The sequence below is a fragment of the Bacillus sp. 05T22 genome (assembly GCF_056396765.1).
This window is the reverse complement of the sequence record NZ_JBFTMC010000002.1, coordinates 1-178,065: the sequence shown is the minus strand read 5'-3', so window position 1 is coordinate 178,065 and position 178,065 is coordinate 1. Positions and strand designations below refer to the sequence as shown.

The 178,065-nt window shown below is 37.1% G+C and carries 177 protein-coding genes, 1 tRNA gene, 1 other RNA gene, 5 pseudogenes, 1 riboswitch and 3 other annotated features; of the genes and pseudogenes, 48 read left to right on the top strand and 136 right to left on the bottom strand.

Annotated elements, in window-relative coordinates; all coding sequences use genetic code 11:
- From AC1DIT_RS01665 to AC1DIT_RS01590, 16 genes and pseudogenes are all read right to left on the bottom strand, one after another.
- Positions 1 to 169: pseudogene (locus AC1DIT_RS01665) on the bottom strand (alveolysin); the annotation flags it as partial.
- Between the two features lie 406 nt (positions 170 to 575).
- Positions 576 to 1,973, bottom strand: a complete 1,398-nt coding sequence (sufB, locus tag AC1DIT_RS01660; RefSeq protein ID WP_476998025.1) for a Fe-S cluster assembly protein SufB — start codon at positions 1,971 to 1,973, stop codon at positions 576 to 578.
- A 48-nt stretch (positions 1,974 to 2,021) separates the two neighbouring features.
- Positions 2,022 to 2,453 carry a Fe-S cluster assembly sulfur transfer protein SufU gene (gene sufU, locus AC1DIT_RS01655; RefSeq protein WP_016112393.1) on the bottom strand — a complete coding sequence of 144 codons (432 nt, stop codon included), beginning with the start codon at positions 2,451 to 2,453 and terminating at the stop codon, positions 2,022 to 2,024.
- Positions 2,443 to 3,663: a cysteine desulfurase SufS gene (sufS, locus tag AC1DIT_RS01650; protein ID WP_016112394.1), complete on the bottom strand. Its 1,221-nt coding sequence runs from the start codon at positions 3,661 to 3,663 to the stop codon at positions 2,443 to 2,445. The genes sufU and sufS overlap by 11 nt, the downstream gene beginning before the upstream one ends.
- Positions 3,663 to 4,955, bottom strand: a complete 1,293-nt coding sequence (gene sufD, locus AC1DIT_RS01645) for a Fe-S cluster assembly protein SufD (protein WP_016131073.1) — start codon at positions 4,953 to 4,955, stop codon at positions 3,663 to 3,665. Before sufD ends, sufS begins: the two co-directional genes overlap by 1 nt.
- Positions 4,956 to 4,970: 15 nt before the next feature.
- Positions 4,971 to 5,756: a Fe-S cluster assembly ATPase SufC gene (gene sufC / locus AC1DIT_RS01640; RefSeq protein ID WP_016112396.1), complete on the bottom strand. Its 786-nt coding sequence runs from the start codon at positions 5,754 to 5,756 to the stop codon at positions 4,971 to 4,973.
- Between the two features lie 237 nt (positions 5,757 to 5,993).
- Positions 5,994 to 6,221 (bottom strand): annotated as a pseudogene (gene metQ / locus AC1DIT_RS01635) (methionine ABC transporter substrate-binding lipoprotein MetQ); the annotation flags it as partial.
- Positions 6,222 to 6,445: 224 nt separating this feature from the next.
- Positions 6,446 to 7,252, bottom strand: a complete 807-nt coding sequence (gene metQ, locus AC1DIT_RS01630; protein ID WP_016112399.1) for a methionine ABC transporter substrate-binding lipoprotein MetQ — start codon at positions 7,250 to 7,252, stop codon at positions 6,446 to 6,448.
- A 26-nt stretch (positions 7,253 to 7,278) separates the two neighbouring features.
- Positions 7,279 to 7,944, bottom strand: a complete 666-nt coding sequence (locus AC1DIT_RS01625; RefSeq protein ID WP_016112400.1) for a methionine ABC transporter permease — start codon at positions 7,942 to 7,944, stop codon at positions 7,279 to 7,281.
- Positions 7,937 to 8,962: a methionine ABC transporter ATP-binding protein gene (locus AC1DIT_RS01620; RefSeq protein WP_016112401.1), complete on the bottom strand. Its 1,026-nt coding sequence runs from the start codon at positions 8,960 to 8,962 to the stop codon at positions 7,937 to 7,939. The genes AC1DIT_RS01625 and AC1DIT_RS01620 overlap by 8 nt, the downstream gene beginning before the upstream one ends.
- Before the next feature lie 154 nt (positions 8,963 to 9,116).
- Positions 9,117 to 9,226: riboswitch (SAM riboswitch) on the bottom strand.
- A gap of 125 nt (positions 9,227 to 9,351) precedes the next feature.
- Positions 9,352 to 9,696 carry a hypothetical protein gene (locus tag AC1DIT_RS01615; RefSeq protein WP_033670895.1) on the bottom strand — a complete coding sequence of 115 codons (345 nt, stop codon included), beginning with the start codon at positions 9,694 to 9,696 and terminating at the stop codon, positions 9,352 to 9,354.
- A 151-nt stretch (positions 9,697 to 9,847) separates the two neighbouring features.
- Positions 9,848 to 10,156 (bottom strand): thioredoxin family protein, encoded by a 309-nt coding sequence (locus AC1DIT_RS01610; RefSeq protein ID WP_077294545.1) that lies wholly within the window; start codon positions 10,154 to 10,156, stop codon positions 9,848 to 9,850.
- 3 nt (positions 10,157 to 10,159) lie between these two features.
- The gene (locus AC1DIT_RS01605; protein WP_476998024.1) at positions 10,160 to 10,504 is read right to left on the bottom strand and encodes a toprim domain-containing protein; all 345 of its coding nucleotides are present in this window, start codon (positions 10,502 to 10,504) and stop codon (positions 10,160 to 10,162) included.
- A gap of 416 nt (positions 10,505 to 10,920) precedes the next feature.
- The gene (gcvH, locus tag AC1DIT_RS01600) at positions 10,921 to 11,304 is read right to left on the bottom strand and encodes a glycine cleavage system protein GcvH (protein ID WP_006096504.1); all 384 of its coding nucleotides are present in this window, start codon (positions 11,302 to 11,304) and stop codon (positions 10,921 to 10,923) included.
- A gap of 41 nt (positions 11,305 to 11,345) precedes the next feature.
- Positions 11,346 to 11,711: an arsenate reductase family protein gene (locus AC1DIT_RS01595; protein ID WP_016112404.1), complete on the bottom strand. Its 366-nt coding sequence runs from the start codon at positions 11,709 to 11,711 to the stop codon at positions 11,346 to 11,348.
- Between the two features lie 280 nt (positions 11,712 to 11,991).
- Positions 11,992 to 12,525, bottom strand: a complete 534-nt coding sequence (locus tag AC1DIT_RS01590; RefSeq protein ID WP_016112405.1) for a hypothetical protein — start codon at positions 12,523 to 12,525, stop codon at positions 11,992 to 11,994.
- Between the two features lie 141 nt (positions 12,526 to 12,666).
- On the opposite strand from AC1DIT_RS01590, the gene AC1DIT_RS01585 reads away from it, so the two are divergent.
- A complete protein-coding gene (locus tag AC1DIT_RS01585; RefSeq protein ID WP_016112406.1) occupies positions 12,667 to 13,320 on the top strand; it encodes a phosphatase PAP2 family protein in 654 nt (217 codons plus the stop codon).
- A 66-nt stretch (positions 13,321 to 13,386) separates the two neighbouring features.
- On the opposite strand, the gene AC1DIT_RS01580 is transcribed toward AC1DIT_RS01585, so the two are convergent.
- The 7 genes from AC1DIT_RS01580 to AC1DIT_RS01550 form a co-directional block, all read right to left on the bottom strand.
- Entirely contained in the window at positions 13,387 to 14,400 is a 1,014-nt protein-coding gene (locus AC1DIT_RS01580; protein WP_016112407.1) for a PTS sugar transporter subunit IIC, read from the bottom strand.
- Positions 14,401 to 14,420: 20 nt separating this feature from the next.
- Complete coding sequence (locus AC1DIT_RS01575) at positions 14,421 to 15,371, bottom strand: L-lactate dehydrogenase (RefSeq protein WP_016112408.1); 951 nt, start codon at positions 15,369 to 15,371, stop codon at positions 14,421 to 14,423.
- 256 nt (positions 15,372 to 15,627) lie between these two features.
- Positions 15,628 to 15,876: a spore coat protein gene (locus AC1DIT_RS01570; RefSeq protein ID WP_016112409.1), complete on the bottom strand. Its 249-nt coding sequence runs from the start codon at positions 15,874 to 15,876 to the stop codon at positions 15,628 to 15,630.
- Between the two features lie 13 nt (positions 15,877 to 15,889).
- Complete coding sequence (locus AC1DIT_RS01565; protein WP_016112410.1) at positions 15,890 to 16,075, bottom strand: hypothetical protein; 186 nt, start codon at positions 16,073 to 16,075, stop codon at positions 15,890 to 15,892.
- A 196-nt stretch (positions 16,076 to 16,271) separates the two neighbouring features.
- Positions 16,272 to 16,988, bottom strand: a complete 717-nt coding sequence (locus tag AC1DIT_RS01560; RefSeq protein WP_033670858.1) for an MBL fold metallo-hydrolase — start codon at positions 16,986 to 16,988, stop codon at positions 16,272 to 16,274.
- Positions 16,989 to 17,063: 75 nt separating this feature from the next.
- A complete protein-coding gene (locus AC1DIT_RS01555) occupies positions 17,064 to 17,351 on the bottom strand; it encodes a DUF2178 domain-containing protein (RefSeq protein WP_016131075.1) in 288 nt (95 codons plus the stop codon).
- On the bottom strand, positions 17,348 to 17,575 hold the full coding sequence (locus AC1DIT_RS01550; protein WP_016112413.1) for a helix-turn-helix transcriptional regulator: 228 nt from the start codon (positions 17,573 to 17,575) through the stop codon (positions 17,348 to 17,350). Before AC1DIT_RS01550 ends, AC1DIT_RS01555 begins: the two co-directional genes overlap by 4 nt.
- Before the next feature lie 328 nt (positions 17,576 to 17,903).
- On the opposite strand from AC1DIT_RS01550, the gene AC1DIT_RS01545 reads away from it, so the two are divergent.
- On the top strand, positions 17,904 to 18,350 hold the full coding sequence (locus AC1DIT_RS01545) for a hypothetical protein (protein WP_476998023.1): 447 nt from the start codon (positions 17,904 to 17,906) through the stop codon (positions 18,348 to 18,350).
- Positions 18,351 to 18,453: 103 nt separating this feature from the next.
- Here the strand turns inward: AC1DIT_RS01545 and AC1DIT_RS01540 are convergent, their stop codons facing one another.
- The 3 genes from AC1DIT_RS01540 to AC1DIT_RS01530 all read right to left on the bottom strand — a co-directional run bounded on the left by AC1DIT_RS01540 (position 18,454) and on the right by AC1DIT_RS01530 (position 24,043).
- On the bottom strand, positions 18,454 to 20,238 hold the full coding sequence (locus tag AC1DIT_RS01540; RefSeq protein ID WP_016131077.1) for an acyl-CoA dehydrogenase family protein: 1,785 nt from the start codon (positions 20,236 to 20,238) through the stop codon (positions 18,454 to 18,456).
- 226 nt (positions 20,239 to 20,464) lie between these two features.
- The gene (locus AC1DIT_RS01535) at positions 20,465 to 21,640 is read right to left on the bottom strand and encodes an acetyl-CoA C-acetyltransferase (protein WP_016131078.1); all 1,176 of its coding nucleotides are present in this window, start codon (positions 21,638 to 21,640) and stop codon (positions 20,465 to 20,467) included.
- A gap of 21 nt (positions 21,641 to 21,661) precedes the next feature.
- Positions 21,662 to 24,043 carry a 3-hydroxyacyl-CoA dehydrogenase/enoyl-CoA hydratase family protein gene (locus AC1DIT_RS01530; protein ID WP_016132387.1) on the bottom strand — a complete coding sequence of 794 codons (2,382 nt, stop codon included), beginning with the start codon at positions 24,041 to 24,043 and terminating at the stop codon, positions 21,662 to 21,664.
- 237 nt (positions 24,044 to 24,280) lie between these two features.
- Between AC1DIT_RS01530 and AC1DIT_RS01525 the strand changes: the two genes are divergently transcribed.
- Positions 24,281 to 24,427: a YuzL family protein gene (locus AC1DIT_RS01525; RefSeq protein ID WP_016112417.1), complete on the top strand. Its 147-nt coding sequence runs from the start codon at positions 24,281 to 24,283 to the stop codon at positions 24,425 to 24,427.
- Between the two features lie 258 nt (positions 24,428 to 24,685).
- Positions 24,686 to 25,525: a D-alanyl-D-alanine carboxypeptidase family protein gene (locus tag AC1DIT_RS01520; protein ID WP_016131080.1), complete on the top strand. Its 840-nt coding sequence runs from the start codon at positions 24,686 to 24,688 to the stop codon at positions 25,523 to 25,525.
- A 23-nt stretch (positions 25,526 to 25,548) separates the two neighbouring features.
- On the opposite strand, the gene AC1DIT_RS01515 is transcribed toward AC1DIT_RS01520, so the two are convergent.
- Complete coding sequence (locus AC1DIT_RS01515) at positions 25,549 to 26,466, bottom strand: proline dehydrogenase family protein (protein ID WP_003201679.1); 918 nt, start codon at positions 26,464 to 26,466, stop codon at positions 25,549 to 25,551.
- 482 nt (positions 26,467 to 26,948) lie between these two features.
- Between AC1DIT_RS01515 and AC1DIT_RS01510 the strand changes: the two genes are divergently transcribed.
- Complete coding sequence (locus AC1DIT_RS01510) at positions 26,949 to 27,494, top strand: GNAT family N-acetyltransferase (protein WP_016112419.1); 546 nt, start codon at positions 26,949 to 26,951, stop codon at positions 27,492 to 27,494.
- A gap of 68 nt (positions 27,495 to 27,562) precedes the next feature.
- On the opposite strand, the gene AC1DIT_RS01505 is transcribed toward AC1DIT_RS01510, so the two are convergent.
- Positions 27,563 to 27,808, bottom strand: coding sequence for a YusU family protein (locus AC1DIT_RS01505; RefSeq protein WP_006096491.1), 246 nt, complete (start codon positions 27,806 to 27,808; stop codon positions 27,563 to 27,565).
- Positions 27,809 to 27,918: 110 nt separating this feature from the next.
- A complete protein-coding gene (locus tag AC1DIT_RS01500) occupies positions 27,919 to 28,221 on the bottom strand; it encodes an MTH1187 family thiamine-binding protein (protein ID WP_001018864.1) in 303 nt (100 codons plus the stop codon).
- Positions 28,222 to 28,389: 168 nt separating this feature from the next.
- Between AC1DIT_RS01500 and AC1DIT_RS01495 the strand changes: the two genes are divergently transcribed.
- Positions 28,390 to 29,037, top strand: a complete 648-nt coding sequence (locus AC1DIT_RS01495; protein WP_016112420.1) for a hypothetical protein — start codon at positions 28,390 to 28,392, stop codon at positions 29,035 to 29,037.
- 129 nt (positions 29,038 to 29,166) lie between these two features.
- Positions 29,167 to 29,925: a TrmB family transcriptional regulator gene (locus AC1DIT_RS01490; protein WP_016112421.1), complete on the top strand. Its 759-nt coding sequence runs from the start codon at positions 29,167 to 29,169 to the stop codon at positions 29,923 to 29,925.
- Between the two features lie 29 nt (positions 29,926 to 29,954).
- Here AC1DIT_RS01490 and AC1DIT_RS01485 read toward each other — a convergent pair whose 3' ends face one another.
- The 6 genes from AC1DIT_RS01485 to AC1DIT_RS01460 all read right to left on the bottom strand — a co-directional run bounded on the left by AC1DIT_RS01485 (position 29,955) and on the right by AC1DIT_RS01460 (position 35,747).
- Positions 29,955 to 30,119, bottom strand: a complete 165-nt coding sequence (locus AC1DIT_RS01485; RefSeq protein WP_016112422.1) for a hypothetical protein — start codon at positions 30,117 to 30,119, stop codon at positions 29,955 to 29,957.
- A gap of 79 nt (positions 30,120 to 30,198) precedes the next feature.
- The gene (locus AC1DIT_RS01480; protein ID WP_033670897.1) at positions 30,199 to 31,371 is read right to left on the bottom strand and encodes an MFS transporter; all 1,173 of its coding nucleotides are present in this window, start codon (positions 31,369 to 31,371) and stop codon (positions 30,199 to 30,201) included.
- A gap of 164 nt (positions 31,372 to 31,535) precedes the next feature.
- Positions 31,536 to 32,849 carry an APC family permease gene (locus AC1DIT_RS01475; protein ID WP_016112424.1) on the bottom strand — a complete coding sequence of 438 codons (1,314 nt, stop codon included), beginning with the start codon at positions 32,847 to 32,849 and terminating at the stop codon, positions 31,536 to 31,538.
- 65 nt (positions 32,850 to 32,914) lie between these two features.
- Positions 32,915 to 33,150, bottom strand: a binding site (T-box leader).
- A 385-nt stretch (positions 33,151 to 33,535) separates the two neighbouring features.
- Positions 33,536 to 34,342 (bottom strand): hypothetical protein, encoded by an 807-nt coding sequence (locus tag AC1DIT_RS01470; RefSeq protein WP_016112425.1) that lies wholly within the window; start codon positions 34,340 to 34,342, stop codon positions 33,536 to 33,538.
- Between the two features lie 309 nt (positions 34,343 to 34,651).
- Positions 34,652 to 35,434, bottom strand: coding sequence for a membrane protein insertase YidC (locus AC1DIT_RS01465; protein ID WP_016112426.1), 783 nt, complete (start codon positions 35,432 to 35,434; stop codon positions 34,652 to 34,654).
- Between the two features lie 28 nt (positions 35,435 to 35,462).
- Positions 35,463 to 35,747, bottom strand: coding sequence for a hypothetical protein (locus AC1DIT_RS01460; protein ID WP_016112427.1), 285 nt, complete (start codon positions 35,745 to 35,747; stop codon positions 35,463 to 35,465).
- A 275-nt stretch (positions 35,748 to 36,022) separates the two neighbouring features.
- Here AC1DIT_RS01460 and AC1DIT_RS01455 point away from each other — a divergent pair, with 275 nt between their 5' ends.
- Entirely contained in the window at positions 36,023 to 36,916 is an 894-nt protein-coding gene (locus AC1DIT_RS01455; protein ID WP_476998021.1) for a YitT family protein, read from the top strand.
- Between the two features lie 247 nt (positions 36,917 to 37,163).
- Here AC1DIT_RS01455 and AC1DIT_RS01450 read toward each other — a convergent pair whose 3' ends face one another.
- A complete protein-coding gene (locus tag AC1DIT_RS01450; protein ID WP_016112429.1) occupies positions 37,164 to 37,433 on the bottom strand; it encodes a hypothetical protein in 270 nt (89 codons plus the stop codon).
- A gap of 419 nt (positions 37,434 to 37,852) precedes the next feature.
- On the opposite strand from AC1DIT_RS01450, the gene AC1DIT_RS01445 reads away from it, so the two are divergent.
- A complete protein-coding gene (locus AC1DIT_RS01445; RefSeq protein WP_016112430.1) occupies positions 37,853 to 38,239 on the top strand; it encodes a DUF3938 domain-containing protein in 387 nt (128 codons plus the stop codon).
- Positions 38,240 to 38,305: 66 nt separating this feature from the next.
- On the opposite strand, the gene AC1DIT_RS01440 is transcribed toward AC1DIT_RS01445, so the two are convergent.
- From AC1DIT_RS01440 to AC1DIT_RS01415, 6 genes are all read right to left on the bottom strand, one after another.
- Positions 38,306 to 39,742 carry a sensor histidine kinase gene (locus AC1DIT_RS01440; RefSeq protein ID WP_016112431.1) on the bottom strand — a complete coding sequence of 479 codons (1,437 nt, stop codon included), beginning with the start codon at positions 39,740 to 39,742 and terminating at the stop codon, positions 38,306 to 38,308.
- On the bottom strand, positions 39,736 to 40,428 hold the full coding sequence (locus AC1DIT_RS01435; protein ID WP_016112432.1) for a response regulator transcription factor: 693 nt from the start codon (positions 40,426 to 40,428) through the stop codon (positions 39,736 to 39,738). The genes AC1DIT_RS01440 and AC1DIT_RS01435 overlap by 7 nt, the downstream gene beginning before the upstream one ends.
- Positions 40,429 to 40,442: 14 nt before the next feature.
- The gene (locus tag AC1DIT_RS01430; protein ID WP_016112433.1) at positions 40,443 to 41,213 is read right to left on the bottom strand and encodes an ABC transporter permease; all 771 of its coding nucleotides are present in this window, start codon (positions 41,211 to 41,213) and stop codon (positions 40,443 to 40,445) included.
- A gap of 10 nt (positions 41,214 to 41,223) precedes the next feature.
- Complete coding sequence (locus tag AC1DIT_RS01425) at positions 41,224 to 42,045, bottom strand: ABC transporter permease (RefSeq protein WP_016112434.1); 822 nt, start codon at positions 42,043 to 42,045, stop codon at positions 41,224 to 41,226.
- Positions 42,042 to 42,770 (bottom strand): ABC transporter ATP-binding protein, encoded by a 729-nt coding sequence (locus tag AC1DIT_RS01420; RefSeq protein ID WP_016112435.1) that lies wholly within the window; start codon positions 42,768 to 42,770, stop codon positions 42,042 to 42,044. The genes AC1DIT_RS01425 and AC1DIT_RS01420 overlap by 4 nt, the downstream gene beginning before the upstream one ends.
- Positions 42,771 to 43,174: 404 nt before the next feature.
- On the bottom strand, positions 43,175 to 43,789 hold the full coding sequence (locus AC1DIT_RS01415) for a DedA family protein (protein ID WP_016112437.1): 615 nt from the start codon (positions 43,787 to 43,789) through the stop codon (positions 43,175 to 43,177).
- Positions 43,790 to 44,328: 539 nt separating this feature from the next.
- Between AC1DIT_RS01415 and AC1DIT_RS01410 the strand changes: the two genes are divergently transcribed.
- The gene (locus tag AC1DIT_RS01410; protein ID WP_016131083.1) at positions 44,329 to 45,231 is read left to right on the top strand and encodes an EamA family transporter; all 903 of its coding nucleotides are present in this window, start codon (positions 44,329 to 44,331) and stop codon (positions 45,229 to 45,231) included.
- Positions 45,232 to 45,262: 31 nt separating this feature from the next.
- On the opposite strand, the gene metG is transcribed toward AC1DIT_RS01410, so the two are convergent.
- On the bottom strand, positions 45,263 to 46,891 hold the full coding sequence (metG, locus tag AC1DIT_RS01405; RefSeq protein WP_016132388.1) for a methionine--tRNA ligase: 1,629 nt from the start codon (positions 46,889 to 46,891) through the stop codon (positions 45,263 to 45,265).
- 51 nt (positions 46,892 to 46,942) lie between these two features.
- Positions 46,943 to 47,216: a binding site (T-box leader), on the bottom strand.
- A 116-nt stretch (positions 47,217 to 47,332) separates the two neighbouring features.
- Between metG and AC1DIT_RS01400 the strand changes: the two genes are divergently transcribed.
- Positions 47,333 to 48,154 (top strand): class I SAM-dependent methyltransferase, encoded by an 822-nt coding sequence (locus tag AC1DIT_RS01400; protein WP_016131085.1) that lies wholly within the window; start codon positions 47,333 to 47,335, stop codon positions 48,152 to 48,154.
- 231 nt (positions 48,155 to 48,385) lie between these two features.
- Here AC1DIT_RS01400 and AC1DIT_RS01395 read toward each other — a convergent pair whose 3' ends face one another.
- Positions 48,386 to 49,480: a TIGR04053 family radical SAM/SPASM domain-containing protein gene (locus AC1DIT_RS01395; protein ID WP_016132389.1), complete on the bottom strand. Its 1,095-nt coding sequence runs from the start codon at positions 49,478 to 49,480 to the stop codon at positions 48,386 to 48,388.
- Positions 49,481 to 49,619: 139 nt separating this feature from the next.
- Between AC1DIT_RS01395 and AC1DIT_RS01390 the strand changes: the two genes are divergently transcribed.
- Positions 49,620 to 49,934 (top strand): metal-sulfur cluster assembly factor, encoded by a 315-nt coding sequence (locus AC1DIT_RS01390; protein ID WP_476998020.1) that lies wholly within the window; start codon positions 49,620 to 49,622, stop codon positions 49,932 to 49,934.
- Between the two features lie 44 nt (positions 49,935 to 49,978).
- Here the strand turns inward: AC1DIT_RS01390 and AC1DIT_RS01385 are convergent, their stop codons facing one another.
- The 4 genes from AC1DIT_RS01385 to AC1DIT_RS01370 all read right to left on the bottom strand — a co-directional run bounded on the left by AC1DIT_RS01385 (position 49,979) and on the right by AC1DIT_RS01370 (position 53,489).
- Positions 49,979 to 51,628, bottom strand: coding sequence for a M4 family metallopeptidase (locus AC1DIT_RS01385; protein ID WP_016112442.1), 1,650 nt, complete (start codon positions 51,626 to 51,628; stop codon positions 49,979 to 49,981).
- A gap of 154 nt (positions 51,629 to 51,782) precedes the next feature.
- Positions 51,783 to 52,481 (bottom strand): pirin family protein, encoded by a 699-nt coding sequence (locus AC1DIT_RS01380; RefSeq protein WP_476998019.1) that lies wholly within the window; start codon positions 52,479 to 52,481, stop codon positions 51,783 to 51,785.
- Between the two features lie 49 nt (positions 52,482 to 52,530).
- Positions 52,531 to 52,941 carry a MarR family winged helix-turn-helix transcriptional regulator gene (locus AC1DIT_RS01375; protein WP_476998018.1) on the bottom strand — a complete coding sequence of 137 codons (411 nt, stop codon included), beginning with the start codon at positions 52,939 to 52,941 and terminating at the stop codon, positions 52,531 to 52,533.
- Between the two features lie 113 nt (positions 52,942 to 53,054).
- Positions 53,055 to 53,489, bottom strand: a complete 435-nt coding sequence (locus AC1DIT_RS01370; RefSeq protein WP_016131088.1) for a DUF3920 family protein — start codon at positions 53,487 to 53,489, stop codon at positions 53,055 to 53,057.
- Positions 53,490 to 53,701: 212 nt separating this feature from the next.
- Between AC1DIT_RS01370 and AC1DIT_RS01365 the strand changes: the two genes are divergently transcribed.
- The gene (locus AC1DIT_RS01365; RefSeq protein WP_016112446.1) at positions 53,702 to 54,142 is read left to right on the top strand and encodes a Dps family protein; all 441 of its coding nucleotides are present in this window, start codon (positions 53,702 to 53,704) and stop codon (positions 54,140 to 54,142) included.
- 206 nt (positions 54,143 to 54,348) lie between these two features.
- On the top strand, positions 54,349 to 54,546 hold the full coding sequence (locus AC1DIT_RS01360) for a hypothetical protein (RefSeq protein ID WP_033670863.1): 198 nt from the start codon (positions 54,349 to 54,351) through the stop codon (positions 54,544 to 54,546).
- Between the two features lie 27 nt (positions 54,547 to 54,573).
- Here AC1DIT_RS01360 and AC1DIT_RS01355 read toward each other — a convergent pair whose 3' ends face one another.
- Positions 54,574 to 55,152 (bottom strand): LOG family protein, encoded by a 579-nt coding sequence (locus AC1DIT_RS01355; protein ID WP_033670864.1) that lies wholly within the window; start codon positions 55,150 to 55,152, stop codon positions 54,574 to 54,576.
- A gap of 73 nt (positions 55,153 to 55,225) precedes the next feature.
- Here AC1DIT_RS01355 and AC1DIT_RS01350 point away from each other — a divergent pair, with 73 nt between their 5' ends.
- The 3 genes from AC1DIT_RS01350 to AC1DIT_RS01340 all read left to right on the top strand — a co-directional run bounded on the left by AC1DIT_RS01350 (position 55,226) and on the right by AC1DIT_RS01340 (position 57,453).
- A complete protein-coding gene (locus AC1DIT_RS01350) occupies positions 55,226 to 55,546 on the top strand; it encodes a MazG nucleotide pyrophosphohydrolase domain-containing protein (protein ID WP_016112448.1) in 321 nt (106 codons plus the stop codon).
- A gap of 55 nt (positions 55,547 to 55,601) precedes the next feature.
- Positions 55,602 to 56,108: a ferritin gene (locus tag AC1DIT_RS01345; protein ID WP_476998017.1), complete on the top strand. Its 507-nt coding sequence runs from the start codon at positions 55,602 to 55,604 to the stop codon at positions 56,106 to 56,108.
- 172 nt (positions 56,109 to 56,280) lie between these two features.
- Complete coding sequence (locus tag AC1DIT_RS01340) at positions 56,281 to 57,453, top strand: DUF418 domain-containing protein (RefSeq protein WP_476998016.1); 1,173 nt, start codon at positions 56,281 to 56,283, stop codon at positions 57,451 to 57,453.
- A 44-nt stretch (positions 57,454 to 57,497) separates the two neighbouring features.
- On the opposite strand, the gene AC1DIT_RS01335 is transcribed toward AC1DIT_RS01340, so the two are convergent.
- From AC1DIT_RS01335 to AC1DIT_RS01325, 3 genes are all read right to left on the bottom strand, one after another.
- The gene (locus AC1DIT_RS01335) at positions 57,498 to 58,679 is read right to left on the bottom strand and encodes a NupC/NupG family nucleoside CNT transporter (protein WP_016112451.1); all 1,182 of its coding nucleotides are present in this window, start codon (positions 58,677 to 58,679) and stop codon (positions 57,498 to 57,500) included.
- Positions 58,680 to 59,024: 345 nt separating this feature from the next.
- Positions 59,025 to 60,206: a NupC/NupG family nucleoside CNT transporter gene (locus tag AC1DIT_RS01330; RefSeq protein WP_016112452.1), complete on the bottom strand. Its 1,182-nt coding sequence runs from the start codon at positions 60,204 to 60,206 to the stop codon at positions 59,025 to 59,027.
- A 299-nt stretch (positions 60,207 to 60,505) separates the two neighbouring features.
- A complete protein-coding gene (locus AC1DIT_RS01325) occupies positions 60,506 to 61,942 on the bottom strand; it encodes an alanine/glycine:cation symporter family protein (protein ID WP_003201744.1) in 1,437 nt (478 codons plus the stop codon).
- Between the two features lie 324 nt (positions 61,943 to 62,266).
- Between AC1DIT_RS01325 and AC1DIT_RS01320 the strand changes: the two genes are divergently transcribed.
- Positions 62,267 to 62,905, top strand: coding sequence for an NAD(P)-dependent oxidoreductase (locus AC1DIT_RS01320; RefSeq protein ID WP_016131092.1), 639 nt, complete (start codon positions 62,267 to 62,269; stop codon positions 62,903 to 62,905).
- Positions 62,906 to 62,941: 36 nt separating this feature from the next.
- On the opposite strand, the gene AC1DIT_RS01315 is transcribed toward AC1DIT_RS01320, so the two are convergent.
- The 4 genes from AC1DIT_RS01315 to AC1DIT_RS01300 all read right to left on the bottom strand — a co-directional run bounded on the left by AC1DIT_RS01315 (position 62,942) and on the right by AC1DIT_RS01300 (position 66,804).
- Complete coding sequence (locus AC1DIT_RS01315; protein ID WP_016131093.1) at positions 62,942 to 63,844, bottom strand: thioester domain-containing protein; 903 nt, start codon at positions 63,842 to 63,844, stop codon at positions 62,942 to 62,944.
- A 141-nt stretch (positions 63,845 to 63,985) separates the two neighbouring features.
- The gene (locus tag AC1DIT_RS01310; RefSeq protein ID WP_476998014.1) at positions 63,986 to 64,546 is read right to left on the bottom strand and encodes a biotin transporter BioY; all 561 of its coding nucleotides are present in this window, start codon (positions 64,544 to 64,546) and stop codon (positions 63,986 to 63,988) included.
- Between the two features lie 142 nt (positions 64,547 to 64,688).
- Positions 64,689 to 65,531, bottom strand: coding sequence for an aldo/keto reductase (locus AC1DIT_RS01305; RefSeq protein WP_016131095.1), 843 nt, complete (start codon positions 65,529 to 65,531; stop codon positions 64,689 to 64,691).
- 55 nt (positions 65,532 to 65,586) lie between these two features.
- Positions 65,587 to 66,804 carry an MFS transporter gene (locus tag AC1DIT_RS01300; RefSeq protein WP_016112457.1) on the bottom strand — a complete coding sequence of 406 codons (1,218 nt, stop codon included), beginning with the start codon at positions 66,802 to 66,804 and terminating at the stop codon, positions 65,587 to 65,589.
- A gap of 334 nt (positions 66,805 to 67,138) precedes the next feature.
- Here AC1DIT_RS01300 and AC1DIT_RS01295 point away from each other — a divergent pair, with 334 nt between their 5' ends.
- The 3 genes from AC1DIT_RS01295 (at position 67,139) to AC1DIT_RS01285 (ending at position 69,613) form a co-directional block, all read left to right on the top strand.
- Positions 67,139 to 67,489 (top strand): winged helix-turn-helix transcriptional regulator, encoded by a 351-nt coding sequence (locus AC1DIT_RS01295; protein WP_016112458.1) that lies wholly within the window; start codon positions 67,139 to 67,141, stop codon positions 67,487 to 67,489.
- Between the two features lie 460 nt (positions 67,490 to 67,949).
- The gene (locus AC1DIT_RS01290; RefSeq protein ID WP_003201998.1) at positions 67,950 to 68,390 is read left to right on the top strand and encodes a DUF1641 domain-containing protein; all 441 of its coding nucleotides are present in this window, start codon (positions 67,950 to 67,952) and stop codon (positions 68,388 to 68,390) included.
- Between the two features lie 44 nt (positions 68,391 to 68,434).
- Positions 68,435 to 69,613: an NAD(P)/FAD-dependent oxidoreductase gene (locus AC1DIT_RS01285; protein ID WP_016112459.1), complete on the top strand. Its 1,179-nt coding sequence runs from the start codon at positions 68,435 to 68,437 to the stop codon at positions 69,611 to 69,613.
- Between the two features lie 307 nt (positions 69,614 to 69,920).
- On the opposite strand, the gene tyrS is transcribed toward AC1DIT_RS01285, so the two are convergent.
- The 5 genes from tyrS to AC1DIT_RS01260 form a co-directional block, all read right to left on the bottom strand.
- Positions 69,921 to 71,195, bottom strand: a complete 1,275-nt coding sequence (gene tyrS, locus AC1DIT_RS01280; RefSeq protein ID WP_016112460.1) for a tyrosine--tRNA ligase — start codon at positions 71,193 to 71,195, stop codon at positions 69,921 to 69,923.
- Between the two features lie 68 nt (positions 71,196 to 71,263).
- Positions 71,264 to 71,484, bottom strand: a binding site (T-box leader).
- A gap of 75 nt (positions 71,485 to 71,559) precedes the next feature.
- Complete coding sequence (gene murB / locus AC1DIT_RS01275; protein WP_476998013.1) at positions 71,560 to 72,477, bottom strand: UDP-N-acetylmuramate dehydrogenase; 918 nt, start codon at positions 72,475 to 72,477, stop codon at positions 71,560 to 71,562.
- Between the two features lie 667 nt (positions 72,478 to 73,144).
- The gene (locus AC1DIT_RS01270; protein WP_016112464.1) at positions 73,145 to 74,539 is read right to left on the bottom strand and encodes a DUF4179 domain-containing protein; all 1,395 of its coding nucleotides are present in this window, start codon (positions 74,537 to 74,539) and stop codon (positions 73,145 to 73,147) included.
- Positions 74,509 to 75,069: a sigma-70 family RNA polymerase sigma factor gene (locus AC1DIT_RS01265; protein WP_016112465.1), complete on the bottom strand. Its 561-nt coding sequence runs from the start codon at positions 75,067 to 75,069 to the stop codon at positions 74,509 to 74,511. The genes AC1DIT_RS01270 and AC1DIT_RS01265 overlap by 31 nt, the downstream gene beginning before the upstream one ends.
- Before the next feature lie 115 nt (positions 75,070 to 75,184).
- Positions 75,185 to 75,580, bottom strand: a complete 396-nt coding sequence (locus AC1DIT_RS01260; protein ID WP_003201985.1) for an SET domain-containing protein — start codon at positions 75,578 to 75,580, stop codon at positions 75,185 to 75,187.
- A 199-nt stretch (positions 75,581 to 75,779) separates the two neighbouring features.
- On the opposite strand from AC1DIT_RS01260, the gene AC1DIT_RS01255 reads away from it, so the two are divergent.
- On the top strand, positions 75,780 to 76,694 hold the full coding sequence (locus AC1DIT_RS01255) for a phosphotransferase family protein (protein ID WP_016112466.1): 915 nt from the start codon (positions 75,780 to 75,782) through the stop codon (positions 76,692 to 76,694).
- Positions 76,695 to 76,858: 164 nt separating this feature from the next.
- Here the strand turns inward: AC1DIT_RS01255 and AC1DIT_RS01250 are convergent, their stop codons facing one another.
- The 5 genes from AC1DIT_RS01250 to psiE form a co-directional block, all read right to left on the bottom strand.
- Complete coding sequence (locus AC1DIT_RS01250) at positions 76,859 to 78,061, bottom strand: Ger(x)C family spore germination protein (RefSeq protein WP_016132392.1); 1,203 nt, start codon at positions 78,059 to 78,061, stop codon at positions 76,859 to 76,861.
- Positions 78,042 to 79,148: a spore germination protein gene (locus AC1DIT_RS01245; protein ID WP_016112468.1), complete on the bottom strand. Its 1,107-nt coding sequence runs from the start codon at positions 79,146 to 79,148 to the stop codon at positions 78,042 to 78,044. Before AC1DIT_RS01245 ends, AC1DIT_RS01250 begins: the two co-directional genes overlap by 20 nt.
- Positions 79,145 to 80,689 carry a spore germination protein gene (locus tag AC1DIT_RS01240; RefSeq protein WP_016112469.1) on the bottom strand — a complete coding sequence of 515 codons (1,545 nt, stop codon included), beginning with the start codon at positions 80,687 to 80,689 and terminating at the stop codon, positions 79,145 to 79,147. The genes AC1DIT_RS01245 and AC1DIT_RS01240 overlap by 4 nt, the downstream gene beginning before the upstream one ends.
- Before the next feature lie 492 nt (positions 80,690 to 81,181).
- The gene (speG, locus tag AC1DIT_RS01235) at positions 81,182 to 81,700 is read right to left on the bottom strand and encodes a spermidine N1-acetyltransferase (protein WP_016112470.1); all 519 of its coding nucleotides are present in this window, start codon (positions 81,698 to 81,700) and stop codon (positions 81,182 to 81,184) included.
- 262 nt (positions 81,701 to 81,962) lie between these two features.
- The gene (gene psiE / locus AC1DIT_RS01230) at positions 81,963 to 82,367 is read right to left on the bottom strand and encodes a phosphate-starvation-inducible protein PsiE (protein WP_016112471.1); all 405 of its coding nucleotides are present in this window, start codon (positions 82,365 to 82,367) and stop codon (positions 81,963 to 81,965) included.
- Between the two features lie 519 nt (positions 82,368 to 82,886).
- On the opposite strand from psiE, the gene AC1DIT_RS01225 reads away from it, so the two are divergent.
- Positions 82,887 to 83,216, top strand: a complete 330-nt coding sequence (locus tag AC1DIT_RS01225; RefSeq protein ID WP_016132393.1) for a PadR family transcriptional regulator — start codon at positions 82,887 to 82,889, stop codon at positions 83,214 to 83,216.
- A gap of 1 nt (position 83,217) precedes the next feature.
- On the top strand, positions 83,218 to 83,985 hold the full coding sequence (locus AC1DIT_RS01220) for a hypothetical protein (protein ID WP_016132394.1): 768 nt from the start codon (positions 83,218 to 83,220) through the stop codon (positions 83,983 to 83,985).
- Positions 83,986 to 84,469: 484 nt separating this feature from the next.
- Here the strand turns inward: AC1DIT_RS01220 and ssrA are convergent.
- From ssrA to AC1DIT_RS01135, 17 genes are all read right to left on the bottom strand, one after another.
- Positions 84,470 to 84,828: a transfer-messenger RNA gene (gene ssrA / locus AC1DIT_RS01215) on the bottom strand.
- Between the two features lie 126 nt (positions 84,829 to 84,954).
- Positions 84,955 to 85,422, bottom strand: a complete 468-nt coding sequence (gene smpB, locus AC1DIT_RS01210; RefSeq protein WP_001123909.1) for an SsrA-binding protein SmpB — start codon at positions 85,420 to 85,422, stop codon at positions 84,955 to 84,957.
- A 215-nt stretch (positions 85,423 to 85,637) separates the two neighbouring features.
- Positions 85,638 to 88,061: a ribonuclease R gene (gene rnr, locus AC1DIT_RS01205; protein ID WP_016131097.1), complete on the bottom strand. Its 2,424-nt coding sequence runs from the start codon at positions 88,059 to 88,061 to the stop codon at positions 85,638 to 85,640.
- Positions 88,062 to 88,391: 330 nt separating this feature from the next.
- On the bottom strand, positions 88,392 to 89,132 hold the full coding sequence (locus AC1DIT_RS01200) for an alpha/beta hydrolase (RefSeq protein ID WP_140386031.1): 741 nt from the start codon (positions 89,130 to 89,132) through the stop codon (positions 88,392 to 88,394).
- Between the two features lie 199 nt (positions 89,133 to 89,331).
- A complete protein-coding gene (secG, locus tag AC1DIT_RS01195) occupies positions 89,332 to 89,565 on the bottom strand; it encodes a preprotein translocase subunit SecG (protein WP_016112477.1) in 234 nt (77 codons plus the stop codon).
- Positions 89,566 to 89,659: 94 nt separating this feature from the next.
- Positions 89,660 to 90,352: an LrgB family protein gene (locus tag AC1DIT_RS01190; RefSeq protein ID WP_016112478.1), complete on the bottom strand. Its 693-nt coding sequence runs from the start codon at positions 90,350 to 90,352 to the stop codon at positions 89,660 to 89,662.
- The gene (locus AC1DIT_RS01185) at positions 90,349 to 90,717 is read right to left on the bottom strand and encodes a CidA/LrgA family holin-like protein (RefSeq protein WP_016112479.1); all 369 of its coding nucleotides are present in this window, start codon (positions 90,715 to 90,717) and stop codon (positions 90,349 to 90,351) included. The genes AC1DIT_RS01190 and AC1DIT_RS01185 overlap by 4 nt, the downstream gene beginning before the upstream one ends.
- A 318-nt stretch (positions 90,718 to 91,035) precedes the next feature.
- Positions 91,036 to 91,584 (bottom strand): hypothetical protein, encoded by a 549-nt coding sequence (locus AC1DIT_RS01180; RefSeq protein WP_229161399.1) that lies wholly within the window; start codon positions 91,582 to 91,584, stop codon positions 91,036 to 91,038.
- A 176-nt stretch (positions 91,585 to 91,760) separates the two neighbouring features.
- The gene (eno, locus tag AC1DIT_RS01175) at positions 91,761 to 93,053 is read right to left on the bottom strand and encodes a phosphopyruvate hydratase (RefSeq protein WP_016112481.1); all 1,293 of its coding nucleotides are present in this window, start codon (positions 93,051 to 93,053) and stop codon (positions 91,761 to 91,763) included.
- Positions 93,054 to 93,086: 33 nt separating this feature from the next.
- Complete coding sequence (gene gpmI / locus AC1DIT_RS01170) at positions 93,087 to 94,616, bottom strand: 2,3-bisphosphoglycerate-independent phosphoglycerate mutase (protein ID WP_016112482.1); 1,530 nt, start codon at positions 94,614 to 94,616, stop codon at positions 93,087 to 93,089.
- Positions 94,613 to 95,368 carry a triose-phosphate isomerase gene (gene tpiA, locus AC1DIT_RS01165; RefSeq protein WP_016112483.1) on the bottom strand — a complete coding sequence of 252 codons (756 nt, stop codon included), beginning with the start codon at positions 95,366 to 95,368 and terminating at the stop codon, positions 94,613 to 94,615. The genes gpmI and tpiA overlap by 4 nt, the downstream gene beginning before the upstream one ends.
- A gap of 32 nt (positions 95,369 to 95,400) precedes the next feature.
- Positions 95,401 to 96,585 carry a phosphoglycerate kinase gene (locus AC1DIT_RS01160; RefSeq protein WP_016112484.1) on the bottom strand — a complete coding sequence of 395 codons (1,185 nt, stop codon included), beginning with the start codon at positions 96,583 to 96,585 and terminating at the stop codon, positions 95,401 to 95,403.
- Positions 96,586 to 96,719: 134 nt separating this feature from the next.
- A complete protein-coding gene (gene gap / locus AC1DIT_RS01155; protein ID WP_016112485.1) occupies positions 96,720 to 97,724 on the bottom strand; it encodes a type I glyceraldehyde-3-phosphate dehydrogenase in 1,005 nt (334 codons plus the stop codon).
- A gap of 26 nt (positions 97,725 to 97,750) precedes the next feature.
- Positions 97,751 to 98,779 (bottom strand): gapA transcriptional regulator CggR, encoded by a 1,029-nt coding sequence (gene cggR, locus AC1DIT_RS01150; RefSeq protein WP_016112486.1) that lies wholly within the window; start codon positions 98,777 to 98,779, stop codon positions 97,751 to 97,753.
- A gap of 135 nt (positions 98,780 to 98,914) precedes the next feature.
- Positions 98,915 to 99,160, bottom strand: a complete 246-nt coding sequence (locus tag AC1DIT_RS01145; protein WP_016132395.1) for a glutaredoxin family protein — start codon at positions 99,158 to 99,160, stop codon at positions 98,915 to 98,917.
- 9 nt (positions 99,161 to 99,169) lie between these two features.
- A complete protein-coding gene (gene rpoN / locus AC1DIT_RS01140; protein ID WP_016112488.1) occupies positions 99,170 to 100,477 on the bottom strand; it encodes an RNA polymerase factor sigma-54 in 1,308 nt (435 codons plus the stop codon).
- Between the two features lie 457 nt (positions 100,478 to 100,934).
- Positions 100,935 to 101,010: transfer RNA gene (locus tag AC1DIT_RS01135), tRNA-Arg, on the bottom strand.
- 182 nt (positions 101,011 to 101,192) lie between these two features.
- Here AC1DIT_RS01135 and AC1DIT_RS01130 point away from each other — a divergent pair.
- The 8 genes from AC1DIT_RS01130 (at position 101,193) to clpP (ending at position 105,824) form a co-directional block, all read left to right on the top strand.
- Positions 101,193 to 101,399 carry a DUF1657 domain-containing protein gene (locus AC1DIT_RS01130; RefSeq protein WP_003201925.1) on the top strand — a complete coding sequence of 69 codons (207 nt, stop codon included), beginning with the start codon at positions 101,193 to 101,195 and terminating at the stop codon, positions 101,397 to 101,399.
- Between the two features lie 115 nt (positions 101,400 to 101,514).
- Positions 101,515 to 102,003: a YhcN/YlaJ family sporulation lipoprotein gene (locus AC1DIT_RS01125; RefSeq protein WP_016112489.1), complete on the top strand. Its 489-nt coding sequence runs from the start codon at positions 101,515 to 101,517 to the stop codon at positions 102,001 to 102,003.
- A gap of 34 nt (positions 102,004 to 102,037) precedes the next feature.
- Complete coding sequence (gene spoVAC / locus AC1DIT_RS01120) at positions 102,038 to 102,514, top strand: stage V sporulation protein AC (RefSeq protein WP_016112490.1); 477 nt, start codon at positions 102,038 to 102,040, stop codon at positions 102,512 to 102,514.
- The gene (gene spoVAD / locus AC1DIT_RS01115; RefSeq protein WP_016112491.1) at positions 102,515 to 103,531 is read left to right on the top strand and encodes a stage V sporulation protein AD; all 1,017 of its coding nucleotides are present in this window, start codon (positions 102,515 to 102,517) and stop codon (positions 103,529 to 103,531) included.
- Positions 103,528 to 103,878 carry a stage V sporulation protein AE gene (gene spoVAE / locus AC1DIT_RS01110; RefSeq protein ID WP_016112492.1) on the top strand — a complete coding sequence of 117 codons (351 nt, stop codon included), beginning with the start codon at positions 103,528 to 103,530 and terminating at the stop codon, positions 103,876 to 103,878. Before spoVAD ends, spoVAE begins: the two co-directional genes overlap by 4 nt.
- Positions 103,879 to 103,889: 11 nt before the next feature.
- Positions 103,890 to 104,096, top strand: coding sequence for a DUF1657 domain-containing protein (locus AC1DIT_RS01105; RefSeq protein WP_016132396.1), 207 nt, complete (start codon positions 103,890 to 103,892; stop codon positions 104,094 to 104,096).
- 20 nt (positions 104,097 to 104,116) lie between these two features.
- Positions 104,117 to 104,992, top strand: coding sequence for a DUF421 domain-containing protein (locus AC1DIT_RS01100; RefSeq protein WP_016132397.1), 876 nt, complete (start codon positions 104,117 to 104,119; stop codon positions 104,990 to 104,992).
- A gap of 250 nt (positions 104,993 to 105,242) precedes the next feature.
- The gene (gene clpP / locus AC1DIT_RS01095; protein ID WP_001049163.1) at positions 105,243 to 105,824 is read left to right on the top strand and encodes an ATP-dependent Clp endopeptidase proteolytic subunit ClpP; all 582 of its coding nucleotides are present in this window, start codon (positions 105,243 to 105,245) and stop codon (positions 105,822 to 105,824) included.
- 311 nt (positions 105,825 to 106,135) lie between these two features.
- Here clpP and AC1DIT_RS01090 read toward each other — a convergent pair whose 3' ends face one another.
- From AC1DIT_RS01090 to AC1DIT_RS01065, 6 genes are all read right to left on the bottom strand, one after another.
- Complete coding sequence (locus tag AC1DIT_RS01090; RefSeq protein ID WP_016132398.1) at positions 106,136 to 106,846, bottom strand: Crp/Fnr family transcriptional regulator; 711 nt, start codon at positions 106,844 to 106,846, stop codon at positions 106,136 to 106,138.
- 220 nt (positions 106,847 to 107,066) lie between these two features.
- A complete protein-coding gene (rd, locus tag AC1DIT_RS01085; RefSeq protein ID WP_000759862.1) occupies positions 107,067 to 107,231 on the bottom strand; it encodes a rubredoxin in 165 nt (54 codons plus the stop codon).
- A gap of 25 nt (positions 107,232 to 107,256) precedes the next feature.
- Positions 107,257 to 108,477, bottom strand: a complete 1,221-nt coding sequence (locus AC1DIT_RS01080) for an NAD(P)/FAD-dependent oxidoreductase (protein ID WP_016132399.1) — start codon at positions 108,475 to 108,477, stop codon at positions 107,257 to 107,259.
- A gap of 21 nt (positions 108,478 to 108,498) precedes the next feature.
- On the bottom strand, positions 108,499 to 109,734 hold the full coding sequence (locus AC1DIT_RS01075) for an FprA family A-type flavoprotein (protein WP_476998011.1): 1,236 nt from the start codon (positions 109,732 to 109,734) through the stop codon (positions 108,499 to 108,501).
- Between the two features lie 160 nt (positions 109,735 to 109,894).
- Entirely contained in the window at positions 109,895 to 110,602 is a 708-nt protein-coding gene (locus AC1DIT_RS01070; protein WP_016112497.1) for a class I SAM-dependent methyltransferase, read from the bottom strand.
- 164 nt (positions 110,603 to 110,766) lie between these two features.
- Positions 110,767 to 111,489 (bottom strand): YwiC-like family protein, encoded by a 723-nt coding sequence (locus tag AC1DIT_RS01065; protein ID WP_016112498.1) that lies wholly within the window; start codon positions 111,487 to 111,489, stop codon positions 110,767 to 110,769.
- A 522-nt stretch (positions 111,490 to 112,011) separates the two neighbouring features.
- Here AC1DIT_RS01065 and ric point away from each other — a divergent pair.
- From ric to AC1DIT_RS01045, 4 genes are all read left to right on the top strand, one after another.
- Positions 112,012 to 112,719, top strand: coding sequence for an iron-sulfur cluster repair di-iron protein (gene ric / locus AC1DIT_RS01060; protein WP_016112499.1), 708 nt, complete (start codon positions 112,012 to 112,014; stop codon positions 112,717 to 112,719).
- Positions 112,720 to 112,997: 278 nt separating this feature from the next.
- A complete protein-coding gene (locus AC1DIT_RS01055) occupies positions 112,998 to 113,684 on the top strand; it encodes a Crp/Fnr family transcriptional regulator (protein ID WP_016112500.1) in 687 nt (228 codons plus the stop codon).
- Between the two features lie 322 nt (positions 113,685 to 114,006).
- On the top strand, positions 114,007 to 114,234 hold the full coding sequence (locus AC1DIT_RS01050; RefSeq protein ID WP_016112501.1) for a DUF1858 domain-containing protein: 228 nt from the start codon (positions 114,007 to 114,009) through the stop codon (positions 114,232 to 114,234).
- 12 nt (positions 114,235 to 114,246) lie between these two features.
- Positions 114,247 to 115,476 (top strand): DUF438 domain-containing protein, encoded by a 1,230-nt coding sequence (locus AC1DIT_RS01045; protein WP_476998010.1) that lies wholly within the window; start codon positions 114,247 to 114,249, stop codon positions 115,474 to 115,476.
- A 247-nt stretch (positions 115,477 to 115,723) separates the two neighbouring features.
- Here AC1DIT_RS01045 and AC1DIT_RS01040 read toward each other — a convergent pair whose 3' ends face one another.
- The 19 genes and pseudogenes from AC1DIT_RS01040 to AC1DIT_RS00950 all read right to left on the bottom strand — a co-directional run bounded on the left by AC1DIT_RS01040 (position 115,724) and on the right by AC1DIT_RS00950 (position 135,700).
- Positions 115,724 to 115,981 (bottom strand): HPr family phosphocarrier protein, encoded by a 258-nt coding sequence (locus AC1DIT_RS01040; RefSeq protein ID WP_016112503.1) that lies wholly within the window; start codon positions 115,979 to 115,981, stop codon positions 115,724 to 115,726.
- 23 nt (positions 115,982 to 116,004) lie between these two features.
- Positions 116,005 to 116,955 carry a DNA-binding protein WhiA gene (gene whiA, locus AC1DIT_RS01035; protein ID WP_016112504.1) on the bottom strand — a complete coding sequence of 317 codons (951 nt, stop codon included), beginning with the start codon at positions 116,953 to 116,955 and terminating at the stop codon, positions 116,005 to 116,007.
- An 87-nt stretch (positions 116,956 to 117,042) separates the two neighbouring features.
- Positions 117,043 to 117,996, bottom strand: coding sequence for a gluconeogenesis factor YvcK family protein (locus AC1DIT_RS01030; protein WP_016132400.1), 954 nt, complete (start codon positions 117,994 to 117,996; stop codon positions 117,043 to 117,045).
- A 3-nt stretch (positions 117,997 to 117,999) separates the two neighbouring features.
- The gene (gene rapZ / locus AC1DIT_RS01025) at positions 118,000 to 118,881 is read right to left on the bottom strand and encodes an RNase adapter RapZ (RefSeq protein ID WP_016112506.1); all 882 of its coding nucleotides are present in this window, start codon (positions 118,879 to 118,881) and stop codon (positions 118,000 to 118,002) included.
- A gap of 20 nt (positions 118,882 to 118,901) precedes the next feature.
- Positions 118,902 to 119,360, bottom strand: a complete 459-nt coding sequence (locus tag AC1DIT_RS01020) for an NUDIX hydrolase (protein WP_476998009.1) — start codon at positions 119,358 to 119,360, stop codon at positions 118,902 to 118,904.
- A gap of 244 nt (positions 119,361 to 119,604) precedes the next feature.
- Entirely contained in the window at positions 119,605 to 120,306 is a 702-nt protein-coding gene (locus AC1DIT_RS01015; RefSeq protein ID WP_016112507.1) for a LutC/YkgG family protein, read from the bottom strand.
- Positions 120,287 to 121,720 (bottom strand): LutB/LldF family L-lactate oxidation iron-sulfur protein, encoded by a 1,434-nt coding sequence (locus AC1DIT_RS01010; RefSeq protein WP_016132402.1) that lies wholly within the window; start codon positions 121,718 to 121,720, stop codon positions 120,287 to 120,289. Before AC1DIT_RS01010 ends, AC1DIT_RS01015 begins: the two co-directional genes overlap by 20 nt.
- Before the next feature lie 16 nt (positions 121,721 to 121,736).
- On the bottom strand, positions 121,737 to 122,462 hold the full coding sequence (locus AC1DIT_RS01005) for a (Fe-S)-binding protein (RefSeq protein WP_476998008.1): 726 nt from the start codon (positions 122,460 to 122,462) through the stop codon (positions 121,737 to 121,739).
- 214 nt (positions 122,463 to 122,676) lie between these two features.
- On the bottom strand, positions 122,677 to 123,486 hold the full coding sequence (locus AC1DIT_RS01000) for a DUF368 domain-containing protein (RefSeq protein ID WP_476998007.1): 810 nt from the start codon (positions 123,484 to 123,486) through the stop codon (positions 122,677 to 122,679).
- Positions 123,487 to 123,716: 230 nt separating this feature from the next.
- The gene (gene trxB / locus AC1DIT_RS00995) at positions 123,717 to 124,673 is read right to left on the bottom strand and encodes a thioredoxin-disulfide reductase (protein WP_016112511.1); all 957 of its coding nucleotides are present in this window, start codon (positions 124,671 to 124,673) and stop codon (positions 123,717 to 123,719) included.
- A gap of 77 nt (positions 124,674 to 124,750) precedes the next feature.
- Positions 124,751 to 126,262: a tetratricopeptide repeat protein gene (locus AC1DIT_RS00990; protein WP_016112512.1), complete on the bottom strand. Its 1,512-nt coding sequence runs from the start codon at positions 126,260 to 126,262 to the stop codon at positions 124,751 to 124,753.
- A 131-nt stretch (positions 126,263 to 126,393) separates the two neighbouring features.
- Entirely contained in the window at positions 126,394 to 126,915 is a 522-nt protein-coding gene (locus AC1DIT_RS00985) for an acyltransferase (RefSeq protein ID WP_003201873.1), read from the bottom strand.
- A 21-nt stretch (positions 126,916 to 126,936) separates the two neighbouring features.
- Positions 126,937 to 127,575, bottom strand: a complete 639-nt coding sequence (gene ppaX, locus AC1DIT_RS00980) for a pyrophosphatase PpaX (protein ID WP_016131103.1) — start codon at positions 127,573 to 127,575, stop codon at positions 126,937 to 126,939.
- A 66-nt stretch (positions 127,576 to 127,641) separates the two neighbouring features.
- The gene (gene lgt, locus AC1DIT_RS00975) at positions 127,642 to 128,454 is read right to left on the bottom strand and encodes a prolipoprotein diacylglyceryl transferase (protein ID WP_016131104.1); all 813 of its coding nucleotides are present in this window, start codon (positions 128,452 to 128,454) and stop codon (positions 127,642 to 127,644) included.
- 23 nt (positions 128,455 to 128,477) lie between these two features.
- Entirely contained in the window at positions 128,478 to 129,392 is a 915-nt protein-coding gene (gene hprK, locus AC1DIT_RS00970) for an HPr(Ser) kinase/phosphatase (protein WP_476998026.1), read from the bottom strand.
- Positions 129,385 to 129,639: pseudogene (locus tag AC1DIT_RS00965) on the bottom strand (phage holin family protein); the annotation flags it as partial. The gene hprK and the pseudogene AC1DIT_RS00965, both read right to left, overlap by 8 nt.
- Positions 129,640 to 130,109: 470 nt before the next feature.
- A complete protein-coding gene (uvrA, locus tag AC1DIT_RS00960) occupies positions 130,110 to 132,980 on the bottom strand; it encodes an excinuclease ABC subunit UvrA (RefSeq protein WP_033670868.1) in 2,871 nt (956 codons plus the stop codon).
- A 5-nt stretch (positions 132,981 to 132,985) separates the two neighbouring features.
- Positions 132,986 to 134,962, bottom strand: coding sequence for an excinuclease ABC subunit B (gene uvrB, locus AC1DIT_RS00955; protein WP_016131105.1), 1,977 nt, complete (start codon positions 134,960 to 134,962; stop codon positions 132,986 to 132,988).
- A gap of 309 nt (positions 134,963 to 135,271) precedes the next feature.
- On the bottom strand, positions 135,272 to 135,700 hold the full coding sequence (locus AC1DIT_RS00950; protein ID WP_016112519.1) for a DUF4362 domain-containing protein: 429 nt from the start codon (positions 135,698 to 135,700) through the stop codon (positions 135,272 to 135,274).
- Between the two features lie 212 nt (positions 135,701 to 135,912).
- Here AC1DIT_RS00950 and AC1DIT_RS00945 point away from each other — a divergent pair, with 212 nt between their 5' ends.
- Entirely contained in the window at positions 135,913 to 137,322 is a 1,410-nt protein-coding gene (locus AC1DIT_RS00945; RefSeq protein ID WP_016132403.1) for an amino acid permease, read from the top strand.
- A 19-nt stretch (positions 137,323 to 137,341) separates the two neighbouring features.
- On the opposite strand, the gene AC1DIT_RS00940 is transcribed toward AC1DIT_RS00945, so the two are convergent.
- The 5 genes from AC1DIT_RS00940 to AC1DIT_RS00920 form a co-directional block, all read right to left on the bottom strand.
- Positions 137,342 to 137,953, bottom strand: coding sequence for a hypothetical protein (locus tag AC1DIT_RS00940; protein WP_016112521.1), 612 nt, complete (start codon positions 137,951 to 137,953; stop codon positions 137,342 to 137,344).
- Positions 137,950 to 138,711 carry a MerR family transcriptional regulator gene (locus tag AC1DIT_RS00935; RefSeq protein WP_016112522.1) on the bottom strand — a complete coding sequence of 254 codons (762 nt, stop codon included), beginning with the start codon at positions 138,709 to 138,711 and terminating at the stop codon, positions 137,950 to 137,952. Before AC1DIT_RS00935 ends, AC1DIT_RS00940 begins: the two co-directional genes overlap by 4 nt.
- A gap of 170 nt (positions 138,712 to 138,881) precedes the next feature.
- On the bottom strand, positions 138,882 to 139,097 hold the full coding sequence (locus tag AC1DIT_RS00930; protein WP_016112523.1) for a hypothetical protein: 216 nt from the start codon (positions 139,095 to 139,097) through the stop codon (positions 138,882 to 138,884).
- A 24-nt stretch (positions 139,098 to 139,121) separates the two neighbouring features.
- Complete coding sequence (locus tag AC1DIT_RS00925; RefSeq protein ID WP_016112524.1) at positions 139,122 to 139,511, bottom strand: hypothetical protein; 390 nt, start codon at positions 139,509 to 139,511, stop codon at positions 139,122 to 139,124.
- Between the two features lie 13 nt (positions 139,512 to 139,524).
- Entirely contained in the window at positions 139,525 to 139,722 is a 198-nt protein-coding gene (locus AC1DIT_RS00920) for a helix-turn-helix transcriptional regulator (RefSeq protein ID WP_016112525.1), read from the bottom strand.
- Positions 139,723 to 139,817: 95 nt separating this feature from the next.
- Between AC1DIT_RS00920 and AC1DIT_RS00915 the strand changes: the two genes are divergently transcribed.
- Positions 139,818 to 140,171 carry a hypothetical protein gene (locus AC1DIT_RS00915; protein WP_016112526.1) on the top strand — a complete coding sequence of 118 codons (354 nt, stop codon included), beginning with the start codon at positions 139,818 to 139,820 and terminating at the stop codon, positions 140,169 to 140,171.
- Positions 140,172 to 140,209: 38 nt separating this feature from the next.
- On the opposite strand, the gene AC1DIT_RS00910 is transcribed toward AC1DIT_RS00915, so the two are convergent.
- Positions 140,210 to 141,232: a YeiH family protein gene (locus tag AC1DIT_RS00910; protein ID WP_016112527.1), complete on the bottom strand. Its 1,023-nt coding sequence runs from the start codon at positions 141,230 to 141,232 to the stop codon at positions 140,210 to 140,212.
- Positions 141,233 to 141,534: 302 nt separating this feature from the next.
- On the opposite strand from AC1DIT_RS00910, the gene AC1DIT_RS00905 reads away from it, so the two are divergent.
- The 4 genes from AC1DIT_RS00905 to AC1DIT_RS00890 all read left to right on the top strand — a co-directional run bounded on the left by AC1DIT_RS00905 (position 141,535) and on the right by AC1DIT_RS00890 (position 144,403).
- Positions 141,535 to 142,428 carry a LysR family transcriptional regulator gene (locus AC1DIT_RS00905; protein ID WP_003201848.1) on the top strand — a complete coding sequence of 298 codons (894 nt, stop codon included), beginning with the start codon at positions 141,535 to 141,537 and terminating at the stop codon, positions 142,426 to 142,428.
- A 51-nt stretch (positions 142,429 to 142,479) separates the two neighbouring features.
- Positions 142,480 to 142,848: a MerR family transcriptional regulator gene (locus AC1DIT_RS00900; RefSeq protein ID WP_016112528.1), complete on the top strand. Its 369-nt coding sequence runs from the start codon at positions 142,480 to 142,482 to the stop codon at positions 142,846 to 142,848.
- Positions 142,849 to 142,854: 6 nt separating this feature from the next.
- On the top strand, positions 142,855 to 143,388 hold the full coding sequence (locus AC1DIT_RS00895; RefSeq protein ID WP_016112529.1) for a flavodoxin family protein: 534 nt from the start codon (positions 142,855 to 142,857) through the stop codon (positions 143,386 to 143,388).
- A 289-nt stretch (positions 143,389 to 143,677) separates the two neighbouring features.
- Positions 143,678 to 144,403 (top strand): ATP-binding cassette domain-containing protein, encoded by a 726-nt coding sequence (locus AC1DIT_RS00890; RefSeq protein ID WP_016112530.1) that lies wholly within the window; start codon positions 143,678 to 143,680, stop codon positions 144,401 to 144,403.
- A 145-nt stretch (positions 144,404 to 144,548) separates the two neighbouring features.
- On the opposite strand, the gene AC1DIT_RS00885 is transcribed toward AC1DIT_RS00890, so the two are convergent.
- The 15 genes from AC1DIT_RS00885 to AC1DIT_RS00815 all read right to left on the bottom strand — a co-directional run bounded on the left by AC1DIT_RS00885 (position 144,549) and on the right by AC1DIT_RS00815 (position 162,379).
- Complete coding sequence (locus AC1DIT_RS00885; protein WP_016112531.1) at positions 144,549 to 144,860, bottom strand: heavy metal-binding domain-containing protein; 312 nt, start codon at positions 144,858 to 144,860, stop codon at positions 144,549 to 144,551.
- A 90-nt stretch (positions 144,861 to 144,950) separates the two neighbouring features.
- A complete protein-coding gene (locus tag AC1DIT_RS00880; RefSeq protein ID WP_051124575.1) occupies positions 144,951 to 146,153 on the bottom strand; it encodes a PDZ domain-containing protein in 1,203 nt (400 codons plus the stop codon).
- 321 nt (positions 146,154 to 146,474) lie between these two features.
- The gene (locus tag AC1DIT_RS00875; protein ID WP_077294632.1) at positions 146,475 to 147,911 is read right to left on the bottom strand and encodes a S41 family peptidase; all 1,437 of its coding nucleotides are present in this window, start codon (positions 147,909 to 147,911) and stop codon (positions 146,475 to 146,477) included.
- A gap of 118 nt (positions 147,912 to 148,029) precedes the next feature.
- Positions 148,030 to 148,923: a permease-like cell division protein FtsX gene (gene ftsX / locus AC1DIT_RS00870; protein WP_016112534.1), complete on the bottom strand. Its 894-nt coding sequence runs from the start codon at positions 148,921 to 148,923 to the stop codon at positions 148,030 to 148,032.
- A complete protein-coding gene (ftsE, locus tag AC1DIT_RS00865; RefSeq protein ID WP_077294635.1) occupies positions 148,913 to 149,599 on the bottom strand; it encodes a cell division ATP-binding protein FtsE in 687 nt (228 codons plus the stop codon). Before ftsE ends, ftsX begins: the two co-directional genes overlap by 11 nt.
- A gap of 858 nt (positions 149,600 to 150,457) precedes the next feature.
- Positions 150,458 to 150,781 carry a cytochrome c551 gene (gene cccB, locus AC1DIT_RS00860; RefSeq protein ID WP_016112536.1) on the bottom strand — a complete coding sequence of 108 codons (324 nt, stop codon included), beginning with the start codon at positions 150,779 to 150,781 and terminating at the stop codon, positions 150,458 to 150,460.
- Between the two features lie 453 nt (positions 150,782 to 151,234).
- Positions 151,235 to 152,336, bottom strand: a protein-coding gene (gene prfB / locus AC1DIT_RS00855) for a peptide chain release factor 2 (RefSeq protein ID WP_097786915.1) whose coding sequence is annotated in 2 segments (ribosomal slippage) — positions 151,235 to 152,263 and positions 152,265 to 152,336 — 1,101 coding nt in all. Because the reading frame shifts where the segments join, the coding sequence is not laid out codon by codon here.
- 304 nt (positions 152,337 to 152,640) lie between these two features.
- Positions 152,641 to 155,151, bottom strand: coding sequence for a preprotein translocase subunit SecA (gene secA / locus AC1DIT_RS00850; protein ID WP_016112538.1), 2,511 nt, complete (start codon positions 155,149 to 155,151; stop codon positions 152,641 to 152,643).
- Between the two features lie 413 nt (positions 155,152 to 155,564).
- Positions 155,565 to 156,107: a ribosome hibernation-promoting factor, HPF/YfiA family gene (gene hpf / locus AC1DIT_RS00845; RefSeq protein ID WP_016112539.1), complete on the bottom strand. Its 543-nt coding sequence runs from the start codon at positions 156,105 to 156,107 to the stop codon at positions 155,565 to 155,567.
- Between the two features lie 662 nt (positions 156,108 to 156,769).
- Positions 156,770 to 156,967: a cold shock protein CspC gene (gene cspC / locus AC1DIT_RS00840; RefSeq protein WP_001162040.1), complete on the bottom strand. Its 198-nt coding sequence runs from the start codon at positions 156,965 to 156,967 to the stop codon at positions 156,770 to 156,772.
- Between the two features lie 126 nt (positions 156,968 to 157,093).
- Positions 157,094 to 157,798: a ComF family protein gene (locus tag AC1DIT_RS00835; protein WP_016132404.1), complete on the bottom strand. Its 705-nt coding sequence runs from the start codon at positions 157,796 to 157,798 to the stop codon at positions 157,094 to 157,096.
- Positions 157,798 to 159,144 (bottom strand): ATP-dependent helicase ComFA, encoded by a 1,347-nt coding sequence (locus AC1DIT_RS00830; protein WP_016112541.1) that lies wholly within the window; start codon positions 159,142 to 159,144, stop codon positions 157,798 to 157,800. Before AC1DIT_RS00830 ends, AC1DIT_RS00835 begins: the two co-directional genes overlap by 1 nt.
- A gap of 127 nt (positions 159,145 to 159,271) precedes the next feature.
- Entirely contained in the window at positions 159,272 to 160,561 is a 1,290-nt protein-coding gene (locus AC1DIT_RS00825) for a C40 family peptidase (protein ID WP_033670900.1), read from the bottom strand.
- A 278-nt stretch (positions 160,562 to 160,839) separates the two neighbouring features.
- Positions 160,840 to 161,154 carry a winged helix-turn-helix transcriptional regulator gene (locus AC1DIT_RS00820; protein WP_016112543.1) on the bottom strand — a complete coding sequence of 105 codons (315 nt, stop codon included), beginning with the start codon at positions 161,152 to 161,154 and terminating at the stop codon, positions 160,840 to 160,842.
- Between the two features lie 382 nt (positions 161,155 to 161,536).
- The gene (locus AC1DIT_RS00815; RefSeq protein ID WP_476998006.1) at positions 161,537 to 162,379 is read right to left on the bottom strand and encodes a DegV family protein; all 843 of its coding nucleotides are present in this window, start codon (positions 162,377 to 162,379) and stop codon (positions 161,537 to 161,539) included.
- Between the two features lie 239 nt (positions 162,380 to 162,618).
- Between AC1DIT_RS00815 and AC1DIT_RS00810 the strand changes: the two genes are divergently transcribed.
- Positions 162,619 to 163,260 carry a YigZ family protein gene (locus tag AC1DIT_RS00810; RefSeq protein WP_016112545.1) on the top strand — a complete coding sequence of 214 codons (642 nt, stop codon included), beginning with the start codon at positions 162,619 to 162,621 and terminating at the stop codon, positions 163,258 to 163,260.
- Between the two features lie 27 nt (positions 163,261 to 163,287).
- Positions 163,288 to 164,388 (top strand): LCP family protein, encoded by a 1,101-nt coding sequence (locus AC1DIT_RS00805; protein WP_016112546.1) that lies wholly within the window; start codon positions 163,288 to 163,290, stop codon positions 164,386 to 164,388.
- Between the two features lie 69 nt (positions 164,389 to 164,457).
- Here the strand turns inward: AC1DIT_RS00805 and wecB are convergent, their stop codons facing one another.
- Complete coding sequence (wecB, locus tag AC1DIT_RS00800) at positions 164,458 to 165,576, bottom strand: non-hydrolyzing UDP-N-acetylglucosamine 2-epimerase (protein ID WP_016132406.1); 1,119 nt, start codon at positions 165,574 to 165,576, stop codon at positions 164,458 to 164,460.
- A gap of 459 nt (positions 165,577 to 166,035) precedes the next feature.
- A pseudogene (locus AC1DIT_RS00795) lies at positions 166,036 to 166,926 on the bottom strand (nucleotide sugar dehydrogenase).
- Between the two features lie 643 nt (positions 166,927 to 167,569).
- On the opposite strand from AC1DIT_RS00795, the gene AC1DIT_RS00790 reads away from it, so the two are divergent.
- The 3 genes and pseudogenes from AC1DIT_RS00790 to AC1DIT_RS00780 all read left to right on the top strand — a co-directional run bounded on the left by AC1DIT_RS00790 (position 167,570) and on the right by AC1DIT_RS00780 (position 172,438).
- Positions 167,570 to 168,640 carry a glycosyltransferase family 4 protein gene (locus AC1DIT_RS00790; protein WP_016112550.1) on the top strand — a complete coding sequence of 357 codons (1,071 nt, stop codon included), beginning with the start codon at positions 167,570 to 167,572 and terminating at the stop codon, positions 168,638 to 168,640.
- A 200-nt stretch (positions 168,641 to 168,840) separates the two neighbouring features.
- Positions 168,841 to 169,575, top strand: coding sequence for a polysaccharide deacetylase family protein (locus AC1DIT_RS00785; protein WP_375337731.1), 735 nt, complete (start codon positions 168,841 to 168,843; stop codon positions 169,573 to 169,575).
- Positions 169,576 to 169,677: 102 nt separating this feature from the next.
- Positions 169,678 to 172,438: pseudogene (locus tag AC1DIT_RS00780) on the top strand (sigma-54-dependent transcriptional regulator).
- A gap of 43 nt (positions 172,439 to 172,481) precedes the next feature.
- Here AC1DIT_RS00780 and AC1DIT_RS00775 read toward each other — a convergent pair.
- The gene (locus tag AC1DIT_RS00775; RefSeq protein ID WP_016132408.1) at positions 172,482 to 172,907 is read right to left on the bottom strand and encodes a CHRD domain-containing protein; all 426 of its coding nucleotides are present in this window, start codon (positions 172,905 to 172,907) and stop codon (positions 172,482 to 172,484) included.
- A 223-nt stretch (positions 172,908 to 173,130) separates the two neighbouring features.
- On the opposite strand from AC1DIT_RS00775, the gene AC1DIT_RS00770 reads away from it, so the two are divergent.
- On the top strand, positions 173,131 to 174,291 hold the full coding sequence (locus tag AC1DIT_RS00770; protein ID WP_016112555.1) for a chromate transporter: 1,161 nt from the start codon (positions 173,131 to 173,133) through the stop codon (positions 174,289 to 174,291).
- 317 nt (positions 174,292 to 174,608) lie between these two features.
- Here the strand turns inward: AC1DIT_RS00770 and celF are convergent, their stop codons facing one another.
- The 4 genes from celF to AC1DIT_RS00750 all read right to left on the bottom strand — a co-directional run bounded on the left by celF (position 174,609) and on the right by AC1DIT_RS00750 (position 178,063).
- Positions 174,609 to 175,934 carry a 6-phospho-beta-glucosidase gene (gene celF, locus AC1DIT_RS00765; protein ID WP_476998005.1) on the bottom strand — a complete coding sequence of 442 codons (1,326 nt, stop codon included), beginning with the start codon at positions 175,932 to 175,934 and terminating at the stop codon, positions 174,609 to 174,611.
- A 3-nt stretch (positions 175,935 to 175,937) separates the two neighbouring features.
- Positions 175,938 to 176,261 (bottom strand): PTS lactose/cellobiose transporter subunit IIA, encoded by a 324-nt coding sequence (locus tag AC1DIT_RS00760; protein WP_016112557.1) that lies wholly within the window; start codon positions 176,259 to 176,261, stop codon positions 175,938 to 175,940.
- A 181-nt stretch (positions 176,262 to 176,442) separates the two neighbouring features.
- The gene (gene celB, locus AC1DIT_RS00755) at positions 176,443 to 177,750 is read right to left on the bottom strand and encodes a PTS cellobiose transporter subunit IIC (RefSeq protein WP_016132409.1); all 1,308 of its coding nucleotides are present in this window, start codon (positions 177,748 to 177,750) and stop codon (positions 176,443 to 176,445) included.
- Between the two features lie 16 nt (positions 177,751 to 177,766).
- Positions 177,767 to 178,063, bottom strand: a complete 297-nt coding sequence (locus AC1DIT_RS00750) for a PTS sugar transporter subunit IIB (RefSeq protein WP_476998004.1) — start codon at positions 178,061 to 178,063, stop codon at positions 177,767 to 177,769.
- Positions 178,064 to 178,065: the final 2 nt, after the last annotated feature.

The following is a 178,065-nucleotide window of genomic DNA, read 5'->3' as shown; positions in this document are numbered from 1 at the left end:
ACTTAAGATTTGCTATACCAGTATCAATGTTAATAGCTTTTTTTGTTGCATCAGCTGAATTACTTTTAGGTGTTTCAGCGAAAGAAATAGAAGAATAATTAAAAGTGCATAAGCCAATTGATAAACATGCTAGTAATTTTATTCCTTTAATATTTTTTGTAATTTTCAAAAAACTCAACTCCTTTTTTAGAATAATTTTGTTGCATCAGCTAAATTACTTGTTTATGTTTCAGCGAAGGAAATAAACGAATAATTAATAGTACATAAACCAACTAATAAACATACTAGTAATTTTATTCCTTCAACATGGTTTAGAACTTTTAAAATACTCACCTCCTTTTTTTAAAAATTATATCATGTAATCTCAATTTTTGTATATTGATAAAATTTTTCCCCTTACTCAAACTAGATAGTTTTTCAGCGGCTTTTCACATGTCCAACATCGTCGCAAGGTCTTTATATCGTGTCGAAGCACCGGTATTTCAAAAATAACACCGATATATCGGGAGCAACGATTGATATATTTGCATCCAATTAAAAAAGCGCCCTGTAAACAGGGCGCTTCTACTTTTAAATTAACCGATACTACCTTCCATCTCAAACTTGATTAGACGGTTCATTTCAACTGCGTATTCCATTGGAAGTTCGCGAGTGAATGGCTCAATGAAGCCCATTACGATCATTTCTGTAGCTTCTTGCTCAGAGATACCGCGGCTCATTAGGTAGAATAATTGTTCTTCTGATACTTTTGATACTTTCGCTTCGTGCTCAAGTGAAACGTGATCGTTTTTGATCTCGTTGTAAGGAATTGTATCAGATGTAGATTGGTTATCCATGATTAACGTATCACATTCGATGTTAGAGCGAGAGTTTKTCGCTTTTGGTCCGAATTGTACGATACCACGGTAMGTTACTTTACCACCATGYTTCGCAATCGATTTAGAAACGATTGTTGAAGATGTGTTTGGTGCTAAGTGAATCATTTTCGCACCAGCATCTTGGTGTTGGCCTTTACCAGCAATCGCGATAGATAATGTTAAACCACGAGCGCCTTCGCCTTTTAAGATAACTGCTGGGTATTTCATCGTTAATTTAGATCCGATGTTACCGTCAATCCATTCCATCGTTGCGTTCGCTTCACAAACAGCACGTTTTGTAACTAGGTTGTATACGTTGTTCGCCCAGTTTTGGATTGTTGTATAACGGCAATATGCATCTTTCTTAATGATGATTTCTACTACTGCACTATGCAGTGAGTTTGTTGTGTAAACAGGAGCTGTACAACCTTCTACGTAGTGTACGTGTGCGCCTTCGTCTACAATAATAAGCGTACGCTCGAATTGTCCCATATTCTCAGAGTTAATACGGAAATACGCTTGAAGTGGTGTATCAACTTTGATACCTTTTGGAACGTAGATGAATGATCCACCAGACCAAACTGCAGAGTTTAATGCTGCGAATTTGTTGTCAGTTGGTGGGATTACTTTTCCGAAATGCTCACGGAAAATATCTTCGTTCTCTTTTAATGCGCTATCTGTATCTTTGAAGACGATTCCTAGATCTTCTAGGTCCTCTTTCATGTTGTGGTATACAACTTCAGATTCGTACTGTGCAGATACACCAGCTAAATATTTTTGCTCAGCTTCTGGAATACCTAATTTATCAAATGTCGCTTTAATTTCGTCAGGTACCTCATCCCAAGACTTCTCAGATTTCTCAGATGGTTTTACGTAGTACGTAATTTCATCGAAATCTAGGTCATTTAAATCGCCGCCCCATTGTGGCATTGGCATTTCATAGAACTTATCCAGTGATTTTAAACGGAAGTCTAACATCCACTGTGGTTCTTCTTTCATACGTGAAATCTCTTCAACGATTTCTTTTGTTAAACCGCGTCCAGCACGGAAAATCGAAACATCTTTATCCTTGAAACCATATTTATAATCGCCGATATCTGGCAGTTTCTTCGCCATGTTGGTATGTCCCTCCTTAGATAACCTCGTGTTTAGGAACCTGTAACATTACTTATCTTCGTTTAAGCCTTTTTCTAACGCTTTCCAAGCTAATGTTGCACATTTAATACGTGCTGGAAACTTGCATACGCCTTGTAATGCTTCAATATCTCCTAAATCTACGCTGTCATCATACTCTTTTCCTAGCATCATGTCAGAGAAAATTTTAGAAAGCTTAATTGCCTCTTCAATTTTCTTTCCTTTTACTGCTTGCGTCATCATCGAAGCTGAAGACATGGAGATGGAACAACCTTCTCCTTCAAACTTCGCCTCTTTCACAATTCCCTCTTCTACTTTCATCGTAAGTTGAATACGATCGCCGCAAGTTGGATTGTTTAAGTTAACTGTAACACTATCTTCTAACACGCCATGGTTACGAGGATTCTTATAATGATCCATAATAACTTGACGATATAACGTATCTAAATTATTAAAAGACATTTGTGAAATACTCCTTTGTTTTCGTTAGCGCTTCAACAAATGTATCAATTTCTTCTTTTGTATTATATAAATAGAAGCTTGCACGTGCTGTAGAAGAAGCTTTTAACCACTTCATAAGCGGCTGTGCACAGTGGTGTCCTGCGCGAACCGCAATGCCTTCTACATCTAATACTGTTGCCACATCATGCGGATGTACTTCATCAATATTAAATGTAACAAGACCAGCACGATGCTTTGGTCCATAAATTGTAACGCCATCTACTTCTGATAGTCTTTCTAAAGCGTACTGCGCTAATTCATGTTCATGCTTTTCAATATTATCAAGACCGATTTCTTCTAGGAAATCAATTGCCGCTCCCAGTCCAATCGCATTACCGATAATCGGTGTACCTGCTTCAAACTTCCACGGAAGCTCTTTCCACGTAGAATCTTGTAAGTCTACGAAATCAATCATTTCGCCGCCAAATTCAATTGGCTCCATATTGTCTAGCAATTCTTTCTTACCATATAATACGCCGACACCTGTAGGCCCGCACATTTTATGAGCGGATAATGCGTAGAAATCACAGTTTAAATTTTGTACATCCACTTTCATATGAGGTGTACTTTGTGCACCGTCAACGACCATGATTGCACCATTTTGATGAGCGATTTCTGCAATCTCTTTTACAGGATTAATCGTTCCAAGTACGTTAGACACATACATAATAGAAACGATTTTTGTATTCGGTGTAATTGTTTGACGAGCATCCTCTAATGAGATTGTTCCGTCTTGCTGAAGCGGAAGGTATTTTAAAGTTGCGCCCGTTTTCTTCGCAACTTGTTGCCACGGAATAATATTACTATGATGCTCCATGTATGAGATGACGATTTCATCGCCTTCTTTTACATTTTCCAGGCCATAGCTTGCAGCTACTGTATTTAATGCAGTTGTTGTTCCGCGCGTGAAAATAATTTCTTCCATTGATTTCGCGTTAATAAACTTGCGAACCTTCTCACGTGCACCTTCATACGCATCGGTAGCTTTCGTACCGAGCGTATGAACACCGCGATGCACGTTAGAATTGTATTCTTTATAGTAACGTTCTAACGTTTCAATGACTTGAATTGGTTTTTGAGAAGTTGCTGCACTATCGAAATATACAAGTTGTTTGCCGTTCACCTTTTGATCAAGAATTGGAAACTGTTTGCGTATTTCATGAATATTCATTAGCGAACTTTCCTTTCAATTACCTCAACAAGCTGCGCTTTTACTCCTTCAATTGGAAGCTCATTTACTACAGGTGCTAAGAATCCATGGATGACTAAACGTTCTGCTTCTTGCTTCGGAATACCACGGCTCATTAAGTAGTATAGTTGCAGTGGATCTACGCGGCCTACAGAAGCTGCGTGCCCTGCCATTACATCGTCTTCGTCAATTAAAAGAATTGGGTTTGCATCACCGCGTGCTTTTTCATTTAACATAAGAACGCGAGAAGATTGTTGTGCATTTGATTTAGATGCACCGTGTTCAATCTTACCAATTCCGTTAAAGATAGATGTTGCGCTATCTTTTTGTACACCGTGTTTTAAAATGAATCCTTCAGAGTGTTTACCGAAGTGAACAACTTTTGTTGTAAAGTTTTGTGTTTGGTTACCACGGCCAATTGTTACTGTTTTTGTATCAGCAAATGATCCGTCTCCCATTAAGTTCGTTACGTTCTCTGAAATTGTATTTCCGTCATTCATAAGGCCTAATGCCCACTCAAGACGTCCATCCCGTCCTACACCGCCGCGGCGGTTCACGTAAGATGTTACATCTTTTGCTAATAGATCAACCGCACCAAATTTCACTTGTGCACCTTGTTCTACGATTACTTCTGCCACGATGTTTGCAATACCTGTAACAGTTTCGTTTGCTACGTAATTTTCTACGTATGTTGCAGAACTGTTGGCATCAGCTACGAATAATACGTGGTTATATACGTTTGCTTCTTCGCCGTCTACCAAGAATACAGCTTGAAGTGGTGTTTCAAGAACAACGTTTTTCGGAACATATACAAATGCACCGCCGTTGATTAATGCAGCATGAAGTGCTGTTAAGCGATGCTCATCTACTTTCACGCCATCTTTCATTAAATACTTTTGTAAGAGTTCAGCATGCTCAGTTGCAGCTGTAACGATATCTGTGAAAATAACGCCTTTCTCTTTTGCTTCGTCTGCTAAAGAAACGAATGCTGTTGTACCACTTCGTCCTACAAGTACGCTATTATTTGTATCAATTAACTTTTGCACTGCTTCTGGAAGTTCCTCTAAAGAACTTACAGGCTCTTGCTTAGCAGTGTGGCCTTTTCCGATAAAGTCCCATTTATCGATTTTTGTTTTATCAGGCGTTGGCATTGAAAGTTCAGTTGCTTGTGCAAGAGCTTGTAAGCGGAACTCAGTCAACCAAGCAGCTTCGTTTACTTCGCTTGCGCGCTGACGGATTGTTTCTTGATCGAAAGGTAATGTACCGATTGTCATATTTATGCTCCTCTCTTACGCTTCTTGCTCTGCTGTTTCGTCTTCAATACCTAATTCTTTTTTGATCCAGTCGTAACCTTCAGCTTCTAGACGTTGTGCAAGCTCAGGGCCACCAGATTTAACGATGCGACCGTTCATCATAACGTGAACGAAGTCTGGAGTAATGTAGTTTAATAAACGTTGGTAATGCGTAATCATTAGGCAACCGAACTCTTCGCCACGCATTTGGTTAATACCTTTAGATACAACTTTTAATGCATCGATATCAAGACCAGAGTCGATTTCATCTAAGATTGCAATTTTTGGCTCAATCATCATTAATTGAAGAATTTCGTTACGTTTTTTCTCACCGCCAGAGAAACCTTCGTTTAAGTAACGTTGTGCCATTTCTGGATCCATTTCTAGGAATTCCATGTTTTTATCTAATGTACGGATAAATTTCATAAGAGAAATTTCTTCGCCTTCCTCACGACGTGCATTAATTGCAGAACGTAAGAAGTCAGCGTTTGTTACTCCGCTAATTTCACTTGGATATTGCATTGCTAGGAATAGACCTGCTTGTGCGCGCTCATCTACTTCCATTTCTAATACATCTTCACCGTCGATGATGATGCTACCTTCTGTTACTTCATATTTTGGGTGACCCATAATTGCAGAAGATAAAGTTGATTTACCTGTTCCGTTAGGTCCCATAATTGCGTGGATTTCTCCACCTTTTACTTCAAGGTTTACACCTTTTAAGATTTCTTTACCATCGATTGATACATGTAAGTCTTTAACCGTTAATGTAGAACCAGCCATCTCAATACCTCCATTAATCCTCTATATACATTTTAAAAATTCCTAAAACATTCACATTCTCATTTTATTCTCATTCTCATTTTATATCAAATAAAATGTTATCGCAAACACTGAGAAAATGTAACAATTTTTTCACAAATGTATATAAGTACTTCCCTCACATCCTATTATGATACACTTTTCTTCTTATATATATAAAGAAAAAAGGGCTAGAAATTCCCTAGCCCTTTCCTACGCCTATTCACTTACTGGAAGTACAGCGCCCTTATATTCTTTCTTAATAAAATCTTGAATTTCTTTTGAATGTAATACTTCTACAAGCTCTTTAATTTCTTTTCTATTTTCGTCACCTTTGCGAATCGCAATAATATTTGTGTACGGAGAATCTGATCCTTCAATTGCAATTGCATCTTTTGTTGGGTTTAATTTTGCATCAATTGCATAGTTTGAGTTAATGAATAATGCGGCACATTCGAGCACCAACAACAAGCGTATTTTTATCTTTTCCGCCGCAACCAGCTAATGCAAATACAAAGACTTCTATAAAAATTGATAGTGTGATTTTCTTCATATGATGACGCCTTTTTTGTAATTTCTAGAACTTTTTGCATACAGATTCTTCATTCATAGTTATTCTTACCCCAGTAAAAAATAAGAGCTGGCAAACGTCAGCTCTTATTTTTTTCAAATTATTCTTTAATAGGAATAACCGCACCTTTATATTCCTTATTAATAAAGTCTTCAATTTCTTTCGAATGTAACACTTCTACAAGTGCTGTAATTTCTTTTTTATCTTTATCACCTTTACGAACAACAACTACGTTTGCATATGGAGAATCATTGCCTTCAATCGCAATCGCATCTTTTTCCGGATTTAATTTTGCATCAATTGCATAGTTTGAATTGATTAAAACTGCATCGCCTTCTTTATTGTTATACACTTGTGGTAATAAACCAGGCTCAATATCTGTTTTGAACTTCAAGTTTTTCGGATTTTCCACAATATCTTTTACAGTTGCTTTTACAGGTTCTATACCATCTTTAATTTTCAAAATACCTTCTTTTTGTAAAATTGCCAAACCACGTCCATGGTCAGTAATAGAGTTACTCATAATAATTGTTGCTCCATCTGGAAGGTCTTTTAAATTTTTATACTTTTGAGAATACACACCGATTGGTTCTAGATGTATTTTTCCTGCTATTTCAAATTTATATCCTTTGTCTTTAATCTCTTTTTCTAAGTACGGAATATGTTGGAAGTAGTTTGCATCTAACTCTTTATCCGCTAATGATTTATTTGGCAGTACGTAATCTTGGAATGGTTTAATTTCTAATTTTATACCTTTTTTCTCAAGTAACGGTTTTGCCTTCTCTAAAATTTCAGCGTGCGGTACGTTAGAAGCACCAACAACAAGCTTATCTTCACTTTTCCCGCCACAAGCAGCTAACCCAAAAATTGAAGTTGTAATAAGTGCTGAAAGTAATAATTTTTTCATGCTGTAAACACCCTTCCTTTTTATATCTATCGTTTATCAATTCGAGTTGTAACAAAATCACCAATCCATTGAAGTAAGAAAACAACTAATAGTACACAAATTGTTGCAACGATCGTCACATCGTTATTTCCGCGCTGAAATCCTTCTAAATAAGCAAGGGTACCAAGACCACCAGCTCCGACAATACCAGCCATTGCTGTGTAACCAACAAGCGCAATTGTTGTTACTGTAATGCCAGAAACAAGTGCTGGCAGTGATTCTGGTATTAATACCTTCCAAATAATCGTGCTCGTTTTTGCCCCCATTGCTTTTGAAGCTTCAATTACTCCTTTATCAATCTCACGAAGTGCAATTTCAACCATCCTTGCATAAAATGGTGCTGCTCCAATAATTAAAGCTGGTAGTGCTGCGCTTGCCCCAAGAATTGTTCCAAGAAGAATCTTCGTAAATGGAATTAATAAAATAATTAAAATGATAAATGGAATGGAACGAAAGATATTTACAAATGCTCCAATCACTGTGTGGATCGCTTTGTTTTCCCACAAATTATCCTTTGCCGTCATAAAAAGTAATAATCCTAAAATGAGACCTAGAGCAAATGTCACAAGTGCTGCGATTGCCGTCATATATAATGTTTCACCTGTTGCTTCTAGCATTTGATTCCAATCAACGTTTGCGAGTAACTTATCCATGTGCAATCACCTCCAGCTCTACTTGCTCTTGATTGATTCCTTCTATCGCTTGCTGGATTGCTACTTCCTCACCATTTAGGTGAACCACTAAGCTTCCATACGATCCATTGTTTGTTTGAGCAATATTCCCTTGCAGTACACTTACTTCTATATCATCCCGCCGCATTAATCTCTGGAGTACTGGACGCTCTACGGAATCACCAATAAACTGCAAACGAATCACTTTTCCATCTGGATATTTTTCTAATAAGCTCTCAATTGTTTCATTTGTATCTTCAGAATCTGTTATCTGTTGTACAAATCGCTTTGTAATCTCTTGCTGTGGATTACGGAATACATCTAGTACAGGACCACTTTCTACAATTTTTCCTTTTTCCATTACCGCAACGCGATTACAAATTTTACGAATCACATGCATTTCATGTGTAATCAATACAATTGTTAAGCCAAGGCGCTTATTAATATCTAATAGTAAATCTAAAATTTGATCTGTCGTTTCCGGATCAAGTGCCGATGTTGCTTCGTCACACAAGAGTACTTTCGGATTATTCGCTAATGCTCTTGCAATCCCAACGCGCTGCTTTTGTCCTCCGCTTAATTGAGATGGATATGCATCGCCCCTTCCTTCTAATCCAACAAGGCGAATTAACTCATCCACGCGCTTTCTTCGCTGCACTTTATCCACCCCTGCAATCTCAAGTGGAAAAGCGATATTTTCACGTACAGTTCGTGACCAAAGTAAGTTAAAATGCTGAAAAATCATCCCAATTTCTTGTCTTGCCTTGCGCAGTTCATTTCCAGTAATTGCTGAAATAACACGATTAGCTATCGTAATCTGTCCGGAAGTTGGTTTCTCTAATTGATTAAACAATCGAATTAAAGAACTTTTTCCAGCACCACTATATCCGATAACACCAAATATCTCACCTTTCTCTATTTTTAAATTGGCGTTATCCACAGCAGTGACATCACCGCTTTTTGACTTATATATCTTCTTTACATTCTCTAATAGAATCATGGTGTATCACCCCTTTTTGATTTAAAAAGCGCAAGCGGCTTGCTCACTTAAAATTTTGTTATTCGAACGTCCTCCTCATTCAAACAACAAAAAAACCTTTCTGCCTCTAGAATGAGCAGAAAGGTTTTTATGCGTATATCAACATTATCCCTTCCTCTCATCTCTCAAAGCATTTGCTTTGCAGGAATTGGCACCATTTCAACATAAAAGTTGACGGTTGCCGGGTTTCATAGGGCTCAGTCCCTCCACCTCTCTTGATAAGAGAAATCAGATTCAATTTTCGTCTGATTTGAAATTTATGAAATTGTCTATATTTTATGAATTGAATTTTATCAATATACACCCACTATGTCAACAGAAATTTTCACAAAAAACGAAACTTCAGAATATTAAGCACCTACTGGCATTGGTTTACATATATGAAACACTGATTCAAATAATAGCATCGTGCGATACGTTCCAGAATAGTGTACACGCCCATTATTAATTAAAGTTTGTAACCTAATATTCCCAGTAACTAATCGCTGTAGGTCTTCCTCCCCAAAACAAACAATTTGTTCTGTTCCCTTGGTTCCTTTCAAAATTTGTATATACTCTCTTGAGATTTGAAGTGAATAACACTCAGCTCCCAAACGGATATTAATTATTTTTTCTCCTTGCCGTAGAAGTGGCTCTAAATGATATTGGCTATTGGCATACGTTACAAATGATTGAAGCAACGAATATAATCCCACTCTAATCACATCCTTCATATCACTTTCTACTAATACCATTCCATCTTCTTAAAGAGCAATCCTGTTACTTTCTCTCGACAAATAACGTATCACTTCTATCTTTCAGACATATTTCCCAAGAAATATGTCGAGGCGGCAAAAACATTGCCGCCTACTGTAATTCTGTATATAAATATTCAACTGAATGAAATGCATATATTTTCTTCATAAGTGTTCCCCGCTCAAATACGAGTAAACAAGGTACACTTTCTACCTCATATTCTCGCGCTAAATGCGGAGCGTAATTTAAATCTAGCATTCCTATTTCCAAATCAGATATAGTAGCTTCTACAACTGTTAACATCTTCTTTGCTAATTGGCATGTTCCACACATCGGTGTATATACATATAACACTGTTTTTTCTTGGTCTGCTATTAAAGCTGTAGCTTCAGCACCTGTCCAGTCAATCACTTCTATCATTCCTTACCGTAAATATTCTGTATAAACGTCAATGTCAGCTCCCCATAATACGTTCGCTAAATGATTAGAAGGAGCAGTTGCCACTTCACGATACGAACGATCAATGTAAATATGCTCAGCTTGCGGAAATTCTTTACGAAATTGTTTTCTGAGCTTTTCACCTGCCGCATCAGCATCCACTAGCACATATACTTCTTYATCAAAAAACTGATCAATGAGTTCATCCATTTTCGACAAACCAATTGTACCATTTGTACAAACAATTTCCACTGGTTCGCGAATAATAGATTCAATCTTTCTTCTATCTGATTTTCCTTCGACAATAATGACTTTCTCTACATAGACCATATGTCATCACCCGATCACTATATACTATAAAACAACCTTACTTTAGTATATAGTATATTCGTTCTTTTCATGTTGTTTCCTGTTTATTTTTGCAAAGAAAAGCGGAGCCGACTGTTTAGCCCCGTTGGCTAAGGTTCTTTCGCACAGAAGACGCTTTTTGTCTTCTTGTGCGGAAGGTTCTTAGACATGAAGGGCTAGGAGGCGGAGCTGGACAAAGAAAAGTGGAAGCGGCTCACTCAGAACAGAAGGACGTTGGAATTCCTGACGTAAAGGCGCTTTTTTGCCTCGCAGGAAGGAGTGAAACGACCGACTGTTCTAGCCGCTGGAGCTAGACAAAGAAAAGCGCAGGCGGCTCGTTCACACAATGCAAAATAAAAAGGACAGCACATAGGCTGTCCTTTTTATCTCGACTAAAATTAGTCTTGGTTTGTCATTTCTGCGTATTGTTCTGCAGATAATAACTTCTCTACTTCACTTGCATCAGAAAGTTCAATCTTAACCATCCATGCACCTTCGTACGGAGATTCGTTAACAAGTTCTGGTTGGTCGCTTAATTCTTCGTTTACTGCCACAACTTTACCACTTACAGGTGCGTATAATTCAGAAACTGTTTTAACAGATTCTACGCTTCCGAATGGCTCGTCAGCTTCAATTGTTGCACCTACTTCAGGAAGTTCAACGAATACGATATCGCCTAACTCACTTTGTGCAAAATGAGTTATACCGATAACAACTTCGTTGCCTTCAGTTTTTACCCATTCGTGTTCTTCAGAGTAACGTAAATGATTTGGAATGCTCATGACTGTACCTCCAGTGAATGTATTAATTATGTAAAAATACCTTATTGGTACTTTTTCCACACACTTTCAAACTGCTCTTCGTTAAAACCAAGTGTTACATTCGTGCCATCTGTTACGATTGGACGTTTAATCAACATGCCATCAGATGCTAATAGCTCAAACATTTCGTCCTCACTTGCATCTTTTAACTTATCTTTTAAGCCAAGTTCACGGTAACGCATTCCACTTGTATTAAAGAATTTTTTTAATGGCAATTCACTTTTCACATGTAAATTACGCAAATCTTCTTTTGACGGTGGATTTTCAACAATATGAATCATTTCATATGCTACATCGTTTGCCTCAAACCATTTTTTTGCTTTTTGACATGTGCCACACTTTGGATATGAATAAAATGTTACTGCCATAAATTCACCTACTTTTTACTAACCTTTACCTTTATCATATAGAAAACRTTTTATTATTTCAAACGATTMTTCTCYAAACTTTAACTTATTTCGCGACAATTTTCTTTTATCCTGCAAATTTTCCTTATTTTCCGCCATTTAAAGAAAAATAATATATAAAAAAATAAATATAAAAATTCCCCCCTCTTCATTCATTATGTATCATTTAGACCGAACATACATCTTAAACAAACGTTTATTTAAATAACTAAAAAATAAAAAGCCCCTAGTCCGGAGCTTCTCAATGCCTGCTCAAATAATCTGCAATCGTTTGAAATACGTATATATACATATTATGAATACTTTGCTCCGAAATCGTCTCATTGTATAAACCAGTGCCCCAATACTGCCCTTCACCACTTCCTAGATTTACAAATCCTTGTGTATACATCATTGCTTTATCTGTTGGTGCATTGTTATAATCCAAATCTTTTTCTATAAAAATCAAATATGGCTTATCCTTTAAACCGATAAAAAACACTGGCTTTTTTAACCCTAAAAATAGCTCTGTATATTTTTCTTCTGATGCTTCTTGAAAATATTCTTTCATAACGAGAAATCCGTCGACTTTCTCTGATTTCTCTTTTATCTGATCTAAATTCACCTTCACAAACTTTATGTTTCTAAACGTATCCTTTGGCGCCTCACCGATAACTCCAATTACAAGCGCTCTTCCGCTATACTCTAAAGCAGATGGCACATCCTTATTCTTTGCACATCCAGCTCCCACGAGACATAACAATATAAGAACCAACAAAATAAGCAAACGTTTCATATCTCATCCTCCCATTAAAAGTCAAGTGACAAAAATGTAAGGTTAATGCAAAAAAATGTAAGTAAAATTGATAGCCCATTTTGATTTTCTATATTATAATCAACTGGATTTACTTACATTACTAAACACTAGGAGATAGTCATGAAAAAATATAAACTTTCATCTTTTCTTCCATTAAGTTATATACTTCTACTCGTACTCGTAAGTCCCCTTTACGATGTACTGAATAAATCTGGCGTTCATGCTGTTGATGTTACAACAGTAGTTGATGATTGGATTCCATTTGTGAAGGCATTTATTATTCCGTATTTAATTTGGTTCCCATACTTATACGGCGCACTCATTTATTATTGCTTTAAAGATCGAAAACAATATTATGTAACATTAAGCAGCGTTATCCTAGGAAAGCTTACGTGCTTTTCGATTTACTACTTTTGGCAAACAACCGTACCACGTCCAACAGTAGTAGGGACAGATATATTTTCTGACTTAGTTCGCTATATTTATAGTATTGATCAACCTGTAAACTGTTTTCCTAGCATCCACGTTCTCACAACATTTGTGATTATGTTAGCGGCTTATAAGCGAAGAGAACAGCACAGATGGGAATATTACATTCTTACTTTCTTTGGCTCACTTATTATTTTATCGACGTTATTTACAAAGCAACATGCCTTCTTAGATGCCGTTTCCGGTATGGCAGTTGCAAGTACGCTATACTTCGGTGTGCAGCTTTTACTAGTAAACCGAAAAGACACGATTACAATTCCTGCGAGACAAACCTCTAAAATGTAAACAAAAAAGCAGACTGTGGCTTCTTCAGTCTGCTTTTACTATATAAAGAAGATTTTCAATTGTAACTTAAGATTGTGGCACAGTCATGTCGCCAGAATGAATGCGACCTGCTTTTCGTAACGCGATGTAAAGTATATAAGAAACAGCTACTGGGATTATGATATAAGTGATGACCATTGCTGGTACAACACCAAATCCTTGGCTAGAAATTAAATTAATTGGTGCAATAAGAGAACTTAATCCAAGACCTGCAATTTCTTTACCTGCTTCCAAGTGAAAAATCAGTGCAGATACAGGGCCCACAATGGCGCTGGCAACGACAGTTGGGACGAGAATCATTGGATTTTTAGTAATGTTCGGCAACTGTACTTTCGGAGTACAAAGTGCCTGTGCTAAAATACCGCCTAAGTTGTTTTCTTTTGCAGAGATAACAGAGAATCCGATAAATTGAGCGACACATCCTGCAAGTGCTGCGCCGCCTGCAACACCGTCTAGGCTAAGTGCAATTGCTAGAGCTGCTGATGAAGCTGGAGAGATAAGTAATAGCCCCCAAACAACCGCAAGCACGATTGAAGCAATAAATGGGCTACCAGCTGAGCTGTCTTTAATAAATGCGCCAACTGTATTTAATACAGGACTAATATTTTGAGATAACCAAATACCAACTATACCAGACCCTAATATTGCTGCAAATGGAACGAGCATCATATCTAAAGCAGTTTTTCCGCTTAATCTTTTACCGATATAAACCGCTAGAGTTGCTGTTAATAACGCACCAATTGGTTCCCCAGTTTTAATAATTAAGCCGGCTTCAGTCATCGAAATCGCCCCTGCTCCAATCGCTCCGGCAACCATCGCTGAGAAAATGACAAGTCCGTTTGCCCCAAGCATGAAAGCAATCCCTGCTCCAATTGCTGGTGCCATCAGTGATTTCGCAACAACCCCAATTGCAATTAACATCGGAATATCAACAATTCTCCCTATATTTTCGATAAGTAAACCAATTCCAAGGGATACGAAAATACCTTGTGCAATTCCGGCAGAACCTTTAAATACACGAGACATTATATATTCCTTCATCTGTTTCACCTTCTCCTAGTTTAGTAACCGATTGTTTTCATATAGTCACGTAAAACATCATTTGATTGTGCAAGTCGGCCTTCTTCAGCTTCTGTTAAGTTTAGTTCTACAACTTCTTTTACACCATCTCTTGTAATAATTGCTGGTACACCTGTGCAAATATTATATTCGCCATATTCACCATCTAAAATTGCTGAAACAGCGATCACGCGGTGATCATCATTAAAGATAGAACTTGTAATATAAGCGAGTGAGTTACCAATTCCATAATAAGTAGTACCCTTACGTTTATAAATTTCCCAACCAGCTTTAGCAGTTTTCTCCACAATTTCATCTAAATCGATTTCACCGAAACGTTCTTTTTGCTCTTCTAAAATTTGCAAGATTGGTTTTCCGCCAACTGTTACGTGAGACCAAGCAACCATTTGTGAATCACCATGCTCACCTAATGAGTAACCATGAATGCTACGAGGGTCTACTTCAAGCATTTCAGATAAAATTGTTCTTAAGCGTGAAGAGTCTAATGATGTACCTGTACCAAGCACACGATTTCTTGGTAAACCAGATAATTTCCAAACTTGATAAGTAATAATATCAACTGGATTCGATGCAATTAAGAAGATACCGTCAAATCCACTTTCCATTACACCTGCTACAACACTTTCCATAATCTTCGCGCTTTCTCCTAAAGTATCCAAACGACTTTGTCCTGGTTTTGGAGCTGGACCTGCTGTAATAATCACAATGTCCATATCTTTGCAGTCTTCATAAGTACCTGCATATACTTTTGTTCTTGTATTTGTAAAGTTAACGCAGTGTGATAAATCCATCGCTTCGCCAACTGCACGTTCATGATTTATATCAATTAATACTAATTCTTCACAGATGCCTTGATTCACRATTGAATATGCACAGCTTGATCCAACTAATCCAGTCCCAATAATTGCGATTTTTCTTGTGTTTCTATTCATAAGAACCTCTCCTAAGTAATTATGTAATGTTTTATTTGTTCTTTACACTTTTTATTATAGAGATTCTCACTGTAGAAACTATAGATACTTTGTGAAACATTGAACAAACATTTTGTACTTTTTGTGACATCCCCTGCAAACTTTTCGTCATATTTGTTACAACTGGAAAAATATTTCATACGTGTTTATTGACATATATAAATGCATAAAAAAAGCGAGTGAATCATCATCCAAGATTCACTCGCTTTTTTATGCATTACTGTGCGCTTAACTGACTTTTCATTTGCTGAACAACCATCGGATTTGCAGGAGCAGCTGGTTGATAATAATTTTTTTGCTTCGCATATTCATATACCTTACGTTGCCTTAATTCATCTTGATTTCGAATTTGAATCAACGTTTGATGTAACTGTGCGTTATCCGATTGCGCTATGTAATTCGCATAACCAGTCAAACTAGCATTTAATTCCGCTAAATAATCGTTAACCATATCTTTTTCATTCATAACCTATACACTCCTAACCTAAAAAGGACATTAGTTGTTGTCTTGTATTTCTTGCTGCTTGTGCATCTTGCTGTAACATTTGTTTCAATTGAGGATCTGTACACTGCTGCGCATACTGATCTAATTTATTCGCAACTGTCGCATGTCCTCCGATAATATGACGTAAATTTTCAAGCTCAAGCTCTGTTAAATTTGGCATAATAAAGACCTTCCTTTCTTTGTTCATTCATCATTTAGTATTTATTTGTTTTTGGATTGTATACATGTAAAGTGAGAGTATAAGATGATGATCCACTAAAAAATAAAAGGTCCATTCTTAGCAAAGAATCCTCTACATTATTGAGGGACCTTTTCAATTAAAACTCCCCCCCACATCACTTCATCTTCCCATTTCTTTACACCTTTCTCACTAAATTTCGCTCCGCTTCTTCAATCGCTCGTTGCATACGTAACATCGGATCCTCAATCATCTTTCCATGCCCTGTCGCCAATACAGACGGTTTATATCGTAACAGTTTCTGAGCACTCTTTAATGCTGTTTCTGCATCCCAAGTTCCAAACACAGGAAACGGAAAGAGCCACTTAATCTGTCCTGCCACCGCCACTCCTCCTCTTGTTTGAAATGCGTCTCCAGCAATCAATGTATTATTTCTTGTATCCAAAAACGCCATCGAACCTGGTGTATGACCTGGAGCTGCAATTGCGAAAAGAGATCCAACTTGATCTCCCTCCTGCAGAAGCACATCTGGGATCGTCTGTATTTTTTTAGATACTCCAACTTTTATTGGAACGTTCGCTTCCCCTTGCTGCAATGACATGTCTCCTTCAAGCAAGCGGGCATCTCTTTTCGAAATATAAACAGGAATATTAGGAAGTACCTGCTTCAACGCATCAATTGCACCTACATGATCATCATGTGCATGTGTTATAACAATGTTCGTAATTGGTTTTCCGATTGTTCGAGCTGATTCTAAAATCTTCTTTGCACTAAAGGGCAAAGCGGCATCAATTAAAGTTAACCCTTCCTCTTCTTCAACAAAATAGCAATTGATTGGAAATAGATTTGGAAAAAATGTTAATTGATAAATTGTACTTTTATGTACCATTCGCATCTCATTCACCCTTTCTAATCAAACATAACAAAAAGAGCTGTTTACAAATTAATATGTAAAACAGCTCTTTCTCATCTAATATCTTTTTCTCAAAACTAAAATAGATAGTGAATAAGAGCATAATACTCCTGCCAATAAACATGCATTTGCTAATTTATACTGTTCACTCGTCAATGAATATAGGTTCCCGATTAGAAAAATGACTAAATACAAAAATAAAAATACAAACAATGAAACTTTTGCGGCATTCCCCGTAATTTGCTCCCCTCTCTCATCTTCTCCTTCTTTTCTTTCAAAACGTGTAGAATAAAACACCCCGATTAACCCTGCAATTGATATGATCATGCCAATTACAACTATCATTCCACTTCCCCCTCTATCGTATATTGAAAGACTTCATGAAACTCCTTACCAAGAACATGAGCAATTTCAAAAGCTAAAATAAGAGATGGATTGTATCGATTTGCTTCAATAGAAGCTATTGTTTGTCTACTAACGCCCACTCGATTTGCTAATTCCGTTTGTGACCAACGTTTCTCCGCTCGAAGTACAATCAGATTATTTACTAAACTTCCTCTTTGATTCATAGCCACCTCCATTTTTTACATTATTTTCTATATTTTTATTGTAATTTATTTTTAACATGATGTAAATTATTTTTAACATTTTCATAATACAAAAATTCGTCAGTTAAAGTAATGGCAATTTAGTACAATAGAAATAAAGTGAAACTTTAATCAGTGGGGGTTTTCTTCATCCCCCACTGATTATTAGTTGAACGGATCGGGCTTTTACAGGCAGTTGATCCCCCACCTAACTTCTTTGCTTTTGCTGAATTTTGAGGTGAGGGTCTTACTGCCCGTTAAAGCGGGATAAAGTAAAACCGAACTAAAATATCTGTAAAGTAGGTGCTATATGAGTTGGAATAAAATCAAAACTAAAGAAGATCTTAATGATCTCCTTCATTTATTCGGAGGTTTTCACGATAGTTGTTTGAAAGAATTATATATGTGGACAGATAGCTTTGTAGGTGAGGATTTATCTATGAGGGTATTATCTGGTACAAACGTAAGAATACTTTTTCAAAGACAGTATGAGAACCCCTCCGCAATAGAGTTACTATTTGAAGGTGTTACACAATTTCATTTAACTCCGCCTCCTGAAAATCGTGATTCAACCATTTTCGGTGCATCTCTTCTATTACAAAACAATTTATTTTATTGGGCAGATGATATTGGCTGGAAGCCTAACGAGGTTACACCATATGAAGTAAGTTGGATTGCTGCGAAAAGTGTAAAGTGGAGAGATGTTAGTTCGTGGATGGGAGATAAAATGAGGTACGGAGTCATTARTGAAGATTAATATGTACATAAAGTGACGGTTTAAGATTCAAATATCAACATTTCATTTTAATAGCGTAAAAAAAGTAGCCACAAATTCACGTGGCTACTTTTTTCCTTACTCATTAAACTGTATAACGCTCATCTTCTAAAATTTTCGCAGCAATTTCACGTTTCTTCGGAATTACGTTAAGCGGTGTGTGGCGAGTTAGTTTGCGAAGTGATGATAACATCATGCGCAGCATGTCGCCATTTTCAACTGCGATAAGTGTTTCTTTCGCATCTGCTTCAATTTGATTGAACGCTTCTTGGCAGAATACTTCAGTGTATAACACTTTTTGTTTATTCTTTTCAAGACCAGTTGCTTTAATTGCTTTTTCTGTACGAAGAAGAGCTGATTCCATTGCGTATAAGTTATTTACGATATCCGCAATGTTCACAAGAACTTCTTGTTCTTTATCTAATGCTTTACCGTATTTTTGAGCAGCTAATCCAGCTACCATTAAGCCGATTTTCTTCGCGTTACCTACTAAATATTTTTGAAGTGCTAATGGCTCATCGCCTACTTCTTCTGGCATCATCATCATTAACTCTTCTTGTAATTTTTGTGCTTTTTGAAGAAGTGGTAATTCGCCTTTCATTGCTTTACGTAAGAACGTACCTGGTACGATTAAACGGTTAATTTCGTTCGTTCCTTCGAAAATACGGTTAATACGAGAATCACGGTACATTCTTTCAATCTCGTACTCTGCCATAAATCCGTAACCACCGTGGATTTGAACACCTTCATCTACTACGTAATCTAGTACTTCAGAACCGAATACTTTATTTAAAGAGCACTCAATTGCATATTCAGCAATAGAAGCTGCTACAGCTTTACCGTCTTTTACTTGCTCTTCTGTTAATGTGCTCATATGGCTTTCGAATAAACCAACTGTACGATATACAGAGCTTTCTGCTGCATAAATTTTCGCTGCCATATTTGCAAGTTTTTCTTGAATTAATGGGAAGCGAGCGATTGGTTGTTTGAACTGTTGACGCTGATTTGCATATTGTGCTGAAATTTCTAACGCACGTTTTGAAGAACCAACTGTACCAACACCTAATTTATAGCGGCCAATATTTAAAATGTTGAAAGCGATAATATGACCTTTACCAATTTCACCAAGTACATTTTCTTTTGGTACCAATGCATCTTCTAAAATTAATGTACGAGTAGAAGAACATTTGATACCCATTTTCTTTTCTTCAGGGCTTGTAGATACGCCTGGATATTCTTTCTCTACGATAAACGCTGTGAAGTGCTCACCATCAACTTTTGCGTATACAACGAATACATCAGCGAAAGCAGAGTTTGTAATCCATTGTTTTTCACCATTTAACACGTAATGCGTTCCTTCTGCATTTAAGCGTGCTGTTGTTTTCGCACCTAACGCATCAGATCCAGATCCTGGCTCAGTTAATGCGTATGCAGCTAATTTTTCACCTGTTGCAAGTAGCGGTAAATATTGTTTCTTTTGCTCTTCATTACCGAATAAAACGATCGGTAATGATCCGATACCAACGTGAGCACCGTGTGTAATTGCAAAGCCACCAGCGCGAGAAAATTTCTCTGCGATTAATGCAGAGCTAACTTTATCAAGGCCAATACCGCCGTACTCTTCTGGCACATCAGCACCTAATAATCCAAGCTCGCCAGCTTCTTTTAATAAACGAACAGAGCGATCAAACTCATGTTGCTCTAAATATTCAAGCTCTGGTAGAACTTCATTTACGATAAAGTCCTCTGTCGTTTTCGCTATCATTTTATGCTCATCGCTATAATCTTCCGGTGTAAATACTTGATCAATTGTAATATCATCAACTAAAAAGCTACCACCTTTTACTGCGCTTCCTACTGTTTTTTCCATGAAAATTTCCTCCTTCATATTTTCATAAGCCGCTTCTCTCATTTTGAGAGAAGCTGGCTCTTCCTTTATTTTTTTATATTCCTTTGTTGCTTCCACTTTTCGTTATATAATCCAGTTCCAGCGGCTAGAACAATCGGCCATTTCGCCCCTTCCTGTGAGGCAAAAAACGCCTCTTCGTCAGGGCCTCCAACGTCCTCTTGTTCTGAGCGAGCCGCCTGCACTTTTTTTATAGTAATTCAAACACCCCAGCAGCTCCCATACCGCCGCCGATACACATTGTTACAATACCGAATTGCTCGTTGCGGCGTTTCATTTCATGAATAAGAGATAATGTTAATTTTGCTCCTGTACAGCCAAGTGGATGACCAAGTGCAATTGCACCGCCGTTTACATTGACTTTTTCTTCGTCTAAACCAAGCTCACGAATAACTTGAATTGATTGAGAAGCAAATGCTTCATTTAGTTCAAATAAGCCGATATCAGATAGTTCTAATCCTGCTAATTTTAACGCTTTCGGAATCGCTGCAATTGGTCCAATTCCCATTACTTCTGGTGGTACACCAGCTACTGCAAAGGAACGGAATTTCGCAAGCGGCTTCATACCATCGCTCACTGCTTTTTCACGATCCATCAGAAGGACTGATGCCGCTCCATCACTCATTTGTGAAGAATTACCAGCCGTTACAGAACCGCGAACATTAAATGCTGGACGTAATTTCCCAAGGATATCTAATGTTGTTTCTGCTCTTACTCCTTCATCTTGTGAGAAGATAATTTTTTCTTCTTGAATTTTGTTATTCGCTCCAACAGTACGTAGCATTACATCTACAGCTACTGTTTCATCAGCAAAGTTCCCATCAGCTAATGCTTTTGCTGCACGCTGATGGCTTCTTACCGCAAATGCATCTTGCTCTTCGCGGGAAATTCCATATTTCACAGCAACTTGCTCCGCTGTGTGTCCCATGCCCATATAATATTCTGGAGCCGCTTCTACAAGGCGGCTATTCGGACGAACGACGTGCCCCATCATTGGAACTAAACTCATAGACTCTGCTCCGCCAGATAATACTGCTTCAGAGTGACCAAGCATAATACGCTCTGCACCGTAAGCGATACTTTGTAATCCTGAAGAACAGTAACGGTTAATTGTAATAGCTGGAACATCATAAGAAAGCCCTGCTAATCCGCCGATATTACGAGCCATATTTAAGCCTTGCTCTGCTTCTGGCATCGCACAACCGAAAATTAAATCATCAATTGGCCCTTCATAATTATTCGCACGTTTTAACGTTTCTTTTACTACTAATGCCCCTAAATCATCAGGTCGAACTGTTTTTAATGAACCTCTCTTTGCCTTACCAATTGGTGTTCTTGCTCCCGCAACAATGACAGCTTCTCTCATGAACGATATCTCCCCTCGTTATTAGTTACGTAATGGCTTTCCTTTTACAAGCATGTGCTGCATTCTTGCTTGTGATTTCATCTCACTTACTAAACTGATAAATGCTTCACGTTCCACATCTAATAAATACTGCTCATCAACTTCTGTTCCGTATGGTACTTTCCCGCCGGCAATGACATATGCGAGCTTTTTCGCAATGTGTAAATCATACTCGGAAATATAACCAGATAAGTGCATTGCTTCAGCTCCAAGTAAAAGCGTTGCATATCCTGTCTCACCAACAACCGGTATCTTTTTACGAATCGGTGCTTTGTAACCCGCTTCATATAAAGCCAGTGCCTTTTGCTTTGCATCATATAGTAAGTGATCACCATTCACACTAATACCATCTTTATCGCCTAAGAAGTTACGAGAAACAGCCTCTTGCGCTGATGTAGATACTTTTGCCATCGCAACTGATTCGAACACTTTATTCGCAACCTTTTGCAGGTCAAACTCTACACCGTTTGCCACTTTGTTTAAATGTTTAATATATAGTTCTTTGTTACCGCCACCGCCAGGGATTAAACCCACGCCGACTTCTACTAATCCCATGTACGTTTCGCTAGAAGCTTGAATGCTAGCTGCTGGTAAACAAACTTCTGTACCGCCGCCAAGCGTCATGCCATATGGCGCTGCAACGACTGGTTTCGAACAATACTTAATTTTCATCATTGCATCTTGGAAGCTCTTCACAACCCACTCAATTTCAAAGTAGTTGTCATCTTGTGCTTCCATTAAGATCATTGCTAAGTTCGCCCCAACGCAGAAGTTCTTCGATTGATTCCCAATAACAAGACCTTTATAGCTCTTCTCAACTTCATCAACAGCGTAATTAATCATTTGCGTAATATCCATACCGATTGCATTGCTCTTCGAATGGAATTCTAAACAAAGGATGCCATCACCTAAATCGATTAAGCTCGCTCCGCTATTTTTCTTTAACACGCCATTTTTCTCTTTTAATTGTTTAAGAGAAATTGCTTTTTTATTGCGTTCGATAAGCTTGTATTCACCGTTATCGTAGTAATAGCTTTCACCATTATCATGTTTATAGAAAGAGCTAAATCCTTTCCCTAACATGTCTTTGACCCACACTGGAACTACTTGGCCGTTCTCTTCCATTTTCTGAACGGATTTTTCTACGCCAATTGCATCCCAAATCTCAAATGGTCCTTGCTCCCAGCCAAATCCCCATTTCATCGCTTGGTCAATCGCAACAATATCATCTGCGATTTCTTTATGAAGCTTTGCAGAATATAGAAGGGTTGGCGTGATGATATTCCATAAAAGTTCTCCTGCACGATCCTTCGCGTATACAAGCGCTTTCAATTTATTCGCTAATCCCTTTTCTTGTTTGCTTAACTCTACGGAAGCAGCTTTTAATTTTTTACGAGCTCCATACTCCATCGTTTCAGGATCTAACTCTAAAATTTCTTTTCCTTGTTTTAAGAAGAAACCTTGACCGGTTTTACTTCCAAGCCATTTTTTATCTAGCATGTCATGCATGAAAGCTGGTACTTTAAATACGTCACGTTCTTCCTCTTGTACATTTTCATATACATTGTTCGCAACATGAACGAATGTATCTAGACCAACAACATCTAACGTGCGGAACGTTGCACTCTTTGGACGACCGATTAATGGGCCTGTTACAGAATCAACTTCCCCAACGCTATAGCCGCGCTTGATCATTTCTTGCAGCGTTACAAGTAAACCGTACGTACCGATGCGGTTCCCGATAAAGTTTGGTGTATCTTTCGCAATAACAACGCCTTTTCCAAGAACGTCTTCGCCAAATAATTTCATGAAGTTTAACACTTGTGGATCTGTTTCTTTTGTCGGTATAATCTCTAGAAGTTTTAAATATCGTGGTGGGTTAAAGAAATGTGTTCCTAGGAAATGTTTTTGAAAGTCATCTGAACGCCCTTCTGCCATTTTCTCAACGGAAATACCTGATGTATTTGAGCTCACAATAGAGCCAACTTTACGAACAGCATCTACTTTTTCAAATAGTTTCTTTTTAACATCTAAGTTTTCAACAACAACTTCGATAATCCAATCTACATCAGCAAGGCGCTCAATGTCATCCTCTAAGTTGCCTGCCTCAATCAATGCCAGATTACCTTTCACCGTAAGAGGAGCTGGCTTTTGCTTTACTAATTTTTGCAGTGCCCCGTTACTAAAACGATTTCTCACACTTTTATGTTCTAATGTAAGCCCCTTCGCTTCCTCTTCTTTCGTAAGCGCCTGTGGTACAATATCAAGCAATAATGTTGGTATACCGATATTGGCTAAATGTGCAGCAATCCCTGAGCCCATTACGCCAGAACCGAGAACAGCAGCCTTTTTAATTTGGAACATTCATTTCTCCCCCTATTCTTGAATGAATGCTCATTCAATTTTTCGACATACGTCGCAATCAATGAGTGAGCCTCTACTAATAAATATATGATACTGTTTAAATTTTCGCAATATATTTATTGATAAAATTTTCTGAAATAAATACTTTTCTTTTATTTGGGTACTCTATAATTGTGTATTTTCTTGATAAAATACGCTTTTCCCTTTTTAGAATTTGACAAAAATGGAGGAATATATATGGCTAGACTTAAGAAAGACCCTTCAAAAGCAGGCGTAAGTGCAGCAAGTGTAACAGGAAATGCAGGTCCAATAGATCGCGGGATTGAAAAAGGACGCCAAGGTAATAACCAACAATACAAAAAGCACAACATGGGTGAAAAATAACACTATATGTGCTTGTTCAAAAAGGAGGATAAAGAGAGCCGAGCAGTTCGAGGCGCGGAAGCCGGGAGGATACGGAGTGTAGGTGGAACTACATGAGTATCGGACTGGCGACGTAACGAAGAAATGCGACAGCTATCTTTACTGGACTTTTTGAACTTCCTCTATATTTTTGGGCAGAAAACGTGGCATAATGAGGATTGGGCTGCTTTTCTGCCCAATTTATTTGTACATAAGGAAAGACAAAAGAGGGACTGCATAATGAAACGAACAATAATCATGATTGTGATGATTGCTACACTATTTACAAGTATGATTTTCTTTTCTTACACAAAAAGGCAAAAAGACGTAAGAAGTAATCAGCCTGATATCACAGGAAAATATGGTGTTACAATCGATGCAAATACGGGGGAAGTTTTGTACGGAAAACGGGAAGAAGAACGTTCTTATCCAGCAAGTGTAGCCAAAATGATGACAACCATTCTGTTACTAGAGAATGTAAAAGAAGATGAGGAAATTACTATCACAGAAAATGCGATAAAAACGGAAAGTCAGAGTGCGAAAATTAAGCTTCGTGCTGGTGAAAAATTAAAAAGAGACGAGGCATTAAAACTGATGCTTATCATCAGTGCCGATCCAATTGCTGAGTCTATCGCAGAACATATTGCAGGATCAAAAGAGAAGTTTGTAAAAATGATGAATGCAAGAGCGAAAGAACTCGGAACAAAACATGCAACTTTCAAAAATGCGAGCGGGGCTGACGCACTCGGCAATAGGGTTTCCCCTTATGACATCGCAATCATTACAAAAGAAGCATTAAAATATCCGATTGTACTAGAATATATGAACACAATACGTACAACACTACATACTTCGCAGCGCGCTCCAAAAATCGCAAACTATGGCCGCGAAGAACTTTACGCTGATCCCTATGCAATTGGAAGCAAAAGCGGTTTATCTGCTTTAGGACAATACACAGTTGTAACTGTTGATGAAAAGGATGGTAAACGCGTTATTAACGTTGTGTTTTCTTCTAGTCGTACTCAGCTATATCCTGATGCGAAAAAGATGGCAAATTACGCGTTTCAGCAATTAAAATAACCAAGGAGTATTTTTCTCCTTGGTTATTTTTTTACCATTCCTTTTAAAACGAACGCAACGTTTGCTGGACGTTCAGCTAAGCGGCGCATGAAATAACCATACCAGTCATTTCCATATGGTACATAAACACGCATTTTGTAGCCTTCTTTAACAAGTTCAAGTTGACGTTCCGTACGAATACCATATAACATTTGGAATTCAAATTGATCACGTGAAATATTATATTCTTCGGCAAGTTTCTTCGTATATTCAATAATTGCCTCATCGTGTGAAGCAATAGCAGTATAATTTCCATTTAATAAGTGCATTTTAATAATTTTTTTATAATTTTCATCTACATCTTTTTTGTCCGGGAACGCCACTTCTTCTGGTTCTTTATAAGCCCCTTTTACAAGACGTAAATTAGGACTATATGCATTTAAATCTTCGATGTCTTTTTCTGTACGATATAGGTAAGCTTGAATAACAGTACCGATATTATCGTATTCAGATTTTAATTGCTTAAAGATCTCAATTGTTTTTCCACAGCGTGTATAGTCTTCCATATCAATCGTAACAAACACACCGTTTTCTTTTGCAGCCTCTAAAATGCGGCGCATATTATTCATTACGATTTCATCTGAGATGTCTAACCCCATAGAAGTCATTTTTAAAGAAAGCTGTGAATCAAGTTTTTCGCGTCCAATTGCACGGATTGCTTCAATCGATTGGCTTGCCATTTCATTTGCTTCTGCTTCATTATCAACGAACTCACCTAAATAATCGATTGTCACACAAAGTCCTTGTTGATTTAATTGTTTAATAGCTGCAGCAGCTAAATCAATTGTCTCCCCTGCGACAAAGCGCCCTGCACCAAAGCGTAAACCGTACTTCTTAGCCAGTTTTGTTAGCGCTTTATTTTTTGACAAGAAAAGAAACGAATTTCGCATTAATTGTTCCATGTAATTCACCCCTATGACTGTACTTTGTCTGTTTTTTTCCCCTCTTCAAAATTATATCATTCTTTAAAATTATTTGATACAAATAATTATTTAGATAATTTATAAAATACTATAAAAATATTCAAAAGCCCATATTCTCGCTTTTAAATATCCATAAAAATTTTTCGACATTTAAAATAAAACTAGAAAAACAKGTGAACAACTAGCCTAAAATAAAAATTCGACAATACTCGTCATACCTCTTACTTCTCTTTATAAATTATACAAAGATATTAATACGACTAAAAATGAATACAAATATAAAATCCTGAGGTACTTAGTTCTCTCCCATAGAAAATCAAGTGCAAAAGGTAGGGGGGATTTCTGTTGAAATAAGTATAGAAAGTGTAAAAACATAGAATCCCGGTTTCATTGAAAGGTACTATCCTTGCATAGTATATAAAATTTTACCCGGATGGAAAACACGTATTGGAGTGTGAAAAATGCCAGAAAGAATGAATGTACAACAAATTCGAATTGAGCCTTGGAACAATGCTAATCTTACTTTACTTCGTCTTATGAATGTACCTGAGATGCTAGAATACTTAGGAGGGCCTGAGACTGAAGAACAACTCCTTGCTCGTCACGAGCGGTACCTTAAGATTAGTGAGCTGGGAACTGGACATATGTTTAGCATCGTCCTTCTTCCGCAACTCGAAATTATTGGTAGTGTAGGATATTGGGACAGCTACTGGAAAGAAGAGAACGTATACGAAATTGGCTGGAGCGTCCTACCACCATTTCAAGGGAGAGGAATAGCAACAAAAGCCGTCGAAAAAGCTATCGCTCATGCTAAAATGGAACAAAAGTACAGATTCATTCATGCTTTTCCCGCCATCAATAATCCTGCTTCAAACGCTATTTGCCAAAAGCTCGACTTCTTATTTATTAGTGAGTGTGACTTCGAATATCCGCCAGGGAGTGTCATGCGATGCAATAATTGGTGTTTAGAGATAACTACGAAACCATCAAACAATTCCTCTATATGAATTAAAAGCTTGAGGTCTATTGATCCCCAAGCTTTTTTTGTAAAAAATCACAAAATGGTTTCTCATTCTTATTTCTGATTACGATGTTCCTCATTTAACCTTTTAATATCAGAGATTAACTTTACCATCTCTTCTTTTGCCTCTGGATATGTCTCATTCCAATGCTTGACTAAAGCTGGCATTGTTTTAGCAATGTAAGAGTACAGTGCCCACTTTTGCACTTGTTCTTTTCTCTCTTCACTGCCTTCCCCTAGTAACAATTCTGTATACTTTTCAAGTAAGCCATCAAACTGCTCATTAAATTTGTCACTCATTTCCCTTTCCTCCTTCCCTAGGTACCACAATAATAAAAAAGTGTACCATGGATACACTTATCTTACCTAATTTACCCATACAAAAAAGCAGCGAAAATCGCTGCTTTCTCCTATAATTTCGAACGAACAGAATTTAATTTTTTCTCCATTGTGCTTTCTTTATCTCGGCGATCATCAATACGAATTGTTGTCGCTACACGCTTTGCACCTTTTGTATATGGCACTTCATGCATTTGTTGAATTACTTCAAGTAATACAGGGAGATCTCCTTCAATTACTGTATTCATCGGTGTTAATTGGTACTTCACGCGATCCGCGTTTTTCTCTAACACTTTTTGTACTTCTGCTACATATTCACTTACGCTTGGATTACCTGTTCCAACTGGAATAATCGATACATCAACAATTGCCATGGTAGTTCCCTCCTATGTTTGTTTCATTTCTATTGTACAAAACTCTCCCCTACTTTACTAACCATAACTATACTTTTAATTTATTTTTCATAATATACTTATCCTCTGTAATCCTTTTCTACTGGTTGTGCATATATTGGTGTTATCCTTTTGAAAGGAAGTGGACAATTGAAAAAGTTACTTCTCACTTTATTAGCCATTCCCCTCTTATTTGGAACAACAGCTTGTGACTTATGGCAGAAGGATCCAAAACCAGTAGAAAAGCCTGATCCAAAGCCGAAACCCGATCCAGCACCGACTCCGACTCCAACTCCAACTCCGACTCCGACTCCGCCACCTAATCCAACTCCGCCTCCAACACCTAATCCAACTCCTCCACCAGCTTCAGTAGATACGGCTCAAGTCATGCAAAAACTGGTAAATTCAATTAACTCAGTTGGAAACTCAAATGGCATTAACGTAAGCAGCATTAAACTCTTTACTGAAACAGCACAAATCGCAACATATAACGGAATCTTTAATACTAAATTTGGATTAGGCGTTTCCATTTATAAAGCAACTGGCGGTATCGCTGCTGTTGCTATCGCTGGATCCGGTACATCTAAAGAACAAATTGACGCCTTTTATTCCACAATAAAGACTGTCATTCGTTCTATTGACTCAGCTCTAAGTGAGCAAGACATGAACACTATTCTAGAACAACTCGGTTCGAAAGATTATTTTCAAACAAAGCAATTCTCAACTCGAGCAATTAATGGTACATTAACTGTTACTGAAAACAATGGCGCACTTATGTTCAAGGCGGTTCATAATTAAACATACAAAAAAGAATAGGGTCGATGCTGGCTCTATTCTTTCTATTTACCTCTTTAAACATGAGGCACTTGTATAAATGTACATACTTCTTTATTCTTAGTATAGAATCTAACTTGTCCGGGAGGTACTATGTTACAAAAATTCGGTTTCTCACAATACGAAAGCCAGGCATATGAAGTCGTAGTCTCAAGCGATGAACCACTAGATGCAACAACGATTGTAAAACATTCGGGTGTTCCAAAAGCAAAAATATATGAAGTATTAGCACGCCTCATCGATAAAGGAATGGTTATGGATTCCGTCTCAGAAAAGAAAAAGCTATATACCGCCCTGCCACTGGATCTTGCCATTCAAAAATTAACGACAGAATTTCAATCGAATATTAAAGAACTTCAAACAAATATTTCAAAACGATCCTTTACAGATGACCGTGTTTGGAGCTTAAAAATACAGTCTTCTATTCAAGTACAAAGTAAGCAGTTAGTAGAAGAAGCGAAACAATCTATCCGTATTTCCGCTTGGAATGATACCTTTTTAGAATATCTTCCCTTACTTGAGAAAAAAGCAAAACAAGGCATTGATATTGAAGCACTTGTAGTTGGAGATGTGAAAACAGAACTGTCAAATGTTCATTTTCTCATTCCAACTGAAGAACCTAACGCATTAGAACGTTACTTACTTCTTATTATTGATGATCGTGAAATTTTATTTGCTGGGGTAGAGCAAGAATCGTGGCAAGCGATGAAAACAATGTCTCCGCCATTCGTAAAATTCTTTACGGAGTTCTTCTATCATGATGTTGCACTTGCTAAAATTACACAGAAACATCACGATCTCTTTATGAATGATGAGGAAATACGCAGCATTTTAATGAAGTTACGATATTAAAAATAGCAAAGGCGCTCTCTTTGCTATTTTTAATTTTGCTTTTTTATTTCAGTTAATAACTCAATAATCTTCTCATTTTGCTGAACCTGTTTCTCAGAATTATGGTAGAGGAAGCGAATCCATCGTAGTACAAAAGCAATCAGAAAAACTGGTAACACCATCGCAAAAAAGCCAATCGCCGATTCGAAATCCATATACCATCACTCCTCTCCCTGTACCCTTCTATATCAAAATGGTAAATCCTTCAATTCACTTCAAACAAAAAAGAATCTATCAAACGATAGATTCCTTCTTTGCCACATGAGTAGATTGTCCTCTCGTAATCGAGAAAGTCGCACAAAGCAGTGCTAAAATCACAAAGCCCCCGCCTATCCATGCATTATATATAACCGACGATTGTTCAATAACAACTCCGCCTACCGTTGAACCAAGTGCAATACCTAAATGAAGTGCTGAATTATTTAAGCTTTGCTGAATACCAGCTGATTCCGGTGCAATTTCAATTAAATAATTTTGCTGCGCTGGTGAAATTGCCCAGCTTAACATACTCCAAAGTCCCATCATGATAATAAATAACGGGAATGAGAATGTCATCATCGGTAAGATAAAGATGGCACATGCAAAGACGATAATAATGGAGATAATACTTTTCTTCGATCCCCACTTATCTGCAAGCCAACCACCAAATCCGCCGCCGATTACTGCTGCGATTCCGAAAATAAAGTAAAATACGCTAATCCAGTTTGCTTCAACATGCATCACATCTTTTAAAAACGGTGTTAAATATGCGTATAGTGTTAAATGTCCTGTTAAAAATAAGAATGATGTTAACTGCGCACTCACAATCTTTTTATTTTTCAAAGTAGCAATTTGTTCTCTGACAGACAATACAGCTACTGGTGGAACTTTTGTTAAAAATAAAGAAATACTAGCAATTGCTATAACTGTTAATACCGAAATTAAAACAAACGGTGCACGCCATCCGTATGCATTCCCAAGCACAAGCCCAAGTGGTACACCTAGTACAAGCGAGCCACTAATCCCCATAAAAATAATTCCGATTGCACGCGCACGAAAATGCGGCTCTACCACACTAGAAGCTAACGTTACCGACAATGCAATAATAAGCGAGCCACTTGCTGCACAAATGACCCTTGAGAACATGAGCATCCCGTAATTCAAACTAAATGCTGAAATGATATTACCAATTAAGAAAATAGATAATGCCTCAATATATAATGTTTTACGCTCAACTTTTCCTGTTACCGCTAATAAAATTGGCCCTGAAAGAGCAAATACAACTGAGAATATTGTAATAAGTTGACCCGCTGCACTGATAGATACACCTAAATCATTGGCCACTAAATCGAGCGTTCCTCCGATAATTAGTTCAACCGTCCCGACTACGAATGCCGCAATCGCTAAAATATATACACGAAAATTCAAGTTTTTCCCCACACTTTCCCTCGTCCGCTTTTGGTTACTACAACTATAGTAACCAAAATAACACTTGCAATCAAGTATAAATTCTCCCGCATACACCTGGAAATTTTCCACAAGCAAAAAAAGCAGACATATCATATGCCCACTCTTTTCACTATCCCTATTCTTTAAGACTGTGTTTCTTTTTTCTTATTTAAATACCAGTACACTGGTAGTCCTGTAAATACCATTCCGATTGATAAGAAACAGCTTTTCCAATCATTAATAATCGCACTTCCAATTACAAATAGTGATCCTAAAATTGCAATGATTGGTACGATTGGAAACAGTGGTACACTGTATGCACGCTCTTTCCCGCTATTACGTTTCCGTAAAATGAAGACACCAATAAATGTCATCACATAGAAAATGTAAATAATAAATACGGAAATCTCAGATAGCTTATTTGGATCGCTAATAATCATTAAAATAATCCCTAATATAATTTCAAATGTGATTGCATTTGCTGGCGTTTTAAATTTCTCATGCGCCTTGGCAATAAACTTAGAAAATGGAAGTTGCCCACGTTCTGCCATCGACATTGGAATACGCGGGAATGTTAAAATCTTTCCGTTTAAGCATCCAAAAATAGAAATGATAATACCGATACTAATGATTTTCCCACCATATTCTCCAAGCAACATACTTGCTGCTGTCGCTGTCGCGTTTTCACCAAGATCTACGATTTTCGCCGCTGGTAATACTTTCAGTAGAGCTAAGTTAATTAATACGTAAGCAGCTGTTACAATTAAAATCCCCACTGTCATCGCCTTTGGTAACAACTTTGTTGGATTCTTCATTTCACCGCCGATAGAAGCAAGTAAAATCCAGCCATCGTAAGCAAATAACGTTGCTAAAATTGCCATTCCAATACTTTGGTTTTCTGATAATGGTACAACTACATTAAAGATATCGCTATTCCCTTTCCAAAAACCTAACACAACAATTAATATAATTGGAATCATCTTTCCGAATGTCGTAATTGTTTGGACAATCCCCCCATACTTCGTTCCCATACTATTAACAACACCAAGGAACACAACTGTTCCAATTGCAATTGGTAAATTCCATAATTTATCTAAATAGAAAAAGTTAATCATTAAAGAGCTAAAATACAAACCTAATGTTCCAATAATAGCTGGGCCGTATACAATTGTTTGCATCCAGCCGGATAAATACCCCCAAAAGCTCCCATAAATCTCCTCTAAATACGTGTACAATCCACCATTTTTCGGAATTTGCGCTCCAATTTCAGCTACAGTTAAACCACTAGCTAACGTTAACAAGCCACCTACTACCCAAGCGAGAATTGCCATATTCGAACTCCCTGAGTAATCTAATACGCTTCCTGGCTTCATAAATACACCAGACCCAATAATAGTCCCTACAACGATAGATAGTGCTACAGTTAAACCAATTTTGTTTTTCTCATCATGATGCATGCTGCGTATCCTCCTTCCAATTCTAGTGTGATGCAAAAATAAAATAAAAAAACACTCCTCCCTAAAAAAGGGACGAGTGTTGTATTCGTGGTTCCACCCTTGTTTCATCAGTAAAATAACATACTTCACCAATTTCTCAAGTCTAGATAACGGTGTTTGCCGGCAAGCAATTACTAATTGTTCGTTCACTGCTGCAGTTCAGAGGTGGTAATCTATTTTTCCGTATTAGGAAGCTCACAGCCAAAGACTTCCCTCTCTGAGAATCGTAAAAAATCGATCGTGTCCTCATCATCACTTCTTGATGTCGAATTTTGTAGTTAATGTTCATTATATTGAATTTTTCAAAAAAATCAAGAATGTTTTTTATCATATGAACAATTTTTCTTCTTAAAATTTTCTACAAGCTTCATAAACGCTCATTCCATAATTATTTTAAAACTTTTTTAATCCTAATATAATAATCCCCATCTATATTCCTCGTATGGTGCCCTACTGCCCAATGCGGAATAAATTCTTTCTGGTATAGAAATCATTTACATAATGAAAAAGGCCAAACTTCTCCAGTGGGAGAAGTTTGGCCTCAAATAAATCCTATACACAGTCTCTTTCATTTCACCATCCGAAAGACCGTTCTATTAAAAGTCTTCGTATCTTCTGTATTTTAATCAATTATTCGCTTGCTCCCATTAATCCTTGATTGGAAATTTAACGTTAAGCTCTGCTAATTGCTCTTTTGCCTTTTTCATAATAGCTTTCGCTTTTTCCTTTGTCGCACCATCAAGGTTTGCAAACATTTCTTCTCGTTTCCCTTTTTCAGGAAGCTTCACACCTAGTTCTGCCAATTTCTCTTTTGCTTGTTCATGAGTTAATGTTCCTGCTTTTTTCTGCTTCATAATCGCTTTCGCTTTTTCTTTCGTCGCCTGATCAAGGTTAGCAAACATTTCTCCTCGCTTACCCTTTTCAGGAAGATTTACACCTAATTCTGCTAATTGCTCTTTTGCTTGTTCATGAGTTAATGTTCCTGCTTTTTCTTTCTCCATAATCGCTTTCGCTTTTTCTTTCGCCTGATCATCCAAGTTAGCAAACATCTCTTCTCGTTTCCCTTTTTTAGGAAGCTTCACACCTAGCTCAGCCAATTTCTCTTTTACTTGTTCATGTGTTAATGTACCAGACTTTTTCTGCTCCATGATTGCTTTTACCTTTTCTTTTGCCTGATCATCCAGGTTAGCAAACATTTCTCCTCGTTTCCCTTTTTCAGGAAGTTTCACACCTAGTTCTGCTAATTGCTTTTTCGATTCCTGCATGATCGTTTGCACTTTTTGTTTCGTTGCTTCATCCAAGTTTTGATACGAAGTCCCTTTCTTAGTTTGTTCTGTGGCTTGTGTAGAATTGTCTGTGCTAGTTGCAGCAAAAGCAGGGATACCTGCCCCTCCCATAATTCCTAGTGATAAAGCTCCTGCAGCTACTACATACCCAATTGTTTTCTTCTTCATATGAAAATTCCTCCTTCATTTCATATCAAATAACGTTCTAAAACTTGTACACCTTCGTATACAATTCACATAGTAAATTGGTTTTCTTAATTTTTCCTTAACCATTAGATAAAGTGAAACTTTAATCAGTGGGGGTTTTCTTCATCCCCACTGATTATCAGCCCTCACCAATCGGGCTTTTACGGACAGTTGATCCCTCACCTATCTTCCTCGTTTCTCTCTGAATCTTGAGGTGGGGATCTTACTGCCCGTTAATGCGGGACAAACTTCAACAAATCAATAAAAGCCGCTCAATTGAGCGGCTTTCTTCTATGCATTTTGTAATTGTCCTTCTTCGCGTTCCATCACTTTTCTAAGCACAATCATTTGTAGCATTGTAAATATGTTACCTGTAATCCAATACACGACAAGTCCTGATGGTGCGGCAAATCCCATAAATAAAATCATCGCCGGCATCATAAATTGCTGCATTTTGAGCATTGGAACCTGCTCCCCAGCCTGTGCATTCGACTGCATAATTTTCATTTGAATAAACGTGGTTAGCGCTGCAATAATCGGTAAAATATGATACGGATCTGCATGTCCTAAGTTTACCCATAAAAATGAAGATGTACGAATCTCTTCAGTACGACTAATCGCATAATACAATGCTGAGAAAATCGGCATTTGTATAAAGATTGGCCAGCACCCAGCAAGTGGATTCCAACCGCCTGTTTTCATTAGTTCTGACATTTCTTTTTGATATTGTTTTTGCTTTTCAATATCTTTGCTTACATTACCATGCTTTTCTTTCAACTTCTGTATCTGTGGCTGCATTTTTTTCATTTTCATTTGACTACGATATTGCGCAACAGCTAATGGAATCATCGCTGAGCGAATCACAAGCGTAATGATAATAATTGCAATACCGAAGCTTCCGCCAGGTACATGATGAGCAACAAATTGAAGCATGAGCGAGATTGGATAAACAAAATAGTGATCCCAAACCCCCGTACTATGTGCATCAATTGGTGCCGTACTGCTACAACCAGATAAAACAAAAACAAATAATAATGATAAACTAACGAGCACAGCTCGGTATGATTTTAACATGCTTATTCCTCCAATGTTTCGTAATTAGTTAGCGAAACATTGGTGTATACGGACCGACCTCGTCACTCTCTCCACTCGATTCTTGTCTGCGAACCGAACGAACCATTCCATATTTATAGAAGATAGAGAAAAGCAGGATATTCCCTATACGCGCTTCACATGTATCAACTATTGCGAAAGCTTTTTGTCTACCGCTTGATGCTTGTTGGCGTACAAAGCGAGAAACATTAGCGAGAAAATAGACTTCTAATAAACAGAATGCTGTCGTTACAAAAGTTATATATAGAATTGCATCTTGCAATAAAAATTCCATCGCTTCACATCCTTAATAAGCTCATTTTAGCACATTCTCCAAACGTTCTCTATTTCCTTTTATTTTCAAATAAATGTTTTGCATATTTTCTCACAAAAATGATACAGAAAACCATTGTATTCGCTTTCTTTAGTATATTCACACATATAACTGAATAGGTTTAATTTTTTAGAAATTTATAAAATTTTTGTATTATAATAAAACGGTTGCCAGTTTTTGAAAAAAGCATTATTCTCTTCTTGTAATCAAAAATGAATATGGAGATGAAACATACTATGGGTCAATTAGGAGACGCCGATTACGTTCCCGACACCGCCTTTTTATCCTTCCCAGCAGCTAGAACATTTCATTTGGAATTTATGATACAGTTRRTTGTTATTTTTATAGCTTCCACTTTGTATGCTATTTCAATGAATATGTTTTTTATCCCGCATAATATGATTAGCGGTGGTTTCGCTGGTGTAGGGATGATTATCGGTTATTTAATGCACTATAATATCGGTGCACTTATCTTTTTATTAAACATCCCACTACTTGTTCTAAGTCATTTTTACTTAGGAAAGAAAACTACTTTCTTAACAGCTTACTTCGTGGCAGTATCATCTGTAGCCATGAACATTATTCCCGTACATCAAGTTTCAGAGGACATTTTACTTTCTTCTGTATTTGGTGGAGTCATCTGTGGTGCAGCCTCAGGGATTATATTCCGATTTGCTTCTTCAACAGGTGGTTTTGATGTTGTTGGATTGATTGTAGCGAAATATAAAGACATTTCGATTGGTGCTATTATTTTTGGCTTCAACTTACTCTTACTTGTTGTCGCTGGCTTTATTTTCGGATGGGATATTACACTGTACACGTTAATTAGCCGTTTTGTTGTTAGTAAGGTAATCGATGCTGTGCATACAAAACACATTAAATTAACGATAATGACAATTACAGAAAAAGGCGAGGAAATGAAAAGCGCACTACTGCATCACGGCATACGTGGTGTAACGATGATAGACGCTGTCGGCGGCTATACCAACCATAAGAAAAAAATGATTTACACTGTCGTAACTCGTTACGAATTAGGAGAAATCAAGCGTATCATTCGTCATGTAGACAATCATGCGTTTATGAATATTACAGAAACCGTTGAAATCGTTGGACGTTTCAAACGAATATAAGAAGACGCAAGGAATTACAATTCCTTGCGTCTTTATTTATCTAATTACCAATGACAGGAATGTTAGTTCATATAAAGTGAAACTTTAATCAGTGGGGGTTTTCTTCATCCCCCACTGATTATTAGCCCTCACCAATCGGGCTTTTACGGACAGTTCATCTCCCACCTAACTTCTTTGCTTTCGCTGAATTCTGAGGTGGGAGTGTTACTGTCCGTTAATGCGGGATAAATTACTTATGCCAGCTAAATTACGATGTATAAGTATTCGTTCCATTCAATAGTCTTTGATTGTAATTATGAGCAGCAATTGCTCCCCAAACCATACAAATAAAATGGGTAACAAAAAGCCCTATACCAAATGTTACAATACCAACAATTAACTCAATAATAATCATAATAATTGCACCAATAATTGTTGAATACAACATTCCAAAAGAACCGAACAAAAACGTTAATACTAAAGAAACCCCTATACTTTTCGTAGGTGTAACTATGATATGCTGCTTTTGTGACCCCATCTAATGTCCTCCTTTTAAATTAACTAAAAATTCAATTAAATTAATTGTACAATAAAATGGAATATTAATCCATGTAATATATTTTTTAAAATTATTTTACACTTATTACAAAATCAGATAATTCTATTATTATTAAGCTAAATATGTTATAATACAATAAGACTCACAAAAAAGAATGTATAGCCTTGGGAGTTTCTCTTACTTTATAAGCAAAAAGAAACGAGAAGTCGGGTATATCTCAGGCAAGTTTACGTAATAACGAATCATTTTCACATCACACAAGAAACGGTTGAAAAAGGCCGATTATCTTAGTCATTCTTCATTACTCTAAAAAAGATGCGTACAACTAAAATTCACTTCTATTACTATACCTACCTTTTTGACTTCCAAATCCTCTTATTACATAAGGAGATGAACATATGAATCAACGTATACGGTACATGGTAGCTGTCCTGTTTGCTCTTATCGGTGGCATGATTTGCTTCTGGACAAACATTCAGCTTGGAGAACATATCATTTTTAATGGAATCGAATCACTTGTAAGCGCTTCAATATTAGGCGGATACATTTTCTTCCTCTTTAATCCAGAAGAAAATGCTCAAAAAACAATGTTATTAACAATGATCGGAATCGTTGGAGGATGTATTTCCTTCTCAATGACGAATTACACATTACCATTACAATTAAGCTCAGCTTTCTTCCACGGTCTTTGGACTTGGTTTATCGCATTTTGCTTAGCAGATGTATTTAACCTATTACAAGATCCAGAAGAAGAGACTGGACGCGGAGTCGAGAGCAACTCTTAATAGAAAAGAGGATAGAAGATTAATCTTCTATCCTCTTTTTTCAATATATCGGCGCTTCGAAATATCTCAAGCACTCGGAATCCGAAACCATACATGTGCTCCCCCACATACTGAACTATTTTCCGCAAATATATTTCCGCCATGCTTCTCTACAATCGACTTCGCAATATATAATCCCAGCCCAGAATGTTCTTTACTACTTGATCGTGATTTGTCCTCCTGATAAAAGCGCCGGAATACTTTTTGTACGTCTCCAGGTTGAAAACCAGTTCCTGAATCGTACACATGAAACTGGAATCCGTCATGCTGCACACTTACTTTTACTAGTATCTTGCCTTCCTCTGGCGTAAAACGCACACCATTCATCACGATATTATCCATCACTTGACTGATTCTCTCTTGATCAAACACAAGTGAATATATAGCATCATCATTCTCAAACATAACGTCCCATTCTATTTCTTTCTTCTTAGCAATATACTCATATTCTTCAATCTTCTTGCTGAAAAAACTCTGTAAGTTTACTTCATTTAATAACAATTGAAATGAAAAACTCTCTAGCTGATTTACTGTATTGAACTCCCCAAGAAGCTTCGCCATCCGATTTGTATTCCGCTCAATCGTATGTAAATAGCGCTCCAGTAATTCTTCATTTTTCCATAGGCCACTCTGCAGTCCTTCTGTGTGCCCTTGTACAATTGTTAATGGTGTTTTCAAATCATGAGAAATTGCTCTTACATATTCTCTCCGTTCTTCTTCTAGTTCCCATTGGCGAGATAGGCTATCGGCTAATGCTGCACGCATATTTTCAAACGACATAACTAACTCACCTATCTCGTTTTTCGCTCTATATTCCAAGCGGAAATCTAGATCACGCGCTTCAATTCTTTTTGAAGCGTCTACTAGCTCTTTCATTGGTCTGGATAATCTTTTTCCAATTCGATGAGAAACAATATAAGATAACAAACTAACATATACAAAAGGAGACCCAAGTACAAATATAACAAATAAGGCAATCCAACCATTCGCATAAGAAACATCTAACGTATAGTTAAGCCCTAATGCACCTTTCAACTCTCCATCAGCATTCAGAAGTGGCGTATAATAAGTCGTATTTTTATCTATGCCTTCTACATGTAAACTTATATTTAGATTATTAGCTAGTGGATTATTTTGACTTATTACCCGTCTTGTATATGTTCCATACTGCTTATTTCCTTTTACGTCAATTACTTGATATGTAATCCCTTCTCTTGGAATTAACTTCTCCAATTCTTGTTGCTCTTCTTTATCTAATAAACGCTCTCCTTTTTTGCCTGCATACTCTTGAATCATTGGGATCTTTTTTTCGTAGTAATTAGCCGGGTGCATCAATTGCTCTCCACTCTTCTGCCACCAATATACAAATGCCCCAAGCGTTGCGATGGATAAAAGGATGCTACCCGCTATTATAGTAATGAATCCAACAATTAACTGTTTTTTTATTGAGAGCTTTTCTAGCATAACTTTACACTCCACTTATACCCAATTCCCCACACCGTCTGAATATACGTACGCTCCCGGTCATACATACTAAGTTTCGTCCGTATCTTCTTCATATGCTCAACAACAGTAGACACATCACTTTCATTATCGTAACCCCAAATTTTCTCAAAGAGCTGCTCCTTCGTTAACACTTGTCCAGAATGAAGTGCCAGCATCTTTACGACCTCGAATTCCTTCTTTGTAAAATGAATCGTTTGATTTTCTACTGAGACTTCATAACTCTGCAAATCAATTAAGATGTTTCCATAACGAAGAGCATGTTTCTCAGACGGCTCTTGTAAATCTGTAGCACGGCGTAAATTAGCAATGATTCGCGCTTTTAGTTCCTTTAAACTAAATGGCTTACTAATATAATCATCCCCACCAATCATCAATCCCTCAATACGGGATTGCTCTCTGCTATCAGCACTTACAAATAGAATCGGGCAAGTTTGCTGCTCTCGAATCTTCATGCACACTTCAAATCCATTCATATCAGGGAGCATGACATCGAGCAAAACTAAACTTACCTCATCATCTAGTTGGCTTAATGCTTCCTTCCCCTCTAAAGCTGTTCGCACGTGATACCCTTCCATAGCAAGACTATCTGCAATAAACGTTAAAATATCTTCTTCATCATCAACAACTAAAATTGTACCTGCCATGGTCATTCTCCCCTTTACTCATACAAATCTTTTGTCCGCCACGTTATAAAACTTAAAAGCATACAAACTACTAAAATTGTACCATTCACAAGGTAGAATATGGAATCTCTATCACTTAAAATACGAATTACTTCTTGACCCGCCGCTATAAAATAAGAAAAACTGTCATGAATATAGAGCGTCCCAAACATGATTCCAATTGTCATAAAGAAAGAAAGTACTACATTTGGCATCCATAAACTTACGAAACTCGCTAGCATTAAACTCGTAGCGGTAATGAATACTAAAATCCCGTAGAATTTTAATGTATATAAAAGAGCTTCTGCTGCATTATATTTGATATCTTGATGTAAAAATGTTGTATACTCGGCTGACGAAACAAATAATTTACCGTATATATAACTTACGACAAACATAAGAAATAAAAGTAAAAATACAACAACAATTTGAGTAAGACATTTAGCCACTAACAATTTCCCTCTCTTAATGGGTCTTATACAAACGAGACGATAGGAACCAGATGACCGCTCTCCATTAAAACTATCAATAAATAAAATGGGAAAGATTAATAATGATAAAATGATATATAGTTCTTTCCCTAAAGCAACTTGAAAATTCAATTGACTTATTGGTGCCGAGGCACCATCTGGATTGTAAATTGCGACTCCCCAATGTTGTATAGAGAGACAATCTATAAGTAACAAAACAAAAAAAACACCACATATTACCACTGTCTTTTTCCGAGAAAAAAACCTTTCAAATTCACTTATCATTAACTGCTTCATTCCAATCACCTCACACAAAATGATCTTTCTTCCCTACGACGTAAAACGTAATAAAATTAGAAATAGCGATATAAACGCTTAATACTCCTAAACAAAGATAAATAAAATTTCCTTTTCCTATAAGCGATAATGCAATTCCCTCATACTGTAAATTTACAATTGATGAATAACGTACAAATACTACCTGCCTAGTCGGCACAAAATGCTGCATAATTTCTGGAACCCCTAAAGAAAGAATAATAAAACCGATACCAAATGCAATTGCACTCGTTGTAGATTTACTAAGTACTGTAAGCATCATAAAGATACTAATTACACAAACCATCATTACATAGGCCACACCGTAATATTTCAGTGTATAAAGAAAAACTTCCATCCCGCTACTAGTTGGCTGTTCATAATAAAAAAGAAAAATGTTTGGATTAAAATTAAAACATAAATAACCAATTACATAGCTACAAGTGAAATACACAAGAAAAAACAAAGCCATCATAAGAAACATAGTAATCATTTTCCCAAGTAAAATTTGCCGATACGTATAGGCACGCTGCAATACCATTCTCATTTGCCCGCTATGATATTCATGAGAAATCATAAGAGCCATTGTAACAAGCAAAATAAGATTAAATGCACTAATTAGCATTTCTGCTAAACCCATAACGGGAAATGTATTGGAATACGTATAATCTACAGCTGTTTTTGCAATAGCTTGATTATGTCCGATATAATACTTTGCTGAAGCAAATAACATCACCGGTATTCCCGCAAAACAAAGCCACGTCACCTTCTTCGCCCAAAGTCGCTCCCATTCAGAGCGCACTAGCCTCATCATGAGCTCATCATCTCCACAAAGATATCTTCTAGATCCTTACTATTCCCTTTTAGTTCTTCCGTCGTCCCCCGCCAAATGAGCGCTCCTTCTCGAATCATCACCCATGAATCGCACATAAGCTCAAGTTCACGAATGAGATGGCTTGAAATAAAAAAGGTAATTCCTTTATCACGCTGTAAATCGAGCACAATCTTTCGAAGTTGTTTAATCCCAACTGGATCTAATCCGTTGGAAGGTTCATCCAAAATAATAAAATCTGGATCCCCAAGAAGTGCCTGTGCAATTCCTAATCGTTGTTTCATTCCTAATGAATAAGTGCCTACCTTATCATCGGCACGATTTTCTAACCCAACAATTTTTAACACTTGTTCAACTTTTCGCTCTAAGTTTTCTCCCCCAGAGTTCATTGTGATTCTACCCAAGTTTCGTAAATTTTTCCGCCCAGACATATAAGGAAAGAAAATTGGAGATTCTACAATCGCGCCAACATACTGAAGTGCTTCTTCACGATTTTTTTGTACACTAACACCGTTAATTAGGACCTCTCCTTCATTTGGTTTAATCAAACCCATAATTGTCCGAATCAATGTCGTTTTCCCTGAACCATTTGGGCCAACAAAGCCACAAATCTCATTTTTATAAACAGAAAAAGATAGATGATTTAATAAACTTCTCCCTTTCACCCGTTTCGTTACATTTTTTACTTCTAGCACCGCTTTTTTCATCTTAATCGCCTCCTTGCTTCTAGAATAGGAGGTAAAAATAAACAATTTATAAACAAATAAGAGGAAGCTGCATTTTTTTTGCAGCTTCCTCTTTCCCTAGTAATGATGTATTCATATTAAGAAGTACTATATAATATATTTAAAATACATAATATACGAGGTGAAATATGGAGGGAAAATCGATTTTTCCTTATCTTCTCATCAAACTTTCAGCAACTAAAACAGGAACATATTATATTGTAGTTACTGGTGACAACCTTACAGGTAAAATAAAAGCAAAATGGAAAATACACTAAAAAGCGTAAGCGGCTCGCTCAGAATGTGAGGGGGATGGATTTCAATAAAAAAGAGCAGTGCCTATTAGCACTGCTCTTTCCAAATTTCGACATAGAATGGATTCCATATTAATTTGCACCTTGTACAAAAACACGTTTTAATTGTTTGCGGAAACGAACTCCTAACGTAATTGCTACAATAACAATCACTCCAAAGATAATTTTCCCAATGTGTTGTCCAAGTACTCCAAATATATCATGTAAGTTTCCACCTAACCAATAGCCACCGATTAAGAAGAAAGATACCCAGAATAGAGCACCAGAGTAAATCGTTATAGCAAAGCGACGGAATGGTAAATTAATAATGCCTGCAAAGTATCCAGTAAAATGGCGTACACCTGGAATAAAGAATCCGATAAAAATAAGGAAGTATCCATATTTATCAAACCACATTCTCGTTAAATCAATTTTTCTTTGCGTTAAAAACACATACTTCCCATACTTCTGTACAAACGGCATACCAAGTTTATTACCTAAAAAGTACTGAATTGTCATCCCAACACTCGTTCCAATACATGATAAGATAATTAAAAGGGGTAATTGTAAATCCCCTTGATGCGCCAAAAAACCCGCGTATGCTAGTGTTGGCTCTCCCGGAAACGGAAGCGCAATATACTCTAACAGCAATCCTACAAGTACTACATAGTAACCGTATTGCTGAAATAATTCATGAATCCATTCCATGTCGATCTCTCCTTTTCTCTCTTATCTACAGCATCCATCACGTTCAAACTGTTACTATTATTGTATAAAAAAATTGTCGAAATAACTATCACAATAGCTTACATTTAGATTACATTTTTGTAAGGGAAATACTAAAATACCCCATATTCATGCAAATTCTCCTAATATCTATTATATATTTTCAAATTTTTTCATTTCTCCTTTATTATATACAAAAAAATTGCACTTTTCTCTCATTTTCGCATAGTTAACTTTTAGAAATTCACTTATCCTTATTTTAGAAGATACGCGCAACTCTTCTCACATGTGATTTCTAAAAAAACACACAAAAACTTGCGAGAAGAATTACATCTACTTTATATTGAAAATGTAAAAGAGATTGCTATAAACTAGAGTCATAGTCATTATCAAATGTTTTATACCCAAACTCACACACGATTGTGAGTGGCGGAATTTTGTAGAGTTTTCACTCTGTTTCGTTCGCCCGCTGTCCTTAATTGGACAGCGGGCGTTTTTTATTTGTCGAAGGAGGATTTTTTATGGAGAAATTTAAGTTTTCATTATTAGTTTTATTTGGCGCCTGCAGCTACGGCGTACTTTCTACAATTTTCAAACTTGGCTTTATGAACGGGTTTTCTGCACATGAGTTACTAGGTGGACAATATGTATTTGGTTGGGTGGGACTTTTATTGCTCGTTCTTTTCTTCTCGCGTCATAAAGTCTCGAAAAAACAAGCATTGACCTTATTAGCTGTCGGAACAACAATGAGCATGACCGGGATTTTCTACGCGATTTCTGTAGAAGAATTACCTGCTTCCATCGCTGTTGTTCTACTCTTTCAATTTACCTGGATTGGAGTAGTCATTGACGCAGTCGCTAACAAGACATTACCAAGCCGCGAAAAAGTAATATCTATTATTATTTTATTTGCCGGAACATTATTTGCAGGCGGTGTGTTTGAAGGGCTTGGTCAAAACTTCTCCACAAAGGGTATTATCTTTGGACTGTTAGCCGCTATCTCTTTTTCCTTTTATGTCTTTGCAAGTGGCCGCGTTGCTACAAATGTATCACCCTATACAAAAAGCTTCCTTATGACAACAAGTGCTACACTTATTGTGTGTTTATTCTTTCCACCAACCTTTTTAATGGATGGTGCCTTGCAAGCTGGATTATGGAAGTACGCTTTCTTCCTTGGATTCTTCGGTGTTGTTATACCGGTAATTTGCTTCTCCATCGGTGTACCAAAAGTCGGCATAGGATTGGGAACCATTTTAGGTGCTGCAGAACTACCAACAGCAATCATTGCTTCTATCACTCTTGTTCATGAAGTCGTATCACCGATGCAATGGCTCGGCATTGTTTGCATATTGCTTGGTATTTTCACACCACAAATTTTGACTGCACGGAAAGAGAAGAAAAAGAGCATAGAACATAGCGCCTAAAAAAAGAGCACATCATGTGCTCTTTTTACTTTCATGCTCCATATAACCTTTCTACCTCTTTTTCAATTTGTTTTATATCAATTCTTTCAAATAAAGGCTGTACATGACTTATCCGCTCTGGCAATATATTTTCACATTTCCAGCCCGTATTCGTAATCGCTAGCATATTCCGCACCCTTTCACTTGAAAACGGTAAAAACGGCTCCAGTAACTGCGCAAAATTCACAATAAAATATACACAGGTGTAAATCGTCTCTTCGCAAGCAACAGGCTCTTCCTCCCTTTGCTTCCAGGGCGCCTGCTCATCAAAATATTTGTTCGTAAATCGTACCGTTTCAAAAATCATTTCCAACGCTACTTTAAAATGAGCCTGCTCAATCGCATTTCCTACACTGCGATATAATTCCTCTATTCTTTCTTTTAGCTCTGGATTTATATGCCCCTTTGGTACCGCACCGTCATAATATTTCTCAATAAACTTTAATGTACGATTTACAAAATTCCCATATGCGCCTAGCAACTCACTGTTATGGCTATAGATAAATTCGCGCCAAGAAAAATCGGTATCGCGATTTTCTGGTGCATTAATCGTTAAGAAATAACGAATCGAATCTGGATCATACCGCTCTAATATATCTGGTACCCATACTGCCCAGTTTTTGCTTGTCGATAACTTTCGTTTCTCAACAGTTAAATATTCATTGGAAACGATATGCCGCGGAATTGCCTTTTCTCCTATCCCAAGTAATACAGCTGGCCAAATAATAGAATGGAACGGGATATTATCCTTCCCATGAACATAGTATGTCTTCGCGCTGCTACTCCAGAACTCCCCATCATCTTCGCCCATTTCTTCAGCCCATCGTTTACTCGCTGAATAATAACCAGCAACAGCTTCAATCCACACGTAAATTTTCTTATCCTCATATCCCTTAACTGGAATTGGCACTCCAATTGGTAAATCACGTGATACAGCCCGGTCCTGTAATCCTTCTTCTAAGTAACGCTCTGTTAATTGGATTGCATTATCACGCCATGCTCCTTCTCGTTTTGCAACCGCTATCGCATCATTAATCTGCTGCTGAAATTTATGCAATGCAAAATAGAAATGCTCTGTTTCCTTAACTGCTGGCGTATTTCCACACAGCTTACATTTCTTTTCTAATAAATCGAGTGGATCTAAAATAGCTGAGCATGCATCACATTGATCACCGCGTGCTGGTTCATGGCAATGTGGACAGACACCCTCCACATAGCGATCCGGTAAAAATTGTGTACACGTTTCGCAATATGCTTGCTCAACTGTCTTTTTATAAATAAATCCTTCTTCTAACAAACGTAAGAAAATCTTCTGTACCGTTTCATGATGATGCTGTGCATCTGTACGTGTATAACAATCATACGTAAAACCAAGCTCCTTAAAACATCGCTCAAATTCCTCATGATAATAGTCTGCAATTTCTTTTGCAGTAACCCCTTCTTGTTTGGCCCGAATAGCAATCGGAGTTCCATTACAATCGCTTCCTGATACGTAAAGAACATTTTCACCTTTCGTTCTATAATAGCGAGCTAAAATATCCCCAGGTAATAAACCCGCAACATGCCCAAGATGTAAAGAGCCATTCGCATACGGCCAAGCTCCACCAATAAAAGTACTCATCATCTATTCCTCCTTTTAAATATAAAAAGCCCCACCCCTATCTTCTAAAAAGATAAGGGCGGGGCTGTATAAACAGTCGCGGTACCACCTTATTTCGTCAGCTATTCACACAACTGACCTCGTCAAGTACGGAGCAATATTACGCTCTTATACTGTGATTTTGATAACGAGAACCAACTCTCGTCGCCGCCTACTATTATCATCTGATAAGTTCAGGACGCAGCTCAAAGGCCATTGTTCAAATGAACATTCTTGCTTCTTCTCAGCTCCCGAAGCTCTCTGGAAAGAATGGTTTCATTCTACTTTTCCTTTTCAATGCTTTTCATATATAACACGTATTTTACGACTAAAATACAGAAAAATCAAACTTTTTATAAAAGAAAACAGGAAATAAATAATTCCTTCCGAATATATACATGTTTAAAGAAAGGAGCGATCTCATTGAATCAAAAACAATTAAGCACAATTAATAAGCAAAGTTGGAACGCTGCTGCCTATGAGGCGTGGACCAATCGGCATGGTACCCCCAAGGAATATGCAAAGAAATTATTACAAGATCCAGCCCATGAAGTATCCTATTACTTACCTTACATAGAGAATATACAGGAAAAACGCATCATAAATTTACTTGGTTCGAAAGGAAATAAAGCTGTGGCATTCGCATTATTAGGTGCTGACGTAACAGTTGTAGATATTTCTGAAAGCAATGCCAAATATGCAAATGAGCTAGCGAATGCTGCAGAGGTGTCTATTGAATACATCGTTTCAGATGTACTAGAAATAACACCTTCTCAATCATTTGATGTTGTTTTGTTAGAACTCGGTGTACTTCATTACTTTTTAGATCTCAAACCGCTTTTTAAATTAATCTCAGAGCTTCTAAAAGACGGTGGTACTTTTATACTTCGTGACTATCATCCCCTTTATACAAAGTTATTAGCGACAGATGATCAAAAATTCAAGGCAAACGGGGATTATTTCTCTGAAGAAGTAATTGAAGATAACGTTGCTTATGGCATTCTACTGGATAAAACGCAGCAAGACCTACTACAAAAAACGATGATTCGTCGCTGGACGTTAGGAGAAATTATTACAGAAATTGCGGGGGCAAACTTACACATTGAAAAGCTGATTGAAGAACATGGCCCACACCAACGCTGGGTCTTTCCTTCTTCTGCTCCAAAAGAAATTGAAGARCGTATMCCAGGWCTWTACACRTTAATTGCGACAACAGCATGCAAAAAAGGATCCCTTCACGGATAGGATCCTTTTGCATGCTTAACGCATATAAGTTGAGGTTGGAGATTACCATAATTCTGTAGAATAGGACACAAGGTATTTCAACATTTTGTCTCTGACTTACGCAGTCAAAAGGGGTATGACCAACATAACGAAGAGCAATGTTTTAGTTGATATTGATAATCGTTATCAACTAATTAGAAGTATACATGATGTATCCTAAAAAGACAATAGGAATCTCACATTTTTTATTAGCTAGCTTCTTAAAACTTTCGGTACATATACACAATATGGTTCGCTCTCTAAATAATCACCGGTTATCGCATATGCCCTAGAACGAGAACCACCACATATATAGCGGTATTCACACTTCCCGCATTTTCCTTTATAGCCATCTGGATTACGTAACGCTTGAAAAATTGGTGAGTGACGGTAAATGTCTCGTAAACGTGTTTCTCTCACATTCCCAGCTCCAATAGGTAATAATCCACTTAGATATACATCACCAATATGCGAAATGAAAACAAAACCGTTACCGTCATTGACTCCCTTCGGTGCTCGTCCTAAACCATCAATTTTTCCGGTTAAAACATTTTGGAGTGCATCTTCATAACACATTCTTTGCTTACTTGTTCCTCCCTTATTTTTTTGCTGCATAACAACTCTTCGGTAATGCTGAGCCGCTGTTGTTTTTACATCAAACGATGCGGTTTTACCTATTTCATATAACTTTCGAAATACAAGTTCATGTTCCACTGGCGAAATCATATCATCTATATTTCCTCTTCCAGTTGGAACAAGAAAAAATACGCTCCATAGCACACCACCCAATTGTTCAACAAGCGCTGCCATCTCCTCTACTTCATGAATATTATACTTAGAAATGGTTGTATTAATTTGAACAGGAATCTGTAACTCATTTAAGTATTGAATCGCATCCATCGTAAGCTGAAAAGACCCCGCCACGCCGCGAAAACGATCATGTGTCTCAGCTGTAGCACCATCCACACTAAAAGCCCAGCGTGCAAGTCCAACCTCTTTTGCTTTTTGAATCGCCTCTTTGGTCACATTTGGAGTCGCACTAGGCGTCATCGAAACTCGTAATCCTTTTCGCACTGCATAATCTGCTAGCTCATAAATATCCGCTCTCATAAGCGGATCCCCACCAGAAAAAACTAGCATTGGCTTATCCATTTCATATATTTCATCAATTAATCTCTTCCCTTCAAGAAAAGTCAATTCTCTTGGGTCTCTCCTATACTGCGCTTCAGCTCGGCAATGCAAACATTTTAATTCACAAGCTCGTGTAACTTCCCATATCACAATAAAAGGATTTTCATCATAATTCATTTTCAATCTCGCTCCTCCCTACATACTTATAATCAGTATAGGGAAGATTCAAAAAAAACACTGTGAGCTATTTCACTGCATCTTTATCTTATTTCCTTTATAATGAGAATGGATATCATTAATATTAGGGGTGTTGTGCATGTCGCAAGAATTCGAAGAGAAATTATATGCCAATTTAGAGGCTGTTATCGATCCTGAATTAGGCGTTGATATTATCAATCTTGGATTAGTATATGACGTAACAGCAGATGAAAATAATAATGCTGTTATTACAATGACAATGACTTCTATCGGTTGTCCAATGGCTGGACAGATCGTATCCGATGTCAAAAAAGTATTATCAACAAATGTACYTGAAGTAAATGAAATCGAGGTCAATGTCGTTTGGAATCCACCTTGGTCCAAAGAGCGTATGTCACGTATGGCAAAAATCGCGCTAGGCATTCGTGATTAACTGACAAAGAAAGACCTGACAACCAAGTCAGGTCTTTTTTCATCTTATTTCACACCAACTGCGTCATAAGCTTTCGTTACAGCTTGTACTTCTTTAGAGTTTTGACCATATAAGTCTGTCGCAGCTTGAAGTGCCGCTTGGCGCATCATTTTAAAGTTAGAGTTTGCAGTTAAATATTTTGAAAGCGCACGGTAGTAAATTTTTTCTGTTGCTTCACGGCCTACGCCAGTTACTTTCACACCATAATGCGTGCCACCTTCAGACACTAAATATGCTGCTTTGTTATTGATACTACTGTTAATATGCACGCCGCCATTATCAGCTGTTCCTTTATAACGTTTGTCGTAATGATCTGGATAACCTTCAGTTGGTTTTAATGGGTTTTTAATAGAAGCAGGGTTACTTAAGGAGCGTAGCGCATCTCCTGGTTTACCCGGTGTATAAATATCTTCCCCAAGCTCCCAATCATCACGGTCTACCATCGCACCGAAAATATCCGATAGCGATTCGTTCAATGCACCAGACTCATCTTTATATACAAGATTTGCTGTATGCTCTGTTACAGCATGCGTTAATTCATGTCCAATAACATCTAGACCTGCAGATAATGGAATGAATGTTGTTCCATCCCCATCTCCATACATCATTTGTACACCGTTCCAAGCTGCGTTATTCCAACCTTCACCTACGTGAACAGTAGAAATCAGCCTCGCACCTTTATTATCGAAAGAATTACGGTTAAATGTCTTTTTATAATAATCATATACTTTTCCTGCATTTACGTGTGCATCGACAGCAGCTTTGTCCTCGAAGAATTTCGACTTACTTTCTACCTCTTCACCTGTATATCCAAGCCATTGTGAGAAGAGATTAAACCAGTTCTCATCCATATTTTGTGCATCAAACGTGTGAACACCATTTCCACGTTTTCCATCAAACAAGTTAAATGCTCCTGTTTTTTCATCTTGAGCAATTTCAAATGATTGCTTGTTTCCTAGAACGCCATAGCCAAAACCAGTAATATGATCGATTGCATTATATTTCTCAATGATATTTCCATTTGTTGCATCAACAAAGTAATGCCAGTATCCTGGTGCTGGTTTTGAAATAGACGCTTTAACAAGGTATGCAAGATAGTATTGTCCATCTTTTTCATACACATATAAATCTTTTTTCACACCATCATATTTATCTACTTTGCCAATTTCTTTCTCRATATCAGCCTTTGCAACTTCTACCGCCTTCTCATCAGTAATGCTAGCTGCAGCTGGAATATTTTTATCTTCTAAATTCGGGATAACTTGCCCGAAGAACGCCTTTACGTTATTGTCTTTATCAATCGTAACTGTTTGATCTGATCCATATACAGGAACATTATTATGTTTCTCAACTAACTTCACATGTGTTGTACCCGATTCAGCGTCCTTTTCTTCCCCTACAATATTAAAATGTTTGTCAATATTTCCTGCTAATTTAAACATATCCTTCTTACTCTCTAAATACTGAAATACTGTTTCTTTTTTATCTAATCCTTGCGGTGCTTTCCATTCCTCACCTATGTAAGCCGGTGTTTTAAATTCTTGGTGATACTGAATTTGTTGCTCTGCCGCTTGTGTTTTTGTTGCTCCGAATGCCCCAAAACCTCCAACGATAACGGATAAAGCTAATGCTGATGAAACGACTTGCTTTTTCAATCTAACACTCCCCATTCCCCAAAAATTTTTGACACTCTTAATACATTTCGAGAAAAGGAAAATATCTCCTACCAAAAAATATTGAGAAACTTTTCTCTTACAATTTCATCCAAAAAGGGAGCGCCTTGTTAGACACTCCCTTTTCCTTCATTCCTTATTGCTTTTTCATCTCAATCGCTAAATAATGTGAGTGCTCTTTTGCTTGAATACGAATATCTTCTTCAACTACTTCTGCTGCATCGCGCATTACAAGTGTCTCACCATTTACAACACCGCTTCCTTCAATTTGCACAAGATAAACTTGACGATCTTCGATAACAGGGAAAGTGATTTCTTTTCCTGCTTCTAAAGATAGTGAATATAAATTTGCGTCTTGATGAATTTCAATTGGTGCACCACCATCAATTGGAGATACCATATGGAACCAATTGTTTTCACGTTTATTCCAATCAAACTTGAACTCACCGTAGTTTGGTGTGTGCCCTGCGCGGTCTGGTAAAATCCAAATTTGTAATAGGCGTAATGTCTCATTCCCTAAATTATGTTCACTATGAAAAACACCTGTACCAGCGCTCATATATTGTACATGTCCACGCTCAATTGTACCGCGGTTCCCCATGCTATCTTGGTGTGTTAATGCACCATCTACAACATAAGAAATAATCTCCATATCACGGTGCGGATGCATATCAAATCCTGTTTGCGCTGCTACTAAATCATCATTAATAACGCGAAGCGCCCCAAATMTCATATTATCTGGATTATAATAATCTGCGAATGAAAAATGAAAATGTGTATTTAACCAACCGTGATTTGCTCTTCCCATATTTTTATGATCAACTTTTTTAAACATATCCTTCACCTCATATTATCTCGAATTCGAGATATTTATTTAAAATTTTTTATTGTAACTTTCGAAGTAATTCTAGTAGTTGTTTTTGTTCATTACGATTTAACTTATCAAATTGTTCTGCTTGAAACGTCTCTTGCGGTGGAACAACCTCTTCATACAAAACTCTGCCCTTTTCAGTTAGCGAAAGGTATTTCGTARTACCTTCCTGTTCTCGCTTAATCCAATCAAGCTGCTCCATTTTATTTAAAAGCTGCGTGATGTTCCCTTTTGTAACAAATAGCTTTCGCCCGAGTTCTTGCTGTGTTAATCGATCGTGCCCACCAATTTGGGCTAGAACATCAAACTGGGCAGCAGATAAACTCCATTCTTTCAAATGTTGATTTGTCTCACGAATGCTTCTGTTATAAAAGCGTGATAAACGAAACCATAACAATAATCCTAATCTTTCTTCTGTTTTCATTCCATCACCTCGCTTACTTGATGTCTTTAGTTTAGAACTAAACTTTAAAAATGTCAATTACTTTATTATAGTAAGCAATAAACAAAAGCATAGTAAGTTTCTCCCACTATGCCTTAGTTTAAGTTTCTTCTTATATATTCATTCATTTTACGTTCTGCAAATGCTCGGGCATCCTTTTCAATCCACCGTGCTTCATACGCTTCTTTTCCAATGTATAATACATTTTTCTCATGTTGCATTGAATGCCTGAATTCATGTAGTAAAGTTTTGAGCACTTGTTCATACTGTCCCCACATGCAAACAAAAATCAATTGTCTTTCTTTATGATAAAAACCGCTTAAAGGAAATAAAAACTCTTCTTCCTCTTCTCCTAAGTTTACAAGCACATTATTTGTATCACACGTATCGCAAAAAATAACTGGAATTTCGCGTTTCTCAATAAGTGAAAATACATCGTCTTTCACTTGCTGAATATCCCAAGGAAATTCTGAATCCAGCACGTACCAATTCCCAGCTTGCTGATATACGTTTTGAAACTGGAGTTCCATTGCCCTCCGTTCTCCTTTCTATATTCCCTTTTTCTATATGTATGCCACCATATAGGAAAAATAAACACATATTGCAATACAACATTACATCTAGTTCAAAAAATGTTCAAAATTAATGTTTGTGAAAAGCTTGATTTATACCAATTACTAGATTATAATAATTATAAATTAGTAACAGATATAATATAATAACTCAAAAGGAGATTGATCATATGAACACACAAGTAATCGAAGTATTAAACAAACAGGTAGCAGACTGGAACGTATTATTTACAAAACTACACAACTTCCATTGGTATGTAAAAGGACCTCATTTCTTTACACTACATGAGAAATTCGAACAATTTTACACAGAAGCAGCTGGACACATCGATGAAATTGCAGAACGCATTTTAGCAATTGGTGGCAAACCAGTAGCAACAATGAAAGAATACTTAGAACGATCTTCTATTCAAGAAGCAGCTTACGGAGAGACTGCAGAAGGGATGGTCGAAGCAATTATGAAAGACTACCAAATGATGCTAGGCGAACTGAAAAAAGGTATGGAAATCGCGCAGGATGCTGACGACGAAACGACATCTGACTTACTACTTGGCATCTACACAGAACTAGAAAAACACGCTTGGATGCTACGTGCGTTCTTGAATCAATAATAATATTAAAAGCGGAAGCGGCTGGAGCTAGACACTCAATAAAACCCTCTCAATTTAACTTGAGGGGGTTTTATTATTATATCTATATATTTTAAGTAGTTTTATGTTAAAATATAGAAAAGTCTGATATTTTTATTTAAGTAACTCTTTTATTCATGGTATATAGAACATTCTAGTATTACCATCAAATGACGGGAGTGGTTCAGTTGAAAGACTATTTGATTCGAGCATTTTCCGCCTTATTAACTGCTGGAATTGCTTTAGGTATAGCAAATATTTTCAATCTGACCGTGGACACCAGAAGCTATCCTTTCTTCATCTGCATTGCAATCGTTGGTGGTTGGAGCGGCTGGTATTTATATAAAAAAGCTTTGAAAAACAAATCTAGAGGCATTCCGAAATGAACGGAATGCCTCTTTTTATTCATCTTATTATGATAACTGCTTCCACTTATTCCCCATAACAGGTCTCTTATAGTTTTTCATGTGGAGCAATAATTCTTCTGCATTATCCGCCGAAACAATTAACTCTTTATTCGATGGATTCATAAACCCTTCTTCTGCTGCGCGATCGATCATTTGCAAAATTGGACTATAAAAATCTTTACTATTTAATAATCCAACTGGCTTGTCATGAATCCCAATTTGTGACCAACATACAACCTCAAATAACTCTTCAAATGTTCCGTAGCCACCTGGTAACGCAATAAATGCATCCGCAAGCTCTCCCATTTTTGCTTTGCGCTCATGCATTGTTTCTACTTCAATTAGTTCTGTTAATCCTTTATGAACAATCTCTCCGCGAAATAAACCGCGAGGCATAACACCAGTGACACGTCCGCCTAAGCGCAACACTTCATTGGCTATTTCCCCCATTAAACCAACACATGAACCGCCGTATACTAGTTCACAATTATTTTGGACAAGCACTTCTCCAAGCTTAATTGCTTGCTCTTTAAATTCAGGTCTTTCTCCTAAATTAGAACCTGCAAACACACAAATCTTTCTCATACCTACACCCCGAAACTATATATTGTTATGATACAATGAATATTGTACAACATATTGAAGGGATGAGAAAGAATTGAATATTGCCGAATTTCAGAGATGGGTTGAGGAATTTTACGAAAAACGAAGCTGGTCACAATATAACTCTTTTATTCGCTTGAATTTCTTAACAGAAGAAGTAGGAGAAGTTTCACGAGTTGTACGCGCCATTGAAATTGGACGCGATCGCCCAGATGAACAAGTAAAACAAGTGGAAGAATTGAAAATTGAATTAAAAGAAGAACTTGGAGATGTACTTGCAAACCTCATTATCCTTTCTCAAAAATATGATTTAGACTTACAAGATATTATGGAGGCACATGTCGAGAAGCTTTCTAATCGTTTCGAAAATAAATGAGAATATTTATCAATTATGATATAATGGTTCCGACAACATACAAAGGAGAGAATTTATGTTATCTACTAAATTACACGATGCGCTTAACGACCAAATGAATTTTGAATTTTACTCTGCCCATGTTTACATGGCAATGGCTGCTTACTGCACAGCAGAAAGCTATGATGGATTTGCAAACTTTTTCCTTGTACAAGCAGAAGAAGAGCGTTTCCACGCAATGAAACTTTACAATTACATTAACGACCGCGGAGAGCGCGCCATTATTACTGGATTCGAAAACCCTAACAATGAATATGAATCTGTTTTAAGCGCATTTGAGATCGCACTTGAGCATGAGCGTGAAGTAACAAAGCGTATTTACAACTTATCCGATATCGCTTGGGATGAGCGTGAGCACGCGACAATTACATTCTTAAAATGGTTCGTTGACGAACAGGTTGAAGAAGAAGCTTCTTTCGACAGCATCATCMAAAAACTAAAACGTATTACAAGCGACTCTAACGCTCTATTTATGTTAGATGCGGAATTGGAAAAACGTACGTTTACTCCTCCTGCTGAGTAATATCCTTATCACCTTAATGAATTCGTTAAGGTGATTTTTTTCTCCTTTAAATCACTTTTCACCTTAACATCGGATTAAAATCAGCTTAAATCTTCGCTCATTCTATATAGGACTACTATTATAAATGGTATTATTTTCAATATAGAGTACAAACGGGAAGGAGAACATCTCTATGAAACAACGTGTAGAAGCAATCGATGCCGTTCGCGGTTTTGCTTTATTCGGTATTTTACTTGTTAACATGACATTAATTCAATTTGGAATGTTTAGCGGTGAACAGCCTACTTATGTATTCGAAAACATTGATGCGGGGGCAAATTGGCTTATTCAGTTTTTTGGCACCCACAATTTCATTTCCCTATTTTCTTTTCTATTTGGGATTAGTATTATTTTGCTACAAAAGAGCATTATAGCAAAAGAAAAGCGTTTCTTTCCCACTTATATAAGACGTATCATCATTTTGTTAATTATTGGATATATTCATGGAGCTTTTATTTGGGACGGAGATATTTTATTCGGTTATGGAATTATAGGAATCTTATTAATGATGTTTATCAATCGAAAGCCCAAAACATTGATCATTTGGGCATCCATCATACTAGTACTAACTATGCTGATGTCTTATCCCTTTGAACCAAGCACCAATATGTCCGATGACTTTGCGCCTTATATCGCAAAAGAACAACAGGTTCATGAAACTGGTAGTTATATAGAACATGTAAGCTTCCGCCTTAATGAAGATCCTTTTAAATATATTGGGATTACTGGTTTTTTCGGAACATTTTTCATATCGCTTTTTGCACTGATTTTCATGACTCCACTGTTCTTATTAGGGATGTATGTCGGTAAAAAAKGGTGGCTTTTCGAAATTGATAAACATGTCTCCCCTCTCAAAAAGCTATGGCTCATGAGTGGTATTTTCTCTTTCGCTGTAAAAATCTTAGAGTTATTAACAAAACAACCTCTTCTCATTATGTTAAAAGACAGTGTTACACCGATAAGTATGGCCCTTTTTTACGGAAGCTCTATCATTTTATTATTTCATTACAAAAAAGCATCACGCTTATTAGAATATATGGCTAACATAGGAAAAATGTCAGTTAGTAACTATTTAGCGCAATCCATCATTGCTACCACCATTTTTTATGCGTATGGACTTGGTTTATATGGGAAAATCGGCTACTTCTTTGGCATTGTCTTAACAATTGTAATTTACGTCATCCAATTATATGCTAGCACCTGTTGGTTAAAAAGGTATCGCATAGGGCCAGTTGAATACGTATGGCGTCTTGGCACATATTTAAAAAGGCCTGCTTTTAAACGTAAGTTAAACAAAGTAAGTTAAATAAAAAAAGCAATGAGMTCACGCGCCCATTGCTTTCCTTATTTTTATAGCATAACCCCAACGATAACCGCTGATAATATACTTACTAACGTTGCACCATACACAAGCTTTAATCCGAAAGAGGATACAACGTTTGCTTGTTTTCCATCGATACTCTTCGTTGCACCTGCGATAATCCCGATAGATGAGAAGTTTGCAAATGATACAAGGAAGATTGATAAAATACCTACTGTACGAGCTGATAAGTCACCAGCTACTTTTCCTAAATCAAGCATCGCAACAAATTCGTTTGTTACTAACTTTGTTGCCATAATTTGTCCTGCTTGTAGCATCTCTGATGTTGGAATACCCATAATAAATGCTAATGGCGAGAAGATATAACCTAAAATACCTTGGAACGTAATACCAAAAATAGAATCGAACAAACCGTTAATTGCTGCCATCAATGCAATGAATCCGATTAACATTGCTGCTACTGTAACTGCAATAGAGAATCCAAGCATAATGTATTCGCCTAACATTTCGAAGAACGTTTGCTTCTTATCTTCTTCTAATTCTAAGATATCTTCTTCTTCACTAATATCATAAGGATTAATAATATGAACGATAATGAATCCACTGAATAAGTTTAATACAAGTGCTGTTACTACATATTTTGGATCGATCATTTTCATATAAGAACCRACRATTGACATCGAWACYGTTGACATTGAWGATGCACAAAGTGTRTATAAACGATTTTTYGGTAATTTRCTTAATTGATCTTTTACTGTRATAAATACTTCACCTTGACCAACGATTGCCGCTGCCACTGCATTATATGATTCAAGTTTTCCTAGACCATTTATTTTACTTAATACGAAACCGACTGCTTTAATAATAATTGGTAAAATTTTAATGTGTTGCAAAATCCCAATTAATACTGCTAAGAAAATAATTGGTAATAATACTGTTAAGAAGAAAGGTGCTTGTCCATCATTCGCTAGTCCACCAAATACGAAGTTAACCCCTACTTCTGCGTATTTTAGAATAGCACCAAAACCATCTGAAATCCCTTTTACTAACACATACCCAATCTTTGTATTTAATAAGAAGTATGCCAATGCTAATTGAAGAACAAGCATGATTGCAATTGGTTTATATTTAATTTTCTTCCGATCTGAACTTACAAGGAAACCTAGTACAAATACAGCAAGTAAACCGACTAGAAACATAACTAGTTTCATATGTGAATCCTCCACTTTCCATGAGTTATYGGTCGTCCAACGAATGACGTCTGACCATTGATTTTTTAAAAAATAGAACCCCTAAATACTATTTACTTTACAATGTATCCTAAAACCGGTAAGCGTTTACATAAATTATAATTTACAATTAGTGGGCTCTTCTTCCCTACTTGATTTAAAGTATGAAACTGATACCACCCACAAACAAATTGTAAGCGTTATCTAGATAAAATGCAACATAATTTTTTCAATAAATGATATGTTAATTTTCCCCTTACAAATCTCACTAGAATTTATATCTACGAAATAAAAAAGCAGTGAGCCCTCGCTCACTGCTTTTGATTTTTATAACATAACCCCAACAATAATTGCTGATAAAATACTTACTAACGTTGCACCATATACAAGTCTTAATCCGAATGAGGAAACAACGTTCGATTGATTTTCATCAATCCCTTTCGTTGCACCTGCGATAATTCCAATAGATGAGAAGTTCGCAAATGATACAAGGAATACAGATAGAATACCAACTGTACGAGCTGATAATTCTCCTCCTACTTTTCCAAGATCAAGCATCGCAACAAATTCGTTTGATACTAATTTCGTCGCCATAATTTGTCCCGCCGTTACCATCTCTGCTTGCGGGATACCCATTACAAATGCTAGTGGTGAGAAAATGTATCCTAAGATAGCCTGGAAGGTAATACCGAATACAGAATCAAATAAGCTGTTAATTGCTGTAATTAACGCTACGAAACCAAGTAACATCGCTGCTACTGTTACTGCAATTGTAAAACCAAGCATAATATATTCGCCCAGCATTTCGAAGAACGATTGCTTTTGTTTATTTTCTAACTTAAGTGTATCTTCTTCTTCAGTAACGTCATATGGATTAATAATATGAATAATGATAAAACCACTAAATAAATTTAATACAAGTGCTGTTACTACATATTTTGGATCAATCATTTTCATATATGATCCAACAATCGACATAGATACTGTCGACATAGAAGAAGCACAAAGTGTATATAAACGATGCTTCGGTATTTTGCTTAATTGATCTTTTACCGTAATAAATACTTCAGCCTGCCCGACGATTGCTGCCGCTACTGCATTATATGATTCTAACTTTCCTAAACCATTTACTTTACTTAACAGGGTACCAATTGAACGAATAAATATCGGTAAAATTTTAAAGTGTTGCAGGATCCCAATTAATACGGCAAAGAACACGATTGGTAATAATGCTGTTAAGAAGAAGGAAATTTCCCCTTTATTAACAAGACCACCAAATACGAAAACGATTCCAGATTCCGCATATGTAAGTAATGCTCCAAATCCATCAGAAATTCCTTTTACTAAAATATAACCAATCTGTGTATTTAATAGGAAGTACGATAATGCTAACTGAATAACAAGCATAACCACAATTGGTTTATACTTAATCTTCTTTCGATCCGCACTTATAAGAAACCCGAGTATAAATACAACGAGTAATCCTACAAGAAACATAACAAATTTCATATATAAAATCCTCCATTTAAACCTTATTCAACGCTCTAGAAAATTATTTAACGTTGAACGTCTGACCATATAAAAAATAAATAATCCGAACTTTCACCTAACATATAAAAATATATATGCTATACCTCAAAACCCGTCTTACCTCTTACCTGGAAAGACCTTATACATTCTAACATAAATTCCAACTCACATCTTTATATTTCTAAAAAAATATAATAAACATAAAAACTCTATTAATGTTCGGTTTTTCCTGCAAACCCAAAAAAAGGCATCAGATTCTCTCTGATGCCCTTTCCTTATTATACAGCTTTTTCTTCTTTTTCTTTTGTTACCATAGAATCTTCCCAGCATTCTGTGTTTTCCAAACCTGGAATAGAGCTTGCATGGAAGACTGGATCTTTCCCTTGTTTCTTTTGCTTTACATAGTCTGTCAACGCAGCATATGCAAATCGGCCAAGAAGTGTAATCGCAATTAAGTTTGTGATTACCATTAGACCCATAAATAAGTCTGCCATATTCCATACGACTTGAAGCGTCGCAACAGAACCGAATAACACCATTCCAACTACTGCAGCACGGTAAATCATTAACCATGTTTTACTTTTCTTAATGAATTCGATATTTGTTTCACCATAATAATAGTTTCCTAGAAGTGAACTGAACGCAAATAGGAAAATAATAATCGCTAAGAAGCTACTTGCCCATGGACCAATTTGTGAGCTTAGCGCCTTTTGTGTTAATTCAATTCCTTCTAAATTCGTTGCCTTATATGCTCCAGAGCATAGTACGATAAACGCTGTTGATGTACATACTAAAAATGTATCTACTAAAACTCCAATTGTTTGAATAAATCCTTGTTTAGCTGGATGCGTTACATCTGCTGTCGCAGCCGCATTCGGCGCACTACCCATACCTGCTTCGTTCGCAAATAATCCACGCTGAATACCATACTTCATCGCAGCCCCGATACCGCCACCTACAGCTGAATCTAAACCGAATGCACCTTTAAAGATTTCTGTGAAAACATCTGGTAGTAAATAGAAGTTTTTAATAACAACGAAAACAGCTACTGCWATATAAATAATTGCCATTGGYGGAACAATCATTTCTGACATACGTGCAATACTTTTAACGCCGCCAAAAATAATAACTGCGACTAATGCAGCTAATGCGATTCCTACAACATAACGCTCTAAACCGAATGCATTTTTAAATGCTAGCGTAACTGTATTTGCCTGTACTGAGTTGAAAATTAAACCGTAACTAATTGTAATCAGAATAGAAAACCAAATTCCCATCCAACGTTTATTTAAACCTTTTTCCATATAATAAGCAGGACCACCACGGAAACCGCTGCCATCTTTTACTTTATAAATCTGTGCAAGTGTACTTTCTACAAAGCTTGAGGATGCCCCGATAATTGCAATTACCCACATCCAAAAGACTGCGCCGGGTCCTCCCATAGAAATAGCTAGTGCCACACCAGCCAAGTTCCCGATCCCAATGCGGGCTGCTGAACTCATACAGAAAGCTTGGAAAGAAGATACGCTGCCCTTTTTACGTGTCTTTCCAGTTAATCCATCACTCATTAATCGTACCATTTCGCCTAGATGGGTAATTTGTACGAATTTCAATTTAATAGAAAAATAAAGCCCTAAGCCTATTAACATTGCGATAAGAATATATGACCAAAGAATCGTATTCGTTGATGAAACGAACTGTTCTAAAATATTCATACGATTAGTCCCTCCCTTTTCTTCTCATAAATTGAATTATATTTAAAAAATATTCAAAAATCAACATTTTTCGACAGATTATCACTTCCAAATGTTAGGTTTTATAACACAATCGTGTTACTTGTTAAGAAATATGACTTCTTATTTTTAGAAACGCACATACTACTTGAAGAAATATTTCTCATAAACAAAGCGATTGACAAAAACTAACTCTGTAACTATACTAGTTACAACTAGTGGTATCAAACTTGCTTAACTACTTCGATTCATTTTTGCACATACATTTTAGGCATTTATTCTATTAAACATTTGGAGGTATATATTATGAAAATCGGAATTATCGGAGCAAACGGAAAAGCTGGAAGTCGTATTATGAAAGAAGCACTTGATCGCGGTCATGAAGTTACTGCAATCGTAAGAAACGCTGCAAAAATCACAGAGAATAATGTAAAAGTTTTAGAAAAAGATGTTTTCGATCTTACTGCTAATGACATACAAGCATTTGACATAATCGTGAATGCGTTTGGCGCTCCTGCTGGAAGTGAACATCTTCACGTAGATGCAGGGAACGTATTAATTGAGGCAATGAAAGGTGCACCTAATACGAAGTTACTTGTTGTCGGAGGCGCTGGAAGTTTATTTGTAGATGATGCAAAAACAACACGTGTATTTGATACACCAGGTTTCCCTAAAGAATATCTTGCAACTGCTCAAAACCAAGGGAAAAACCTAGAGATCTTACAACAAACAAACGATATCACTTGGACATTCATTAGCCCTTCTGCTCTATTTGCATTAGGAAAACGTACTGACTCTTACAAAGCAGGTAAAGATCACCTTCTTGTTAACGAAAAAGGCGACAGCTATGTAAGTTACGAAGACTTCGCTGTAGCTGCACTTGATGAAATCGAAAATCCAAAACACGCGAACGAACGCTTCACAGTTGTATCAGAAGCTGAATAATAATAGAAAAAAGCGCTGGCAAACGCCAGCGCTTTTTTATCGTTTATAAGGTTTATTCGGTTTCTGCGGAACTTCAGCCTTTTTCCAGCTTACCGCTAAATCCGGGCTTATTTTCTCTTCACTGCGCTCTAATAAAACTACCGCATCTTGAATTTTCGGTGTTCCCTTATGCGCGATACCTTGTAATCTTGTTAAAGTTCCCGATACTTTAAAGCTAAATTCACCAGATGCTGTCTCTTTCGGAATTAAAATACGGAACTTTTCCCCCACATTAAACTGTGTTTTTGTTTCGCCCTTTTCATTCACAAATTTAACTCCTGCAGGCGCACCAGTTGCTTGCACTTGGTACGTTCCACTTTTCGCATTTGTTTGCACCGTATATAAATCTGTTTCGAAGAACTCATCTTTTAATACCGCTTCTTGCTTTTCTGACGGCGTAACACTCATCGTAATTTCTTGTACTTCTTCACTGCTCTTTGCTTTCGCAACAATATCTTTCATTACTTTTTCTACATTTTTATTACGAAAATCTAAATCATTAATATCCACTTGTCCCAGCGCATTCCATACAGCGAGCTGTGTCGCATAATGCGCCTCTCTCCAATCGGAGACACCTAATTCCTGTGGACTCTTTTGCGGATATCCATTTAATAACACGCGATATACACCAATATCCACTTTCCCCATTTCGGGTAAATCTTGACCGCTTGGTGATTTCAAATCTACATTCAAGCAAAAGGCGATTTTTCCATCTGCTGTTTTGATAAGTTCTGTTCGGATTGGTTTCTTTTTTGACTTACTATAACTCCAATCCATTTCGTACTTTGTGTGATCCATTACTTCCGCGAATGCTTTTTGGAGTGGGAATAATAAATTCGCAAATACAAATAAAACACTCAAAAAAGCAACCAATAACTTATACGATTGTTTAATATTCATGTTCACAACCCCTTATAAAATAACAAATTTACTACTGTATAGTATCTAGTTAAAAAGTCTTTTTATACATTACTTTTCCCTTCTTAAGACGCTATAAAAAAACACGCGCAGAGATCATTCTACGCGTGTTTCTATCATCATTTAGTTTTCTTGCAATAATAATTTCGAACGCACTAACGCTCCTCTTACCTGAATCCCAACCCATGCAGCTAATGCAGCTTTTATTACACCTACAATAAGGAAGGGCACAAAACCACCCATGAAAGCAGCTTGCCATCCTAGCGATGCCACATACTTTAAGAATACAGTCCCAATCGTTAATGTCACAAACATTCCTAAAACATTTGCCATTAACGAATTCCAAAATGTAAGCTTTGTCTTCTCAGTTAACAAACCAATTAAAAAAGCAGTTGGAATGAAGGCTAATAGGAAGYCGCCTGTAGGACCAAATAAAACGGATAAACCGCCACTAAACCCAGCATAAACAGGAATTCCAGTTGCACCAATTAAAACATATAACAGTACAGATAAAGTGCCATAGCGTGAACCTAAAATTGTAGCAGTAAGACCAATCGCTAATGTTTGTCCTGTTATCGGAACGAGCGGCAGAGGAATTGTAACTTGGGCCAAAATACCAATAATAGCAGCAAATAGTGCAGTAACAATTAACATGCGGAAATGATTTGTACGATGATTGTTCATATGTGCCTCCCTAGGAAAATTTCATATTATAAATTTAAGATATCCTATTTCATATACAGAGTAAATGTTTTGTTTGAATTTTTAGTTTTCTGCAATTAAAAAGAAGAGCACAAATTTTTTGTGCCCTTCTCCTCTGTTCATTTTAGAAATCAAAGTTATCCGGATCTGGACCAACGCGATGATTCTGATTTAACGCATCAATTTGTTCCATATCTTCTTTTGTTAATTCAAAATTAAATATGTCCGCATTTTGAATAATACGGTGCTCTTTTGTTGATTTTGGAATCGTTACAACTTCATTTTGTAAATCCCAGCGCAAGATAATTTGCGCAGTTGTTTTTCCATATTTATCTGCAATCTCTTGTAACGCAGGATTATCTAGTAACTGCCCTTGCATAAGAGGTGACCAAGCCTCCATTTGAATACCTTGTTCACGACAGAAGTCCCGCAATTCTTTTTGCGTTAAACGCGGATGATATTCTACTTGGTTAATCATCGGTTTCACTTCTGCCCCTTCCATTACATCTTTCAAATGATGGATTTGGAAGTTACTCACGCCAATTGCACGTACGCGTCCTTCTTTATATAACTTTTCTAATGCTCTCCACGTATCTTTATATTTTCCTTCTACAGGCCAATGAACAAGGTATAAATCTAAATAATCAAGCTCTAGTTTTTTTAGACTTTCTTCATATGCAGCTAACGTTTCTTCATATCCTTGATCTCTATTCCATACTTTTGAAGTAATAAATAAGTCTTCTCTTGAGACGCCTGCCTCTTTTATCCCTTCACGGATTCCTTCTCCTACCGCTTTTTCATTTGCATAAATCGACGCTGTATCAATGCTACGATATCCTTGTTTAATCGCTGTTTTCACTGCATTAACAAGTTCAGGTCCTTCTTCTACTTTAAATACACCTAAACCAAACCCAGGCATTTCCACGCCGTTATGCAACGCTACACGATCTTGTAAATTCTTAATCATATTCTTTTTCTCTCCTTCATCTTTTTATTTGTATAATATGGTTCACTTATGAATACTAACTTTTTGCCTGATCTCGTTTTTCTAATCCCATACCCCATGCCGTTAATATGACTGCACCAACTACCATAATTGCGCCGACCCACGCTGTATGAATTAACCCTAATGAATTCGTTACAATGCCACCAAGGTAAGCCCCAAGAGCAATCCCTGCATTAAAGGAGGCAATGTTAATTGCAGAAGCAACATCTACAGCGCTCGGAACAAAGCGTTCAGCTAATATCACAACATACACTTGTAATCCTGGAACATTCATAAACGCGAATAATCCCATTAAAATAATCGTAATAAGCCCCGCCACTTTAAACGGCGCCGTAAATGTGAGTACGAATAGCACAATCGCTTGAATGAAAAACATATAGAATAATGCACGAATTGGATTATGGTTCGATAGTTTTCCACCAATCATATTCCCAATCGCAATTGCAATCCCATATACTAACAAAATGATTGTAACTGTACTTGCTTTAAACCCTGTCACCTCTTGTAATAATGAAGACAAGTACGTAAATGTTACAAATGTTCCGCCGTACCCTAATGCGGTAATTACGAAAACAAGTAATAGTCTTCCGTTTGTTATTAATTTAAATTGATCGCGAAATGATACAGACGTACCTTTTTTTAAACTAGATGGAATTAACAAACTGTTTGCGATAAGGGCAACGATTCCAATTGCTACGATAACCATAAACGAAGCTCTCCAGCCAAATTGTTGACCTATAAATGTTCCAATTGGTACACCTGTGATAGTTGCGACTGTTAAGCCTGTGAACATAAAAGCAATTGCACTAGCACGTTTATCTTCTGGTACAAGAGCTGCAGCGATTGTTGAACCTATCGACATAAATACTCCATGCGCAAATGCAGATACAACTCTCGCAACAAGCAGTACACCAAAGCCTGTTGCCACTCCTGCAATACCATTACCAATAATGAAAACAATCATAATCCACATTAATAATGTTTTCCGTGACATACTAGCTGTCAACGACGTTAATACAGGAGCGCCAAATGCTACTCCTAGCGCATATAAAGACACGGTTAAACCTGCTGTTGTAACTGAAACATGTAAATCGTTCGAAATAGATGGCAATAAACCGACGCTAATAAATTCAGTTGTACCAATGCCAAACGCACTAATCGCTAATGCTAATAAAGCAAACACACTTCTTCTATTTGTTTGAACATCTGAAGACGGTACTGTATATGAACTCAATCGAATTCCTCCTTAATATGAGAAATCCAATCATAATAGTATGATAAAAAGGCCCTTTTATCTGCTAATAAACACAGTTTTACTGCTCACAACTGCTATTATGAATGGTTTCATTCTTTTTCGAAAGAACGCACTTTAAAGTACTATAGATACCAAAAGGTAACATAGTTACTTTTTGGTACCGTATTACTCATCTGCCTCTTACGTATGCTATTATGAAACATGTTTAATATGAAAAACAGTACGTACTTTAAAGTACTATAGGCACTAAAAAGTAACATAAGGAAAAATTTCCATATGTGAGTATAAAAATTTTTTAACGGAGGTTGTAATTATGAAGAAATATAATATTCCTGTAGAAGCAACCTTAGAAGTAATCGGCGGAAAATGGAAGGTCGTTATTCTTTGTCACTTAACAAAAGGAACAAAACGAACAAGTGAATTAAAGCGTTTAATGCCTGGCATTACGCAAAAGATGCTCACACAACAATTACGTGAATTAGAAGAAGATGGAGTTATTCAAAGGAAGGTTTATAATCAAGTCCCACCAAAAGTTGAGTACTCTCTTACTGACTATGGTTGGTCTTTAGAAGCAATTCTTGATTCTCTTTGCACTTGGGGTGAATGTCACCTAGAAAAGAATGGGGATTCGTCCATGCTTATCCCGCAAACAAATCAATCTTAATCAGAAAAAAAGGAAAAAATGAACATTCATTTGCTCATTTTTTCCTTTTCCTCTCTATAATTCAGTACATTTTAGGTAACAGTAAAATAAAATATATGCTTTTTTCCCTTGCTAATACTAAGTTATGGACTCAAAGTCAAATAATTAGGGATCATTTTTATGTTAACCTGGGTGTATATAGTATATAATAAAGGATATATATTATATACACTTTCCGATAAAGGAACTTTCCATTATAGGGACAAGCCATGTATCGGACAAGTTCATAAATAATAGGTAAGAAATTATGGTTTTAGATTTATGATTGCCTTCTACTTGTAATCATAAATTTAAAGGCATTTTATTGCGTTTTGTGAAGCTTTGCATAAAGTTTCGCAAATTTTTGCTAGCGCTTACCTGTAATAGGAATGTTTTATTTCTAAAAAAATAAGAGTATTGCTATCGTAAAGGAGAATTGGAGATGCCAGAAACTATCACTCAAACAAAGCCTGAACAAGAATCTTTACAAATTTCTGCTAGCCAAGGACAACTTGATGTACTTGATCAGTTGTTAAAACCTGAGGTACAAGAGTCATTAACTACACTAGTAGAACAGCTTCCAAAATTAACTGAGCTTGTTAACATTTTAACTAAGTCTTATGACTTCGCTCAAACTGTTGCTACTGACGAAGTATTAAAAAGCGACACTGTTGGCGCAATCCAAGAGATTGTAGAACCTGTAAAAGATACAGTGAAAAGCATGGCAGCAACTGCTATCGAAGCAAAAGATCGTGCTGAAGAAAGCTCTGAAGTTATCGGTCTTTTCGGTCTGTTAAAATTACTAAAAGATCCACAAGCACAAAAAATGTTCCGTTTTATCAATGCTTATCTTCAAATTAGTGCAGAACGCAATAATAAATAATTTATCTTATAACAACAATTAGTAAAGACGGGAGATATCATACTATGTCAAAACAAATTGTCATCTTAGGCGCTGGTTATGGCGGWCTTCTTGCYGCTTTAAAYGTACGTAAATATTACAGCAAATCAGAAGCACAAGTTACAGTRATYAACCAATACCCAACACACCAAATCATTACAGAATTACACCGCCTAGCAGCAGGTAACGTTTCTGAACAAGCAGTTGCAATGCCACTTGAAAAACTTTTCAAAGGCAAAGACATCGATCTTAAAATTGCAACAGTTGAGTCATTCTCAGTTGATAGCAAAGAAATTAAACTAGCTGGTGGCACTACTTTATCTTACGATGCACTTGTAGTTGCTTTAGGAAGTAAAACTGCTTACTTCGGCATTCCAGGACTAGAAGAAAACAGCATGGTATTAAAATCTGCTGCTGATGCAAACAAAATCTACAAACACGTTGAAGACCGTATTCGCGAATACGCTAAAACGAAAAACGAAGCTGATGCTACAATCTTAATCGGTGGTGGCGGATTAACTGGCGTTGAGCTAGTTGGTGAGCTTGCTGACATTATGCCTAAACTTGCAAAAAGCCACGGCGTAAACCCTAAAGAAGTAAAATTACTTCTTGTTGAAGCAGGTCCAAAAATCCTTCCAGTATTACCTGACCATTTAATTGAACGTGCAACTACTAGCTTAGAAGCACGCGGTGTTACATTCTTAACAGGTCTTCCTGTAACAAACGTTGCTGGCAATGAAATCGACTTAAAAGACGGTCAAAAAATCGTTGCAAACACATTCGTTTGGACAGGTGGCGTACAAGGTAACCCATTAATCGGTGAATCAGGTCTTGAAGTAAACCGTGGCCGTGCAACTGTTGATGCATACCTACAATCTACTTCTCACAAAGACGTATTCGTTGCTGGAGACAGCGCTGTTGTCTTCGGTCCAGAAGGTCGCCCATACCCACCAACTGCACAAATCGCTTGGCAAATGGGTGAGTTAATTGGATACAACTTATACGCAGCACTAGAAGGCAAAGCATTCGAAGAGTTTGCACCAGTAAACTCTGGAACACTTGCAAGTCTAGGTCGTAAAGATGCTGTTGCTACAATCGGAGCAAGCTCAACTCCACTTAAAGGCTTACCAGCATCATTAATGAAAGAAGCAAGTAACGTTCGTTACTTATCACACATTAAAGGATTATTCAGCTTAGCTTACTAATCCGTTTACTAGCCCGAATCATGATTCGGGCTTTTTTATTTTTAAAAGCTTTCTTTTTAGATGGGAGAGAGCATCCAGCCATGCATAGGAGCGGTCAGGGCCTTTTTCTGCCCCATGCCAATTTTAAAACAAAGAGAGATGATGAGTGCAAGGCTCCTTTTGTTCTTTGTGGCAGCGATTTATATATTATTTTTATTCGACAAAAAGGCTCGACAAACCTCTATAATAGTCTTAATATACTGATTTTTTTGTGGCGAAATTGTGTATAGTAAAAAAGTAGAAATGAGGATATCTCCTCACTTCTACTCTATAACAAACTTTCTTCTCCTAATTTCACCAAGCTGTAATTCTTTTTACCTTTACGGATAATAACAAATCTTCCATCGAATGAATTTTCTGCTGTAACATTTGTATTCACATCCGTCACTTTTTCACCGTTCATAGAAATAGCTCCATTATTAATATCTTCTCTGGCTTGACGTCTAGAAGGTTCAATTCTTAAATCAACTAACCACTCAACGATATTTTTTGTTTCTTTTGAAGCATGGAAAGTCGGCATATCTTTAAATCCTTGTTCAATTTCATCCGCAGTTAATGATTGAATATCCCCACTAAATAATGCTGCTGTAATTTTTAGTGCTTGGGACAGTGCATGCTCACCATGAACAAATTTCGTCATTTCTTCTGCTAGCACTTTTTGCGCTTCACGCTTATGTGGCTCTGTTTGCACTTTAACTACTAATTCATCAATTCTCTCTTTCGTTAAGAACGTAAAGTATTTCAAGTATTTAACCACATCACGGTCATCTGTATTCACCCAGAACTGGTAGAATTCAAATGGCGTTGTTTTTTCAGGATCTAACCAAACTGCTCCGCCTGCTGACTTACCGAATTTCGTACCGTCTGACTTTAATAACAATGGAATTGTTAACCCAAATACTTTTGCTTCATGCCCTTCTAATTTACGAATTAAATCTAAACCACTCGTAATATTTCCCCACTGGTCGCTACCACCGATCTGTAATTGGACACCTTCTTCTTTGTATAAGTGATGGAAATCCATCGCTTGTAATATTTGATATGTGAATTCTGTAAATGAAATCCCCGTATCTAGACGGCTTGCTACAATATCTTTCGCTAACATACTATTTATACTAAAGTTTTTACCGTAGTCTCGTAAAAACTCGATAATATTGATTTGATGCGTCCAGTCATAGTTATTTACCATTTTCACTTCACTATTACCGCCAAAGTCAAATAGCTTTTTCATTTGTGCTGTTAAAGCATCCACATTATGTTGCACTTGTGCTAATGTTTGTAACTGACGCTCTGTTTGTCGTCCACTTGGATCGCCAATTGTTCCTGTTGCTCCTCCAATTAAAATAACMGGATGATGKCCAGCTAATTGRAATCKYTTCATCATCATAAACGGAATYAAATGTCCRATATGCATACTRTCACCAGTTGGATCTACACCACAGTACAAGGAAATCCTTTTCTCTTCTATTAATTCACGTAATCCGTCTGCATCAGTTTGTTGATTAACGGCATCGCGCCATTCTAATTCATCAATAATGTTCATGTCTTCCCATCCCCTTTACTATTTAAAATTCCAATTAAAAAACAAAAAGCCCCTATGTCTACATTAGACATAGGGACGATTATGAACCGTGTTACCACCCAGATTGCACAAATAGTATCATACTACTATTCATGCCACTCTTAGCAATAATATCGATTGCTACTCCGCTTAGCATTACCTAAGATACTCCAGAGTGTAATTCACAAGTTTGTTTGTGCTAGGTTCCATCAACCCCTAGCTTTCTCGACAACAGTGACAAACTGCTACTAGGCTCTTTCAACGTATTGAATATGTTAAATTATAGCCATTATAGTGAATGAAAAGCATATTGTCAATTATACCCAAAAACTTTTTTAGAAATTATTTAATTTAAATCTTCTCCAATAATCCTTACTTCTCTTTCTAACGTAACACCACATTTCTCTTTAACTGTCTTTTGAACGAAATGAATTAAATCGATATAATCTTGCGCCGTTCCATTATCAACGTTTACCATGAATCCAGCATGTTTTGTTGAAACTTCCACACCGCCAATTCGCGTTCCTTGTAGCTCAGAGTCTTGAATAAGCTTACCAGCAAAGTTATTAGGCGGACGCTTGAAAACACTACCGCATGAAGGATATTCTAATGGCTGTTTCGATTCTCTTTTATACGTTAAATCATCCATTTTTTCTTTAATCTCTTCATATACACCATTCTCAAGTTCAAATGTAGCTTCAAGTATGATGTAATGATTATTGGCAAATGTACTTTTACGATATCCAAAATCAAAGTCGTCTTTTGAAAGAGTAATTAGCTCTCCCTCTTTTGTCATGACAACCGCTTTTGTTAATACATATGCTACCTCACCACCGTATGCACCTGCATTMATATATAAAGCCCCTCCAACAGACCCTGGTATACCACAAGCAAATTCAAGACCTGTTAAAGAATGCTTTAATGCTATTCTTGATATATCAATAATCGCTGCACCACTTTGTGCTACAATTGTCTGCTCGTTCACAGTAACATCCGTAATATGAGTCAAACTTAATGTAATCCCACGAATACCACCGTCTTTTATAATGACATTCGAGCCGTTTCCTAAAAACGTAATTGGAATGTTGTGTTTATTTGCATACTGTACAACTTGTTGAATTTCAGTATAGGTAGTAGGCTGTACAAACACATCTGCTTTTCCCCCTACTTTTATATGCGTATGATTCTTTAACATCTCATCTTGTTTTACATGTTCTTCTGGTAATACTGTACGTAAATATTTATATACTTCCTGCATATTCATTCTATGATTCCTCTATTTCTATTAATAATTAATGGCCTATCCTCTCGATATATAAATACAAATTGAAAAACCGACATAAAATCTTTCTTTTTAGGTGAGAGAGGGCGTCTAGCCATGCATAGAAGCGGTCAGCCCCTCTTCCTGCCCCCTGCAAAGTTAAAACAAAAGGAGAAAATGAGTACAGGTCACCTTTTGTTCTTCATAGCAGCGATTTATATGGTGGAAAATCAAAATGGATATATAGTTTCGGCATTTTTAAAACCATTTCTCTTATTTTCTTCCATTCCGCTTACAAGTTCATTCACTACACTACATGTAATGCCATGCTGAAAATAAGTAGATAATCGGCCATCACATAGATTACCTAAATAGTTTTGTAAGATAACTTCCGTCTCTATCTTATCAAAAAATCGAGAAGAAAACTTTACCTTCAAAAATTTTCCGATATAACCAAGTTTAAGATAGAAAAATTTAAAATCTAATCTCTTCCTTTACAAAACTCTATTATATCGCATGTCAATGTGAAAAAATATGTTTAAAGATGGAACTTTTCAAACTGATAAAAATGTCTATATTTTGTCACATCAAAAATAGACATTACAAAACTGTAAGGCTTTTGTAATATAAAAGGATGCCTCCTTATATGTTAAGGGCATCCTTTTTTCGATTACTTTAATTGAATTTGAACTGGTGGTAATGGCTTTTCAGGATGATATGGTGACATTGCTACTTCTAGCACATAATTTTTTAGACTAAAATTCTTTACACCATATTCCCCATCCAACTTAAATGTCGCTTGGAATTGTAGCTTTTCCTTATTCAATACCTTTACATCGCTTCCTTTTATAACATGACCAATTGGTGCAAATTCCTTATCTACATATGAAGAATCAATTAAATTCATAACTTCTCCACAATTGACCAATTCATCCATAGACTTATGTTTTGTATCGGCATTTTGAAGTGTATATTGCACAATTAATCGCTGTTTTTTATGCTGAATTTTATTCACGACAATCTTCAAATCGCTACGAGTACTTTGTATTTCAAATGGCGTCTTTTGATTTAAAGCCTGAATAGACGGCTTTTCAGATAATCTCACATTCGGATGTAGCGTAATAAATTCCGCTCCCTCTGGAATTTTCCCGAAAATAGATCGTTCATTAGATTCTATCTGATTTCCAAATTTTTCTCTTCCAAATTCAATACCTGACGTGTTAAAATCAATTTCATTTCCTTTATCGTCAGTTACTTTTCCAATTCTCGCTAAATCATTTTCTCCAGCAGGTGGATATATTGCTTTATAGTCGATAGCAACGGATTCTTTTCCGAGCGTAATCTTTTCAAAGTTAAATGTATGTTCTTTATCTTCACTACTTACGGATTGCTGAGGGTTAATGATTTTATTTTCTAATTGCTGTACAGGGATATCAAATTTCCAAAACCCTTTTGTGTCCCCGATAGATGTAATCGTAATGGGTAACGTTGTATTTTGGGGAAGCTCTTTTTCTGGATAATCAATGTGAATATTCCCAAACCAACCGTCTTTTGTTATTTTGCCATCAAATGAAGCTGCCCTCCCCCACTTTTGGCTTCCATCAACAAGTTTAAAATCATAGTAAAAGCCTCTAGCAGAATTATGCCTGATCTCTACTTGATCTGGATTATCTACTTTAAACGTAACGCCAATTCTACCACCATCATAATAAACACTATTCATTGTTACGCTAATCCCATTGCTCACCGCCTGCTGATTTAACTCTGTTACAAGCTTACTTGCCGACAGATTTTGACCAATTGTATCATGAAAATGCGAATAAATTTTCCCGATAATCGGAACTTCCGCCAAGACACGGCTCATTTGTGGAAACACAAATCCAGAGCCTAGTACACCTATACAGATTGAAGCGGCAGTTAACAAAGCAATTTTTCTCCTCTTATATATCTTTTTAACTGGTTTTTCCGCCTTCGCCCTAGCAATCCCTTTTTGTATAGTCAGATTCAATTCTTGTTTCGGAACATCGACTTTATTTATTTCATCATTAAACCACTGCTTATCCAATTCTCATCACTCCCCCCTAATAATTTTTTTAGAGATTTTCTTGCCCGGTGTAAATACGTCTTTACTGTTCCCTCTGGTATATTCATTTGCCAAGCAATTTGATTAATTGGAAGATCATAATAATAATATAAGATGATTACTGTTTGGTAATTTTCATCCAACCTTTGAATTGCTTCCTGCAAATCGATATTTTGTTCAATTTGATGTAATTTGTTTGGCATCCCGCCGTATGTATCCGCTTCTCTTCCATCCTCTATCTTCGTCACTTTTTTCTTTTCACCTAGTAACTGATAAGCATTATGTATAAGAATACGTGTCAACCATGTCAAAAAATAGTTTGGTTTCTTTAATTGATCTATGGATAAGTACGCTTTATATACTGTTTCCTGTACAATGTCCAGTGCATCTTCTTTATTTTGTACATACAGATAAGCAGTGCGGTACAACTGATCTTGGTATAGGCTAATAAGCTGTTCAAAAGCTGCATCGTCACCTTTTCTTGCCTTTTTGACTAATTTTATTTCATCCATCGTATCCCCTCCTTTCACTTTATTAGATAGATGAAAGTACAGTTTGGTTTCAAATATTTATTTTTATTCCATACAAAAGAGCACATCCAATCGAATGTGCTCTTTTTACACTTAATTATTTATCGTTTTCTTCTTTTTCCCTATCAAACCATAATAATTCATCATCATCAACATCACCATTATAGTTGATCAGAATTTCTTCTCCTGCTTTTATATCCTTGTAAGCAAAGAATTTAAACGTGTGATTCTCAAAAACGATCTCATACGTCGCATTCGGCGTATAAGAATGATTAAATAACATACCGTAACCTAAAAGAATTGCCGTATGATTCACTCCATACTCAAATGCGTAGTCAGCAAGTAATGTTTTCTCTATAAACTCATGCTGTTCATTCGGATAAGAGATAACGGGTGCTTCGTGTAGAAGTTCGCCCTTTTTTATATCACGCTTTGCGAATACTCCTCTATTAAATTCTCCATCGCTAAGTGCGGAAGTCTTGATTTCAATCATATTCGTCACCTATAATTTCTTTCTCTGAAGTATTTTATCTTCTTAAGCTTGGCAGATAATGAGGAGAAAAGCAATTGGTTTTATTTTTCCTTTTTATATAAGTGGGAGCTTATATTTCATTACTCTAAAGATCATATATGATAACATAAAATTAACGGAATAATCAGAACCAAACCCTTGCAAATAAGGAGGTAATAAAATGATTCATATGCAGTCTAAAGCAGAAGAATTAAAAGAGAAGTTACACATTATATTAACTGACACGTATCCAGACCTAGCAGTAAAACATTTAGACATCATAGGAAATGGTGTACAAAATATTGTTTTTCGGGGCGATTCTGAAAAAGGCCCCTTAGCTTTCCATGTGCCTTGGGAGCGCGAGGTTAACAACCTAAATGACGGGTTGTTTAGTAGCCTAATTTCCTTACAAAAAGAGGCTGCACTTTCTAATTTTTTCTTTTCTAAAGGCCTTTCGGTACCAGCAGTTCATGAATTACATCTTTCTACAGAACTAGATTTCTTGATTTCAGATTATGTGGCGACTGATTCTGTCCCTATTTCCGCCTATAAAATCGGAGAAATCGCTCACCAGCTTCACAATATATCGATTGAGGATTTAACTTATCAAAATGAAAATGAAGAACCTTGCAGTAAGCTACTCGCCAAACGCCTTGTAACAAGAATGGAAGCATTCAATCAAATTGCGAATTGTAACATTCAATTACCCAAGGAAACAGAAATTGAACAAATATTAAAAGAAGGAGATTCTTTAAAAAGATTGCTACATATGGACATTCGACCTGTGAACCTCATTGGTTACAAAGGAGAAGTAAAAGCAATCGTTGACTGGGATAATGCATTGATTGGTCATCCACTATTAGACCTAATGAGAATATTAGAAACGAATGAGATCAATTGGGAAGAATTTAAAGAAGGATATGGAAATAAGGTCATTTTCGACTCTCTTCCCCCTATTGTGCGCTCGTTTTATCAGTTGGATACAGCGGTAATGCTAGCTAATCTTTTCATTGATCGACTGAAAATAGCTGAGAAAGAACTACATTATAAAGAGCGTGTAAAAACAATAAGTAGCGAAATAAGAAAAGCTTTATAAAGAGAAGATATACTTATACAATTCTACATCTTGCCTTACAACAAACTAAAAGACCTCCCTTAGGAAATTATAAACATAAAAAATGTTGGCGGAAGGTCACTCACTATTCCGCCAACATTTTTTCATTTATCTCATACTATGTCATGCAATAAAAAATCTCACTTCTAAGATCCTTCCGTACCATAGTCCTGGATCGTTAACTTTACGCTATATTTGATTGGAGCCTTACTAAATGTTTTATCCCAATCTTTTTCGACCTTTTTCCATACTTTTGGATACTCAATTTTTAATCTGTTACCGAAGCCAGCGACATCGACCTGATATTCCTTTTGAATCTTTTTTAATGTATGCTTCACCAATCGATTCACTTCTTGTTTCGTGGACTTTTCTACACTTTTTAGAAAATTATTTTCAAAAGGTTCCCCTGAAGCGACCCAGTTTTCAGACAGCCGTCCCTCTGATTGGATGTTCACATCAAAAGAGATGTTATTTCCTTTAACGTGGGGTTGGATTTTACTTTTCATAGATTTCACTTCATACAGGATGGGTTTTCCTGTCTTTTCATCAAAGCTTTTCACCAGACCGCTTTTCCCTTTCCCAGTTATCCATGTTAAGCCTTCTAACTCATTTTCATTCAAAAAACCGCGCAGCTTTTTTGTCTTTCCTTTGATTACGGCAGCTCCCGCAAATTTCACTTCTCCATTTTCCGAAATCACATTTGGCAAAAGAAAACTAGCCCCTGATTGTATCTTTCCTGGTAATTTAGCAAGCGGCACGGGAGGTAAAATCCGTGATGATCTATATTGATTATCCCCAATTCCAAGCAAAAGGAACGCTGGAATTTCTCCTGCTTCCCTCGATTTCAATGTCTCACTAGCTCGTCCCTTACTAATTAACACGAGGCAACTTGGTCTCATCTCATTATCACGGATATAAATATCCAGTAACTGCTTCAAACTATACATTCGTGCAAGGCTTTCACTAACAACAATGACTTTCGTGTGATGGAAGATTATAGGACGCTGCCTTCTTAATGCGACTTCACGAATCGATTGGTGAAGAGAATCTCCTGTTTCAGAAACATTCATGTAGGCTTTTTGTTGTCCCCCTCCGCCCTTTCCTTTACCTGATAATTCTGGTTTAACAAACTGATAGGTCGATGTTATAAGATTCCTTTTTCGATAACCTCCTCCATGTTCTTCTATCTCTTTCTCAACTTTCGTCTCCTTCCCTTTATCAAATGCCAGCCCTACCGCGAACCCCTGCTCTTCAATTTCATGACTGCTCCAACACCCTGTAAGAGCCAGAAGTAAAAGAACTGATGATAAAGCTAAAAGAAGTCGTACATTATTCACACTTCGGTTCATTCTTTCTCTTCCTCCATCTCGAAATTACAAGGAGAAGCAGTGGTAGGATACCAAATAATATCATCGCCGCATTACCAATCACATCCCCAAATTTAAATAGATCATTAATGTTTTTCGGAATTTGAGCAACGATATAAATAACCGGGAGTAACCCATACAAAAATGAATGAATATTTTTATTAAAGAGCTGTGCCAGTCCCAAAGCAGCAGCATAGTAGCAGATTGTGTAAGTTGCAAAGATTTGCATAATCCATACCACAAGTAACAAAGACTCAAACCGTTCAAATATCAAACCGGGGAGTTCAAAACTTCGCATAAGATCGATCGTAGGCCATGTTCTCAATAACACTCCATCGACAGAAAACGTTCCTATAACCATCACAACTGTAATGACATAAAAAATTAAGGGAATAGCAGTTCCGATTAGAACGACTTTTACAGCTTGGCGTGGTTGTTTCATAAATGCCAAAAGGAGCAACATGATTTCGGCACCTGAATATGCAAGCGTTGTTGTTTTTAAGCCTTTTAGTGCTGGGATAATCCCTAACCCTAATACAGGACGAAGATTGTCTATCTCAAATATTCCAATGCTCATAAAGGAAGTAAGCAAGAAAATAAAGACTGTAATTGGAAATATAATTTCAAATAAACGTGCTATCGAGTTTATTCCGCCTAGGTTTAAATAGAGACTCACCCACATAAATGGCATGATAATAGCCCACCCAGGTGTTCCTTCCAGTAAAAAGAAACTTGTTATTCCTTCCAGCGTTTTGACTTCAAATGAAGAAAGCATAAAAAAGTAACCTATAATAAATAGACTAAGTATCGCTCCTACCCATTTCCCTACAATTTCTTGATTATATTGATAAAATGTTTTTCCAGGGAATTGTTGACTTAATTTGACGATGATTATCCCTGCAACCATCGCAATTAATCCGCCTAAAATAACGGTTATCCAAACATCTGGTGTGTTTACTTTCTCAGCAGCTGTTCTGGGCAAGGTGAGAATTCCTATTGCGAGTATATAATTGATAAGAATGACAGCCGCTTGCGAAGTCGGAATTCGATCTTTAGAGTTGGTAATCATCCCTCTTCACTTCCTTTTCGTATCGAATCTTTCATATTCATCATTTTTGGGCGCCGTTTCATCATCTGAAGTGGCATGCGGATCACGAAATCTTTCCAATCACTTACATGATAAACAACAGCTGGACTGGCATAGGGTACGCCGAAACTCTTCAATCTCGCTATATGACTGCATAGAACGAGAAAAAACAGAATGACTCCGTATAGTCCAAATATGGCAGCGCAAAACATGGCTACAAAGCGAAGGATCCGTAGTGGAATTGCCGCACTATAATGAGCGAGCGCAAAGGAAGAAATAGCAGTGGCCGCTACTACAATTACCATAATTGGACTAATAATTCCCGCTTCTACGGCAGCCTGTCCAATGATTAATCCACCGACAATTCCCATCGCTGAACCAATCGGCTTAGGCAGGCGTAGCCCTGCTTCCCGCAAAATTTCGATGGCTATTTCCATAAATAATGCTTCTATAATTGCAGGAAACGGAACTCCTTCCCGTCCCCCAAGAATTGAAATAGCCAACTTGGTCGGAATTAATCCAGGATGAAATGAGATAAAGGAAATGTACAAAGCAGGTGCAAAAAGAGAAATAATAGCTGCTCCAAAACGCAATAAACGGATAAACGTGCCTGGAATCCAACGTTCATAATAATCTTCGGGCGATTGCATCAGCATGCTAAATGTAACTGGAACAATCAGGGCAAAAGGTGTTCCATCTAATAAAATCGCAACACGCCCTTCCATCAACGCTGCGATGACGCGATCAGGGCGCTCCGTACTCTGTGCTTGTGGAAACGGGCTGAGGTAATTATCTTCGATAAGCTGCTCCACATATCCTGATTCTGGCACATTATCAATATTGATTTTCTGAATTCTTTTCTTAACCTCTTCTACCAATTCCGAATTAGCAATCTCTTTCATATAGGCAATAACCAACTCTTTTTTTGCCCGCTCTCCTACATAAAATTTTGTTAATGACAATCCCTCGTTTTCGCCATGTAGCCGTAAAAGAGCAGTATTATCAGACAAAACTTCTGTGAAACCTACCCGTGGACCTCTAACTGACACCTCTGATATCGGCTCTTCAACATTGCGTGTTTTTCCTTTTTTTGTACCAAGAATTAATACACCTGCTAATCCATCAACTAAAAGTGCCGTTGAACCTATCAACACTTTTGCCATCAACTCTTTTATAGAATAGACTTCTTCTACCTCACTAATAGAAAGAACGCGATTCTTAATAAACTCTTTTGAAATGGTACCTTCCACATAAGATGGTGCACTCTTATATTCTTCATAAAAATTAGACATCAATGACTTCAAAATATGCATATTAATGAGATCCTTATCCGACAGTCCCTCCACAAAAACAAGCGCCGCTCGAATATTTGTCCCCCCTATGTTAAACTCTCGAAAGTGGGCATCCGAGTTATAACTAACTTCTTTTTTTACAAGCTCTAGATCCAAGGTAAAATCGCCTGTAAAATAATCTGTTACGTTTTGAAAAGGCTTATCCTGATATGTATCGGTTTGTTGCCCCATCTTTGATTCCTTCTCTTTCATCCTCATCACTCTTTCTCTAATGTACGGATCCAACTAAAAACTCTTGAGGTCACATAAGGAACGACAAATACTATAAAAGTTTGCACAAACACTTTCCAATCTGGAAGATAAGAAACAAGCGTTTTCCACATTTTAATCACCCAATATCCGCAGTTGACACTGCGATTTCTCGCCCTAATTGGAATTTCTTAAGCATTATTATGTCTGATGTACGGAAATTTAATCCATTCAAAGCTTTATCATTACTTTCTTTTTGATATTAGCCTTCTACTATCAAAAACTTATAATTGGATATATGATTAGACAAAAAAGCCCATCTTTTTATAAAGATTGAGCCTTCTTTGTTTATTACTAACGATGAAGCATACCCTTGGACAATCAAAAAAGAAGCATAACCCTAAGTTATGCTTCCTTTTATATATTTAAAACAGTACATCAAATAAATATTTATTTTTCATCATACATTAAAACTTATGATTTCATTTCTAAATATTGATGCTGGAAAATACACATTCTGATTGCATTATGGTAGTTACCATCAACAAAAAATTCATCTTGTAACTCGCCTTCAATCGTAAAGCCGACTTTTTTGTAAATATGCGTAGCTTTTTCATTTTCTTTATCTACCACTAAATAAAGTTTGTGCATATTTAATACTGAAAAGGCGTAATTCATCGCTAAACGGGTTGCGCACGCTGCATAACCATATCCTTGATACTTTGGATCAATGATAATTTGAAATTCTGTTCTTCGATGAATGTAATCAATCTCCACTAATTCAACTAATCCAATCATATTATTATCTTTTTCTACTATAAATCGACGTTCACTTTGATCATGAATGTGCTTATCATATAGATCCTGCAACTCCACAAAAGCTTCATAAGGTTCTTCAAACCAATAAGACATAATATGTGCATTATTGTTAAGTTCATGAACAAATTTCAAATCTTCTCGTTCTAATGGGCGCAGTTTAGGTTCTTGACTCATTTTTTCAATCTCCATTCTTCATTTAATTTCTCAACAGTTTTCATTTCAAAACGCTCCCTTACAACTCTCTACTCACATTCTAATCCTTCAAGTAACTTGAAGGTCAAGGAGGAAGTAAACATACGCTTTGTCTCTTTTCATCACTAGAATTAAAAAAGTAGTGCGAACCAATACCTTGGTCTACACTACTTTTTAGTATGCTTTATGTAATTCATGCAAAAGTAGTTTCATATACGATATAGCTTTTGCATCAAAATCATATTTAATGTTTCTTCAAATCCCTCATATTAGATATATATAAAGCAATCACTAAAATGAGAATAGATCCTGCATATAATAATGTTTCAAATGGCTCTTCATGAGAAACAATAATTAATCGAATTAGGGCTGTAATTCCTATGTAAATAAAATAACGTAATGGAAAATGATAATTCGATTTGAAGTACTTAATAATTAATGCGATAAATTCAAAGTATAAAAAGTAAACAATAATGCTTTCAACTAATTTATAGGACGTATATTTTTTTGCGGAAAATATGTATTGTATAAATGTAATCGTTTCATTAATTAAAAAGATAGATAGAACGATGGATAATATGATTAGAGCTGTATTTAATATCCATTGTAAAACACTCGCAATAAATTCATCGATATTAAATGATCGCATTTTCTAGCACTCCTCTACGTATATGTCATGCTCATATATTATAGCAAAATTATCCTGCTATATAAATTGCAGAAGCGTTAAATCGTAGTTTCTTCCTCGTATAAGCAAGTCTTATCGTACGAATTAATTTTATTTAATATTCAGAAATTAACATTTGATAATCATCACTCCTAAAATAAGTACATAATCCTGTAAAGCATACTTATATGCACATTGAGAAATACCATTGAAATTTAATTCACATACCTTGCATTACAAGTTAATTTTATGTTACCTTTATTACAACACTTGCATTGCAAGGTATCCTCACAATTATATCCCTTGTATCACAAGATATATAAAGTGAAACTTTAATCAGTGGGGGTTTTCTTCATCCCCCACTGATTATTAGTTGAACCAATCGGGATTTTACGGGCAGTTTATCTCCCACCTAACTTCTTTGCTTCCGCCGCATTTTGAGGTGGGAGTATTACTGCCCGTTAATGCGGGATAAAAAGATATACGAACAGGAGGGCTAAAATGGCTGACTCAACGCAAATGCTAAAAGGGATTTTGAATGGTTGTATTTTAGCCATCATTCAAGAAGGTGAAATATACGGTTACGAATTAACAGAGAAATTACATAGCTATGGTTTTCACTCTTTTAGTGAGGGCACGATCTATCCATTACTATTACGTATGCAAAAAGAAGGATTGGTTACGAGCGTATTAAGGGAATCAACTGCTGGCCCTAAGCGGAAGTACTATCAGCTATCAGAATTAGGGGCGAAAGAATTAGCTAACTTTAAAGAGCGCTGGACTGATTTAAAGCTATCTGTTGAAAAAGTGATTAATAAAGGGGGCGAATAGAATGTTATCAACAAAGTCTGAACAATTTTTAATTGAACTCAGAATGTATTTACTGCAACGCGGAAAAAAAGATGAGGATATAAATACAATAGTGGACGAACTAGAAGTTCATTTAACGGAAGTTGAAAAAAGAGGACAGAGTGTAGATCATATTATTGGAAAAAGTCGTAAACAGCATATGAAGAATATTGGGAAAGAACTACCTGTAGACAAGGAAGGATTGCTCGTAATCATTCCTGCAGCGATTTTAGTTATTCTTGCTTATATGTGCTTTGCTCCAGCAGTAAGAGGGCAGTTCAAGATTTCACAAAACATATTGTTATTTGGATCATTACCTTTATTCTTGGCCCTTGTTATATTTGCATTTACGCTATTTAAAGGAATTCCAAAAGTATACCCATCTACTAAAAATTCAGTTCTTCTTTTAGTAGCAGCTCATTTCATTGCGATCGGTGGATGGGTTGGCTTTTATTTTTGGTTAGATGGACGACTTGATACAGATTACTTTGTAGCAACTACTACGCAAAACTATATCATCGCCGGCGTATGTATCCTTATTTTTATTTTGTTCGCACTATATACAAAATCATGGATTACAATTTTAACAGCATTCACGATATGTATCGGTCCACTTTTAGAGCGAGTTATTCCAAATGAAATAAATAAAGACCCCATGTATATTACACTAACGATTATCATTAGTATTGTCATAGGTATTTTGCTAGTAATCTATTTCTACAAGAAAGCGAGAACCACTTCCAATACTTAGGAAGTGGTTTTCTTCCTATTCCACTGATTATTCCCCCTCACCAATCGGGCTTTTACGGATAGTTCATCTCCCACCTAACTTCTTTGCTTTCGCTGGATTGTGAGGTGGGAGTGTTACTGTCCGTTAATGCGAGATAAATTTAAACAAGATACTTTTAAATATTCTACTTTCAATCTAAACATTTACGTTATACTAAAATAATATACAAATATATGAAGGAGAAAGCGGTATGGATATGAAAGAAAACAAAGAAGCTGGTACTATACCAACTTCTTTATTTTTTATAAATGGAATTATTTTTTATGCCATTGTCACTTTTTGATTCTTTTACATAAAAACATTACATACTCAACAATCGTATTCTCTATCCACTTCATTTTTCAGAACAATCACTTTACCACAAACAAAAAGAACCATAAGCTTGCCGTTTCGGCAAACTTATGGTTCATATCACAACAAAATAAAAAAACCACCAAATATGTATTGGTGGAGACGGTGGGAGTCGAACCCACGTCCAAAGATATTGACACTTAAGCTTCTACGAGTGTAGTCGATATATTGGCATTTCGCAAACTCTTCGGCCTATCGACAGGCTTCCAAGTTGCTAGTCTGATTGTTCTCTTCCTTCGCCCTCAGACGGCGAACTCCGGCGTAGTCCACTTAGTTTGAGTCCCTTACCCTACCACATGGACAATGGAGGGAGGAACCGCTAAGCTGTATTAAGCAGCTAAAGCGAAGTTGTTTTGTTGTTTGCCAGTTATTGGCTTTGACGTTTTAACGAGGCCGATCCCCTCGACTCGCAACTTAAGCTCAAACTACCCCTGTCGAATCCGTAACGTCCCCATATAAGAATGGAGCATACGAAGTATATTCGTGATAGCTACTTAATGAGCTGTTTTTCAATGTTCACTGGCCTTACATGAATTATTATATCATACGTTCAATATTTTACAAATGTAAATTTCTGTATTACATCTTTTGACGATCACGGAATGCACGTGCGATTTCGCGTTTCGCTTCCTTCTCTTTTAAATCATGACGCTTATCATATTGTTTCTTCCCTCGTGCTACACCAAGTGCCATTTTCGCAAATCCATTTTTTAAATAGATTTTAACTGGTACAAGTGTATAACCTGTCTCTTTTGAATACCCGATCAGCTTGTCGATTTCTTTCTTATGAAGAAGTAATTTTCTTGTACGAAGCGGCTCATGATTGAAACGATTCCCTTGCTCATATGGACTAATATGCATATTATATACCCAAACTTCACCATTATGTATACGTGCGAAAGCATCTTTTAAGTTTACGCGTCCGGCGCGAATAGACTTAATTTCCGTTCCTTGAAGGACAAGCCCTGCTTCGTATGTTTCGTCGATGAAATAATCATGAAATACTTTTTTATTTTGTGCAATAACCTTACCACTACCTTTTGGCATGATCTGTCCCTCCTCTATTTGTACTATTGTAACAAATGTTATTAAAAAGCGGAAGTGGCTCGTTTAAAATCTCGGGGCGTTGGAGCTCCCGACAGAGAAGCGCTTTTTGCTTCGTCCAAGGGAGCGAAACGACCAGAGATTCTAGCCACTGAAGCTGGATCCTATAAGAAAAGCGGAAGTGGCTCGCTCAGTATATAAGCGAAGCCACCTCTCTCTTACTTACGCTTTTTCTTTTTCTTCTTAAATCCTGGAACATTTTCAAAGAATGGCTTTTTCTTTTTACCATTGCCATCTTTTTGTCCTGGACGACCGGATGCTTTTCCTTGCCCACCACGTTCGGGTTTGCGTCCGCTACCACGTTCATTTCCACGTTCATTTCCACGTGCGCTACCACGCTCATTATTACGTTCGCCGCGACCACTGCGTCTCTTTCTACCGTCTTTTGGCTGCTCAATCACAACTGGACGATCTTTAAATTTACGTCTCGGAGTGCCTTTCATACCGACGATCTCAAAATCAATTGCGCGTTCATCTTTATTTACATTAATAACGCGAATTGTAATTTCATCACCGATGCGGAAGACGTTACCTGTACGTTCACCGATCATCGCAAAGTGCTGTTCGTCATAACGATAGTAATCATCCGTTAAATAGCTAACGTGAACAAGACCTTCAATTGTATTTGGAAGCTCTACGAATAAACCGAAGTTTGTTACAGAGCTAATCATACCATCGTACTCTTCACCAATCTTATCAAGCATATACTCTGCTTTTTTCAGTTCGTCTGTTTCACGTTCTGCTTCAACAGCACGGCGTTCCATATTAGAAGAATGCTCTGCAATCTCTGGTAACTTTTCACGCCATTTTGCTTGTGTTTCGTTATCAATTTTACCGTTAATAATATATTCACGAATTAATCGGTGAACAATCGTATCTGGATAACGACGAATTGGTGATGTGAAATGTGTATAGAATTCTGTTGATAAACCGAAGTGACCTAAGCTATCTGCATCGTAACGAGCTTGTTTCATCGAACGAAGCATAACTGTTGAAATCACGACTTCCTCAGGCTGCCCTTGTACCATTTCAAGAATTTGTTGTAGCGCGCGAGGATGTATTTCATTCGCACGTCCTTTTACCGCATAGCCAAAGTTTGTTACAAATTCGAAGAAACGCTCTAATTTATCTTCTTTCGGATCTTCATGGACACGGTACATAAACGGTACGTTCATCCAATGGAAATGCTCTGCTACCGTTTCATTGGCAACAAGCATGAACTCTTCAATTAGCTTTTCTGATACCGAACGATCACGCATTACAACATCTGTCGGTTTACCTTCTTCATCTACTAGTACTTTTGCTTCTTTAAAGTCAAAGTCAATCGCACCACGTCTCATACGTTTTTCACGTAAGATTTGCGCTAACTGACCCATCTCTTTAAACATCGGTACTAATGGCTCATAACGTTTAATTAACTCTTCGTCTTCATCTTCTAAAATACTTCTTACATCAGCGTATGTCATACGCTCTGTCGTTTTAATGACACTTTGGAAAATCTCATGGCTCACAACATCACCAAGATTGTTAATTTCCATTTCACAAGATAGTGTAAGGCGATCCACTTTCGGATTCAAGGAACAGATTCCGTTTGATAAACGATGTGGAATCATCGGAATTACACGGTCAACAAGATACACACTCGTTGCTCTCTCTGCTGCTTCAACATCAATTGGAGATCCTTCATGGACATAATGACTTACATCCGCAATATGAACACCAAGTTTATAATTACCATTCTCAATCCTTGTTACTGTTACCGCATCATCTAAGTCTTTTGCATCTGCACCATCAATTGTCACAATCATTTGATCGCGAAGATCTCGGCGGTCTTTTAAATCTTCTTCTGAAATCGTTTCTGGTACACTGTTCGCATGTTCCATTACATCTTCCGGGAAGGCTAATGGCAAATGATGTTTATGAATAACAGATAAGATATCTACCCCTGGGTCATTTTTATGACCTAGAATTTGAATAACTTCTCCCTCCGCACTTAAACGATCTTGCGGATAGCTTGTAATTTTCACAACAACTTTATGCCCTTCTACCGCACCCATAGATGCACTTTTCGGAATAAAAATGTCACTTGTCCAACGTTTATTATCAGGAAGTACAAATCCAAAATTTTTTGATTCTGTATATGTACCAACTAGTTCCTTCGTACCACGTTCTACAATACGAATGATCGTACCTTCTTGGCGTGATCCGCTAGATTGTGAATTAATACGAGCTAACACTGTATCGCCATGAAGTGCACCATTTAATTCTGTGGGCGGGATAAAAATATCATCGTCCCCTGTCTTCTTCTCTTCCGGCACGACAAATGCAAAACCACGTGCATGTCCAATTAACTTACCGCGCACTAAATTCATCTTTTCTGGAAGACCATAGCGATTGCTGCGTGTACGAACAACAAGTCCCTTTTCTTCCATCATAACAAGTGCCTTTACAAAATCTTTAAAGCCAGCGGAATCTTCAATTCCAAAAGCAGCTTCTAATTCTTGTATCGTTAGCGGCTTATACGCTTCTTCTTTCATAAATAACAATAATTTATCAATATGTTCTTGAATGATATCTTCCAAGCACAAATACCTCCTTTAAATCCTCATATTATTTAGTGTATCCGAAACATTGACTCTATATAAAGTGAAACTTCTATAAACACTCGTTTTTCACCATTTATTCTGCTGCGTAATCCTCATCTTAAAAGTTTATTTCTATATAAACCCATTTTGATTTATTGGAACCTACGTTGCGTCTATAAAAGAAGACCTCCACTCATTCTCTCCTTCTGTTCTCACACGGCATGGGGCGAAAAAAGGCACTGACCACTTCTATCCATCGACGGACCCTCTCTTCCACCCTAAAAAGAATGGTTTTAATACCTCATGAAAAAAAGAGGCAACTAGATCTTACCAATCTAGTTGCTCCAAGAAGTTATATACATCCTCGTGTAGCTCATCACGTTGTTTATCAAGCGTAATAACATGCGTAGAATCTTCATACCACTTAATTTCTTTTAACGTGGACTCTACACCATTATAGATAATGTTTGCACTGTCTGTATTAATCATTTCATCATGGCGTGCTTGTACAACAAATGTTGGAGCATAAATCATATCAACATTATTGCGTACGTCACGAATTAAATCTTGTAACGCTTTTAATGTATTCATTGGTGTCTTTTTAAATTCCATCATTTCTTCTGCAATTTTCTCTGGTGATTTCTGCTCACGTTTTTTATATTCACGTGCATATGCCAATATACCTTGGTACATAATTTCTTCGCTCTTAATGTACATTGGTGCACACATTGGTACAACACCTAAAATCGGTACTGTATAAGCAAGTTTTAACGAGAATACACCGCCCAGTGATAGTCCAACAGCCGCAATTTTCTCATATCCTTGATCTTTCAACTGTTGATACGCAGCCATAACATCTTTCCACCAGTCTTCAGGACCTGTACGAACAAGTTGTTCTGGCGGTACACCATGACCTTTATAAATTGGGGCGTGGCAAGTATAGCCTTTTTTCTCTAAAAAACGCCCGAGCATACGTACATCAGCTGAATTCCCCGTAAATCCATGTAGTAATAAAACAGCACGGTCTCCACCTTCAAATGTAAATGGTTTCGGAGATGCTAATTTCATCATCTTCTTCTCCTCTTTCTCTTCTGTAATCTAGTCGTATTGTTTCTACCCTTAGTTTACCATAGTTCCATTTCCATAATCTAATTAGAAACTTTTTGCGAATAATGAAATACAAATGAGACAAAAAAAGAAGAACCATTAGCGCGAATCCGCTAACGCTTCTTCTTTTTTCATATCTGTCAAAAAGCAAGACCTTTACTTATATGCTTAAGTACGTAACTCCAATTGTTAGTGCAAAGAATAGTACAGCTAAAACAACTGTAATACGGTTTAATACCGCTTCAATTCCGCGTGCTTTTTGCTTACCAAATAATTGCTCTGCACCGCCTGAAATAGCACCTGAAAGGCCTGAACTATTACTAGACTGCATAAGTACCATAACAATCATAAAAATCGATACAATAATAAGTAAAACTGATAATAACGTATGCACCTGGCGTACCTCCTACAAAGATTCAGTTAATTTAACTGTAGCACAAATCCAACAGAAAAGCGAGAGCTGTTCCTATTGCTCTCGCTTTCATCTATTACATAAACATGGTTGCAAATAGCGGTCCAAGCAGACAAGTTAAAATAGCCGTCAATGTCATTGTTACCGATCCAATAACACCTTCATGTTCATTGTTTTTCATCGCTCTCATCACACCCATAATATGTGATGCACATCCAAAACCAATCCCTTTACCAACAGAGTTTGTAACGCGGCTCCATTTCAATAAAAGCGGACCTGTAATTGTTCCTGTAATCCCAGCTACAACAACGAATGCTGCTGTTAATGATGGAACGCCGCCAACTTGCTCAGATACACTCATTGCAACTGGCATTGTTACGGATTTGGGTAAAGAAGATAAAATTAAACTTTTATCTGTTCCCATAAGCGTTGCAATCGCTAAGTCACTTGCAATCGCAACTGTTGTTCCGACTAATACACCACCCGCAATCGGTACAATATATTTTTGCAACACATGACGCTGTTTATATAATGGAATAGCAAATGCTACCACACCTGGACCAAGCAGTTTTGAAATCCAGCCGCCACCACTTTGCATGTATGCTTGGTATGGTATATCCAGCACAAGTAATAAGACAATCATTAATGCTGTTGCTACAAGCATTGGAATGGTAAATGGTGTTGGCAATACTTTATAAATCTTTTTAGATAATTGATATAATAACAATGTAAGAATAACCCAACCAATTCCGATTAATATTTGGCTCATCGCGTTTCTTTTTCCTTTCTATTCGCAAGATATTGTCCTGTATGTCCTGCGACAATAATAATTAAAAATGTACTCGCTACAATTGTAATGAAAAGAGAAATTCCTTTACTCATAAAAAAAGCACCGTAATTCATTAAGCCAATCGTTGGTGGAATCAATAAAAACGGCATAATCGCAACGAGTGTTTCTGCTCCTAAATCAAACCATTTCACAGGAAGAACCTTCATGCTAAGTAAAATAAGCAACAAAAATAAGCCAATCAAACTACCTGGAATTGGAATATTCAACATTTCTTGCACCCATGTTCCAATCATGTAAAACACGTAAAGAGCTACAACTTGGACAATAATCTTAGTAAACTTCATGTTCATCATCCCTCATGTTTATACGATCTTCTGTTTTCTATTCTTATCATAGTATAAATTGTAAAAAGCTGCAATTTATCAACTTGACAAAGAAAATAGCATATGTTATACGCTTACACCCTTGGTATGACTGGGTTTCCGAGCTTAATTTACGTCAAAAACATTGACCTAAAATAAAAAGTTTATATTTTCTGATTTTTGGGATTTGCTATTTTAAAAAAAGAAATATTCTCTTATAGATTTCTTTAAATATGTGAATCAAGTTCACAATATCCCTAAAAATTTGTCCTAAAAAAACATAAAAAGAACACTAATACGTTACCTAGTGTCCTTTTTATATAATGCCTGATATACTACATCACAAAATTCTTTACTCCCATGTACTATGAAATTTATCTTCGTTGCAAATTCAATTGTTAGCATCCAATCTTTATTCCTTCCAATAAGCCCCGTATAACTTGTGCCACCTTCAACTGCTCTGTTTTCTGTTAATAGGTAATACAATGGAAATAGCGCATAGTTCTTTTCCGCTCTCTTTAAGCTATATGATCCAATACTCTCTACTACCCTTGCAATATTATCATGAACATTAACGTTAAAATAGTAACACCCTTCATTTAGTCCTGTTTTTCTACACCCTTCTAATATAGCTGCGTTTAGCTCTTCTGGAGAAAAAGTGGCGGGTTCGGAATTATGAACAATTGAACATACTATTGTATGATGTTTGGCTAAATTGACTGAATATAAAATGGTGTTTACATCAAAGTAGCAGTCTTCCAGAAAATCAATTGGAAAAATGTATTTTTCTAACCATTCTGTAATTTCATTAGATTCTTCATTATCTATCGCTGTACTCAGTTTAACCATTCCCATTACCCCATTTCCTCTCTTGATTAAACATTTTCTATTTATATCACAGGTTCATTATATTAAATTGTTTTATTGATGTTAACTCACATGCATTACAAACATATAAAAAACCTCCTATCATAAATAGGAGGTTTTTTATCACTTAATTTAAACAATTAAAAACTACATTTAAATTATTTTTTTAAGTTATAGAAAGATTTTAAACCATCGTAAACAGCGATTTCGCCTAGTTCGTCTTCGATGCGTAATAATTGGTTGTACTTAGCAATACGGTCAGTACGGCTCATAGAACCAGTTTTGATTTGGCCAGCATTCGTTGCAACTGCGATGTCAGCGATTGTAGCATCTTCAGTTTCACCAGAACGGTGAGATACAACTGCTGTGTAACCAGCACGTTTAGCCATTTCGATTGCTTCGAAAGTCTCAGTTAAAGTACCGATTTGGTTAACTTTAATTAAGATTGAGTTAGAGATACCTTTTTCGATACCTTCAGCAAGTTTTTGAGTGTTCGTTACGAATAAATCGTCACCAACTAATTGAACTTTTTTGCCAAGACGGTCAGTTAATAATTTGTGGCCATCCCAGTCGTTTTCGTCTAAACCATCTTCGATAGAAATGATTGGGAAGTCGTTGCAAAGACCTTCGTAGAAATCAACCATTTCTGCAGAAGTCATGCTGCGGCCTTCGCCTGTAAGATCGTATTTACCAGTTTCTTTGTTGTAGAACTCAGAAGAAGCAACGTCCATTCCTAAGAATACGTTCTCGCCAGCTTTGTAACCAGCTTTTTCGATAGCTTCGATGATTACTTCTAATGCTTCACGGTTAGARCCAAGGTTTGGAGCGAATCCACCTTCGTCACCTACCGCAGTGTTAAGACCTTTGTCATGTAATACAGCTTTTAATGCATGGAATACTTCAGCACCCATACGGATTGATTCTTTGAATGTTGGAGCACCAACTGGTAAGATCATGAACTCTTGGAAATCAACGTTGTTATCAGCGTGAGAACCACCGTTGATGATGTTCATCATTGGAGTTGGTAATTGTTTTGCATTGAATCCACCAAGGTAACGGTATAATGGAAGACCTACGAAGTCAGCTGCTGCGTGAGCTACTGCCATAGATACACCAAGGATAGCGTTAGCGCCTAATTTACCTTTATTTGGAGTGCCATCTAATTCGATCATAGCACGGTCGATACCAGCTTGGTCAGTTACGTCAAAACCAACGATTTCTGGAGCGATAGTTTCGTTAACGTTGTTTACTGCGTTAACAACACCTTTACCAAGGTAACGAGATTTGTCACCGTCACGTAATTCTACTGCTTCGTGCTCACCAGTAGATGCACCACTTGGTACGATAGCGCGTCCGAATGCGCCGCTTTCTGTGTAAACTTCTACTTCTACAGTTGGATTACCACGAGAGTCTAAGACTTCGCGAGCATAAACATCAATAATTGTTGACATAATATTTTCTCTCCTTTTATATATGCAATTTAATTATTTAATAATTGGTTTACCTGTCATTTCTTTCGGTTGTTCCACATTTAAAAGTGTAAGCATTGTTGGAGCGATATCTCCTAAAACACCGCCTTCACGAAGCTCAACATCATTTTTTGTAACGATGAAAGGAACCGGGTTTGTTGTATGAGCTGTCATTGGCCCACCGTCAGAAGTTAACTCCTGATCAGCATTACCATGGTCCGCAGTAATAAGTGCTACACCATCTTTTGCAAGAATCGCTTCTACAACTTTTCCTAAACATTCGTCAGTTGCTTCTACTGCTTTAATTGTTGGTTCCATCATCCCAGAATGGCCAACCATATCACAGTTTGCAAAGTTAAGAATGATAACATCATGTTTATCATTTTCGATTTCATTTACTAAAGCGTCGGTTACTTCGTAAATGCTCATTTCAGGTTTCAAGTCATACGTTGCAACCTTCGGTGAGTTAATTAAGATACGTTCTTCTCCTGGGAATTCAGCCTCACGACCACCGCTAAAGAAGAATGTAACGTGCGGATACTTTTCAGTTTCCGCGATGCGAAGTTGTTTTAATCCCGCTTGCGCAACAACTTCACCTAATGTGTTATCAAGGTTCATTGGCTTAAATGCCACGTACCCATCTACTGTTTCACTAAAGTGTGTCATACATACGAATTCTGGAATGTGAGGTATTTTTTCACCACGATCGAACTCACGGAAGTCTTCGTTTGTAAATACACGTGCAATTTGAATTGCGCGGTCTGGACGGAAGTTATAGAAGATTACTGCATCATCATCATTGATTGTTGCAACTGGCGTTTCATCTTCATTAACAATTACAGATGGTAATACGAACTCATCATAGATACCATTTGCATAAGAGTCCTCTACGCATTCATGTGCTGATTTATAAGTAGGTCCTTCGCCATTCACCATAGCACGGTAACATTTTTCAACGCGATCCCAGCGCTTGTCACGGTCCATGGAGTAATAACGACCAGAGATAGTCGCGAATTGTCCTACACCTGTTTCTTTAATTACTTCATTTGTTGCATCGATATAACCTTTTGCTGTTTGTGGTCCAACATCGCGGCCATCTAAGAATGCATGGATGTATACTTTCTCCACGCCTTCTTTTGCTGCTAAGCGAAGAAGAGCAAACATATGGTTCATGTGACTGTGCACACCACCATCAGAAAGTAAACCGAATAAATGAAGAGCTGTACCTTTTTCTTTTACGCTTTTAATTGCATTTTGGAATGTTTCGTTCTTATCGAACTCACCTTCACGAATTGCAACGTTCACACGTGTTAAGCTTTGATATACTACGCGGCCAGCACCGATATTTAAGTGACCAACCTCAGAGTTACCCATCTGACCTTCTGGAAGACCCACTGCCTCGCCACATGCTGTAAGCGTTGTGTGAGGAAACTTGTTCCAGTAACCATCAAAATTAGGTTTCTTAGCTTGTGCTACAGCATTCCCGTAAGTTTCTTCACGTAGTCCGAAACCGTCAAGAATGATTAAAGCTGTTGGCTTTCTCATTTTACCGCCCCCAGAAGGCCTAAGAAGGAAGCTGGCTCTAAGCTAGCACCGCCAACTAAAGCGCCGTCGATGTCAGATTGTGCCATGTACTCTTTAATGTTTTCTGGTTTTACGCTACCGCCGTATTGAATACGAACAGCTTCTGCAGCTTCTGGAGAAACAGCTTCTGCAACAACTTTACGGATGTGCGCACATACTTCATTTGCATCTGCAGAAGAAGAAGATTTACCTGTACCGATAGCCCAGATTGGCTCATAAGCGATAACAGTTGCTTTCACTTGCTCTTCTGTTAAACCTGCAAGTGCTTTTGTCACTTGACCTGCTACTAGATCAAATGTTTTTCCGCTTTCGCGTTCTTCTAAAGTTTCACCACAGCAAACGATTGGTGTTAAACCATGTTCAAATGCTGCAAGAGTCTTTTTGTTTACTGTTTCATCTGTTTCAGCAAACATTTCACGACGCTCAGAGTGGCCAAGTACTACGTAGCCTACTTTTAAGTCGCTAAGTGCTACTGGGCTAATTTCGCCAGTGAATGCACCATTTTTTTCGAAGTGCATGTTTTGTGCACCTACTTGTAAGTCAGTTCCTTCAGATGCTGCTACTAAGCGCTCTAAGAAAAGAGCTGGAGAGCAAACTACTGCATCAACAGCTGAAGCTGCTGGGATTTGACCTTTTACTTCCTCTACGAAGCTAACTGCTTCAGATAGAGTTTTATTCATTTTCCAGTTACCTGCGATAATTGGTTTACGCATGCTTTGCACCGTCCTTTTTCTTTGGCTGCTACTTATTTGTCGTTAAGACAAACTACACCTGGAAGTTCTTTACCTTCCATAAATTCTAATGACGCACCGCCGCCAGTAGAAATGTGGCTCATTTTATCAGCCATACCGAATTTTTCAACAGCTGCTGCAGAGTCACCACCGCCGATAACAGAGTATGTACCTTCTGCATCTGCTAATGCTTGTCCTACTGCTTTTGTACCTTCTGCAAAAGGAGTCATTTCAAATACACCCATTGGTCCGTTCCATACAACAAGCTTAGAGTTTTTAATTACATCTGCGTAAATTGCGCTTGTTTTCGGCCCGATATCCACACCTTCCCAATCAGCAGGAATAGAATCGATATCTACAATTTGTACGTTTGCAGTTTCAGAGAAATCATCTGCAATTACGCAATCAACTGGCATGTAGAAGTTTACGCCTTTTTCTTTCGCAAGTTCCATAAACTCTTTTGCTAAATCAACTTTGTCATTTTCACATAGAGATTGTCCGATTTCATGACCTAACGCTTTAACGAATGTATAAGCAAGGCCACCACCGATGATTAAGTTATCTACTTTGTCTAATAGATGACGAATTACACCGATTTTATCTTTTACTTTCGCACCACCGATGATCGCTGTGAATGGGCGCTCTGGGTTAGAAAGTGCTTTACCTAATACTTCTAACTCTTTTTCCATTAAGAAGCCTGATACTGCTGGTAGGTAGTCTGCAATACCTGCAGTAGAAGCATGAGCACGGTGAGCTGCACCGAATGCATCGTTAACGAAAAGATCAGCAAGAGCTGCAAATTCTTTTGCTAATTCTGCATCGTTCTTTTCTTCGCCCGCATAGAAACGTACGTTTTCAAGAACTAATATGTCGCCTTCGTTCATTGCTGCAACCATTTCTTGTACAGCTGGTCCGAATGCTTCGTCTGCTTTTTTCACGTCTTTACCAAGAAGCTCACCTAAACGTGCAGCTACTGGAGTAAGACGCATTTCTTCTACTACTTGGCCTTTTGGACGACCTAAGTGACTTGCTAAAATAACTTTCGCTCCTTGCTCTACTAAATATTGAATTGTAGGAAGAGCTGCACGAATACGAGTCTCGTCTGTAACTTTGCCATCTTTCATAGGTACGTTGAAGTCAACGCGGCAAAATACTCGTTTACCCTTTAAATCTACGTCACGAATTGATTTTTTGTTCATTGGATTTCCCTCCGACTAGTTAGGATTGACAAAACCCATTCAAAAGCTTATCACATTTGCTTCTAAAACGAAAGAAGAGAGAGGGAACAAACCCTCTCCCTCGTTTTGTCATTGAGAACTTATAAACTTAAGAATTAAAGACCTTTAGAAGCGATGTAGTCTACTAAGTCAACTACGCGGTTAGAGTAACCAGTTTCGTTGTCGTACCAAGAAAGAACTTTAAGCATGTTGCCTTCCATAGTCATTGTAGATAATGCATCAATTGTAGAAGAATTTGTGCATCCGTTATAGTCGATAGATACTAATGGCTCTTCGCTGTATCCAAGGATACCTTTTAATTCGCCTTCAGCTGCTGCTTTGAATGCTGCATTTACTTCTTCAACTGTTACTTCTTTGTCAAGTTCAACAACTAAGTCAACAAGAGAAACGTTAGCAGTTGGAACACGTACTGCGCCACCGTTTAATTTACCTTTAAGTTCTGGTAATACTAATGCTACCGCTTTAGCTGCACCAGTTGTAGTTGGAATCATGCTCATTGCTGCTGCACGTGCACGACGTAAGTCTTTATGTGGTAAGTCTAAGATTTGTTGGTCGTTAGTGTAAGAGTGAATTGTTGTCATCATTCCACGTTTGATACCGAACTTCTCGTTAAGAACTTTAGCGAATGGTGCTAAGCAGTTTGTAGTACAAGAAGCGTTAGAGATTACATTGTGTTGAGATGCATCGTATTCTTCGTGGTTAACACCCATAACAACAGTGATATCTTCGTCAGAAGCTGGTGCAGAGATGATAACTTTTTTAACTGATCCACCTAAGTGTTTTTCAGCGTCTGCTTTTTTAGTGAAGCGTCCAGTAGATTCTACTACTACTTCTACTCCGTAGTCACTCCATGGTAATTGTGCTGGGTCACGCTCAGCGATAACTTTGATTTCTTTACCGTTAACAACGATGCTGTCGCCGTTAGCAGATACTTCTGCGTTTACTGTTCCGTGAACAGAGTCATATTTTAAAAGGTGAGCTAAAGTGTTAGCGTCTGTTAAGTCGTTGATTGCTACTACTTCCACGTTAGGGTTGTTAAGAGCTGCGCGGAATACCACACGTCCGATACGTCCAAATCCATTAATACCAATTTTAGTCATTTGAATTTCCTCCTTGGGGGATTATATTAAAGGGTAATACCCTTTGTTAACTGTTTTGCTGCACCTTCGTCTGTAATTAGAATCGAAGTGTGCCCTTGTTTAATTACAGCCTGTATTGCTTTTGCTTTTGAAGAACCTCCAGCGACTGCAACAACGTGAGATACATGATGTAAATCTTTTAGCTGCATACCTACTGTTTGTACTTTATGAACGACATTACCTTGTTCATTGAAGTAATAACCGAAAGCTTCGCCGACTGCTTCACTTGTTTTAATTTTCATCCAATCTGCTTCTGAAGTACTTCTGCGACGTGCCATTGTTAACGCATCACCTATTCCATGAATGACGATATTGGAAGATCGAATCAACTCAAGAACTTCTTTCACGGAAGGCTCTGTTACAATGGAAGCATATGCTTCGCTACTAACATGGTCTGGAACATACAATAAGCGATAATTACTCATCGTATTCTGTGCCATTTTTGCACAAATGGTATTGGCCTCTAATTCGACGCCTTCTCCAATTCCACCACGTGCTGGGACAAATAGCATATGTAAATCTTTGCAATCTAGTTGCATCATGTCCGCAGCAGCAGCTAGCGTTGTTCCTCCAGCCACAGCAACGATATTATTCGCTGTCAGATGATCTTTTATACAAGTCACACAAGCACGGCCCATCTCCAGCTTGACCCAGGGTGATTCATCACTATCACCAGGAACAACGAAAACTTCATCCAAGTCTAATGTTTCCTTAAGTTGTTTTTCTAAAACCTTTAACCCGGAAATTTCTTTCATAAAGTCTTCCAAAGCAAGAACCACAGTTGTTCCTTCTTCTGTTAAAGTCATTCCAGAAGAGGCGACGTGAACTAAGTTTTGTTCTTTCAAAACTTGTACTTCACTTCGCAATACTCGTTCTGTCATACCAAGACTTGCAGATAAATTTCTTCTGCCAATCGGCTGCATGAGACGAATGTGCTGAAGAATTTGCATTCTCGTTTGCATAACAGGTAGCAGATCAGGTAATAATTTTTTTGTATTTTGAATCCATGAGCGCATATCTTTTCTCCTCACTGCATCGGTTCATTTTCCCTCGTGGTCACTTTGTGTCCCGTAGTGACATTTTATGTCCCACTAGGTTTAAAAAAATAATCCCTGCTACGTTTATTATTGTAACAGGAGATAGAAACTTATTCAACTCTTAACTGCATTCTTTATATAGTTTATTATGACATCTTTGTGAATGACACCGCATCCCGCCTGTTTTCCGTCAATTTCCACGACCGGAATCATAAGTTGATACTTTTCTAAAAGCTCATCGTCTTCATATATATCTATTTCCTCGATTTCAAAAGAATATACATGCTGTACCTCTTTCAAAATCTGTTTTGCTTTCACGCAAAGGCCACAATCTGTTTTCGTATATAAAACAACCTTCATCTTCTTCACCTATCCAATTGTTTTTCGAAGAGAAGAAGCAGGAATGTTCATTTGTTCTCGATATTTTGCAACTGTTCTACGAGAAATAACGATTTCATGCTCTTCTTCTAACAATTTTGAAATTTTCTGATCGGAAAGTGGTTTTTTCTTGTTTTCTTTTTCTACAAGCGTTTGCATCAATTGCTTTACACGTTTTGTAGAAACGGCCTCATCTTCTGTTGTCACCACTGCATTGCTAAAAAATGATTTCATTTCAAACAATCCGTGCGGCGTTTGTACATATTTATTACGGGTAGCACGGCTAATTGTAGATTCATGTACACTTAGTTCTTCAGCTACTTCTTTTAAGGAGAGTGGTTTTAAGTACTCTGGCCCCTGCCAAAAGAAATCATGTTGTTTCTTCATAATGATTTCCATCACTTGCAAAAGCGTTTGTTTCCGTTGCTTTAAACTGCGCATAATCCACTGCACATGCTGATACTTCTCAGATACATAAGAAGCAACCTCACTTTCACTATTATGAAGAAGTGCACTATACTCTGAATGAATTTCAATCCTTGGCATGTTACGTTCATTCATTTGTAAAACGAGACGATCGCCGTCCTTTTTAACAGCCATATCAGGAACAATATAAAGCGGTTTTTCAGAGCTAAACGCAAGCCCTGGTTTTGGCTGAAGCGATGTAATACAATCAACAGCTGATTGTAATTCTTCATTATTACATTTCATAACATGGCTAAGTTTCCGCCAATCTTTCTTAACAAAATACGCGAAATGTTCATCCACAATCATTTCTGCCAGCTCATCTCGTTTTTGTAAGCGCTTCAATTGAAGTGATAGACACTCCTGAATATTACGTGCTCCCACCCCCGCTGGCTCTAATGACTGGACAAGCTCCATAGAACAGTCCACTACATCAATATGTGCTGCAAGTAGTTCTGCTAATTCTTCATTTGTTTCTTGTAAATAACCATTCTCATCCATGTTCATAATGATGAAAGAAGCTGCTTTTCGCTGTTCTTCATCTATTTTATAATACTGTATTTGATCTAATAAGTGTTGCTGAATCGTTGTCGAATCCACACTGTAAATTTCCATTTGATTATCAATTTGTTTGCTTGTACTTTTACTTTTGCTTGAGCTCTTTTTCTTCTCCCTCTCAAAGCCACCTAACTCAATAAGGGGATTCTCTAACGATTGCTCATACAAAAACTCCGATAATTCCTGCACATTATATTGGAGCATTGTAATCGCTTGTCTTAACTCTTGTGTCATGGCCAAACGTAAGCTTTGTTCTTGTAAAAGACTTGCCTTCAAACTAATCTCCCCCTTGTTTCTATTGTACAATAAGTTCCCTAAAAGGAGAATCCTGCGCAGATACCCATTCCAAATATTATTAATTTATATGTATTAATGAAATTTACATCTTACAACTGAAAAATGGATAATATTGAAAGAAAACAATAAAAAATATATATAAATACAAGTTGAAGAACTGACATAAAACCTTTCTTTTTTGAGTAGAAGAGAGGATCCGCTCAAAAAAGAAGCGGTCAGTGCCTTTTTTAGCCCCGTGCCAAGTGAAAACAAAGAGAGAGACCAAATGCAGGTCACCTTTTGTTCTTCATAACGGCGACTGATACGCTTGAAAATCAAAATGAATATATAACAATCATTTTTTATAACCACATACTAATAGTAAATCTTATGAACAGATATAACAAGAAGGAAATAAAAAAGTCCTAACCTACAAATGTAAGTTAAGACTTTTTGACGCGCCCAGAGGGATTCGAACCCCCGGCAGACGTGGTACCGGAAACCACCGCTCTATCCGACTGAGCTATGGGCGCATAAATGATATATTGGTAATTATATCTTCTTATGCCAATGTACGCAACTACTATCATATAAAAAAGCTCTCCTCACTATTTCTTCAAAAACAAATCATCAATCCTAAATTTGGTAATTATAATTTAGGTCCTACTCACAAATTATAATCATTGAATTCATATTCTTAAGGAGGCTTCATTCAATGACTGTAATTACAAAATTAAAACAAACTGTTTCTGGATTAAAAAGTGCGCAAGCAAGCTTAGAAGGGTTCGCTCTTGATACGGACAACCAACAAGCAAAACAACTTTTCCAAACAGCTGCACAACAAACACAATCTATTATTGATTCTTTAAACCCACGTGTTGATGAAGTTCAGCAAGAAGAGCCTCAATACGGACAACAATAAGTGAAAGTACTATACCATCTCATGGCACTCACTTTTTGAGAAACAGAAAAAGGATGATTCCATATCATCCTTTTTCACTCAGATTACATAAAGCAATAGAAATGGAATGATCGTAATGCGAAAACTTGGAATCATAACCGCGTTATTCGTACTCCTACTCAGCTCATTTACCGGCTGTGGTAGGAGTCCATTAGATAAAAAAGTAAAAAAAGAAGAAGCGAAACGAACAGAGGAAAAGAATGGTCCAAAGTTAACGAAGATGAGTACAGAATCCTTTAATCAGTCTATCTCTCAAGAGGCAAAGAAGAAAGTACTTGCTATGGAGGAAATAATAAAAGCCACAGCCGTTAACTCCAACTTAGATCTTTACATAGCTGTCAAACCAGAGCATCACGAAAGATTTGGTTTAAAACCTCTGCGCACCAAAATCAAAAAACAATTAAGCGATGAGTATCCTACTTTCGATATTCGAGTAAGTACAGATCGAAAAATTTTCATGCTGTTAGATACGCTAGAGAACAAAATTAAGAAAAAAGAAGTAAACAAGGATCAAATTAAAAAACAATTAAAGCTCATTCAATCAGAAATAAAATCCGATACGTAATTGTACGTTTTCTAAAAGAAAAGGAAGGATTCAAATGTCCAGTAAAGACAAAAATTTAACACCTGTACAACAGGAATATAAAAAATTCGCACAACAGCGCGAACCGAAACGGCCTGTTTTAAAAAATTGTATAAAAGCTTTTTTTGTTGGCGGTCTTATCTGTTTTATTGGCCAACTCATCTCTACCTTTTATATCACCTATTTCGATTTCACTGAAAGATCTGCTGGAAACCCAACAGTAGCGACACTCATTTTCATCTCTATGTTGCTAACTGGATTCGGTGTGTATGACCGTCTTGGACAATTTGCTGGCGCTGGTACAGCTGTACCGGTTACTGGTTTTGGCAATTCTGTTATCGCCGCATGCATCGAACACCGCACGGAAGGTTTTGTCCTTGGGGTAGGTGGCAATATGTTTAAATTAGCAGGATCCGTTATTTTATTTGGTGTATTTTCTGCTTTCGTAATCGCTCTTATTAAAACCATTCTTATTCAATGGGGAGGCTTGTAAATGTTACAAGGACACCGAACATGGGTATTTGAAAATAAACCAGTTATCATTTCAACAGGTGTAATCGGTGGGCCATTTGAAGCAAAAGGAAAAATCCCTGAAGACTTTGATACTCTTCATGAAGATTTATGGCTCGGGCAAGATTCTTATGAAAAGGCGCATAAAATTTTATTTGAAGAAGCTTGTAGCCGCGCAACGGAGAAAGCAAGACTTCGTAAAGAAGATATTCAATTTGTACTCGCCGGAGACTTAATTAACCAAATTACACCTTCAAGCTTTGCTTGTCGTACACTTGGCACTCCTTATCTTGGATTATTTGGTGCTTGCTCTACTTCTATGGAAGGCCTTGCTCTCGGTGCAAGCATTGTAAATGCAAAAGGTGCAAAATATTTATTAACAGGTTCATCAAGTCATAATACAGCCGTGGAAAAACAATTCCGCTATCCAACTGAATACGGCGGTCAAAAACCACCTACCGCTCAATGGACCGTAACTGGTGCTGGTGCTGCGCTTTTAAGTAGTGCAGGAGATGGACCGCGTGTGACATCCGCAACAATTGGACGGATTGTTGATATGGGCTTAACTGACCCCTTTAACATGGGAGGCGCGATGGCTCCAGCTGCTGTCGATACAATCGAAGCACATTTACGCGATATGCAAATTGATGCATCTCACTATGATTTAATCGTAACGGGCGACCTAGGTCATGTCGGACGTGAAATTTCCTATGATTTACTGCATAAGCACGGAACAAAAGTAAAGAGCGAGCAATTTCAAGATTGTGGATTGCTCATTTATCGGGAAGGCCAACCCGTCTTAGCTGGCGGAAGCGGGGCAGGTTGTTCAGCAACAGTCGTATACGGACATTTATTAAACCGAATGAAGAAGGGTGAGTTCAAAAGAATGCTTGTCGTAGCGACCGGCGCTTTATTGTCTCCTCTTACATTTCAACAAGAAGAAACCATTCCGTGCATCGCTCATGCCGTATCGATTGAATTTGGAGGTGTAGAGCAATGATTTTTTTCTGGGCTTTTGTCATCGGTGGACTCATCTGCGTAATCGGACAGCTTATGTTTGATGTCGGTAAGCTCACGCCCGCTCACACAATGGCAACACTCGTTGTTGCTGGTGCTATATTAGATGGATTTAATTTATATGAACCACTAATCGATTTTGCCGGAGCTGGGGCAACCGTTCCGATTACAAGTTTCGGAAACGCCCTTGTTCATGGAGCAATGGCAGAAGCGGCAAAGCACGGGATTGTCGGCGTTATAACAGGTATGTTTAAAGTAACCAGTGCTGGTATCTCCGCAGCCATTATATTCGGATTTATCGGCGCATTACTATTTAAACCAAAAGGATAAGAGGTGTTCCCATGACCGTTGTTGCTAGTGTAAAAACATGTCTCGCTAGTTTAAAAGGTGCCCAAGCAAGTTTAAGTGCCCTTTCACAAGACGCGGCTGACGAAGAAGCAAAACGCGTTTTCCATGAATGTATGTTAGAAATGGATAGTGTTATCGCTGATTTAAAGAACAGAATTTCGATGTTAGAACGGGAAGAACCACAATATAAAGGATTTTAGGCAAACTGGAGGGAATTTATATGCCTCACATTCACATACCAGAATGGCCACTTGTCATTATACGTTCTTTATGTATCTTGATTATTTTATTCGCTATCACAAAATGGCTTGGAAAAAGACAAATCTCTCAGCTTTCTTTTTTCGAATACATAGCCGGTATGACAATTGGTGATATCGCTGCTGAAGTATCGACTGGTCTAGAACAAAACTTTTTCCACGGTGTTTCCAGTATACTTGTTTTTGCGATCGTACCTTTTTTCGCTGGACTTGCTTCTTTAAAAAACAAAACAGTACGAGACTTCTTTGAGGGAAAATCTACTGTTTTTATAAAAGATGGAAAAGTACTCGAAGATAATTTGAAAAAGGAAAAATATACAAGCGATGAATTACTCGAACTCCTTCGTAAAAAAGATGTATTCAACATAGCTGATGTTGAATTTGCTGTATTAGAGCCAAATGGCGAATTAAACGTCTTATTGAAGAAGGATAGACAACCACTAACCGCAAAAGACATCGGACTAAAAGTGCCAAACGAAAAGGAAACACATACAGTGATTATGGATGGCAATGTACTAGATGAACCACTTTCAGCTAGCGGTCATAATCGCGCTTGGCTTCACATGGAGTTAGAGAAGATTGGAGTTGTAATAGAAAATGTCTTTCTTGGACAAGTCGACTCTTACGGACAACTTACTATCGACATCTATAATGACAAAATCCAAATGCCTTCGCCTCAAAATAAGCCATTGCTATTAGCTTCTCTAAAAAAATGTCATGCTGATCTTGAATTATTTTCTTTAGAAACAAAATCGAAATCGGCAAGCCAAATGTATAGTAAAAATGCACAACAAATCGAACACATTTTAAATAAAGTAACCTACCTCTTAAAAGAATAGGAACCAAAAGGACGCTTCTACAAAAAAGGCGTTCTTTTGTTTTTTATAAATAACATACTTCTCCTATTACGTTTAAATTTATATAATTCGGTTATGATGTTGAAGATACATAAGCAGGGAATTCCAAAAACATAGCGAATAAATCATGATACAACTACATATTTTTTTGATTTAAAGTGGTTTCGTTTGACCTTTATTGACCATAATTGTATTATAAGACTAAGAAAGCTTTCAAAGGAGGAAATAACAGATGAATTTAATTCCTACAGTAATTGAACAAACAAATCGTGGAGAACGCGCTTACGATATTTACTCTCGACTATTAAAAGACCGCATCATTATGCTTGGTAGCGCAATTGATGACAACGTAGCAAACTCAATCGTTTCCCAGCTTTTATTCTTGGAATCTCAGGATCCAGAAAAAGATATTCACATCTACATCAACAGTCCTGGCGGTTCTATCACAGCAGGTATGGCAATTTACGATACAATGCAGTTTATTAAACCACAAGTATCAACAATTTGTATCGGTATGGCAGCATCTATGGGTGCGTTCCTACTTGCAGCAGGTGAAAAAGGAAAACGTTATGCACTTCCAAACAGTGAAGTAATGATTCACCAACCACTTGGCGGCGCACAAGGTCAAGCGACTGAAATCGAAATCGCTGCAAAACGTATCCTATTCTTACGTGAAAAATTAAACCAAATTCTTGCTGATCGTACAGGTCAACCATTAGAAGTTCTACAACGCGACACAGACCGCGACAACTTCATGACAGCAGAAAGAGCACTAGAATACGGCTTAATCGATAAAATCTTTACAAATCGTTAATAGATTAAAAGCGGAAGCGGCTCGTTTAAAAAGGTTGCTTCACAAAAAAGCTATCGCATATGCGATAGCTTTTTTCTTATGGAATAGCGAAAGTGTTTCGAAACAAAACGCTAATAGAAGCTTTAATCAGTACCACTGGTTAAAATTTCACTTTCTCTCCCACCTAATTCTCCCTCTGAATCTTGAGATAGGAGCTCATTCTACGAAAGAACAAGTGAAGAGCAGTATGTTTCCAAAAGTAGAAAGGAATTCAATATTATGCATAGTCTCCTTAATATTGATTTTTATCTAGTTTAATATACCCTATCCAGTTACTCGATATATTCTCTAAAAGCTAACTTATTTTCAACTATAATCTGCTTATTTCCAATTGACGTCATAAATCCTAAATCTTCAAATTTACTTAATTTACGACTAATTGTTTCTCTTGTCATTCCTATATAGTTTGCCATTTCTTCTCGTGTCAATGGTAAGTTTATAAGTATTCCTTTATCAGTATCTTTACCATACGTTTCACAAAATTCTAGAATTATATAGGCGATTCTAACTTCCGGATTATTTGTTGCCAAATTGTGTGCTAAATTCTCCGTGTGTGCTAACCGTTGTGTAACGGTTTTTAACAATTTTAATGCAATACCTGGATTCCGCTCCATAATACTATCCATATCAACTTTTGTTAACATACAAATTTTTATATCTTCTATAGCATATGCACTGAAATTACTCTTCTCATCGCAATTAAATATATTTAATTCACAAAAACATTCACCACTTGTTAAAATATGCAAGATTTGCTCTTTTCCTTGAAGAGTTAATTTGGATAACTTTACTTGCCCCTGATTAATAATAAATAATGTATCTGACTTCTCTCCTTCATGAATTAATGGTTGCCCCTTTTTAAATTGCTTATGTTTTGTCATTGAAGCTATTTTTAAAATTTCTTCATCAGATAGGGACTGAAAAATGAGGACCTTTCTTGGACAAGGCTTCACTGTATTTTTACGATAACATTTTTCTTTCACATTACCTCACCTAACTTTAAATATATTATATAAAGTGAAACTTTAATCAGTAAGAATTTTCTTATCCCTTGCCTAACCTCTCTACTTTTGCTGAATTCTAATCGTATCTACATTATTATATCTTTTCTTAAAGTACCCACGTGTGACCCCAATCACATAAAAAACTCTTTCCTTATAAAAAATAACGAGAGATTAAATAATCTTCTCGTTACTTTTTTTGCTATTCTTCTACTGGCGCAAAATGTTCAGTATCTTCTCCACATACTGGACACACCCAATCTTCTGGTAAATCTTCAAAACTTGTTCCTGGTTCTATATCTTCGTCTGGATCTCCAATTTCTGGATCATAAATATAACCACATGGTAAACAAATATATTTTTTCATTATAATGCCTCTTTCTATTACCATATTAAGATTGTAGTTTCTCTTTTACCTTGCTCATTATTTCACTTATATTCGTATTTTTTATATTGATCTCTTCCAATGATACTTGTTCTTCAATAGCGGATTTGTAAGGGATAGATGCAACTACTCCTTCTAATGAGATAACACCTACTATTTTATTATCTTTAATAAACAACCTTGTATATTTCTCTTTGCCATCCTCTTCAACAATCGTTGTATCACATTGTTTTTCATCAATACATCCAATTGAAAATAAAGATATATCAAACGCATTAAAGATTGTAACTGGAATTGCTTTCTTGTAAGTAGCAGAAATAGAAACCATGTTACTACCTGCAATTTTTCCTTGATCCATTGCTCGTCCCCATAGACCGTCAATTTCACCATTTACCTCCGCTACATCCCCAGCAGCATATACAGACTCCACATTCGTTTCCATCATCTCATTGACAACAATACCTCTATTTACGTGGATAGGAGTATGATTCACTAGTGAAATGTTAGGAGTGACTCCAATTGAATACACAACACTATCACAAGCAATTCGTTGATCACCATTTACTTTAATTCCAGTTACTTCTTCTCCTCCGAGAATAGAATCAATAGTTGTATTTAAATATACCTTTACTCCTGCACTTTCAATTTTTTGTTTTAATAAAAGAGACGTTTTCTCATCTAATTGTCTTCCCATTAATTTATCTGCAACTTCTACAATTGTTACTTTTTTACCTGCATTCACGATAGACCAAGCTGTTTCTAATCCTTGTACGCCTCCCCCAATGTTTACAACACTCTTTTTACCTTCTAAACATGTTTTAAAATCATCCGCGTCATGCATGTCTCTAATCGTAAAGACATTTTTTTTATTTATTCCATCTATTCGTAGCTTCTTATTATTTGCACCTGTACAGATTAACAGTTTGTAATAAGCAATTTTTTCATTATTCGCTGTAACAATATGTTGCTGCTTCGTATCTATTTTTACCACCTTTGTATTTGTAAAAACTGATATATTATTTTTTTGGTACCACTTCTCTTTTTTGATTAAAACTTTTTCGCTATGCAAATCTGTGTATAACTCTTTTGATAGTTTAATTCTGTTATAGGGTAAAGGCGATTCTTCACCAAAAATGAATATATTTGAATCTTTATCATGGTCTCTAACTATTTTTGCAGCATTTACAGCAGCTACTCCGCTTCCGATAATAACAAAATTCTTTTCCATGTCTTCACCTACGTTTTTCTATTAAATAGAGCTTAATAATAAGTCTGTAACAAATGTTGTTGCATGTTTGATTTGTTGTGTTTTTTCTTCACTCTTTGGAGAGAATCTTATGCGAATAGGGAATTCAACATGAGTCATACCTGTAGATTTAATAACATTTGATGTACTTTGGACATTCATGTTTGTTTCATTTAGGTAATCTTGTACTACCTCGATTGCTTCACCACTCCAACCGTATGATCCGAATGCAGCTGCGATTTTCCCTTCTAAGTTCATTTCCTTCACTTCTATTAAAATTTCTTCTAAGTTTCCAATCATATCTGCATATTTAGTTGACGATCCGATGAAGACTGCATCTGCTTCTTGAATACTTCCTAGAATCTGAGCTTTATCCGATTTATCAGCATTAAATACTGTTACTTTAATATTATCTGCCTCGAATGTTTCTTTAATGATATTCGCAATTTTTTTCGTGTTGTTTTTAATAGTTGTATATACAATTGTTACTTTTTTACCTTGCGTTGTATCTTTACTCATTTCTGCATATAAATCGATATATTTTTGGACATCTTTTCGTAAAATGTACCCATGAGATGGAGCGATCATTTGTACATCTAAACCTTCTAATGCCTCTATTAACGTTCTAACATATCTTCTATGTGGATGAATAATTGCATTATAATAACCAATAAAATCTTCTGTGATATCTACATTCGCTTCATCGATAAAAATTTCATCATTCGCTACGTGAGTACTAARAATATCACATGAGAATAAAATTTTATCCTCTATGCAATACGTGATCATTGTTTCTTCTGTATGAAGATATGGGGTTTCCTTAAATTTCAATGTTTTTCCACCAATATCTAATGTGTCACCATCTTTTACAACTAAAAAATTCCTGTTATGCAATTTATACATTTCTTGCAACTCAGGTACTGYAATTTCTGTGCATACAATTGTAGCTTTTGTAGCCCTTGATGCTAGTGCTGCCAAGCCACCTGAATGATCAGGTTCTGTATGATTCACTACAATATATTGAATTTCTTGTGGATCAATTAATTCACTTAAATATTCTACAAATTCTCTTCCAAACTCTAGATCAACTGTATCAATCACTGTTGGTTTTTCAGTTTTTAAAAGATACGCATTATAAGTTGTTCCTTTTGCTAAAATTAAACGATGAAACGGAACTTCTCTATTATCAATTTTTCCAACCCAATATATATCCTCTGTTAGCTTAATTTCTCTATTCATATTTTTCATTCCTCCTGATTGTTATCTGTTAACAACAAATGTATTATAAAAATTTCCCTAAGATAAAAAGATGACTGGAATCACATTTTGCGAAAACAAATAAAAAAAGTACTTTAGTAAATGAAAATCTTTTTCTTTACTAAAGTACTTTTTCACATATTTATTTTGTAGCTACAAGAACTAATGCAGACCCATTAGGTAAATACGCCTCTTTTTTAAAATTACCGAAAGTTTCTACAGCCCGAAAACCACATTCTTTTAACATAGGCAGGAGTTGTTTTTTCGTAATAGGATATAACGGAATACTATTTGACAATTCCTTATCATCCACATTCAATGTTGCAGTAAATAATACTTTTTCTCCTTCTAGCGTATAATTACGCTTAAAGGAGAAATGTTTCTTCTCTAGTACCGGAAATTTGAAATTATTTTCATCTAATACTTTTTCATAATTTACAATTTGAATCATTAGTTTTCCGTTTGCTTTTAATTTTTCATAAGATCCACAGATAAAATTAAAGATTTCTTTCGTATTATCTAAATGAACAAGTGTATTTCCAATACAATAAATACCATCAAATACTCCAGGCACATTTTCAATTTGTTGCATCCCAAATGTATTTACACTAAATATCCCTTCGTAAACTGCAGCCTTCTCTCGAATTTTTGCAGCCAGCGTCTTCTCTGGTTCCATTGCAGTAACAGCAAAACCCTTTTCAACTAGCGCTTGGGCTACATTACCTGTTCCTGCGCCCACATCCAGTATAGAGCTACCTTTTTGTAAATAAGAGACTATAAAATTTATTTGTTTCTCATTTGCAGGAAAAAGTTCATCATAATATGGCGTTAACGTTTGATAGAAAGTCATTATTTATACAGTCCTTTCAGTATCTAGCATTCAAATCATAATCAATTACTACCCGCAAATAGCAGGATAATATATATGAAATGTAAAAAAGCTATTTGAATCAGTTTCCTTATCAAAATATTACTGAACCATCACAAATTTACTGTAATAATTACGAGAAATTATTACAGTAAGGCTTTGGCTAACAACATTACTGTAATAAAAAAGTAAATCGAATTTACAATCTCTAAAATACCCAATTTTAAAATTGAAATATTTCTACCATAAAATATTATGGATCGTACTAAACTTGGTATAAAGATAATGCTAAACCACGGTGATACAATTAAAGTAATAATCACAAGTAAAGAATGGTACCCCCACGAAACCCAACGATACGTTGGATTCTTTTTCTCACGAATCATCGACTTTACATAAAACGTACTTCCCATAAAATATAAAAATGATATCACTGCAATTACACATGCTTTCTCATCAACTGTTTTCATTGTGAAATAATAACTAATTATTCCACCTATACAAAACAAAATAATAGCAAATATATCATTTAACAAAGCTCGTTCGTTTTTTTGACGTGAAAAATAAATATTTATGAAAAAGCATGGAAGCATAACAATGGAGAACAACAAAATACGCCATTCATATATAAGAGCAACGATCGCGAACACACAAGCCACACTAAAATAAAGAAAGAAATAATATAGGTAATACTTCTTTCGGGGGTGTTTTACATACATTAATAAAGGATACGTAGCTAAGTATACGAATAACCATGCCAAAAAAAGTGGAATATGGTACCACGTCCCTTTGCCAATTAATACACCTAAAATAAATGGAATAAGCAACATTCCCCACGCTCCATGCTGCTTTGGAATAATTAACTTCATTCTTTCGACACTCTCCCCCAAAGTTTTGATCAATAATGTCATATCGTACTACATACAAAAATATTTCAAATGTTTTTTATAATGCTTTGCTGCTGAATCAAACAAAAGGATCGAGGTCAATATCTATATAAAATAAATTCCCCATATCCTCTTTCATTAAAGATAAGCTATGTTCAAAGAGGATACTGTGAGTAAAATCACTGCATTATTTTTTCTTTGCAATTTTAAATTCATATGAATGGCTCATTTATTATAGGTTTCCTAAATTCATATAGATTACTAAAACCTAGATACCATAAAGTGAAACTTTAATAATAGCAGCGCTCATCCATAATGAATTCCACACCTTTAATCCAGCTCATCATTTAATATCCCAACCTTGTAGCGCAGTGAATCTAACATATATGAAAATCACTAACGATAAAACTCACTCATTATAAGTGATTTATATCACCACATGAACGCTAAATTGTTGATATCCTTAACCCAGATTAAACATTTAAACTTTATGGAGGTATTCATATGAAACGTATTTTTACCGAAAATTCCGTTATTGGCGATATTGTTACACAATTTCCAAAAGCAAGTGACCTTTTCAAATCATATAGAATAGATTTTTGTTGTGGTGGTAATAGACCGATTATCGATGCTATTAATGAAAGAAGTTTATCCGCAGAAGAAATTTTAACAAAGTTAAATACGCTCTATCATGAAACAAAACAATTAAACGAATCTGAATTTGATTGGAAAACAGCTTCTTATAGCGAATTAATTGATTATATTGTGAATAAACATCATCGCTATTTAAATGAAGAATTACCGTTGTTAAGCCCCTACGTAACAAAAGTGTTACGCGTTCATGGGGCAGGACAACCACATTTAGCTCAAATTCATAAACTATTCCATGAATTAAAAACAGAATTAGAGCAACATTTAATTAAAGAAGAAACAGAAGATTTCCCTTTGATTTTAGCATTTGAACAAAATCCAACTGATGAAAATTATATGAAATTACGCAAAGTAGTAGATGAATTAGAAAATGAACACAACCACGCTGGTGATATTATTAAAGAACTTCGTAAAGTTACAAATGACTTTACTCCTCCAGTAGGCGCTTGTGGCACTTATCGTCTTGTCTATCAACGACTTGAAGCTCTTGAATCTGATTTATTCGAGCATATACATTTAGAAAATAACGTTTTATTTCCGCGTGCAATTGCACAAGTTTAAATAAGAATAAAACAGGATAATTGAAAAGAGGAACAACGACCTCTTTTCAATGAATCCCGTTTTATCTATTACCAAACAGATATCTCCATTCACGAAAATCGTATACCTCCCTCTCTCCTCCCTTATGTTTCACAAACCTTACAAATTCCAATTTTGTTTTTGAAATTCGTCTCATTTTCAATCAAAAGTATGATTTTTATCACTGCTTCATTTTTCTATTTAGGATACATTAATAAGAAAAGCACTATCATTGGGATAATGTTAGGAGTGATGAATACATGTCAGAGATAATAAAAAAACACTTACAGGGAGTTTCCCTCTTTAAAGAACTTTCAGAAGAAGAAATTCAACCAATTGTAGAAATTTCACGAATGCGAATGTATAAAGCAAGATCATTTGTATTTATGCAGGGTGATACTCTTGACCGAGTATTTTTTATTCACTCCGGCAAAGTAAAAATTCAAAAAACAGATGCATCTGGCAAAGAACAAATTGTTTCTATACTTCAAGATGAAGAAATGTTTCCTCACTCCGGCTTCTTTCGAAAAGGTTCATTTCCTGCTCATGCTGAAATTCTTGAAGATGCCCAATTAATTGTCATTCCTATCGTTGATTTTGAGATGATTTTAATTAAGCACCCTGGATTATGTATTAAATTATTTAGAGTTCTTGGAGAAAAAATCGTGGATCTTCAAAATAGATTAGAAGAACAAATTCTTCATGACACATATGCGAGAATTATTATGCTACTGCTACGCTTATGTAAGTCAAATGGTGTACAGATAGATGACAAATATAAAATAACGACCCATTTTACGAACCGCGAACTCGCTAACATGATTGGAACATCAAGAGAAACTATGAGCCGAACTATTACTTACTTAAGAAAAAATGAGATAATTGCTACGGATGAGGATGGTTATTTCCTTATCGATCTAAATAAGTTGGAAAATGAAATTATATAATCAGATGCCAAACTGTCCTAAATCAATATTCTATTCGAAGTCATCCCCCTTTCATTAGTGATACTCCCATCAGCGGAGGCTTTCATCTTCCACTGATGGCGAACCTTCATTACAGCCTTTTACAGGCTGTTTACTCTGCGCTACCTCCCTTTTTCTCTCTAAATCTTGAGATCATAATCTCACCAACTGCGAATAACGAGATGAAAGTAAAAGTGACAAACTTGTTAAAAAAACGAATGTGTGATTTGGCTCACAATTTTATTCCTGCCTTTATGTTACAGTGTAATTGATAATTAATATCAATCATTTCGAGGTGAGAATAATGACAAAGCAAATTAATTTTCATCATACTGTTTATGATTTAACGACTCAATGTCCTGAAGTTCTTCCGATTTTAAAAAATCTTGGATTTGAAAATATAACAAAACCTAATATGCTACAAACCGTTGGACGAGTAATGACGATTCCGAAAGGATGTCTACTGAAAGGTATTTCATTAGACGTAGTAAAAGAGGCTTTTCAAAATAGTGGATTTCACATTAACGAGTAGAGGAGAATCCTTATGAGCGAAATCATTAATAACAGGGAACAAGAAGATATAAATAACGCTGAACGTCAAGCAATCTTAAAGACGATTATTAAAGATCTTCATAACGGAAAAAACATTGAAGATGTAACAGCTCAGTTTCAAGAAGCGATCGGAAATATTACCGTAGCAGAAATTTCAAAGCTCGAACWGGCACTTATGGAGGAAGAAGGAATTCCAGTTGAAGAAGTACAACGCTTATGCTCCGTTCATACAGCTGTTTTTAAAGGATCCATTGAAGAAATTCATCAATCTAATAAACAAGAAGAGCAACCAGGCCATCCCATTTATACATTTAAAATGGAAAACAAAGAAATCGATCTACTTGTGAATTTCAAACTTCAACTTCACTATGAACGTTTTGAAAAAGAAGATAGCGAAGAAAATATTTATAAACTAATAGAAGACTTAAATTTATTAATCGATGTTGATAAACATTATAGCCGGAAAGAAAATCTACTTTTCCCTTATCTAGAGAAATACGGCATTTATGGACCAACTCAAGTTATGTGGGGCGTTGATGACAGAATTCGTGCTGCTATTAAAGAGGCAAAACAAAAATTAGTAAATTATAATCAAGATAAAAAATCAGTCTTAGACAGCGTTTCTTTCGTCATCCATGACGTAACTGAAATGATTTTTAAAGAAGAAAATATTTTATTTCCGATGGCCCTTCAAACTCTTACAGAAGATGAATGGCTAAAAATCGCTCATGAAAGTGATGAAATTGGCTACTGCTTAACAAGTCCTACAAGTACATGGAAACCAGAAAGAAATATGATCAAAGAAGAAGCCCTGTCCGGAGGCCTGATTCGTTTTGAAACAGGTATATTATCTTTAAAACAGTTAGAACTAATGTTAAATCACTTACCTGTTGATATTACATTCATTGATGAAAATGATGTTGTGCGTTACTTCTCTCATGGAAAAGAACGAATCTTTGCTCGTACGAAAGCTGTCATTGGTCGAACAGTGCAAAACTGTCATCCACCAAAAAGCGTTCATGTCGTTGAAAAGCTCTTAGAAGATTTCAAATCTGGAAAAAAAGATTGCGAAGATTTTTGGATTCAATTTCAAGATAAATATGTATATATTCGTTACTTCGCAGTGCGCAATGCAGATGGAAAATATATAGGAACTGTCGAATTCACACAAAACATTCAACCAATTCGTGAGCTCCAAGGAGAAAAACGGATTCTTTCATAATTTATCTCGCATTAACGGGCAGTAAGACCCCCACCTCAAGATTCAAAGAAACCCGAGGTGGATAGGTGAGGGATCAACTGCCCGTAAAAGCCCGATTGGTGAGGGCTAATAATCAGTGGGGGATGAAGACCCTCCCACTGATTAAAGTTTCACTTTATATGAGAATGATAAAGTGAACTCATTGACGATTCAACACAACATATCGACCATTCACAGTAAAACAGCTATCGCGTGGGCGATAGCTGTTTTACTGTTTATTTTGCACATAAGCAGCCAGCGCTTCTAAAGCAGCTTCTGCATCTGACCCTTCTGTTATAATCGTTACACTGCTGCCAGATCCAATCGCTAAGCTCATAATCCCCATTATACTCTTCGCGTTGACTGTTTTACCATCTTTCTCAATGAAAATATCAGCATGAAAACGATTCGCCTCTTGTACAAACAACGCAGCCGGACGTGCTTGCAAGCCGTTTTTTAATGCAACCTCAACCTGTTTTTGAACCATAGCTCCGTTTCTCCCCTTTACCGTTATTTTTTTGCTACCGGTTCCCCCGCGCGTAATTTCTCTGCGATTTCATCGATTTTACGCAAACGATGATTGATACCTGATTTACTGATTTTCCCCCCAGATACCATCTCGCCTAATTCTTTCAATGTTACATCCTGATAATTAATACGTAATTGTGCAATCTCGCGCAGTTTATCTGGCAAGACATCCAGTCCCACCGTCTCATCAATGTAACGAATATTTTCGATTTGCCTTAAAGCAGCACCAATTGTTTTATTTAAATTGGCTGTTTCGCAATTCACTAAACGATTGACTGAATTACGCATATCGCGAACAATACGAATATCTTCAAATCTTAACAACGCATTATGTGCACCAATAATGTTTAGGAACTCCGTAATTTTCTCCGCTTCTTTTAAATACGTAATATACCCTTTACGCCTTTCCAACGTCTTACTATTTAAATCAAATCCGTTCATCAGTTCACATATAGAATCATTATGTTCCTTGTATAGCGAAAAGACCTCTAAATGATAAGATGATGTTTCTGGGTTATTTACTGAACCACCTGCTAAAAATGCACCTCTTAAATACGATCGTTTACAGCATTTCTTTTCAATCAATTCCTGTGAGATATTGCGAATAAATGAAAAGTCTCCTCTTACAATATGCAAATCTGCTAATATTTCACGTGATTTTTCAACAAGCCGAACGATATATACATTATTTTTCTTAAGTCGCATCTTTTTACGAACAAGTAATTCTACCGTTACGTCATATCCTTTTTTCAGCAATGTGTAAATTCTTCTGGCAATTGCTGCATTTTCTGTTTGAATATCAATCGAAAGACGACGGTTTGAAAAAGAAAGTGATCCGTTCATTCGAAGCAATGCTGATAACTCCGCTTTCTCACAGCACTCCTTCATCTCAAGCTTTGTCAGCTCTTTCTTTGTTTCTGATGCAAATGACACAGCCCCACCTCCTTATACGATATTTGGGAACAACAATTTTGTCCTATATGAATGAGTAGCGTTATCTCATAAAGAGATAACGCATGCTTATAACAACGAATATAAAATAGAAGCTAGTTTTAATGTATCATGTCTTACAACTTGATCATCATACTTTGCTAATTCATCTTGAATTAAACGAATCTTACTTTCAGCAAAACGATCTTCATCAACCACAACAGGTTCAGACAGCTCTTCTGCATACAGTTTACGTAATCCAGCAGGAATATCATGATTATTTACAATCGCTGTATCGATGAAAGGTGCTCCAAGATGATCATGCAAAGCTTGCACATGATCAAATGCTGTATACCCCATTGTTTCACCGGCTTGTGTCATGACATTACATACATATGCCTTTTTCGCCTTTGCAGCAAGAACAGCGTCCCCGATTTTTTTCACGATTAAATTCGGTAAGATACTTGTATACAAACTACCCGGACCAAAAACAAGCAAATCAGCCCGCTGAATCTCCATCAATGTCTCATACAGTGGTTCTACATCACTCGGTGTTAAAAATACGCGATTAATCTTTTTCCCAAAATACGGAATTTTCGACTCACCTGTTACAATTTGCCCATCTTCCAGTTCTGCATGAAGCACAACACTTTGATTGGCCGCTGGTAAAACACGCCCTCTTACATTTAACACTTTACTCGTTTCTGTAATGGCATGGAAAAAGTCTCCTGTAATCGACGTCATCCCAGCTAGCAATAAATTACCTAATGCATGACCCGTTAAACCTTCTCCGGATGTAAAACGATGTTGAAATAAAGCTTCCACAAGCGGCTCTACATCTGATAACGCAACAAGTACGTTACGAATGTCGCCTGGTGGTGGAATTTCTAACTCATCACGCAATCTACCTGAACTGCCACCATCATCAGCTACTGTAACAACCGCTGTAATATCAACAGGATATTTCTTCAATCCTCTTAATAAAACAGATAGTCCAGTTCCTCCTCCCATGATGACAATTTTAGGTTTTCTCTCTTTTTTCATCCCTTAATGGCCCTTTCTCTTCTCCACATCACGATGAGATACATGAACGATATATTCTGGTTTCAAATGTTTTCCAAGGTATTCTGCAAGCGTAACAGAACGATGTTGCCCACCTGTACATCCAATTGCAATTACAAGTTGACTCTTACCTTCTCTTTTATAATGAGGAAGCATGAAAGTAATGAGATCCGTCAGCTTTTCTAAAAATTTATGTGTTTCATTAAATTTGAGCACATATGACGAAACTTCTTCATCCAGTCCTGTTAAAGGCTTCATCTGTGGAATATAATATGGATTTGGTAAAAAACGAACATCAAATACTAAATCAGCATCAATCGGAATACCGTACTTAAATCCAAATGACATCACATTTACACGAAACGCTTGCTCATTTTCTGTTGAAAACAGATGAACAATTTTCTCGCGCAATTCTTTCGGTTTTAACTCAGACGTATCGAGTACAATATTAGCTCTTGCCTTCATGTCTGTTAATAAATTACGCTCTGCCTCAATCCCTTTTAACGGCAAACCAGTCGGCGCAAGCGGATGCGAACGTCTCGTTTCTTTGTAACGCGTTACAAGCGTGCTATCTTTAGCATCTAAAAATAAAATATGAGGAATGATCCAAGTGCGTTCTGATAAATCATCAAGCGCTCCCCATAAATGTTCAAAAAATTCGCGGCCACGTAAATCAATACCAAGTGCCACTTTATTCATTTTTCCTTTCGAGTCTGCCATAAGTTCAACAAACTTCGGCAATAACATCGGTGGTAAGTTATCTACACAAAAATATCCTAAATCTTCAAAACTTTGTAAGGCTACTGTTTTTCCTGCACCGGACATTCCTGTAATAATTACCATTTTAATATCATTATTCGCTGTCATTGTATCCCCTCCTTGACGGTTTAGCTCGGATCCAATCGATATGAAAGTAATTCAAAGTCTGGTGTATATACAAACGTACCGTAGATTATTCCATTTCCTTTAATTAAATAATCAATAATGTGATAATCTCCTGGTGCCATTGCTAACTCATCAATTTTATCAAATGTATGCCAGCCTATGATGCCTTCTTCGCTTTCCAATTTGTTTTCTCCTGCAAAATCTGTCGCTAAAAAGGAGAACATCATCCATTCAGAAACAACTTTATCACCTTCTTGAATGACAAAAGTGAAGACCCCCTTTAACGCTGGGTTCTTTAAATAAATACCTGTTTCTTCACGATATTCGCGAACAACGGAATCTCTTACTGTTTCACCGCGTTCCATTTTCCCGCCCGGTGCAACCCACCAGCTCCGACGAGGTTTTTGTAATAGGWGAACTTCATTATCTTTGATTAACACACAGTTTGTTACTCTTTGCATGTTTCTTCACCTCAGCTACTTATGATGAATTTCTTCATCACATACTCATTTCATTATACTATCAAAAACACTTTGTCACAATGAAGGAGCTCCTGGCCTAAAGAAACAAAAAAACGATGGAAATTAATTCCCATCGCTGTTGGATTACAAAATAGAATCCCTCACAATTGGCATATCTTATACGCAATATACAAAGATCAAGTCAAATCTTTTAACTCATTATTTGGTAAGGAGACGTAAATCCTTATTGATCATCCACAATAATATACGCTGTTCTGATTGGCCCATGTACACCTACGACGAGATTCATTTCAATATCTGCACTATTTGACGGACCAGAAACGAAATTCACACAAGCTGGCAATTTGTCTCCCGCTTTATTTTGATGGTGAATGACTTTTGTAGCCTGGGTTAACCTTGGCACAATCGTACTTTTAGGAACAATTGCAATATATGACTTAGGAAGAAGACTAACGTGCCTTCCTTTTAATCCATCATTAAATAGAACAACGGTTCCTGATTCAGCAAGAGCGATATCACTGAACGTAATGCCAAGGTCAGCAGCTTTCGCAAATTCTATGTTCTCTTCTTTATGATCTAAGCCCCACTTACGAAAATGTATTGTACCTTCATTGCTTAAAAATTGACTGAGACCATATTCCTTGAACCGTTCATCATTAGAATACATAACAGATTGGATATTCCACTCTGTTAGAAAAGATTGTAATGTTTCAACAAGCCTGGCCTTTGTTGTTCGCTTAACTTGTGTATGAATTACCTCACATTGCTCTATTAACTTTAGTACAAGTTCATCTTGTGTTAATCCGTCAAAAACAGTCCACTGCGGAGAAAAAGACCAGTTCGGTTTTTTTACTGCTTCCGGACGTTTTCTGCCAAGCTTTTCTGATAATTGGAATAAAAATTCCTCACGATTTTGGATGGCCATTATCGTTCTCCTTTACACGTTTTTTAAACCAATCTCTAAACGGTTGTTTTTCTGGAACTGGAAAATCTCTCGCATCCGTCCAAGCTTTTAACGGACCGATTCCACGCTCGATCTTGTCCCCTTTTGTAAGAGGCTTTAATGCATACGGAGCGGTCTTTGTAGCAAGGGAAAATAACCTGGAGCTATTCACCGCTTTTTCAAAACCTTTCATAGCCACGTTCCAAGCTACAGGTGATTGTTTCGCTTCTTCTACAATGTGGCGGCGATGTTTAATTAATAAATCGTGTAACGGTATTTTCACTGGACACGCTTCTGTACAAGCTCCACAAAGGCTAGATGCATAAGGTAAATCTTTATATTCATCATATCCTCCTAAAAGTGGTGTCAACACAGCTCCAATCGGTCCTGGATAAATGGAGCCATACGCATGTCCACCGATATGCCGATATATGGGACATACATTAATACATGCCGCACAGCGAATGCACTGAAGGATACTTTGAAATTCTGTTCCTAAAATATTAGAACGACCATTATCAACAATGACTAAATGAAATTCCTCAGGTCCGTCTGTCCCGCCGGGCTCGGTTAACCCTGTAATATAACTTGTTAACTTTTGTCCTACAGAACTTCGGCATAGAAGTGTTACTAATACATCAAGCTCTTCCCATGTCGGAACAATACGTTCCATTCCCATAACTGTAATTAACGTTTTCGGAAGCGTCGTGGTAAGTCTTGCATTTCCTTCGTTTGCCACGATAGAAATAGACCCAGACTCTGCAACAGCAAAGTTACATCCTGTCACCCCTACATCCGCTGTAAAAAAATCATCACGCAAATAATTCCTTACAAACCTCGCCATTTCCGTAGGATCAGATGTTCCAGTATAATCTAACTTTGTTTTAAATATTTCACAAATGTGTTCTTTATCCTTATGAAGACACGGAACAACAATATGTGATGGAGGATCGTGGTCGTTCACTTGCAGAATAAATTCGGCAAGGTCCGTTTCTAACACTTCTCCTCCAACCTCTTCAATCGCTTCATTTAAACTAATCTCTTCCGTTACCATAGATTTTGATTTCACAATTTTTTTCGCGTTTTTCTTTTTTACAATCCCTTTTACATATTCCCTTGCGTCTTCTGCAGTCTTTGCAAAATAAACAAAACCACCGTTTTTCTCAATATTTTCACTCAGTTGATACAAATAATAATCAAGGTTTTCTAATGTATGCTTTCGAATTTCTTCCCCTAAAGCTCGCCATTCCTCCCAATTCCCAAGACTCTCAGTAGCTTTTAATTTCTTGCCTCTAAGACCATCTTGTGCTTTCCTGACAGCCTGTCTCATGAATTGATCCCCTATACCTGTTTCAGCACGCTTATGAAAAGGATCGTTCCCAATTTTCATTCCCATCTTTATATCCCCCCTCTTATTTTCGATCTTCATTTAATACTTGAGCAATATGCTTTACATCAATTGGGTAACCATTGCGTGTTAAACGTCCTTTTATATTCATTAAGCAGCTACAATCCATCCCGATTAACAGTTCTGCACCGGTTTCCATAATATGCTTTACTTTTTCATCGACCATTTGCTCAGAGATTTCTGGCATTTTCACTGAGAATGTGCCCCCAAATCCACAGCAATCATAATTATGTGATAACGAAACAACTTCCAGTCCCTTTACACATTTTAATAATTTTTGCGGCGGTTCCTTAATCCCCATTAATCGGCTCATATGGCAAGATGTATGAACCGTTGCTTTTTTATGAAGCTCCGCACCTAAGTCTTCTTTCCCTAATACTTCAACAAGAAACTGTGTGAATTCATATGTTTTATTTGCAAGTTCAGTAGCTTTTTTCTTCCACTCTGCTTCACTTTCAGAAAATAAACTAGAAAACTCGTGAACCATCATAGCGCAAGATCCTGATGGCGCTACAACATATTCCGAATTCGCAAAAGCTTTAATCATATGTTTTGCAGCTGTTCTTGTTTCTTTATGATAACCGCTATTATAAGCAGGCTGTCCGCAGCAGGKTTGGTCTTTAGGGAAATCAACTTCACACCCTAAATCTTCAAGAATTTCCACAACATCTTTTCCTACTTCTGGATAAAAAACATCTACAACACAAGTGATAAATATTGACACTTTCATATTTTACACCCCCAAATAAAGTAAAGTAGCCTGTCATGAATTGTACTTTTACAGAAGGTTTACCTTCCTACCAAATGTTGAAAGGCAAGATAAAGCAGAAAAGTAAGCTCAAGTAACTTTTTCACCAAAAGGATCGCTTTCGTATATTTTTGGTAAAAAATACAAAAAATATAAATGCAAATAACAAAAAAAGTGATTGAGAGCTATCTCTCAATCACTTTTTCTTACTAAAATACGATACAATCGCAAACCCTAAAATAAACGTAATAATAGAACTTACAATCGACATACCACCGGCTGGAATCCCAGGAAACACTACTGCAATCGATCCGATGACAAGCCCAATAATTGCAGCGAATGTTGCACTTTTAAAATGTGCTAATAAGTAGCTAATCCCTTTACTACTCACCACAAATCCAACCATAACACCTGCACCAATGACTGCAATTAGCGGTAGGTTTAATGTTGTTAATGCATTAATCGCTGTTGGATATACACCAATAATTAATAAAATAAATGATCCGCTAATCCCTGGAAGTAGCATAGCCATACTTGCCATCCAACCTGCCAAAAATAGTCCAATTGTATTTAAAATTGTTAACGTAGTAATCGGATCTGCCGCTTTATCTGGCTTAAAAAATGCTGTTACAGCTACAAGAGCCGCTGCAACGATTAGTAGAACAATATGTCCTGCTTTAAATGTTTCCTTTGCATTTGCTTCCTTCATTAACATTGGTAAATTACTCAAGATTAAACCAAGGAAGAAAAACTGCGTTGGCTCATAATGATTTGCCAGTAAATACTTAATCACATGACTTAATGTTAAAAATGCCACCGCTACACCAGCAGCAAGCGGAATTAAAAAGCCTAAATGTTTTTTCCATTCACGACTAAAGAATCCGCTAATTGCCGCAAGCAATCTTTCATAAATCCCTAGTACAACAGCAATTGTCCCGCCGCTTACACCAGGAATTAAATCACTAACTCCCATACAAAAACCACGATATATATTACGCCATTCCATACTGAATAAACTCCTCATTTCCCATAATCATTTTTTTCGTAAATTCTAGTATAACAATAACTATTTGTGCGTCCCATGAGAAATTTGACAAACATTTGACATTTTAGGCAGAAATTGAACTACCCCCACCTTCACTTCGTTTAGAGGAGGGGGTCTTCTCGGTTAAAATGATAAAAAAAGAAAGCTACCATCTATGAAGGTAACTTTCTTCTTTAAAAGGATTCATATCCTTATTTTTCTGTTACAGTTTTTAATTCCTCTAACAACTCTTCTACATAATGCTGTGCACTTTGTGCTGCGATACTACCATCGCCAGTTGCTGTTACAATTTGACGAAGCATTTTTTCGCGAACATCACCAGCTGCGAAAATACCAGGAACTTTCGTTTCCATACGTTCATTTGTTTCAATATAACCATTTTCATTTGTAATGCCAAGCTCAGTAAATGGTTTTGATAGTGGTAACATTCCGATATAGATAAAAGCACCATCTGCTTTAAATTCTTGTTCTTCACCAGTGTTAACATCTACAAGTGTTACACTACCTACTTTACCATTCTCTTCGTTAATTTCTTTTACAGTATGATTCCAAATGAAGTCCACTTTCTCATTTTGGAAAGCACGGTCTTGAAGAATTTTCTGTGCGCGAAGAGCATCACGACGGTGAACGATTGTTACTTTTGATGCGAAACGTGTTAAATACACACCTTCCTCAACAGCAGAATCTCCACCGCCAACAACAACAAGTTCTTTCCCTTTAAAGAAAGCGCCGTCACATACCGCGCAATATGATACACCACGGCCGCCAAGTTCTTTTTCACCTGGTACACCGATTTTTTTATACTCTGCACCACTTGCAACAATAATCGCGCGTGTTTTGTATTCTTTTTTACCAGCTACAACTGTTTTATATTCTTTGCCATCGATGACTTCTTTCACATCACCATATGCATATTCAGCACCGAATTTCTTCGCATGCTCGAACATTTTATTTGATAAATCAGGTCCTAAAATAGATTCATAACCTGGATAGTTTTCTACATCTTCTGTGTTTGCCATTTGTCCGCCTGGAATACCACGTTCAAGCATAAGCGTGCTTAAATTTGCACGAGACGTATACACTGCAGCTGTCATCCCAGCTGGCCCAGCACCAATAATAATGACATCATAAATTTTTTCTTCTGACACACTATTCACTCCTATTCATTCCTACCATAACTTACTCTCATTATACTGTTAGCATCTGTTTTTTCCCAATGATTTGCCTACGTGTGAGTACGCTTTACTACTTGCACATATTTTCTCACAGTTGCCACAGATACATTATATATATTTCCAAGTTCGGCCTGTGTCATTTTATTTCTCTGTTCTCCGCGCACAATATACTCGATTGCCGCAGACCAACCAAACACGTTTGTAAATACCGTCCCAGATGTATATAGGCGTATAAAGGTACAAAACCAAAAATGTAAGCACTCTTCAATCAATTCATCTTCTTTATTTGTATAGTTATATAAGGCATCCGCAATCCGAATACATTGTTCAAACGGTTGTAACTCGCTCGGAATACTCTTATGACTGCTCATTAAAAAGAAGTATTTTGCCAGTTGCGAAACAATTGGCACACGATTTTTCGCCTGCGTCACATCAAAGAAAAAGCCAATCTTCTCAGGTGTTGTTAATTCATTCATTAAATACAGTGCTAACATTTGCTCTTCTAACGTTGTACTTTGCTGGAAAGATTTCCTCAGCTCTTCAAACAAAACATTCTGTCCTTCATCAGCTAAATGCAGGGCATTCCACGGCTCTTTCCCTTTTTTATCAGGGTGTAATTCTACAACAGATTGCCACATCTTTTCCGCTGTCTGTTGATCTTTTATCATATAAGCAGAGTATGCAAACCAATAGTAAAAGCTGACATCTCCTTCATAACCTTGACGCTTTAATAACCTTAACCATTTATATGCCGATGCAAAGTGACCAATTGTCGCGAATGTTGTTCCTAGCTTCAATCGATGCTCAAATGACATCGGATATACGGATTCTAGTTGCTTCGCTAACGCTTCTACTTGCTTATGCTCTCCAATTGAATATAGAAAAATAAGCGTATTACATAACGCATGCATATTACCAGGATTTTTCTCTAAAATCATCTCTGTTAACTTTAATGCTTTATCTACATTTCCTAACTGAAAATGAGCAATTGCTAAATTATTATAACCCGACCAAAATTCTGGATAATCTTTCGTAACAACTTCAAGTGTAGCAATTGCTTCTTCTAATTGTCCGTTGCGAATATAACGGTTCGCTTGTTCCTGCATGACAATTAACTCATCTTCATCTTCAAACTCTTCCGCATCCATTGATTCTTCTTCCATAATTTCAAGCAATTCTAACGTCTCTTCCACAAATTCCTTCTCTGTAGCTATCTCTAAATATTGCTCCGCATACTTCTTCGCCTGCTGAAACAAGCCAAGATATGCGTAATTATTTGCTACAAAATAATAGCACTGTTCAATATTAGAATTCGAACGAATCAGTTTCAAGAAAATTTGATTTGATTCTTGATACTCACCGACTTCCGATAATACCGTAGCTAATTGACATAAAATAAACGGCTCTTTCTCACTTTGTGCCGCTCTTCGAAAATATTTAATCGCATCTTGTAATTTATGATTGCGATAAGACTTCATCCCTTTTTTATAAAAGAAATCAGCTAATTGATTAAAAGAGATAACTTGTCCGTTCTCCTTAAATATTCTTTGATTTTTCCCCATATATCCTCCAGTTTTTTGTTTTCTTCGTTCACACCTTCTTCTATTTATAAGTATAAACGATTCCGTAAAAAACAAAACAGTATATTATAATCAATTATTTCCTTTTTATTCATAAAAAGAGAAGAGAAATGTTACATTTTTAACATTGACTTTCTCCTCTCTGCCATCTCTTCCTTCGTATAAATGATACGCATTGGATTTCCACCTACAAAAGCACCGCTTGGTACATCACGGTGAACAAGCGTACCTGCTGAAACAATAGCACCGTCCCCAATCTTCACACCTGGCAATACAGTTGAATTTGCTCCAATCATCACTTCATTCCCTATGATTACTTCTCCAAGACGATATTCCGTAATTAAATATTCGTGAGCTAAAATCGTTGTATTGTAGCCAATTATTGAATTTGCTCCAACTGTAATCTTTTCTGGAAACATAGTATCAGGCATAGCCATAAGTGCAAATGATGTTTGCTCTCCGACTTTCATCCGTAAAAACGTGCGATACAACCAGTTCTTCACAGATAAAAATGGCGTATAGCGTGCAATTTGAATAACAATAAAATTTTTCATTACCTTAAAGAAGGATACTGTTTTATACACATTCCATAATGAATTTGCTCCTGAAACAGGGTAGCGCGTTGTCCGTCGCACTTTGCTCTCTCCCCTTATCTACTATTCAGACAAAATGGATAATAAATCACTCATTTTATCTAGTACATAATCCGGCTTATACGATTCTAAGTACTCTCTACCTTTAATCGTCCATGCCACTGCTGCTGTTTTCGTACCTGCGTTTTGTCCGCCTACTATATCATGATGGTTATCACCAACCATTAATGTTTCTTCCGGTTTTGCATCCAATAGTTTCAATGCTTTTTGAATGGGTTCTGGATGTGGTTTCACGTGTTCTACATCATCAATTGTTACAACAACATCAAAGAACTCCTTTAATTTTGAAAGCTTTAAACCCATTTCTACTGTTTGTCTCGCCTTCGTGGTCACAATTCCAATTTTATAACCTTGTTTCTTTAATTCCTGAACGGTTTCATAGACAGTTTCATATTCTTCCACTAGTTCATCATGATGGTCATGATTAAACTGACGATAGCACTGAATCATCTCATCTACCTTGCCCTCATCCATTGAACGAAACGTCTCATGCAAAGATGGACCGATAAATGGCAATATATCTTCGCGCTTATACTGATCTGGATAGTACTTATTTAACGTGTGTAAAAAAGAAGAAATAATAAGTTCATTTGTATTTATTAATGTTCCATCTAAATCAAATAACACTGTATTTATTTTCATATGCTAAGGTCCTTTCACTGCCTGAATATGAAAGAAGCAGCATCTCATATAAGATGCTACTTTTCTCTAGTTTTCTGAATATCTTTTATCAGCTTGCCCCATTATACGTCTCACAATAATGAAAATGATAGAAATAGCAACAAGCCCGATGGACATCACTTGCGCAATGCGAAGCGGTCCTAACATTAAGCTATCCGTACGTAAGCCTTCCACAAAGAAACGTCCAACTGAATACCAAATTAAATACGTAAAGAATAATTCACCACGGCGTAAATTCGCTTTGCGTAATAACAATAATAGAATTACACCTGCAAAATTCCATAATGATTCATATAAGAACGTTGGATGATAATATACACCATTAATATACATTTGATTCACAATAAACTCTGGTAAATGTAAGCCTTCTAAAAACTGTCTTGTTACTTCACCGCCGTGAGCCTCTTGGTTCATAAAATTTCCCCATCGGCCAATTGCTTGTCCAAGAAGAATACTTGGTGCTGCAATATCAGCCAGCTTCCAGAAGGAAATACCACGTTTTTTCGCAAAGAAAATCCCCGTAATCACCGCTCCGATTAAACCACCATGAATCGCCAATCCACCTTGACGAATATTAATAATTTGCCTTGGGTCTTGCACATAATATTCCCACTCAAAAATAACATAGTATGCGCGTGCGCAAATAATCGCGATTGGTACCGCAATTAAAACAAGATCGACAAAAGTATCTTTTGGAATACCTAATCGTTCACCCTCGCGCGTAGCTAACCAAAGTCCAAGCAAAACACCTGTCCCAATAATAACCCCATACCAATAGACTGGGAATGGTCCAAGCTGAATCGCTACACGATCTAGCTGTGGTACAGAACCTAACAGCATATGTATGACCTCTCTCTCCAAACTTATTCTTGATTTCCTAGTTCAATCGCACTCATTAAGCGCTCAGAAAATTGTTGTGCTGCATTGACTCCCATTCGTTTTAATCTGAAGTTCATTGCTGCTACTTCAATAATAACAGCCAAGTTTCGGCCAGGACGAACTGGAAGTGTAATCTTCGTAAGTTCTGTATCTATAATTTTCATTTTCTCTTCATCAAGACCTAGACGATCATAGTTTTTCTTTTGATCCCAAATCTCAAGATTAATCACAAGTGTAATACGCTTGTAGTTTCGCACAGCCCCTGCACCAAATAACGTCATGACGTTAATAATACCTAGACCACGAATTTCTAGTAAATGCTCAATTAAATCTGGCGAGCTTCCTACTAACGTATCTTCATCTTCTTGACGAATTTCTACGCTATCATCCGCAACTAAGCGGTGACCGCGTTTAACAAGTTCAAGTGCTGTTTCACTTTTCCCGACGCCGCTTTGACCTGTAATTAAAACACCAACACCGTAAATATCTACTAATACACCGTGAACGGCAGTTGTTGGTGCTAACTTACCTTCTAAATAATTTGTTAAACGACTTGATAGTCTTGTCGTCGTTTGGGAAGAGCGTAAAAGAGGCACACCAAACTCACGTGATGCTTGCAATAATTCTCCAGGTACATCTTGACTACGCGTTACAATAATACACGGCGTCTCTTCTGTACAAAGAGCTGTCATTCYTTCTTGCTTTTGCTCAGTTGTTAATGTATCAAAAAAAGTAAGCTCCGTTTTTCCAAGAAGCTGTACGCGATCTGCTGGATAATATGTAAAGAATCCTGCCATTTCAATTCCAGGTCGCGATAAATCACTTGTATCAATTGGACGATGAATTCCTTCCTCACCACTTACTAATTCCAATTGAAATTGCTCAATTAAACAAAGAATCTGTCATCTCTAATGTAATTGCATTAATTACAATTAGGAAGAAACCAAATGTTAAAACAGTAATCGGTAACGTAATTAAAATTAATAACGGTTTTACAAACACATTTAAAATCGACAAAATAATGCTCGCGATAATCGCGGTTTGTATGTTTTCTATGTAAAATGCGTCTGGTGCAATTCCCTTTAGAAGACCTGATACAACAATTAATACGACGCTATTTACAAGAAGTGATAGAATCCATCTCATTTTCTTACACATCCTTTTGATATATATACTTAATCATACGCTAATGGATAGCAAACGCCAAGTAACCATAAAAAAAGCGAGGGAAAACCTTTCTTTTTTGGTGGGAAGAGAGCATCCACCCATCCATAGGGGGGACAGATCCTTTTTTCGCCCCATCCCAGGAGGAAATGAGTAGAAGTCTCCTTTTGGCTTCATAGTCATGATTTGTATGCTGAAAACCGAAATGAGTTTATCCCGCATTAACGGACAGTAACACTCCCACCTCAAAATTCAGCGAAAGCAAAGAAGTTAGGTGGGAGATGAACTGTCCGTAAAAGCCCGATTCGTTCAACTCATAATCAGTGGGGGATGAAGAAAACCCCCACTGATTAAAGTTTCACTTTATATAACAACTTATTCCAGCCCTTATACTTGTATACCTGCCACGCTAAATCCTCTCCCAAACTAAAACAAGGAGCTAGCCAATTGGCTTAGCTCCCTACTTCAACCCCATTCATCTTCTCTTTCATACGAGCCGTATCACGCTCTAAAATCTCTTTTAAATACTTCCCTGTATACGAACGTTCTTCTTTTACAACTTGCTCCGGCGTACCTGATGCAACGATTTGACCACCTTTGTCTCCGCCTTCTGGACCAAGGTCAACAATGTAATCTGCTGTCTTAATTACATCTAAGTTATGCTCGATAACAAGCACAGTTTCCCCACTTTCAACAAGGCGCTGTAATACTTCTAGAAGTCGTGCAATATCATGTGCATGTAAGCCGGTTGTCGGCTCATCTAAAATATATAACGTACGACCTGTAGAACGGCGATGTAATTCAGATGCAAGTTTCACACGCTGCGCTTCACCACCCGATAATGTAGTAGCCGGCTGCCCTAATTTCATATAGCCTAGCCCTACATCTACAAGCGTCTGCAACTTCCGTTTAATTTTCGGGATGTTGGCAAAGAATTCTACCCCATCTTCAATCGTCATTCCTAGTACTTCAGAAATGTTCTTATCTTTATATTTCACTTCTAACGTTTCACGATTATAACGTTTTCCATGACATACTTCACATGGAACATATACATCCGGTAAGAAATGCATTTCAATTTTAATAATCCCATCACCGCGGCAAGCCTCACAACGGCCACCTTTCACGTTAAAACTAAAACGTCCCTTTTGATACCCACGTACTTTTGCTTCATTCGTTTGCGCAAACACATCACGGATATCATCGAAAACGCCTGTGTATGTCGCTGGATTCGAGCGCGGTGTACGTCCGATTGGTGATTGATCAATATCAATAACTTTATCTAAATGCTCAAGGCCTTTAATTTCCTTATGAGCTCCTGGCTTACTTTTCGCTTTATATAATTTCTGTGCTAACGATTTATATAGAACTTCATTGATCATCGTACTTTTTCCTGATCCAGATACGCCGGTTACTGCTACAAATGTCCCAAGCGGGAATGACATCTTCGCATTTTTTAAGTTATTTTCTTTTGCACCAATAATCTCGACCTTACGCCCATCCCCTTTACGTCTCTCAAGTGGGACCGGAATAAATTTCTTACCGCTTAAATATTGCCCTGTTAATGAATTATCATCATTCATCACTTCATCTGGCGAGCCAGATGACACAACTTGCCCACCATGAATTCCTGCGCCAGGGCCAATATCAAGTAAATAATCGGCCGCCATCATTGTATCTTCATCATGTTCAACAACGATTAGCGTATTTCCTAAATCACGCATTTCCTGTAATGTACGAATCAGGCGATCATTGTCACGCTGATGTAAGCCGATAGAAGGTTCATCAAGAATATATAATACACCAGTTAAACGAGAACCAATTTGCGTTGCAAGACGAATACGCTGTGCTTCCCCACCTGATAATGTTCCTGCTGCACGGCTTAATGTTAAATAATCAAGTCCAACGTTAATTAAGAAACTTACGCGCTCTTTAATTTCACGTAAAATTAAACGAGCAATCTTTTCTTGTTTTTCTGTCAGTTCAATGCCCTCGAAGAAATCATAAACTTCTTGAACAGAGTACTTCGTTACATCCGCAATCGTTTTTCCGCCAACAAAAACAGCTAAGCTTTCTGGCTTCAAGCGGCCGCCCTTACATTTCGGACACGCCTGCTCCGCCATATACTTCTCCATTTGTTCACGAATGTAATCAGAACTTGTTTCACGGTAGCGACGTTCAATATTTGGAATAACTCCTTCAAATAAAATATCACTTTCTTTCACTTGTCCAAAGTCATTCACATAACGGAAATAAACCTTCTCTTCTCCACTTCCGTACAACACTTTATCAAATAACTCTTTCGGTATATCCTTCACAGGCATATCCATATCAATGCCGTAATGATTACACACAGATTGCAGTAATTGCGGATAATATTGCGAACTAGTCGGTTCCCAAGGGGCAATCGCATGCCCATTTAACGATAAGTCCCAATTTGGAATTACAAGTTCTAAATCTACCTCTAATTTTGAGCCAAGCCCATCACAAGACGGACACGCACCAAATGGGCTATTGAAAGAGAACATACGAGGTTCTAATTCACCGATTGAAAAACCACAATGCGGGCAAGCATGATGCTCACTAAATAAAAGCTCCTCTTCTCCAATCACATCGATTAATACACGACCTCCACCTAGTTTCAATGCACTTTCAAGAGAATCTGCAAGGCGGCTTGCAACCCCTTCTTTCACAACGATACGGTCAATTACGACTTCAATGGAATGCTTCTTGTTTTTATCTAACGTAATTTCTTCAGACACATCAAGCATTTCTCCATCAACACGAACGCGAACATAACCTTGTTTCTTTATATCCTCTAATACTTTCACATGTGCACCTTTACGACCTGATACAATCGGTGCTAACACTTGTAATTTCGTGCGCTCTGGATATTCTAAAACACGGTCTACCATTTGTTCTACCGTTTGTGATGTAATTTCAATCCCGTGGTTCGGACAGATCGGTGTCCCAATACGCGCAAATAATAGGCGTAAATAATCATAAATCTCTGTCACCGTTCCGACTGTTGAACGTGGGTTACGACTCGTCGTTTTTTGATCAATTGAAATTGCTGGCGATAACCCTTCAATTGTATCCACATCCGGTTTATCCATTTGCCCTAAAAATTGGCGCGCATACGCGGATAAAGACTCCACGTATCTGCGCTGCCCTTCTGCATAAATCGTATCAAATGCTAATGATGATTTCCCTGAACCAGACAGACCTGTCACAACAACGAGCTGATTTCTCGGAATGGTTACATCAATATTTTTCAAGTTATGCGCCCTCGCACCTTTTACTACGATAAAATCTTTGCTCACTATTTTCACCCTTCCGCTTTTAATTCTAGCAGTAAATCTCTCAGCTCAGCTGCACGCTCGAAGTCAAGTGCCTTTGCCGCTTCCTTCATTTCTGCTTCCATCTTCGCGATTGTTTTTTCTCGTTCTTTCTTCGTCATTTTCTTAGCCGGCCCAGCTTCATATACTTCTGTTTCTTCTGCGGCTGTTGTTGCACGAATCACGTCACGTACTTCTTTTTGAATTGTTTTCGGTGTAATGCCATGTTCCTCGTTGTAAGCTTCTTGCTTTTGACGACGGCGTTTCGTCTCTTCAATTGCAATTCCCATCGATCTCGTTATGCGATCTGCGTACATGATTACATGACCGTGTTCATTACGCGCGGCACGACCAATTGTCTGAATCAATGATCGCTCTGAACGTAAGAATCCTTCTTTGTCCGCATCTAAAATCGCTACGAGTGATACTTCTGGAATATCAAGCCCTTCTCGCAACAAGTTAATACCAATAAGCACATCAAATTTGCCAAGGCGAAGATCTCGAATAATCTCAATCCGCTCTAGCGTTTTAATTTCAGAATGTAAGTAGTTTACTTTAATACCAACATCTTTTAAATAATCTGTTAAATCCTCTGACATTTTCTTTGTTAATGTCGTAATCAATACACGCTCATTTTTCGCAATGCGATCATGGATTTCTCCTAATAAATCATCTATTTGCCCTTCAATTGGTCTTACATCAATTTGCGGATCTAAAAGCCCCGTTGGACGGATAATTTGCTCCACAACTTCCGGTGTAAGCTCTAGTTCATATGGGCCCGGCGTTGCTGATACATACACAACTTGATTCGTTTTCTCTTCAAACTCTTCAAACATAAGCGGTCTATTATCCATCGCTGACGGCAAGCGAAATCCATGGTCAACAAGCACTTGTTTACGCGCTTGGTCCCCATTATACATCGCTCTTACTTGCGGCACTGTTACATGCGACTCATCCATAACAATTAGGAAATCTTTAGGGAAATAATCTATTAATGTATATGGTGTTGAACCAGCTGGACGGAGCGTCAAATGACGGGAGTAGTTTTCAATCCCCGAACAAAAKCCCATCTCKCGCATCATTTCTAAATCGTAACGMGTTCGCTGCTCAATACGCTGGGCTTCTAACAATTTACCGTTATCATTTAATTCTTTTAAACGCTCTTCTAATTCTTTTTCAATATTTTCAATGGCAACTTTCATTTTTTCTTCACGTGTAACGAAGTGAGATGCCGGGAAGATTGCTACATGTTCACGTTCTGCTAATACTTCACCTGTTAAGGCATTCACTTCACGGATACGATCAATCTCATCGCCAAAAAACTCAATCCGAATACAATGTTCATCAAGCGATGCTGGGAAAATCTCAACTACATCTCCGCGCACTCGAAATGTTCCGCGTTTAAAATCAATATCATTACGACCGTACTGCACATCAACAAGTTCACGAAGCAATTGATTACGGTCCTTTTCCATACCAACGCGCAAAGAAACCACAAGTTCACGGTATTCTTCTGGCGAACCTAAGCCGTAAATACAAGAAACACTTGCTACAATAATGACATCATCTCGTTCAAATAAAGCTGATGTCGCTGAGTGACGTAATTTATCAATCTCATCATTGATTTGTGCATCTTTTTCAATAAACGTATCGGTTTGTGGTACATACGCTTCCGGTTGATAATAATCGTAATAACTCACAAAATACTCAACAGCATTGTTCGGAAAGAAATCTTTGAGTTCACTATACAGTTGTCCTGCTAATGTTTTATTATGAGCCATTACAAGTGTTGGCTTCTTCACTTCTTTAATAACATTCGAAATCGTAAATGTCTTTCCCGTTCCTGTCGCTCCAAGCAACACTTGATGTTTCTTACCATTATTAATCCCCGCTATCAGCTGCTTTATCGCTCTTGGCTGATCACCTTGCGGGGAATATTCTGAGACAATCTCAAATTGATGTTCCAAACAAAACCGACCTCCTCGTAAAAAATCTGTATTCCCATTTTACCACGAATGCCCATGAAAAAACCAAGAAAACGAACAGATATTCGGTAAAGTTTTCGACAATATAAAGTGAAACTTCCATCAGTAGGGGTTTTCTTCATCTCTACTGATGGTTAATGAATCTATCTTTTACGGGCAGTTGTCCCCCGCCTATCTTCCTCGTTTCTCTCTGAATCTTGAGATGGGGGTCTTACTGCCCGCAAATAGCGGGATAAACATAGCAAAAGGAAGGTTTCTTTTTTTATAAGCTCCTTCCTTTTTTAATCCCATTTATTTTGCCGGTATACGAAACAGGTCATATCCATTATGACCTGTTTCTTTCACACAATCATGTAGCGTATACCCTATATCTTCACGAGTATCTTTCATTATCTTTTTACAAGTATCGGAGTAAATCCCTTTATCTTTACCAGCAAATTTATCATAAGAATTATCTACCTTATAGCTGATTTCTCTCCCATCATATTCTAACGTTTGAAAGATTGGATCTCCTTCATGTGTATAATTCACAATGCATATTTTATCCGCTCTACCTTTTTCAACATTCATGAAGAACTTCTCGAATTTATGTAAATTAGAAATTTTATGTCCTTTTGCAATCACATCATTATTCTCATCAATTTTACCGCCCGATTGTGAACATGCTACTAAGCTTCCAATACAAAATAGAAAACACAATGAGGCAATTCCTGTTCTCATATTAAATCCTCTCCAGCTTGTTTTGGCTTTATACTATCATTCAACACGAGATTAACTAGAAGAACAATATTAATAGGTAGAATTTTCTAAAAAATAAATATTTACAAAAATATTATTTTACTTTAGAATACGAACTACAAAGATTCGACACGATACGACAAAACGGAAATATTTTTCAGAATATTATAACAACTAAGGAGTGAGGGATCTATATGAATCTATTTCGGAAAAAATCCATTTCAGCATTATTAGCACAGGCAGAACAAAAAGGGGCATCTTTAAAGAAAGAACTCGGTGCATTTGATCTCACAATGCTCGGGGTCGGCGCCATTATTGGAACAGGCATTTTCGTTCTTACTGGTGTTGCCGCAGCAGAACACGCAGGACCAGCACTTATTCTATCGTTTATTTTATCCGGTTTAGCCTGTGTATTTGCAGCACTATGTTATTCTGAATTCGCATCAACTGTACCGGTATCTGGTAGTGCATACACTTATAGCTATGCAACATTTGGAGAGTTAATCGCTTGGATTTTAGGATGGGATTTAATTTTAGAATATGGCTTAGCTTCCTCAGCTGTTGCCTCTGGTTGGTCAGGATATTTCCAAGGACTATTAAGTGGATTCGGGATTACATTACCTACAGCTTTAACAAGCGCGTATAATCCTGAAGCTAGAACATACGTAGACTTACCGGCAATCTGTATCATCTTTCTAATGACATTGTTATTAACAAGAGGAGCAAAAAAATCAGCTCGCTTTAATGCGATCATGGTAGCTATCAAACTTTTTGTTGTCTTACTATTTATCGGTGTTGGCGCTTTCTATGTCAAACCTGAAAACTGGACACCATTTATGCCGTTCGGCTTCTCTGGCGTAACAACTGGAGCTGCAACTGTATTCTTTGCTTACATCGGATTTGACGCTGTATCAACAGCTGCTGAAGAAGTGAAAAACCCACAGCGTAACATGCCAATCGGCATTATTGCTTCTTTAACAATCTGTACAATTTTATATATCGTTGTTTCATTAATTTTAACTGGAATTGTGCCTTACGATCAGTTAGGTGTTAAAAACCCTGTTGCATTTGCACTACAATACATCCAACAAGATTGGATCGCAGGTTTCATTTCTTTAGGAGCAATTACTGGAATTACAACTGTATTACTCGTTATGTTATATGGACAAACACGTTTATTTTACGCAATTAGCCGCGATGGCTTACTACCAAAAGCACTTTCTCGCGTGAACAAGAAAACACAAACACCTGTTATCAATAGTTGGATTACTGCAACTATGGTTGCTTTCTTTGCTGGTTTCATTCCTTTAAACAAACTAGCAGAATTAACAAATATCGGTACACTATTCGCATTCATCGTTGTATCCATCGGAGTAATCATCTTACGCAAAAAACAACCAGAACTACCTCGTGCTTTTAAAGTGCCATTAGTACCATGGATTCCTGCTTTAGCTGTTCTATTCTGTGGATACCTCGCATTGCAGCTCCCAGCAACAACATGGATTGGCTTTGCAGTATGGCTTGTAATTGGACTTGTTGTCTACTTCAGTTACGGTTACAAAAATAGTACGCTACAAAATGAACAAAAAGAAGACGTTGCATAATGAAAAAGCTGTTGTCCCATTAGGACAGCAGCTTCTTTTCTTTTTTGGGGAAAATGACATATGAGAATGTAATTACCGTATCAACTAAAAATACAATTCCCCAAACTTGACTCACACGGCTGGCGGCCTCATTTAACACAATTCCTTTTTCAAGCCAATTTCCCCACTGTTCAATCGGCACGAGTCCATACATAAAGAAAAAGACAATATGAACAACGATAAACAAAGCGAGATGTAAGCCCCACTGCCCCATTTCCTGTTTCGCATAAGCCCAGCCCGTAACTTCTACTGGCTCTTTTATAATAGGCATCGGCTCATTCCGCCACTTTGCAACAAGTTTTTGTACCCATACATCTAATTTTTTTAGATCTTTTTTCCCATAGAAGAATGCATATAATAATATCACTATCGTAATGATTTGAAAGTTAGAAAACTTACCAGTTTCATAATAATCCATGACACCTAAAGCTAAAATAAAGACTTCATTGAGAAGTAACACAATGCCAGCAATGAAACTGGCTTTCCGTAATCGAAATCCGTAACGAAGTAAAAAGAAACCAATTGCTGATATCCAAAACACAATTTCTGCACCAATTAAGAAATACCAACGATACTCTGCCAGTATACTCATTTCTCCTTCTCCCTCTCATCATATATACGAAAAGCTTCATCCATATACACTAGAAGCTCCTCTTCAATTGGATACATATTCATCTTCTGCGAGTCTTCTTCTGACTTTCGTACTTCCCATAATTTATCTAGAAATGCTTCATCCCCATTTGCCATCTCCAAACACTTAGCCATTAGCTTTTTTATAGCTTCTTGCACGTCATCATGAGATGCATCCTTCCCTTCTTTCATAAAGCTGCGTAACTGTTTTAACAGATCTACCCATTCTCGAACATCCTCATCTTCCTCGCTCATATTTGGCAAATTGCGAAGAAGTTTTTGCTCATCCTCTGAAAACACTCGCTTTTGAAATACTTCACGTATACGAGGAGACTGCCTCGAAAGTTGAATAAGTTCGAACATAATTTTCCAATCTAACTCTCCCTCTAACTCAGCCGAATACATAACAGCTTGTAAAATCCGTTCCATCCGATTAAACTTTTTCTGCTCTTCTTGTACAAACTTATGCTGTTTTTCTAATGATTCTCTTAAGCTAAATTCATCTGTCATTAGTATATTCATAATCTCTTTTAACGAGAAACCCATTTCTTTTAAAAATAAAATTTGTTGCAAACGAATGACGTCCCTTTCACTATATAAACGGTGTCCACCTTCTGTTTTCCCGCTTGGTTTCAGCAAATCAATTTGATCATAATAACGAAGTGTTCTTACCGTAACTCCTGTTTCCTTTGTAAGTTCTTGAATTGAGATCATTTCCATCACCCTTTCCTCTTTCATTGTAAAAGATGACGTAACGTAACTTTCAAGTGTTTTTGTGGAAAACTGCAAAAAAAGCTGTTTACACGCTTCATGTAAACAGCTTTTACGGGATTAAATCGGTAATCCCATCCCGTTTCCCCTTTATTTATCTATTTGTAGAACATACCTCACTACTCACTCTCTTCTACCTTTCTAAACTGCCATTTCGGCCAATAGTTCACAAAAAAGTATATAAACTGTCCAATTACAAAAAGAATAAATGGCGTTCCAGCACTTCCGTAAACAATCAAATTATACATACCCCATACCGCTAAGCTTAGCGCATAAAATACCCCTAAATATTTAAAGGCTTTATCTGACTGATGTCTTTCGTATTCATCTTGCATCCTCATTCCACCTCTATCCGCTCTTTATGCTCGTTTTCCAAATATAGTTGTCACGATTAAACTACCTGTAAATAGGAAGCTACACACAATAAATATTTCTGGTATTGGTATTACAGCTCTCCCGATTGCTTTACTCATACAAATGTAAGTAATAAAAAGAATGAACGAAAATAAAAACGAGATATTTAAATATCTTTTTATATTCTCCTGCACTCGTTCATCTACATCTGGAAGCTCTTCTTTTTTGTATTTACACTTTTTGTAATAAACGTACAAAGTCAAAAATACGATTGCTAAAATATTACTAACCACTAACGGCAATATCGGTATGGAAGAATCCATAATGCGTATTAGGATGTCTCCTGCAAATAGCCCTAAAATCGTGACTATGTACAATTGTTTATCATCTCTCATGCTCTCTTCCCCCTTACTCCAACGTAAATATTTCCTCCACCTTCATCCCAAAATACTTTGCAATCTTCAGTGACAATTCCAAGCTCGGATTGTAATGATGATTTTCAATCGCCACAATCGTTTGTCTTGTCACTTGCATTGCTTTTGCCATTTCAATTTGCGTTATGTGATTTTGCTTTCTTAGTTCTTTAATTCTGTTTTTTACACCCATAGGATCCACCTTTAAAAGTAAAGATATCTTTACTTTTATTATAAATATTTTCCAGTTTTAAGTAAAGATATCTTTACAAAATAGAGGGAAATATTTTGCTAGATCATAACGATACATTTCAATCCCTTATTGATTTCAATATCACTGGTGATGAAGTTTTTATTAACCATCTCGTCGGAGAAGCTATTTTTTTAGCATATGAACTTATGGGGGATGAACAAGATGACTGCTTTTATGAATTTTTATCAGCCTATATGAAAGAACGAGCATTATCTACACTTGAACAGGAAGCCTTACCTCTTATCATACAAGTTGTACGCCCATTTCGCTTTAGACGCACACAAAAAATTATCCAGCTTGTGAAAGAAGAACAATTTACTGAAGTGGAAAAGGAATTATCCTTTATGATTACCCTTTTACGCCGTGATGTGGAAGCATTCATGAAATAGGAAAAGGAGGCATACCGATTATGCCTCCTTTTGTTACCTTACATAAAACCTAACGCATATACAAGAATATACCCGAGAACAGAAAGACAAACAGATCCCACTAACCCTGCGACAAATGCTCTACTTCCTAATTTACGGAATGTCGTAAATTCTACATTTAAACCAAGTCCCGCCATTGCCATCGCAATGAGCATATAAGCAAGGATTACGATGTATCCTGCTACCACTTCCGGTATAACACCTAATGAATGAAATGCACTCATTGCCAAGAACCCTAAGATAAACCACGGAATCGGAATATCACGCCAAGAACCCTTTTGCTCATTTCTCTCACTACGCTTAAACCATAAACCAATTAAAATCGCTACCGGTACAAGCATGGCAACGCGCGTTAATTTTACAATAACCGCAATATCAACAGACGCGCTTCCACCTGGCGCCGCAGCAGCGATGACATGTGCAATCTCATGCAGCGTCGCTCCAGAAAATACACCGTAACTATACGGGGATAATCCAAGAACTGGGTATAATAAAGTATAAATTAACGTGAAAATTGTACCTAAAATAGCAATAATTGCTGCACCGACCGCTGTTTCATCGTCCTTCGCCTTCACTTGCGGCGCAATTGCCACGACCGCGGCCGCGCCGCAAATTGCCGTCCCGCATGCTGTTAAAATCCCAAGTGTCTTATCTACTTTAAAAACGCGTGTTAATGCGTATACAACAACAAGTGTAAAAGCAATGACAATCGCTGCAATAACTAGCACCTTTGGCCCAGCCTTTGCAATATCAACAAGATTTAATCGCATACCTAGCAAAATAATTCCGAAGCGAAGTAACTTCTTACTCGCAAAATTCGTTCCCGCTATCGCTTCGCTTGGAACACCAATTGTAGCTCTCCAAATCATTCCAATTAGAATAGCGATAACTAATTGGCCCATAATATTTAAAAATGGAAGCTCTGCTAAATATTTCGCGCTAATCGCAATCAACAATGTAATCCCAATCCCCTGCGAAAAACCGAGACGCTTCTTCTTTTGTATAACAAGTGTTTGTTCCACTTTGGATCACTCCAATAATCGTATTAAAACATGCATGTTTCTTATACTTCCATTATAAAAGCATTCCAATAATAAGTTTAATATCAATATTCAATCTCAATCATCAGAAAAACTTATGATAAACTAAAAAAGTGAAGGCGGCTTGTTCAAAATCGCAGGGCGTTGGAGCCCCCGACAGAGAGGCACTTTTCGCCTCGTCCGAGGGGGCGAAACGACCGGAGATTTTAGCCGCCGGAGCTAGACAATAGAAAAGYCGAAGCTAATCTCTAGATCAATAACAAAAGAGCAAAGGAGCAAACATCATGAACGTCGATATTTTAAAAATATTTGTGACCGTCGTAGAACAAAAGCATTTCTCTCGTGCGGCAGAATTGCTCAATCTCTCTCAGCCTGGCGTCAGCATGCATATTCGCAATTTAGAAAACGAATTTGGCACTACGCTCATTCAGCGTTCTCCAAAACATGTCCAAGTTACGGAAGCTGGCAATATTTTATACATACATGCGAAGCAAATGCTATCTCTTTATGAAGAAGCAAAACAAGAAATTAACGAACTACATAACGTTGTTACAGGAACACTGCGCATCGGGGCAAGTTTTACAATTGGTGAATATTTACTCCCAAAAATATTAGCACGCTACGCCAATGAAAATCCGCGTGTGGAAGTACACACGTTTATCTCCAACACAGAAGAAGTTCTCCAAAGCATTCGTTCCAACCAAATCGATATTGGCTTAGTAGAAGGTCAAGTCGTATACACTGATATAGATGTAGAGACTTTTATGAAAGATGAAATGAAACTAGTCGTTCCACCAAAACATCCTCTTCTGGGTGCACATGCAATTAACGAAGCTTCACTTCAAGATCAAGTATGGATTCTCAGGGAGATGGGATCTGGAACACGCGCCTATAGCGATCGTTTTATCCATCAGCACCATTTAAAAATGAAGCGTTTCTTTACATTTAGCAGCATTCAAAGTGTAAAAGAAGCCGTTGCTGCTGGGCTCGGCATTGCAATCCTTTCTGACTGGACCGTAAGGAAAGAGCTACAAGCAAAAGAACTTTTCCATGTCGAAGTTCCAAACGAAAAACTCATCCGCCCTTTCTCTATCGTTCGTGGCAAATACTTTATTCCTTCCAAAGCCATTCAAGTCTTTTTAGACCACGTTCATTCATTTGCACAAAAACAGAGTTGACCTTCACATTGGTGTGAAGGTTTACAATATATACGAAAGGAGTGAAGTGCAGTGCGAATTGGAGAATTATCAAAGCGAACTGGCGTCAGTGAACGTTCATTAAGGCATTATGAAGAAAAAGGGTTGCTTCCTTCGAAACGCCTTACAAATGGCTATCGTGATTTTGAGGCAAGTGCCACCAGAAAAGTTGAACTCATTCAGATGTACTTACAGCTTGGCTTGAATTTAGAAGAAACTGCAAGAATGCTGCGCTGCTTAGAAATTGAACCACAATTATACGAAAATCCATGCAGTAGTATTCTTACACTTTACGAAGAAAAGCTGGCTGAGGTAACAAAGCAAATTTCACTGCTCTCCAATATTCAAGCGAATTTACAGAAGCATGTTTCACTCCTAAAAAAAACGAAGGAAAAGGAATGATTGCATATGTTCGTTATACACGGAAGCTCCCGTTCAAATGGAAATACAGAAGCCCTTACACACATGATGATTGATGGTATCGATGCAGAACAAGTTTATTTACGGGATCATACCGTTCATCCTATTACAGACCAACGTCATGAAGCAGAAGGATTTCAACCAGTAGATGATGATTACCAAAACCTAATTGAGCAAATGCTAGAACACGATACAATTATTTTCGCTACACCTCTATATTGGTATGGGATGAGCGGACATATGAAAAACTTTGTTGATCGCTGGTCACAAAGTTTACGTGATAGATCCCTTCATTTTAAAGAAAAGATGAAAGAAAAAAAGATGTACGTTGTCATTGTTGGTGGAGATAATCCAAAGTTAAAGGCATTACCACTTATCGCACAATTTCAATACATCTTTGATTTTATCGGTTCTTCTTTTGAAGGCTACATTATCGGTGATGCTAATGCACCGGATGAAATTTCAAACGATAAAGAAGCATTAGTAAAGGCGAAACTATACAATGAACAATTCCGGAAATAATAACCAGAAACTAGTTTGACAAATCTCTTTGTATACGTATACGCATACAATAAAAATAACATTATGAAAGGAAGGTAACCCGGCCAATGAAGTTCTAATTCTCTTATTTATTCATCCATCACGCATAGTGAAACAAAATGATGAAAACTAGAAGAAGATGAGTCTGTCCATTTGTCGATACTTTCTTTTATCGCGATCGTGTAAAAATATGTGCATCGCTTATTTCTACACACTTTTTACATCTATGGGTGACGTCTATCCTCTCTAGTGAAACTAGGGAGGTTTTTTTATGACCATTTTATTCGTACGTAATATTGAAAAAATCTTTGGTGACCGCACTATATTTACAGTACAATCGCTTGAAATTCAAGGAAATGACCGCATCGGCATTGTCGGAGTCAATGGAGCCGGAAAATCTACACTATTACAAATTTTAAGCAAAGAAATAGAGCCAGATGAAGGCACTGTCTCACATCACGGTTCTATCACCATCATTCCTCAGTTTAGCGAAGAAACACTAGAAACAGCCACTTCCCTCGCAAAAGGAAAGTGGCACATTGCGAACGTTTCAAACTCACTGAGCGGCGGCGAGCGAACAAAGGTAGCACTAGCGAAAGTGTTTTTAGGAAACTATAACATGCTTCTGCTCGATGAACCGACGAATTATTTAGATGTAACAACTCAGGAAGAACTAGAAAACATGTTACAAGAATATCCTGGCACCGTCCTTTTCATTAGCCATGACCGTGCATTTATTCGTTCGGTTGCAGATTATATCTTACACATAGATGAGACTGAACCACGACTCTTCCATGGAAACTATGATCAATATATGAATCGAACAGAACAAACTTCTGTAAACACTACCGAGCAAGAACTGTTGCGATTGCAAACAAAATTAACAGAAATCATCAGCCCGATTTCGATGCCTGATCGACATGATGATGTTACAATTCTTGAACAAGAATATGAGCAGTTATTGGAGAAAATCAGGAATTATAAGGACGCACTCTAATGTCTTCCCGATATCTCGACGAGGATCCTGAAATTTCCCAAGAAATATCAGTGATTCGACTGCAAATATATCGTCGCTTCTACAATATACAACATAACAGGCATACAAAAAGCCGTGTACTGAGCACGGCTTTTTTCTTTATATGTTACACACGGACAGCTGTACCACTTACCGCAACCATTAACATCCCTTCACGAACTACCTCATAGTCTACGTCAATGCCAACAATCGCGTTTGCACCTTTTTGCTTCGCAAAAGATTTCATCTCTTCCATCGCAATATCACGTGCTTCTTTTAATTTACTTTCATATGCACCAGAACGGCCACCGACAATGTCACGAACAGAAGCAAATAAGTCGCGGACGATATTTGCACCCATAATCGCTTCACCGTTTACGATATCAATGTACTCGATAATTTCTTTCCCTTGAATAACAGAAGTTGTTGTTACGATCATTTTTTACAGCCTCCTATATATGTATCTTTTTCTTACCTACCTATATGGTACGCTAATTCTGTTAAAATTACATATACAAGGTCTTTTAAATTACACTGCTTCCGTATCCCACTTATGATTCTGTTCTACAAACACAATTCCCAATTCATGATGTCCATCTGCATATAGTGCCGTTTGAGCAAGGCGGAGCTCGCCTTTTGTATCAAGTACTTCTAACTTACAAAATGCCCCTGTCGTCTTGGACTGAAGCGCATCATAAAACTCTTCTGCACTTTTAGGAATTACACCGTTTACCTTCGTAATAACCTCTCCAGGCTTCAGATTCATTTCTACACCGACTGTATTCGGAATTATACCTAATACAACTAATCCATCATCGCGCGCTGCAAAATATGCTGGGCGCGTTTCATCAGCTATACGTTCCCGCATCGCAATAGTAAAGCGACCAAGCATCGCGACTCCCATCGCAAGAATAGCTACAACAGGCCACCAATAACTGACCACCCCTAAAACAAGAACAAGGGTCGCTAAACCAAATATACGTCTTCCTGTAAATAATAATGCTTCTGTCGGTTCCTCACTTCTAATTGTTCGCATAAAGCCAATTAAAAACGGTACAAGGAATAAGGAATACGTTTGTGAACCAACAGAAATGACCGGCCACCACGAAACAAATTGTGTAACAGCATCTCCCGGCACAAGAATAAAAATCGGAACGAGCCATAAACGCTTTGATTCATGTAGTCCAATATTTAAACCGCGCTTTCCTTTACGCATCTTAGGCGTTGAATGCCGCACCGCATTTTTCGAAATTAATAATCCTTCTACTACTAACATCAAGCCAATTAAAATGGCAAGTGATGCAATGGTACTCTCTTCTCCTTCTCCAAGCTGTAAGAAAGAGATTGGAAGTTTAGAAGATAATAAAGCTGCTACAATCGCCACGCCAAATGTGTAAGCAGGAGATAAATATCTATATTGAGCAGCTAGTCCAAATACTAGTGTCCAAATTAAAATCATCCATATACTTGCTTGCGACATAACTAGTCCGGCTCCAACTGTTATGATGGATACAACGAATCCATATCCAACTCCTGAAAATAAGGATGTTCGTAGTTCAAACCAAATATCATATACTTTAAAAGAAAAATCTTTTCGTTCTCGTAATATACGTAAGTATCCAGCAAAAATGCTACTTATCAAAAATACATAGACAGCAGGGTGTAAGAAAAAACGCCCAACTGCTCGCATTATCTCAAAAGACCACGCCTCCACGAATCGCTTCACCACCATTTATTCTTTCTTTTTATCTTATCATAAAGTGAAACTTTAATCAGTGGAGTTTTCTCCATCCCCCATCTACCTTCTTTTCTTTTTCTAAATTTTGAGATAGAAGTGTTACCGTTCATAAGTAGCGGGATAAACACATACAAAAAAATACAGGCAATAATATTAGGCCACTGAAAAAGTCCACTTCATAAGAAAAAGGAGTTCATCACCTACTATATACAGGTAATGGACTCTTTTTTCTTTTCAACATATTGATAAAATTCGTGTTATTTTTTCAAAGCAAACACTTTTTCAGTGCCTTCAATAATATGCCTGTATTTTTCCTTATTTCGCCATTAATTTTAATGCTGCCTGCAATTGCAGATCATTTTCACCAGAGCGAATCTTTTCAATGATTTTATTTTGAATCGCTTCAGCTGTCTTTTTATCAAGCTGACCTGTCATTTCCATTTCATTTGCATTTTGGAATGCTTTTAAAGCCGACTCTGTTTCCTTACTAAAGTATCCATCCTCACGTCCAGGTACATATCCTAAACTTTTCAGCATTTCTTGCGCATGCTTCACTTGTACATCATTTGAATTATAAGAAAGTGTTTTCTCAATTTGAATTGGCGTTGCATGATAATAATCTGGCTGTTTCACTTCCACCGTTGGGGCAATTCCTTTTTTATGAACCCAATTGCCATCTGGTGTAAGCCATTTAAACATTGTCAGTTTAATATTGCTGCCATCTTTAAACGGAACAGCTTGCTGAACAGTACCTTTTCCAAATGTTTTTTCACCAACTAAATCATATCCTTCGCCTTCTTTTAATGCACCTGCTAAAATTTCTGAAGCCGATGCACTTCCTTTATCAATTAATACTGAAATTGGATATGATTTTCTCTCTTTTAATGCAGTTGAGAATTTCTTTTTCTCACCATTTCGTTGTTCAACTTGCATCATTGGCTTTTTGTCCGTCATAATTAATCCTAAAATATCTTGTACGCTATTTAAGTAACCTCCTGGATTACCACGTACATCAATGACAAGGCCTTTTATATCTTTCTTTTCAAGTTCTTTTAATTGATCTTTAAATTCTTTCGCTGTATTTTCAGAGAAAGATGTAATTTGGATATAACCAATATTTTTCTCCTTCTCTTTCTTTACAGAACTAAACACAGTAAAAATCGGAATTTTTTCACGTTTAATTTTAAATTCTAGTGGATCTGCTACTCCTGAACGTTTTATCTCAAGCGTAACGTCCGTTCCTTGTTTACCACGAATCTTTAAGACCGCTTCTTCACGTGATAAATCTTTTACACTGTTTCCATTTACTGATAAAATTTGATCATTTGGCTTAATGCCTGCTTTTTCTGCTGGTGACCCTTTAATCGGAGAGACAATGATCAGTTTTCCATCCGTTTTGTTCACCTCAGCACCAATACCTTCAAGCTCCGGATCAAGCGACTCTGTAAATTGCTTCGCTGTTTCCTTATCCATATACGTGGAATAAGGGTCCTTCAGCGTCGACAACATACCCTGTATCGCACCCTCAACAAGCTTTTCATCCTTCACGTCTTCCACATAACGCGAATCAATCAGTGCATACGCCTCATTAATTTTAGCTAAATCCCCTTGTTTCGTGCCGGCACTATCGCCTGTAATTGTTTGCGCCATATATGATGGATTGATTCCAAACATATACATACCTGCAAACATTCCGCCAGCACCAATTAAAAATGCAACAATCATTCCAATAATCGCAACTCTACGTTTCAATGCGGAATTCCCCTTTCCAGAACACACAGGTGGTGTAGCAAAAGGCATCACACATTGTGTGATGCCTTTACCTATTTCTACTATATGATAAGCTTGTACGAATTATGTTTGCAACTTTTTATACTTTTAAGAAGCGACGAATTGACATTACGCTTCCCCACATACCGATTAATGCACCAATTAACACTAATAAACCGGAAAGTTGGAATACAAACGGACTATATGGAAGAAGTTCAAAAATCGTTCCTCCAAGCTTCTGGTTAAACATACCTTGAAGCGAATTATAAGTAGATAAAATTACAACAATTGGGAGAATTGAACCAAGTACACCTAAGAATAAACCTTCTAATAAGAACGGCCAACGGATAAACCAGTTTGTCGCACCTACAAGTTTCATAATTTCAATCTCCGTGCTTCGTGCATAAATTGTAATTTTGATTGTATTAGAGATTAAGAACATTGCTGTGAATAATAGACCAGCAATTAACAAAATCCCAATATTACGGCCTGTGTTCACTGTATCAAATAATTTTTCAACTTGGCCTTTACCATATTGGACTGTACTTACAAACTGCATTTTTTCAACTTTTTTCGCAATTGTAGCTGTATCTGTTGGTTCTTTCGCCTTTACAATAAATACGTTTTTAAGTGGATTATCTTGCTCAAATAACTCAAACGTTTTTCCGCTGTCACCTAAGCTTTTAATCAAACGTTTTAACTCTTCTTCTTTAGAAGAATATTTAACAGAATCTACTTTTGCAATTTTGCTAAGATCTTTTTCCAATTTCTTTTGATCCGCTTCTTTCGCCGCTGGATCAATGTGTATACGAATTTCTACATCTTGCTCCACTTTCGTTGCAAAGTGGTTCATATTCATAATCGCTGTTAAAAAGACACCTACAAGTAATAATGTAACTGTTACTGCACTGACAGAAGCAAACGTCATCCATCCGTTACGGGATAGATTTTTTACACCTTCTCGTAAATGCCGACTAAGGGTTTTAGTCTTCATATCCGTATCCTCCCTCAATCTCATCTCGAACAATTTTTCCGCCTTCAATCGCAATTACGCGATGACGAATTGTATTTACGATATCTGCATTATGCGTTGCCATAACAATTGTTGTACCGCGTTCATTAATACGTTTAAAGATACTCATAATATCAAGTGCTGTATCAATATCTAAGTTTCCTGTCGGCTCATCGGCAATCACAACTTTGGGCTTATTTACAATCGCCCTTGCAATCGCCACACGCTGTTGTTCTCCACCTGAAAGTTCAGTTGGAAGTGCGTCCGCACGATCTTCAAGGCTTACAAGACCCAGTACTTCAGTAACACGCTCACGAATTGCATCAGGCTCTTCTTCAATTACTTCTAAAGCAAACGCTACATTCTCATATACCGTTAATTTAGGTAGCAATTTAAAGTCTTGGAAAATTACGCCTAGCTGACGGCGAAAATATGGTACATCTCGCTCTGCTAACGTTTCAATTACAAGTCCATTCACATTGATAGATCCTGTTGTTGGTTTTTCTTCACGATACATCATCTTAATAAATGTAGATTTTCCGGCTCCACTCGGTCCAACTACGTATAAAAATTCACCTTGCTTAATGCTAACTGTGAGTCCATCGATGGCTTTCATACCATTTGGATACTCCTTATAAACATTCGTCATTTTTATCATTATTTATCACCCAATACTTAATGATTTTTTTCGACATACTTTTTCTGTCTATCTGAACATGAAAGCAAAAGCTCCCACTCTTACTTACACTCTGCTGTACTACAAACCTATTGAAGTATTTCTGTTGTTTCAAATAACAGTAACAGCATTTTCAGTCTATCACTGTTGCTTATGTACATGTTTCAGCAAAATTCTACAAACTACATTGTAACATCATTCGGTTTCCAATTCGGATACAATTTTGTTACAGTTATGTTACAGCACAAAAAGAAACAAGAAAAAGCAGTTATTCAAAGCTCCCTTTCCTCGATAAAAGGTTAATTCCTAACTATATAAGTACAAATTGAAAAAACAAACATAAAAGAAGCAGTCAGATCCTTTTCCTACCCCATGCCAAGTTAAAACAAAGAGAGAAAACGAGTACAGGTCACCTTTTGTTCTTCATAGTAGCAGTTTATATATTTTAAAATCAAAATGGATACATATATATCATAAACAAGTCTATATCATTTTATGAATCATTTTATGAATCATCTTATAAGTCTAGCTTTTTATAAAACAACCCAAAAAACTGACTGTTTAGCCCATCATGTCTAAAAACCTTCCACACAAAAAAGCCCCTTAGCCAACACTGCTAAACAGTCAGCTCCACTTTTTTTACGTTCTAGCTTTAGCGGCTAGAATGCTCAGTGTCTTTGCTTCTTCCTTCTATTCTGAACAAGCCACTTCCGCTTTTCTTTTGTCTAGCTGCAGTGGCTAAAATCTCCGGCCGTTTCACTCCCTCGGACGAGACAAAAAATGCCTCTCTGTCGGGGGTTCCAACGTCCTACGATTTTAAACAAGCCACTTCCGCTTTTCTTACTTATGTTCTGCTAACCATTCTGATACTTTTTTTGCATCTTCACCTTGAATAATTCCTGGTGACATTGCCCCGCGCCCTTTTTGGATAATATTCTCAATCTCCGCCGCGTCGTATTTACCGCCTACTTTTCGTAAATCAGGTCCAGTTGCACCAGATAAGTCGCTAGCATGACAACCTGCACAACTTTTTTTGAAAATTTGCTCTGCACTATCTGTACTTGCAGATTGATTAGAAGATTTATTTTCTTCTTTCTTTCCACATGCTCCTATAGTAAAAGCTAATGATGTTCCTAATACAATAGCCAACAATTTCTTTTTCACTTTTATCGCCCCCCATTGTTGATATCCTTCTTATTATTGATATAGCCATACTCTCACATAGCTCTCACTTGCCATTATAATAATTATCCCCTTATAGAAAAACCAACCTTCATAGGATATTTTTTACAAAAGGGATGAGAACCCTACTCATATAAAGCTTTCACCAATTGTTTCAATTCTGTGAACAAATATAAATTACTATAAAGATACTGTTTTTGCAAAACAAAAAAGGAAAAATTCTATACGGCTTCCTTATCATTTATAGCTTGCTTCTTAATATTTTTCACTTTTTACAAAACAATATACGACCTTGTATCATAAAACCAAGCTCATCAAAAAGAGAAGTTGTCACCCAACTCCTCTTCCTCCTTCTCTTATCAATACAGACAAGATGTACCTCATTATTCCCCGCTATCTCCTCAACGATAGGCCAACAGTCCGTTGGCTTTTTTCTTAAGAAATACGAGAGCGTAAATATGCATCAATAAACGGATCAATTTCTCCATCCATAACCGCTTGTACATTACCAACTTCCGTATTTGTACGGTGGTCTTTCACTAGAGAGTATGGGTGGAATACGTAAGAACGAATTTGGCTACCCCAGCCAATTTCTTTTTGTTCACCACGAATTTCATTTAACTGTGCTTGCTGTTCTTCTAATTTCTTTTGATATAATTTCGCCTTTAACATTTTCATCGCATGTTCACGGTTTTTAATTTGCGAACGCTCGGATTGACATGTTACAACCGTATTCGTTGGCGTATGTGTAATACGAACCGCTGAATCCGTCGTATTAACGTGCTGTCCACCCGCACCACTTGCACGGTACGTATCTATTTTTAAATCTTCCGTACGCACTTCAATCTCGATATCATCATTAAATTCAGGTACAACTTCACAAGATACGAACGATGTATGACGACGGCCTGAAGAGTCAAACGGTGAAATACGTACAAGACGATGTACACCTTTCTCTGCTTTCAAGTAACCGTAAGCGTTATGACCTTTAATTAACAATGTTACGCTTTTGATTCCTGCTTCATCGCCTGGTAAATAATCGACTGTATCTACTTTAAATCCGCGTTTTTCAGCCCAGCGTGTATACATACGTAATAGCATAGAACCCCAGTCTTGTGATTCTGTTCCACCAGCACCTGGATGTAGTTCTAAAATCGCATTATTTTTATCATAAGGATCRCTTAATAATAGCTGAAGCTCGTACTCATTCATTTCTCGAACTAAAGATTTCACTTCAGATTCTAATTCCTCATGTAAATCTTCATCATATTCTTCTTTTAAAAGTTCATGTGTCACTTCTAGATTTTCGAATGTTTCATCTAACTGACGAAATTTCCCAACCATTTCTTTTAACGCATTCGCTTCATTAATTACAGTTTGTGCGCCTTGTTGATCATCCCAAAAGCCTGCACCCATCATTGTTTCTTCTAATTCTGCAATGCGTTTTTCCTTTGTAGGAAGGTCAAAGAGACCCCCTAAAAGCCGCTAATCTCTTAGCCATTTTCTCTAATTCTTGCCTAATTTCTACTAGTTCCATGCTCTTCACCTCTATGTAATTGCTATCGCTTTTATATAAAACAAGGGAAACTCCCTCCGCTTATTACAGAGAGAGTTTGTCCCTTTTTATTATATGGATACTTTTAAAACTTTTCCATTTTGAAAATAAAATTTCGTGTAAGGTCGATTTTGAGCGCCTTCCTGCGAGGCAAACTACGCCTCTCTGTTAGGAGCTCCATCCTCCTCACATTCTGAACGAGCCGCTTCCGCACAAGAAAGTACAAATCACTTTCTGTGCGGAAGAACCTTAGCCAACGGTGCTGAACAGTCGGCGCCACTTTTCCTTATTTCCCAATACCACAGCAGTTTTTATATTTCTTACCACTGCCACATTTGCATAGGTTGTTACGTCCTTCTTGTTCACCTTTTACGACTGGTTTCTTTTTCACTTCTTCACCGTCATCTTTCGGATGAACTGCTTCACCTTGAGCTACTTCTTGGCGCTCTAAGTTTTGTTCAATTTCTGCTTTCATAATGTAACGAGAAACCTCTTCTTCAATGGAAGCGATCATGGATTCAAACATTGCGAATCCTTCCATTTGGTATTCACGAAGCGGGTCAATTTGACCGTAAGCACGTAAATGAATACCTTCACGAAGATGATCCATCGCATCGATATGATCCATCCATTTCGTATCTACAACGCGGAATACAACAACCTTTTCAAATTCACGCATTTGTTCTTCTGGTAGAAGTTTTTCTTTTTCATCATAACGCTCTATTAATTTTGCAATGATTGGCTCGCTCATTTCTTCTGGTGCAAGGCGGCGTATTTCTTCTTCCTTAACATCACCTTCCTCAAGAAGGTTTGTATTTAAGTAGTCAATCAGACCTTTAATGTTCCAATCCTCTTCAATTTCCTCTTGCGTATGAAGGGCAACAGCACGTTCTACAGTAGATTTCATCATACCTTCGATAATGCCTCGTAAGTTTTCAGATTCCATTACTTCTTGACGTTGCTTATAAATTACTTCACGTTGTTGGCGAAGTACATCGTCATACTGCAAGAGCTGTTTACGTGCATCGTAGTTGTTTCCTTCTACGCGTTTTTGCGCAGATTCTACAGCACGAGATACCATTTTACTTTCGATTGGCTGTGAATCATCCATACCAAGGCGATCCATCATCGCTTTCATATTATCTGCACCGAATCGGCGCATTAATTCATCTTCCATTGATAAGTAGAACTGCGTCACACCAGGGTCTCCTTGACGACCAGAACGACCACGTAACTGATTATCAATACGACGACTTTCATGACGTTCTGTACCGATAACCGCTAGGCCACCAGCTTCTTTTACACCTTCGCCTAGTTTAATATCCGTACCACGACCAGCCATGTTTGTCGCAATCGTTACAGAGCCTTTAAGTCCTGCTTCTGTAATAATATCCGCTTCACGTGCATGGTTTTTCGCATTCAAGACGTTATGACGTACACCTTTACGTGTTAACATGTTTGAAATAAGTTCAGATGTTTCAATTGCAACTGTACCAACAAGAACTGGTTGCCCTTGCTTATGGCGTTTTACAATATCCTCAACAACCGCATTGAATTTTCCTTCCATCGTTTTGAAAATTAAATCCGCACGGTCATCACGAACAATTGGTCTGTTTGTTGGTATCACGATAACATTCATATTATAAATGTTACGGAATTCCTCTTCTTCCGTTTTCGCTGTACCAGTCATACCTGATAACTTTTCGTACATACGGAAGTAGTTTTGGAATGTAATGGTTGCTAATGTCATACTTTCATTTTGAATTTCTACGCCTTCTTTTGCTTCAATCGCTTGGTGTAAACCTTCACTATAGCGGCGGCCCTTCATAAGACGACCAGTGAATTGGTCTACAATTACAATTTCGCCTTCTTGTACAACATAATCTGTATCGCGGTGCATTACAACGTGTGCACGAAGCGCCTGATTAATATGGTGAAGAAGTGCAACGTGTTTTAAATCAAATAAGTTTTCAATATGGAAAGCTTTCTCTGCTCTCGTAATCCCGTCTTCTGTTAACATGACATTTTTCGTTTTCACGTCAAATGAGTAATCTTTTTCATTTTCTAACGTACGAATAAATGCATTTGCAAAGATATATAGTTCTGTTGATTTTTGTGCTTGTCCAGAAATGATAAGCGGCGTACGCGCTTCATCAACTAAAATGGAATCGACTTCATCAATGATTGCGAAATGAAGCGGACGCTGAACACGTTGCTCTTTATATAGCACCATGTTATCACGCAAATAGTCAAAACCAAGCTCGTTGTTTGTACTATATGTGATATCAGCAGCGTAAGCAGCTTGCTTTTCTTCACGTGACATGCTATTCAAGTTAATTCCTACTGTTAAGCCAAGGAACTCATGTAGTTGTCCCATTTCCCCTGCGTCACGTTGCGCTAAATATTCATTGACTGTAACAACATGAACACCTTTACCTGTTAAAGCATTCAAATAAACCGGTAAAGTAGAAGTTAATGTTTTACCTTCCCCTGTTTTCATCTCAGAGATATTCCCTTCATGTAAGGCAATACCACCCATTAATTGCACAGGATAAGGGCGCATACCAAGAACGCGTGTCGCTGCTTCACGAACAACCGCAAAAGCTTCTGGTAATAAATCGTCTACTGTCTCGCCTTTCGTAAGACGCTCTTTAAATTCAATTGTTTTCCCTTTTAATTGTTCGTCAGTTAACGATTGAATCGATGATTCAAACCCTTCTATTTGATCCACATTTTTCTGCATACGTTTAATTTGGCGCTGGTTTACATCAAACACCTTTTTTAAAATACCGATCATAGGAAATACGCTCCTCTTTTATTAAAATAAAACTTCCGATCGTGCTCTATATTTCTGCTCACTAATCAGTCGTTATAAAACGCAAATTTATTTTCTAGCATTTTCTCTCCTAATTAAAAAAACAAAAAAAGTATAAACCTAATGATAATTGTAACACTTGTTTTATAGCTATGACAACAACTGGCCAAACGCATAGCCTAAATTAGCTGAAATTTTGATTAATAGGCGTTTTATAGCGATCTCATCCTTTACTAAACTTCTTTGTTTCCTGTTCCATTATGAGACAGCGGTATGTCTTCCCAAAAATAATAGAGTGAAAACTCAAAGACTTTCATATGTTTCATCGGTCTACACGTAAAACATTTTATACACAATAAAAAAACGCAGCCTTTTACAGCTGCGTTCTTTACTTATTATTTTGTTTCAATTAATCCATATTTTCCATCTTTGCGGCCATAGACAACATTAGTTTCATTTGTATCCGCATTTGTGAAGACGAAGAAGTTATGACCTAACATAGCCATTTGTAAGATGGCTTCTTCAACATCCATTGGTTTTAAATCAAATCGTTTTGTACGTACAAGCTCTAATTCATCCTCTTTCACTTCTTCCAACGTTACCGCTGGCTCTGTAAGGATAAATGCAGTTTTCGGAGAGCCTTTTTCACGTAATTTACGATTTACTTTTGTTTTATGTTTACGAATTTGTCGCTCAACTTTATCAACCACTAAATCAATTGCAGCGTACATATCGCTATGAGTTTCTTCTGCACGAAGTAATAAATCTGTAAATGGAATTGTTACCTCGATACGTTGCTTGTCAGAGTATACTTTTAAATTAACTTTAATCTCTGGAAATGTATCAAAATAACGCTCTAATTTGCTAAGTTTTTTCTCTACATATTCCTTTAATGCTGGAGTTACTTCAATATTTTCACCACGAATGTTGAATTTCATAGATGAATTCCTCCTTTCAAGCCTATGTATACAATTTCGACAACGGCTTAAGAACTCCTGCTAACTTTTTTGAAAAAGTTAGGGAAATTGAAATTTTTTATCGTTTTTTGTTGAAAAGAAAAGATGCATCGTTTCTATTTACATTTTACCCTATTAACATCGTAAATAACGAATATAAGTATGGACAATTCGTTACAGAAAAGAAACAACTTTTTGACAACATTTTTATCATTTGAATGGAAAGACCGACCGAAAACACAACCATCTCTTTTAGGCGGGAGGGAGCATCCGCCCATGGCTAGTAGCGGGCAGGGCCTTTTTTAGCCCCGTGCCATGTAAGAACACAAGGAGACAATGAGCGGAAGTCCCTGTTTGTCTTTCATAACCGTAATTTATGTGCCGTGAAATCAAATTAAAGTTATAAATTGAAAGAACCATATACAACCATTTCTTTTTGGTGAGAACGAGCGTCCGTCTTTGCATAAGAGCGGACAGGACTTTTCCCCCCATGCCACGCAAAAAAAAACAGAAGGGGACAATAGGTGAAAGTCTCCTTCTGTTCTTCATAGCCGCAATTTATATTTTGGAAGATTAAATTGAATATATATAAACCGTTGCCACAACCCCAGCTCTATGTTTCTCACAAAACTCTTCGTTCGAAATTATAATTTCACAACATTCGCTGCTTGTGGTCCACGCGCACCATCTACAATGTCAAATTCTACTTTTTGTCCCTCTTCTAACGACTTATACCCATCCTGTTGAATTGCAGAAAAATGAACAAAAACATCATCACCGTCTTCACGCTCGATAAACCCAAATCCTTTTTCTGCATTAAACCATTTTACTCGTCCTTGCATGTTCGTTCCATTCCCTTCACTCTAAAAATAAGGGCATTTACCCCATAATTTGACTATAACGAATGACAACATATCAAGTCAAAGAAGTCTTGTCGCCTTTTTATTGTATCTTTCGACATACATATATTATCCGCGGCAAAGAGTAAGACTAGAAATTTTTTGAGCACCTGCATCATACAGGCACTTTGCAACTTGCCTAACCGTAATTCCTGTCGTATACACATCATCAATGAGTAAAAGATGCTGTCCAATAAACATTTCTTCTTTGTGAAAATAAAAGGGATTCGCTACTGAAAGCCTCTCTATACGTTTCTTTTTACTTTGCTTTTCCGTGTCTTGTCTACTTAAAGATGTTTGTAGAAAACTAAGTGGTAAACAAGATGCTAACAATTCCGCTTGATTAAAACCACGCTCGTATTCTCGCTCTTTACTAAGCGGAATCGGAATCATCCCATGACAATCTGAAAAATACTTACGAAATGTAGCTAAAAAGTGCGCATGAAAAATACGAACAAGCTCAGCATCCCCACGAAATTTAAACCGAGCTAATATTTCCTTCATCCAATCATTATAGACGTACACAGATCGATTTTTTATAGGTAGAAACTTTCTCTCTTCCTGCCATCTTACGCAATCCTTGCAAAGGTTACCTTCTCTATACTCCTCTGACAGAGACTCAAATGGCCTGCCGCAGTCATCACAAATTTCTCCTATAATATAGGAAAGTTTTCGTTCACATCGCTCACATATACACCGCCTGTCAGACTGAATAAAAAAAGAATACCAGCTAACGCTTTCTGAAATAAAATCATGACAAAGTAGACAATGCATTAATGTATCAATCCTTCTTGCTTTGCCTTTTTATTCATAAATTGAATATGTTTTTTTGCGCGTATCATTGCTTCTGTTTTTCCATAATGAAAATAAAGAATATCACCATCTGGCCTGCGATGACTTCTGCCGGCCCTGCCAGCAATTTGTACAAGTGCACTTTCCGAAAAAATGACTTCTTCCGTCCCTAACACAGCTACTTGCAAATTCTCTACCGTCACGCCGCGTTCCAAAATCGTCGTCGTTACTAATAATGGGATATTTCCTTTTCGGAACGAAGCTACCTTTTCTTTTCGCTTTGGATCCTCCGCATGAACACCTTCAATGCGATCATCTATTTTTTTTAATAATACACTTACTTCATCAATATAACGTACGTGAGGAACAAATAGAAAAATAGGAGATTGTTTAAGGAGATGATACTGTAGCCATTTTAAAACAACATGCGGGATTTCTTTTCGTTTTAGCGCCTTTTTCCAATTACCGCACCACCTGAACCTTGGGACTGGCAAAGGCTGACGATGATAACGCCCCGGAATGATTACACCTTTTTGTTCACCACTCCATAGCTTACGTTTCCATGTTTCTGCTGGGGTTGCAGTTAAATAAATTTGCGCAGCTCGCTCTTTACTCGCTTGCTCTACTGCATGATGAAGCATTTTGTCCATCGCATATGGAAAAGCATCAATTTCATCCACAATCATAACATCAAATGCCCTATAATAACGAAGCAACTGGTGCGTTGTAGAAACGATGAGCCTCGCTTCCTTTTCACGGTCCAAGCTACCACCATATAACGCAGCAATCGGTACATCTGGAAAAACAGTTTGTAAACGGGGTGCGAGCTCTAACACCACATCAGTCCGCGGCGTTGCAATACAAACCCGTTCGCCTTTTCGTAAAGCTTCGTCTATACCATAAAAAAGCATCTCTGTCTTACCAGCTCCGCATACTGCCCATATAAAGAAGGATTCTTTTCGGCGTACTGCTTCTGTTACTCCGCTAGCTGCTCTCTCCTGCCCAGGTGATAAATGGCCCTCCCACCGTAAAGGATTCGGCAAACTTTCCCATACTACATCTCGTATATCTCGAACGAGCACTGTACATTCCCCCACACGCCCCATCGTGATGCACTTTCGGCAATACATGCACATTTGATTACACCTTTTACATAAAAACGAAGCAAATAACCGTTGTTCTGCATTTCCGCAGCGCTGACATACATAGCGTGAAGATTTTTTGATTACCCCTTTTGCTAAAGAAATATCTCTTCGCTTTTCTAAAAACTCCAGTTCATCCTTTAATAACGAAAGCTCTTCTAACAGCATTTGTCTTCCTGCTAGCATAGTAAAGCACCCCCAGCTTTACTATAATCCCTTCTCTTTATCTCGTAAAAACGCAAAAAAGCCGATAACCTACTTTTAAAATAGTAAGCTATCGACTTTATACACATGTTTTATTTAGTTAAAAATCTTATAATCTACCGTAACCTAAGAAATGAGCTGTGTTATAACTGCTATTTACACTACCGTACGTAACACCAGTTGATTCATCAGCAGCGTGAATCATTTGGCCTCCACCAATGTAAATACCAACGTGTGATACGCCTGCTCTGTAAGTACCTTGCAAGAAGATAAGGTCACCTGGTTGCGCTTCAGATGCGCTAATTTTTTGTACAGATCCCCATAAACTTCTTGTATCTTGTTGTCCTAAACCATATACATAAGAAACTAATCCACTGCAGTCAAAACCGCCATTTGACGGTGAAGAACTACCCCAAACATATTTCATACCAACTAAGCTTTTTGCTTTTCCAATTACACCCGTATCTGGAACTGGTTTTGGAGCCGGTACTGGTTTAACATCTTCTTTTTTACCTTGTCCACCACTATTTGCTGGTGCTGGTTGTTGTGCCGGTGCAGCTTGTTGTGCCGGTGCAGCTTGTTGTGCCGGTGCTGGTTGCTGAGCTTGCTCTGCTTGTTTCTTCGCAGCGGCTTCTTGTGCTGCTTTTTCTTGTGCTTCTTTTTCTGCTAATTGTTGTAAGTATAACGCTTGTTTTTCAAGCTCTTTTAATTGACCTTCTGTGCTTGTCATGCTGTTTACAACTGTATCCATTTTACCGCTTAAATCGGTCACTGCTTCTTGTTTTTTCGCTTTTTCAGCATCAAGTTCTTTCTTTGCAGTTTCGATTTTCACTTGCGCTTCTTTTAATTCTTTTTGTTTTTCTTTTACCGTTTCAACATCTTTTTTCACAGTTGCTTGATCTTGTTGTTGTGTTGTCATGATATCTTCATCAGATTCAAGAATTTTCGAAACAGAAGTTAAACGATCTACTAAATCTGCAATGTTTTTAGAGTTTACAACAACTTCTGTTACAACGTTTGTATTTGGTTGTTCTTGAAGCGCTACTAAACGCTTTCTTAATAACTCTTCACGTTTTGCAATTTTCGTTTGTAAATCTGCAATGTTTTGATTTTTCTTCTCGATTAATGCTTGTGTTTCTTCAACTTTTTTCGTTGTTTCATCAAGTTTTGCTGCATTTTCTTGAACAGACGTATCTAAATCTTGAACCGTTTTATTTAAGTCGTTCATTTGTTTTTGAAGCTCGTCACGTTCTTGTTGTTGTTTATGTAAAGTGTCATTTTGTGTGTTAATTTGTGTTTTTACGTCCTCAATCTTTTCCGCAAATACATTTGGTGTTACTACTGAAAACATCATAAATCCTGCAGCCAATGCGCAAGATGCCATTTTTAGCTTTTTCATTTTGTTTTTACACCGCTTTCTTTTTTTCTTTTCCGTATGTAATAATCTATTAAAATTTATACCATATTTCGGGAGATATTTTATCATTGTTACGATTTTGTAAAATAAATGTAATATTATACTTGTAATTTCCTGACATTTTTCTTCTAATCCTGTATTTTCTTGTAGAATCTTAAGAAAATCGCGCTGTTTTTTTGTACAATTGTCATACATTCGTTATAAAAAAAACACAAGGAACACTCCTTGTGCTTTTTTCTCCCTATTCATCGAACAATCTATTATTTCACCCATTTTTCAGCCCAATTTTGGACTTCATTCATAACACTTTCTAATGCTTTTCCTTTGTCTGTTAATCCGTATTCGATTCTAACAGGTACTTCTGGGTACACATTACGAACGACTACACCTTCGCTCTCTAATTCTTTTAAACGCTCTGACAACATACGATCACTCATATTTGGAATAATATCCGCAATTTCTCTAAATCGCTTCGGCTCTTCTAACAAAGATTTAATAATTAAACCCGTCCACTTTTTACTAAGAAGTGTAAAAGCCGACTCAAACTTTGGACATAAACAAGAATTATGCTCCATATGTTTCACCTCTCCTTTATTATAAAATAGTTTCTTATAAAAAGTAAGTAATAAAACTTTCCTTATTTTTTATAAATGCATTTTGATTTTCCAACATATAAATTGCGACTATGAAGAACACAAGGAGACTCCCACTTATTTTCTCCTTCTTTTTTCACATGGAATAGGGCTAAAAAAGGCACTGTCCCTAAAAGCCCGATTGGCGAGGGCTAATAATCAGTGGGGGATGGAGCCCCCCACTGATTAAAGTTTCACTTTATGTCGGTCTTTCAATCCGTATTTATATAAATTAAATTTTATCACTTCAAAATATTAACTTGTCAAATAGGCATACGGATATCCGTAAAAAACTCTCTACAAAAAGAGAGCTTTTACATTTTTATTATTTTGTATACCACCCTAGACCTAGTGATCCCTCTCCTAAGTGCGTTCCAATTACAGCGCCAAAATAACTGATGCGGATTGTAACATGAGGGTACTTTTCCTCTAATTCTTGCTGCCACTCTTTCGCTTCTTCTTCACGATTTGCATGAATGATAACAGCCTCCATCGGCATACCTTTACTCGCATGYTCATCGAAAATTTCAACGATACGYTTTAGTGCCTTTTTGCGTGTGCGAATYTTTTCAAACGGRATAATRAYTTTATCTCTAAAATATAAAACTGGCTTTACTTGCAATAGGCTACCGATAAATGCTTGCGCGCTATTTAAACGGCCACCGCGTTGCAAATGATGAAGATCATCAACAACAAAATAAGCATCTATCGTTTGCTTCATTTCATCAAACCTAGCTAAAATCTCTTCTGGCACCTTTCCTTCGCTTACCATTCTCGCACCTTCACGCACATAAAACCCTTGTACCTCACAGCTRATTTCAGAATCATACGTATATACGTTTATCCCTTCGACCATTTGCCCAGCTGTCATTGCTGTTTGATATGTACCGCTAATTCCGCTTGAAAGATGGATACAAATCACCGCATCGTATTCTTTTGCTAGTTCTTCAAATAGCTCCACAAATTTTCCAATTGCTGGTTGAGAAGTTTTTGGAAGTTCTTCATGTTCACGTACTTTTACATAAAAATCATCCGCTGTAATTTCTGCTTCTTCTTGATAAGAATTCGTTCCAAAAATCACATTTAATGGAATCATATATATATTGAGTTCTTCACGAATATGCTTCGGTATATATGCTGTACTATCAGTAACAATAGCTGTTCTCATTTTCGTACCTGCCTTATAAAAAAGTTTTTATTTCCTAATTTTACACGAAAATAGGAAAAGGTGCATTAATGTATGAAAAATGCCGGGATAAGATTATAATAAACACTTGGACAATTTACAACAAAAATATTAAATTTATAATAGAACTTGCTATTTTCCTACAAAAAATGTTTGAATCTGAAAACTCCCCCTTTTACAATAAAAGTACTAGTAATCTTGAAAGGTAGGGGCGTATATCATTGTTATTACAATATTTAACAATCAAAGGCTACGGTGAGCACGAAATTGTCATTCAAAAGTCACGGTTTATTTGCTATATAAGTCGAGCGAAAACAGAAGAAGAAGCACAAGAATTTATTCAAAAGATAAAAAAGCAGCATTGGAACGCAACACACAACTGCTCAGCCTATTTAATTGGGGAGCAAGATCAAATTCAAAAGGCAAATGATGACGGTGAACCAAGCGGTACAGCTGGTGTACCTATGCTAGAAGTATTAAAAAAACGCGGATTGAAAGATACCGTTGTTGTTGTCACACGATATTTTGGCGGCATTAAACTTGGTGCCGGTGGTTTAATTCGTGCATATGGAAAATGTACAAGTGAAGGAATTAACTATGTAGGTGTTGTCGAACGAAAATTAATGCGAGTTATGAAGACAGAAATTGACTATACACTACTTGGAAAAATTGAAAATGAATTACGCCACTCAAAATATGTTATTAAGGAGATTCATTACCTAGAAAATGTGACATTTGACACTTATGTGGCAGAAGATCAAAAACAAACTTTCACAGAGTGGATGATTGAACTAACAAATGGGAAATGTACAATACAAGAAGATGACATGCTGTATTTAGAACAAGACATTGTGCAACAATAACATATATATATTAAAAGGAGTTTATGTATGGAAGAGCGTTATGATCATCTCCAGAAAAGAAGAGTGAAAAAAAAGCGCAGACGTAGATTGTTTATCTACCTCATTTTTATGTCCTTAATTGGTAGTGTAGGGCTTTACATGTTTAACTCTTACTCTTCACTCATGGAGATGTATAGTGGCTTTACTCGTGATAAATCAAAATTACGTGCGAAAGATGTAGAAATTACAAAAGAACCTTTCAGCGTCCTTATTATGGGAATTGAAGATTATGCAACGGATGGACAAAATGGACGAACAGATTCTCTTATGTTCGCAACAATTAACCCAAAAACAAAAAATGTTTCACTCATGAGTATCCCGCGTGACTCACGTGTTACGATTGCTGGAAAAAATAAAAAAGATAAAATTAACGCGGCGCATGCTTACGGCGGAGAAAAAATGGCATTAGACACAGTCGAGAATTTTTTAGAGGTGCCTGTTGACCACTACGTTAAAATTGATTTCAAAGGCTTTAAAGGGATTGTCGATGCCGTTGGTGGCATTACAGTCGATGTGCCGTTTAATTTCGAGGAACGATCTGATATAGATTACTACAAACTGATTCAATTTAAACAAGGACAGCAAGAATTAAATGGCGAAGAAGCACTCGCTTATGTCCGTATGCGAAAGCAAGATCCAAATGGAGATTATGGCCGAGCTGCAAGACAACGACAAGTACTTGCCGCGGTTGTCCATAAACTAAATTCCGCTTCTACAGTCTTTAAAATTAAAGACTTAGCAGAGGTTGTTGGGAAATACGTAAAAACTGATATACCTGTATCCGATGGACTTGCCTTATATAATAAGTTATCTGGATTCGATCCTTCTACCATACAAACGATTAAATTAGAAGGTGAAGATAAAAAACTAAATGGTATCTATTACTTTATTCCAAATGAAATGAGCGTTCAAAATGTTCGTAATGAAATTTTGAAAAACTTAGGACAAGATAAAACAGACACGCATTCTACAACCAATACAAGTTCTAATTCTGATACGAATTCAACAAATTCATCTACTAAGAAAAAAGAACAGGAACCTCCGTCTACGAACGCTAACGCGGAATGGTTAATGCGAAATCATCAGTAGAGATTACTACTTAAAAGAAAAGAGCCGCTTCTTATATCAACAGATATGAGGAGCGGCTCTTTTTTCTACTTATTTTTTATTAAAATATTGTAAAATTGCTTCTACAATACGCTCTGAAGCAAGGCCATCACCATAAGGATTAGATGCTTGCGCCATTTTGTCATGTGCTTCTTTATTAGATAATAATTCGTCTGCAAGTGTAAAGATTGTTTCTTCGTCTGTACCTGCTAATTTTAATGTACCAGCTTCAATACCTTCCGGACGTTCTGTCGTATCACGTAGAACAAGAACCGGTACGCCAAGAGAAGGTGCTTCCTCCTGCACACCACCAGAATCTGTTAACATTAAGTATGAACGTGCTGCAACATTATGGAAATCAATTACATCTAGTGGCTCAATTAAGTGAATACGATTATGATCTCCTAAAATATCGTTAGCTGTTTTACGAACAACAGGATTCATATGAACTGGATACACAACTTGTACATCTTCGTACTTTTCAACAAGGCGTTTAATTGCACGGAACATGTTGCGCATTGGTTCACCTAAATTTTCACGACGATGTGCTGTCATAAGTACAAGTCGGTCATTTCCAAGCTTCTCTAGTACTGGATGACTATATTCTTCTTTTACTGTTGTTTTTAGTGCATCAATCGCTGTATTTCCTGTTACGAAAATACGTGCTTCATTTTTATTTTCTTGTTGCAAATTCGTTGCTGATTTTGCAGTAGGAGAGAAATGAAGATCTGCCATTACACCTGTTAATTGACGGTTCATTTCTTCCGGGTATGGAGAATATTTATCCCATGTACGAAGTCCAGCTTCAACATGGCCAATCGGAATTTGATTATAGAAAGCAGCAAGGCTCGCAATAAAAGTAGTTGTTGTATCACCATGTACAAGAACGATATGCGGCTTTGCTTCCTTCATTACTTTATCTAAGCCCTCTAAACCACGTGTTGTAATATCAATTAATGTTTGACGATCTTTCATGATATTCAAATCAAAATCCGGCGTAATACCAAAGATATTCAATACTTGATCTAACATTTGGCGATGCTGTGCTGTCACTGCTACAATTGATTCAATTTGCTCAGGATGTTTTTGCAACTCTAACACAAGAGGTGCCATTTTAATCGCTTCTGGACGTGTTCCAAAAATCGTCATTACTTTTAAACGTTCAGTCATTTCAWTGCCTCTTTTCTTTCACTAGTTACGATATATGAAAAACTAACATAAAACCTCCCCTTTTGAGTGGGAAGAGCGTCTGGCTATGCATAGTAGCGGTCAGACCCTCTTTTAGCCCCATGCCATATGAAAACAAACGGAGAAAACGAGTGAAAATCTCCTTTTGTTTTCATAGCCGCAACTTATATGCCAGCTAATCAACATAGATTTATATAAATACAAATTGAAAAACTAACATAAAATCTTCTCTTTTAGGTAGAAGAGAACGTCCGGCTATGCATAGTAGCGGTCAGACCCTTTAGCCCCCATGCCATGTGAAAACAAACGGAGAAAACGAGTGGAGATCGCCTTTTGTTTTCATAACCGCAACTTATATGCCAGCTAATCAACATGGATTTATATAGTATTGTTACACTCACCATTATATATTGAGAAAACAAAAGGACAAAAAAAGCGTTTTTAATAGACGGTAGAAACTTTCCTATTACGAATGCTCTTTCTGCCAACGGAATAGTAATCCATTCTATGTTTCTCAACATCTTTCCCAGTATAACAATTTCTCCCATCAAATAAAATAGGTTCACCCATAAGTTGCACATACCTTTCTAATGGATACGTTCGTATGCATTCCCAATCGGTTACAATAAACGCTACGTCCACTTTCTCACATATATTAGAAATTTCATTTATGAAGCTAATTTTCGTAGCCAAAAAAGCATTTGAAGCATATTTAATCATCTCCGCACTGCGGATATCTGTAACAAACGTTTCAATTAACAGCTTACTGTATAGCCTCTCTACCTTCTGCGCGATTTCTTCTGTCTCCGCTCCTATGACGATGCGATCACCATGAAAAAAGTCATGTATACCAGAACCTTCATGTAAAAATTCCCGATTTGATACCATATGTATCATATGGTACATATGCCGCCCTTGTAGCTTCTCCTGAATCCATTCTTTCATTTGATTGTTCGTACCTACAGGAACCGTACTTTTTGTAACCACAATTATATCTGAATTGGCACACATACCAATTTCATAACAACTATTACGAATATATGTTAAATCTGCCGTTCCATCCGGTAAAGATGGTGTTCCTACTGCTACAAATATGAAATCTGAATGTTTAAATGCCTCTGTTTGACTTGATGTAAATGCTAATCATTTTTCTTGGACTGCTGCATCTACTAATTGCCTCAGACCAGGTTCATAAATTAGCATTTCCCCTTGCTTCATTCTCGCTATTTTCCCTTGATTTATATCAAAACAAGTAACCGAATGACCTAATGTGGTTAATCCTACTCCAGTAATTAATCTTACATATCCAGTACCTATCACCGTAATTTTCATTAGATGTTCCGCCCAGAATACCTAAGATTATAGTTTAGATATTCTAGGCTTCCCCCTTTCATACTAAAACTGAATATATGTCGATGTCTTTAAGGCACCCTTTTTCCCATACTAAGACATGAAGTTGTTGCTTTTAAGTATATAAAAATGAGATAGCATGCAAGCCCTCACTCCCTATTATATGAGACGCCTGCTCTTTCTTTTTTTAAGATTTTGTAAAATAACATCGTTTATTTGGATGTATTTCTTTACAAACTGTTCTATTATCGGCACATTTGAAGTTTCCATATTTTAACGCGGAACGTACGTATTTTAACGTGCAACACTTATAGTAAAGAGAATCGGTCACATCCTACCATCCCTACTAGGGACAGACTTATATGTAAATGTCATAAATCTGTACCACAATTTAAAAACTATGCAATACAAGTTAATGATAAGATATATTATAACCTTCTTGTGCGACATCGTATTTATTATAAACTTGTCATATATTTTATCTATTTCCAATTACAGTGAATAGAAAAAAAGATTGAATTCTAATCTTTTTGTGATACCATATGTTATGAGCCTGCAAACAATCATCATAATTTTCAGATAACTTTTTCAAAAATTACGTTAAAATATAAAAGGTGGGGTATTAATGGACTCACAAGTGATTTATGCTGTTTTGGCATCTTTCATTACCGTATTAGTTGTTACTCCTTTCGTTATCAAATTAGCATTTAAGATCGGAGCAACTGATAAGCCAAACGCACGTAAAGTACACCAAAAAATTATGCCTCGTCTAGGTGGACTGGCAATTTTCATTGGTGTAGCCGTTGGGTTCTTTGTTAGTGGATTATATGAACAAAGAATGATGTCGATTACTATAGGTGCTATTATCATTATCATCATCGGTATTTTAGATGATATGTACGAATTATCAGCGAAGGTAAAATTCGGTGGACAACTATTAGTTGCCGTACTTATTGTAAAAAGTGGATTATTAGTACAGGTGCTATATATTCCAATCTTAGGAGATACTGAACTTGGTATCCTTGCATATCCAATTACAGTATTTTGGATTGTAGGTATTACAAATGCCATTAACTTAATTGATGGATTAGATGGATTATCCGCTGGGATTTCATCTATCGTCCTTGCAACATTAGCATATATGGCCTTTACTAGCCCTATGGGTACTGGTGCTGTTATTATTCTGCCACTAGCACTCATTGCACTTGCAAGTACACTTGGATTTTTATTCTATAACTTCCATCCAGCAAAAATTTTCATGGGAGACACAGGTGCATTATTTTTAGGATATTGTATTTCTGTTATATCGTTACTGGGATTATACAAAAGTGTAACGTTATTCAGTTTCCTTGTTCCTATTATCATTTTAGGTGTACCTATCTTCGATACAACATTTGCGATTATCAGACGAATTGTGAATAAAAAACCAATTTCTGCACCAGATAAATCGCATTTACATCATCGTCTATTGGCAATGGGCTTTTCTCATCGTACGACGGTACTTATCATTTACGCATTTGGTATTTTCTTTAGCGTAAATGCAATTATTTTCACTAGCGCAACATTGTGGTTATCCATTATCCTTCTGTTCGCTTTAATCTTCTTTACTGAAATCGTAGCAGAAGTAATTGGTCTTGTGCACGAACGTTACAAACCAATTATTTCCTTCTATAAAAAAGTAAAAAAACGCGAATAATAACTGTAGTATAGCCTTTATTAGTGTAAAATATTCAAATAGCACTCTTTCTTCTTAAAGAAAGGGTGCTATTTTTTATTTCCAAAATATAGTTTGTTTGAGAGTTCTTCTATTGGAGAAAGATATATATGTAAAGAGGATAATGAGACTACAATCTTAACTCCTTCTCCATGACTGTTAGACTGAGGGTGAGTATTTTGATGAAGCAAATGCTTCAATGTATTATTATATTTTTAAGTATTACTACATGTCCGGTATCTTATACTGAAGCAGCCGCTAACTCCCCACTTACACATCAATCTACGATTCAGAACGCGGCTCTTCCGCCCAAAATTGCATACTTAACATTTGATGATGGGCCAAACAAATACACATCACAAATTTTAAACATCTTAAAGCAAAAGCAGGGAAAGGCAACCTTCTTTGTAATTGGTGGCAAGGCTTCACATTATCCACAAACAATGAAACGTTTCATACAAGAAGGTCATTATATCGGTCTTCATAGCATGTCTCATGACGTAAAGCGTTTATATACTGGTGATCCATCCGTTTTAATTACCGAAATGGAGCAGGCCCGCTCTATTGTGCGCCATATAGCAAATTTAGATACACACCTTGTTCGCGTTCCGTATGGTAGTATGCCTTATTTAAAAAAGAATTATCGTGATGCACTTGTTTCCGCTCAGTACAAAATGTGGGATTGGACAATCGATACATATGACTGGAAAAGTTATCATAATCCTTCTGCTATATTAGAGCGTGTTATGAACCAAAGCGACGAACAAGTTGAAGTTATTTTAATGCATGATTCTAGCGTTACAGTGAAAATTCTTCCAAAGGTAATTGACTACCTTAAGGCGAAAGGATACACACTTCTTCCCTATAATCCTTCCTCTCATTCAGAAGTGAATTTCTGGAAGGACGCAAGATTGTAACAGCTTTAGTATAGACTAGAGCTGTTTATTCTTTTTCTCTTCCCACACTTCCCATTTTTGTGTAAAATTTTAAATAGTGACAAAGTTTCGAGGTGAAGAAAAATGAAACGAATGGACCTCATTTATAATGCAATACAAAAAGGGAATTACTCAGAAGGTGTAACAGCATCTGAACTCGCTACACTTCTACAGCTAGACCGTGCAAATGTAAGCAGCGATTTAAATAAACTTGTGAAAGATGGTCGTTTATCCAAAACGGGAACACGCCCTGTCCGTTTCTATTTAGGAGCCAACTCCCACGTGGAAACGCATTCACAAAATAACACTTCACTCGATGCCTTTGCAAGAAAAAACACAAGCCTCAAAATTGCGATTGAAAAAGCAAAGGCTGCTGTACTCTATCCTCCAAATGGTATGCATACATTACTACTTGGAGAAACGGGTGTCGGGAAATCTATGTTTGCCTCTTTAATGCACGAGTATGCAATTGAAGTAAATCAGCTCCCAAAAGATGCACCGTTTATCGTTTTTAACTGTGCGGATTACGCAAATAATCCACAGCTCCTGCTTGGACAACTTTTCGGGATAAAAAAGGGGGCTTACACTGGTGCAAGTGACCAAAAAGGGTTAATCGAAAAAGCCCACGAAGGAATTCTCTTCCTGGATGAGGTGCACCGCCTCCCGCCAGTAGGTCAAGAAATGTTATTCACATTTATTGACCGCGGTGTGTATCGCCGCCTTGGGGAAACAGAGAACGAGCGCCGAGCACAAGTATTAATTATTACTGCAACAACAGAAGAACCAAACTCTTTTTTACTCAAAACCTTTACGAGACGGATTCCGATGACCGTAACGCTTCCACCACTTCGTGAGCGAACGCATCAGGAACGCTTCGCTCTCTTGCAGCTCTTTTTTACAAATGAAGCAATTCGTCTGCGAAAAAACATTCATGTCAGTCCGAACGCATCAGGAACGCTTCGCTCTCTTGCAGCTCTTTTTTACAAATGAAGCAATTCGTCTGCGAAAAAACATTCATGTCAGTCCGAACGCAATGCGTGCTTTCGTCTTTTATCAATGTCCAAACAATATCGGACAATTAAAAACCGATGTACAAATTGCCTGTGCGAAAGCCTATTCTGATTTCGTAACAAAGAAAAGAGAGCATGTCCGCGTTTCAAGTGCTGACTTGCCATGGTACATGAAGGAAGGCTTGTTTATTGAAAGAAAAAGCCGTCATCTGTATCAAGTGCCAAACGAAACATTTGTATTTACGAGTGACGAAGGATGGAGCAAACATAAAACAGAAGATTCACGTTCTTCCATTTATGATTACATTGATCATAAATATGAAGAATTACAAGCACGCGATATTGAAGAAGAAGAATTAGAATTACTAATAGACAACGATCTCCAAAGCTTTTTCGTTCAGTATTTTAATCAAATGTCACAAAAGACAAGTCATGAAAATGTCTTTAAAATTGTCGATCGCAATATTGTTTCTGTATGCGAAAAAATCGCTGAACTAGCCGAAAAACATTTAGCTAAGACATTTGATGAAAAAGTCTTTCTTGCTTTAAATTTACATGTACAGACAACTTTACAACGACTGCAGGGTGGGAAACAAATTCATCACCCGCAGCTGAATCAAATTCGCACGAAATATAAAGAAGCTTTCTCAGTTGCCATGCAATGTATTCAACTATTAGAAGAAGAATTACAAGTAACGATGCCCATTGATGAAGCTGGATTCTTAACGATGTTTTTCGTTGTTGATCCCATTCCTGCTTCCCAAACAGAAGTAAAAGTATTAATTTTAGCCCACGGCAATGGTATCGCAACAGAAATGGCAAATGTCGCGAATGAACTCCTCGGTATTGATGAAGTAACAGGAATTGATATGCCGCTTCATGAATCACCGAAAGATTTCTTRGAACGWGTRAAAGTGTAYATGAAAACACTCGGGCATATAAACGGACTGCTTTTACTCGTCGATATGGGTTCACTTGCCTATATCGGGGATATACTAGAGACAGAATTTCATATCCCTGTACGCGTTCTCTCTATGACAAGTACGCCGCACGCATTAGAAGCAGCAAGAAAAGCTCAGCTCGGGTACTCATTAGATGCGTTATATGAAACCGTGAAAAACTTAACACCGTTTTACCTTAATGTACAAGAAGAAAAGAAAAAGCCACTTGCTCCCATGAAATCAGTCATTTTAACAGCTTGTTTAACAGGAGAAGGAAGCGCACTGGCCATTCAAAAAATGCTTGAAAACTATTTACGATTCGATAAAGATTTAATAGAAATTATTCCAATTAGTATCGTTCATGAAAAAGATTTAACAAAAATGATCGAAAACATTAAGAAAGAACGCAATATGATTTGTATTGTGACAAACTTTGATGTACAAGTACCATGTTTAACTTATCATTTCCAAGACATTGTAAACTATAAAGCCATTCAGCCAATTCAAGAATTAATTACGTATGAAGAAACATATGCAAAAATGGCTGATATTCTCGGGCAACAAATGCAGCGCGATGATGGGGCACTGATGATTAAAACAATACGGTACGCGCTCAACACAATTCAAGAGCTCATCTCCTTACAGTTAAACTCTGATAGTTTAATGGGAGTTATTTTGCATATGAGCTGTATGATTGACCGGCTTCAAAAGGGAGAAAAGCTCCTCCCTTATCCTGACAAAGAAGCGCGTAGACAAGATGAATATTGGATGTATATGAAAGTAAAAAAAGCCCTGCAACCAATTGAAAATACGTTTGATGTGCAGATTCCAGATGATGAAGTGTTTTATGTAATGGACTTCTTCATAAGAAACCAACCAGAAAAAAAAGAGTAACGTAAACATGCCCGTGAATTTCAAAATTCATGGGCATGTTTATTTACCGGCTCATGGACCTGCTATATTCTTTTACCTTCCCACGAATTTCTCCCCTTGCATGTGCTTTTGTATGAACATTTACATATGCATTCGCTTCATCAATTGCCTGCACAAGATTTTCAAACGTCTTCCCTTGCAAAGGTCCTTCTAAATCTTCAGTGAACACCACACCCGTTATCGTTCCTTCATTTACGCTAATTCCATGCTTCACAGGTCCATATAAAAACACAACTACTGGCCCGGTCTGATTTCCTTTCCCTAAATGAATTTGACAAGATGTTACCTTCTCAATATTTTTCAATATGACCCTATAATGTAGTTTCGTAAAATCACTATTAAAAATAAGCTCCGCGACCCCATAAGCTTTCGTTTTTACAGGAGGTAGTTCATTATCACCTTTCAGCTTAGCAACAAAATGTTTTGTCATACTAGCAACATTCTCCTTATATAAATTTCAAACTCATGCTGATATCTCTTTAACTAATTTATTGCTGGGACACGATCAATTATGACTCTTTCAGAAATGCTTTTTCATGATGGCTATTCTACTCAAGAAATATTTACAAAAAAATTACATAACAATCATTCCTCACACCACACTGCTTCCTGTATAATGCACGTAAATTTGAAATTTCTTCAGGAGGTTCTTTTTGAAAACATTAATAGAAATATTTCTCGTATCACTCAAGTTAGGCCTTACTTCTTTCGGAGGACCCGTGGCTCACCTTGGGTACTTTCATCATGAATATGTACAAAAACGAAAATGGATGGATGAGCGGAGCTATGGGGATTTAGTGGCACTCTGTCAATTCCTACCCGGTCCTGCAAGCAGCCAAGTTGGAATTGGCACCGGTTTATCACGAGGCGGGCTCCTTGGGGCTGTAGTCGCTTGGATTGGCTTTACACTCCCGTCAGTTCTCTTTCTTGTTTTTTCCGCTTCACTACTCCAGCAATTTCATGTGGTGGAAGCTGGCTGGATTCATGGATTAAAACTTGTAGCAGTAGCGATTGTCGCACATGCAATATGGGGAATGGCACAGAAATTAACACCGGACCGTAACCGAGCAACAATTGCAATTATTACTGCTGCAATTGCGTTATTATTTCCAAGCGCTTGGACACAAGTTACGCTTATTCTACTTGCTGGTCTTCTCGGTTGGCTCTTATATCGTAAGCATGAAATTCCATCTGCTAGCAAAACACATATTCCTGTTTCACGTATAACAGCTGCCCTTTGTCTCTTACTATTCTTTAGTTTATTATTCTTGTTACCACTATTACGACCATTTTCGCACTGGATTGCCATGTTTGATAGTTTCTATCGCTCTGGCTCACTCGTGTTTGGCGGAGGACATGTCGTTCTTCCCCTTCTTGAAAATGAGTTTGTATTAAATGGCATGATGACAAAAGAACAGTTTCTAGCAGGATACGGCTTAACCCAAGCGGTTCCAGGTCCTCTTTTTACATTTGCATCTTACATAGGAACGGTACTAGACGGGGCACTAGGAGCTACTATTGCGACAATCGCTATCTTTCTCCCGGCATTCTTACTTGTCATTGGTGTATTGCCATTTTGGGATCAAGTGAGACGCTTGTCTTATGTACAAGGGGCGCTCCTTGGCATTAATGCCGCCGTCGTCGGTATTTTACTAGCTGCTTTTTATGACCCTATTTGGACAAGCACAATCATGAGTAAAACTGATTTTGTTATTGCTTCTCTCCTATTTTGTCTATTAGCATTTTGGAAAGCACCACCATGGATCGTTGTTGTTCTTGGTGCTTTTAGTGGCTATATTCTTTCTATTATCTAAACATACAAAAAGACGGTCTTACTAAACCGTCTTTTTTACTATATAACTTCCCTTTGATTTTCAAGCATATAAGTCGCGGCTATGAAAACGAAAAGAGGTTTCCACTTAGCGTGAGGCACTGACCGCTTCTATCCATGAGCGGATTCCCTCTCCCTCCTAAAAGGAAAGTTTTTTATATTAAAATTTCACAAGCTCTATCCCTTCTGGTAAAACACTTTCCGTTAAAATCTGTAGTTCATCTGCATTTACAATTAATCGAATCATAGATTTTTCCCTCCTGTAAAATGAAAAAAAGCGGGCTGAGTCAGCGCCGCTTTTTACTTTTCTACTTTTTTGAAGAACTGCGGAAGATATTCTTTATGTGCTTCCAACATTTCATCTAAAATTTGTTTTGCTACTTTATCTGATGGTACAAGTGGATTAATTGTCATAGCAAGCAGCGCTTTATGATAATCCCCTGTAACAGCAGCTTCAATTGACGTGCGCTCAAATKATTTAATTTGCTGAACTAAACCGCGAACAGGAACCGGTAAATCACCTACTGCAATCGGCTTTGGACCATCCTTCGTAATGATACAGTTTACTTCAACAGCAGAATCATGTGGCAAGCTTGCAATTGCACCATTGTTTTTTGTATTAACAGGTTGGATATCACCTTTATTATTATAAATAGACGTAATTAAACTACATGCTGCATCACTGTAGTACGCTCCTCCGCGCTTTTCTAATTGCGGTGGCTTAATATCTAAATTCGGGTCTTTATATAACTCGAATAAGTCATCTTCTAATTGTTTCACCACTTCTGCACGTGTCCCTTTTTCAATAGAAGCTTGTTTTTCTTCTTCTAACATTTCACGTGTTTTATAGTAGTAGCGATGATATGGACATGGAATTGCACGAAGTCCGCGAATGAAATCTGGCTCCCAATCAAGTGCAGCGATGTTTTCCATCGTAATTTGCTTTTCTGGATCTGTTACAAGTTCTAGCACTCGGTCCATCACACTTACTCCATCTAAATACACATCTAATCCGTAGACCATGTGATTTAAACCTGCAAAGTCAACATGAACACGGCTCGCATCTACTTCAAGAATCTTTGCAAGTCCCATACGAATACCAATTGGAACGTTACATAATCCAACTACTTTTTTGATGCTTGTATAACGAAGTACAGCCTCTGTTACCATACCAGCTGGATTTGCAAAGTTAATCAGCCAAGCATTCGGACAAAGCTCTTCCATGTCTTTACAAATATCCAAAATAACAGGAATCGTTCTCAATGCTTTGAATAAACCACCAGGACCATTCGTTTCCTGACCAATCACATCATATTTTAATGGAATTGCTTCATCTTTCGCGCGCGCCTCTAATAAACCAACGCGAAGCTGCGTTGTTACAAAATCAGCATCTTTTAATGCCGCGCGGCGATCAAGTGTTAAGTGAATATCAATTGGTAAACCTGCTTTTTTCACCATACGTTTTGCTAAGTTACCAACGATTTCTAACTTCTCTTTTCCCGCTTCAATATCTACTAACCAAATTTCACGAACAGGAAGCTCATCATAACGCTTAATAAACCCTTCAATTAACTCCGGTGTATAACTAGAGCCACCACCGATTGTAGCAATTTTAATTCCGCTCATATCTTATTCCCCTTTCGCATCAAGCTTTTTATAAAGGTCGATAAATTCCGCTGCTAATTCTTTCACAGTCATTGAATTCATTAAATGATCTTGTGCATGAATTAAAAGAACACTAATCTCTGTTTTTTCTCCTCTTGCTTCTGATTGTATGAGTTCTGTTTGGAAATGATGTGCTTCATTAATCGCTTCTTTCGCTTTTACCATCGCTTCATCTGCTTCCCCTAATTTCCCCTGTTTTGCATATTGCAGTGCTTCCATCGCATAGCTTCTTGCGTTACCGCTGTGTAAAATTAATTGGAATGGGATTTGTTCTGCTGTAGTCATCATAAATACCGCCCTCTCTATATAGTTCAACCGATTAAAATACCCCTTCAGTTTGAACGTGTCTATGAAAATATTATTTTCTTAAATTGGTTTTGGTGTTCTTCTAGATGTGTGCCATCTTTCTGAACAAGATATAAAGTTATTGTTCTCACGAGCTCGTTTCACCCGTGAGAACAATCATGTATTACATAGGTACAGATTGATCGTTTCCTTGTGCTGTAGTTTTTTCAGTGCGAATGATAGAACGGTCACATAATACAACGAATGGATAGTAAATCACCATCGCGATTACAAAGTTGAATAACTGTAGAATTGCACCGGAAATGTGTCCGCCTGTTACAAGGTAACCACTAATGATTGGTGGTGTTGCCCATGGAATCATCACAACTGTTTTTGGCACCAATCCAAGAGATATAGCTGTATAAGAAGTAATTACTAATACGATTGGTGTCACAATAAACGGAACGAATAAAATTGGGTTTAAAATAATTGGTGTACCAAAAATTACTGGTTCGTTAATATTGAATGCACCTGGTCCAATTGATAGCCTTGATACGCCTCGCATTTGCGCGCTTTTCGCTACAATTAATACAACAACTAAGAATGCTAATGTTGCACCAGAACCTCCAAGATATACGAAAGTATCAAAGAACGGTTTTGTAATAATGTTTGGAACATCAAATGAAGATGCGCCATCTTGGAATAACTTGATATTTTTTTCTAATGCTGGTAAGTATAATGGCTCGATGATACCCCCAACAATGTTTGGACCATGTAAACCAAAGAACCAAAGAAGGTGAACAAGAAGTACAATGACAATCGCACTTGGTAATGTACCTGCTAAACCTTGTAATGGTAATTGAATTGTATTAAAGATAAATTCATGAACACTTGTGCCTGCTAATTTCACTGCTAATTGAATACCTGCAACTACTGTTAAAATAACAAACGCCGGAACTAATGCTGCAAATGATCTTAAAACTGCTGGTGGTACTCCGTCTGGCATTTTGAAAGTAATCTCTCTTTGTACAAAGAAACGGAATGCTTCAGTAACAAGAAGTGCCACGATGATTGCTACGAATAAGCCTTGTGCCCCCGTCCAAGCTAAGTTCAATCCGCCCTCTTTCGGTGTTGTTGGCGTAAGAATAATTAACGCACCAAATGAAATAATACCTGCTGACAATCCATCAACACCGTAAGATTTTGCTAAGTTATAACTTGTTGTAAACGCTATAATTAATGCTAAAATTGCGAAAGAACCAGTCCACATTCCTCCGCCAACGTCTTTCCAAACTTCTCCGAATGTACCTTTCATGAAATTTTGGAAGGCTTCAGATGGAAAACCATTAATCAGTGATGCCAGGGCACCAACTAAGATAAGTGGCATAACAGCAATAAATCCATCACGAATTGCAGCTAAATGACGTTGTGACCCGATTTTACCAGCGACTGGAACAACATATTTCTCCATAAATGCAATAAACTTTTGCATTTTCTTTCCCCCCTAATTATTTTTTTAGTGTTAATGCTTGATCTAAAACCGCCTCTCCATTCATCATGCCGTAATGCATTGGATTAATAACGTCGATTCCAACGTTTTTATCATCGGCAAGCGCTTTCATTGAAGACAGCATATAACGAACTTGTGGCCCTAGTAATAATACATCTGCTTCATCAATGTTATTTTTCACTGCATCCCCAGATACAGCCCAAATCTTTCCCTCTAACCCGCGAGCCTTTGCAGCTGCTTCCATTTTTGTAACTAGTAAACTTGTAGACATTCCTGCTGAACAACAAAGTAAAATAT

What these genes read in the sequence shown, in the direction of transcription:
- sufU (WP_016112393.1), bottom strand. Translation starts at nt 2,453, where the DNA reads ATGTCTTTTAATAATTTAGATACGTTATATCGTCAAGTTATTATGGAT.
- sufS (WP_016112394.1), bottom strand. Translation starts at nt 3,663, where the DNA reads ATGAATATTCATGAAATACGCAAACAGTTTCCAATTCTTGATCAAAAG.
- sufD (WP_016131073.1), bottom strand. Translation starts at nt 4,955, where the DNA reads ATGACAATCGGTACATTACCTTTCGATCAAGAAACAATCCGTCAGCGC.
- sufC (WP_016112396.1), bottom strand. Translation starts at nt 5,756, where the DNA reads ATGGCTGGTTCTACATTAACGGTTAAAGACTTACATGTATCAATCGAT.
- metQ (WP_016112399.1), bottom strand. Translation starts at nt 7,252, where the DNA reads ATGAAAAAATTATTACTTTCAGCACTTATTACAACTTCAATTTTTGGG.
- AC1DIT_RS01625 (WP_016112400.1), bottom strand. Translation starts at nt 7,944, where the DNA reads ATGGATAAGTTACTCGCAAACGTTGATTGGAATCAAATGCTAGAAGCA.
- AC1DIT_RS01620 (WP_016112401.1), bottom strand. Translation starts at nt 8,962, where the DNA reads ATGATTCTATTAGAGAATGTAAAGAAGATATATAAGTCAAAAAGCGGT.
- AC1DIT_RS01610 (WP_077294545.1), bottom strand. Translation starts at nt 10,156, where the DNA reads ATGATAGAAGTGATTGACTGGACAGGTGCTGAAGCTACAGCTTTAATA.
- gcvH (WP_006096504.1), bottom strand. Translation starts at nt 11,304, where the DNA reads ATGAGCATTCCAAATCATTTACGTTACTCTGAAGAACACGAATGGGTA.
- AC1DIT_RS01595 (WP_016112404.1), bottom strand. Translation starts at nt 11,711, where the DNA reads ATGGCAGTAACATTTTATTCATATCCAAAGTGTGGCACATGTCAAAAA.
- AC1DIT_RS01590 (WP_016112405.1), bottom strand. Translation starts at nt 12,525, where the DNA reads ATGAAACGTTTGCTTATTTTGTTGGTTCTTATATTGTTATGTCTCGTG.
- AC1DIT_RS01585 (WP_016112406.1), top strand. Translation starts at nt 12,667, where the DNA reads ATGAAAAAATATAAACTTTCATCTTTTCTTCCATTAAGTTATATACTT.
- AC1DIT_RS01580 (WP_016112407.1), bottom strand. Translation starts at nt 14,400, where the DNA reads ATGAAGGAATATATAATGTCTCGTGTATTTAAAGGTTCTGCCGGAATT.
- AC1DIT_RS01570 (WP_016112409.1), bottom strand. Translation starts at nt 15,876, where the DNA reads ATGAATGAAAAAGATATGGTTAACGATTATTTAGCGGAATTAAATGCT.
- AC1DIT_RS01565 (WP_016112410.1), bottom strand. Translation starts at nt 16,075, where the DNA reads ATGCCAAATTTAACAGAGCTTGAGCTTGAAAATTTACGTCATATTATC.
- AC1DIT_RS01560 (WP_033670858.1), bottom strand. Translation starts at nt 16,988, where the DNA reads ATGCGAATGGTACATAAAAGTACAATTTATCAATTAACATTTTTTCCA.
- AC1DIT_RS01555 (WP_016131075.1), bottom strand. Translation starts at nt 17,351, where the DNA reads ATGATAGTTGTAATTGGCATGATCATATCAATTGCAGGGTTAATCGGG.
- AC1DIT_RS01550 (WP_016112413.1), bottom strand. Translation starts at nt 17,575, where the DNA reads ATGAATCAAAGAGGAAGTTTAGTAAATAATCTGATTGTACTTCGAGCG.
- AC1DIT_RS01540 (WP_016131077.1), bottom strand. Translation starts at nt 20,238, where the DNA reads ATGGAAAAAACAGTAGGAAGCGCAGTAAAAGGTGGTAGCTTTTTAGTT.
- AC1DIT_RS01535 (WP_016131078.1), bottom strand. Translation starts at nt 21,640, where the DNA reads ATGAGAGAAGCTGTCATTGTTGCGGGAGCAAGAACACCAATTGGTAAG.
- AC1DIT_RS01530 (WP_016132387.1), bottom strand. Translation starts at nt 24,043, where the DNA reads ATGTTCCAAATTAAAAAGGCTGCTGTTCTCGGTTCTGGCGTAATGGGC.
- AC1DIT_RS01525 (WP_016112417.1), top strand. Translation starts at nt 24,281, where the DNA reads ATGGCTAGACTTAAGAAAGACCCTTCAAAAGCAGGCGTAAGTGCAGCA.
- AC1DIT_RS01520 (WP_016131080.1), top strand. Translation starts at nt 24,686, where the DNA reads ATGAAACGAACAATAATCATGATTGTGATGATTGCTACACTATTTACA.
- AC1DIT_RS01515 (WP_003201679.1), bottom strand. Translation starts at nt 26,466, where the DNA reads ATGGAACAATTAATGCGAAATTCGTTTCTTTTCTTGTCAAAAAATAAA.
- AC1DIT_RS01510 (WP_016112419.1), top strand. Translation starts at nt 26,949, where the DNA reads ATGCCAGAAAGAATGAATGTACAACAAATTCGAATTGAGCCTTGGAAC.
- AC1DIT_RS01505 (WP_006096491.1), bottom strand. Translation starts at nt 27,808, where the DNA reads ATGAGTGACAAATTTAATGAGCAGTTTGATGGCTTACTTGAAAAGTAT.
- AC1DIT_RS01500 (WP_001018864.1), bottom strand. Translation starts at nt 28,221, where the DNA reads ATGGCAATTGTTGATGTATCGATTATTCCAGTTGGAACAGGTAATCCA.
- AC1DIT_RS01490 (WP_016112421.1), top strand. Translation starts at nt 29,167, where the DNA reads ATGTTACAAAAATTCGGTTTCTCACAATACGAAAGCCAGGCATATGAA.
- AC1DIT_RS01485 (WP_016112422.1), bottom strand. Translation starts at nt 30,119, where the DNA reads ATGGATTTCGAATCGGCGATTGGCTTTTTTGCGATGGTGTTACCAGTT.
- AC1DIT_RS01475 (WP_016112424.1), bottom strand. Translation starts at nt 32,849, where the DNA reads ATGCATCATGATGAGAAAAACAAAATTGGTTTAACTGTAGCACTATCT.
- AC1DIT_RS01470 (WP_016112425.1), bottom strand. Translation starts at nt 34,342, where the DNA reads ATGAAGAAGAAAACAATTGGGTATGTAGTAGCTGCAGGAGCTTTATCA.
- AC1DIT_RS01465 (WP_016112426.1), bottom strand. Translation starts at nt 35,434, where the DNA reads ATGTTAAAATCATACCGAGCTGTGCTCGTTAGTTTATCATTATTATTT.
- AC1DIT_RS01460 (WP_016112427.1), bottom strand. Translation starts at nt 35,747, where the DNA reads ATGGAATTTTTATTGCAAGATGCAATTCTATATATAACTTTTGTAACG.
- AC1DIT_RS01450 (WP_016112429.1), bottom strand. Translation starts at nt 37,433, where the DNA reads ATGGGGTCACAAAAGCAGCATATCATAGTTACACCTACGAAAAGTATA.
- AC1DIT_RS01445 (WP_016112430.1), top strand. Translation starts at nt 37,853, where the DNA reads ATGAATCAACGTATACGGTACATGGTAGCTGTCCTGTTTGCTCTTATC.
- AC1DIT_RS01440 (WP_016112431.1), bottom strand. Translation starts at nt 39,742, where the DNA reads ATGCTAGAAAAGCTCTCAATAAAAAAACAGTTAATTGTTGGATTCATT.
- AC1DIT_RS01435 (WP_016112432.1), bottom strand. Translation starts at nt 40,428, where the DNA reads ATGGCAGGTACAATTTTAGTTGTTGATGATGAAGAAGATATTTTAACG.
- AC1DIT_RS01430 (WP_016112433.1), bottom strand. Translation starts at nt 41,213, where the DNA reads ATGAAGCAGTTAATGATAAGTGAATTTGAAAGGTTTTTTTCTCGGAAA.
- AC1DIT_RS01425 (WP_016112434.1), bottom strand. Translation starts at nt 42,045, where the DNA reads ATGATGAGGCTAGTGCGCTCTGAATGGGAGCGACTTTGGGCGAAGAAG.
- AC1DIT_RS01420 (WP_016112435.1), bottom strand. Translation starts at nt 42,770, where the DNA reads ATGAAAAAAGCGGTGCTAGAAGTAAAAAATGTAACGAAACGGGTGAAA.
- AC1DIT_RS01415 (WP_016112437.1), bottom strand. Translation starts at nt 43,789, where the DNA reads ATGGAATGGATTCATGAATTATTTCAGCAATACGGTTACTATGTAGTA.
- AC1DIT_RS01410 (WP_016131083.1), top strand. Translation starts at nt 44,329, where the DNA reads ATGGAGAAATTTAAGTTTTCATTATTAGTTTTATTTGGCGCCTGCAGC.
- metG (WP_016132388.1), bottom strand. Translation starts at nt 46,891, where the DNA reads ATGAGTACTTTTATTGGTGGAGCTTGGCCGTATGCGAATGGCTCTTTA.
- AC1DIT_RS01395 (WP_016132389.1), bottom strand. Translation starts at nt 49,480, where the DNA reads ATGAATTATGATGAAAATCCTTTTATTGTGATATGGGAAGTTACACGA.
- AC1DIT_RS01370 (WP_016131088.1), bottom strand. Translation starts at nt 53,489, where the DNA reads ATGGAACTCCAGTTTCAAAACGTATATCAGCAAGCTGGGAATTGGTAC.
- AC1DIT_RS01365 (WP_016112446.1), top strand. Translation starts at nt 53,702, where the DNA reads ATGAACACACAAGTAATCGAAGTATTAAACAAACAGGTAGCAGACTGG.
- AC1DIT_RS01355 (WP_033670864.1), bottom strand. Translation starts at nt 55,152, where the DNA reads ATGAGAAAGATTTGTGTGTTTGCAGGTTCTAATTTAGGAGAAAGACCT.
- AC1DIT_RS01330 (WP_016112452.1), bottom strand. Translation starts at nt 60,206, where the DNA reads ATGAAATTTGTTATGTTTCTTGTAGGATTACTCGTTGTATTTATACTC.
- AC1DIT_RS01320 (WP_016131092.1), top strand. Translation starts at nt 62,267, where the DNA reads ATGAAAATCGGAATTATCGGAGCAAACGGAAAAGCTGGAAGTCGTATT.
- AC1DIT_RS01315 (WP_016131093.1), bottom strand. Translation starts at nt 63,844, where the DNA reads ATGAATATTAAACAATCGTATAAGTTATTGGTTGCTTTTTTGAGTGTT.
- AC1DIT_RS01305 (WP_016131095.1), bottom strand. Translation starts at nt 65,531, where the DNA reads ATGATTAAGAATTTACAAGATCGTGTAGCGTTGCATAACGGCGTGGAA.
- AC1DIT_RS01295 (WP_016112458.1), top strand. Translation starts at nt 67,139, where the DNA reads ATGAAGAAATATAATATTCCTGTAGAAGCAACCTTAGAAGTAATCGGC.
- AC1DIT_RS01290 (WP_003201998.1), top strand. Translation starts at nt 67,950, where the DNA reads ATGCCAGAAACTATCACTCAAACAAAGCCTGAACAAGAATCTTTACAA.
- AC1DIT_RS01265 (WP_016112465.1), bottom strand. Translation starts at nt 75,069, where the DNA reads ATGGATGAAATAAAATTAGTCAAAAAGGCAAGAAAAGGTGACGATGCA.
- AC1DIT_RS01260 (WP_003201985.1), bottom strand. Translation starts at nt 75,580, where the DNA reads ATGATTGAAATCAAGACTTCCGCACTTAGCGATGGAGAATTTAATAGA.
- AC1DIT_RS01255 (WP_016112466.1), top strand. Translation starts at nt 75,780, where the DNA reads ATGATTCATATGCAGTCTAAAGCAGAAGAATTAAAAGAGAAGTTACAC.
- AC1DIT_RS01250 (WP_016132392.1), bottom strand. Translation starts at nt 78,061, where the DNA reads ATGAACCGAAGTGTGAATAATGTACGACTTCTTTTAGCTTTATCATCA.
- AC1DIT_RS01245 (WP_016112468.1), bottom strand. Translation starts at nt 79,148, where the DNA reads ATGATTACCAACTCTAAAGATCGAATTCCGACTTCGCAAGCGGCTGTC.
- AC1DIT_RS01240 (WP_016112469.1), bottom strand. Translation starts at nt 80,689, where the DNA reads ATGGGGCAACAAACCGATACATATCAGGATAAGCCTTTTCAAAACGTA.
- speG (WP_016112470.1), bottom strand. Translation starts at nt 81,700, where the DNA reads ATGAGTCAAGAACCTAAACTGCGCCCATTAGAACGAGAAGATTTGAAA.
- psiE (WP_016112471.1), bottom strand. Translation starts at nt 82,367, where the DNA reads ATGCGATCATTTAATATCGATGAATTTATTGCGAGTGTTTTACAATGG.
- AC1DIT_RS01225 (WP_016132393.1), top strand. Translation starts at nt 82,887, where the DNA reads ATGGCTGACTCAACGCAAATGCTAAAAGGGATTTTGAATGGTTGTATT.
- AC1DIT_RS01220 (WP_016132394.1), top strand. Translation starts at nt 83,218, where the DNA reads ATGTTATCAACAAAGTCTGAACAATTTTTAATTGAACTCAGAATGTAT.
- smpB (WP_001123909.1), bottom strand. Translation starts at nt 85,422, where the DNA reads ATGCCAAAAGGTAGTGGTAAGGTTATTGCACAAAATAAAAAAGTATTT.
- AC1DIT_RS01200 (WP_140386031.1), bottom strand. Translation starts at nt 89,132, where the DNA reads ATGAAATTAGCATCTCCGAAACCATTTACATTTGAAGGTGGAGACCGT.
- AC1DIT_RS01190 (WP_016112478.1), bottom strand. Translation starts at nt 90,352, where the DNA reads ATGAGCCAAATATTAATCGGAATTGGTTGGGTTATTCTTACATTGTTA.
- AC1DIT_RS01185 (WP_016112479.1), bottom strand. Translation starts at nt 90,717, where the DNA reads ATGAAGTTTACTAAGATTATTGTCCAAGTTGTAGCTCTTTACGTGTTT.
- AC1DIT_RS01180 (WP_229161399.1), bottom strand. Translation starts at nt 91,584, where the DNA reads ATGGTTAAACTGAGTACAGCGATAGATAATGAAGAATCTAATGAAATT.
- gpmI (WP_016112482.1), bottom strand. Translation starts at nt 94,616, where the DNA reads ATGAGAAAGCCAACAGCTTTAATCATTCTTGACGGTTTCGGACTACGT.
- tpiA (WP_016112483.1), bottom strand. Translation starts at nt 95,368, where the DNA reads ATGCGTAAACCAATTATCGCAGGTAACTGGAAAATGAATAAAACTCTA.
- AC1DIT_RS01160 (WP_016112484.1), bottom strand. Translation starts at nt 96,585, where the DNA reads ATGAACAAAAAATCAATTCGTGACGTAGATTTAAAGGGTAAACGAGTA.
- gap (WP_016112485.1), bottom strand. Translation starts at nt 97,724, where the DNA reads ATGACTAAAATTGGTATTAATGGATTTGGACGTATCGGACGTGTGGTA.
- cggR (WP_016112486.1), bottom strand. Translation starts at nt 98,779, where the DNA reads ATGCGCTCATGGATTCAAAATACAAAAAAATTATTACCTGATCTGCTA.
- AC1DIT_RS01145 (WP_016132395.1), bottom strand. Translation starts at nt 99,160, where the DNA reads ATGAAGGTTGTTTTATATACGAAAACAGATTGTGGCCTTTGCGTGAAA.
- AC1DIT_RS01130 (WP_003201925.1), top strand. Translation starts at nt 101,193, where the DNA reads ATGACTGTAATTACAAAATTAAAACAAACTGTTTCTGGATTAAAAAGT.
- AC1DIT_RS01125 (WP_016112489.1), top strand. Translation starts at nt 101,515, where the DNA reads ATGCGAAAACTTGGAATCATAACCGCGTTATTCGTACTCCTACTCAGC.
- spoVAC (WP_016112490.1), top strand. Translation starts at nt 102,038, where the DNA reads ATGTCCAGTAAAGACAAAAATTTAACACCTGTACAACAGGAATATAAA.
- spoVAD (WP_016112491.1), top strand. Translation starts at nt 102,515, where the DNA reads ATGTTACAAGGACACCGAACATGGGTATTTGAAAATAAACCAGTTATC.
- spoVAE (WP_016112492.1), top strand. Translation starts at nt 103,528, where the DNA reads ATGATTTTTTTCTGGGCTTTTGTCATCGGTGGACTCATCTGCGTAATC.
- AC1DIT_RS01105 (WP_016132396.1), top strand. Translation starts at nt 103,890, where the DNA reads ATGACCGTTGTTGCTAGTGTAAAAACATGTCTCGCTAGTTTAAAAGGT.
- AC1DIT_RS01100 (WP_016132397.1), top strand. Translation starts at nt 104,117, where the DNA reads ATGCCTCACATTCACATACCAGAATGGCCACTTGTCATTATACGTTCT.
- clpP (WP_001049163.1), top strand. Translation starts at nt 105,243, where the DNA reads ATGAATTTAATTCCTACAGTAATTGAACAAACAAATCGTGGAGAACGC.
- rd (WP_000759862.1), bottom strand. Translation starts at nt 107,231, where the DNA reads ATGAAAAAATATATTTGTTTACCATGTGGTTATATTTATGATCCAGAA.
- AC1DIT_RS01080 (WP_016132399.1), bottom strand. Translation starts at nt 108,477, where the DNA reads ATGGAAAAGAATTTTGTTATTATCGGAAGCGGAGTAGCTGCTGTAAAT.
- AC1DIT_RS01070 (WP_016112497.1), bottom strand. Translation starts at nt 110,602, where the DNA reads ATGACTTTCTATCAAACGTTAACGCCATATTATGATGAACTTTTTCCT.
- AC1DIT_RS01065 (WP_016112498.1), bottom strand. Translation starts at nt 111,489, where the DNA reads ATGAAGTTAATTATTCCAAAGCAGCATGGAGCGTGGGGAATGTTGCTT.
- ric (WP_016112499.1), top strand. Translation starts at nt 112,012, where the DNA reads ATGAAACGTATTTTTACCGAAAATTCCGTTATTGGCGATATTGTTACA.
- AC1DIT_RS01055 (WP_016112500.1), top strand. Translation starts at nt 112,998, where the DNA reads ATGTCAGAGATAATAAAAAAACACTTACAGGGAGTTTCCCTCTTTAAA.
- AC1DIT_RS01050 (WP_016112501.1), top strand. Translation starts at nt 114,007, where the DNA reads ATGACAAAGCAAATTAATTTTCATCATACTGTTTATGATTTAACGACT.
- AC1DIT_RS01040 (WP_016112503.1), bottom strand. Translation starts at nt 115,981, where the DNA reads ATGGTTCAAAAACAGGTTGAGGTTGCATTAAAAAACGGCTTGCAAGCA.
- AC1DIT_RS01030 (WP_016132400.1), bottom strand. Translation starts at nt 117,996, where the DNA reads ATGAAAAAAGAGAGAAAACCTAAAATTGTCATCATGGGAGGAGGAACT.
- rapZ (WP_016112506.1), bottom strand. Translation starts at nt 118,881, where the DNA reads ATGACAGCGAATAATGATATTAAAATGGTAATTATTACAGGAATGTCC.
- AC1DIT_RS01015 (WP_016112507.1), bottom strand. Translation starts at nt 120,306, where the DNA reads ATGGCCATCCAAAATCGTGAGGAATTTTTATTCCAATTATCAGAAAAG.
- AC1DIT_RS01010 (WP_016132402.1), bottom strand. Translation starts at nt 121,720, where the DNA reads ATGGGAATGAAAATTGGGAACGATCCTTTTCATAAGCGTGCTGAAACA.
- AC1DIT_RS01000 (WP_476998007.1), bottom strand. Translation starts at nt 123,486, where the DNA reads ATGGAATGGCGTAATATATATCGTGGTTTTTGTATGGGAGTTAGTGAT.
- AC1DIT_RS00990 (WP_016112512.1), bottom strand. Translation starts at nt 126,262, where the DNA reads ATGGGGAAAAATCAAAGAATATTTAAGGAGAACGGACAAGTTATCTCT.
- ppaX (WP_016131103.1), bottom strand. Translation starts at nt 127,575, where the DNA reads ATGAAAATAAATACAGTGTTATTTGATTTAGATGGAACATTAATAAAT.
- lgt (WP_016131104.1), bottom strand. Translation starts at nt 128,454, where the DNA reads ATGCTGTTAGGTTCTGTACCACAGCTAGATCGTGTAGCGATTCAGCTT.
- AC1DIT_RS00950 (WP_016112519.1), bottom strand. Translation starts at nt 135,700, where the DNA reads ATGAGAACAGGAATTGCCTCATTGTGTTTTCTATTTTGTATTGGAAGC.
- AC1DIT_RS00945 (WP_016132403.1), top strand. Translation starts at nt 135,913, where the DNA reads ATGAATCTATTTCGGAAAAAATCCATTTCAGCATTATTAGCACAGGCA.
- AC1DIT_RS00940 (WP_016112521.1), bottom strand. Translation starts at nt 137,953, where the DNA reads ATGAGTATACTGGCAGAGTATCGTTGGTATTTCTTAATTGGTGCAGAA.
- AC1DIT_RS00935 (WP_016112522.1), bottom strand. Translation starts at nt 138,711, where the DNA reads ATGGAAATGATCTCAATTCAAGAACTTACAAAGGAAACAGGAGTTACG.
- AC1DIT_RS00930 (WP_016112523.1), bottom strand. Translation starts at nt 139,097, where the DNA reads ATGCAAGATGAATACGAAAGACATCAGTCAGATAAAGCCTTTAAATAT.
- AC1DIT_RS00925 (WP_016112524.1), bottom strand. Translation starts at nt 139,511, where the DNA reads ATGAGAGATGATAAACAATTGTACATAGTCACGATTTTAGGGCTATTT.
- AC1DIT_RS00920 (WP_016112525.1), bottom strand. Translation starts at nt 139,722, where the DNA reads ATGGGTGTAAAAAACAGAATTAAAGAACTAAGAAAGCAAAATCACATA.
- AC1DIT_RS00905 (WP_003201848.1), top strand. Translation starts at nt 141,535, where the DNA reads ATGAACGTCGATATTTTAAAAATATTTGTGACCGTCGTAGAACAAAAG.
- AC1DIT_RS00895 (WP_016112529.1), top strand. Translation starts at nt 142,855, where the DNA reads ATGTTCGTTATACACGGAAGCTCCCGTTCAAATGGAAATACAGAAGCC.
- AC1DIT_RS00890 (WP_016112530.1), top strand. Translation starts at nt 143,678, where the DNA reads ATGACCATTTTATTCGTACGTAATATTGAAAAAATCTTTGGTGACCGC.
- AC1DIT_RS00885 (WP_016112531.1), bottom strand. Translation starts at nt 144,860, where the DNA reads ATGATCGTAACAACAACTTCTGTTATTCAAGGGAAAGAAATTATCGAG.
- AC1DIT_RS00880 (WP_051124575.1), bottom strand. Translation starts at nt 146,153, where the DNA reads ATGGTGGTGAAGCGATTCGTGGAGGCGTGGTCTTTTGAGATAATGCGA.
- ftsX (WP_016112534.1), bottom strand. Translation starts at nt 148,923, where the DNA reads ATGAAGACTAAAACCCTTAGTCGGCATTTACGAGAAGGTGTAAAAAAT.
- ftsE (WP_077294635.1), bottom strand. Translation starts at nt 149,599, where the DNA reads ATGATAAAAATGACGAATGTTTATAAGGAGTATCCAAATGGTATGAAA.
- secA (WP_016112538.1), bottom strand. Translation starts at nt 155,151, where the DNA reads ATGATCGGTATTTTAAAAAAGGTGTTTGATGTAAACCAGCGCCAAATT.
- hpf (WP_016112539.1), bottom strand. Translation starts at nt 156,107, where the DNA reads ATGAAATTCAACATTCGTGGTGAAAATATTGAAGTAACTCCAGCATTA.
- cspC (WP_001162040.1), bottom strand. Translation starts at nt 156,967, where the DNA reads ATGCAAGGACGAGTAAAATGGTTTAATGCAGAAAAAGGATTTGGGTTT.
- AC1DIT_RS00835 (WP_016132404.1), bottom strand. Translation starts at nt 157,798, where the DNA reads ATGCATTGTCTACTTTGTCATGATTTTATTTCAGAAAGCGTTAGCTGG.
- AC1DIT_RS00830 (WP_016112541.1), bottom strand. Translation starts at nt 159,144, where the DNA reads ATGCTAGCAGGAAGACAAATGCTGTTAGAAGAGCTTTCGTTATTAAAG.
- AC1DIT_RS00825 (WP_033670900.1), bottom strand. Translation starts at nt 160,561, where the DNA reads ATGAAAAAGCTAAAAATGGCATCTTGCGCATTGGCTGCAGGATTTATG.
- AC1DIT_RS00820 (WP_016112543.1), bottom strand. Translation starts at nt 161,154, where the DNA reads ATGGAGCATAATTCTTGTTTATGTCCAAAGTTTGAGTCGGCTTTTACA.
- AC1DIT_RS00805 (WP_016112546.1), top strand. Translation starts at nt 163,288, where the DNA reads ATGGAAGAGCGTTATGATCATCTCCAGAAAAGAAGAGTGAAAAAAAAG.
- wecB (WP_016132406.1), bottom strand. Translation starts at nt 165,576, where the DNA reads ATGACTGAACGTTTAAAAGTAATGACGATTTTTGGAACACGTCCAGAA.
- AC1DIT_RS00790 (WP_016112550.1), top strand. Translation starts at nt 167,570, where the DNA reads ATGGACTCACAAGTGATTTATGCTGTTTTGGCATCTTTCATTACCGTA.
- AC1DIT_RS00785 (WP_375337731.1), top strand. Translation starts at nt 168,841, where the DNA reads ATGAAGCAAATGCTTCAATGTATTATTATATTTTTAAGTATTACTACA.
- AC1DIT_RS00775 (WP_016132408.1), bottom strand. Translation starts at nt 172,907, where the DNA reads ATGACAAAACATTTTGTTGCTAAGCTGAAAGGTGATAATGAACTACCT.
- AC1DIT_RS00760 (WP_016112557.1), bottom strand. Translation starts at nt 176,261, where the DNA reads ATGATGACTACAGCAGAACAAATCCCATTCCAATTAATTTTACACAGC.
- celB (WP_016132409.1), bottom strand. Translation starts at nt 177,750, where the DNA reads ATGCAAAAGTTTATTGCATTTATGGAGAAATATGTTGTTCCAGTCGCT.